The following is a 224,862-nucleotide window of genomic DNA, read 5'->3' on the forward strand; positions in this document are numbered from 1 at the left end:
CGTAATGTCGAGGCTGCCGTTATGACCACGCGACGTGTTGCCAGCGGCGCTGGCGGTGGTGTGAGTCTTGCCGGTCATCAGGACTTTTTCGATCTTGCTCATGGGGTGGATCCTCAGTGTTTCGAATGATGTGATTTGTGTGTCGTATGCGTTTGTATCGCATGCGATGTAATAATAATTGCGCAGGCACCTATCGCTGTCAATCAGTCGGGTTGCGTCGCCCGACGAGTGGCCGGGCAACACGCGGTCGGCCGTTTCAGCGATATGCCGAATTCGTCATCAACCCGAACTAAAGCGATCAAGCCGTGAGCCTTGGACTTGGCCAGTCTGAACGGTCTGTCCAAGGAGATGACCATGATTCGACTGACCCTGATCGAAGCCCGTGAATTGGCCGAATCGATCTTGCTGCACAACGGTTTTAACCTGGCCCATGCGCAAGCGGTGGCGGCGACGGTGATCGCCGGCGAGCGCGATGGCTGTGCCTCCCACGGTTTGTACCGGATTCTGGGCTGCGTGAATTCCCTGCGGGCCGGCAAGGTGTCGGCGGATGCCGAGCCACGGGTGATCGACCAGGCGCCGTCGATTGTGCGGGTGGATGCCGGGGGTGGTTTTTCGCAGTTGGCGTTCCAGGCAGGTTTGCCGCTACTGGCGGAGAAAACCCGGGCCAACGGGGTTGCGGCGTTGGCGATCAATCGCTGCGTGCATTTCTCGGCGCTGTGGGTGGAGATCGAGCAGTTGACCGCCGCCGGGCTGGTGGCGCTGGCGTGTAATCCGAGTCATGCCTGGGTAGCGCCGGCCGGGGGACGGGTGCCGGTGTTCGGCACCAATCCCATTGCCTTTGGCTGGCCGCGTGCGGGGCAGGATCCGTTTGTGTTCGACTTCGCCACCAGTGCAATTGCCCGTGGCGATATCGAGTTGCATCGGCGTGCCGGCAAGGCGATTCCCGAGGGCTGGGGCGTGGACGCCGAGGGGCGGCCGAGCACCGATGCCAACGTGGTGCTCGATAGCGGCGCGATGCTGACGTTCGGTGGGCATAAGGGTTCGGCGCTGGCGGCGATGGTGGAGTTGATTGCCGGGCCGTTGATCGGTGACCTGACCAGTGCAGAGTCGCTGGCTTACGACGCGGGCAGCAAGTCGTCGCCGTACCATGGCGAGTTGATCATCGCGCTGGATCCGCGGCGTTTTCTGGGAGCGGCCACTGAAGAGCACTTGGCCCGGGCCGAGGTGTTGTTTCAAGGAATTGAAGGGCAGGGCGCGCGCTTGCCGTCGCAGCGGCGTTATACGGCGCGGGCGCACAGTTTGGTGGAGGGCGTGCAGATTCCCGAGGCGCTGTACAACGATCTGAAAGCGCTGCTGACTTGATAATCCGAACTCCTGTGGAAGCGAGCCTGTGTGGCGAGGGGGCTTGTGTGGTGAGGGGGCTTGCCCCCGTTGGGTTGCGAAGCGGCCCCAAAACCAGCAATCGCGCTGTGTCAGGTACACCGCATGTAATGTTTTTACGACTGCTACGCAGCCGAACGGGGGTAAGCCCCCTCGCCACACAGGAGCGTTGTGTTGTCAGACCGGTTCGCGGTGGCTGGCGCCATCAACCAGGCGGGCAATGCCCAGCGGGTTGGCGTTTTTCAGGGCGTCGGGCAGCAAGGCATCCGGGCAGTTCTGGTAGCACACCGGGCGCAGGAAACGCTCGATGGCCAGGCTGCCGACCGACGTGCCGCGGGCGTCGGAGGTCGCAGGGTAAGGACCGCCATGCACCATCGCATCGCACACTTCAACGCCGGTCGGGTAGCCATTGAACAGCACCCGGCCGGCCTTTTGTTCCAGCAGCACCAGCAGGTCGGCGTGTTCGTGCAGATCCTGTGGTTCGCCGATCAGGGTGGTGGTGAGTTGCCCGTGCAGGCTGTGCAGTGCCTGTTGCAGCTGCGCCTTGTCGGCCACTTCGACGACGAGGGTGGTCGGGCCGAACACTTCTTCCTGCAACAGCGGATCACCCTTGAGCAGCAGGCTGACGTCGGCCTTGAACAGTTGCGGCCGGGCTTGATTGCCGTGCTGGTCCTGGCCTGCCAGATGGCTTATCCCTGGATGGTCGACTAACGCCTGCACACCTTTTTCGTAGCTGGCGAGGGTGCCGGCGTTGAGCATGGTTTGCGCCGGTTGTTCGGCCATCAAGGCGCTGAGCCGCGCGGTGAACGCGCTGAACTGCGGTGAGCGGATACCGATCACCAACCCCGGATTGGTACAGAACTGACCGCACCCCTGAACCACCGACGCCACCAGTTCACCGGCGATTTTCTCGCCCCGTGCGCGCAGGGCTTCAGGCAATACCAGCACCGGGTTGATGCTGCTCATTTCGGCGAATACGGGAATCGGTTGTGGCCGTGCGGCGGCCATGTCACAGAGGGCGCGACCGCCTTTGAGCGAGCCGGTGAAACCAACGGCCTGGATCGCCGGATGCTTGACCAGCGTTTCACCGACGCCCGCGCCGTAGATCATGTTGAACACGCCTTCAGGCATGTCGGTCTGCTCGGCGGCGCGGATGATTGCGTCGGCCACGCACTCGGCGGTCGCCATGTGTCCGCTGTGGGCCTTGAACACCACCGGGCAACCGGCGGCCAGGGCGGCGGCGGTGTCCCCGCCAGCGGTGGAAAAGGCCAGCGGGAAGTTACTGGCGCCGAACACGGCCACCGGGCCGACGCCGATTCGGTATTGGCGCAGGTCACCCCGTGGCAGAGGCTGACGTTCGGGCAACGCGCGGTCGATGCGCGCCCCATAGAAATCGCCCCGGCGCAGCACCTGGGCGAACAGACGCATCTGGCCGCTGGTACGGCTGCGTTCGCCTTGAATTCGTCCAGTCGGCAAAGCTGTTTCGCGAGTGACCAGGGCGACAAATTCGTCATCCAGGGCATCCAGTTGCGCGGCGATGGCCTCGAGAAATTCTGCACGGCGCGTCGCCGGCAGATTGCGAAAGGTCGGGTAAGCGGCAGCGGCGGCTTGGGCTGCGGCGTGCACTTCCTCGACGGTGGCTTGCATGAACGAATAGGGCAGCGCTGCGCCGGTGCTGGCGTCATGGCTCTGCATCGCGATGTTGCCAGCGGCGCTGCGGGCACCGCCGATGTAGTTGTGGCCGATGATCTCGGGCATAAAAACTCCTGTCGAAAAAGGTGAGGCAGAACCCTTGCAGGTCAATCAAGGTGCTGAGTCGTGCGCTGTCTTGTGGCGAGCGAGCTTGCTCGCGTTGGGCTGCGTAGCGGCCCCAAAATAGTGGCAACCGTTGCCTCTTTTGCGAGTGCTGCGCACTCGAGCGGGAGCAAGCTCCCTCGCCACAGGGTGTGGGGTGTGTCAGGTTCAAGCCAGCGAATCACCCCGGCGCGCAGCGGCCGGCACGGTGTTGTCCAGAGCAGCAATGCGCGCAGCGGATTCGGCATCCACCTGGTGCAACGACTTGCCACGGGTTTCCCGGGTCAGGCCGACGGCCACGATGGAGATCAGCGCGGCGCCCACCAGGTACCAGGCGATCGGTGTCGAGCTGTGGTACTTGTTGAGCAGGGTGATGGCGATCAGCGGCGCGAGGGATCCGGCGAAGATCGGCGCCACCTGGTAGCACAGCGAAAGGGCGGTGTAGCGCACATGGGTCGGGAACATTTCGGCCATCAGCGCCGAGTAGGGCGCATAGGTCATCGACTCGATGGCCAGGCCCAGGGTGATGGCGCTGATGATCAGCCAATTGTTGCCGGTGTCCATCATCGGGAAGCCGATGAAGCCCCAGAACGCAGTGAGCACCGCGCCGATCAGGTACACCGGTTTGCGCCCCACGATATCCGACAGATAGCCCATCAACGGGATCAGGAAAAAGTGCAGCAGGTGCGCGCCGAACATCAGCAAAAGAATTTCCGAAGTGTCCTTGTGCACCACCAGTTTCAGGTAGGTGATCGAAAAGGTGACCACCGTGTAATAGAGGATGTTCTCGGCAAACCGCGCGCCGATCCCCACCAGCACCGAGCGCCAGTGATGACGCAGCACTTCTACCACGCCCAGTTGTTGCTGCTTGGTCTGCGCTTGCCGGGCCTGGGCCTCCTTGAAAATCGGCGCGTCATCGACGCTGGTGCGAATCCAGTAGCCGATCAGCACCACCACCGCCGAGAACCAGAACGCCACGCGCCAGCCCCAGGCGAGGAATTGTTGTTCCGACAGGTTTGACGACAACAGCAGCAGGGCGACGGTCGCCACCAGATTGCCGGCCGGCACCCCGGCTTGCGGCCAACTGGCCCAGAAGCCTCGTCGATTGTCCGGGCAGTGCTCGGACACCAGCAGAATCGCGCCACCCCATTCACCCCCGAAGGCAAAGCCCTGAATCAGCCGCAGCAGCACCAATAACACTGGCGCGGCATAGCCGATGCTGTCGAAGCCGGGCAGGCAACCCATCAGGAACGTGGTGATGCCGACCACAACCAGGCTCAGTTGCAGCAGGCGCTTGCGGCCGAATTTGTCACCGTAGTGACCGAACACCAGACCGCCCAACGGACGGGCGAGGAAGCCGACGGCGTACAGGGCGAAGGCGGCGATGATGCCGTCGATCGGACTGTCGGTCTGACGGAAGAACAGCTGGCCGAAGACCAATGCCGAAGCGGTGCCGTAGAGAAAGAATTCATACCACTCGGCGACAGTGCCGGCCATGGCGGCGGCCACCACGCGTTTGAGTCCCGAGGGTGTGGTTGCGCTGGAGGTGCTGTGAGGATTGGACATGCTGACGTTTCCTGTAGAGGCGCGAAAACAGGTAGCCGGGCCGGACCCGCGAGGATCCGCCCGGCAATCACTCAGAGACCGACGTCCGGCAACTCCGGACGATTGGCCATGGCCTTGGCCATGATCTGTTCGACGAACTCCCGATCAGCTTGCGGCAGTGCCAGGCGTGGCGGACGGGTCAGGGCGCTGCCGCGACCGGCGATGGCTTCGCAGAGTTTGATGCACTGCACCAGGTCGGCACGGGCATCGAGGTGCAGGATCGGCATCAGCCATTCGTAGATCGGCATGGCTTCGGCGAAGCGACCGGCCTTGGCCAGGCGGAAGATGGTCTCGCCTTCTTTCGGGAATACGTTCGACATGCCCGAGACCCAGCCTTCGGCGCCCACCGCGATGCTTTCCAGCACCACGTCATCGAGACCTGCGAACAGCACGAAACGGTCACCGACTTCATTGCGCACGTCGATGAAACGGCGGGTATCGCCGGAGGAATCCTTGAAGCACACCACGTTGTCGCAGTCGGCCAGGGAAATCAGGATGTCCGGGGTGACGTCGTTTTTGTAGATCGGCGGGTTGTTGTAAACCATCAACGGTACGTCGGCGTTCTTCGCCACGTAGCGGTAATGCTCGGCGGTCTCGAACGGCTTGGAACCGTAGACCAGCGCCGGCATCAGCATCACGCCGTCGACACCGACCCTGCGCACCGCGTTGGCCACCTTGGCCGCTTGCACACTGGTGAACTCGGCCACACCGCAAATCACCGGCACGCGGCCGCGGGAAGCGTCGACCGCAACTTCGGTCACGGCGATTTTTTCTTCGGCGGTCAATGAGGTGTTTTCCCCCACCGAACCACACACCACCAGGCCCGATACGCCGTCACGGATCACGTTGGAAATCACCTGGTGGGTTTTTTCCAGGTTGATGGAGAAGTCATCGTTGAATTGAGTGGTCACCGCGGGGAAGACGCCACTCCAGTTAATGCGCTTGCTCATTGTTGCCTCCGGTTCGTTTTTGTATTTCGTATACGATATTTTAAATGCCGATACTCGGCCAGTGGTTTTTTCAATCAATCAGGGTTTTTTGCTACTGGTGAAATTCCTGTGGCGAGGGAGCTTTTGTGGCGAGGGAGCTTGCTCCCGTTCGGCTGCGCAGCAGTCGTGAAACCAGACCACCGATTGTTTCAGACAAACCGCGATTACAGCATTGGGGCTGCTGCGCAACCCAGCGGGAGCAAGCTCCCTCGCCACAAAAGCTGCTTAGCCACAAAAACTCTCCTCTCCACACAAGCTCCGGTTCAGTGTCAGGCACCGGGCCAGGTGTCTGACAGGCGATAGCCCTGTGGCCAGGGATCGCTGGGGTCGAGCAGCAATTGGTGGGTGCCGGTGATCCAGGCCCGGCCGGAAATGCACGGGTAGATCGCCGGGCGGCCGGCCACTTCGGTCATCGAATCGATGCGGCAATGGAATTCGGAACCGAGGATCGAACGGCCGATAAAGCGCTCGCCCACCTGCATCAATCCCTTGGCCTGCAACACTGCCATACGCGCCGAACAACCAGTGCCGGTGGGGGAGCGGTCGATCTTGCCGGGTTGAATTACCACTGCGTTGGCCCCGGTGGCGATGCCGTTTTCAACGACGATGGGCGCGGCAATCTGGCAGAAGGAAATATGCGACCACTCGGGGTTCAGCGGATGGACGAAGCCCAGCTGTTCGTTGGCTGCGCGAGTGATTTTCAACCCGACCTCGACCAGTTCAGCGGCCTCGTCAGGGCGGATGGCAAAGCCCAGGCGTTTGGCGTCGGCGATGACAAAACTGTCGCCGCCGTACGCAGTGTCGACCTGCAACGAGCCGAGGCCTTCGACTTCGATCCAGGCGTCGAGGCGATCAGCGAAGGAGGGCACGTTCTTGATTTCCACCCGTTCGACCTTGCCGTCACGGCAGTCGGCCACGGCCTCGATCAAGCCACCGGGCGCTTCGAGCACCAGCCGGGTTTGCGGTTCGGTCATCGGCAGGATGCCGCTGTCGAGCAGCACCGTGGCGACGCACAGCGAGTTGGAGCCGGACATCGGTGGCGTGTCGGCCGGTTCCATGATGATCCAGGCCATTTGCGCCCGAGGGTCCTTGGCCGGCACCAGCAGGTTGACGTGGCGGAACACGCCACCACGGGGTTCGTTGAGGACGAAATTGCGCAGGGTTTCATCCTTGGCGATCCAGCGCGATTGCTCCCACACGGTGGCGCCGGGCGGTGGGGCGACACCGCCGACGATCACATCGCCGACTTCGCCTTCGGCGTGGCAACTGACCACATGAATGACTTTCGATGAGCGCATGGCTGACTCCTTTTATCGCCGGTCGTTATTTCACTGATTTGAGAAACGCCGCCGTTTCCGCATGTATCGGATTGCCAATCACCTGATCCGGCGAGCCGATCTCGTGCACCAGGCCATTGCGAAAGAACGCCACACGGTCGGACACATCGCGGGCAAAGCGGATTTCGTGGGTCACCAGCACCATGGTCATGCCGTCTTCGGCGAGCATGCGCATGGTGTCCAGCACCTCGCCGACCAGTTGCGGGTCGAGGGCCGAGGTGGCTTCGTCGAACAGCATGTAGTCCGGTGACATGGCCAGGGCGCGGGCGATGGCCATGCGTTGCTGCTGGCCTCCGGACAACTTGCCGGGGAAGGTCTTGAGCTTGTCGCCAAGGCCCACGTGGGTCAGTTGCTGCACCGCCAGCGCCTCGGCGTCGGCCTTGCTTTTGCCCAAGACCTTGCGCGGCGCCAGCATCACGTTTTCCAGCACGGTCAGGTGCGGGAAGGCATTCCATTGCTGGAACACGATGCCGATTTTCTGCCGCAGGCGGTTGAGGTCGGTGGCGCTGTGATGAACCTCGACGCCGTCGACGCGGATGTTGCCTTTCTGGATCGGTTCCAGGCCGTTGATGCACATCAGCAGGGTCGATTTGCCGGAGCCCGAGCCGCCGATGATCGACACCACTTCGCCCTTGTCCACCGTCAGGCTGACACCCTTGACCACGGCCAGATCGCCGAAGGATTTATGTACGTTGTCGATCTCAATCATTTTCTTGCCACCTTCTTTCCAGACGAGCGCCCAGGCGTGCAACCACCAGGCTCATGACGTAATAGATAAGGCCCGCGACGCACAGCACCAGCAACGGTTCCTGAATGCGGGTGACGATGGTTTGCGAGGCGCGCAGCAGTTCGACGATGCCGATCCACATCACCAGCGCGGTGTCTTTCATCACCCCGAGCACCAGGTTCAGCCAGCCGGGGAAGGCCACGCGGGTGGCCATTGGCAGGACGATCCAGCGCAGGTCCTGCAAAAAACTCAGGCCCAGCGAACGACTGGCCCGCCGCAGGGTGAACGGCACCGACAGCACGCCGCTGCGCACGATCTCGGTGAAGTACGCGGCGGTGTAGACCCCCAGCACAATGCAGCCGACGCTGAAGGCACTGATGTTCAAGCCGACGATGCTTTTGAGCGAGTTGAACAGCACGAACTGGATCAACAGCGGCACGCTGCGAAACACGTCCAGCACCCAGGCCAGGGGCAGGCTGGCGCGGGGCAACAGCGCTCGCAGCAGGCCAAACAACAGCCCGGCGAAGGAGCCGAGGATGATCGACCAGAACGTCAGTTGCAGGGTGACCCAGGCGCCGTCGAGCAGGAACAGCAGGTCATTCCAGGAAAAACTGGTGGAAAACATGGTCAAGCCCTCAGTAACGGAACAACCGCCAGGCCATCAGCCGGGCTGACGCGACGATCGCCTTGGCAATCAGGTAATACAGCGCGGCGGCGATAGCGAAGTATTCGAAGGTGCGGAACGTTTTGACGTTGTAGTCCTGGGTCACCCCGGTCAGGTCATTGTTCAGCCCGACGATCACCCCCAGCGACGTCATCAGCACCGCCCAGACCATCTGATTGGTCAGCGGGTAGAAGACGATCCGCAGCAGCTGCGGGACGATGATCATGCGGTAGGCCTGGAAGGCACTCATGCCCAGCGAACGCGCGGCGCGCACTTGCGTGTCGGGTACGGCCTTGAGGCCGCCGCGAAAGTTCTCCGCCAGATACCCGGCATTGTTGAAGGTGATCCCGGCCAGCAGCGCGAACCACGAGCTGACATGCAGGCCCAACGAGCCGAGGCCGAAGTAGAGGACGTAGATCTGGAACAGCGACGGGGTGTTGCGCGCGATCGATACCCAGCCGTTGCCGATACCACGCAGCAGCGGGGTTTTGCTTTCGCGCATCACCGTCAGGGCCAGGGCGATCAGCACGCCGAAGATCATCGACAGCGCGGCGGTCTCGAAGGTGACCCAGGCGCCAGCGAGCATGTCCGGCAGGGCGCGCAGGGTGGCGCGCCATTGGAAGGTGTAATCAAACATGCGCGAGAGTCTCCAGAGGGGCGGCGGTTTGCAGCCAGGCCGGCAGACGACCGCTGGCCGTGGCACTGCAAGCGGTATCGACACATTCAGCCAGGCTGGCGAAATGCACCTTGCGGCCCACCAGGCCGGGTGCGTAATGGGCGTATTTGCCCGAGTTGGTCATCAAGGTTTTTGCACCCGGCGGGATCACCGGTTCGCCGAGCATGCACCAGCAAGTATCGGTGACCAGGGTCGCGCCGAAGGCTTCGATCACGGCGATATGCCCGGCTTCGCGAGCCTGCTCCAGCACGGCGCGGCCGCAAGTAATGGCGAGGACCACGTCGGGGTGTTTGTGCCGACCGAGGCACAGTCGCGCCAGGTGAGCGAACTCGCTGAGGGAGAAATGCGGGTTGCCCAGCGAGACCACATCTACCCGGCTGTCGCGGGCACTGTTGAGTTCGCGCCAACTGACCAATAGATCCTTCAGGCGGATTGTTTCCACGGGTAGGGCTACATCTCCCGCCAGCACCTGCGCCGGGTCGATGGCCTCCGGGGTGATCCCGGCGATATGGAACAAGGGGGCGGCGGACGTGGTGGCAAACGCTGCGCCGAACGCCTTGAGGTCGTCCAGGCTCGGCTTGCGGTTTTCCAGCCCGTACACCAGTGGAATCCGGCTGCCCGCCAGCGCGCCGATGTGGTAACCGAGCAGCGGGTAGAAGGCATCATCCAGTTCACCCAGGGTGGGCACCTCGACCTGCAGTCGGGCCTTGCGTTGTGCGTCCAGGTGGCAGCCGATCAACGGGGCGCGGCCGGTCAGGGCGATGCAGATATCCAGATAGTCCGGGTACTTCAGGGTGCGTGCCCCCAGCACGCTGTTGGCGTAGACCACCGCGTTGGATTCGGCCCAGACGATCTGCTCGCCCGCCTTGGGTGCGCTGTCGAGCAGGTAGGGCGCGCAGGTGAAACTGAGTTGCGCGCCCATCGCCATATAGGCATCGCCCAAGGCACTGGCCGGTTCGCCGAGCGCCGGGTCAATACCCAATTCGCGCCAGCGACGCTGGTCCACGGAAATTGAATTGAGGGTGGTGGGCACCCGCACTTTGGCGCCCCATTGCACCAGTTGTTCGGCAAAGCGCAGGCTCGCAGGTCCGGTGTAGATGCAGCCGTCGATGTGCGCCTGGGTGACATCCACCAGGCGGCGGGCACCTTGCAGCTCGGCCATGCGCAGAACAATCTGCATGGCCACTTGTGCAGCCTTGCCATGCTGGCCGTCGAGCAGCGCCCGATCGTGTTCGGTGAGTTCGATCGGGGCGCTTGGGTCTTGCGTTTGCAATGTGCTGTCGAGTGCCTGCCAGGCATCGCCCGGCAGGTGTTCGAACACGCTTACCGAGGCGCCGTCGACCCGAGCGAAGGCCTTGCCGCGCAACGCGGCGAAGGCCTCCCGGCCGATGCACAGCACTGGCAGGGAACGCTCGAAAATCGTCTGCGCCACCAGCACGCCCAAGGTCAGGATCTCATCGGGTTCGGCCAGCACCAGTGCTGCCGGTGCGTGGCCGTTGCTGATCAGTTCCATCAACACGCTGCTGCCGGTGCACGAGCCGCGACCGCTGGGAATGGCCAGCACGCGGCCGGCCAGGTGTTCGCCGCTGAGCGGGTGGTGACGGTCAATGATCTCGCCGCTGAACGGATCGACCCCGCCCCAGAAACTCAACCCGATATCGGCGAACAGCAGGGCGCCCTCGGCGGCGCCCGCGACCAGGCTGCGGCCGGTCAGAGAAGTGGGCCTAGGCATGCCGGACACCTCAGTAGTAGACCTGTGGCACGGTCAGGTTGGTCGGCGGGATTTCAGTGCCGACCCATTTGACGAACAACTCTTTGTAACGACCGGTGCGCACCTGCTGGTTGACGAACAGGTTGAGGTAGTTGAGCAGGCCATACTCGTTACGCTTGGCGCCGAGGGAGACGTAGTCGATCACGTACGGCGCGTTACCGGCGACTTTCAGGTTTTTGTATTTGCCCGATTTGAGGGTGGCGGCGGCCACGGTGTTGGTGACCACGGTGGCGTCGATATGGCCTTGGGCAACCGCCAGCAGGGTGTCGTTCTGCGACTGATAGGCGCGGAAGGTGCCAGTGCCCCAGTTCTTCACGTCTTTCTCCAGCGCGATGGCCTCATAGGTGCCGCTGGTGTTGCCCACAGGTTTGCCCTTGAGGTCATCGAAGCTGTTGATGCCGGTGTCGTCGCGGGTCAGCACCACCATCTGGAAGGCGAAGTAAGGCACCGTGAGGCCGACGGTCTTGGCCCGTTCGAGGGTGTCGGAAGTGGAGGCGACGATCACATCGGCCCGCCCGGAGACCAGCGCCGGAATACGGTCCGGGAACGGCGTCTCGACCACTTCGGCCTCGACCCCGAGGATTTTCGCCAGGTCACGGCAGTAGTCCACGTCGAAACCGGCCGGGTTGTTACCGGCATCGCGAAAACCCATGGGCGGGAAGTCCAGGGTCACGGCGCAGCGCAGCTTGCCCGAACCGATGATGTCATCGAGCTTGTCGGCCTGGGCGGTGGCAATAAAGGAGGTACTGAGAACAGCGCTGAGGGCTACGGCAAATGCGGGGTTTTTCATAGAGGCCTCGTTGATGTGAAGTGCTGTTGGATATCGTATTGGGGATTTCGTATACGATATTAAATATAGCAATCAACGTGCCCGTTTCCAGGCCGAGGCGTGAATTTGTTGGCAGGCCTTGGAGTAGAGGTGTTGCGGTGCGTCAGAGGGATGTAGTGAGGGGCGAGGTCCGCGATGGCGGGTGTTACAGATGGGAGCAATGGTTGTGCGGGGCGCCCCTTTAGGGAACATCGGCGCCCTGTGATCAATCCGTGCTCTGACACACTTCATGTGGCGAGGGGGCTTGCCCCCGTTGGGTTGCGAAGCGACCCCAAAACCTGCAACCGCGGTGTATCAGAGAAATCGCATACACCGGATTGACGACTGCTTCGCAGCCGAACGGGGGCAAGCCCCCTCGCCACAACAAGCCCCTTTGCCACAGATTCTCGCTAGCCTTGTGGATCGAGGTTATCCAGCACGCGGTTCACCGCCAGCTCCCCGAGCATGACCACCGATTGAATCCCCAACATCATGTTGCGATGGGGCATGTCCATCAACCCGGCGAACTCAGTGAGCATCATGCTGGCTGACGCCAGGGATTCGCAGGCGTTGACCAGCAGGGTTTCGTTATCGACCTTCGCACCCACATGGTAAATGGTGCTGGGTTTGCGCTTGGTGTCTTTGGGGGTGGGCGGTTTGAGGTAGTGATCTAGGGCGCGGTCGGCGGCTGCGTGGAGTTTTTTGGAATCGAGAGATTCGTAGGGGGAAACGTCGTCGGTTTCCGGTGGATTTGGCGTTGGTTTGAACATGTGAAGCTCCTTGATGAGTGGAGCTACCGCCGTTCGCGGTCAAACGAACAAGGTGGCAGCTGTACGCGGGTTGACCGACCGGACATCAAGGAATCCGGCACACCGAAGGTGTCCCACGCACAGCCACCGCGACACGATATATCAGGCAATGCCTGAAAAGGTCTTGGACGCTGGCGCGCCTTGATTTATTCGGACGGTCAAATCCGATCGCTGATTCATCAGCGACCCGGAAACGATAGAGCCCGGCATCAAGGCGCACAAGCCGGCGGATTCTGGCGTAGTCGTAGGCAGAGGCGCAAGGATGTGTAGCCTGGGTGAGTATCTGGAAGTGTCGTTTAAACATCACCGTTTAAGATCAAAAAGATCGCAGCCTTCGGCAGCTCCTACCGGGGTTCACCATTCCTCTGTAGGAGCTGCCGAAGGCTGCGATCTTTTGATCTTTCCTGCTGGCCTAACGCTGAGTATCGCGATACTGACTCGGTGACAGACCGGTCAACGCACGAAACTGCCGGCTAAACGCACTGTGATCGGTGTAACCGCAGCGCAGGGCGATCTCGGTGATCGGCAGGTCGCTGTGCAGCAACAGCCGAGAACCTTCTTCCAGGCGCGCCTTGTTGATCATCTGCCGTGGGGTGAGCTGGAACACCCGTTTGCAGTGACGCTCCAGTTGCGCCACGGAATAACCGGCGATTGCGGTCAATTCAGCGAGGCTGACGGGGCGGGCGAAGTGGCTGCGGATGTGCGCATCCACCGCGGCGAGTTTCTGGAATGCGGGGTGATTGGACTGTGGCGATTGCAGGTCGCGGGAGATCCCGGCCAGGCCCACGATGTGACCCTGTTCATCCTTCAAGGCGAGTTTGTGGGTCAGGCACCAGATCGGCTGGTTGCCGTAATACAGGTGCAGCTCCAGTTGGTCAGCCAGTTCGCGGCCGCTGGACAGCACCCGCCGATCCTGTTCGGTGTACAGCGGGCCGAAGCGTTCCGGGAAGACCATCTCGGCGGTGAGCCCCAGCAGATCCTCGCGATGTTTGAAACCGCAACGCCGGGCCAGGGTCTGGTTGACGAAGGCGTAGCGGGCTTCGCGGTCCTTGATGAAAAACACCACGTCCGCCAGGGTGTCGAGCAGCGGCGCAATCGGCTGCAGGCTGTTCAACAGCGTGGGCAGGTCGCAGGGTCTAAAAGTGCTGAGCGAGGGGTACATGGCGCTGGGGTCTGAGGGCGACCCCGGGATCATAGAGGCTCGACAGCGCGGCTGAAACCCCCGAGGGGGAATCAGGTTGGCGGGGTGTCGTCCAGGCACATCAAGCTCTCGATTCGGGCCGGGCTGAAGGGCGGGCGGGGCGCCGAGGGTTGCCAGCCAAACAGGTGCTGCGCCGCGCCGCCACACACCCGGCCCTGACAGGCGCCCATGCCGCAGCGACTGGCCAGCTTGGCTTCGCGCCAGTCGGTGTGCCCGGTCAATGCGCCGTAGGGCACGTCTTCGCAGCGGCAGACCAGGGTGTCGGGGCGGGCCAGGGACTTGAGTTGCGGGTCGAGGGCGAAGGCCTGATTCAGTGCCTTGGCGAAACCCTGCCAGCGTGCCCGGCGTGGCCACAACTGGCGTGCCGCTTCAAGGTCACCGACCGCCGCGTGCCCAGCAATGGCACCTTCGACCAACGCCAGTTCACTGCCACCAAACCCGGTGCATTCACCCGCGGCATAATGATCGACGCGACTGGCCTGCCAGGCATCCACGGCCAACGCCTGCCCCTCGATGGCGTAACCCAGTGCCTGACCCAACTGAATGTTCGGGATCAAGCCGAAACCACAGGCCAGCCGATCACAGGCCAGTTCGATGATTTTGCCCTGCTGTTGCAGGCGCACACCTTCCAGCCGGTCAGTGCCAAGGGCGGCCAGCACATGCGTCGCGGTGCGGTAATGGCGGTCGAACAGGCTGAACGATTGCAGCCATTTGCCAGGCCAGCGGGGCAGTTGTGCGGCGAAACCGGCGACGGCGGTGCGCGAGGCTTGCTCGGCGATGCGCTGGACCTGCGCGCCGTGTTTTTTCGCGGTGGCGGCACTGGCCAGTAACAGCGGACCGCTGCCGGCGATCACCACGCGTTCACCCTGCACCGGCAGGCCCGCCTTGATCAGCGCCTGCAAGCCACCGGCCCCGGTCACGCCAGGCAACGTCCAGCCGGGGAAGGGCAGCAGCAACTCGCGGGCGCCGGTGCACAGAATCAATCGGTGATAACTGATCAGCCAGCCGTCATCGTCATTTTCGACCAACAGTTGTTTCGGACCGGGACTGGCGATCACCCGAGTGCCGGCGTGGCGGCGGATGTTGCTGCAAGCCTGCAAACGTTCACGCAGGCGAAGGGCCTGATCGGGCACATTGGCTTGAGGGCCGTCACGCCAGATTTGCCCGCCCGGCAGCGGATTGTCGTCGAGCATGACGATGCGTGCGCCACTGGGGGCGGCGGCAAGAGCAGCGGTCATGCCAGCGGGGCCGGCTCCGATGATCAGCAGATCGGCGTATTCGTTCATGGGCATGTTTGCACCTGCATGCCGTCGCGGCACAGAGTCTGGCAGGCCAGGCGTCGCCGGCCGTCGATGGTCACCCGGCATTCCTGGCAAATGCCCATGCCGCACAGCGGTGCGCGGCGTTGGCCACTGACCGAAGTGCGTGTGCATCCGTCGCTGCCCAGCGCCAAGGCTGCGGCGACGCTGGTGCCCTCGGCCACCTTCAAGGCGCGGCCGTCCAGCAGTAATTCAGGCATAGGCGGGTTCTCCGAGGAAACGCTGGGGCAGATAGGGTTGCGCGGCCAGTGGCGGGGTTTCGTTGAACAGCTGCGCCACCAGCAAATCGGCGGTGCCGGGGGCCGTAGTGACGCCCAACCCTTCGTGCCCGACCGCCAGCCACAAACCCTGCTGCTGTGGGTGCTGGCCAACCAGCGGCAGGCCGTCGGGGCTGGCGGCGCGAAAGCCGGTCCAGGCGCGGATGCCGTTGAGCCGGGCCAGCCCTGGCATGTACTCGGCGGCTCGCTTGAGCATTTTTGCCAGCATCCAGCCTTCGACCTGCGGGTCGGTGGTGCCGAATTGCCGTGAGGCTCCGATGAACAATTGCCCGGTCGGGCGCGGCTGAATATTGCAGGCGGTCGATGGGCCGGTGGCGTTGTGCGCGCTGGTGACGTAACCCAGCTCCACCAAGGTGTGGGTGACGGTGCGGGGGTAGCGGTCGGTAATTAGCAGGTGGCCTTTTTTCGGCTCGATGGGCAATTCCGGGCACAGTTCGTTGGCCTGAATGCCGTTGGCCAACACCACCGCTTCGGCCCGCAACCAGTGGCCGTCATCGAGGCAAACGCGGTGACCATCGACGGCGCTGACCCGCGCCCGGTGCTGACGGATGTTCGGTGTGTCGAGCATCCAGCGGGCCGTCGCCGGCGCATACAGAATGCCGTCGCCATTGATCAACAAGCCGCCTTCCAGACCCTCGCGCAGTTCCGGTTCACGCTGACGCAAAGCGCTGGCGCTGATCAATTCGCACGCCACGCCTTGGGCTTTCAGGTTCAGGTATTTGCTGTGGGCGACCGCCATTTCCTCGGCGTTGGCCGCCAGCCACAGTGTGCCGTTGTTGCGGTAAGCGCAGCCGTCGGGCAGGTCCGGCGCCAGTTCGCGCCAGCGTTGCAGGGAATATTGGCTCAGGGCCAGTTCGGCCGGGTTGTCGTCGAGCACCAGCAGGTGGCCCATGCCTGCCGCCGTCGCACCGTGCAGGCCGGCGTCCAGCACCAGCACCTGCAAGCCACGACGGGCCAGCGCCTGGGCGCAGGCGGCGCCGATGATGCCTGCGCCGATCACGATCACATCGGCCACCAGGCCCTCGCTCATGGGCGAATGCCCCAGGCGAACGGGTCATCCTGTTCGATGATCAAACTGGCTTCGGCGCTGATAAAGGCACGGCCGCGAATGGTCGGCACGATGCGCTCGCCTTGCCATTCATAAGAGCCTTCGAACTCGCTGCCGATGACACTGGCCTGGCGCCAGATCTGCCCCGGTTGCAACTTGTCGTCCGCCGCCAGGCACGCCAGTTTGGCACTGGTGCCGGTACCGCACGGTGAGCGGTCATAGGCTTTGCCGGGGCATAGGACAAAGTTGCGACTGTCGGCGTGATCGTCATCGGCGAACAGCTCGATATGATCGATTAGCCCGCCGTCTTCGCCACGAATGCCCTGGGCTTCCAGCGCTTGCTGCACGGCGTAGGTATAAGCGGTCAGCGCGTCGAGGTTGTCGCCGGCGACCCTCAGGCCATGCTCGGCAATCAGGAAAAACCAGTTGCCGCCCCAGGCGATATCGCCGACCACCTGGCCGATGCCCGGCACCTGCAACACCAACGCCTTGCGGTAACGGTAGGCCGGCACATTGCGCACGCTCACCGAATGGTCTTCGTGCAGGGTCGCCTGCACCATCCCCACCGGCGTCTCGATACGATGCACGCCGGGGCCGATTTTGCCCAAGTGCGCCAACGACGCCACCAGGCCGATGGTGCCGTGGCCGCACATGCCCAGGTAACCGCTGTTGTTGAAGAAAATCACCCCGGCACAGGCGCTCGGGTCCACAGGTGTGCAGAGCAGGGCACCCACCAGTACGTCGCTGCCTCGTGGTTCCAGCACGCAGGCCGCGCGCCATTGATCGTGATGGTCGGCCAGCCGCTTGCGCCGTTCGGCCATGCTGCCGGTGCCCAGGTCAGGAAAACCGGCGGTCACCAGGCGGGTCGGTTCGCCGCCGGTGTGGGAGTCGATCACGGTGATGCGTTTCATGGGAGGGCCACGTCCGTTCAGATGAGTGAACGCAAGAGTGGCCTGTGCGGCGGGGTGCCGGCTTGATGGATTTATCCTGTGCCGATGACGAAATCGGCACAGCATCCTGAGCCGTCAGTGGGCGTGGGGCAGGTGTTCGAACAGGGTCTTGCAGACCCCGGCAATGTGTTCGTCCAGCAGCTTCACCGCCAGCTCCACATCGCCGGCACGACAGGCCGCGAGGATCTCACGGTGTTCGTGATCGGCCCGTTCCTTACCAGCCGACAGGCTCATTTGCATGCGCAGGTAGCGCTCCAGCTTGTCGTTGACCGAACGAATCAGGCTGACCAGAAACGGCCGTTGTGCCGGTTCGTAGAGGCAGGCATGCAGCTCCCAATTGAGCTCGGCCCAGCGGCCCACGTCGTCCTCGCCGATGAATTCCTGACAGATACGCTCGGCACGGGCGAAGGTTTCTTCGGTCATGTTGGGGATGGCCAGGCGCAGTATTTTGTCTTCCAGCAACATGCGCACTTCGAACATCTGCGCCAGCTCGGCATCGGAAACCCGCGTGACCATCGCCCCGCGATTGCGCTGGAACATCACCAACCCTTCGGCCTCCAGCCGCTTGAGGGCCTCGCGCACCGGAATCTTGCTGACGTTGAACTGGCGGGCAATGTCGTCCTGGCGAATCGGCTCATCTTCGGCGAAATGCCCGGCGACGATCGCGTCGCGCAGATGACGGGTGATGATTTCCGAGGTCGAAGGCGTATTGCCAAGGTCGGGAGCGTTGAGTTTGGGTAGGTTCACGGCGGCGATCGTTTGAAGTGAGATAGCGATAGGGTATACGAAATCCTTTCGCTGATCTTCCTTGGGCCGTATGAACCTCAGGACGTATGCTGTACCCCGGATCGCTTCGCCACGCAGTGCAGGCTCGACCAATCCCGACTTCAAGGAACATGGATGTGAGAAACAAATACGCAGCGGGTCTGTTTTTTTTACTGACGATTGTGGCTGTTCAATGTGCTTATTCCAGCGGTATGGACGAGTCCGTCGAGAACGCCTCACTGCTCAGCAAAATACTGGATGGGAATGACACGATGAACTTGACCCAGGCTAGCGAATACTCAGCCGAGAATCGTTCGGTCAACATCGATGTAGATCACTCTCCGGAGGAGGCCAAAAAACTTTGCTCCGAAATCAGTGCCATCGTTGAGTATCACGACTTGGTTTTTGCCCCAGGCTGGACTGTGCAGATGACCACCCCAAGCACTGATGGTGCAGTTATCGCAGTCTGCCCGCTTTAAAACGAATGCCTGTCAGTAAACTGCGCAAAACGCGTGGGGGCGAGCAGACTCGCTCCCACGGGTATTTTGCTTACCTGACCGGCAAGGGCGTTTGATTTCAGGTGTTCAGTCAGAACCGGTAGTTGGTACTCAACTCCAGGGTCCGTGGCGCTCCGGGGGTGATCAGGTCCACGGAGCCATGGGCCGAGGCGTAATAGTCCTTGTCGAAGACGTTGCGCAAACGCAGCGCCATGTCCCACTTCGGCAGGTTATAGAGCAATGCCGCGTCCACGGTGGTGTAAGCGGGCATGACCACCTGATTGTCCAGGGCGGTGTAGCGGTCATCGACATAGTTCGCGCCCATGCCGACACGCCAGGTGTTGGTCAGCGAGCGCACCAGCCAGAGGTTGGCACTGTGACGCGGGGTCAGGGTCGGTGTCTGGCCTTCGTTGGCGACGCCGTTGGTACGGCTGTTGGACTTGGTGATCTCGGCATCCAGGAAGGCGTAGCCGGCATAGACCTGCCACTTGTCGCTCAACTGCCCGCTGGCGGTCAGTTCCAGGCCGTCGGTGCGCTGCTCGCCCGACAGGACCAGTTTGGTCGGGTTCGCCGGGTCGGTGGTTTTCATGTTGGTGCGTTCCAGGCGGAACAGCGCCGCCGTCAACGCCAGGCGATTGTCGAGCAGGTCCCACTTGCCGCCGATTTCGAAGTTAGTGGTTTGCTCCGGTTCAAGGTCCTGGTTGGTGGTGCTCAGGGCGAAGACTTCGGAAGACGGCTGGTAAGAGCGACTCACCGAAATGTAGTAGGACTGGACCTGATCAGGCTGGTAGACCAGGCCTGCACGCGGGCTCCAGGTGTTGTCGGTTCGAGACATGGTGGCGCGGGTCAGGTCATCCGAATATTCCTGGTCGAACACGTCATAGCGCACGCCCAGCAGCGCTTTCCAGTGCGGGGTCAGTTCAATCAGATCCTGGACGTAGAAACCGGCCGTGTCCTGGGTATTGGTGCCCTTGGCGGTTTGCCGATTGGCCTGGAACGGTACGTCGACCAGAGCATCGCGGTACACCGGAACCCGCGCTACGTTGTTCTGGCTGAAGACGGATTGATCCTTGACCTGGCGCCCCAGTTCCACACCATAGAGCAGGTTGTGGTTCATCCCGGCGAGCGTGGCCTGTTGCTTGAGTTCGGTCTGGTTGAACCAGCCGTCTTCCTTGCGCTGCACGTTGCCGCGGTTGAGCTTGACCAGCAATTCGCCGTTGGGGGCAGTGACGAAGCGTGTCGGGCTGGAGTCGGCGAGGGTGTTGTTGCGATCCAGGTCGTAGTGGTAGTAGCGGCTGGTGTTGCTCAGGGTGAAGTCGTCGTTGAGGCGGTAGTCGACGCCCGCCGTGAACGAGAACACTTCGCTGCGAGTGTAATCATCATCCGGGTCGGCGGCGCCGAAGCGCTTGTCCCGGTCGACATTGACCGGACGGTTGCCCAGCGCGGGGATGCCGAAGTCGATCAGGCGTTTATCGTAGAGGTACGTGGCGCCCAGATTCAGCTCAAGATCATCGGAGAGCTTGAAGTAGGCCGAAGGTGCAATGGCCTTGCGGTCGATGTAACCGTCATCGCGGAAGGTGTCGCTGTTCTCCAGAGCGCCAGTTACCCGGAAGGCCTTGTCGTTTTGCTGCTGATCGGCCCAGCCCGCGTCGAACTGCGTGCGCTTTTTGCCTTCGCTGTCGAAGCTGACACCCACTTCCTGCTTGGGGGTGAAGTTGGGTTTCTTGCTGATGCTGTTGATCAGGCCACCGGATGAACCGCGGCCATAGAGCACCGCTGCCGGCCCCTTGATCACTTCCACCCGCTCGACGTTAGACAGATCGCGGAAGTACAGCGCGTCGTCGCGGACACCGTCGACGTACATGTCGCCAATCGCACTGAAGCCGCGAATGGTGACCTGATCGCGCTGGCCATCGCCGTTGGAAAGACCGATGCCAGGAACGTTTTTCAGCACGTCTTCCATCGATTGCGCGCCCTGGTCCTTGATCACGCTCTGCGGGATCACGTTCACCGTTTGCGGAATGTCGCGCAGCGGGGCATCGATCTTCAGCGCACTGCGGCTGTCGGTCGGCCTGTAGCTTTGTTCGCTGTAATCACTGGTCACAGCGGTGGCAGGCAGGGTGACTGCCGATTGGGTTTCTGCCTGTAAATCGGGGACTGCCAACAGCCCCAGCAGCGAGAGAGAGGCTGGGTAAATGCGCGGTAAAGCCACCATGAGCTCCTTTTTAGTTATGGCGCTAATGATAACGATTACCTTTTGTAAGTAAATAAATATCATTCAGCTATGAAGTCGACACACTGACTGTTGGTGCTTTACCGCACATACGGAAAAACATATATTCGGCCAAGCGCATATAAGCTGATGCTCCGTTGTGACGCATAGCCCAAACCAGCGAGAACCGAAATGTCTGACTCTCTGACGCCGACCACCGTTTTCAAATGCCTGGCTGACGACAACCGCGTCCGCATGATGCTGCTCATCGCCCGTGAGGGAGAGTTGTGTGTTTGCGAGTTGACCTGCGCGTTGAACGAGAGCCAGCCGAAAATCTCCAGGCACCTGGCGCAGTTGCGCACCTGCGGATTGCTGGTGGACCGTCGACAAGGCCAGTGGGTTTACTACCGACTGCACCCGACTCTTCCTGACTGGGTGAATCAGATGCTGATCGTGGCACTCGAAGCCAACACGCACTGGTTGAGCCCCGATGCCAAACGCCTTGCACAAATGGGCGACCGTCCTGAACGGGCAGCCGCCTGCTGTCCGGCTTGATGATTGCCAAAGCACCCTCCCTGACAACCGCTACAGAGCACCTCGACATGACTATCAAAGTGGGCATCAATGGTTTTGGCCGCATCGGTCGTCTCGCCATGCGCGCCGCCTGGCACTGGCCGGAGTTTGAGTTCGTGCAGATCAACGACCCGGCAGGCGACGCGGCGACGCATGCGCACCTGCTGAATTTCGATTCGGTGCATGGCCGCTGGAATGATCAAGCCAGCGCCGAGGGCAACTGTATTGTCATCGACGGCAAGCGCATCAAGGTTTCTGCCAACAAGGCGATTGCCGATACCGATTGGTCGGGCTGCGATCTGGTGATTGAAGCCAGCGGTAAGATGAAGACTGTCGCGGTGCTTCAGGCGTACCTCGACCAGGGCGTCAAGCGCGTGGTGGTCAGCGCTCCGGTGAAAGAAGAGGGCGCGCTGAACATCGTCATGGGCGTCAACCATCAACTGTTCAATCCGGCGGAACATCGCATCGTTACCGCTGCGTCGTGCACCACCAATTGCCTCGCGCCAGTGGTCAAGGTGATCCATGAAGCGCTAGGCATTCGCCACGGCTCGATCACCACCATTCACGACTTGACCAACACCCAAAGCATTCTCGACCAACCCCACAAGGATCTGCGTCGTGCGCGGGCTTCGGGCATGAGCCTGATCCCGACCAGCACCGGTTCGGCCACCGCCATCGCGGAAATTTTCCCTGAGCTGCGCGGGCGTCTGAACGGTCACGCGGTGCGCGTACCGTTGGCCAATGCGTCGCTGACTGATTGTGTGTTCGAGGTCGAGCGCGTCACCACGGTTGACGAAGTGAATCGGTTTCTCAAGGACGCGTCCGAGAACGAACTCAAAGACATCCTCGGCTTCGAGGAGCGTCCGCTGGTGTCCATCGACTACCGCACCGATCCGCGCTCATCGATCATCGATGCGCTGTCGACCATGGTCATCAACGGCACCCAGGTCAAACTCTATGCCTGGTACGACAACGAATGGGGTTACGCGAACCGCACCGTCGAATTGGCCAGGATGGTCGGTCTGGCCGTTTAAGGAGCGTTGATGAAAGCCTTGTCAGCCCTCGCGCCGTCAGTGCGGCAATACCTGCTTGTTACGGGCAATTACTGGGCTTTTACCCTCACCGACGGTGCCTTGCGCATGTTGGTGGTGCTGCACTTTCACGGGTTGGGCTACAGCCCGTTGCAAATCGCGGCGTTGTTTCTGTTCTACGAACTCTTTGGCGTGATCACCAACCTGCTGGGCGGTTATCTCGGCGCGCGACTGGGGTTGAACCGGACCATGAACATCGGGCTGGGGATGCAGGTGGTGGCGCTGTTGATGCTGACGGTGCCAGTCACCTGGCTGACGATCCCTTGGGTGATGGGGGCTCAGGCGCTGTCGGGGATTGCCAAAGACCTGAACAAGATGAGCGCCAAAAGCTCGATCAAACTTCTGGTGCCCGACGGGCAACAGGGCACGCTTTATCAATGGATAGCGATCCTCACCGGCTCGAAGAATGCCCTCAAGGGCGTCGGTTTCTTTCTCGGCGGGGCATTGCTCGCCCTGATCGGTTTCAGAGGGGCGTTGCTGGCTATGGCAGGCGTTCTTTCGCTGATCTGGCTCGGCAGCCTGATCCTGTTGAAAAAGGACCTGGGCAAGGCGAAAGCCAAGCCCAGGTTCCGCGACATCCTCTCCAAGAGCCGGGCCATCAACATCTTGTCGGCGGCACGGATGTTCCTGTTCGGTGCCCGCGATGTCTGGTTCGTCGTGGCTTTACCGGTGTACTTGAGCAGCGTTTTTGGCTGGGACTTCTGGAAGGTCGGTGGATTCCTCGCGGCCTGGGTGATTGGCTACGGCATCGTGCAATCGCTCGCGCCGCGGATCACCGGCAAGCAACGAGGGCATGTCCCGGATGGTCGCGCGGCGTTTCTTTGGGCGGTTGCCTTGGCGGGCCTGCCAGCGGCAATCGCGCTGGGGCTGAACACCGGGTTGTCGCCGCAGTGGGTGCTGTTGGGCGGTTTGATGATCTTTGGTGCGTTGTTCGCGGTGAATTCCTCGCTGCACAGCTACCTGATCGTGTCCTACGCCAAGGAAGACGGCGTATCGCTGGATGTGGGCTTCTACTACATGTCCAACGCCATGGGACGGCTGATCGGCACCGTGCTCTCCGGTTGGGTTTTTCAGGTCTTCGGGCTGGAAGCGTGTTTATGGATATCCAGCGCATTTGTTATTTTCGCGGCACTGATTTCTGTTAGGTTGCCGCGGCATTCCAACGTGCTCTAAATCGCTCTAAAAGTGCTGTTTCACGCGTTTTACACTTATTAAGTGCAACTTCCATTTATATTTATTTTGGCGCGTGTGACATTTTTCAGGCGCCAAATATTTGAAATTTTTTATATGTAACGAAAAGCGATTGTTCTTAGCGCAATTAATTCATACACACGCTTACAACCTAAGCCATACATTACCCACCAGAACAGGCGGCGAGGAATAACTACAACAACCTGATCACTAAAAACCTGACACAACAAAAACTAAAATCTCCTTATAAGTCGGTGAGCATCATGATTAAAGTCATGGCCTACTTTTTAATAGGAGCTGGTATTGCAGGATGCAACGGTATGGTAAAACCCGACTTGTCGGGACCTGCCAATGATTCATATTTCTCAGTCTTCTCAGGCTTTCCCTTGCCCTATCTGTACACGGCCTCGGCTGTGCAATGGAACGAGGATTACGCCGTCACCACCCGCCACACCCCACTCATTCGCAACGTGATATACAGCTGCAGCACCGGTTGCGATCTGGTCTTCATCAAGCACAAGGCCGACGGCCATTATCCGTCATGGCGCGCACCGCGCGTGGGTGAGCACATCACTGCCGTGGGAACGAGCCCGTATATGACAACGGTCAGCGGGCAAGGCAAGGTGTATCCGGCGCCTTTCATCAACAGTGATGAAGGCAGCGGCGAACGCTATGCCATCCATGATGCCCCGATGATCAAGGGGATGTCGGGTGGGCCGGTTATCGCCAATGACGGCAGCATTGTCGGTATTAATGTCGGATTCTTCTCCACCACACTTCACGATGTGAGTTTTCACCCTGGGGTAAAGGGCGCTGAACGGATCAGTATCTTTATTCCTTACTCGATCATTCAGCGTGAGTGGGGGTTGATGCAGGCACAGCTTAACGATTCGCACGGCACGAAATACGCGCAGAAGTAGCGTTGGGTCATCACCGAATCCGGAACATCGGATTCGGTGTGACGTGGCACCTCTATCACTCGCTTATTCAATCAAGGCGTATATTGATAGTGTCGATCCCGTTAGTTGAGGCGATAGCCAATCGTCGGTGGTTTGACAGGCGAGAGCGTTGGGGGGAGTTAGATATCCCGGAACGTTTGGAGGTGTTACATGAGCCAATATCAACGACTCTTTCTGATAGCCGGCCCAGCCATGCGTCACACCCCGGCGTTGGAACGAGCTGTCGCCATTGCCGAAGCCACTGGCGCCGCGCTGCACATCACGGTGTTTATCGAAGACTCTCATCTTTTGGGTTTGATGAGCGCCGGTGCGCGGTTTCGTGAGGCCTGTCAGCAAGAGAACGAAAAGTGGCTGAAGGATGAAGCAGATCTGATACGCGGGCGCGGGGTCACGGTGAGCACCGAAGTGCTTATAACCCGCAGCGCGTTGCAAGAAATCCTTCGGCACGTGGCAGAAATGCAGCCGGATCTGGTGATCAAGGACGTGCAGCACGAGTCTGCACTCAAGCGTGTTTTCGTTACGCCTCTGGATTGGCACCTGTTGCGCGAATGTCCGGTGCCTGTGCATCTGGTCAGCGAAGTCAGGTGTCCGCTGCCGCGGGTGATCGTGGCGGCGGTCGATCCGTCGCAACCCGAGACGCAGATCACCGGCATCAACGACCGCATCATCCAGGCAGCGAACGGACTGGCCATGCAATGCAACGCAGAACTGCATTTGCTACATGCCTATGATCTGTCGCTGACGCATATAGCCGACGCAGGCGCGGGTGCAGTGACGATGCCAGGCTTCAACAGTGACGTGCGCAGGTCTCTGCATAAGTCATTCATCGCATTGGCCGACCACTTTGGCGTGCCCACCGAGCGACAACACTTCGTTGCGGGCCCGCCCGGCAAAGCGCTGGCTGACTTTGCAGCGCATCACCGGGCCGATGTGATCGTCATGGGCAATGCGCATCGCAAGGGGGTGGGCAAGTGGGTAGGCAGTACGACAGAGCATGTTCTGTATCGAGTGCCCTGCAACATCTTCGCGGTCACGGGGTCACGGGGTCAGCGGATCAGTGAATGAATCCGTTATCAAATGACTAGCAAAACGCGTCTCGGCGGCTGGTGCGGGATTTTTTGAGGGCACGTTCCGAGATATCCCAGTAGGTATCGCTATCGGTTGCTGCCAGGAATTAGCACCTCAATTATTAAAAAGATGAAAGAAAACTATTTTTCTCTACTTTATATGCTAGTCCTTTAAAGATGAGGAGTTACTCAGTGTAGAAAAGCGCTCAGTAAGTGCTATACAGACCCAAAAAATGGCAATGGAGTGTGCCGGAATAGACTGGCTTGAAAAGACCATTGCCATCAAGAATGCTACAAGCGCCGCACCAATTTTTACTTGATAAATATCAGTCGTCCGGCTTACTGCGGCCTTACGAACAGCTACTAAACCACGTCGAATGACAGAAATCATAAAAAAGAAGAAAAGTAGTAAGCCAAAAATACCAGTGTCATGAAGTAACGCCAAAGGTAGATTTGATATCCATGCGCTACGATGGCTATCCGAACCTACTAATTCTGGAGCGAATGAATATATTTCACTAAAGCTATAGATTCCATTTCCTAAGAACGGGTTCTTGAGTATCGACTCAGCGGCAAGCCCCCACATGATAAACCTTGTTCTAACAGAGTGCGTTCTGCCAATTATTTCATTGTCGCCAAATTCGGCCATTACAAAATAGGATGCTGCAACTATAAGGCCAATCAGCAATAATGCCGCAAGCGTGTACCAAACGAAGCTTCTGGCCTTGTAATGGCTTCGCTTAATCAGCGCATAATATATCCCGACAGACAATATATAGGAAATCCAAGGAGCTCGAGAGAAGGAAAACAGCAAAGAAGTATGCAGTCCCAAGACCAGAATCCACCACCAAACCTTCTTGGTTTTGCCAAGCGCAACCACAGCCAGCGTTATGAGGGAAACAAACACGCCAAACAGATTAGCCTCAGTTATACCCCCTCTGATTCGTGTACCACCACTCCCTTCTTGAAGCCAATGAAGTGCAACCTCGGGGAGTTGTAAGTGAAGCAGTGACGCCACGTAAACTATAGAAAGAAATGGCCCACAAAACCACGCCAAGGATAAAAAAGCTCTAGACTTAAATATGGTGAATGGGTTAGCCCTAAGCCAGATAGTCATATAATAAAAGCTGATGGCAAAAAGAAGTCCCAAGAACATTTTGAGAGACCAGGTAGGAACGGGACCCATTGCAGATGAAAAAAACGTTAGCACGATCCATACAAGAAGAATCAATCCAGTGTTAGGAAGTTTAAGCGGAATTTTTGATCCAATTAACAATACGCAAATGATTAAGAAGAGTGGAACGGATAGTATCCGTTCCAGGGTCAAGGTGTTACCACCCAAGGACCACTCTATATTATTAAAAGTTACGGTAAAGCCTATGATTAGAGCTAGCACATACCGAGTTGATAGTCTTGAGGTCGGGATGCTATAGGCGTGTAACGATGTCATAATGTTCCTGCTTTTTAACTTTCTTAATTAGTTGCAAGGGCATGGTGAGGAGGGCCCCAGGAGGAAGTTTTCATGGACTTTATTCGCTTGAGCAAGTGCATCGCCCTCGTATTTCTGATAAGGTTTTCATCAAAAGCAAGACACGAAATTCAGAACATTAAACGATATAATCTTTGACATCACGTTCTCATCTGTCTCGGCATGATTTGAAATGGAGTAGAAAACCACCAGTCAGTTGAATCACACAAGTACGCATAAACAGATTCGGAGTCCACAGGACTATTATAAAAGCCATTGCAATTTTTAGCATAAAAACACCCTTGTTGCGAGAGTGCGTAGGTGACTAAAAATAACAGTGCCCTGTCAAAGTCGGCCATTCTCTCTCTACGATGGTTTTGTAAATAACAAGAGGTCCCATTTGAGTTTTGCATTATTTTCTTGGCGCGGCATGAAAAATGTTAGTATTTGTCTGTGTTTGCAGGTGGTATCAGCTTGATTGTTTTGTCAAGATTCTGATAGGCAATTATTTTTATAGGACTCCCGATGAAATATTTCACCTTGGCAATATCTTTTTGCTTGATGTTATTCGTCAGGGGCGCAGGGGCGACTGATGTAGGTGTTTTCTACTACCCTGGATGGAATAAGCCGAACATCGATTCTTGGGCTAGAATTAAACCTTACTCGGACAGGGAGCCGTTATTGGGGTGGTATAAGGAAGGAACTGACACATATACCAAAACGTATATTACATGGATGAAGAAATATGGAGTTGATTATGTCATTTATGACTGGTATTGGGAAAAGAATGGTGGGGTAAAGGATACAACTTACGCGGTTGATTCGTTTATAAAAAATTCGAACTCATCCTCCATTGGATTCTCCTTGCTCTGGGCTAACCACTCCGGAACACCAGTCAGTTACCAGCAGTTCGATGAAATCGTCAACTACTGGATTACTCATTATTTTGGTAACGAGCGGTACAAAAAAATCAACGGCAAACCGGTGGTTTTTGTATTTTCTCACGATCGACTGAGCGCTGACGCGAAAACATTTGGAGCAACACCTAAAGAATTGCTTGAGCGCGCCCGAGTGGCAGCGGTAAAAGCTGGATACAAAGGTATATACTTTATAGGTTCAGCATCAGCAGATAAAAAACTTTTGGACTTTGCAGATTTAGGAAGTACATATGATGCCTTATCAGCTTACAACTACCACCTCGGGTTTGCTGAAAAAAAATCAAGCAGGAAGCTATCTGTCAGCTATCCGGATCTTGCCGCTGGTTATGCTCAGTCATGGAAGTGGATTATCAAAAATAGTAATATCCCCTACATCCTGCCATTAACTTCAGGTTGGGATCGATCCCCTTGGGGGGGTAGCGTCGATCCAAGTCATGACAAATCAGTAAGCACGCCTGAGAAGTTTTATGAACACTTACAAAAAGCCAAGAGTATTCTAAATAGATATCCCGATAAAACGCTAAACTCAGTTGTTATTTGCTGTTGGAATGAGTACGGGGAGGGTTCATATATAGAGCCAACAAAGCAGCATCAATTTAAATACCTGGAGGGGGTTCGAAAGTACCTGAAGTAGGAAGATTTTATTGTGGCTATCGCAGGGGGCTAATGGTCGTATAGGCGGTATTTTTAGCATTTATACTGAGTTTTCTGAGTTTTCTGAGTTTTTGGCAGTGCAATGTGGCAGAGCCAATAAATATTTTGTGGCATTCATAGTAGAAAATATTAAATCAGAATATCAGTGTCTGCCTGCATAAAATGAAGCCGGACTTGAATGGCCCGGCTTTTTATGGATGTGTAGAATAAACACCTGATCAGATCCTTCTGATGCAATCTTACCTATCTTTCACAGGATATTCCGACTCTGGCAGCTTCTATTTTTTCAGAGTTATTTGTATTTTTACTTGGTTTTTGATGATAGAAAACTGATTATTTTTGCGTGATTAGACTTAAACCCATTCTCTACGCGATAGGCGGGCTCAATAATCATTTCGTTTTCTATGCTAAATCGATCGCCTAGCCGTTTCTCAAACTCCATAATGTATTTTAGGTGCGATTCGACTGAGGTTTTTCCATCGTTAATTAGTATGTTCAGACTTTTATTAGAGGGTGTGTACTGCGTGTGTTTGAACCTGTCAAAGAACAAGCTATTCATTGCTGTGTTTCTAGGTCTCTTCCTGTTAATGAATTTTACCACTGGGTTTTTATATAGTAATTTGAATATGTAATAAATGACTCTCTCCACTCTTCCTTCGTGCTTAAGCAGTGCACCATAAGGGTCGCCGCTTATGGAGAACATGCTTCCTAGATTAGGATATACAAACTCTTGATACGAGTGGCGAGCAATATGGAACGTCTCGATATTGTCCGCGATTTTTTTTGCGCTCCCTTTAAAGAATTTAAAGCGGGCGCAAAGGATTATAAGATCGCGAGTTTGAAATAGGGATTTCCGATGGCTAAAGCCGCATTCTTCTTTTGTCAGTGTTATTGCATTTCCACTTTCATCTATGCAATCTACTGATATGATGTTTTGAGATATTGCATATCCGTATGCACCCGCATTCATGCATACCCCGCCGCCGATACTTCCAGGGATTCCTTCTAATCCCTCAAATCCGTTTGCTTCTTCAAGCACAGCAATGCGAACAAAGTCCTGCAAAGAATAACCGCTGTCTACCTCAACTACACCGTCTTTCTTGGTTATACTGGTCAGGTTTTTCGTTGATAAAATTATGGAGTATTCGATCTGATCGAAAAATAGCACATTGGAAGTAAATCCAATTACTTTGTATGCGACTTTGCTTTTAATTAGCTTTTCAATTATTTTTTTCATCTTTCCTCGTGTTTGGGGACAGATGAAAAGCTTTACTAATCCGCCGGACTTAAAGTACGTGTCGTACTTTATGTCGTAGTTTTCTTTAAACCAAATTTCTTCTTGGATCAAGAACGTTCTCACGTCAAACAGTTCCTGGTCCATTGAGTGTACATCTCTGCTTTGGATTTTTTCGATCGATTTTTCCGCGTTCATTTTTTTTCCGAATTAGCACTTGTTAAAGTGAAGGTTTATTTCAAGAATTTACATGAGGTCCAGTATCAAGCGATAACTTTATCCTCGCTCGACTAATAAATCTCAACTTGCAAGACGCTCACTCAATTATGATGCTAAATAATCCCCTCTAGCTTTTAGAGCCAAGCCATTCAACTAGAAATCCAACGCTTCGTTGCTCGATTGCGCTGACTCATGATCTGCTAGCTACATCATATGGGCAGCACATGCAAAGGCATACGAATGTTAAAAAAAGTCTACATTCTTCTTAAAAGATAGCGGCACTGGCCTTGAAAGTGGTGCCTTTACGGGAGTAGCAGTTAAAGCCGCCGTTGCATTCGCGCCGCCCCGATCTTGCTAGCGCAACGCTTTACTTATTAACTATATCGTCATATGCCAACTTTAACACTTATCAGATTCCCAGCATTGCTGAAGAGTTGATCAGTTTGTTTTTCGAGCCATAAGTGGCTCAAGGATGAGCTCGATCTAATCCGTGGGCGCGGGGGCAAGGGGTCAGCGGATCAGTGAATGAATCCGTTATCAAATGACTCGCAAAGCGCGTCTCGGCGGCTGGTGCGGGACTTTTTGAGGGCACGTTCCGAGATATCCCGGTAGGTATCGCTATCGGTTGCTGCCAGGAGCTTGGCGCCGCCCTTCAGGGTGGCCATGAAGGTCACCTCGGTGCTCTTGCCGGCCAGCAGATAGCCGGCGATGGCTCCGACCGGACCCAGCAACATAGCGCCCGCAATGCCAAAGCCGATGGCGCTCGTTAGATTTTTACTGGAGTCCGTGCTCTGGACCGTCAGATCCTTAAGTTCCGAGACGGAGAAACTCTTCCCCTGTCGTGGTTTAAGGGCTGTTTTGAGCGTGATGGTTCCCGAGTGATACTCCCCATCGCACTGCGGGAAATCACCGGCGAGCACTATGATCTTTGCCATGTTGAGTGTTCTCTCCGGGCGATCATTTTTTGGGGTAGACATTGCGCGCGTCCAAACTCAAAACGTCAACGAGCTGACGATGAGTGGCGAGTCCTCCAGTCATGAACGCAAAGCGTAGCAGGCGGACGGAGTCGTAGAAGTGGTCATCGCCCTGGTCATGGACGTTTTATAACGTTTGGCTCAAGCCGGCGGGTAATGCGTTTTAATTCTCCGTTGACCCGACAGCTGCTCGGAACCAACAACAGACCTTTCAGCCGAAAGGGGTTAACGGGGGATTAATGGACTTCTGGACCACCACGCAAGTATCGATTCTAGGGCTGGTTGAAGGACTCACAGAGTTTTTGCCGATCTCCAGTACAGGCCACCAGATTATTGCCGCGGACCTGCTCGACTTTGGCGGTGAGCGAGCCATGGCGTTCAATATCATTATTCAGTTGGGCGCTATTCTGGCGGTCGTCTGGGAGTTCCGTCGCAAGATTCTGGACATCACCACGGGTTTGCCGACCCAGCGTAATGCGCAACGTTTTACTCTGAATTTGCTGATCGGTTTTTTGCCGGCGGTGGTCCTGGGGGTGATGTTCGCCGATAAAATCCATCAGTATCTGTTCAACCCGATCACCGTGGCCGTGGCGCTGGTGATCGGGGGGATCATCATGTTGTGGGCCGAACAGCGCGAGCACGTGGTAGTGGTCGATCACGTGGACGAGATGCGCTGGACCGATGCCTTGAAAGTCGGATGTGCACAATGCCTGGCGATGATTCCCGGCACTTCGCGTTCGGGATCGACGATTATCGGCGGGTTGCTGTTTGGCCTGTCACGCAAGACGGCCACCGAGTTTTCGTTCTTCCTGGCGATGCCGACAATGGTGGGGGCCGCGGTGTACTCGGGCTATAAATATCGCGACCTGTTCCAGGCCGCAGATTTGCCGGTGTTTGCCCTGGGGTTTGTCGCCGCTTTCGTCTTTGCGATGATTGCCGTGCGCGGGTTGCTCAAGTTCATCGCCAACCATAGTTATGCGGTGTTTGCCTGGTACCGGATCGCCTTCGGTTTACTGATTCTGGCGACGTGGTTTTTGGGTTGGGTGGACTGGAATCACCTCTCGGAAGGGGCGTAGGTTTTCCTCTGTTGATAAAAAACGCCGCTTGTTGTTGAGCGGCGTTTTTGTGTGAGCAGCTAAAAGCATCTAAAGCTTGTTGACCCGCGCCAGTGGCAGGCTGATTTGCTGTTCACGCTGCAGTAAATTCATCATCAGCAGCACCCGTTCTTCGCCGTCCATGGCCAGGAACACCGCTTCGAGATCGCAGAACGGACCTTCAGTGATGCGCACCGCATCTCCGTGTTTCAACAGCGTGGTCACGATCGCCTGGCTGTCCGGTTCCTGGAGTTCGTCGATCAGCGCATCGCGGATCGGCAGTGGCTGACCGCCGAACCCGACGACCCGCGAAACGCCGCGGGTCGAGCGCAGTGGACCCCAGCTGTCCTGAAGGCTCAGTTGAATAAACAGGTAGCCCGGAAACAGCGACTCGCTGATCACTCGACGTTGCCCGCGCAACATGCGCTCACGTCTGTAGGTCTTGCGAAAGCAGGCATAGCCTTGGCGCTGCAAATGTTCTTCGGCGCGCTCATCTTGTTTGGGCTTGCACTGGACCAGGTACCAGGCTTTGGTGGCGTGTTCGGCAATCGCGTTCATTCAAATGCCCTCCCTGCATCGATCTGCTCCAGCAGCTCGGCGGTTTTGCGCTGCAGGAGTGAGCTGTCGCCCCGACTTTCCACGGTCAGGCAAGCTACGCAACCCTCGCCCGAGAGGCGCAAGCTGAAGCGCCAGTCGGCAAAGACCAGGTTCAGCCCGCTGCTCTCGTTGAGGTCAAGGGCGTCGCGGGCGTAACGCTGCTTGATGCTCGCCAGCAGCGCCGGACCATCCTTGACTTGGCGGCGGATTTCCCCGGAGGAGGGAAACGCGCCGATGCGTTCCACCAGCAGTACCGGTGGTTTTCTCACGCGAGGGGAAATCAGTTCCGACGCATAGGCGCGCACGATGCGGTACGCGAGGTTGTGCTTAAGGTCAGCGCTATACGGGTGGCGACTGTCATCTGCCTTGAAACCGCTCAACGTATTCATAGAGGCTTCGTCCATAAGGTGATAAAGACCATATCGGGGGACAGCAACATCACAGGGCGTTTTGATGCAGATGCTCGAAGCAGAAGTTGGTGGCTTCGATATAACCTTCAGCACCGCCACAGTCGAAGCGTCGACCCTCGAACTTGTAAGCCAGCACGCAGCCGTTCTGGGCCTGCTTCATCAGCGCATCGGTGATCTGGATTTCACCGCCCTTGCCAGGTTCGGTGTCAGCGATCAGGTCAAAGATGTCGGGGGTCAGAATGTATCGACCGATGATCGCCAGGTTGGACGGAGCGTCTTCCGGACGGGGTTTTTCGACCATGCTGTTGACCCGGTAAATCCCCTCGCGAATCAACTCGCCGGCAATCACGCCGTACTTCTGAGTCTGCTCGCGGGGTACTTCCTGGATCGCCACGATCGAACAGCGGAACTGCTCATAAAGCTTGAGCATTTGCGCCAGGACTCCATCCCCCTCCAGGTTCAGGCACAGGTCGTCGGCCAGCACCACGGCGAATGGCTCATCACCGATCAACGAGCGGCCGCTGAGAATGGCGTGTCCCAGGCCTTTCATTTCCACCTGACGGGTGTAGGAAAAGCTGCAGGTATCGATCAGCTCGCGAGTGCCGTGCAGGAACTTTTCCTTATCGGTGCCACGAATCTGGTGCTCCAGCTCGTAGCTGGTATCGAAATGATCCTCCAGCGCGCGCTTGCCGCGACCGGTCACGATGGCCATGTGTTGCAGGCCGGCGTCACGCGCTTCCTCGACGGCGTACTGGATCAGCGGCTTACTGACGATCGGCAGCATCTCCTTCGGCATGGCCTTGGTGGCGGGTAAAAAGCGGGTTCCATAGCCGGCGGCGGGGAACAGGCATTTACGAATCATGGAAGCGTCCTTGAAAGTAGACTGATGGAGTGGCTAATGGCAGTAGGAAAGGTTCGATCCAGGCTGGCCGAACCGGTCACGCTGGGGAGTGCGGGCTCGAAGCGGCCCGGTCACTCGAGAAAAATGTTCGCAACGCGCCAGGGGCTGCGAATGGTCTGCACGCCATGCTTCTCGCCAGGCGTGGGCAGGGGAGACATCGAGCAGCCGATTGGCCGGCGAGCATGACCGGTTGTTCCACGGCATGCTCGTGACGTAACCCGCTGTACATAGAGTTATTGCCCAAGGCGTCCCTTACCCAACTACTAACCAAATGTTCGACACCCTGGCAATGCACTAGCGGAACGGCTATACATTAGCCATTCTCTATTTCAGTGTAATTTAGATTGAACGGTCGCCATAAAACGACAACTGTTAGAAATTGTCTGGATAAATTCGATAACTGTTATTTTCACACTCTGGAGAGTGTGGTGTTATTTTTTGTCTGGATAAAAAGTTGGGGGCTGTTCAAACGTCATGGTAATAAATACGCATTGATTGTTTGAAAGTTTCAGTCGCAGTTCCTGGCCATTATAAGTGCCCGGGCTCATTCGTAATTTAAAGCTCTTATGTTCGGCAAGTGCTAGGTCACCGCCAATGTTGACAAGACGGGGAAGGTCATCTTGCTTAAAAGGGTTTTGATTGTCTGTGTTGGCAATATATGCCGCAGTCCCACCGCGGAGCATTTGCTGCGCGGGGCACTCGTCCATTCCGATATTCAGGTCAGTTCAGCCGGCCTTGCCGCCCTGACGGGCAAGCCCATCGAGCCGGCAGCACACGCCGTACTTACGGAGCATGGTCATCTGCCCCATGAGCACCAGGCCGTTCAGCTCACTTCTCAAGCCGTCAGTGAGGCGGACTTGATTCTGGTGATGGAGCGGCGGCATGTCAGTGGCGTGCTCAACATTGCCCCTGAAGCTCGGGGCAAAGTCTTGTTGTTGGGCAAATGGCAGGACGATCGAGAGATCAGCGACCCCTACCGTCAAGGCAAACCTGCTTTTGTGCACGCTTATGCGTTGATCGAAGAAGCCGTACACGCATGGGCACAGCGTCTGGCACGCTGATGGCCACTTCCTTTTTGAATCGTAATCAAGGCAAAGAATCCGACTTATGCAGCAAGCACCGGTAGTCAACGTGCGGGACGACGACAATGACGAGATTGATCTTCTCGGCCTGTTTGGAACACTCATCGACCATAAATGGCTGATAGGTGCGATTACCGGTGCCTTCATGGTGGCCGGGGCCGCGTATGCGGTGCTGGCGACACCGGTATACCAGGCGAATGCGCTGTTACAGGTCGAAGCGAAGAAGAACGACTTGCTGGGTTTTTCGGATATCGGCAGCATGCTGGGCAAGGAGTCTCCTTCGGCCACCGAAATCGAGTTGATCCAGTCCCGCTCCGTGATTGGTAAAACTGTCGATAACTTGAAACTTGATATTGTCATACAGCCGAAGTATTTCCCGGTTTTCGGTGAGTTCCTGGCGCGTCGATTCCAGGATAAAAATCCCGGTGAAATAGCCGACCCCTTGTTGGGGTTGAACAGTTTCGCCTGGGGAGGGGAGTCGCTGAAGATATTCAAACTGGATCTCCCCGACTCGCAACTGGGCAAGAAATTGACCCTGACCGCGGGTGAAAATGGTCACTTCACGTTGGTGGATGAAGATGACAACCTATTGGCCGCCAGTCGGGCCGGAGAGCTTTTCGAGCAAAATGGCGTAACGTTTCAAATAGAGGAAATGCACGCCAATCCTGGAACCCGCTTCCGTATTATTCGTAACTCCCGCCTGACCAGTATCCTCGACTATCAAGAGGCTCTGGATGTAGTCGAGCGCGGAAAAGACTCGGGCATGATCGGTCTGGCACTGGAAAGTACCGATCCGGATCAGGCCATTAACATACTCAATGAAATTGCAGCTATATATGTTCGGCAAAACGTAGAGCGCACTTCAGCAGAGGCAGCGCAGAGCCTGGCGTTTCTCAAAGAGCAACTTCCGGAGGTCAAGAAGGACCTGGAAAAAGCCGGAAATGCGTTGAATGAGTACCAGACGCGCAGCAAGTCTGTGGACATCACGCTTGAAACCAAAGCCATTCTCGATCAAATAGTCGGGCTCGATACCAGTATTTCCGAGTTGAAGTTGCAGCAAGCCGAGATGGACCGCAAGTTTACCCGTCAACATCCTGCCTATCGAGCATTGTTGACCCAGATCGGTGAGTTGAGCAGCAAGCAGAAAAGTTTGGCGAGCAAGGTGGAAGGGCTTCCTTCCACTCAGCAGGAACTGTTGAGCCTTACCCGGGATGTAGAGGTCGGTACGGCCATTTATACCCAGTTGCTGAACAAGTCTCAGGAGCTGGATGTTATGCGCGCGGGGACTGTCGGTAACGTGCGTCTGATCGACGCGGCGGACGTCAATTTCCTCAAACCGGTCAAGCCGAAAAAAGCCTTGATTGTATTGATCGCCACTATTCTTGGCGGCTTCCTGGCGGTGGCCCTGGTGCTGGTACGCAAGGCACTGAACCGCGGGCTGGAGAGTCCGGAAGCCATCGAGCAACTTGGGTTGCCGGTCTATGCGTCGATTCCCTACAGCACTCTGCAGAAAGCCGAAGAAGATAAAGTCTCCCGCGGACGAGGGCGTTCCAATGGGGCTTCATTGCTGGCCGTCACTCATCCTACCGATCTGGCAATCGAGGCATTGCGCAGTTTGCGTACCAGTCTGCACTTCGCCATGCATGAGGCCGACAATAACCGCTTGATGATTTCCGGGCCCAGCCCTCAGGTGGGCAAAACGTTTGTCTCGGTCAACCTCGCGGTGGTGATAGCACAGACCGGGCTGCGGGTATTGTTGATCGATGTCGACATGCGCAAAGGCTATTTGCACAAAGTGTTAGGTGTTTCTTCAGACAATGGGCTCTCCGATGTTCTGGCCCGACGCTGTGATGTGGCCACCGCCATCCACAAGACCCCAATCGACAACTTCGATTTTGTCAGTCGAGGCCAGATCCCGCCCAATCCTTCCGAGTTACTGATGCACGCCAATTTCAGCGCGCTATTGGAGCAGGTGAGTGAGCAATATGATTTGGTGATTCTCGATACACCGCCACTACTGGCAGTGACAGATGCGGCGATCGTCGGGCGTCTGTCCGGGACCAATCTGATCGTGACGCGCTATGGCCTGAACCCGGCGAAAGAAATCGAGTTGACAGTGCGCCGGTTCACCCAGAATGGCGTTGTCATTAAAGGTGCGATTTTCAATGGCGTGGAGAGAAAGGCTTCCAACAAGTATGGCTACAGTGATTATGGTTATTACCACTATGCCTACGCCTCCGACAGAAACTGATGGGGATTGAAGAGGTCGCGTCATAAGTTCAGATTTTTGACGCCGCTGTTGTTGCTCTTGAGTTTTTATCGTTATTGCTACGCCGGATCAAAAGCCAATAGGCATGATCAAACCGATATTTCATGGAAACACCACGTCCTGAGGAAAATGACGAAAAATCCTGGGGCGGTAGCGTGATTGCGAATGGCAGGTCAATGAATAAAACCACAGCGTTCAAGGCTATATCGCTCCTCTGGGTCGGTTCCCTGGCGGGAGCCGGGTTCGCTTTTCTCACTCAGGTATTCCTGGCGAGAAAGTTGGGTAGCAATGATTTCGGCGCTTTTTCGTCAGCACTCAGCACCATCACGCTATTCGCGCCCCTGGCGGGTTTCGGGATATCGCAGTATTGGCTCAAGGCTTTTGGCCAAGAGGGCTGGGCGGCGCAACGCTGGTTGAAGCCGTCATTTCAGTTCATTGCCTTAAGTACTCTGTTTCTCATCTGCTCCATTGTGGCGTGGGCGCTTTATTCCAGCCATGACCGGTTAACGCAGAACCTGCTGTTGATCCTGTCCCTGTACATACTCGGTCAGCTGTCGGTAGAACTGGTGAGCAGCAAGTTTCAGCTTGAAGAAAAATATTTGCATCTGGCGCTTTGGCAGTTTTTTCCGCATTTTCTTCGTTGCTCAATGGTCTTCGTCACGACGGTCATGAGTGCTACGCCGATCGCCGCGGAATACTACGCGATATTTTTCTCGGTCATTGCAGTGGTGTTTTTTTTGTTGGCCGTTCCCCAGTTACTGCACATGACAGGTGGAAAGTTGGCCCTGAAAGGCCACGAAGTGACCCCTGAATTCGCAACTCCGTCGGCGAACCCGAGCATGTTAAGCGTTGCCGGCGCCAGTTGGCCGTTCGGTGTCGCTGCGTTCTCTTATCTGATTTATTTTCAAAGCAACATTATCTTGCTCAAACATCTCTCAAGTAACAGCTCTGCCGGTATCTACAGCGTTGCGTTCACCATCATGACCGCCGTGTATTTGTTTCCGAGCGTGATTTATCAGCGGTTCCTGCTACCCAAGATGCATCGTTGGGCGAACCATGATCGAGAAATGTTTTATCAGATATACCGAAAGGGCAACTGGTTGATGCTGCTGCTTGGAACGCTGGCCATGTTGGTGATTCTGGTCTGTGCGGATTGGGCCGTGCCGTTGCTGTTTGGTGAGGCTTATCGAGACGCTGCGTCGATCTTGAAAATTCTTTCGCTGTCGGCACCTATTATTTTTCTGGCCTTCAGTGCTGGCGCCACATTGGTGACCCAAGAACACATGAAAGTGAAAGTTAAATACATGGCGATGGTTGCGATCATCAATGTATTGCTCAACCTGGCCTTAATCCCTCGCTTTGACCTGCGTGGTGCCGCGGTTGCGACTGTGGTCAGTAACCTACTGCTGTTATCGTTATATTTTTATGGCGCCCAACGGTTGGTTTTCAAGAATAAAGTTCCGATAGCAGGTGCTGCGCCCCATGCCTAAATTACTTAGGACCACCGACAGTGGCGATCGGTTATCCGAACGAGCAAAACACGGTCTGTGCTTCGTCACGTCGCCCCATCAGTGAAGTGTATACCAGGCTGTTCGGTCAGTAAGTACTCACCCTTAGTCGCAAAGGATTCAGCACCTTGAAAATTGCATTGATCACCATACACCATGCCAACAGTTATGGCGGAACACTACAGGCGCTTGCCAGCCAGAATGTGCTATCGAAATATGGTGATGTCAACATCATCGATTACAAAAGCAAAGAGTTAGAAAATACGTTGAAACTGATTCGGGTTGACAGTAACCCGCGCAGTATTTTGAGAGCCGGTAAGGACTTTTTTCGAATTATTCCTCGCAGGAGGTTGATCGCGAAATTTAGAGAGTTTATGCGGGCTCACTACAAGCTGACCTCTGCATGCCAGGATTTTCAAGCACTTCAAACCCTGTCCGGTGATTTTGATTGTGTGGTGTGTGGCAGCGACCAGATATGGAATCCGATGATTACGGGCGAGCTGGACCTGAACTATATGCTGGCGTTTTCTCGAGCGAAAAAGAAGATTTCGTTTTCCTCAAGTTCGGGCTCTTACCGCTATTCCGACGAGGAGGAACTCAAGGTCAGAAAGGCGTTGTCGACCTTTGACAGTATTTCCGTTCGGGAGGAGGACACGGCGCAAAGGTTGCGCAGTATGTTGGGTAATCAAAAGATTGATCATACCCTCGACCCCACCTTAATGCTTAACAAGCAAGAGTGGATGCAGAGCCTGCAGCTTTCCAGTCAGGCGCCAGGCAACGATGATAAATACATTCTCGTTTATACCCTGAAGAAAAATACACTGGTCCGGGAGACCATCAACAGAATAAAGAGTGTTTTAGGGTTCCGAGTTGTGGCGATCGATCAAGACCCATTCCTGGGCTACAAAAGCGATCGGCACATAATGGATGCCAGTCCGGTTGATTATGTTTCGCTATTCGCCAATGCCTCCTTTGTGATCACTAATTCGTTCCATGGCACCGCCTTTGCCTTGAATTTTGGTATTCCATTTGTTACCGCATTGCCGGAAAGTGGATTGAACAGAATCAAGGGGCTCCTGGATAAAGTCGGTTTGGCCGATCGTCTGGTGAGCAGCTTAAGTGATGTCAACTCGGTTGTCGTAAAACCCATCAATTTTACGCACAGTCATCAACAATTGGAGGCGCTGAGGCAGGTAACCTGGAATTATCTTGATGGGGCGCTTGCCAGTAATGTAGTAACGAAGTCAATCGAATTTTCATGATGAGCCAGCCTGGCGCTAGCTTGAGTCCCTCAAGTATCAATATACGCATGTGCTGGCAGTCATTGTTGGCATCACCGTGGGGTTCAATAATATTGGCTGTACTTCTTTTGGTTAGTTCGAATACCTTTTTGCGTCTTCCGGAAGTAGCGATAATTTTGGCGTGGGTGGTTGCGTTTTTCCTGGCCATGACCTTCTCGAGTCAGACTATTCCAGCGCATTCGATCGCCATTTTTTGGGTGTGTCTGGCGCTCACCGAGCGGTTCACCACACTCAGTCGCTCACTTATTAAAAGAACTTAAACATGCACTCAAAGAAGTTGGTGTTCATTCATCTGTTCAACGACAGAAGTGGGAGCCCAAAAGTCTTGTCTCAAGTGGTCAAGGCGGCGGCGAATAACAATATTGCCACCGAAGTGATCACCAGTGCTCATGGCGACGGCTTTCTGGCCGGCGTGGCCGATGTGCAGAGCAGGCTTTTTTATAAGAGATCAGAAAATAAGTTGCTGACCCTTGGCTACTATCTGGTCTCGCAAGGGTTGTTGTTTATTCAGTGCCTGAAATACAGGCGGCAGGATGTGGTGTTTTATGTCAATACCATGATGCCCTTTGGTGCGGCACTGGCGGGGAAATTGTTGAAAATCCCGGTCTATTATCATGTGCATGAAACATCGATAAAACCGAATATCCTGAAGCGGTTTCTCAGGCTGGTTATTGAGAAGACCAGTACCAAGGTTGTCTTCGTCTCAAACTATCTGATGCAGGTGGAGGGGTTCACCAAACTTCCCCAGGTGATTATTCATAATGCGCTGGATAGCGAGGTCGAGAAGCAGTATCGAGTCAAGGAAGAGGCCGGTTTCACTTCGTTGATGATCTGCTCCTTGAAGGCCTACAAGGGCGTTATGGAATTCCTGGCGCTGGCGCGGCGCAGCAAGGATGACAAGCACTTGAATTTCACCTTGGTACTCAATGCCAGCCTGAATGAGATTGATGATTTCTTCGCCAGCATCGACATTCCGGGAAATGTAGCGATTTATCCTCGTCAAACAGACCTGTCGGGTTTTTATTCTCGATCCGACTTGCTGCTGAATCTTTCTCGACCTGATGGCTGGATAGAAACATTCGGTTTGACCATTCTTGAGGGGATGTCCCACGGTTTGCCTGTGATCGTTCCTCCTGTCGGTGGCCCCACCGAATTGGTACGCAGTGATATCGAAGGTTATTTAATCTCTTCGTACGACATCGAGGCGCTTTACAGTGCATTGTGCAGGATCTCGTTGGATCCGAAGAAGTACAAGATGCTGTCTGATAATGCGTTATCCCGTACTCGGGACTTCAGCCTGGAAGTATTTGAAAGCAAGTTCACAACATTATTCAACGAGATGCAGCATGACACCTAAAAAACTTTATATCCTTGGCATTAGAGGTGTCCCGGCTCAACACGGTGGTTTTGAAACTTTTGCGGAAAAGCTATCGCTGTATTTAACGGCGCACGGCTGGCAGGTGTATGTCTATTGCCAGGAAGAGGGCCGCGGGGAGTTCACGTATAGCACTTGGAACGGTGTCAACAGAATTCATATCCCGGTGACCCAGGCGGGTGCGCTGGGGACGGTGGTTTTTGACTGGAAAGCCACGCGTCATGCGGCATCGCAACAGGGGTTGTTCCTGACCTTGGGTTACAACACTGCTGTATTCAGTTTGCTGCAAAGACTTAAAGGCCAGACCAATATCATTAATATGGATGGTATTGAGTGGCGGCGTGACAAATGGGGAACCATTGCCAAGACCTGGTTCTGGCTCAATGAGCGGGCCGGTTGCTGGATGGGCAATCACTTGGTCGCCGATCACCCCAAGATCAAAGAGCACCTCGCGACACGGGTTTCCGCATCCAGAATCACGATGATTCCTTATGGCGGGGATGAGGTCACCGGCGCTGATGCAACGTTACTGGCAACTTATGCCCTGGAGCCGGGTCGGTTTTCGGTGATTATTGCCCGACCCGAACCCGAGAACTCGTTCCTGGAGATGGTGCGCGCGTTCAGTTCCACTTTGCGCAACCACACACTTGTCGTTCTGGGTAACTTTCAACCGAATGATAATCCATACCATAAACAGGTTATGGAAGCGGCCAGTGCAGAGGTCATCTTTCCCGGGGCGATATATGAGACTGCAGTCGTGCAGGCGCTGCGCTTTTACTGCCGGTTTTACCTGCACGGGCATCGTGTCGGTGGAACCAATCCATCGTTGGTCGAGGCGCTCGGCGCAGGTTGTGCAGTCATTGCCCATGACAACCCATTTAATCGCTGGGTAACGGAAAGTGGCGCCGCGTACTTCAAGGATGAAGCCTCTTGTTCTGCTTTGTTTGCTCAACTTTTGGCGGATGATTCAACACAACAGCAGATGGAGGCGGCCAGTCGCACACGCTTTCATCAGCGGTTTACGTGGAATCAAATCCTGCTTCAGTATGAAGAATTGTTGGCTGAGTGGTATCCCGATCAGCCGGTAGGGAGATGACGATGACGATGCGTATTCTGCTGACGGGTGGAGCCGGTTTTATTGGTTCTGCCGTCGTCAGGCACCTGATTGAAAATACTCGATTCGAAGTTGCGAACCTCGATAAGTTAACGTACGCCGGCAATCTGGAGTCGTTGATCGACGTCGCCGAGTCACCGCGTTATCACTTTTTTAACGTCGATATCTGTGACGCTCAGGCGCTGGATCAGGTATTCGCGGCATTTCAACCGGATGCAGTGATGCACCTGGCCGCGGAGTCCCATGTCGACCGTTCCATCGACGGCCCCGCGGACTTTATCCAGACCAATATTGTTGGCACCTATACGTTGCTCGAAGCGACCCGGCGTTATTGGAACGGACTGTCGGAGGAGGTCAAACAGGCTTTTCGCTTTCACCATATCTCCACCGATGAGGTGTATGGCGATCTGGAAGGGACCGATAGTCTGTTCAGTGAAACCACGCCTTATGCGCCCAGTTCACCTTATTCGGCGTCCAAGGCCAGTTCGGACCATTTGGTTCGGGCCTGGCAACGTACGTATGGCCTGCCGGTGTTGGTGACCAATTGCTCGAACAACTACGGCCCTTATCACTTCCCCGAAAAGTTGATTCCCCATGTGATTCTGAATGCCATTCACGGCCGGCCTCTGCCGGTCTATGGCGACGGCTTGCAGATTCGCGACTGGTTGTTTGTAGAGGATCATGCGCGCGCTTTATGTGAGGTCGTGTGCCGGGGCGAGGTCGGTGAAACTTACAACATCGGTGGCCATAACGAGAAAACCAATCTCGAGGTGGTGGAAACCCTGTGCGATCTCCTTGAAGAGTTGGCGCCCAACAAGCCTGCGGGCGTCGAGCGTTATCGCGACCTGATTACGTTCGTCAAGGATCGGCCCGGCCATGATCTTCGTTACGCCATCGATGCAGGCAAGATCGAGCGCGAACTCGGTTGGCGACCACAGGAAACCTTTGAGAGCGGTATACGCAAAACGGTTCAGTGGTACCTGGAGCATCAAGGTTGGTGGCAACGGGTCCTTAACGGTCAGTACCGGCCGGTCCGTCTTGGCCACACCGGCTGAACCATTCAAGCCCTGCCTTTACTTATTTTCGAAGGGAATCCTCACATGAAAGGTATCATTCTGGCGGGAGGCTCCGGCACCCGCTTGCATCCCATTACCCGTGGTGTGTCCAAACAGCTGCTGCCGGTCTACGACAAGCCGATGATTTATTATCCGCTGTCGGTATTAATGCTGGCGGGCATTCGCGAGATATTGATTATTTCCACGCCGCAGGACTTGCCCAACTTCCAGAACTTGCTGGGTGATGGTTCTTCTTTCGGCATTGAACTCAGTTATGCAGAACAGCCTTCTCCTGATGGCCTGGCGCAAGCCTTTCTGATCGGCGAGGAGTTCATCGGCGACAGCAATGTGGCGCTGATCCTGGGTGACAACATCTTCTACGGTTATGGCTTCAGCGCCTTGTTGCGCGAAGCGTCTCAACGACAAACCGGTGCCACCGTCTTTGGTTATCGGGTCAGCGACCCGGAGCGTTTTGGCGTTGTCGAGTTCGACGAGAGCGGCAAGGCGATCTCGATCGAAGAGAAGCCTGCACATCCGAAGTCCGACCATGCTGTCACCGGTTTGTATTTCTACGACAAAGACGTGGTGAGCATCGCCAAGCAAGTCAAGCCTTCGGTACGCGGTGAGCTTGAAATCACCGACGTGAACAATGCTTATCTACAACGCGGGGATCTGCACGTCAGTGTGCTGGGGCGTGGTTTTGCCTGGCTGGACACCGGCACCCATGATTCGTTGATGGAGGCCGGACATTTCGTCCAGACCATCGAAGCGCGGCAGGGCTTGAAAGTGGCCTGCCTTGAAGAAGTGGCCTTTCACCAGGGTTGGTTGTCGGCTGCGGAACTGGATAAACAAGCCACCGCGTTACACAAAACCGGTTACGGACAATACCTGGCGCGCGTACTGACGATGGAGCCTTCGAGATGAATGTCGTCAACACCCGGTTGCCCGGCGTACTGATTATCGAGCCCAAGGTGTTTGGCGATGCCCGTGGGTTCTTTCTCGAGAGTTATCACGAACAGCGTTATCGCGACGCCGGCATCGAGTTGCCTTTCGTCCAGGACAATCACTCACGCTCGCAGTATGGCGTACTGCGTGGTTTGCACTTCCAGCGGACCCGGCCCCAGGGCAAGTTGGTGCGGGTTACCCAAGGTGCGGTGTACGACGTGGTGGTGGACATCAATCCCGAATCGGCCACTTGTGGTGAACATGTAGGGGTCAAGTTGACCGCCGACAACCATCTGCAGCTATGGGTGCCGCCGGGTTATGCCCACGGCTTCTGCGTGCTCAGCGATACCGCCGATTTTCAATACAAATGCACCGATCTGTATTTCCCCGAGGATGAGGGTGGGCTGCTCTGGAATGATCCGGAGCTGGGCATTACCTGGCCCATTGAATCGCCTCAACTCTCGGAAAAAGACTTGCGCAACCCTCGCTTGCGCGCGGTGTTGAACGGGGAATGACGGGCTAATAATGGTCTATAGTTAACATTAACTATTTATGACCTGATGTTATTTAGCCTTGAATGTTCAGTCACAATAGAACCTTGCGGGACAAGATGCCGGGAAAATCCTGACTAATAATAACAATTGGCGCGAAGGGTGAGTGATTTTTGCTCGGGAGTTTGTGCCGAAAATACCTTGTCATGTAGTAAACATCTTGGAAAATCACCTTTTTCCGTCAATAAGTCCTGCCCGGTGCAAGCGCTTTTGTCCATGATGTGACGAGGTTTGGCGTATGGCATGCACTCCCTATAAATGACATTCTCCAAAGGAGGCAATGTGCATGAACTGTCTCGTTCAATTGACGGGTGTCAGTTCATTCACCTGCTGTTCCATTCCCGGTCCCTTAGTCTCAAATCTAATGCAGAGTTGATGTCGAGAAGGAGTCTGATATGAAGAAACTACTTACGGCCGGCTTGCTGGCTGTCATGAGCACTGCAGCGTTGGCGGTGGAAGAGCCGGCGAGCGAAACGGCTAGCGAAGCGTCGAGCGAAGCAGTGAGCGAAGCAGTGAGCGAGCCATTGTCCTTGAGTACCCCGCTGGTTGGGGGAGTGACGGTCGCCGAAACCGTGGTGATTGGTGCGGCCATTGTCGGCGCTGCGGCGGCCGCTTCAAACTCCGGTGGCAGTTCCAATGGCGGAACGACGGGGTCCACTGGTACTACCGGTACTACCGGTACCAACTAATACCCTACGAAGTATGTTGTTCAAGATCACTCAGAACTTTCTGGGTGATCTTGTTTTAGATTTGCCCTCGACTAGCGTAGTGCCATTATGATCCGTAGATTATCTGTTGTTATGCTGGCAAGTATCAGCTTGCACGGCTGTATGTTTTCGCCTGGTCAACACATGGACACCAGTCAAATGGTTAGTGACGGCTCTCCGGAAAGTAGCCGGGTGGAGCTTATTCCCATCACGCCTAAATTGATTGCCATGGATGCCGCCACGCAAGTTCGCGAATCCGTTCCCCCGGCATTGTTGTCTTATGTTCCAGGCGGTTACCGCGTGGGTGCCAACGACCTGTTGTTTATCACGGTCTGGGATCACCCCGAGTTGACGGCGCCATCGGGGCCGCAACAGCAAATCGATGCCAACGGGCGTCTGGTACGTCCGGACGGCACGTTGTTTTATCCCTACATCGGTAATATTCCGGCCGCCGGTAAAACCATCGAAGAGTTGCGAGCCTTTATTGCCGAGCGTTTGTCGCAATTTGTCGAAAGCCCTCAGGTCGACGTCAGCGTATTGCGCTTCGCCAGCCAGACCGTGGTGATTTCCGGTGCAGTGCTCAAAGCTGGGCAGCAGCCGATCACTACCACGCCGCTGAGCGTGGTGGAGGCCGTTGGCGCGGCCGGTGTGGATCCCTCGAACGCAGACCTGTCAGGCCTGACGCTGACCCGGGACGGGCGCGAATACAAGCTCGATCTGGACACCCTCAATCGCCAGGACTCACAGTTGCAAGCCGTTTACCTCAAGGGCGGCGACCGGCTGTACTTGCCCTATAACGACCAAAAGCGGATCTACGTCATGGGTGAGGTCAACTTGCCTCGCGCGCTGAGCTTCAAAGGCAAATCGATCAACCTGACCGATGCGCTGGGCACAGTGGGGGGCTTGAACCAGACCACCTCCAACGGCAATGCGGTGTACGTGATTCGCGGCGCCGATCACCTGGAAACTGAACCGGCCAAGGTGTTCCAGCTCGACGCCGAATCCCCTTCGGCCCTGGTACTGGCCACCCGTTTCGACTTGCAACCGCAAGACATCGTCTATGTCGGCCCGGCCGGCGTGACGCGCTGGAACCGTCTGATCAGCCAGCTTCTGCCTACGGCCAGTGTCCTGGGGACCGGCGCCAGTTCTCTCAATAACCTCAGCGAAGCCAACAGCAGATAAGGCTCTATCCCGCCGTGAAAACTTTGCCTACCTGCGCCGGTCTGACGATGGCGCTCTTGCTGTGCGGGTGTAACCCGTTGATGAAGGCCTCCTGGGACACCCTTGAAACATCTGTCGCGGGGCCTGCCTCCATCAATTTGACCCGTGCTCAGGTCGACGCCGTGCCGTATCCGCAGATCCTGGTCACCACCTCCTCCAGTGAGGGCGTGATGGCCTTGGCTCGCCGGCGGGGCGACCTGCAGTTCTGGGTCGCTTCCGGCAAGCAAGTGCTGCTGATGCGCGACGGCCTGGTGGTGCGCACTGTCGGGCTGGGCGTTTCCCTGGATGGCACTCGCTTCAAAGAAGAGTCGCCCTTCAAGCGCGGTCTTCAGCATTTGCCCGACGGCTATACCAGCACGCGCTGGATCGACATCTATAACGGCAACCGCATCGGTATCGCGGTCAACAGCCGTTTCAGTCCCCATGGCATCGAGACCATCAGCATTCTGGACAAGGATTACGCCTTGCTGCGCATCGACGAGCAGGTGGATGCACCCACCCTGAATTTCCGCGCCACCAACCGCTACTGGGTCGACCCCCAGGACGGTTTCATCCTGCGCAGCGAGCAGCATCTGACGCCGCAACTGTTTCTGAAAATCGTGCAGGTGCGCCGTGATCGGGGAGTTGCCCGGTGAAGCGTTCAAACCTTTTCTTGCTTGGCCTGCTGTTGATCGGCCCGGGCCTGGGCCAGGCGGCCGTCACGGTCAGCGGTGACGTGCGCAGCCCAGGCCAATTCGAAATCAAGCCCGGTGCGCGCTTGCTGGATGTCATTCGTAACGCCCAACCCAATGCCGAAAGTTACTGGCTGGGTGCGGCGTGGCTGCACCGTTCATTAGTGGACAAGCAGACGCGCTTGAAGGCAGGTGTTCTGTTCGATCTGAAACTGCTGCAACGAGGGGCCTTGCTCGATGGCAAAAACACGCGAGCAGAATTGAGCGCGCGCCTATATGAGCAGGTCGCGCAACTGCCGGTCACCGGACGTCAGGTCGCGGTGCTCGATCCGATCGCTGTGGAAACGGGGTTCGCCCGCAACGCGCTGCTGGATGATGGCGACCATCTGATTTACCCCCAGCGGCCGTCCACCGTGGAGGTTTTCGGGGCGGTCGCGCAGCCTTGTCAGGTGCCTTACCGAGCCCTGCAGGAAGTGCGTGCCTATGCCCGTGACTGCGCCATTCTTGGCGACGCCGAGGGCGACTATCTGTGGCTGATCCAGCCTGACGGCCAGGTACGGCGCCTGGGCGTGGCGGCGTGGAATCGTGAGGGCGGCGTCGTGGTGGCGCCCGGCAGCAAGATCCTGGTGCCGATCAGGAGCGACGATCTCGAGACGCCGACCCCTGAGCTCAATCAACAACTGGCCGAGTTTCTCGCCACTCAACCGCTGGCTGAGGTGGCCCCTTGAAGTGCCCGTTGAAGTTACGTTTTGCTGCTGCGTTGCTCCTGCCCTGCGGATTGGCTCACGGTGAATCGCGCTACACCCAGAGTGATTTTGGTGGCGTCGGTCTGTTACAGACCCCCACCGCGCGCATGGCCCCGGCGGGGGAGTTGAGCGTCACGGCCAGTCGTACCGACCCTTATTCGCGCTACAGTTTTTCCTTGCAGCCACTCGATTGGCTGGAAGGGTCGTTTCGTTACACCGCGATCACCAACCGTAAGTACGGCACGGAGCAATTGAGCGGCGACCAGAGCTTTAAAGACAAGGCCATCGACTTGAAAGCGCGGCTTTGGGAAGAAACTCACTGGGCGCCCCAGGTCGCTATCGGCGCCCGGGACATTGGCGGTACCGGGCTGTTTTCCAGCGAGTATTTCGTCGCCAACAAGCGTTATGGCGACCTGGATTTCAGCCTCGGCATTGCCTGGGGTTATCTGGGTAATCGTGGGGATTTCAGTAACCCGCTGTCGGTATTGGGCAGCCAATTCAACGACCGGCCGCAGAGCACGGCGGCTGTGGCCAGGGCAGGGGACGTGAACACCAACGCGTACTTCAGGGGCCACCCTTCGTTGTTTGGCGGGATTGCCTATCAAACGCCTTGGGAACCACTGAGCCTGAAGATCGAGTACGAGGGCAACGATTACAAGAACGAGCCACTGGACAACCCGCTCAAGCAAGACCTGCCGATCAACGTCGGTGTGGTCTACAAGCTGGCCGACAGCGTCGACCTGAGCGCTGGTTGGGAGCGTGGCAATACGGCGATGTTTGGCATCACCCTGCACACCAACTTTGTCAGCCGCAAGGCACCGGTCAAGACCTATGATCCTCCCGCCGAGCCGCTGCCGGCGCAGGCACCGTCGACTCCGGCCGACCAGGTCAACTGGGCCGATGTCTCCAATCGGTTACAGCAAAATGCTGGCTATAAGGTCAAACGCATTACCCAGCGCGGTTCGGAGCTGATGGTGTATGGCGAGCAGTCTCGCTATTTTTATTCGGCCAAGGCTGTCGGGCGGGCCAGCCGGATTCTCGATAACAGCGTCAATCAGGACATCGACTGGTTCACCCTGGTGAATCAGCGTTATGACATGTCTATCGAAGAAACCAGCGTGCCGCGAGAAACCTTCCGCGCGGTGGTGAACAACGACCAGCCGCTGAAGGATCTGCACCGTACGACCGAGGTCAATCCGGCGACTGCACACCGGGAAACCACGCTCTATACCCAGGCGCTGGAGCCGTTCAGCTATGGTTTGGGCCTGGGCTACAAACAGAACATCGGCGGCCCCGACGGCTTGCTCTATCAGTTCACCGCCGATGCCGACGCGGAGTACCGTTTCACCCGCAACACCTGGTGGAGCGGCTTGCTCAGCGCCAACCTGCTGAACAACTACGACAAGTTCACCTATGACGCACCGAGCGGGTTGCCGCGAGTGCGCACCGATTTGCGTCAATACCTGACCACCTCCGATGTGACGATGCCGACGTTTCAGTTCAACCACGCGGCGCAGCTGGATCGGGACTGGTATGGCATGGTCTATGGCGGCTATCTGGAATCCATGTATGCCGGGGTCGGCAGCGAAGTGCTGTATCGACCCACGGGGAAACGCTGGTCATTGGGCGCCGATCTGAATTTTGTGCGCCAGCGGGATTTTGATCAGGGCTTTGGCCTGCGCGATTACCAGACCATAACGGGTCATGTCACCAGCTATACTGAATTGCCCAATGACATGCTTGCAGCGGTCAGCGTCGGGCGTTACCTGGCACGGGACTGGGGCACCACTGTCGACTTGTCGCGGGAGTTCAAGAACGGCGTGAAGTTTGGCGGCTGGGTCACCCTGACCACTGCGTCGAAGGCGGAATATGGCGAGGGCAGCTTTGACAAAGGCATCTACATTTCCATCCCGTTCGACGAGTTGATGAGTACCTCGACCATGCGCCGCGCCAACATCATTTGGGCGCCACTGACTCGCGATGGTGGTGCGCGCCTGAACCGTGCCTACTCATTGCAGACCATGACCGACGGGCGTGACAGCAGCTTGTTCTACAACAACTTCGAGAAAATTACTGAATGATCACGTGGCTCAAAGGCTTGATCGAGTTGCCATTCTGGCTCCGGTGCCTGGCCTTTGCCATGGTGACGGCGATTCTGCTGTTCGCGGGATTGCGCTCGCAGCCGATCCCGGAACTGTTCGCCGAAGAGGACAAGATCCATCACTGGATCGGCTTTCTGGTGTTTGCATGCAGTTGCCGTCTGGCTTTCCCCAATGTGAAGTTTGTCTGGACAGCCTTGGGGTGTTTGCTCATCGGCGTACTCATTGAACTCGCGCAAGGTTTGATGCCGCTGCGCACGGCTTCGCCCTACGACATGCTGGCAAATAGTATCGGCGTGTTGATGGGGTTATTGATTTCAAGGTACTGGGTACGTTGAAAAGGCGTTAGACACCAGGCAGTTCGTCGGCATGTTGTAACCGTTGATCCTCGCTATATCCCCCTCCAGCAACACCTCTCTTGCCACTCCATCCGGCATATGTTCCGTAATGCAATCTGTAGCAGCTGCCGAGCCTGCGAGGCTGCGTTCGGCTGCGCAGCAGTCGTGAATCCGGCTGACGCGATCTGCCTGATACACCGCAAGTTCTGGCTGGACGACTGCTGCGCAGTCGAACGCAGCACTGGATCGGCTTTCTGGTGTTTGCATGCAGTTGCCGTCTGGCTTTCCCCAATGTGAAGTTTGTCTGGACAGCCTTGGGGTGTTTGCTCATCGGCGTACTCATTGAGCTCGCGCAAGGTTTGATGCCGCTGCGCACGGCTTCGCCCTACGACATGCTGGCAAATAGTATCGGCGTGTTGATGGGGTTATTGATTTCAAGGTACTGGGTACGTTGAAAAGGCGTTAGGCACCTGGCAGTTTGTCGGTATGTTGTAACCGTTGACCCTCGCTATATCCCCTCTCCAGCAACACCTCTTTTGCCACTCCATCCGGCATATGTTCCGTAATGCAATCTGTAGCAGCTGCCGAGCCTGCGAGGCTGCGTTCGGCTGCGCAGCAGTCGTGAATCCGGCTGACGTGGTTTGCCTGATGCACCGCAAGTTCTGGTTTGACGACTGCTGCGCAGACGAACGCAGCCTCGCAGGCTCGACAGCTGCTACGGGCGAACGCAGCCGTCGGTAGCTACTAAAAAACAGAGGGCGAATGGGGTGAGGCGGGGAGAGAGGCTCCGGGCAGTCAGAGATCTGACTGCCCGGACTGCGGCTCAGTTAGCCACAAGCTGAAGAACAGGCGGGGGGGGCGAATCGCAGCGATTAATAGATGTCCTTTGAAAAGAGCGTAAAGGGCGTCTTGATCAGGATCTTGATGTCGAGCCACAACGACCAGTTGTTGATGTAGTTGAGGTCGATCTCCACGCGCTTTTGCATCTTGTCGAGGGTCTCGGTTTCGCCACGGCAGCCACTGATCTGGGCCAGCCCTGTGATGCCCGGTTTGATTCGATGGCGGGCCATGTAGGCCTGGATCTTGCCGGTGTAGTAGTCGTTGTGGGCAATCGCATGCGGCCGCGGTCCGACCAGCGCCATATGGCCTTGCAGTACGTTGAAGAACTGCGGCAGTTCATCGATGGACGTGCGTCGAATGAAACGGCCAACAGGGGTAATACGTGGGTCTTCACGGCCGGCCTGGCGGACTTGATGGTCGTCGTGCAGGCGCATGGAGCGGAACTTCCAGACCTTGATGATCTTGCCATTCCAGCCGTGCCGTTCCTGTTTGAAAATGATCGGCCCCGGGGAGGAGATCTTCACTGCGACGGCGATCACCAGCAGCAGTGGACTGAAGGCGATCAGCGCCAGGGCGGCGAGACCTCTGTCCAGCAGGGTCTTGCTGAGCGCCGCTGTCGGGTAACTGGTCAGCGGGCTTTCATTGAGGTGAATAGCGGGCAGGCCATCCAGCTCGCTGACGGAATGATTGAGCAACGTCATGCTGCCCAGGTCGGGAACCCAGACCACATCGACATTCGAGTCGAGAAGGTCGATGTACAGCGCTTCGACCTGTTTGGCTTCGCTCAAGGGCAGCGCGATGTACAACCGCCGGACATCATGCACCCGGATCAGCTCGCGTAGCTCCTGCAACTGGCCCACGATCCGGTGGGTATTGATGTTGGTCGACAACTCATTGGGTCTTGAGCTGATCAGGCCGACCAGCGGCGGATACTCGGTTTTGGCCAGTTTGTCTGCCAGATTCACCGCCAGTTGGTCGGTGCCGATGATCAGGGTGTTGTTTTGGCTGTGCAATTGCCGGTGGTAGTGCCTGGAAAAACTATGCAGAGGCAGGTACAGCAAGGCCTGCACGCAATAACCTGCCACAGCCCAGACCATGATGATTTCCCGGGAGAACAATTCGCTGGTCTTGCTGAGAAAGCCAATGCTGGTCATCCCGGCCAGCAGCAGCAGCCACCCCAGCAGCAGTCGACCCAGGCCGGAGAGGTATCCATGTTGCTTGTGATAGACCAGCAGCAGGGAGTAAGAAGGGACCGAGCCCAGGAAAGTCAGCACGGCAAGCACACGATAATGAGCTTCGATTTCTCCTGTCTGGTACAACGCCAGAGCAAATAACAACGCATTGACCGAAGTGATGGCAATTATCCATTGCCCCCAGAAGGTCAGTCCTTTGGATATGCTGTTTCGATTAATACGATTATGTACCATCGCGGTGTCCCTCGGGCGTGCGCCACGTTGTGTATCAGTCGACGGTTAATAAATGGCAGCCGCGCGCAAAGGCTGAGCGAGCGCAGTTCGGTCAGAGATTATTTTTATTATTGGAAGGGAATAACGCGGGCTATGGCTGGCCATCCGAATGTTGTTTTCAAGTCAGCTGATACGGTTGTCTCAGTGTCCGGTTTTTATACTAGTACCTTAATCTTTGTGGGTGTCTGACGAATTATAACGGGTGCCACTTCCAGCGCCCCTGTTATAAAAGGTCGTGCTCTTTTATTTGGAGGGCATCACTAAATCGTCTATAAAATTGCAGCATTCCGATAAGCGCTTGCCCGCCATGCCATGGGGAGGGAGATGGGCAGGAACTATGGAGAGAAATATGTGCGAGGGACAGGCGGCGGGAAGTACGAGGTGAGGTGGTTAGGCAGTCAAGCGGTATCGGGCGGGTCGGAAAATCGCATTTATTATTATTGTTTTTGCGATCTCTCTCAGTATGCGATTCTGATCCTTTGTGCCAGGCAATAACCACGGTTTCTGACCGAGCGAATCAGGCGTTCCCCGTTGGCGGCAGTCTTGAATTTTTTCTGCAGTCGGCTCAAGCACATTTCAAGGCCGCTGTAATTCTCCGGGTCTTTATCGATGCGTAGAATAAGATCGTTCTTGCTGAGTACCCGTCGATCACTGATGACCAGTTGGGTGAGCATTAACGATTCGGTGCCGGTCAATGGGATGGTTATATCTTCCTTGATTAATGTTCTGTCGTCGGCATTAAACCACCAGATGTCGGGGTTACCCTGCGACTCTTTAATCCGGCTGACTGCAGAGATGAACTCTTCGTCTGCCACCGGTTTCTTGAGAAAGCCATCAACCCCGAAGTGCGAGAAGTGATGAAGTTCTGAATGCTCCGAGTTGGGAGTAATGAGTATGATTTCCGCATCTTTTTGATTTTTGCGGATAAAGCTGACATCGCTCAGCGATATATCGGCCTGGTCGAGCAGGATGTGCGTGAATCGACTCTTTCGGATGCGTTCGCTGCTGAGTTTGCCAGATTCGATTTCAAAAGATAGATGCAGGCGTTGTGCGAGAAGCGATTCTATAGCTTGTCGTGCCAGTTGATCTCGGGTGAAAATTAGAAAGCTGTTGTTTGGCGTATTCACAATAAGGCTCCTTCCTAGTTTGGTGAAATTTTTTAAGCTTAAATAACCTCGGTAGGCGAGTAGTACCTCCCCTGGAAAAAATCGAAAGGCATGCTGCGGGCCAGTGTGTGCAGTGCTTTGTGCTCGACCCGGTCCGCAATGAATCTGATCTTGCTGTCATGGATCATGCTGCTCAGACAGTCGTAAGACCTGTTGAAAAAGTCCTGACTGTTATCGACCATGATGTCGAAATTGGACCGGGTCAGGTCCACTTTTATGTAATCAAACAGCTTCGGGCTGATCAGTTTTTCAGCGCTGTCATCGCTTAAGTCATAGCCATCGAAAGCGATCTCGATCCCGTTGTCCTTCAATAAATGAATGTGATTGATAATGGTTCTTTTTTCTTTGAGATTGAACGAAAGGAGCGAACTGCCGTTAATGCTGGGGATTAACTGTTGTTCATGCTTCTTGAGTGTCGTTTGAGCGTCGTTCAGTTCTCGGATGAACGCTTTATCCAATAACGCGGATTGGTTCATGGTCACGAACAATTTATTGGGTGTCTGTACGGATGGGGACGACGTGGCCTCGATCTGTGAAAGGGCATTTAATTGGATCCGCATCAGTACTTCACGATAAATCGCCAGCGGGTGATCGGGATGCAATGGCTGATACCCCTTGTTCAGAGGTGTCTGTTGTTTGGTCGCTTTGGCATAAATCTCACTGCCGAACAATTCATCGTTTCGCTTGAGAATTGATTGCCTGAAGAAAACCATTGCGAAGTTATCTTGCACGGTATATTGCCTGCTGGACTCCATCGTTTAGTCCCTTTAAGAATGAAAGTTTGCTTGCTTTACTGAAACGACTCCTCGAAGCAATCGATAGCCATAACCGCGAACACTATGAATAATGTTAATGCCGAAGTGCTTTTTGATTTTGTTTCGAAGTCGGCTTATGGATTTCTCCAGAACACGTGAGTCATAGAGCTTGATATTCAAACCCATGGATTCGGCCATGGAATCATGGTGCAGGATATTACCTTCTGCATTGATAAGCGCATCCAGGGCTTTCATTTCCTGATAAGCCAGATCCAGTTTGAACTCATCGTTGTATAAGTGCAGGCATGTTTGGTCCAGGGTCAACTTAATGGCGGGCTGCCATTCAGGTGTTTCGAGTAACTCTGAAATTAACCTGGCTTTTTCATCCTGGTCGTTAGGTACATTGATACAATGATCTGCACCGGCCAGGTAACATTCAATTTTGGTTTGCGGAGCGCGAAAATTGATTGCAACGATAATGGACCGTTCTGTTGGGCTCGTACGTAATTTCTTGATGAGCGCCAGGCAGTCATTAAGTATAGAAGGGCTTTCAATGTCGATTAGTACGGCATCGTGGGCTTGAGTTTCGCTATCTGGGTTTAATGGGTTTGTGTAATCTAATGTATATATATGCGTGAGATTGGGTGCAAATAACTGTCGAAGTTTCTCTGCCGAGCGCCAAGTGCGCCCAATAGCGAGAATACCCCTCTGGCTATTTTCGATCTTGCTCTCAGTACTCATCGTGCAAATTACTCATATGTGCTGGCGTTGCAATCTTAATACACAAAATACTGAAATTATCTGACTTTTTATAACATTTTGAGCTTGTCAGCAGGTGCCATTCCATTGCCAGTAGTTTCAGTTGAATCAATGACATAGCCAACTGAGGAGGCTTTAGCCAATTTGATTTTTTGATATCCGATTTAGTTGGTGAGCGCCTTTGCGTCGGACTAGGCCCTCTAGGTTGACTTTTCTATGATCAACACTGAAGCGTGGCTGATCCGCGGATCGGGCTACAGAACGAGGCATCACAGAGAAGTCTTGCGTATAAATTGTGCGGAAGTCCGCATTTTTGATTTCTGGAGTTGATTTATAAGGATATTCCACGGTGTTCTATGGCAGTTTGGGTGCGCGCTCGAAAGGCGCCAGTTCAACTGTCGCCTCTTTTTAGGGCAAATTCGAGCGGGGGGTATATTAATTGACTCCTTTTACATTATATTTGTAATATTTTATGTCAAGAGCTGATTTTGTGAACAGTGTAGTTATTCCGTCTAGTGATTGAATACAAAAAGCCAAGATTGATGTTAAATGGCCATTATACTAAAGTATTAGTCTAAGCGGGAGATCCGTTCATTGGTCTTTTTCGCAATTAATCATCCATGACACGCCAAATCGATCGACCAGCATCCCGAAGCGTGCCGCCCAGAACGTCGTCTCCAATGGCATCTGAATACTCCCGCCTTGCGCCAATGCCGCAAACACTCGCTCTGCCTCAACGACACTGTCGACATTCAACGACACCGAACAGCCACTCATGCCGGCGCTAGGGCGATCGGGTGTGGTATCCGACCCCATGATCGACTGATCCCCGACCAACAGGCGCGTATGAATGATCAGGTTGTGGCAGTCCGCTGGCACATGGTCGCGAGCCGGAGTTTCGCCGAAGGTCATCATGACTTCGATCTTGCCAGGCAGGCTTTTGGCGTAGAAGTTGAAGGCATCCTGGCAGTCGCCGTTGAAGATCAGGTAGGGGTTGATTTTCATGTTCTGCTTCCGGTGATGGAGTGGGGCACATTGGTTGGACGTTCAGGTTCGTCTTCCAATCCCGATAGGCATTGACTCCTCATAGCAAAGCGCTAAAACGTGGTGAGCGACGATACTTTTTTAGATGTTTTTCCTATGGGCGAGGCGAGGCTTATCGCCTCATATCCACGTAAAGCGGGCGTCGCTCATTCCCCATACAGTATGACCTGCAGCGCCCCTTTACATCCGCCACCGAGTCCATCGCCCATGCCTGTCCTTACCCGTTTCGCCTCTTTGCTCGATCAGGCGAGGCGTGCCTTGTTGTTGGTCTGGGGTACGTCCCGCGGGCTGTTTCTGGGGTTGGTGCTGGCGACGCTGATCGCTGGTGTGCTGCCGGCACTGGCAGCCTGGTTGGGGCAGCGGATTGTCGACGCGGTAGTGACCGCGATGCAGTTGCACGCGCAACAGGGCAGCGCACCGTTGTGGCCGGTCGTGCGCTATGTGCTGTTTGAAGCGGGCGTGCTTGCGTTGCTGTCCGGGACGCAGCGTGCGCTGTCGGTGCAGCAGTCGCTGTTGCGGGTGCAGTTGGGGCAGAAGGTCAACACGATGATTCTGGAGAAGGCCCAGACGTTATCGTTGGTGCAGTTCGAGAACTCCGAGTTCTACGACAAGCTGGTTCGGGTGCGGCGCGAGGCATCGACCCGGCCATTGGCGCTGGTGATGAAGTCGCTGGGGCTGATCCAGAACCTGATCGTGTTGATCAGCTTTGGCGTGTTGCTGGTGCATTTTTCGCCCTGGGCGCTGGTACTGCTGGTGGTCGGGGCGTTGCCGGTGTTCTTTGCCGAAGCGCACTTTTCTGGGGATGCCTTTCGGCTGTTCACGCGCCGGGCGCCGGAGAGTCGGCAGCAGAACTACATCGAGACACTGCTCTCCCATGAGGGCTACATCAAAGAGGTGAAGCTGTTCGGCTTCGCGCCGCTGTTGTTGCAGCGTTATCGGGACACGTTTGCTCGTCTCTACGCCGAAGACCGGCGCCTGACATTGCGTCGCGATGGCTGGGGATTTGTGCTGGGACTGCTGGGCACCGCGGCGTTTTATCTGGCTTATGCGTGGGTCGTGGTCGATACCGTTCACGGCAGCATCAGCCTCGGGCAAATGACCATGTACCTGGTGCTGTTCAAGCAAGGGCAGACGGCGGTGAGCAGCAGCTTGAGCGCGATCAGCGGTCTCTATGAGGATGGTCTTTACCTGTCGAGCCTCTATGAGTATCTGGCCGAACCGGTGGTGGCCGATGCCGGAAGCCTTACAGTGGGTGCGGTGCCCGGCGATGGGTTGCGTTTCGAGAGTGTCGGTTTCCGTTATCCGGGGGCGAGCCGCGCTGCTTTGCAGGGCATCGATCTGCATCTGTTGCCCGGACACAGTGTTGCGCTGGTGGGGGAAAACGGCTCGGGCAAAACCACGCTGATCAAGTTGCTGACTCGGCTGTATCGCCCTGATCAGGGCCGCATTCTGTTAGATGGCAGTGATTTGCAGGCTTGGGAAGAAGAGGCGCTGAGACGGCGCATCGGCGTGATCTTCCAGGACTACATTCGCTACCAGTTCTCCGTCGGCGAGAACATTGGTGTGGGCGACACCCTGGCGTTCAACGATGAAACCCGTTGGCAGCAAGCGGCCGCCGAGGGTATGGCTGCGTCCTTCATCGAGCGTCTGGATCGTGGTTACGCCACGCAATTGGGGCGGTGGTTTGCCGGTGGACAGGAACTGTCCGGTGGGCAATGGCAAAAGATCGCCTTGTCTCGCGCCTACATGCGCCGCGACGCCGATATCCTGATCCTGGACGAACCGACCTCGGCCCTGGATCCGGCAGCGGAGGCTGCGGTGTTCGAGCATTTCAGCCAACACACTGAAGGGCGCATGACGTTGCTGATTTCTCACCGCTTCTCCAGTGTGCGCAATGCCGACCACATCATCGTGCTGGACCAGGGGTCGATCCTTGAGCGGGGTGATCACGACAGCCTGGTCGCGGCGGGTGGGCGTTATGCGCAGTTGTTCAACGTGCAGGCTCGTGGTTATCGATAATCAAAACAAATCACCCATCCTGCCGGCCCCCGACCATTCACAGCCCTCCAGCGTCAGCAACCGCTCTTTCGCCTCAAGCCCCCCGGCAAACCCCGTCAATTTCCCCGACGCCCCGATCACCCGATGACACGGCGCGACGATCGATATTGGATTTTTGCCGTTGGCCGCACCCACCGCCCGAACCGCGCTGGGATTTCCGATCTGTCGGGCTATTTCGCTATAGCTGCGCGTCTCGCCAAACGGAATCGTCAGCAACGCCTGCCACACCTGCTTCTGAAAATCCGTCCCGGCAAAGTCCAGTTCCAGCTCGAAATGATTACGCGTGCCGGCAAAGTATTCCCGCAACTGTTGTGCGGCGCGTATCAGGATCGGGTTGTCCGCCGCTTCACTCATCGGCCCCAGTCTTACCCGGCCGGGTTTGTCGTTTTCCCAGAGGATGGCCGCCAGACGGGTGCCTTTCGCGACCAGTTTCAACTCGCCGACCGGCGACGCCAGGGTGGTGAAGGTGTAGGTCATGCCGGCGGACTCCGCACACGTGCTGAACAGGGGCCCAGCATACTGCCTCGCCGGGGAGGCGCAATACGCAATTGCAGCCATACTTGCCAAGTGCTTTTGAACCGTTCCCTCTGTTTTTCCACAGAGCCTAAAAACAAAAAAGAGACCGACCCATGAAGTTTGAACCTTTTGCCAAATCGCTCATGGCGACCTCATTGGCGCTGAGCTGCCTGATGGCTCATGCGGCCTCCGTCGCCCCGGTCGCGGCCGAAAACGGCATGGTCGTCACCGCCCAGCATCTGGCCAGCCACGTCGGCGTCGATGTCCTCAAGAATGGCGGCAACGCCGTCGATGCAGCGGTTGCGGTGGGTTATGCGCTGGCGGTGGTGTACCCCGCTGCAGGCAACCTGGGCGGCGGCGGTTTCATGACGATTCAATTGGCGGACGGGCGCAAGACCTTCCTCGACTTCCGTGAAAAAGCGCCGCTGGCCGCCACGGCCGACATGTACCTCGACAAGCAGGGCAACGTCATCCCTGATCTCAGCACCCGCGGCCACTTGGCCGTCGGCGTGCCGGGCACTGTGTCTGGCATGGAGCTGGCGCTGAAGAAATTCGGCACCAAACCCCGCAAGGAAGTGATCGCCCCGGCGATCAAGCTTGCCGAAGACGGTTTTGTGCTGGAGCAGGGCGATGTCGATTTGCTGGAGTACGCCACAGACGTCTTCAAGAAAGACATGCGCGACTCGGGCTCGATCTTCCTGAGCAATGGCGAGCCGATGCAGGTCGGCCAGAAACTCGTACAAAAAGACCTGAGCAAAACCCTGCGGGAAATTTCCGAAAAGGGCGCCGACGGTTTCTATAAAGGCTGGGTGGCCGACGCCATCGTCACCTCCAGTCAGGCCAACAAGGGCATCATTACCCAGGCCGACCTCGACAAATACCAGACCCGCGAACTGGCACCCATTGAGTGCGACTACCGCGGCTACCACGTGGTCTCGGCGCCGCCGCCAAGCTCCGGCGGGGTGGTGATCTGCGAGATCATGAACATCCTCGACGGCTACCCGATGAAAGACCTCGGCTACCGCTCGGCGCAGGCCATGCACTACCAGATCGAAGCGATGCGCCACGCGTATGTGGACCGCAACAGCTACCTCGGCGACCCGGACTTCGTGAAAAATCCGATCGCCCATTTGCTGGATAAAAACTACGCGACCAAAATCCGCGCTGCCATCGATCCGCAAAAGGCCGGCGTGTCCCGCGAACTCAAACCCGGCGTAGCGCCTCACGAAGGCAGCAACACCACCCATTACTCGATCGTCGACAAATGGGGCAACGCGGTGTCGGTGACCTACACCCTCAACGACTGGTTCGGTGCCGGCGTGATGGCGAGCAAAACCGGGGTCATCCTTAATGACGAAATGGACGACTTCACCTCGAAAATCGGCGTGCCTAACATGTACGGCCTGGTGCAGGGCGAAGCGAATGCCATCGCCCCTGGCAAGGCACCGCTGTCGTCCATGAGCCCGACCATCGTCACCAAGGATGGCAAAGTCGTCATGGTCGTTGGCACCCCCGGTGGCAGTCGCATCATCACCGCAACCTTGCTGACCATCCTCAACGTGATCGACTACGGCATGAACATCCAGGAAGCGGTGGATGCGCCGCGTTTCCACCAGCAATGGCTGCCGGAGGAAACCAACCTGGAGAACTTCGCCACCAGTCCGGACACCAAGAAGATGCTCGAAAGTTGGGGGCACAAGTTTGCCGGCCCGCAGGACCCCAACCATATTGCAGCTATTCTGGTAGGTGCGCCTTCGCTGGAAGGCAAACCTGTGGGCAAGAACCGCTTCTATGGGGCGAACGATCCACGGCGCAATACCGGGCTGTCGCTCGGTTACTGAAACAGGCGATCATCGGCCACCCCGACTCCCTGGGTGGCCTCGATCCCGGGTAGCAGCTGCCGAGCCCGCGAGGCTGCGTAGCAGTCGTAAAGTCGGTTAGCCACGTTCATTCGGGCAAACCGCATTCGCTGATATGGCGAGCGCTACGCGCTCGAACGCAGCCTCGCAAGCTCGACAGCTGCTACACCGGCTACATAGGCTAGAAGGGAGTTGAAATCCATCGTTCCAGCGACCTGTCTAAGGAAGGAAGCCATGAGCACCGCACTCCTGATCATCGATGTCCAACGCGCGCTGTGCACCGGCGAGTATGAATGCTTCGACATCCAGCGCGTCATCGAAACCATCAACGGCCTCAGCACCAAAGCCCGAGCCGCCAATATTCCGGTCATCCTGATCCAGCACGAAGAAGAGGGCGACCTGCTGCAATACGGCGCCGAAGGCTGGCAACTGGCCGACGGCCTGAAGACGTCACCCAAAGACCTGCGCGTGCGCAAAACCACTCCGGATTCGTTCTACCAGACCCACCTGCATGAACATCTGCAAGAGCTGGACGTCGACCGCCTGATTATCTGCGGCCTGCAAACCGATTACTGCGTCAACGCCACGGTCCGCGAGGCATTATCGCGAGGCTACGACGTGGTGCTGGCGTCCGATGCTCATTCCACGATCGACAATGGCACGATGAGCGCCGAAGACATCATCACCGAACACAACAAGGATCTGGCGCATCTGACCGGTTCCGTGGCGCGGATCGATGTCGTGCGGGCCAGCGAAATTAATATCTGAAAGCATCGGTGGTTACTGGATGTATTTCCCTCTCGCTTCAAATAAAACGGGTGCCGATCATGGCGCCCGTTCTTTGTTCAATCCGCTTGTAGCCGCCGTACCACCGCCTGAAAACGCTCCGACGCAATCCAGTCCGGATCCGCGTCCCCCACCAGCAGCATGATCCCCAGGTAGTGTTCCAGATGCAGCGTAATCGTCTGCCCCTCGACGGCCAGATCCCAATAACGCTGGTCCAACCCATTGATCTGTGCCGTCCAGGTTCCGCCCAGCCCTCGTGCCAATTCACTGGCGATGCGATTGAACAAATCCCGGTCGGATGTCTGCGAGAGATAAATTTCCCGTGATGGCGGGGGCGACGGATCAGTCATGTTTTACTCCTTGAGAATGAACGTGACTTTACGCTTCCTGCGAGATTTGTGGCGAGCGAGCCAGGAGCTGGACGCCATTACCGCGCCTATGGCATGGTCAAAATGACAGGCCATGCAGCGAGTGAGATCAGTACGATGGAGGAGGGTGATGAGGTCGGCGCCAAGATGTCGATGGCAACGCTGAGAGCATTCAATCATTGCGTGTTGCACCTTGGTCGCCTTGCTCGGGATCGCGGTGCATCCGGGTTCATCGCCGAAGGCCTGCAGGCATTCCGTGAACTGCTGCCCTTCGCTTCCGCCTGGTGGGGTGAGATGTCCGCGTCGGACGTTGATGCTCCGCCCAGAAGCTGGATGCACGGGCGAATCAATCTGCCCGAGTCGTTTGCCGCCGAATGGCACAAGAGTGCGGGCAGCGACAGATTTTCCCATGACACCCTGAGCCGACCCGGTGAGGTCGTGCGTGACAGCGGGTTCACCGACCCCGATGTAGAAGTGGACGCGTTCGCTCGGCGCCACGCCCTCTACCACCTGATGTGCATCACTTTCGAGTTACCCGAAAGCGGCTTGATGTTCTTCGTCTGTCTCTACCGAGGCATTGAAGCTCCGGCGTTCAACGACAGTGAGGCGGAGCTGTTTTCGGCATTCTGCGACCATCTGTTGCAGCTCTGGCGATTTCAGGTGCAGGACATGATCCGCTTCGATACGGGCAACGGGGCGTCTGACTTTGGCGTCGCGCGCATGGACGGCAGCCTGCTGTACGTGGGGGCCACGCTGTGCGCAGCGATTGAGCGTGAGTTGCCAGGGTGGGGCGGTTCAATGCTTCCCGCGCAGGTGATCGCGCAACTGCCAAAGGCACCCTGCGTGATGCGCCTGGGCCGCTGTGCACTGACACTGAGCCCTAACGCCGAGCACGTCATCCTGTCACTCGAAGCTCAGTCGCGGGGAGCGGTGCTTGCGCCTCGCGAGCGGACGGCAGCGATGCTGTTCGCCGCCGGTCATTCCTACAAGGAGATTGCCAAAATCCTTGCCTTGAGTCCCGCGACGGTGCGCACCTACCTGCGCAACTGCTACCTGCAGCTCGGCGTGAAGAGCAAGGTGGAGCTGGGTTCCGTGCTGCGTTCGCCGACCTCGTTTGCGGATGCAGCGCGTCGCGATTAGGTGCGGTCAAGTTGCCTCACCCTCCTCATTTGCAGAGGTCCATCCAACCGCTGCGCTCTATATCGTGTGCCCTGCATATCAGGGGCTTGCGGCAGTTCGTTCGGGCCACTTCCAGAACTATAAAAACAGAGGTGAGGCAGTTGAAACTTTCCCGGTTGTTTATGGCCGTTGCGACGACAACGGCATTTTCTTGCATGGCGCTGGTGGGGTGTCAGACACACGGTTCGACACCGGCTGACATGGTGATGCGTAACGGCTATGTCTACACCGTCGATGGCAAGAACTCCGTGCAGCAGGCGATTGCCGTCACGGGTGGGAAGATCGTTTACGTGGGCAGCGATGAAGGGGTTGCCGCGTACATCGGCACGCAGACACAACTGATTGATCTGGCGGGACGCATGTTGATGCCCGGCTTCGTCGATGCACACATGCACCCGGGGGACGGCGGTCGCGCCATGACCTTGTGCGACCTGAAATACCAGACGATGACCCGTAAGGTTTTCCAGCAAACCATTCAGGCATGTCTGGATGCCGACAAGGACAAAGGCCCGGATGTCTGGCTTGAAGTGGGCAGCTGGGACCGCATGGGCATGACCGGGCTTGACGGCGATCCCGACAAATCAACGCTGGACGCGCTCAAGACCACTCGCCCGATCCAGGTCCGCTCCACCGATTTCCACTCCGTGCTGACAAACTCCCGCGGCCTGGCGGTCGCTGGCATCAACAGGCACACGACCAATCCGGGGGATGGCAAGTACGTGCGTGACAGCGCCGGCAACCCGACCGGGATCTGCGAAGACGGTGCCGCCGATGCCATGGCCGCCGTGGTGCCGCCAGCCACCGACGCCGAGAAGCTCAACCAGACCCGCGCAGCGCTCGATGCCATGCGCCGGCAAGGCATTACCAGTTTCTTCGATGCCTTGTCGGGGCCGGAAAATGGCAAAGCGTTCACCACCTTGCAGCAGTCGGGCGAGTTGACCGCACGGGCCTTGCTGGCAATCAAACTCGACCCTGCCGCCGCCGCGGCAGACCCGGCGAAGACCATTGCCGAGGCCAAGGCATTGGCCAACACCTACGATCAGGGCGAAGCCAAAGTCGCGCCGGGGGTGAGCATGCGCCACGTCAAATTGTTCATGGACGGCATCATCAACGCGCCAGCGGACACCGGGGCGATGTTGACCCCGTACCTGCGCAATACCGGCACCGATGCCGCGCCCAAGTGGACATCAGGCAACAACGTCGGCGAGCTGTATTTTCCTGCGCAAGTACTCAATCCGCTGCTGCTGAAGGCGGTCCAGGCCGGCCTCGATCCGCACCTTCACGCCACCGGAGACCGAGCAGTGCGTGACTCGTTGAACGGTATCGAATACGTGCGCCGGCAACTGCCGGGCAATGGCTTTCGTCCGACCATTACTCACGCCGAGTCGGTGGACCCCGCCGACTATGGGCGCTTCAAGGCGCTCGACGTGACTGCCAACATGTCCTTCCAGTGGGCCCAGCAGGCGCCGTCCACGGTCGACGGCACCAGCGAACATCTGGGAGTCGATCGCTTCGCCCGCATGGAGCCATCGGGCAGTATCAGCCGTGCCGGTGGCCGGGTGGCGTATGGCAGCGACTGGCCCGTCGACCCGCTCGACGAATTCCTTGCGCTGAAGATTGGGGTCACTCGCTCAGGCGATCCGCTTAACCCGCACAGCTATGGTCCAAAATATGCAGGCAGGTTGAATGCTGCCCCGGCGTTGTCGCGCGCTGATGTGTTGAAAAGCATCACGATGAACGCTGCCGAGCAGTTGCGACTAGACTCGGTCGTTGGCTCGATAGAAGTGGGTAAGTTTGCTGACGTGATCGTTCTGGACAAGAACTTCATGCAGGTGCCCGAGGATGAACTGGCCCGCAATGACGTGCTGCTGACGGTGGTCGGCGGCAAGGTCGTATGGGCCAAGGCGCCGTTCGTTGGTTTTGAACAACGGGCGACTCAAGTAGCCGTTACTGAACAACAAAAATAAAAGCACGCGTCTACTCCATTAGAAGAGAACAAAAAAATGACCAAGGTCAGCGATACACAGCAGCGAAGTCCCCTGATCGAGACACGTTCGATCGATTACATTCCCGAGGCCGAGCGCCATGGCAGCCTCTACAGCCAGTTCACCCTGTGGCTCGGCGCCAATCTGCAGATCACAGCGATTGTGACCGGCGCGCTGGCCGTGGTGCTGGGTGGCGATGTGTTCTGGTCACTCATTGGTTTGCTGATCGGTCAGTTGCTCGGCGGTGCGGTGGTGGCGCTGCACGCTGCACAAGGACCGAAGCTCGGGCTGCCGCAGATGATCTCCAGTCGCGTGCAGTTCGGTGTCTATGGGGCGGCGATTCCGATTGTGCTGGTGTGCCTGATGTACCTCGGCTTCAGCGCCACCGGCGCGGTACTGTCGGGGCAGGCGATTGCTCAGTTGGTCCATGTCAGCGACAGCGCCGGCATCCTGATATTCGCCACCTGCATCGCGTTTCTGACCCTCTTCGGTTATCGGGTCATCCACCTGGTGGGCAGGGTGGCGAGCGTGCTGGGCATCATCGCCTTCGTGTATCTGTTTACCCGGTTGATGACGCTCAACGACATCGGTCTGTTACTGGAAAACCGCCATTTCGGCTGGAGTACTTTCTTGCTGGCGGTGTCTCTTTCCGCATCCTGGCAGATCGCGTTCGGCCCTTATGTGGCCGACTACTCACGCTACCTGCCGAGCAAGACCTCGTCCTGGAAGACGTTCACCGCCGTCGGCCTGGGGACGGTGGTGGGTGCTCAGGCTTCCATGGTGCTGGGGGTATTCGCCGCTGCGTTGGCGGGCGCAAATTTTCGTGGACATGAGGTCGCCACCATCGTCGGGTTGGGCAGTACCGGGGTGATGGCCTCCCTGCTGTATTTGAGCGTGGTGTTTGGCAAGGTCACGGTGTCGACCCTCAACGCTTATGGCAGCTTCATGTGCGTGGCCACCATTATCAGTGGCTTTCGTCGTGGCTTCGAAATATCCGCCGGCAAACGCATGCTGTTTGTGCTGGCGATTGTCGGCGCGTCCACCACGCTCGCGCTGCTGGGGCAGTACTCGTTTCTGAGCACGTTCAAGTACTTCATCCTCTTTCTGCTGACGTTCTTCACGCCGTGGAGCGCGATCAATCTGGTGGATTATTACTTCATCAACAAGGAGCGCTATGACATCCCGGCGTTGTCCGACCCGGCGGGGCGTTATGGCCGTTGGAATGTGTTGGGGATCAGCGTGTATGTGCTCGGTGTGTTGGTCCAGCTGCCTTTTGTCGACACTCACTTCTACTCCGGACCAATGGTCGCGCAGCTCGGCGGTGTCGATATTTCCTGGATCGTCGGGCTGGTGGTGCCGGGCATGCTCTATTACTGGCTGGCCAGGACATCAGCACTTGCGGTGTCGGTCGAGCGCAGTTCGCAGGCTTGAATGCCCGGTCATCAAAGGGGGCAGGGCGGGCGCGCGGCTAACTACCGGGTCCTCAAGCGTCTCCTATACTGATCCGCGTTGACGGTTCAACACAGACACCGAATGCCGCCGGAACAGCAGCCAGCGTTCCGGCGACTTCCCTACGACTCAACAGTAAGGAGAACGAACATGGCAATCCGTATTGGCGACGAAGCACCGGACTTTACCGCTGAAAGCACCGAAGGCCCGCTGCATTTCCATGAGTGGATCGGTGACAAGTGGGCGATTCTGTTCTCGCATCCCAAGGACTTCACCCCGGTGTGCACCACTGAGCTCGGCTACATGGCGGGGCTCAAGCCGGAGTTCGATAAGCGCAACACCAAAATCGTCGGGCTCAGCGTCGACCCTGTCAGTAACCATAAGACCTGGGCCAAAGACATCGAAGAAACCCAGGGACATGCGGTCAACTATCCCATGATCGGCGACGAGAACCTGGTGGTGGCGAAGCTCTACGACATGATTCATCCGAATGCCAGTGGCGGCGCTCGGACTGCCGTGGACAACGCCACGGTGCGTTCGGTGTTCATTATCGGCCCGGACAAAAAGGTCAAGGCGATGCTGATCTACCCGATGAGCGCCGGGCGCAACTTCGATGAAGTGCTGCGTCTGCTCGATTCTCTGCAACTGAACGCCAAGCACACCGTTGCCACGCCGGTGAACTGGCGTCCGGGCGAGGACGTCATCATTCCCACTTCGGTCTCCGATGAGGATGCCAGGAAGAAATACCCGGATGGCTTCAAGACGCTCAAACCTTATTTGCGCACCGTGGCGCAACCGAAGTAACCCCTCTGTTCGGAGACCACCCACATGGCCGTCCAGGTCCTGCGCGTTGATGCAACCCACATCGACAAAGTCGCCAGTCTCTTCGACGCCTATCGAGGCTTTTACGGCCAGCCCTCGAACCTGATGCAGTCCCGCGATTTCATCGCAGAGCGCATCGCCAGGGATGAATCGGTGATTTTCTTCGCCGAGGACTCCGCGGGCGAAGCGCTCGGCTTTGTCCAGTTGTACCCGACGTTCTCCTCCATCGATGCCCACCGCACCTGGTTGCTCAGCGATCTCTTCACCACACCTGCCGCCCGAGGCAAAGGGGTAGGGACGTTGCTGATGAACACCGCCCGAGCCTTTGCGCTGTTGACCGGCGCCAAGGGCATGGTGCTGGAAACGGCCACGGACAATCACCTCGCGCAACGGTTGTATGAGTCATTGGGCTATGTGCGCGATACGGGTTACTACACCTACTGTCTCGACTTGAAGTAGGCGCAAACTTGTGGAAACGAGCCTGTGTGGCGAGGGGGCTTGTCGGAACGCCGCATCGCCCCGTTCGGCTGCGTAGCAGTCGTAAAACCATTGCATGCGGTGTACCTGATATACCGCGATTGCAGGTTTTGGGGCCGCTTCGCAACCCAACGGGGGCAAGCCCCCTCGCCACACAAGTCTGCGGTGTTCAAGCCCCTAACTGACTGACCCCAGCGCCAGCCATTTTCTATGGACGGTTCGAAACCCTCACTCAAGGCGCGCCAAACAGCATCGTCCAATAAACCCCTTTGTTGCTGCGCGAATCGCTGGCATACGCCGCGCCGACCTGGGTAAACATTGGGTTCATCAGGTTGGCGCAATGCCCGGGGCTGGCCAGCCAGCCGGACATCGCCTGGCTGGGCGAGCCTTGCCCGGCGGCGATGTTCTCGCCGATCTGCCGGCCGCGGTAACCGGCGGCTTTGGCGCGATCCGCCGGCATATCGCCGTCGGGGTCCTGGTGGGCGAAGTAGTTGCCGTAGGCCATTGCCTTGCTGTGCCCTTGAGCGGCGGCGCCCAAGGCGGGATTCCAGGTTAATGGCCGTGCGGCGGCAAAACGTTGGCGCCCACACATGCGTGGCCTGGCCCTTGCCGCGTTGACCTGCGCCAGCAACGTCTTGCCCGCGGCGCGCGAATCGCCGATACGCCCGTCGAGTACCGGTTGCGCCAGCACCACCCGCCATTCGCTGCGGGCACGAGTGACGCCGATGTCGGCGTATTGGGTATCGAGCAGCGCCCCACAGTAATCGCTCTGAAGCATGTCGAACGCCTCATCGGCGTCTTGCGCGCCGACCAGGCGGATGGTCCGCACCGTTACAGCCTGATAGCCGTTAGCCTTCAACCCCTCCCGCAAGCCACCGCCATAGCCGATCGGCAAGGACAAGTCCGATTTCAGCGCCAGTGGCCGTAACGGCCTGACCGCACGCCCCGCGCAGCGGTCGGGATCGGCGCGGTAATCGTTGATGACTTCCACCAGTTGCCGTTCCCCACTGGCATGGGCGGGGCTGGCGAACAGCGGAAACAAAGGCATCAGGCACAGCGAAATAAAGCGGCAGCAGCGGACAGTCGGGCGCATGAACAGACAGCTCTGATGAGTTGACGACGATAAGGGTGGGATAAAGATGAGCAATAACCGCATGAGCGCTTCTTTGGGCGAGCGTCTTTTACGGCACGGCTATGACTGCGGGTCTCAAAACTGGTTCACGAAGGGAACAGACAAATTTGACGGCTACGCCGAGAGGGCTGATTCAGACGGGTCACGAGTCTGGGACAGCAGATGCTCGTACTGGTAACGTATTGACATCATCCAGGTGTACAGGGACATGACTAAAACCAAGGGCGACAAGGATTGGGTCAAGCGCTCGGCGCAGCCGTTGAAGATAGAGCGCATCGAAGCCTTTTTTGGCGGCCATGGCTTTACGCCGCATCGCCACGATACTTACGCCATCGGGCGAACGCTGTCGGGTGTGCAAAGTTTCCAGTACCGCAAATCCCAGCGCCACAGCCTGCCTGGTAAAACCATCGTCTTGCATCCGGACGAGGTGCATGACGGTGAGGCTGGTACCGAAGCGGGTTTTCATTACCGGATGATCTACATCGAACCTGCCTTGATTCAGCAGGTGCTGGGCGGCAAGCCGTTGCCATTTATCGAGGGTGGCTTATCGAGCGACCCACGGCTGGGTGCCGCAACCCAGGTACTGCTGCAAAACCTCGACGCTTGCATCGAGCCCCTGGAAGAAGACGATGCCATTTACGATCTCGCACAAGCGCTGGATGCGATCTCGGGTCAGCGTGGGCGGCGCAAGTCGTTTGATTTTGCAGCAGCCGAGCGCGCGCGTGCGCTGATTCATGACTCGCTGGATCGAGTCATTACCCTGGATGAGTTATCCCAGGCGAGTGGTCGAGACCGCTGGAGCCTGAGCCGTGATTTTCGGGCGCTGTACGGCACCAGCCCCTATCGGTACATGACCCAGCGCCGGCTCGACCTGGCAAGAGCATTGATGATTGGGGGCCACTCGATGGCAGAGGCGGCTGTATGCGCAGGTTTTTTCGATCAAAGTCACATGACGCGTCAATTCGTCCAGACCTACGGCGTCTCCCCCGGTCGGTGGCTGAAGAGGTTGGGCCTTGATTGAGCAGGGGCTCGGCCAACTTGCACAATCATGCAATACGCAGCGTTAGGTCATCCTTAGAGTCAGGGCTCGATATCTTGTCCAGTGAGAGCGACTCAAATGAATTCCCAAGCCTGCACCGCGATTAACTTTGCCGAAAAATATGCCTTGTTCAGCGAGCAATGGACGCCCAAGGTCATCGCCGAAATGAACGACTATCAGTTCAAAGTGGTGAAAATCGAAGGCGACTTTGTCTGGCATTCCCATGCTGATACCGATGAAGCCTTCATCGTCCTTGAAGGCGAGCTTCGCATCGATCTTCGGGAGCGGGCCGTCGTGGTTGGGCAAGGAGAAATGTACGTCGTCCCCAAGGGCGTCGAACACAAGCCTTATGCAGAACGCGAGGTGAAACTGTTGCTGATCGAGCCGCGAGGTGTGCTGAATACCGGTGATCAAGCCGGGGAAAGAACCGCAATGAATGATGTGTGGATCTAGACGTTTTGGTGGTTTTTGCCGGCCTTTTCGTTGAAACGATTCGATGGAGGCCGGCAAAATGCCTCTCGTCGGGAGATAAAGCAGCTATTGCGCACTTTTCAGCTATTCTTGCGGCATCTGGAGGGTGCCATTACGTGCTGGCACACGATGCGCAGGGAAGGGAAAGACAAATGGATGATGTGCATTGCGTGCAAGTTATCGCTGTGACTGGCGGTAAAGGGGGCGTGGGCAAGACAACGGTAGCGGTTAACCTCTCGTTGGCGTTGGCGAAAATGGGGCGGCGCGTCGTATTGCTGGATGCCGATCTTGGCCTGGCGAATATCGATATTCTGCTGGGGCTGACTCCGCGCTACACACTGGCCGATGTTCTCGAAGGGCGTTGCGAGCTGTCCGAGGCACTCATGCCTGGGCCTGGAGGCATTCGTGTGGCCCCGGCTTCTTCTGGTTTGCAGAACATGACTCATCTGGAGCCTGCGCAATACCGCGCGCTGATCCAGGCCTTTAGCGATATCGGCGACAAACTGGATGTGCTGATCATCGATACGGCCGCCGGTATCGGTGGCTCAGTGATCAATTTCATCCGCGCGTCTCAGGAAGTGCTGGTGGTGGTGTGCGATGAACCCACCTCGATCAGCGGCGCCTACGGGCTGATCAAATTGCTCAACCTGAACTACGGTCTGCAGCGTTTTCGCGTGCTGGCCAACATGACGGGCAGCCCGGCGGAAGGTCGCAACCTGTTTGCCAAGCTGGAAAAGATTACCGAAATGTTCCTGGATGTCTCGCTGCAATACGTCGGCGCGGTGCCGAACGACGAAAGTGCGCACAAAGCCGTGCAGAAGGGACGCGCAGTGTTTGAAGCCTTCCCGCGCTCCAGGTGCGCTCAAGCTTTCCAGGCCCTTGCTCACAACGTCGACAGCTGGCCATTGCCGACTCATCCGAGAGGGCACGTGGAGTTCTTCGTTGAGCAACTCGTGCAGAATTCCGGCAGGTGAGGCTGTCGACGGCGGCAGCCCATCGTTAGCTCAGCAGCGAAACGTGTTTCACAGCTTGTAGCCAATCTGCCGCAACAAATTCTTGCGCCACAGGATGTCTTCGTCGCCTTCAATGCCATTGGCACAGAAGCCATCCACGACGCCCAGGATCGCGCGTCCCTGTTCCGTCTCGGCAAGAATCACTTCGGTTGGATTGGCTGTTGCACAAAAAATGCGGCACACCTCTGGCACCATTTTGACGGCGTTCAACACGTTCAGCGGATAGAAACCGTCGCCGAGGAAAATGATGAAGCTATGGCCGGCGGCAATGGCTTGCGCGTTTTTCTGGGCCAGCTCGATCATGGCGGTATTGGTGCCAGACCATCGCACCAGGCATTTGCCGGAGGCTTCACAAAAAGCCACGCCAAACTGGATACCTGGCACGGCGTTTATCAACGCTTCGTGGAGGTCTTCAACGGACTTGATGAAGTGCGTCTGACCAAAAATGAAATTCGTCGCTTCCGGTTTGTCGATTTTCAACGTGATGAGTTGCATCTCAAACGCCTCCTGTCACGATGTCGCGGACCGGCATCGGGCCTCTATTCAAGCCGGGACGATCTCCTGCTCCTCTGGCTGTGTCTCCGGGTGGATGCGAACATCACCCAGTCTCCTTATGGTTGACTTGGGCAAGGTCGGGGCATCCAGAAGAATCGAATCAATGCGCTTGCGGATGTCCAGCACGATCGGGCCCAGGATAGCCTCGTCCTTGCCGCTGGCGATTTCGTCCTGAATCTCGCGAGACATCGCACCGAGCTTCTCGGAGGTGTCTTTATGCCCGGCAGCCCGGGTGTCAAAGTTCAGGAAGGTCTGCACTGAACTCAGCACCAGGGTCAGCAGTGAAAGGATGCCGGCTGCATATTGAAGCCATGCTGGCGATGAGTCACTGATTGAACCAAAGACGCTGGCGCTGACTATCGCCGACAACACCACGCAAGGGATGCCCAGTTTCCAGCTGAACTTCTCGAAATCCCGGGCACTGATTTCGTGCTCGATCTGCAACCGCACGATCATGCGATTCCATTTGGTCAGTAACTCGAGCCGGCTCATGATTGCAGTCCTTTGCAGGGGAATACAGATGAATATTAGCTCCTATTTGACCACCAGCCAGGGCGCCGGGATTCGGTCTGTGGGCTGTCGTCGTACCTTAACGCGGTTTCATACGATAGGCCGTCGCGCTCCAGTACCGGTTACCATTGCTGGTATGGCGAATCCATCCGGTAGCCTCCAGGTGCTTGGCAATCATTCGATTCATTATTCCATGACCGAGCAGTAAAACGGGCCCTTCGTCGGCAAGGGATTGAAGCCGTTGAGCGGCCGTATTGGCGCGCATTCTGGCCTTACTGGCTGACTCGACCTTCCCCGAGAAACCGCACAACCATAAAACACGAAGAATAAATGCCCACGTAAACGGTGAAAGGCGCGGCAGTGACCATCGTCCATGGGGGAGCTGCGCTTCGCAGAACATATCATCGACAAGGCCGGCTTGAAGGCCTAGCGCTCGAACCGACGTCAGCGCCCGGGGCGCACTGCTCGACACGATCATTCTGGCGGTACGCGCCAGCGCCACACTCGATTGTGGAGCGGGTTGGTCGATGATTTCTGACAGGTCGTATTGCTCGATCCAGCGTTTCATATCGCGCGCTGAAACTTTGTCTTGCACGGCCAGATCTGGCTGGCCATGACGCATCAAGATGATTTCCTTTTCCACTGTTGTTACGTCCTTGTTTTGCTATTCCGTGAGTGGTCGCACCCATCGGAGATTTGAAGGCAAACGACCCGTTTCGGGTCAAACTGCAACGCCTGCGTTGTAGTCCTGTCAGCGATACTCAAGAGGCGGGCGAGCGACAATCATTATGAAGAGGGATAACCACCATGAGCAAGGAGACGGCCGGTTCAAAGGACACTGAGGAGCAAGGCTCTGCCTCTGCGCTGATCGAGGCGAAAATCAAGGCACTGGATGATTGGCGGGGCGAGACGCTCGCTCGGGTTCGAGCGCTCATCAAACAGGCCGACCCCGATGTGGTCGAGGAGTTGAAGTGGCGGGGCGTTCCGGTGTGGTCGCATGCCGGCATCATCTGCACCGGCGAGACGTACAAGAATGCCGTGAAGATGACGTTCGCCAAGGGCGCCTCGCTGGAAGACCCTTCAGGACTGTTCAACGCCAGCCTCGATGGCAACACCCGGCGTGCCATCGATATTCATGAGGGCGACCGGATTGATGAAACAGCCTTGAAGGCGCTGATTCGCGCCGCCGTGGCGTTCAACATGTCGTAGCGCCGTTCAGTCGAGCACAGATTCCGGTTCATCCAGGTGATCGATGTGCTTGAAACGCTCGACCAGAAAATCGATCAGGCTGCGCACTCGCGCCGACAGGTGCAACTGTTGCGGGTAGATGGCATAGACATCGGCGCGGGTCGGTGTCTGGTCCTCCAGCACCAGGCGCAAGCGGCCACTGCGCACGTAGCGGGCGATGTCCCATTCGGCCCGCAGCAAAATCCCATGACCTTCCAGCGCCCAATTGAGAGCCACTTCACCGTCGTTGCAGCCTAACGCGCCACGCACTTTGATGTTTTGCGTGCGCCCGCCGTTGGTAAAGCTCCATACGCCGTAGGGCGTTTCGTTTTGCCGCAGGAAGATGCAGTTGTGTTGCTGTAAATCCGCCAGGCGTTGCGGCACGCCATGCTTTTCCAGGTACAGCGGCGAGGCGCAGAGCAGGCGGCGATTGGAGGCAATCTTGCGCGCATGAAAGGCCGCGTCCGGCAGCGTGCCGAAACGAATGCCCAGGTCAAACCCGTGAGTTGCCAGGTCGAGCGGGTGATCGCTGATTTCCAGCTGTATTTCCACCTCCGGGTATTGCGCGAAGAACGCGCCCAATGCCGGGCCGATGTAGCGACGACCGAAACCCAAAGACGCGTTGACGCGAATCAGGCCTTTCGGCGTTGCACGACTGCTGCTGATGAGCTGCTCGACCTCATCGATCTGCGTCAGGATGCGCGCGGCATGGGAAAAATACAGCTCACCTTCCGAGGTCAGGCTCATCGAGCGCGTGGTGCGGTTGACCAGGCGGATGCCCAGCCGTGCTTCCAGCGCGCTCAAGCGTTTGCTCACCGCCGGCGGGGTCACGCCCAGCTCTCGCGCCGTCGCCGCGAGGCTGCCTTTGTTGGCCAGCAGGTAGAAAAAAGACAAATCCAGGGTCTGGCTCATTGGTAACTCAAATTCATCTATGTAGTGATTTGGAGTAACTCACGCTCATTTGCTCACTACATATACTCCGCTCACACCCTGATTGAACACCCCCGTTCGACAGGCACAACAAGAACGTAACGAGAGTGGAGTTGATGATGAGCGCATACAAAATTGCTGCGGTTCCAGGTGATGGCATCGGCGTGGAAGTGATCGCCGCGGGTGTCGAGGTGCTGCAAGCCTTGTCGAAAAAGTCCGGCTTCGAACTGGCCTTCAAACACTTCGACTGGAACTCGGATAACTACCTGAAAAACGGCTACTACATCCCGGAAGGTGGCCTGGAAGAACTGAAAACCTTCGATGCGATTTTCTTCGGCGCAGTCGGTGCGCTCAATGTGCCGGATCACATTTCCCTGTGGGGCCTGCGCCTGCCGATCTGCCAGGGCTTCGACCAGTACGCCAACGTGCGTCCGGCCCGCGTACTGCCAGGGGTGAAAAGCCCACTGCACAACGGTGATCAGATTGACTGGGTGGTGGTGCGGGAAAACTCCGAGGGCGAATACTCCGGCAACGGCGGTCGCGTGCACCGGGGCCTGCCGGAAGAAGTCGCCACCGAAGTGTCGGTGTTCACCCGTGCCGGGGTCGAGCGCATTCACCGTTTTGCTTTCGAACTGGCGCGCAGCCGTCCGCGCAAGCACCTGACCATGGTCACCAAATCCAACGCTCAGCGTCACGGCATGGTGTTGTGGGACGAGATCTTCTACGAAGTCGCCAAGGACTTTCCGGACGTGAAGATCGACAAGGAACTGGTCGACGCCGTAACCACGCGCATGGTGCTCAAACCGTCGACGCTGGACGTGATCGTCGCCACCAACCTGCACGCCGACATCCTGTCCGATCTGGCCGCCGCGTTGTCCGGCAGCCTGGGCATCGCGCCGACCGCCAACCTCAACCCGTCACGCAAATTCCCCTCGATGTTCGAACCGATCCACGGCTCGGCCTTCGACATCACCGGCAAAGGCGTGGCCAACCCGATCGCCACATTCTGGACCGCGGCAATGATGCTCGAGCACCTGGGCGAAGCGGCCGCGGCGAAACAGCTGATGTCGGCCATCGAAGCCGTGACCGAAAGCGGTTTGCATACCCCGGATCTGGGCGGCACGGCCACTACCCGGCAGATCACCGATGCAGTCATTGCGTTGATCAACCGCTGATATTTTCCCCCGATTCAAAGTAGTACTGCGGCACAACGCCAAGGGGCAGATCGCTGAATCCGGTCCCTTGGCATTTCCTGACAACAATAAAAAATCAGGGCCCTGTCATGAAAAGAATATTTGGCAAACTCTATGTACAAGTGCTCATCGCAGTCATCCTCGGTGCCATTGTCGGGGTGTTCATTCCCGAGACTGGAGCTGCGCTCAAACCCTTGGGTGACGCGTTCATCAAACTGATCAAAATGCTGCTTGCCCCGGTGATTTTCCTCACGGTGGTGACGGGCATTGCGCGCATGGAGAACATGAAAGAGTTGGGGCGTGTCGGCTTTCGCGCGCTGCTCTATTTCGAAGTGGTGTCCACACTGGCGCTGGTGGTCGGCCTGGTCGTGGTCGATGTGTTCAAACCCGGCGCGGGCATGAACATCGATGTCGCCTCGCTGGATACTTCCAGCCTGGCGACCTACACCACGGCAGTGAAGCATGCGTCGTTCATGGACTTCGTGATGAACATCATCCCCGACACCATCGTGGATGCCTTCGCCAAGGGCAACGTCCTGCAAATCTTGCTGTTCTCCATTCTGCTGGGCGTGGCCCTGGCGCATGTCGGGCCGCGCGCAAAAGTGTTCGTCGACACGCTGGATAGTCTGATGCAAGGGATGTTTCGCATCGTCAACATGGTCATGCGTCTGGCCCCCATCGGCGCGTTCGGGGCGATTGCCTTTACCATCGGCAAGTACGGCTTCGGTTCGCTGTTCTCCCTCGGCAAACTGATGGCGTGCGTGTACCTGACCTGCGCGGTGTTCGTGATCTTCGTGCTCGGGCCGATCTGCCGTTACAGCGGTTTCAGCCTGTGGAAATTTCTGAAGTTCATCAAGGAAGAACTGTTCACCGTACTGGGCACCAGCTCTTCGGAATCGGTGCTGCCGCAGATGATTTCCAAGATGGAAAAGGCCGGCGTTTCCAAACCCGTCGCCGGGATGATCATTCCCTCGGGCTTGACCTTCAACCCGGACGGCCAGGCGATCTACTACACCATCGCCGCGATCTTCATTGCCCAGGCGACCAACACGCCGCTGACCCTCATGGATCAGTTGATCGTGCTGGCGGTGCTGATGTTCACCTCCAAAGGCTCGGCGGGGGTGACCGGTTCGGGGTTCATCATCCTGGCGGCGACACTGTCCTCCCTCGGCACCATTCCGGTGGCGGGCATGGTGCTGTTGTTGGGCGTCGATCGGTTCATGTCGGAAGCACGCGCGATCACCAACACCATCGGCAACGGCGTCGGCACCATGGCTATTGCCAAATGGGTCGGCGCGTTGGACACGGTAAAGATGAACAAGGCGCTGAACGGGGAGGGCTCAGAGGAAAAACCCGAGATGGTTCAGGCGGACGTTATTGCAGTTGCTGCATCGACGCCAGCCGGCGCGATGGCCTCATCGCGATCAGGCTCGCTCCCGCAAGGGGCATATCTCGAGTCCAAGTAACCGGGGCCATGCAGCTCAAGAAATGTGTGCGGGCTTGTGTGGCGAGGGAGCTTGCTCCCGCTCGGCTGCGAAGCAGTCGTAAACCCTTTGCATGCGGTTTAACTTTGGAATGCCGGGGTCGCTGCGCGACCCAACGGGAGCAAGCTCCCTCGCCACACAAGCCTCGCTCCTACAAGGGATTTCGCTTGATCAGAGGGGCGGTTGGGCAACCAGGCCTTCTTCCCCTCGCAGCTGACGGCTCATGTCGTCGCAGCTTTGCGACCAGGCCGTCAGCCACATCGACATCTCGGGTGACTGTTCGGCCAACCCCAGCTCGCGGACGAACTCGACCGGTGCAACCGTGCCTTTGGCCGAGCGGAACAGCCCCCGCATGATGACGACGCCGATTACCCGGCCTTTGCTCACGAAACGGTGTTCCATAAAGCTCCATTTATCGTCCCAGCCGAGTATGCGGGTATGAATCTCGAACGATTCGAACAGCTTCAGCTCACGCCGAAACTTGCCCCAGGTATCGCCAACGATCGGCACGGCTTTGTTGCGCAAGGCTACTCGAAAGGCGCCGCTGCGCAGCACGAAATCCATGCGGCCTACGTCGGCCAGGGTGAAATAGCGGCCATTGGTGACGTGCCGGTTGAGGTCGAGGTCGAGCGGCCAGACGCGCATACGGATGACGGTGGTGGCCAGGCCGTCCACCGGTTTGCGCCACGGGCGACGGAACAGCATGAGGATAAGTCGGAACCAGAGATTCATAAGTACGCCGAGGATTGAATGACCGGTGAACTTTAGGGGGCGGAAATCGGATAAGGTAGGTGCACAAATGACTTTTTTCATGCGAAAAGCGCAATCTGGATGATTCATGCACGTCACCCTGCTACTGGCTGATCAATGTTCCGCCGCCAGCGCCACCCTGGCGCTGGAAGTGCTCAGTGCCGCCAACCTGTTCGCCGATACCGCGAGACCGCCGTTTGAGGTGGTTGCCGCCTCGCTGGATGGCGCCGATGTCGCCGCATGGGGAGGGCAAACGCTGCGCGTGGACCGATCCATCGCCGACATCACCCGAACCGATCTGGTGCTGATCCCGGGGTTTCTCTTTACCCTGAAAGACGCCTTGCCGGCATTTTCCGGTTATGGGCCGTGGCTGCGTCAACAGCACGCGCAAGGTGCCGTCGTGGCTTCCATGTGTACGGCGGCGTTCATGCTCGCCGAAGCGGGAATGCTGGACGGCGTTCGTGCCACCACGCACTGGGCCTTTGCCGATTTTTTTCGTCGCCGGTATTCAGAGGCCTGTCTGGAGTCGGCGCAGATCCTCTGTGAAGACAATCGCATGATCACTAGCGGTGGCGCGACGGCTGCCATGGACTTGTTGCTGCATCTGATCCGCCGCTTCGCATCACTGGAGCTGGCGCAGAAGTGCGGCAAATACTTGCTGGCCGACAACGTACGCAGCGAGCAATCGGTCTATGTCATGTGGTCGATGCCGAAGAACCATGGGGATGGCGAAATCCTGCAGGTTCAAGCGTGGCTGGAAGATCACTTCCATCAGCCGCTGCTGATCAATGACATGGCCGAGCGATTCGGATTCGGCGTCAGGAACTTCAAAAGGCGTTTCAAGGAAGCCACCGGTTACACGCCGCTGACCTACCTGCAAACACTGCGTCTGGAAAAGGCAAAGCAGTTGCTCGAATCCACACGAATGACCCTGGACAGCATCACCTACAAAGTAGGTTACGAGGACAGCAACTCATTTCGCAGGCTTTTCCAGCAGCGCGTGGGCCTGCTACCGGCGGCTTACCGGAAGAAGTTTCAAGCGAGTGTGGGTTGAGTGACACGTCTGGTCCAGATCAGTGTTTCGACGTAGCCGCCAGTCATGATGAAATAGCCGCCCGCTTTTGCTGTCAGCAACGCCTGATTTGGAGCCGAACATGAAAAACGCCGCCGTACTCACCTTGGCCTTGATGCTCAACATGGGGTTGTTCAGTACGCAAGCAGCAGCGGCCGGTGATGCTGAGGCGGGCGAGAAACTGTTCAAGCGAATCTGTGGCGGCTGCCACCAGGTAGGGAGTTCGGCGCGAGGTTTTTTTGGTCCGCAACTCAATGCGATTTTCGGGCGCCCTGCGGGCAGCACGGCGGACTACCAGTACTCAGACGCAATGAAATCATCAGGCGTCGTCTGGACCCGCGAAACTCTCACCGCCTACATCGAAGCGCCAAAAACAGTGGTCCCCGGCACCCGCATGATTTTCTGGGGCCTCAGCGATCCGGAAAAGATCGAAAACCTGTTGGCCTATCTGCAGACGTTTCAGCCGCAATGATCGGTGCCTCATCGATCCGCTTTTTTCAGTGCTGAGTGATATCAATGGGCCACTTCATCCGTTAGAGTATGCGCCGCCCGAGAGATGGATCCCGGGTATTTCTAATGGAGTGACACAGTGAATTACCTCAGCAAAGCGGTTGCCGTAGCCCTGTTTGGCCTGGTTCTGGCGGGTTGCACCGGCACCCCGATGAAGACCCAGCAATACGACAGCAGCCAGTACACCGTTGTCGGCCACAGTGAAGCGACCGCCACTGGCCTGCTGCTGTTCGGCGTCATCCCGATCCAGCAGAACAACCGCTTCATCCGCGCTCAGGACGCGGCCATCAAAGCCAAGGGCGGCGATGCCATGATCAACACCCAAGTGCAGGAAAACTGGTTCTGGGCTTGGGTCCTGACCGGTTACACCACCAAAATCTCCGGTGATGTGGTCAAGCTGAAAACCGTTCAGTAAGTGCAGTGCGCCTTCAGTCATTTCAGCTGCGGCGCACTCCTTGTAGCAGCTGCCGAGCTCGCGAGGCTGCGTTCGGCTGCGAAGCAGTCGTGAATCCGACTGACGCGGTCTGCCTGATGCACCGCAAGTTCTGATCTTACGACTGCTGTGCAGCCGAACGCAGCCTCGCGAGCTCGGCAGCTGCTACAGATCGCATTACGGCTTAGGACATCGACCGGGGTGAGGCACTCCAGATGCCATCACCCGGCTCATTGATCGAGCCTCACGCCCACGCTTTTCCGAGCTCCTCCAGACCGGCGTTTTGCAGGTCTTGCGGGTTCATGACCACACGGAATTTGCAGTTGGCCTGGAAGTTGAGGAAGAAGGGTTCCGCATATCCGGGGATTTCGGAGGGATCCACGATATCGATCAGAAAAATCCCATTTCGCATGCCATCTTGCTCAGTGAAATAAGTCGCCTCAGGCTTAATGGTGTCCAGGATACGGTTCATGATTTCGCCGACCTTCCCGGACCTGACAAACGCGTTGAAAGGCTCATGGGGAAACTCGACCATCAGTAGCATTTTCATCATTCAATACTCTGTTAGAAGTGGCGCACTCCTTACCCGGATCCTTACTCCTGGTTCTGATGCCGCAAGCCGTGCTTGCGGTGTGTGTGGTTAAGAATAGCGAAGGGTGAGAGGCCGTCGGGGCGGGGTTACGGACGGTCGTTGTTGATGATTCAGAGGCGAGGCGAAAGGGCAGGCAGCACTTGGCAAAGCTCTGCAGCCGCCGCGCTCGAAAATGCAGAAACCCAATTGGTTGACCTGGCTAAACTGCTGCCAAAATCATCAGGCAAAAAAAAAGCTGCCTGAAGTGGCAGCAGAAAAAACAGCACGTATTGAATAGCCTCAGTATTACTGTCGGAAGGTTACAGAACGATGACTGTTTTTTGTGCATCGAAAAAGGGACCTAAAAACAGCTCGACCACCCGTCTATCCAGAGGGTGTCATCTTCGTGTCATTGAACTGATGGCAAGATCCTCGCAAACCGTCTTGAGCGCTCAGCGGAACTCCGTCTGCGGGCTGATGAATTTGCCAGGAGTCCCCTATGAAAGACGCCTCCCTGTTTGCGGCCATTGACCTGGGGTCCAATGCGTTTCGCATGATGATTGGCCAGTCGGTCAGGCGTAATCAGGGGTTCGTGATCCAGGAAGTGAAAACCCTGCGTGAGCCTGTCCGTTTGGCGGAGGGGTTTCAGGGCGGAGCGCTGGACGAGTTGGCGCTGGATCGCGGATGGCAAGCCCTCGCGCGGTTTGGCAAAAAACTGCGCGGCTTTGAAGCGGGTCGCGTGCGTGCGGTGGCGACCAGTGCCGTGCGCGAAGCCGACAATGCTCAATTATTCTTGGCCAGCGCGGAGCGGCACCTGGGTTTTCGTATAGACGTCATCTCCGGGCATGAAGAGGCTCGACTGGTATACGCAGGGGTTGCCCATGCGATACCCAATACAGAGAGTATGCGACTGGTCGTGGATATCGGCGGCGGCTCCACTGAATTGATTCTGGGGCAGGGTACGCAGCCCCTGTTGACCGAGAGCATTGCCATTGGCAGCGGCACCCTTGGCGCGCGTTATTTTCAGGGGGGCTGTATCACGGCTCAAGCGCTCCTGGAGGCTGAGCGAGTGGCCACTCTACAGTTTGAAAAAGTTACCCGTCGTTATCGTGCAATGGGCTGGCAGCAGACTATCGGCTCTTCGGGCACCGCACGGATGCTGGCCAAAGTGCTCAAGGCCAATGGCCTGAATGACGACGGTCAAAGCGGTATCACCTACGGCGGTCTGTTGCGCTTGTCATTGCGTCTGCTGGAAGTGGGGCATGTTAAACAACTCAAATTGGCGGGCTTGCCACCCCATCGCCTGAATATCTTGCCTGGTGGTCTGGTGCTCATGCTGGCGGCATTCAAGGTATTCGGCATTTCGCACATGAGTCCTTCTGAGCCGGGCTTAAGGTTAGGCGTTCTTCATGGCCTGATGTCCAGGCACTGAATGATGCTGCTGCAATAAAAAGCTGTCGGATCAAAAAGGGTGAAAACACACCGAGGCTCATACCTCCGGCTCATTCAGCCGGGCACTAAAAACGCATGAAAAAACCCGGCTGATGAGGCCGGGTTCTTTGGTCGAGTGTTGCGGTAAAGCCACTCATTCATGCCGCACGGTTTTCGATCAGACGATCCGAACCACCTTCAGCAACGCGGTTTTCGATCAGACGATCCGAACCACCTTCAGCGACGCGGTTTTCGATCAGACGATCCGAACCACCTTCAGCGACGCGGTTTTCGATCAGACGATCCGAACCACCTTCAGCGACGCGGTTTTCGATCAGACGATCCGAACCACCTTCAGCGACGCGGTTTTCGATCAGACGATCCGAACCACCTTCAGCGACGCGGTTTTCGATCAGACGATCCGAACCACCTTCAGCGACGCGGTTTTCGATCAGACGATCCGAACCACCTTCAGCGACGCGATTCTCGATCAGGCGATCCGAACCACCTTCAGCGACGCGGTTTTCGATCAGACGATCCGAACCACCTTCAGCGACGCGGTTTTCGATCAGGCGATCCGAACCGCCTTCAGCGACGCGGTTTTCGATCAGACGATCCGAGCCACCTTCAGCAACGCGGCTTTCGATCAGACGATCCGAACCACCTTCAGCAACGCGGCTTTCAATCAGGCGATCCGAGCCGCCTTCAGCGACGACCGGGTGAGCAGGGGAAGCGGCGAAAGCGTTTACTGCAAAAACCGAGAAAGCGATGCTGAGAAGGGTTTGGCGTTTCATGATGGTGTGCTCCGGGGTGTTATTGGTTGGGTATGGAGCAGATGTTACGCCGAGGATTTTTTATGAGAACTTCATTGACATGATGGTGACTATCGACGTCAGCAATGGTTGAAACGTGGTGGGCAACCCCAGCCAATCTGGCGGCGCCGGGAGTGATGCTCTATGCCGCTACAGCCAGGCCGACAACGGCGGTCAGCGGTGAAAAGAACCACTTACTTCAGCGTGAATGTTGCTTTGAGCGGCATGACAACCTTACGCAAGTTGTCTTTGAGCGTGATTTCCAGCGTCCAGATGCCTGTGGGATCGTCAGGCTCGCCGATGAAACCGATCACGGGGGCGGCGAGATACATGTTGCTCGGATCCCCGTTAAGGCGCCCTTGAAAACAAACGGCATCTCGCTGATTGATCGATTCTGTACCGTTCGGCCTTGTGGCTTTCAAATCGCACGTGATGTTGGCTTCGTGATTGGCATTCAGCTTCGGGTTTGCAAAAAACGTAAGCGCGAAGATCCTTTCACCTCGGGTGACTATTTTGGCTTCGGTAAATACTGGAGTGGTTTCGGCCGGTGTATTCCACTTTTTCTCCCAATCGGGATCGGAAGTGATGAATAGCGAGCCACCAAACTCCCCGATGGTTCGTCTTGATTCAGAGTCCGGGATTGGATTGCCGTTTGAATCCTTCCAGTAGCCGGCCTGTGCACTGGTCCATGAAAGAGAAATCGCGATGAAAACGGTGAGCAATCGACGGTTCATGAACGACTCACTCTCAATAGACGATGGAAATGGCGTAATGCCTATGTGAAATGCCTTGCTCCGCTTGAGTGTAGCGGCAGAAAACGCGCTTACACGAACAGGTCATAAGACAGTTTGCCGATCAGGATCAGCAGCAACACCAGGAACAGCGCCCGGACAAAGGGCGCGCCTTTATGTACCGCCAGCCAGGTGCCGGTCAGTGCGCCGAGGATGTTGAATGCGGCCATGGGGATGGCGATCAGGTAGAGCACGTTCCCCGTCGGAATGAAGAACATCAGCGCTGCTACGTTGGTCGCGATGTTCACCAGTTTGGCCGACGCCGAGGCATGCAGGAAGTCGAAGGCGAAGCAGCGGATGAACAGGAAGATCAGGAAGCTGCCAGTGCCGGGCCCGAACAGTCCGTCGTAGAAACCGATGGCGCCGCCGATGACGATCGCCAGCAGTTTTTCCTTGGTGCCGATGTGCATGGGCTTGTGCAGGGCGCCGAAGTCCTTTTTCCAGAAGGTGTAGATCGCCATCAGCACGATCAACACCAACACCGCCGGCCGGATCACCGACTGGGGGACGAACGACACCGTGGCCGCTCCGAAGAAGGACATGACAAACGCCGCACTGGCGGCGGGGATCACCAGACTCCAGTTGATCACCACCTTGCGCACGAAGGATCGGGCGGCGAATGCAGTGCCGCAGGCTGCCGCAACCTTGTTGGTCCCCAGCAGCGCCGCCGGTTGTGCCGTGGGCAGCACGTTGAACAGCGCGGGAATCTGGATCAGTCCGCCGCCGCCCACCGCCGCATCGATCAGGCCGGCAGAGAAGGCGAATACGCAAAGGATGACAATATCGATCATGGAATCAGGCTCTGACGGTGAAGGGGGCAGCGGCTTCGACGTGTTTCATGGCATCGGCCCAAGTCATGGTCGATTGGTCACACCTTGGCGCATCCCGTAAAGCCTCAATTGAGTAGTCGAGAAATTGAATCAATCGTCCTGCTCCTTAATCAAAGTGAACCAGACCACGCCAACACCACGGATCGTTGCCATATTTCGGGCAAAGCGCCCATCGGCGCTGCTGTGCATTGCGCGAAGCTCATGCCCAAAATGCCGCGATAGCAGCTCGACGCTTCGCTGAGTGACGAAAATTTTATTGTCAGCAAGTACCAACGCCTTGATTGCAACTCCCGCCTCACGCATGTCGCGAGTCAGGGCATTGAAGGCCATCAGCTTTGCAGGAAACTCTTCAGTGAGAATGCTCAACGGTTCGGCCACTTGTGCGTGCCTACCGAGTACCGAGTACCGAGTGACCATGCCACACCTCCTTGACCACGATGACCGCACTCATACGGACCGCTGATTACCCGACTATCTGGCCGCACTGGGGCCATGGGGAGTGCTCCCCCATGGCGATCTGAATGTCCCGAAAGCGCCGGGCTCATGTCAGGGTTGATTAGTGTTAAATCTCGGTTTGGTCCCTCGTCCGAGCAGGTTTCGGAGTAACTGCCTTCACCACATCATCAATCACCGCCTTACCCATTGACGTTAAGTAATGCGTGGCCCAGGCATGTCGGTCCGTGTCTCTTTCGAAAGCTGCGTCTTCTGCAAGTACCTTGGCTAGGCACAGCAGATCGGAAGCCATTGCCAATGCTTTGTTAACGGGTACGCCAGCGCTTACATGGAACAGGGGGGGCTGAGCAGTAAATGCAGGGGGTGACGCCTATGGTTTTTGCTTCTGCTTGTTCGGTCATTTTCTGTTACTTACATCCTTGTGAATTGAGCGAGAAGGTTAACGGAAGCGTTTTTTTTGTGTTGCAATACCACGTTGTGAAAAGTGCAACGAGGTGACGCATGGCATTGGATATGTTGGGGGAACTTGAAGCCTTCGCGACGGTGGCTCGCAAGCGCAGCTTCGTCGCGGCAGCACGAACTCTGGGGCGCTCTCCCAGCGCGCTGACCCGAGCAGTTCAGGCCTTGGAGGAAAGTGTCGGAGTCAAGTTGTTCAATCGCTCCTCCAATGCCGTGAGCTTGACCGAGGCGGGTGAGCGCTTGTTGCCCCACGCCTACAAAATGCTGGATCTGCAACGTGAGGCGGATGAAGACCTGGCCGGCATCAGCGGCCAGGCCTACGGTTGGGTCCGCTTTTCCGCCCCCGAGTTTCTCGGGCACGGGGTATTGCCCCGGCTGATCGCGCAGTACGGTGAGCGTTATCCAGACGTGAACGTCGATGGGATTTTCACCGATGAAACCATCGACCCGGCCAAGAGCAAGCTGGACTTCTCGATTCGCGGCGGGTATCCGCAATCCAGTGACCTGATCGGCTTTCCACTCTGGAGTTATTCACGGTATCTGTACGCCAGCCCCGAGTATCTGGAGCGGCACGGGATGCCCGACTCTATCGAGGCGCTGGAGGTGCACTCGCTGATCCTGCACACGGCACCACGGATTCTCAAGGAGTGGAATTTTCGTAGTGAGACGCAGGCCATCAGCGTTCGGGCTCATCCCAAGTTTCGCTTCAACTCTGGTTCGGCGGTGTTCCAGGCGGCCCTGGCGGGCCTCGGCATCGCCCGCCTGGCGGACTGGCTGGCAGAGCCCGAAGTGCAAGCGGGGCGCCTGCTGCGGGTCTGTCCCGAGTACAAACTCACCTCCAGCAGTGGTGAGAGCCCGCAGATGCACGCGGTGTACCCGGCCGGCAATCTGCCGCTGCGGGTGAAGTCGTTGCTGGAGATGATCCGTGGCTTTGGTGAAAACCTTGATCGAAAGCATGCAGTAACGCTCCAGGGGGCCTGAAGCATCACGAATCGCGGACATAAAAAAGCGGGCGCCACTCGGCTGCCCGCTTTCATTTCACTTCACCGCTTGCGCCCGCAAGCGCCAAACGACCGGTTTCAGCGCTTGATCCGGGAAATCTTGGTTCCTTCAATGCTGACCCCAGCCATTAATCCCTGCTGGTCGAAAATGAACGCGTAAGCATCGTCCTTCAGCGTGGAGCTGGACAGATTCTTCGCCACCCCTTCATCAACCACAACAACAGTGGGGCCTACGCCAATTTCCCAACCCTTGGTTTCACGTAAATATTTCACGGCTTTATCGGTCATCAGGAACACCGCATAGCCATATGACTGGGCGCCTGCCTGCAACCCCCAGGACCCGGTTACGGAGTTGTAATAGTCCTCGACTTTCTTACCCATCAACAATTCGCCTTCGCCATAGCTGCCGCCAAACACCAGGCCCGCTTTGATGATTTTCGGGAAGACAAGAATCGCTTTAGCGTCGTGTGAGATTTTTTCGGCAACTGGTCTGGCCTTGTAGAGCGTTTGCAACGCTTGCCGAGAGTCGACATTCAGATCCTCGGCGGTTGCAGCACCAGCAGTGTTCAGGAAACTTGCCGATGCCAGTGAGGCTGTCGCAAGGACGATCGATAGGAAGAACCGCATTGACTGAGTCATGTTAGTACTCCGATACGGGAGCATTGGATGTGAGCAGCAGTCAGCACCTGCCCTCGGCAGAATCCGAGCCTGCTGAAATTATCCGGCGCACCCTAAAGTGTGTGAGCTACTGGCGTCGCCCTTGAATGAAGCAGGCCAGCGGCCTGTGATCAGTGGCAATGCCATCACTTGTTTCGACATCTGTGTGTTGGCGGGGTTCGAAAAAACAAAACGGGCGCCTGACAAGGCGCTGGCATCATTCAAGTACTGACAAACCGAGTACACACCTTGCCAGCAAGGTGAAATGATTTGAACCCAATGCGCTCCTTGTAGAGAATCGCCGTCTTTGCCTCGAAAGGATGCGTGGGATGAAGTTCGAAGGGACTTTCCAATACATGGGCACTCACGGGATCGTCTTCAACGTCTCGCAGATCACCCTCAACGACAGCGAACGTGGGCGCCTGCGCGAGTTGCATTTTTCACTGCCGCCACCAAGGCCGTGGCCCCCTCTTACGTGGCAATACCTGTAGGCGCCGGTGTGCGCACGTATGCCAATGAAATCCTACCCACCTACCATGTGGGCGACGTACTGGTCAGCATTGAGGCGCAGGTCAACGGCGGTATCGGCCCGCAACGCACCCTTTCGACATTGATCATCAAGACCTGACTGGAGACGTACATGTCCGTAATTACTCAATTGGTCATTGCCTTGGTGTTGTCCTTTCTGCTTGATCAATTCCTCAAACCGTATCTGTTACGCAAGTGGCTAGGAGTGGTGTTGGTGGCGGCGGGTGCGGTTGGCTGCGTTGTGGCAGGTCAGATCCGCTTGTTGGGGTTTGATCTGGGGTTGCTGTCGGTTTTTGCCGTGGCGATAGGGATGGGATTGTTCATGAAGCGGCGGCGGTTCGAGCAGATTGGTTAAAGGTCAGGTGTCTGGTGGCGGCTGATGCATCACGATTTGCGGGCACCAAAAAACGGGCGCCAGTCAGGCGTCCGTTTTCATTTACTCCGCTGCTTGCGCCCGCAAGCGTCTACCAATCACATCCATCAAATCACAGCCGTCGCGCAGGGGAATGGCCAGCAGTTTGGCAAAATCCGACAGCACCACCGTGTCGCAACCGATCTCGGCGCGGAAGGCGATGTTTTCCAGCACCTGTGTGACCGTGCGGATGCGGTAGTCGGCCATGGCTTGCAGGACGTCGAGTGGGGCTTGGGTGTCGATGAGCAGGGAGGCCGGGATCAGGTCGATTCCGGTGAGGGGCATGTATCTATCCACAGGTGAAACTCCGAATCAGATTTAAAGGGACTGATCCGATCTGCAGGTCGCCAAACCTGGTCGCTTTGTAGGTGACGGGGTGAAGATAGTTTTTTCCGCACCAGTGGGATAGTAGTGATTTCCGAGGTTGGTGTAGGACCTGTATGTAAAGCAGGTGTGATTACTTTTGTCGGAAGCGTTGAATCCAAGAGGAGCACCGTCTATTTCATGACTCACAGACTACAAGGTAAAGCGAAAGTTAGTTACCTTGCCTAAGCTAGCAAGGAACAAAAGGGTGAAGGTGTGGCCTCGTCTGGCGTACGCCACGCAAAGGAAGCGATGAATATTTTCTTTATGCTCCAGCCGCTGTTCGACATGCTGAAGTGGCTGATGCCATTGTTGGTCATGCTCATCATCATCAAGACGCCTTGGTTCAAGGGTTGGTTTGGTGAGCTGCTGGTGCGGACATTCGCCCACTATGGGTTGGATGGCCAGGTCTACCGACGGTTGCACAACGTCACACTGGATACACCCGACGGCACTACCCAGATCGATCATGTGTTCCTGTCGCCCTTTGGCATTTTCGTGCTGGAGACCAAAAACATGCGTGGCTGGATCTTCGGAGGTGAGCGCCAGGCCCAGTGGACACAGCAGATCTTTCGGCATCGCTCCAGGTTCCAGAACCCGCTGCGACAGAATTACAAACACTTGAAGGCGCTAGAAGCGCTGCTCAACGTTCCGCCCGAGCACATCCATTCTGTAATCGCCTTCGTCGGTGGCAGCAGCTTCAAAACCGTCATGCCGGACAATGTCACCCAAGGCATCAGCTGCATCCGCTACATCAAGTCCTTTCAGCAGCCTGTGTTTAACGACGCGCAGGTGAGTGCAATGGTGACGGCGCTTGAGAGCGGGAGGAGGGACAGTTCTCTCGCTACCCACCACGAGCATGTACAACACCTGAAACAGCGAAACGACCCTTTAGCAAAACGCCGTTGTCCGCGTTGTGGAAGCGATTTTGTCATTCGTATTCGTAAGACAGGCGATAGAGCAGGAGAGCGGTTCTGGGGCTGCAGTGCCTACCCCAAATGTCGAGCGAAACAGGATTTGGATTAGTCCGCCAGGCACTTCGCCCTGTGGAGCCGCTACTGTTCAGGAAACGCTGGCAGCCTCGGGCTTCATTGAAGTTAGTAGGGCTTTTTCTTTAGAGGGCGCGCGCAATTCTCTACTGATTACAGTCAATGAACTTGCTACAACATCGTGGATTTCGTCTTTAAATGTGATGGTCCAGTGCTGAGAATCTGGCCAGGGTTTTGTTAGAGGGGAGTTTTCCATAAGATGAAACTTATAGGATTCAAGCCCGGCTGAAAAATACTGATGCTTCCAGGTTGATTCATCGGTGAGCGGTTGCACACGGTACTCGATGAGGCCGGTAAGGCAGATCACGGAAAATACATCATCTTCGTGTGCTTCAAAGCAGATGTATAGGTCTGAACCTGAGTAATAGACCGCCGGATGCGCCCACGTTGGAAACACTGGGACATCGGACAAGACAAGGGCTTTGACTTCGTACATGGTGGTACCTGACGCGTAAATTAACGGGTGGCAATACGGACACTGTTGAACGGCCAAGTTAATGACAAACCCTAAAATCGTGACGGTGGCTCATGTCCGGCCTTGATATGGGAAAAGACCTGATCTGGATCTGCCTGGCACCAATATCTGAACAGTAGCCGAGGTTCCGTAGCTCTGAAATATTGATCTACGATGCTCTCATAAGGCACGGATAATTTAGGTTCTGGCCATTGCTGCGCTAAAACACCTATTGGTTTGCCAGACGAACAAATAATCCAGGTAGCCTTGCCTCCAGTGATATCAGGGAGGTAGCCCATATCCTGTATCACTTCGAATAAGGCGCGTAGCGTTGCTGCTGGATTGAGTTTGATCGACGTCACGTGACTTTCCAGGTCATCCCCCGCATGCACGCTATCTCGATCAATGGCAACTACCAACATGAATGGTCCTCTTTAGCGCTGTGTTGTCACTAGATTGACCAGCCTAAGGACATCAGCGGTTACCTGTCTACTGTCCGCTTTCGGTTGTATCCATTGTCGAAAGCAGCCATTACTCATGCACCTCAAATCCGCCAAAATAGAAGCGCGTTGTTCCCAGTTCCGTAGCGTAGAATTTCCAAGATGCCAGCCCCCACCCGAGACGGACTCTCAATGCAAACCCCAGCCAAACCTCAACACCCCCTCTGGCAAACCTACCTCCTATTCCTCGCCCCCATGGTCCTCTCCAACTTCCTCCAATCCATGTCCGGCACCGTCAACAGCATCTACATCGGCCAATTGCTCGGCACCCAGGCGTTAGCGGCGGTATCGGGCATGTTCCCCGTGGTGTTCTTCTTCATCGCCCTGGTCATTGGCCTCGGCGCGGGCGCTGGGGTGTTGATCGGTCAGGCCTGGGGCGCCCGTGAGCCACATCTGGTGAAGGCCATCGCCGGTTCGACGTTGCTGTTGGGGGCGATGATCGGGGTGGTGGCGGCGGTGTTGGGCAGTGTGTTTGCCCGGCCGGCGTTACAGGGTTTGGGCATGCCGGGGGATGTGCTGGACGATGCGGTGGCGTATGCGCATGTGATGATGTGGATTTTGCCGTCGCTGTTGGTGTTTGTATTGTTCACGCAGTTGCTGCGCGGGGTGAGCGATACGCTGTCGCCGTTGTTGGCGCTGGTGGTGTCGACGTGTGTCGGGCTGGCGCTGACGCCGGCGTTGATTCTCGGTTGGTTGGGGCTGCCGCCGATGGGGATTCAGAGTGCGGCGTGGGCGGGGTTGGTGGGTAACTTGTCGGCGATGGGGTGGCTGGCGTGGCGGTTGATTCGCAAGGGGCATCCGTTGGCGCCGGATCGGGAGATGTTTGCGGCGATGCGGCTCGACAGGGTCATCCTCGGCAAGGTGTTGCGCATCGGGTTGCCGACTGGGTTGCAGATGGTGGTGCTGTCGTTGTCGGAGTTGGTGATTCTGGCGCTGGTGAACCAGCACGGTTCCCAGGCGACGGCGGCGTACGGGGCGGTGACGCAGATCGTCAATTACGTGCAGTTCCCGGCGCTGTCGATTGCGATCACGGCATCGATCCTTGGCGCGCAGGCGATCGGGGCAGGGCGCCTTGAGCGCATGGGGGAGATTTTGCGCACCGGGTTGTTGATCAACGTGTGCCTGACCGGTGGCCTGGTGCTGTTGGGGTATCTGCTGTCGCACTGGTTGCTGGGGTTGTTTCTTACGGATGATTCCACCCGGGCGATGGCCGAACACCTGTTGCACATCATGCTCTGGAGCCTGCTGGTGTTTGGCTTTCAGGCAATTGTCGGCGGCATCATGCGCGCCAGCGGCACGGTATTGGTGCCGGTAGCGGTGTCGATCGTTTGCGTGGTCGGGGTGCAGTTGCCGGTGGCGTATCTGCTGGATACGCGCTTCGGGCTGCCAGGGGTGTGGATGGCGTTTCCGGTGGCGTATCTGGGCATGCTGATGCTGCAGACCCTGTATTACAAAATGGTCTGGCAGCATCAGAAGATCGAGCGGTTGGTGTAAGCCCTCGATTGAAGGTTAAACGCTGCTCTTGAGCCAGGTTTCGAAGCGCGTCGGCCCGACGATGGGGTGCTCGCCCGGCGTCAGCGAGTGGTCATCGATCGGCGCGCCGAAGTAGGGGACCGTGTCGTCCGGATGGGCCTGGCGCGGGTCGTTGGTGTGTTGCAAAAACAAGCGCACGAACTCCACCAGCGGCCAGCGCTCAGGCCCGGCCACTTCCAGGGTGTTATTGCTCGGCGCCTGCACCGCGACTTTCGCCAGCGCTGTCGCGACATCGAACGCGGCAATCGGCTGCAACGCGGCGGAGGTCAAGCGCACGGTGTCGCCTTCCTGTACGCCCGAGTGGGAAATGGCCCCGATGAATTCGAAGAACTGCGTGGCCCGCAGGATTGTGTAAGGGATGCCTGATGCCTTGATGAGTTTTTCCTGGGCCATTTTTGCCCGGAAATAGCCGCTGTCGAGCATGCGCTCGGTGCCTACCACCGACAGCGCGACATGGTGTTTGACCCCGGCGGCCTTCTCGGCGGCGAGCAGGTTGCGCCCGGAGGTTTCGAAGAACTCGAGCACGGCAGCGTCCTCGAAGGAGGGCGAGTTGGCCACGTCGACCACTACATCGGCGCCTTGCAAGGCGTTTTGCAAGCCCTCGCCGGTGAGGGCGTTGACGCCGGTGCTCGGTGACGCGGCCAAGGTTTCATGCCCCAGGTCTTGCAGGTTTTTGCAGAGCTGCCTGCCGATCAGCCCGGTACCGCCAATCACGACGATTTTCATGACGAGTCTCCCGATGCGTGTGCAGTGGGGTGCGAGGTGTCAGCCCCGCTTGGACGTCGTGTTTCTGGTCGGAGTGGGGGGCTGGCTTGGAATCCTGCAACCATTAAAGACCCGGAATCGGCTTAATGGCGCAAGGGGCGGGAAGTTGTCCGATAGGTGGTCAGTTCAGCCGTGATGCGATCCGTAGCAGCTGCCGGCCCATCCGGTGCAAAACCCATTATTGCTTCTGCTGATTCTCCGCCACAGCAGCCTTGGACTTGGAGAACCGGTAGAACAGGTTGGGCTCGCTCACAATGTAGAGCTCACCGGAAGTGTCCATGGTCATGCCTTCGGCTTGCGGTATGGTTTTTTTCAGGTCATTCAGGCCGAGCAGGGAGCGGAAGCTGACGAAGTTGCCGTCCTGGTCCAGTTCGGTCACGTTGCTGGATTGCTCGCTCAATAACAGCAAGTGACCGGTCCGCGGGTCGTAGTAACCCTCGGAAAGATCCAGGCCGAAGACGCTACGGTCGATCCAGTGGGTCAAGTCCTGGATATGCACCTGCAACGGACTGCCGATGGACGCCAGCATGCCCGTGACCGTAAACAGCTGCCGCGGATCGCGTTCCTTGATCGCGAAGATACGATCATTGGCCGCGTCATAGGTCACGCCTTCAAACCCCTTGTTGTGTTCGCTCAAGTTGATCTCGATGGCAACGAACGGGGCGTTCTCGACATTGATCGGGCCTGGGCTGTCCGGCAAGGTGACGACATACAGTCGCTGCAACTGTTCATCGGCGATCACTACGCGTCCGTTACCTATGTAAGCAAGGCCTTCGGTGTCCTGGAAGCCGATCAGCGGGTAACGTTCAAGCAGATCGCCGTTGCGGTTCATGGCCACAATCTGCATGGGCCCACCATTGGTGATGCCCAGCAGTCGATCATGGTCCGGGTCATAGGCGATGCCGGACAGATTGGTGATGTCCGCGACAGGCTTGGCCTGGATCACGGCTTTATAGTCTGGCAGCCAGATATTTTTATCGGGCGCCTGATTACCATGCCAAAGAGTTTTCCAGTACGCATACAGCTGCTGGTGGACCATGAAGCGTGCGGAAACCACATAGGCGCCAAGCAATACAACAATGAGAAGTATCCCCAGCTTCCCTCTCTTGCTCATGACTTGTCCTTGTCCCAGCTGAAGCGATAGACCTTTTTGGGTTGTCCGGGCTGGCATTTGCCGTTATCGGCATCGGCGCCCACGATCGACCATTGCGCACGAGACGTTTCGCCGAGCTCATGAGCGGCCTCGGGATTGAAACACTGGCTCAGCACTTCGTCGGGCACCAGGGCGTAAGCGTCACGGTGTTCGCGTAGCCATTGCGCCGCTTGTTCGACCGAGGAACTGCTCATCCCGAAATGTACGATCGGCTGCCGGGCGAATAACCAGTGGCCCTCGCGCCAGTTGACCAGTACCAGGTCGGCGCCGTGGGTCATGGTCGCCGCCTGCGCCATGATCGCTTCGTGGGGGTTCGGACCTTCCTTGATCGGCTCGATAAACCCGCGGGCGAACCACAGAACGAACCAGCTCACCACCAGCGCCTGGAATACCCGCATAGCGCGTGGACGTTTACCGAACCAGCGCTTGAGCAGCCAGGGAATCAGTGGCGCCGCCACCAGCACCAGACCGGGCAACGCCGGATAGATGTACAACTTGCGCTTGCCGGTGCTCAGGCAGAAAAACAGCACCACCAGCACGACCCAGCTCAACAGCACCAGCACTCGACCGTCGTGCTTGCGCAGTTGCTTGCGCCAGGCCGGCACCAGCCACGGCAGGGCCAGCACCAACGGCAGCCAGTATTGCGGGATCACGTTGACGAAGAAGTACCAGAACGGTTCGCGATGGTCCCACGCGGCGGCATAGCGTGCCGCTGTCTGGCGCAGCAGGATTTCTCGCGCATAGGCGACTTCTTCCGCGGTGCCATTGAGCACAATGGACAGTGCCAGAGGCAGCAGCCAGATTGCGATAGCCCCGAGCGCCACCAAAAAGCCCAGGAACCATTTGCGCTTCTGGCCAGGCATGGCCACCACGCCGGACCAGTTTTTGCGCACCGCGTAGGCATACGGAATCAGCATCAAGGCCGGGACGAAGCCGACCCCTTTGGTGATTATGCCAATGCCCATGGCGGCGCAGCCCACGTAAAACCAGCGCCAGGCTGGCCCGAGCAACAGGTGCCGCGCCAGTCCGTACAGGCCCAGGGAGGTGAACAGAATCAACAGGCTGTCGATCTGGCCGGTACGCAGGATGCTGTAAGTCTGGTACGTGGCCAGGTACAACAGCGCCGCTATTCGACCGATGCGCTGATTCCACAACCGGCGGCCCAGGTCGTAGACCACGGCCGTGACCGTCGCCGCCGACAACATCCCCGGAATATACAGGGCGAGGGCGGGCAGGCCGGTGAGCCATGCGAAGAACGCCACCATCCACATGAAGACCGGCGGTTTATCGCCGTAGATCTCCGCAGCGCGGTGAGGGATGAACCATGACCCGTTGTGCAGCATCTCCAGCGCTACGCCGAGGAAACGTTCCTCGTCGACGTTTTGCGGTTGACGCAGCCCCAGGCCAGCGCCGATCAACAGCAAGGCAAGCAGCACCAGGCCCAGGCATTCGATGCTGGGCGACAGGGTTTTACGCATGGCTCAGTCCTTCAGGTGTTTGGTGCGGGCAATCAATTGCAAATTGCGCAGATAGACGATGGAGCCAAAGGCCTGGCCAGCAATGAACACCGGGTCTGCCCGGTAAATGGCATAAGCGAGCAGCAGGGCGCTGCCAACAATGCTCAGGTACCAGAAACTCACCGGGATCACGCTGCGTTTTTTGTACTCGCTATACAGCCACTGCAGGATGAAGCGACCGGTAAAGGCGATCTGGCCAGCGAAGCCGACCACCAGCCACAGGGTTTCGCGGGAGAGGTTCATCCTTCGATCTCCTGCGCGTTGGTGTTCAACCGCGTGCGCTTGATCAGCCACCACACACCGAACAGGTCGAGAATACCCACCAGGGCGCGGTCGATGTTGCCGTATTTGGACACACCCGCGGTGCGGGGCCGGTGGTTGACCGGGTGAACGATCATTCGGCCGTTGTGACGCTGGATCAGCGCGGGAATGTACCGATGCATGTGGTCGAAGTACGGCAGGCGCAGAAACGCCGCGCGTTCGATCAGCTTCAGCCCGCAGCCGGTGTCCGGGGTCGAGTCATTGAGCAGGCGGCTGCGCAGCCCGTTGGCGAAGCGCGAAGCCCAGCGTTTGCTCGCGGTATCGCGGCGGTTGACTCGGTGCCCGGCCACCAGCTGAACGTCGACCAGACCCTTTTCACCGCGCACCAGCTCCAACATCCCGGGGATGTCCGCAGGGTCGTTTTGACCGTCGCCATCAAGCGTGGCCAGCCATTGCCCCCGGGCGGCGATTGCCGCGTGGTAGAGCGAGGTGCTTTGCCCCAGCGAGCGCTCATGGCGCAGGATACGCAACGCGTCCAGGCCGTTGTTTTTCAACTGCCGCAGTTCATGCAAGGTGGAATCGGTGCTGCCATCGTCCACCACGATGATTTCGTAGGCCTCATCGGCCAATGCGACGCGGATTTCCTCAAGTAACGGTTTGAGGTTGTTCGCTTCGTTCTTTGCTGGAATCAGTACAGATACAAAAATGTCTTGGCTCATAGAGTCCCCCCTTGCTCCTTGGTCTTTTGTTTATCAAGGGCTCGATTCATATCTGATAGAAGTGGCGATACCACTTCACAAATTCTGCTACACCGGTCTCGACCGTCACTTGAGGACGGAAGTCGACCCACTCGGCCAGTGCCGAAATATCGGCCCAGGTCTTGATCACATCGCCTGCCTGTAGCGGCATGAAATTGCGTTGGGCCTTGATGCCCAGCGCCGACTCCAGGCAGTCGACAAACTCCAGCAGTGGCACGGGTTGGCCACGGCCGATGTTGAAAATCCGGTTTACGCCAGCGCCCGGCTCGTTCGGCACCGGTGGTTTGGAGCGCAGGCGGGCGACGCTTTCAACGATGTCGTCGACATAGGTGAAATCGCGCGACATCTGGCCATGGTTATAGATGTCGATCGGCAAGCCTTTCAGGATTGCCTCGGTAAACTTGAACAGCGCCATGTCGGGGCGCCCCCAAGGTCCGTATACGGTGAAAAAGCGCAGGCCGCTGGCTTTCAGGCCATAGAGGTGGCAATAGCTGTGCGCCAGCAGTTCATTGGCGCGTTTGCTGGCGGCGTACAGCGAAATAGGATGATCGACGGCGTCTTCGACACTGAACGGCATTTTGCTGTTGGTGCCGTACACCGAGCTGCTCGAGGCATAGATCAGATGCGCGGGGCGATGGTGCCGGCAAGCTTCCAGCACATTCAGAAAGCCCACCAGATTGGACTGCGCATAAACATCCGGGTTGTCCAGTGAATAGCGAACACCCGCCTGGGCGGCCAGGTGCACAACCTCGGTGAAAGCATGGTCTTTGAACAACGCCATCAAGGCCGGTTTGTCGACGATGTCCATGGCCTGGAAACGAAAGCCCGGCAAGGATTCCAGCTCCTTGAGCCGTGCGTGTTTGAGTTCTACGCTGTAATAGTCGTTGAGATTGTCGATGCCGACGACTTCAAGGCCTTCTTGACACAAACGCTTGACGGTGTGATACCCAATAAAACCGGCGGCGCCAGTAACCAGAACAGTCATGAGGCCTGCGCCTGTGCGTGACTGATTCCGATTCTGCGCAAAGGGCGCTTTTGCATCACAATCCCCTGTAAGTACTCGCTGATCAGTATATTTTTTGGGCTTGTTGCCACCATTGGCTCCATGCCTTGCTCCATTGTATTGGTAAAGTTCTGTGCAGTGCACATCATGAGCCGCAGAAATGGCAGCCGTATACCCTGCCAGTTGGATTGTAAAAAAAACGTTAAGTAATTACTTCGTTTTTCTGACCGCTTGCTTAAACGCGTGCTGGTGTGAGGGCGCTCACAACGCGGTGCCCAGCATTTGCAGGTAGTTGGGGCTCTCGGAAATCGAGTTGTGGCCCGTGTCCGGTATGACCTGCAGCGTGGCCACGCCTTTGGCGAAATGGGTGTAGAGCTGGTCTGTGCTTGCGCGTGGTATGACTTCGTCGTGCTCGGCTGCAACCAACAGCGTCGGAACGGTGATGTGAGCGGCGTATTTCCAGGACTCGAACTTGTCCTGCAACAGCCATTTCACCGGGAACCAGGGAAACTGGCGGGCGGCGAGGTCTTCAAGGCTGTTGTAGGGCGTGATCAGGATCAGCCGCGACGCCGGGCGCTGGCTGGCCAGGCGCACGGCAACGCCTGAGCCCAGGCTGCGTCCGATCACTGCAATATCGGGATGGCTATTGTAGACATAGTCGAACAAGGTCATGGCGTCACGCTGAATCGCCTCCTCGGACGGCGACCCGGTACTGCCACCGTAGCCTCGGTAATGCAGCAAGTAGATCGCATGATCTGCAAACGCCTGCGAAAACCCGGGCAGGCTGCGGGAAACGTCCTCGGCATTGCCACCAAAGTAGATCAACGCCTTCGGCCCGTCGTGCGGCCTGACGGTCACCAGCACCTGCGCGTCGGCGACTGACAAGGCAAGCAGCGATTCGGGTGTGTCGATGGTGCGAGGTTGCGGGTAGTAGATGAGGGCCCGTTGAAACACGAACAGCGCGATGCAGAGCAGCAGGTATGCAACGGCAATGAAAGCGAAGAGAGACACCAGGGTTCGCGACATTCGGCTAAGTTTAGTGGACGGCATGGACTGCTTCGGGCCTTGAGACAGCTATTGCTGGAGCGTCGCCAGAGTGTAGTCCAGCAATTTCAGCTGTGCAGAAGCGCCGCCCAATGCCCGTGTAGGTGCGAGCACCTGTGGCGAGGGGGCTCGCCCCCGTTGGGTCGCGAAGCGGCCCCAAAACCTGCAATCGCGGTACACCACATGCAATGGTTTTACGACTGCTGCGCAGCCGAACGGGGGCAAGCCCCCTCGCCACACGGAGGCAAGAACATGCTGACCCGAGCCATTCCTTCCAGCAACGAGCCGTTGCCCATCGTCGGCTTGGGTACTTATCGCGGTTTTGATGTCACGCCTGCCGATGCCGCTTACAAGCAACTGCAGGCGGTGCTCAGCGCGTTGTTCGAGAAGGGTGGAAAGGTGATCGACAGTTCGCCCATGTACGGTCGCGCCGAGCAGACCACCGGTGAGCTGTTGTCGATCCATCGCCCTCGCTCACCGGCCTTCCTGGCCACCAAGGTCTGGACCCGTGGCCGCGAAGAAGGCATCGCGCAGATGGAGCAGTCGTTCAAACTGTTGCAGACCGACCGGATCGACCTGATGCAGATTCACAACCTGCTGGACTGGAAAACCCATTTGCCGACCTTGCGTCAATGGAAGGCAGAAGGGCGCATCCGCTACATCGGCATCAGCCATTACACGGCGTCGGCCTACGACGAAGTGGAGGCGGTGTTGAAAGCCGAGCCGATGGATTTTTTGCAGATCAACTATGCCCTGGACGACCGCGCTGTCGAGAAGCGAATCCTGCCGCTGTGTCGTGAGCGCGGTGTGGCGGTGATCTGCAATCGGCCCTTCGGTGGTGGCGGCCTGATCGCTCGATTGAAAGGCAAACCGTTACCGGGATGGGCTGCGCAAGTGGGGATCAACAGCTGGGCGCAACTGGCGCTCAAGTTCCTGCTGGCTCATCCGGCGGTGACCTGCGTCATCCCCGGCACCGGCAACCCGCGCTACATGACGGAAAACGCCGGTGCAGGTAGAGGACCGATGCTCACGGATGCACAGCGCCAGCAATTGATTGCGCTGGTGGGTTGACGGCTACCTTGTAGCAGCTGCCGAGCAGCGCGAGGCTGCGTTCGGCTGCGCAGCAGTCGTGAGTCCGACTGACGCGGTCTGCCTGATGCACCGCAAGCTCTGGTTTGACGACGGCTTCGCCGCCGAACGCAGCCTCGCAGGCTCGACAGCTGCTACAGGCTTACGGCGGCTGGCATTACTTGCGCCATCTCCAGCGGAATTTCCAGGGTAAAAATCGCTCCCTGGCCGGGTCCATCGCTATGGACGCGAAGGTGCCCGTTCATTTCCACCGCCGCGAGTGCGCAACTGTGCAGGCCAAAACCATGACCTTCCTTGCGCGTGGTAAAGCCGTGATTGAAGATGCGAGTCATATTCTCGGCAGCGATCCCTTCACCTTGGTCCTCGACGCTGAAGCGCAGCGTTGCGTTGTCGATAATCCGGACACCCAGCGTCATACGGCGCTCATGATTGCTCACCTCGGACATCGCATATTTGGCATTGCTGATCAGGTTGATCAGGATCAACAGCAGTCGGTGTTTGTCGCCGATGATGGTCGGTGTGGCCTGGTAGTCTTTAATGACCGTGACATGGTGCCGACTCAAGGCGCCGGAATTCATGCGTAACGCATCCTCGAACAGATCGACGACATTCAACGGCTCGACCAGCCTGGCGGCGCCGGCATAGGCCTGTTGGGTGGCGACGATATCCTTGATGTGATCGATGCTCTTGGTGAGTTGCGCCAGCTCGTCAACGATGCTCGATTGCTCGGTCGCGATGGAATCGACCAGTTGATTGAAGTAAAGGGGCAGCAGTTTGCCTTTTTCATCGTGCGTCATGAACTGCCCCAGGTCTTCGGCATGTTCATTGATCATTTTTACCGCTTTGCCCAGGCCGAGGGTTTTGCTGGTCGACAATTTGCGGGTGATCAACTCCGCGGAGACATTAACGCTATTCAACACATTACCGACGTTGTGCAGCACGTTGGTCGCGATCTCTGCCATACCGGCCATCCGCGCGGCGTCGATCAGCTCGCGCTCGGCTTCCAACAGTTCGCGGGTGCGTTCCTCGACGCGTTGCTCCAGCCGCTCGTTCGCTGTCTGCAATTGGTTGTTCATCTTGTTGATCAGCGCATAACTGCGAATCAGACGGGCCGCCAGGTACAGCAACAGTAGCGCCATGATGCCGGCGCAGATCCCCAGGTAGAGGTGGTATTGGCGATCTGTCGCGGCTGTGCGCCGTTGTGTCTCGTTCAATAACTCGTTGATGCTGTCCAGTTGCTGTGCAACCGGAATGACACTGATGCGATCAACCAGGTCATTGACAATGGGCTGCTCTCGAACAATGGCATTCACAGCGTCTACAAGTGCAGTGAAAGTCGGGCGCCGTTCAGGCGGCAGTTGATTGATGTACTCATTCAGATATTCCAGATGCCCGGAGATTTCTTCGGCCCGTTCGCTGCTGACATAGAGGGCGTATTCAAGGGTGTCCAAGGTAAGGTCGAACACCACTGAGGCCGCCCGGGCATCCACCGACGAGAGTTTGTCGTTGGAATCTTCCTGCAACACCCGAATGGCATCTTCCAGCGTAGGCAGGGCCTCGAATGCTGTTCGCAAGGCCGTGTTGTGCTGTTTGAATTGCTCAACCAACCGGGCTTTGTTTTCTACCGCCTCCAGATAACCCTGGCGTCGGGTTTGCCAAAGGGTCGGGAGCGGGCCGACAGCGTTGAGGCTATCGAGCTGTTGCCAGCGCTCTTCCGCTTCAGGCGGCGCCACCAGCAACAGGTTGTTGTTCATGCCGATTTTGGCTCGCAGGAGCTTCACGTTCCAATTGGCATCGTATTGCTTGAGTTGACGAACGAAGTCGCGCGACTCGAAGTAGGTCGATGTGTCGTACGTGTAGGATTTGATCAGCAAAAATATCAGTACGCTGAAGAGGGTCAGTGCAATGGCTGCCAAGGCAGACCATTTGTAATGATTAGAAATCTGCATGGCGGCATTCCTCCCTGATACAGGCTGTACTGAGAGAGAGGCTGCCAATGGTCAATTAATTCCATTTTTTGCGCTCCCTGCAAAATGACGAGTCATCGCCACGTCATCCGTAAGCCTAGCGTTGTTGGTGGACGGTGCCGGAAAAAACACCGCACGGCTGGGGCGAGCGTCAGGGGACGAGCACGATCGCCCCTTTGACCTGACCGGCCCGCAGGCTGGCCAGCGCCTGATTGGCATCGTCCAGGGCAAAACAGGTGACGTCGCTGTGCACGGGCGTATGGCGCAGCTCTGCAAAAAACGCCGTGCCATCTTCGCGGGTCAGGTTCGCCACCGAGCGGACGCTGCGTTCGCCCCACAGCAGTCGATAAGGGAAACCGGGGATGTCGCTCATGTGGATGCCGGCGCAAATCACACAACCGCCCTTGACGGTGGCTTCCAGCGCCAGTGGCACCAGTGCACCGACAGGGGCGAAGATCAGGCTGGCGTCGAGCGGGTGTGGTGGCGGCTGATCCGAAGGGCCTGCCCACACGGCTCCCAGAGTCCGGGCATAGGCCTGGCCCTCGCTGTCGCCTGGTCGAGTGAAGGCGTACACCTGCTGTCCCCGGCCCCGCGCCACCTGAATCGCCAGATGCGCCGCCGCGCCGAAGCCATAGAGGCCCAGGTGGCGTGCGCCTTTGGCCATTTGCAAGGCACGAAAGCCGATCAGCCCGGCACACAGCAGCGGTGCGGCTTCGGTGGCCGAGAGCGCGTCCGGGAGGGGGAAACAGAAGTGGGCATCGGCAACCGTATAGTCGGCATAACCGCCATCCCGATGACAGCCGGTGAACTGTGCCCGGTCGCAGAGGTTTTCCCGGCCCGAGCAGCAAAACGTGCACTCACCGCACGTCCAGCCAAGCCAGGGAACGCCGACGCGCTTGCCGACCCAGTCGGGTGCAACGTCGCCACCCACCGCTGTCACTTCACCGACGATTTCATGGCCCGGCACCCGCGGCAGCACTGCTTGCGGCAGTTCACCGTCCACCAAATGCAGGTCGGTGCGGCACACGCCACAGGCCAACACCTTGATCAACAGTTGCTGCGCGCCGGGCTGCGGCACGGGACGCTCTTCGCGTTGCAGCGGCTGGCCGGGGGCATGCAGAACCATGGCGCGCATGACGATTCTCCAAAAGCCGATGCACCGCAAGGCGTTACAGGGGGGATTCCCGGTGGCAGCCGGCGACCAGTTGCTTGAGCCCGTCCAGATCCAGCACCTTGACGTTACGCCCGGAAATCTCGACCAGTTCCGAGTCCCGCAGATGAGCGATGCCCCGACAAATGGTTTCCAGACGCAGGCCCAGGTAGGAGCCGATCTCTTCGCGACGCATCTTCAGTACAAAGTCTCGGGACGAGTACCCCCGAATGCTCAGCCGTTGCGACAGGTTCAGCAGGAAGGCGGCCAGGCGTTCATCGGAGTTCATGTTGCCCATCATCATCAGCAGGTTGTGCTCACGGACGATTTCCCGGCTCAGGATCTTGTTCATGTTGTGCTGCAACGAGGGCAGCTCCAGGGCGAGTTTCTCCAGTTGGGCGAAGTTGAAGGGACAGACTTCGCTGTCCTCCAGGGCAAAGGCACTGCAGGTGTGATGATCGTCGCTGATAGCGTCCAGACCGAGCATCTCGCCGGGGATCTGAAACCCGGTGACCTGCTCGCGACCGTCGACCGACAGCATGCTGGTCTTGAATGAGCCGATCCGTACCGCGTAGAGCGAGCGCAACGGATCGCCGGCCCGGTACAGGGCCGCACCTTTTTTAACCTTTACGCGCTGAATGATCAGGGTATCCAGCCGTTCGACTTCGTGGCTGGTCAAGCCAATCGGCAGACACAACTCCAGAACGCTGCAATTGGAACACGCAGCTTTCAGATAATGATGTTGATATGGCCGGGTTTCAGGCATTGCGAAAAGCCCCTGTAACAGGAGCTTAGAGCATAGTTCGGATCACCGTTTCAATCGGGTGTTTACAGGCTCAATCGATGAGCGGGAAAAGGCTTGCCCCTGTTGAGACGCGGGCGTTACTTGCTCTTCCAGTATTTCTGCATCTCCAGAAACAGGAACGAAGCGGTCCAGGAAATCAGCACCAGCCCCGTCAGTGCCTCCAACCCGGTCAGGTATTTGAGGTTACCCATGGGTGAAATGTCGCCGAAACCGATGGTCGTGAATGTGGTGAAGGAAAAGTACACGCAGTCCATGAACGAACCATCGAAATTGCCGCTCAGGCTGCCCCATTCACCGGAGCGGATCAGCAGGTAATAGACCAGCGCGAAACACCAGACCTCTACCGCATGAGCCACCATCGCGCCGAATACCCCGACGACGATCCGGAAGCGGCTCCAGAGTTTGAGCCTGGGCAGCCAATCGTTCAGACGCAGCAGGCATTCGTAGTGGATCACCACCGTGATGACCACCACCAACGTATTGATCAGCGTGACTGCGAACATGATGATCCTTCAGCGATGGGGGCAGGGCGCCGTCTGCGGGCGATTGATCGGTGCGTCACGGTGCAGGTAATGCCGGGGTGGGCTTGAATGGCATCAGCGGCGGGAACTCCTCGGGCGTGAGGGTTTCCTTTTCCAGCAACAGGCGGGCGCCCTCGTCCAGGTCGGCTCGACGACTCTGGAGCAGCGCCTTGGCCCGTTGGTAGGCTTCATCGAGCAGGGCGCGAATACCCAGGTCGATTTCCCGGGCTGTCTGTTCCGAATAATCCTTTTCGCCCATCGTGGCCATGCGATCTCCCAGGTACGTTGGGGTTTGCTTTTCCAGCACCGACTGCCCGAGCTCGGGGCTCATGCCGAAGCGGGTGATCAGTTGCCGGGCGATATCGGTCGCGCGGCCCAGATCGTCGGCGGCCCCGGTGGAGATCTGGCCGTAGACAAGGTCCTCGGCGGCGCGTCCGGCCATCAGCACGACAATCCGGTCCTTGAGTGTCTGGCAACTGATCAGGAAATGATCCTCGGTCGGTCGCTGCAAGGTATAGCCCAGCGAGCCGATGGCCCGGGGCACGATCGAGACTTTATGCACCGGGTCCATGGCCGGCAGGCTGCTCGCGGCCAGGGCATGCCCCATCTCGTGATAGGCCACCACCCGGCGTTCGTCGGCATCGAGCAGGCTGCTCTTGCGTTCAAGCCCCGCGATAAGGCGTTCCACCGCGGCGGTGAAGTCGTTCAGGCTGACCGCCTCGGCGCCGCGACGGGTGGCGACGATGGCCGCTTCGTTCACCAGGTTGGCCAAGTCGGCGCCGGTGAAACCAGTGGTGATTTCGGCGATACGTGCGCCATCGAGCCCTGGTTCCACGGTGATTTTCTTGAGGTGAACCTTGAGGATCGCTTCCCGGCCGGTGCGATCGGGGCGGTCGATCAGAATCTGCCGGTCGAAGCGCCCGGCGCGCAACAGCGCCGGATCAAGGACCTCCGGCCGGTTGGTCGCAGCCAGCAATACCACGCCCTCACGCGGATCGAAGCCGTCCAGCTCGGCCAGTAACTGGTTGAGGGTCTGTTCTTTCTCGTCATTGCCGCCTAACACGCCGACGCCACGCATCTTGCCCAGCGCGTCGAGTTCATCGATGAAGATGATGCAGGGCGACGCCTGGCGTGCCTGTTCGAACAGGTCGCGGACCCGGGCCGCACCGACCCCGACGAACATTTCGACAAATTCGGACCCCGAAATCGAGAAAAACGGCACACCGGCTTCACCGGCGATGGCTTTGGCCACCAGGGTCTTGCCGGTGCCTGGCGGGCCGACCAGCAAAGTGCCCTTGGGAATGTGCGCGCCCAGGCGTGCGTATCGGGCCTTGTCCTTGAGGAACGAGACGATTTCCACCAGTTCGGCCTTGGCTTCGTCGATGCCCGCGACATCGGCGAAGGTCACTCCGGTGTCGCGTTCGACAAAGATCCTGGCCCGCGACTTGCCGACATTCATCAACCCGCCAAGGCCTTGTTTGTCCGCCATCCCGCGAAACAGGAAATGCCAGAACACCATGATCATTATGAACGGCAACAACCAGCCCAACAGGCTGTTCATAAAGGTGTTTTCGTTGACCCCGGTAAAGCCGACGCCCGATTGGGAGAGTTCGGTCGCCAGCGACGGATCGACCCGCACCGTGGAGAAACGGTCGCGTCCGTCGATGGGCTCCACCAATTTGCCGCTGATCCGGTCCTTGTCGATCTGCAAGTCACTGACTTTTTGCTCGTTCAACAATTGCATGAACTGGCTGTAGGGGAGGGGCTGCACAGCCTGGCGCTCGACAAAGAAAACCTGCATGAGGCCCATCACGATAAATGCGATCGCCAAGTAGGACAGGTTCCACTGGTCGTTCTTTTTCATGGCCTTGGCTCAGAGTGGGAACGCGTATCGGTAAGACAACGGCCAACCCGTTTAATAAAGATAGACTGCTTCAGCTTCTCCCTCGCGCAGAGGGTCAATACAGCAAGTTCTCCTGCCGTAGCCGCGCGAAGCGCGCAAGCGGCACTGCGTCGAGCGCCTGCGCCGCGTCAGGTGTCGCGCCGTCGTGAATCGCCTGCCACACGCTTTGCGAACCGATCGAATCACGGGTCGCCGCCAGGTCGAGTACGTGGGGATAGAGCGTGTGCAAGGTGGCGAGCAGGGCCAGGCCCAGGCTGGCTACAGGACGTTGCGCAGGCGTTGAGAGGCGGGTGATGCTCACACCATGACAGAGCCGACCATGCCAGTTTGATTCGGTGGGGACGAAGTCGACCGGCTCGAAATGCGCGCCGACGTCAAACGCATTCAGCGCGGTTGCGAGCCGGGTCGCGTCGATCCACGGCGCGCCGACCCACTCGAACGGGTGCGGTGTGCCGCGGCCCACACTCAGATTCGCGCCTTCGAGCAAACCGATATCCGGGTACAGGTCCAGCTGGGAGAGCGTGCGCAGGTTTGGCGAGAGCGGCACCCATCCCAACCCGGTGTCGGCAAAGGTCATCGCGCGCCGGTATCCCTGCATCGGCACCACGCGCAGATCCGCACCAATGTGCTTGTTGCGGTTGAATAGACTCGCCAGCTCGCCGACGGTCATGCCGGGCCGTAGCGGTGCAGGGAAATAGCCGGTAAACGATTCGCGGCGACTGTCCATCACCGGGCCGCCGAAACGTTGTGCGCCGAGCGGGTCGGGCCGGTCCAGCACGAACAGCGCAATGCCTTGCGCCGCGGCGGCTTCGAGTGCGTAGCCGAGTGTCGTCTCATAGGTGAAGAAGCGCACGCCGGCATCCTGAATGTCGAAGATCAGCGCATCCAGCCCTTTGAGCGAACCGGCTGGGAAACGTTTCGTTGCGCCGTAGAGACTGTGCACGGTGAGGCCCGTCGCCGGGTCGCGGGTGTCGCCGACTCGTTCGTCCACGTCGATGTTCAGCCCATGCTCGGGCGAAAACAGCGCCACCAGTCTGACGCCTGGCGCATGGGCGAGGACGTCGACGGTGCGTCGGCCTTTGGCGTCGAATCCGCTGCGATTGGTGATCAAGCCCACGCGCAGGCCGGCGAGCGGGGCAAACTGCTGTGCCTCAAGCACGTCAATACCTGTCTGCACCGGGCCTGTCGAGGTGGGCAGGCGATCGGCGGCCCGCAGCGCCGGCACCGCTGAGGGCAGCAACCGGCCGATTTGCGCGCCGCTTGCAGGCGCCCCGCGACTGGCCATCAATGCGAGCAATTGCGCACGAAGCGGGCGAGCGTCACCGCGGTCATCGGGATACACCCGGTTGCTCAGGATGACGATGAATTGGCGGGTCACCAGATCAATCCACAGCCCCGTGCCGGTGTATCCGGTATGGCCGATGACGCCAATCGGCGGCAGACGATCATGGTTCGATACGAACGGTGCGGCCAGTTCCCAGCCGAGGCCGCGCCACGGCACGCTGTCGAGCGGCGAGGCGGCGCTCGTGAGGGCGGCGATGCTCGCTGGCCGCAGGATCTGCCGGCTGCCTGCGCGCCCCTGGTTCAGCACCATCTGCGCGAAACGCGCAAGGTCGTCCGCCGTGGAAAACAGCCCGGCGTTACCGGATACACCGTCCATCCATTGCGCCGTCGGATCGTGTACGCGCCCCCGGAGCGTGCCAGTCTTGGTGGCGAGTGTCGGTGCGCTGCGTATCGCTCGCAGGGTATCCGGCAGAAAAACCGTATCGCGCATGCCCAGCGGCCCGAAGATGTGAGCCTGGCAATAGGCGTCGAGCGGGCTGTGGGTGATGCGTTCGACCAGCTCGCCGAGCACCACGAAATTCAGGTCACTGTAAATGACTTGGGCACCCGGCGCGTTGCGCAGCTGCTGCGCCGCGATGGCACTCAACACACCTTTGCGGCCCGCACGGGGTGGCCGCCCAGGCAAACCTGGCCGCAGCCCGGACGTGTGCGTAAGCAGGTCACGCACCTTCACCGCTTCTTTGCCGTGCGACCCAAAGGCAGGCCAATACCGTGCAACGGGTGCGTCCAGGTTGATGCGGCCCGTTTCGGCCAGTTGCAGGATGGCCGTGGTCGTCGCGATGACTTTGGTCAGCGATGCCAGATCGAACTCGGTGTCCAGCGTCATCGGCTCGCGGGGGGGCGTCGTTGTGCGTTGTCCAAAGGCCTGGCGATAGAACACCTGCGTGGAGTCACCGATCAGGACAACCGCCCCCGGAACGCGCCCGGCGGCGATCTGGCCCTCGACGATCTGTGCGGCTTGCAGGCGCGTCGTCGCATCGAGATCGGCGGCGCATGCAATGTGCGCCGCCATCGCCAGGCCAAGCAGCATCGCCCAGCGCTTCAGCGCTGTGGCAGATCGGCGGCTTCGTAGTGATTGCGTGGGTTCCATAACATCCATCCATCGGTGTCGGCGTCGTCGGCGGCGTGAACCTGCGCACTGATCGCGGCCTCGTCAAACGGGCGACGGTCGAAGGCATAGTCGCGAAAGGCCTGCAACCAGGGACGAAAGCGCACGCCCGGCAGGTGGGTGCGCTTCATCGCCTCCGCCAGGGTACGCCTGACAATCTGGCCGGGGTCGGCTGTCGGGTTGGTAAAGCCCGGCAGCCCCCATGTGAAACCGGACGGGTACAACATTGGCGAGATGTAGTCGAGCTCCGCGCCCAGCAGTTCGATTTGCTGGCCGATCGCCGTATCGTCGAGGTTCCAGCAGACGTAGCCGAAGATGTCTGCAGAGACGAATACATTGTAGGGCGCGAGTCGTGCGCGTGCGGCCTGCAGAAAGCCGATGATCGCCGCGGTCCGGTTGGCGCGGTTGTTGGGGAGGGCAAAGCGTAGCCCGCTCTTGTCGGGAAAACGCACATAGTCGAACTGGATCTCGTCGAAACCCATCTGCGCGGCCTCCTCGGCGATATCGAGATTGTGCTGCCAGACCTCGTGCGAAAACGGATCCATCCATTGCAGTTTTTCGAGATCCTGCCACGGCTGGCCGTCAGCGGTGTGCACGCTCCACTCTGGATGCGCGCTGGCGAAAGGATCGTCCTTGAACACCACGATGCGCGCGATCAGGTACGGGTGTTGCGCGCGCAGCTTGGCGAGCAGCGCCGGAAAGTCGCGCATCTGAGGTGCCCGTGTGGTCAAGTGGGCCGTTGCGCCGATCGCCTCGCGCGCCGCACTGCGATAGGGCGTCAGGCCACGGTCACCCTTGACGTCGATCACCAATGCATTGATCTCGGTGTTTTCAGCAAGGCTGACAGCGTTGTTGCGCAGGGTCGAACTGGTCACGCCGAACACCGACAGATAGACCGCTTTGGGGCGAAACGGGGTCAATGCGAGCGTCACGGGCGTTTCGTCACTCACTTTGGCCTCGGTGCGCAAATACCCAGGGGCGCGGGCGGCGACACTCTCGACCGCCTCGGCCGTCTCGAACCGCCCGTTTTCGTCGGTACGCATCACGCCGGCAGAGGTCGTGATGATCGCGTCGGCAAGCGGGTTCTGCGTGCTCGAATCGAGCACGACACCGGTGAGGGCCAGTGCGCCTTGCCCGGTCAGCAGGGCAGTGACGACAAGCAGCGCCGGGATCGCATAGCGCCTCAATGCGCGGATGAAGGTCATCGCGGGTTCCCCGCGGTCGGCTGAGTGTCCGGTTCACCGAGCAACTGCGCGAACGCGTGCGCGCCGTAGGCATCACTCATCAGAAAGCGCGGCAGGGCGAGCAGTCGCGCGTGCCGGTCGGCCTTGCGCGCGTCTAGTGTGAAGGCCACTGCGTAACCCTCGTCGGAGGCGAGTGCGATCAACTCGTCGTCATAGATACCGAACGGCCACGCGAGCATGTCGACCTGCTGCACACCGGTTTGCGACTCGATGCGTTGACGTGATTTTTGCAGTTGGGTTCGGACGAATTGCTGGAAGTCCGCCGGCGTGCGGTGCCTGCGTTCGACGTTGAAATTGGGATGCCAGTACGTATGCGACTGGATGTCGAAGAGCCCGGTCTGCTTCAGGGTTCGCAACTGCTCCCAAGTCAGCGCATAGGACGCATTGGAGATGGCCGATGGATAGATAAACAGGGTCACCGGAAAACGCTCGCGCTGGATGACGGGCAGCAGTTTGTCGAAGACCGAACGATGCCCGTCGTCGACGGTGATCGCCACCGGCTTCGACGCTAATGTCGCGTCGGGATTGCGCAGCCAGTCGACCACCTCGCGCAGCGACACAATGTGATAACCGTGCTCGCGCAGGACGCGCAACTGGGTTTCGAAGGTGCTCATGCGCACGGTCATCGAGTCGTCCGCCGTGTCCGAGAAACGGTGGTAAACGAGGATCGTGACGCGTGGTTCGACGTTCTGTGCGGCGCTCTGTGCGGCGCCGCCCGTGCTCCAGGCCAGTGCGCAGACGCTTGTCAGCATGATGCGGATCAGCAGCCGGAACGCGACACCCCCACCGATACACACCATGATTTTCCCGCACATGTCAGCGCTCCTGCGCGAGCCAGACGCTTGCAGTGTGTATTGAGCGTTCATCGTCTATCTGATGCAGATCAATTTCGCGCAATGTGGTCCGCTCCGAGGGGGGCGAGTCGTCAGACAAAACGGGAGGCCGGTTGTGCCTTGATTTGATTTAGATCAACAGCAAGCCCTCGTGGGCGGATGACTTTATAAAGGATATGACACTCTTTTGAGGTATGCCCCCCATGAACATCGATAAGACGATCTTGGGCCCCCCGCCCCGGTACCCGTCCCCCGGAAGGAGCCAGTGATCCGCTGGATTAGCACCGCCGATAACGATTGCTGGCTGCTTTTCCAATTACGGGGGCAGCTCGACCGTTTATCCACTTGCCCGACGGTCTGCCTGTTTTCTGATGTGGATCAGATACGCCCCCAGGCCGACTCCTATTCTCGAATCAACCCACGGTATCGAGATGAACTCAAATGAACAAATCAAGCCTGATTGGCCAATGCATGTTGATGGCGGCAAGCATGTTGCTGGTGCCATCCTCCAGCGTCTTTGCCAACCCGCCGATGTCTGCGCAAGGTGGCATGTATCATCATTTTCAGGATTTCGATTGGGTCAAATACACGCAACAGACCCTGGACGATCTCAAGGGCAAGCTCAATCTCAAGCCGGAGCAAATGGCTGCCTGGGATACATGGGCCACGGGGGTCATGGCGGACGCCAATCAGCATCAGGAAAAGGCCAAGGTCGAACGTGATGAAAGGGCGGGCACGAAGAGGGCGCCGATGAATGAAACGACCCCCGAAAGAATGGCCAGAGAGATAGAGCGTTTGCGCACACAAACCAAGTGGATGGAGGCGCATCTGGAGCGCATGGATGCTGCGCTGGTGCGTACCAAAACTTTCTACGAGGTTTTGGATGCTGAGCAGAAAACCATTTTCGATCTGTTCTGGACGGTGGTGCATCACCGGCTTTACGGCAATGACCGTTGGCAGATGCCGATGCACATGTTCAGACCACGAATGATGGAAGGCGACCAGGACGAAAAAAGTAAACAGTGAGCGGTACTCATTGTAGTGTCGCGGCCTGGCGCGCCATTGCCTGCAGCACCGAGTCGAGTTCATCGCTGTCGTACAAGCGCAATCGCGGGCTCGCAAGTAAAGTCGGCATGGCAATCTCCCGTCGAGAGCCGCTGTCCAATGTCGGTAACGTAACCCATCCATCCCCAACCCGATTGATATTGATCAACTATGGCGAGATGCTTGATCCGGTAAGGACGCGAACATTTGCAGTATTCAGATGCCTTGCAGCGCTCCTGCGGTCTGGAGAGCTCATGGCTGTGTGATACGAACCGACAGGTGTGCTCGCCTGGGGAGGTTTTCAAGTGATTCATAGTCCCTCAACGCAAACCCTCCTGCGCGACCGGGTTGATGCCGGTCGAAGGCTGGTGGAGCCGCTGCTCAAATACGCTCATCGACCGGATGTCATCGTTCTCGCCTTGCCCCGTGGCGGCGTGCCGGTTGCCTATGAAATTGCCACGGCCCTGGAGGTTCGCCTGGACCTGATGCTGGTCCGCAAGCTCGGGGTGCCATTCCATCAGGAGTTCGCCATGGGCGCGATTGCCAGTGGCGGTATCCAGATCGTCAATGACGATACGCTGCGGGCGAACCGTATCGATCAGCGCACGCTCGATAACGTGGTGGCACGGGAAACCCAGGAGCTGTTGCGTCGCGAGCGCCTGTACCGGGGCTCGCGTGCCCCCGTGGCGCTCAAGGATCAGGTGGTGATTCTGGTCGACGATGGCCTGGCGACCGGCGCCTCGATGATGGCGGCGATACAGGCGGCGCGCCTGCAAGCACCGTCGCGTATTGTCGTCGCCGTGCCGGTGGCTCCACCCGAGACGGTAGCGGCGATGTATGGCGAAGTCGATGAGGTGATCTGCCCGCTCACCCCCGAGTGGCTGATGTCGATCGGCAATTGGTACATGAATTTTTCCCAGACCTCGGATGAAGAAGTCATGGATCGTTTGCAACGGGCCTGGCGCAGAGAGTCCGGTACGCGTGTTTCCGGTCAGGAGGATTCCGATGTTTGAGCTTCGCTATCGAAAGCTCGACCTGGGGGACGTGGAGCTGTCTGCCGATCTGCGTCTGCCGGTGCACGCTGGTGGTCTGGTGGTGTTCGTTCATGGCAGCGGCAGTGGTCGTTCAAGCCCGCGTAATCAATACGTTGCGCTGTCTCTGGCTCAGCGGGGATTGGGCACGTTGCTGTTCGATCTGCTCACGGAGCCGGAGCAATACCTGGACAACCAGACCCGGGAATTGCGTTTCAATATTGCGCTGCTGACCAGCCGACTGGTGGAGGTGATCGACTGGATGGGTCGGGACGCCGAACTGCAACCGCTACCGATCGGATTGTTCGGCGCAAGCACCGGTGCTGCGGCGGCGCTAATGGCAGCGGCCGAGCGGGCGGACGTGGTGCATGCGGTGGTGAGCCGGGGAGGGCGGACCGATCTTGCGGGTGCGGCGCTGTCTCGCGTGAAGGCCCCGACCTTGCAGATTGTCGGTGAGCGGGACCCGGTGGTGCTCAATCTCAATGTGCAAAGCAGTCGCGCCCTGCAGTGCGAGCAACGTCTGGAAGTGGTGGCGGGCGCGACACATCTTTTTGAAGAAGCAGGAACCCTCGAAGAAGTCGCCAGACTGGCTGGCGACTGGTTCGAGCAGTATTTGCGACGGTAGTCATCCCACGCAGACAACCGCCGTCTGACACCTGTCATATGCCGAATGGAAAGGTTTCGTCTTCCGGTTCCAGCGCCTGGCTTTTTGGCAGGGGCAACGCTGTTAGCGGTTGCGTCTGTTCAATCCAGACCATGGCGTCGAATTGTTCGGTCAGCACTGACTCGAAGTAGTGGCTGCTGCGCTCGCTTGCGGGTCGATAGATCACACCGATGGCTCGCTCCAGCAGCGGTTTGGACAGGGCCCGGCGCAGCTCTTTTCGCTGTGGATCCCGCCAGTCGGTCAATGAAGCCGGGACGCCGGCGTCGAGGAACTTGCGCTCCCAACTGTCTGGCCGGGACGGCCGGATGTCCTTGATGAGCATCTCGCAATCCCAGTCGTCGGCCGCGGCCACCTGGCCACGGTCGGTGCTCATGCCGATCAGAACCACATCGCGCCCATAGGCATTGCGGCACAGTTGACCGATATTGAACTGACCTTTCCAACCCATCTCCGTCGCGGCCGCATTGCCGATATGGGAGTTGTGCGCCCACACCACGGCCTTGGCTTGCGGACCGCGGTGTTCGAGCAACGCACGTAAGGTGTCGAACATGTGCCTGTCGCGCAGGTTCCAGGAGGCCGTCGAACCTCGATAAATCGCTCGGTAATATTGTTCCGCCGCCAGGATGACCCGGGCGTTCTGGGTCGCATCGAAGAACGCTTCATCGTCCTTGATATCCCCGGCCAGTTGCTCGGTCAGCATGGCATTGAGCTGTTCGACCACCGCATGCTCGCAGGGCATTATGCCGTCGCGTTCGACGAAGTGGCCGTACAGCGCAGGATCATCCTGCCACGGGGTCAAACAGCCATAGCGACGCCGTGCTTCGTGTGCCAGTTGCGGGTCGACACGGTCCAGATAGCTCAGCACCTCATGGATGGAGTTGCGCAAACTGTAAACGTCCAGACCGCGAAACTCGACGCGCTGTTCAGGCGCGTGTTGGTGGTTGTACTGATGCAGCCAATGGGTGAACGCTCTCACATCGGTGTTGCGCCACATCCAGGTCGGGAACCGGCTGAAAATGTGTCGTGCCCAGGCCGAGCGCGCCAGCCCCCGGGCATAACGGTCTACATGACTCGCGTCCGGCCAGTCTGCTTCAACGGCCACGATATTGAATCCGTGTTGCTCGATCAGCCGTTGGGTAATCGCCGCCCGGGTCCGATAGAAATCACTGGTGCCATGGCTGGCTTCACCGATCATCACCACGCGCGCATCGGCGAAGCGGTCGAACATTTCGCCAAAGGCCGGTGAATTCAGTTCCGGCAGGGGTTCGGCGTATTGGCGCAAGAGCGGGACGATGGAGGCCTCGTCAATGTGGGTATGCGAGCCATACAGCTGGTTCAGCATGTTTTGGGAAGGTGTGTTCATGAACGTCATCCCCATAAAGGCGGGTTGGTCGACGTGCAGTGCTGCGTAGTGTCATGTCGACGGCCAGAGGCCGTGCTGACTTACACATTTTTGATCCGCTCCCTCTCAAAAAAAAGCCCCCTGCCGGCTTCCCGACAAAGGGCCGGGCCAGCGGTCACTCGGCTTTGATCGGCACGAAATAGCTCTCTACAGTTCCTCAGGTGAAACCACCCAGACACTGCACGGCATTTTGTACAGCAGATGCTCCACCGTGCTGCCCACCAGTCGGCCCACGCCCCGGTGGCCGACCCGGCCCATGACAAGTACGTCGATGTCGTAGGCATCGGCGTATTGGGTAAGAACCTTGGTCGGGTTGCCCATGATCATGTGCTGCTGCTCTGGCGCAATACCATTGCGCTCGGCCAGTTCGCGGAAGGCATCGGCCTGGGCATCGAATAACGTCTTGGCCTTGCCTGGGGCAAACAGCGCTGAGCTACTGTCGAAATCGAACTCGTCCGCACTGAGGGATGAAAGGTCGTGGGCGTAGATTACGTCGAGCTGGGCGTTACAGCTGCTGGCCAGTTTTGAGGCCTCGCGCAAAATCCTGTCGTTGAAATCCTTGTACTGGGTATTGCTATGGAAGGGATCGACCGCGGCGACGATTTTGCGCGGCAGCGCGTGCTTCACGTGGCTGACAAAATGCAGCGGTACCGGGCATTCGCGCAGCAAATGAATATCCAGGGGCGTGAACATGATCCGTGACAGCAGCGACTCGTATTCCAGTGCCTTGATCAGTACCGCCATCGGCTGTTCTTTGAGATGAATGAGGATTTCCTGCAAAGGTCGTTCAACCCAGATCACCTCCGTGGTGACGGGCACGCCGATTTTACGCAAGGGGCGGGCCTGTTCTTCGAGCCATTGCCGATGGCGCTCGACATACCCCAGCCGCATCTCCTCCAGCGCTTGTTCGTTGACCATGCTCGCCGTTGCCAGCCCTTGCAGGTAATCGAAGGCGACGATATGCAGGGCCGCGCCCGAGGCCTTGGCCAACGCAGCGGCGCGGTCGAACGCGGGGCTGTTTTCCATGAGGGGCGAGACGACCAGCATGAAGCGTGATTGCTCAGACATGACCAAACTCCCGTCAATAATCGTAGATATTCCTGTACTCACTGGCACCGCTGCGTTTGGGCAGTGGTTCTCTGGCTTTTATCCTGCCGATGACCGGGGGGGCGGGATTGATCTTTATCAATCTGGCGAGTGATCCAGCTTGCGGCCCGACGTGTGGCGGGGGGCGCCAGGTCCATCTATAAAACATTGACCACTATCAATCTCTCCTGCGTCATGCCGGTGCAGTCTTGGGGTTGTGGCTTACCCGGACAGGAATCACATGAACGAAACCTTGGGCCTGGCAGGGGCGGCAGCTGCGCTGGGGATCGGCATGCTCGTCGGCCTTGAACGTGAACGGCACAAGGGGCGTGGGGACAGTCGCGCCTGTGCCGGATTGCGTACGTTCGCGATCACCGCATTGCTGGGTTATGTGGCGATGCAAATCGGTGGTGGTTTGCTGGTGGGCATCATGGCGGTTTCGGTGGCCTTGCTGGTCACTGTGGCTTACTGGCGAAGCCTGGGCACTGACCCTGGTGTCACCAGTGAAGTGGCGTTATTCACGGTATTGGCACTGGGGGCGTTGTGTAACAGCGCGCCCGAACTGGCCATCGCCATTGGCGTGGTGGTGGCGGGGCTGCTGACGTATCGCCAAAAACTGCATCATTTTGCGCGCAGCCAATTGACTGAAGGGGAGATGCGCGACGGTCTGGTGCTGTTGGTCGCGGCCCTGGTGGTGTTGCCATTGGCGCCGGATCGCTTTATCGGCCCCTATGCCGCCATCAATCTGCGCACCATTTGCACCCTGACGGTGTTGCTGATGGCCGTCGGGGCGGTCGGGCATATTGCCGTTCGTACCCTGGGTGCCCGTTACGGCTATGTGGTCAGCGCCATCGCCTCCGGGTTTGCTTCCAGCATCGCGACCATCGCCGCGATGGGGCACCTTGTCGCCAAGGAGCCAGGCAACATCAAAGTCTTGAGTGCGGCAGCGATGCTGTCCAACCTGGCGACCATCATTCAGGTCGGCCTGATCCTGGGGGCGGTCGACATCGGTCTATTGCGCTACATGTGGGGGCCGCTGTTGTTGGGTGCCGCCGCCACGGCGCTGTATGGCTTGAGCCTGATGTTGCCCAAACCTGCGAGTGGCGACAATCAGCCGGTCAAGGTCGGCGGTGCGTTCAACCTCAAGCTGGCGTTGGTCATCGCACTGACCATGACCGGCGTTACCTTTGTGTCTTCGATGGTGCTCAATCACTTTGGCGAAGTGGGCGTGATGGTCACGACGACGCTCACCGGTTTCGCCGATGCCCATTCTTCGACGGCGTCCATTGGCGCCCTGGCCAAGGCCGGGCTGTTGCCGTTCGACGCCATTGCCGGGCCCACGCTGGTTGCCGTGAGCAGTAACTCCCTGAGCAAATGCCTGGTGGCCTGGATCAGCGGTGGGCGACGGTTCGCCGCGTATGTCATTCCCGGCCAGGTCTTGCTGACGTTGGCGATGTGGGTGGGCATGTTGCTGCATTAACGGGCATCCGAGCGCTGTAGCTGACAAAGATCAAGTCGCCTGAATCTGCCGCGATCACTCTAGGCTTCTACTCATTGCATCGAGATGGCCGCGTGCCGAGGTGTCCCATGTCGCAGACTCAGCGCTTACTGTTGATCGCCCCCCATTCCATGACCCGTACTCCTGCGTTCGACCGGGCCGCCGCGTTGGCCCGCGCGATGCAATCGCCGCTGCACATCGTGGCATTCGATTACTTGCAGGCCTTGGCCGTCGCCGGCCTGTTCGCCCCCGAGCAAATTGCCCAGGCCCGGGAAGGCTATTTGCAAACCCATCGGCAATGGCTTGCCGAGCAAGCCCATTTGATAAGCAAACACGGCGTCGAGGTCACCAGCGAGGTGGTGTGGGTGCAGCACCCTTACGAGGAAATCCTGCAATTCGTCAACGAGATGTCGCTGAGTCTGATCATCAAGGACGCCCAGGAAGAGTCGGCGTTGAAACGGGTGTTTTTCACCCCGCTGGACTGGCAGTTGTTGCGCGATTGCCCGGTGCCGGTGCATCTGGTGACCAACGCCCGGAACGCGCGGCCACGTAACGTGCTGGCCATCGTCGATGTGCTGCGCAGCGAAGAGCAGGACCTGGTATTCAATGACCAGATTATCGACGCCGCCACCAAGCTGGCTGAACAGTGTGAGGCGCAGATCGAGTTGGTGCATGCGTATGACTGGACAGCCGTGTATGCCCTGGACATGGGCGTTGGCGCACTCCCGTTGGCCTCCGGTCTTTACGAAGCCATGGGCACGGCGCAACACCAGGCGTTCACGGCGCTGGCCGAGCGTCACGGCGTGCCGTCGCAGCGTCGGCACTTCATCGAAGGTGCGCCAGTGCCGAGTATTTGCAAGTTCGCCGAGGACCATCACACCGATGTCATTGTGATGGGGACGGTGCAGCACTCGGGGTTGAACAAGCTATTGGGGACCACTGCCGAACAGCTCTTGCACCGGGCCCCTTGCAGTGTGCTGGCGATCAAACCCGACAGGTCGTTGTAACCCTGAACGTAGACTTGCCCCACGGCGGACCGTTGGCCGGTACGTCGTGGGGCAATCGGCCTTTATGACATATACAGACGATGGATGACCTGACGGCTGTCGTTGGGGTCATTGTGCCTCTCGAAACCCAAGGCTTTGGCCAGGTCGCGCATGGAGGTATTGCTTGCCGCGTCGATCGAATACATCTGCTGAAAACCGTTTCTGCGGGCGGCCTTGATCAGATGCTCCATCAAGGCGGTGCCGAGGCCCAGATGCTGCCATTCATCGGCGACTGTCACCGCGCACTCACACTCATGTTCCGACGTGGCGGCGTAGCGGCTGATGCCGATTTCGATCAATTGGCCGTTTTCGTGAACCAGCGCGATGTAAGCCATGCGCTGTTTGTTATCGGTGTCCATCAACTGATCGAGCATGGCGGCGCCGGGCTCGTTGATCTGTGCGAGGAAACGCATGTGCCGGGACTCGGGCGACAGGCGCTTGATGAAGGCGTATTCAAGTTCGCGGTCCTTTTCCAGCAGTGGCCGGATCAGCACATGGCGCCCGTCCTTGAGCGCTTCGATCCAGTATTTTCCAGTGACTGCGGCATAGGCGGCCGCGGCCCGATCATTGTGGTCTTTGACAGTGAGCATGGATGATCCTCCATCTTGTTTGAAAGGTCGGTGCGTATTCACCCATCACGCGGTTGATTCCTTTCTACGCCACTGGCAGCCCTTGAATCTGATCTGGATCAGACACCCGTCACGAGGGCGTTCATTTGCGGGTATTTGATGTAAATCAACCTCGGGGAGGGGGCAACGGGCGCAGTCTTGGCCCATGCCGGCGGGTAAGGCCCGGTTTCGAGCGGAGGTGTGTGATGGGTCAATATCAACGTTTGTTGCTGATCGCCGACCGAACCCTGCATCAGTCTCCTGCCTTGCTCCGTGCCGTCGCGCTGGCCAAGGCGAGCGGGGCCGCGCTGGATGTGCGGGCCTTTGTCGATCCGGCACCGATTGTTCATTTATGGGAAGAAAAAATCGACGAGGCGGGGTATCAGCGCTATCTGCGCCACTGTCATCGTTGGGTGGCCGACGAGGTCGAGCGGCTCAGTGGGCAGGGCGTGGACGTGACGGTTGAAGCGGTCTTCACCACCCATCCGCTGCTGGATATTTTGAAGACAATCGAAGACCTCAAGCCCGACCTGCTGATCAAGGATGTCACCCTGGAACCGGCGCTCAAACGGGTGTTCATCACGCCGCTCGATTGCCATCTGCTGCGCGAATGCACGATCCCCGTGCACTTGGTCAATCAGGTCCGTTACGGGTTGCCGCACCGGGTCGTGGCCGCCGTGGACCCGTTCGATCCGGCGACGCAAATCAGTGGCCTGAACGACACCATCATCCAGACGGCCAACGCACTGGCGCTGCAATGCGATGCACCGCTGCACCTGCTGTACGCCTATGACTTGTCGCCGGCGTTCAATGGCGATGCGCCGCTGATCGCCGGTGGCTGGGGCATGGACTTCGTCGAGGAGTTGCGCGAATCCCTGCACCGGGCGTTTATCACCCTGGCGGATCGCTACGGTGTTCCTCCCGAGCGTCGGCACTTTGTCATGGGCCTGCCGGTGCCGGTGATCAGTGAGTTTGTCGAGCAATACCTGGCGGATGTGGTGGTGATGGGCACTGTGCATCGCGTGGGGATCGACCGCTTGATCGGCAGCAACACCGAGCGGGCGTTGTACTCGGTGCCGGGCAGCATTCTGGCGGTCAGGCAGCCGGGTTCGAGCGTCGGGTGGTAAGCCGATCGCTGGCCGGCCATTAGTTGATAAAAATCAGAGCCGCCTGGCGAGAGCCCCCCGATACTTGAGCCACAACCTGAAGCTATCCAGATGAGGTGGGTGAGGGTGAAAATTCAACGTTTGCTATTGATTGCCCCGACCGAAATGGTCCGCACCCCGGCGTTCGAACGGGCGCGGGCCCTGGCCTGTGCAACCGGTGCGGTGTTGCACATTGTCGCTTTCGATTATGTCCAGGCGCTGGCGGCGGCCGGCCTGTTTGACCACGACGCAATGGCCCAGGCGCGGGAAGGTTACTTGCAGGTACATCGTCAATGGCTGGAGCAGCAAGCCCGGTTTCAACGATGCGAAGGCGTGCAAGTGAGCACTGAAGTGGTGTGGGCCAGACCGACCCTGGCGCATCTGCTGGAGTACGTGAATGACTTCCATGCAGACCTGGTGATCAAGGACACCCACCGCGTATCAGCGCTTGATCGTGCTTTCCATCGGCCGCTGGACTGGCAGTTGCTGCGCGACTGTCCGGCGCCCTTGCACCTGGTCATCGATACCACAAATCCCAAGCCGTTGAGCATACTGGCGACCATCGATTTGTCCCATCTGGAGGAGCTGACCCAGGGGCTCAATGACCGGATTCTCGACCTGGCTTCGAGCCTGGCCGAATCTTGCGGCGCCACCTTGCACCTGCTCAATGTCAGCGGCTGGTCGGAGTTGGGCGAGGCGCAAGTGAATGTGCCGACGGCGACTCTCGATGGCAGTTTGGAAGACGCCGTCAACGATGCCCAGTTGGAGGCCTTTGAAGCGCTTGCCGAACGCTACGGAGTCGAGAAACAACGGCGCCATCTGCTGCCCGGCATCCCTCCCAAGGTCATTGCCCATTTCGCGCAACAACATGCCTTCGACATGGTGGTGCTGGGAACGACCTACCATCGCGGGATCGATATATTCATCGGCAGTACGGCGGAAAGCGTATTGAACCGGTCGCCCTGCAGCCTGACGATCATCAAGCCATTGCCCCGGCTCGACAGAGAAGATGAACCAGTGTGACCTCGATTGATAAAAATCAACTGCCCACAAGCGCAAAGGAGCGATCAATAGTGCTCCATGAATGCTCAAGGAAACGGCCATGCGAATGACATTTCTCGGTGCTGCGGGCACGGTCACGGGTAGCAAGTACTTGCTGGAACATCGCGACCAGCATGTGCTGATCGATTGCGGCCTGTTCCAGGGCTATAAACAACTGCGTTTGCACAACTGGGACCCGTTCCAGTTGCCGGTTCGTGACCTCGAAGCCATTGTGCTGACCCACGCTCATCTGGATCACAGCGGCTACCTGCCGGTGTTGGTGCGCAACGGCTATCGCGGCCCTGTATATGCCACGCCAGCCACCTGTGAATTGGTGAAAATCCTGCTGTGCGACAGCGGCCGCTTGCAGGAAGAAGAGGCCGAGTTCGCCAATCGCCACGGCTTCTCCAAACACTCTCCGGCCTTGCCGCTGTACACCGAGCAAGACGCCGAGCGGGCATTGAAATTGCTGCGGCCGGTGCAGTTGCACCACCGGGTCGACATTGTCCCGGGGATGAGCATTCTGTTGCGCGGTGCCGGGCATATTCTGGGCGCAGCGACCGTGGAAGTCGTCGCCGATGGCATGACCCTGGTGTTCTCCGGGGATCTGGGGCGGCCGAACGATCCATTGATGTTTGCCCCGGAGACGATCGAGCAGGCCGATTATCTGCTGGTGGAGTCGACCTATGGTGACCGTCGGCATCCCGACGAATCCCCGGAAGATCAACTGGCCGAGGTCATCACCCGTACCGCACTGCGCCACGGCATCACGCTGGTGCCATCGTTCGCGGTCGGTCGCGCGCAATTGCTGATGTATCACCTGTATCGCTTGCAACAGAAACACGCGATTCCCGACCTGCCGATCTACCTCAACAGCCCCATGGCCACCGACGTCACGCGCTTGTACCAGCGCTTTCGCAGTGAACACCGGTTGTCCCTGGAAGAGTGCGAAGGCATGTGCCGTGTCACGCGTTTTGTGCGCTCCACCAGAGATTCCATCGAGCTGGACCAGCAGCGCACACCCGCGGTGATCATCGCCGCCAGCGGCATGGCCACTGGCGGGCGGGTGCTGCACCACCTCAAGGCGCTGGCGCCCAACCCACTCAATACGCTGCTGGTGCCGGGCTTTCAGGCGGGCGGCACCCGCGGCGCGCAGATCATCGCAGGCGCCCCGTCGGTACGTATTCACGGCAAGGATGTGCCGATCCGCGCCGAAGTGGTGCCGATGGAAACCCTGTCCGCGCACGCCGACTGCGATGAAATCATGCTGTGGTTGCGCGGCTTCAAGCGGCCGCCGAAACACACCTATGTGGTACATGGCGAACCCAATGCCTCGGATGTATTGCGCCGGCGAATCAGCCTGGAGCTGGGCTGGTCGGTCTCGGTGCCGGAGTACCGCGACAGCGTGGAGCTGACGGGGCCTCTTTAGGGCTCAGCCACAAAAAAGCCCCTCGCCGGTTTCCCGACAAGGGGCTTCTGGTTGCGTCAAGGGCGGTCTCGGCGAGTTAACGGGATTTGATGGGTACCCGTTTATCTGCGCTGATGGCTTCGGGCCTTTTTGGCAGCGAAATGCTCAACACACCTTTGTTGAAACTGGCTTCGATCTTGTCGGTGTCGACGCCTTTAGGCAGGCTGAATGCCCGCTGAAAGGAGCCATAGTGACGCTCCGACAGGTGATAGCCTGTTCTTTTTTCTTCCTTGTCCTCTTTCTTTTCACCCTTGATGATCAGGTTGCCATTGGACAGTGTGAGCTCGATATTATCCTGGTCCATGCCCGGCAGCTCTGCGGTTATTTCGAAGCTTTCATTTTTCTCGGTGATGTCCACGGCAGGTAGGCTTCGACCGATAAAATCCCGGCTCCAGAACGGTTCGACATCGAACAGACCACGTCTGAAGGGCGTCAGCATAGAGCCACGATTGAAGTCTTCGAACAGGTGATCGACCTGTTGACGCAGTTTTTCCAGGGGCCGCCAAGGGTCTTGTACCGTCGGCTGCCGACTGGTTTTGTCTTCGTCGGTGTGTACCGGCAATTTTTTCGCGAAGTTGGCCATTTTCATTCCTCCTCTCCAGTACTGCGATGGACCGGTAACATCCCGGAGGCCGGTCCACCACGACAATTCAGTCCCTACATTAAAAGATTAGTCTTCCTGCGATCCCGAAGGCCGACCAACAGTCGGTTTCTGACCGAGCTGTCTATTTCGAGAATTTGCGTGCCCCGGTCACGCAAAGAATCACCGCGACGGTCACCCCCAGCATGCCAAGGCTGACCTGCTCATGCAGCAACGTGGCCGCCAGCGCCAGGCCAAAAAACGGCTGCAGCAGTTGAAGCTGGCCGACGGCGGCGATTCCGCCCTGAGCCAGGCCGCGATACCAGAACACAAAGCCGATCAACATGCTGAACAGCGACACGTATGCCAGGCTCAACCACGCGGGCGGGGTGATTGCCGAGAATGAAGGCGGGGCCAGCAACCAGGTCAGCGGGACCATGACGGGCAGCGACAGCACCAGGGCCCAGGAAATCACCTGCCAGCCTCCCAGTGTCTTGGAAAGCTTCGCACCTTCGGCATAGCCCAGCCCGCACGCCAGGATGGCCAGCAACATCAGAATGTCCCCCGCCGGAGAAGCTGTCAGGCCCTGGGAGACGGCAAACCCCACCACCAGCAGGCTGCCCAGCACCGAGAAGAACCAGAACACCGGCCGAGGCCGCTCGCCACCGCGCCAGACACCGAACGCTGCGGTGGCGAGCGGCAACAGGCCAACGAAGACAATGGAGTGCGCAGACGTTACATATTGCAGCGCCAGTGCGGTCAACAGCGGAAACCCTAATACAACGCCCAGGGCCACGATGGCCAGGGAGAACAGTTGATGCCTGGCCGGGCGTTTTTCCTTGAACAGCAACAGCAAGCACAGCGCCACAATGGCAGCGATACTGGCCCGGGCAACCGTCAGGAAAACCGGGTCGAACTGTAGAACGGCCACCCGTGTCGCCGGCAGCGAGCCGCTGAAGATGAGCACGCCAATGAACCCGTTGAGCCATCCGCTCGCGGTCTTTTCCGTGGTGCGCTGTTGCAGGTTCGATGTGCGTTCCATTCTGGATCCCCTTCATGCTCAGGTTGCATGGAAGGCATCGTATGGACGAAACTCAATACAATCAAAATATTGTCATGGATACATCTGCTCATGCCTCGTTCCCGCTACAAATCACTGGTGGATACGTTTGCCGCGGATATTCGCTCAGGGCGCCTGTTGCCGGGCACACGCCTGCCGACTCACCGTCAGTTGGCGACCACGGAAGGCCTGGCCCTGGTGACGGCAAGCCGGGTCTATGCGGAGCTGGAAGCCATGGGCCTGGTCAGCGGGGAGACGGGGCGGGGGACGTTCGTCAGGGAAACCTCGTGGTCGCCCAACCAAGCTATCGATCAACACAGCGTTGCCGCCGGCATGACCGACCTGAACTTCAACTATCCGGCCCTTCCCGGGCAGGCCGAATTGTTGCGCAATGCCCTGCGTCAGCTCGCCTCGGCCGGCGATCTGGAGGCGTTGCTGCGCTACCAGCCACACGCCGGGCGACCCCATGAGCGCGCCGCTGTGGCGCGCCATCTGCGCGTTCGAGGGCTGACGGTCGAGGCTGAGCAAGTGCTGATCGTCACCGGCGCCCAGCAAGGGCTGGCGGTGACGATGATGGCGCTGTTGCAACCCGGTGACGTGATTGCCGCGGACGCATTGACCTACCCGGGGTTCAAGGCCCTGGCCGACACGCTGCACCTTGAAATCGTGCCCATTCCGGTGCTCGATCACGGGCCGGATCTGCAAGCGCTGGAAAGTCTGTGCCGGCATCGACGCGTGCGGGCCGTGTACACGATGCCGACCCTGCACAATCCGCTGGGCTGGGTGATGAGTGCCGAGCAACGGGAATACCTGGTGACGATTGCACGCGAGCATGGGCTGCTGATCATTGAAGACGCCGCTTACGCCTTTCTCGCGGAGAATCCGCCCGCGCCATTGGCGGTACTCGCCCCCGAGAGGACGATTTACGTGTCAGGGCTCTCCAAAAGCGTGGCCACCGGACTGCGCGTCGGCTTCGTCGCCGCCCCCCTGCAGAACGTGCCCGCGCTGGAGCGCACAATCAAAGCGACCACCTGGAATACCCCGGGTGTGATGACGGCGATTGCCACCACCTGGCTTGACGACGGCACTGTCATGCAATTGGAAGCCGAAAAGCGCCGGGACGCGCAGGCCAGGCAAATCGTGGCCGGCGAGGTACTGGCGGGGCTGCGCTGTATTCGCCATCCGTCGTCGTATTTTCTTTGGCTGCCATTGTCGGAAGACGCACGGGCCGACCAGATCGCCATGGCGTTGATGCGGGAAAACGTCTCGGTTTCAACCGCCGAACCGTTTGCCACGTCGGCCAACGTTCCGCATGCGTTTCGTCTTGCGCTGGGCTCCGTGGAGATGGGGGCGCTCAGGGAGGCGCTGGAGAAAGTGAAGTGGGTGGTGGGGGCTTATACATAGTGACAGACGAATTCTTAAGTTGTGATGCGCTCCGTAGCAGCTGGCGAAGCCTGCGTTCGGCTGCGCAGCAGTCGTGAACCCTGAATGCACAATGTGCCTGACGGACCGCAGTGCCTGATTTTACGACTGCTGCGCAGCCGAACGCAGCCTCGCGAGCTCGGCAGCTGCTACGGAGCGTAGTTTGGCTGGAATAACCTCCGAATATTTGCTTAAGTCCAGCTATCGCAGCCACACGGGTGCAGCACTTCAATCCCTGAAGGGCATTCCACCCGGAGAATTCCATGTCTCTTCGATTCCCGCGTTTAGCCGCATTGCTCGCCATCCTCACGATCGGCGTCTTGCCCTGTGCCCAAGCCGTTGAATACACCCGGGTCAACACCACCGCCAGCAAGATCTCCTTCACCTATAACCAATTCGGTTCGAGGGTGTACGGCACCTTCGGTAAATTCTACGCCACGCTCGATTTCGACACGGCAAACCCCACCGCGGCCCACGCCAGGCTGACCATCGACCTTGCCAGCATCGACGCCGGCAGCAGCGATGCCAATACCGAGCTGCAAAAGCCGGCCTGGTTCAACACGGCGGATTATCCGGTGGCGACCTTTGAATCGACCCGGGTGAAAGCGCTGGGCAATCAACGCTTTTTGATCACCGGCAAACTTAACCTCAGGGGCATGACGCGTGAGCTGCAGGTAAAGGTGCTGTTGAAGCCGGAGCAGGCCATCGGGATTTTCGACGGTAATATCATTCTCAAACGCAGCGACTTCAAGATCGGGGAGGGGGAGTGGGCCGATACGGTGGTCTCCAACGACATCGACATCCGCTTTCGCATCGTCGCGCCGCAGCGTTGATTTTCCTGCGAGGGGCTCGATCTGTGACAATGGCCGGGCTGATGTTCAGTAAGCCTTGATCCGGAGTCAGAAACGCAATGCCCCAGCTCACCCACTTTGCCACTCCATGCCCGGAGCCCATCAACAGCCAGATTCTGCAGATGGTCGTCGACAACCTGACCGACATCAGCATGGTAGGCATCGCGCCGAGCAACCCGTTGTACAACGTCTATCAATACGCGGTGGGCTATGAGGTTCATCTGTACCTGGAAGCGCTCGGCGGCGCCAAAGGCATTGCGGTCGAATTGATCGTTGCCATGGATGACGAAGATCCCGAGAAGGTCATCGGGTTTTTGCTGTACCTGCCGGTCAAGGACGATCCCGAGGCCTGCGGCGTGGCGTACATGGCGGTGCAGGCCAGTCACCGGCGACAGGGTGTCGCGCGGGCGATGCTGCAAGACATGCTCGGTCGCTACCCGCATGCCGAGTTGACGTGCACCGTCGCCAAGGTGCCCTGGTTCGAGTCGATGGGCTTTCAAGTACTGGGCGTGCGCGGCACTCAGGTGCTGATGAACACCCGTGATCACGCCACTGAAGGCCTGATGGGCCTGTTGGATGTCACCTCGATCTACAGTTCTTTGGAGGTGCGGCAGATACATACGTATCTGCTGCAAAAACACGGCAAGCGGGCAATGATCGATGCAGAAAAGCAGCGCGACCGGCATCTCGACCAAATGACGCGCAACGCCAAGGCGTTTGTGCTGGATCGTTTGAGCAAAAACGCCGAGCGCGGGTCTCGTCCCGTCTAGACTGTCGAGTCCTTTCGGGCGCGCAGGCTGGCCGAGGCGTGATATTCTGTCGCATTAACTTGGTTTGACTTATTCGGTTCGTACGTCCACAGACGTGCGACAGAATCAATGTCGCTCAAGTAGCTGAGCCAATAATGATAAGAAGTCAGTGCACGAGGGACATATAACTGAGGTCGATGGAGACACGTCGGCCTTGTGTGCCCACCTTCAAACTCTTGTAAGTGCAGGAACCCACGGCACGCTGCCTGCGTACCCGTACACCTGGGTTGCTCATGATCGGGAATTGGAGGCGGATGGCGTTTATCATAGGTGTTACAGATGTTTAAGAAACTGAACACAGCCCTGCTGGGGCTGGCTTTGTCGATGGGGATCACGTCCGCTTACGCGGAGGCAAAGAAAGTCGATGTGCTGCTCATTGGCGGCGGCATCATGAGTGCAACGCTGGGTGTATGGCTCAATGAGCTGGAACCCGACTTGTCGATGGAAATGGTCGAGCGCCTCGACGGCGTCGCCCAGGAAAGCTCCAACGGCTGGAACAACGCCGGTACCGGTCACTCCGCCCTGGCCGAGCTGAACTACACCCCGGAAGACGACAAGGGCAACGTCCAGATCGCGAAAGCCGTTGAAATCAACGAAGCTTTCCAGATCTCCCGTCAGTTCTGGGCCTGGCAGGTTCAGCAAGGCGTGCTGAAGAACCCGCGTTCGTTCATCAACTCCACTCCGCACATGAGCTTTGTGTGGGGCGATGACAACATCAAGTTCCTGAAGAAGCGCTACGAAGCCCTGCAAGCGAGCCCGCTGTTCGCCGGCATGCAGTACTCCGAAGACCCGGCTGTGATCAAGAAGTGGGTTCCGCTGATGATGGAAGGGCGTGACCCGAACCAGAAAGTCGCGGCCACCTGGAGCCCGATCGGTACCGACATGAACTTTGGCGAGATCACCCGCCAGTTCGTTGCGCACCTGCAAACCACGCCGAAATTCGACTTGAAGTTGTCTAGCGAAGTGCAAGACATCACCAAGAACGCAGACGGCAGCTGGCGTGTCAGCTACAAAAACCTGAAAGACGGCACCAAAACCGAAACCGACGCCAAGTTCGTGTTCATCGGCGCGGGCGGCGGTGCACTGCACCTGCTGCAGAAGTCCGGTATTCCTGAAGCCCAGGAATACGCAGGCTTCCCGGTTGGCGGCTCGTTCCTGGTCACCGATAACCCGGCCATCGCCGAACAACACCTGGCCAAGGCCTACGGCAAAGCCTCCGTTGGCGCACCGCCAATGTCGGTTCCGCACCTGGACACCCGTGTCCTGGACGGCAAGCGCGTCATCCTGTTTGGCCCATTCGCGACCTTCAGCACCAAGTTCCTCAAAGAAGGCTCGTACCTGGACCTGCTGACCACCACCACCACACACAACGTGTGGCCAATGACCCGCGTCGGCATCAAGGAATACCCGCTGGTCGAGTACCTCGCAGGCCAACTGATGCTGTCTGACGAAGACCGCCTCAACGCCCTGAAAGAATACTTCCCGAACGCCAAAGCCGAAGACTGGCGCCTGTGGCAAGCCGGCCAGCGCGTGCAAATCATCAAGCGTGATGAAGCCGCCGGTGGCGTGCTGAAGCTGGGTACCGAAATCGTTGCTTCCGCTGACGGCACCATCGCCGGCCTGCTGGGCGCATCGCCAGGTGCATCGACTGCCGCACCGATCATGCTGACCGTGCTGCAGAAAGTGTTCAAGGACAAGGTTGCCACCCCAGCCTGGCAGGAAAAACTGCACCAGATCGTGCCAAGCTATGGCACTCAGCTGAACAACAGCCCTGAGAAAGTGGCTCAAGAGTGGGCTTACACCGCCAAGGTGCTGGAGCTGACTCCGCCACCGGTGATTGGTCAGGCAGCGACTCCTGCTGCTCCGGCTGAGAAGCCTAAGGCTGTGAAAGAGAATGCTGCGACGGATATGGCTCTGTAACTAGAGGCCTTATCGAAAGCCCACTGAACCGGTGACGGTCAGTGGGCTTTTTTGTGTCTGGGATTCAGCTCTGGCAGGTAGCGCAACACCTGAGTTTGGCGCGTTTTTTGTGGCGAGGGGGCTTGCCCCCGTTGGGCTGCGGAGCAGACCTGGATAGGACGGCTTCACTCATCGTCGTACATCAATTCCAGGCTTTTTATCCATTCATCCGTAGCCTCAAACCTTGCGTAGTACTCCTGCTTTTCTGAATCACTCAGTTGAGTGAAGAAGGGGAGGAAGTAGTTGTCGTTGTAGTAACCCTGAGCGCCTTGCATATCGCCTCCCCACCAGGAAGGGTTGTATCCCTCGAACGCTACCCAGGGCGGCGGAACGGCCAATTTTTCATCCTGAATGACGTTCAGAAAAACGACGCTGTTGGTAACCATCCGAATCGTTGTGGCGTTAAATTCTCCACTGGATTTGAAATAGATCAGGTGTTCGTTTTTCCGGATGTCTGAGTAGCGCTTTACGGGATGGTCGTTGAATGGCTTTTCAGCCTCGAATCTGAAATTCGATTCGACGAGTGTCGAAAATTTATGAGCGTATTCATGGTCGATTAGTAACGCAGAGTAATAGGCCGAGACACCGAAACCCTCCAAAGACACCGCCTGCGGATAATCGGTCAGAGGCCGAGTGAGGTGTCGTAACGGGACGATAAAAACTGACTTCAATTCCGGTATGGAGTAACCGACGATTTGCTCCTCTTGGTCGCGCCTTACGAAGGTCTTGATGCGATTGAAAATGCTCATTCCCTGTCCTCGATCCTTGAGATAACCAATCAACCTTGTCCGTTCTTGTGCGCTGACAGATAGGCGTGCTGTTCCGCTATCCACGCGTCCGGGTAGGGCTCCGAGTCCTCTGGAAACTCGGTTCGATACGTTCCGAAATCCAGAAAGTCGTAGTAAATCTGCATTGCTTCAATGTGGGAAGTAGCCCAGAAAATCCATATGCATTCACTGCCGGACTCGTTGAGGTTTCTGGCGGCATCACCGGATGGGCCGAGGGAGATGCAGGAGGGGAGTTGCTGGCCGTTTTCGTCAGGGCATAGCCAGATTTCGTGGTAGTAACGGTTGGGCATTGAGAATTTTTTACCGATTAGGGCTAGGCCATTGTAAGCGTTGGATTTAGCAAGCAATTCGTAGGTCAGCCCTTCCTCACGAAATGAGGTACGCCATTCGGGATAGTCGGGTCGGGGCTCACAAAGTAATCGAACGAAACGTCCTTGCTCAGAGATTGAAGCTTCTTCCACTACAGCCATATCCCCTGGCGCGGCTTGGGGGCGTTGGTTCAGCGTGTTGTGTAGTAAAAAGCCCTGTCCCATTTATGTGGGGCGGGGCTTTTGTGTTTTTAAGATTGAAAGATCAAAAGATCGCAGCCTTCGGCAGCTCCTATGTGTTCGTGTTGTTCGCGTGTCGCAGATATCGCCGATACAAAACGACACCCATGACAACCGAAAGCAACCCAACCCCCGCATTACCCAAAAGCCAAATCGCAAAGTTTCGACTTTGGTCTGCCTCACTCTCGTAGAACGGCCCAAAGTAGCCAGACACTGCCACGAATATCAAATTAAACGCCCCAACGGCCAGGGCAACAACAAGGATGACGAACAATGCCCCTTTAACAATTTTCATATGACCTTCCAAAACCATATTTCCTTCGACTCGTGGTAGTCGGAGAAACTGCCCTCAATGGAAAAACCCAACTGAATACGAGGGTAGCTCAGCCAGTCCGTGAGTCTACGCCCGTTCCATAGATCGATATGATCGCCGCTGCGATTGCCGAAGGTCTCGTTTCCTCGGCGCCAGAAATCCTTGAAGAAAATGATGCCTTGTTGCCCTTCAAGATCATCTTCGAAGTCCTTCGGCTTTATCTTTTTGACGGCATGCAGCCCGAGTATTTTGGCTTGGCTTAACGCCTGCGCGATTTCTTCTGCTGCCAATACATGCCCTTCGCTCTTGGGGTGCTGCCAACAGTGGCGGACATCCTTGAGCTTGCCGAGATCAGCACCTGCCCGGCGTAGTGCCACGCCGAGGTTGATAGCACACTGATCACTGAAGTTTTTGGCGCCGTTGGTTCTGCACGGAGCTGCGTCTCCAAATATTTCTGGGTGGTTTTTCCATAACGTGTCGAATGTGAGCACCCTGCCTTCTCCCTGTGGCCCTTTAATCCTGACGGCTAGCCTAGCAGAACGTCCTATTTGCTGAAGAGACCTCTCAGAGGTCAATGGAAAAATCGGAATATTCCCTCACCCTGCCGTAGGGAAGGGCAGTCTGTGGCAAGCCGGTCAACGCGTGCAAATCATCAAGCGTGATGAAGCCGCGGGTGGCGTGCTGAAGTTGGGTACCGAAATCGTTGCTTCCGCTGACGGCACCATCGCCGGTCTGCTGACCGTGCTGCAGAAAGTGTTCAAGGACAAGGTTGCCACCCCAGCCTGGCAGGAAAAACTGCACCAGATCGTGCCTAGCTATGGCACTCAGCTGAGCAGCAGACCTGAGAAAGTGGCTCAAGAGTGGGCTTACGCCGCCAAGGTGCTGGAGCTGACTCCGCCGCCGGATATGGCTCTGTAACTAGAGGCCCTGTCAAAAGCCCACTGGACCGGTGACGGTCAGTGGGCTTTTTTTGTGTCTGGGATTTAGCTCTGGCAGGTAGCGCAATACCTGAGTTTGGCGCGTTTTTTGTGGCGAGGGGGCTTGCCCCCGTTGGGCTGTGAAGCAGACCTGAGGAGAGCGGTTTCACTCATCGTCATGTATCAATTCCAGGCTTTTTTTCCATTTATCCGTAGCCTCAAACCTTGCGTAATACGCCTGCTTTTCTGAATCCAAAAATCTTCGCCTCCCTTACTGAACAGGGCTGCGGTTTGCGATTGCTTCCAAAACCGGCAAGGTTCCAGGTTCTATCATTTCAAGGGGGACGTTAACGAGGACCAGCTTTGCAAATTCGGGAAGTCCCATGAAGAGGATCGAGATCCGCGCGACACTGCCCATATGCGTTTCCAGCCGAAAGTAATTCATCTCCCTAGAGTATCGAACACTACAAACCTCGACCCAACTTAAATATCCGTGCTTTCGGAACACTCGGCCGAATGTAAGGCCATGCTCCGAGACTTCGTGTCGTTCGAGAAAATAAACGGCAACTAGATAGAGTCCCAGTAGCGCAAAGCTGAGAAAGCCAGCCGTTGTCCACGCAGTAGTCGTTTTATTGCTGATGATATTTGAGATGATTGCCAAGGCGGAGGATCCCAAGAGGCAAGTAAGGCCAACAATAAGGACGCCTCTCGGTAGTCTCAAGAGTCCTGATTCCTCAGTCGTCCGTTCCTTCATCTGCTCTTTCATGAACCATCGAAGAATAATCAGTATCAGAAGAGTTGCACTTGTCCATTGTATTATGAAAGCCAAGAATGAGTTGCTCATTGTGTCCCTCGTCGTTCTTGAATCCATATATTCTTTGGTGCTGTGGAGTTTGTTTGAATGCTCTGAGGTTGGTGGCGTCCCGGCGCGACTGTATATCCGGTACGTGAAGCAGCATTGCCAGTCGCTCACCGTAATTTTGCCTTTGCCTTCTTCAAGCATTCATCCATTGCTCTTTCTTGCACTGCTAATATCTTGTTTTGAGGTTGATAGAGTCCCGACACGGTTGTATATCCGTTACGTGAAGCGGCATTGTCAGTCGCGCCCTGTAACTTTTCTTTTTCCTTTTTCAAGCATTCATCCAGTGCTCTTTCTTGCTCTGCCGATACATCGATTTGAGGTTGATGGTTTTCCGGGGTGGCTATATATCCACTGCTGTCATCATTGGGCTCATCGTTTTTAATGGTCCCATCCTTCAAACGCTCCGATGAACTAGCTATTTCGCTTGAATTACTATCGTCTTTCTTATTTTCAGTCGCAGCCTGGCTTGAGTTCTGACTGACAGGGTGGTCACTCGATGTCACGGTGTTTGCGGTGGGTGTGTCGCTAGCTTTATTAGATTCCAGAGGGCGGGCGGCGGGAGCGGAGACGGTGTCTACTTTAACTGTTGGTTTGTTTTTCTTTGTCGACTTATTACCATTTTTTTGCGTTTTCTTAGCCATTGAAAAAGCAGAGTTTAGTTCTTTTTTGTTCTTGTGAATAAGAGTGTCGATCGGCACATAGCTAATAATTTGGTTGGGTTTTCTTTTGATATTTGAATTATAAAATTTCACTTGCTTCTGCGTTAGCTGGATATCGGCAACAGGCGACAATCGAATGAGGCCAGAAATCGCCTCGCGAGCAATAGCGTATGTCAGTTGATCAAGGCTGTAAGAAAAGCTATTACTGGTTTTGGGTATGGCAGAGGGTGGTGCTATTAATTCAATGGCACTGTCATGCCGGGAGAGCAATTTTCCTGCCGCTAAATCTTTATATGTGTAAACAACATTGCATTTCGATCGAGTCCCGCCTCGGGCGTTGCTTATAGATACTGAAGATATTTCTGTACTTATTTCAATGCGGCCGCTGTATTTTCCAAATTCGATAAAACGATCACTGTTATGAATTTCTTTTTGGGTCGCATTCTTGATGGAATTTCCCCAGTTTGAAATTTGTAATTCACCTGAAAAGTTGTTGTCTGTATCTGCATTTTCTTTGGTTTTTATTTCTGCAGGAAGCACAATAATATCTACATTGTATGCGAGGTCATAATAGTCAATATCAGGAACAATGCTATTATTTCTTTCGCTTGAGACTTCTGAATAATTTCTTATGTTGGCACAACTCGTCACTCCGAAAAAGCTAAAAGCCAGCACGAGTAAGGCAGTTATTTTTTTTGTCGACATGTTACCCTCCCATAATTATTGATCAAGGGCTTGCGTTGTCGTTGACGCATAACAATGATTGGGCCGAATTCGGCGGTAACGAAATAATAGAAGCCTCTAGATAACTCTGCGCTACCAATTCCGACTTTTTTAAAAGTCTATATAAATCATAGGTCTATATTTCACGCCCAACCCCTCAGCTGTAATCGCGCGACTTCTGTTTTTTGACGTCAATATACTGTTGGGTCAGATTGATCCGCAGGAGTAGATGAGGTTCAGGACGGTATCTACGATCACCAGCTGCCTGTGCTTAACCAGTCCAGGCATATAGCCGGTAGCCATGAAGTCAAGGCTCACCACTGGTCTTTCGGATCATTCTTTCCTGACAAGGGATCCGAGGACTGGCAGCCGTGTTCAAACTGAATGTCCGCCCCCCCAGGAGAGATGAATCCGGCCCCATTATTCTGGCTTCAACAGCATCTCTACCCATCACCAACTACACTTTCTCCAGCCAGTCCGGGCAATCGTCCGGGGGCACACTCCAGGAGGAATCATGACAAGGAAAAATGTCTCCAGCCCTGAACCCTCAGCTACCGAAGCCAACGTGCTGTTGAGCCCGCCCGACATAGCTGCTCTCGCCGAGATATCCATCACTGATCCTGACAAAATGCACCCTGCGTGGATCAAGGAGCAGTTTCCCGAGTACGTGGACCCGCATGCAGGCCATGAGGCCAGGACGGTTCGCGAGATTAATCACAAAGGGCACGTTGTCCGGATCGTGACCACCTACCAGGTGGAGGTGGATGGGACCCCGGTCCAGGCGCATCTGTTTGTGGACGATGCTGGGCAGGTCCATACGCACGCCACTCCATTCGTTTCTTACGGATCGGCTCTCGATTTGATGACAGCGGTAATCGATGCCTATCCCGAGTCTTTCGCCAAGGGCAATGGCGACGGGGGAGAGCACTCCGACCATCCCGTTCACCATGATCACGGAGCACATCATGATCAGGTCTAATGCTGTCAAAGATCTCGCGGCGCTTCAGAAATACGTCGAAGGGGTGAAGCTGCTCAAGGATCCTGCGCTGAATCCCTGGCCTGGGCAGGCCAATCTCTCGATTTATGACTCCCTGGTGGCCTGGCACCACCGGGCCATGATGATTTCAACGCCTGCGGGGCAGATGGCCAGGAATGCTGCGCATGGAGGCCCATCATTTTTACCGTGGCATCGCTACTTTCTAGTGCGGCTGGAATCGTTGCTTCGCAAAGCGGTAAATGACCCACACTTTCGAATTCCATATTGGGACTGGAACACTGACGCGGAACTTCAGGACCCCAGGACATCAGTCATCTGGTCGAATCAGTACCTTGGACAGTTCGTGGACGGGAAGTGGCGGGTACGACTGATGGGTGATGGCCGCACCATGGAACTGGGCCGGGTAAACCGCCCCCTGGTGCGTTATCTGGGGGGAGGTGGGGCGCTGCCCAGCCGAGCCAATGTACGCAAGGTCATCCAGGAAAATACCGTGTATGACAAAGTGCCCTACGACGCGGCGCAATCCACCGGTGGTGCGCGCAACTACATCGAGGGATGGACTGGCAAAGAACGCATTCACAACAACGTCCATGTGTGGGTCGGCGGTGACATGGGGTTGTCGTCTTCGCCAAACGACCCGGTGTTCTTTCTGCATCATTGCAATGTCGACCGGCTCTGGGCGGCATGGCAAGCGAAGCATCCCGCCGCCGCTTACGTACCTGACGCAGCGGCTCCCGATACGCTCAAGTTCCATCGGATCGATGACCCGATGTACAGCCCTTTTCCGGAAAAGGTGACACCTCGAGATGTTCTGAATTACAGCCAGTACTACAAGTACGACACTTTGAGCGACCTGCTTTAGGCAGCATCAAGCGGGGGAGCCTCTAGTCATACTGAACGCCTGCTCTTGCAGACTCGTTTGTATCAACGCAGCCAATTGTCGGGTGGCAGGCGCCAAGTGTTCTGCCCCTCGATAAAGCACATAGCCGAGGGTCGGCAGCGGGGTTAGACCGTCAATGACGGCGAGATGCCCTGGCAGCCCAATGCGGGTTCGCACCGTGAGGCCCAAACCGGCCGCAACGGCCGCCCAGATTCCACCAACGCTGGGGCTGGTTAGCGCGATTCGCCAGGGAATCCGCGCCTCATCAAGTGCCTGGGTGGCCGCGCTGCGCAACACGCAAGGGGCGTCGAACATGATCAATGGCAGGGGGAGATCGACAGAGTCGTTGATGGGGGGCGTGTCACGAAGCCCGATCCAGTGCATCTGCGTTTCACCCAAGTGCGTGGCGTAGGGGGACTTGTGCCCTGTGTCCCAAGACAGGGCCAGGTCCAAGCCACCGCTGTCGATCAATGCAAGCAGTTCGGTATTACGCGCGATCCTGACTTCGAGGCTCACCATCGGGTACATCTTGACGTAGCGTCGCAGAATGTCGCTGAGAAAGTGTTCGCCAAAGTCTTCCTGAAGCCCGAGGCGTACCGTGGCGGCGGTCTGGCTTTCGTGCAGGGTCTGGAAAATGCTGTCGTTCAGTTCAAGCAGTCGGCGTGCATGGCTGAGCAGGGTTTCACCCACCGGCGTCAACACCAGCCCTCGACCGGATTTGCACAGCACTGGCGTGCCTACCTGTTCCTCAAGCTTCTTGAGTTGTGCGCTTACGGCAGACGTCGAGCGATTGAGCCGATCCGCCGCCTTGGCAAAGCTGTTGAACTCCACGCCGGTCACGAAAGTACGCAGCACATCAAGATCGAAGGTCGGACGGCGCATCTAATCATCCATTAATTCGGGACTAAGGCTGCTATTAAATCTGATATTCGGAATGATCGCGACTTGATAGTTTTCCCCTGTCAGTTGGATTTTCAGGAGTAGGTCTTAATGCCATTTGCACGTATTTCACTGCACCGGGGAAAGTCTGCCGAGTATTTACAGGCCCTCTCACAAGGGCTGCACGACGCCTTGGTAGAAAGCTTCGAAGTGCCGATGGCTGATCGATTCCAGGTCATTCACCAACATGAAACGGGCGAGCTGATCTTTGATCCCGACTACCTGGGCGGTCCTCGTAGTGATGACTTTGTGCTGATCGCGATTACTGCCGGTCGCCCTCGAGACATCGAGACGAAACAGCGTTTTTATCGCAACCTGGTCGAGAAACTGGGCCGAGCGCCGGGCATCGATTCTGAGGACGTGATGGTGGTGATTACCACGACCGCGGCAGATGAGTGGTCGTTTGGTGGCGGGCGGGGCAACTAGTTTTTGCTCTCAAGCCTGTATTCCGTAAATGTGGGCTATCTGTGTCTATCGGCAGCGTGGCCCGATTGATAGGGTCCGTACTCACTCCACGTTGATGAGGCAATAATGGACCTTACCGCCATCCCCTTTGGGACTACCGATTGGTCGAAGATCGAACCGGTCGAACATGCTGGCCAGACGGGCACGGCCTACTGGCGGACATGCCAGTTTGGTTCGACGCGTGTGCGGATGGTTGAATACAGCCCCGGATATCTGGCCGATCACTGGTGTTGGAGAGGTCATATCCTATTGTGCCTGGAAGGCGAGTTACACACAGAACTGGAAGATGGCCGCCAGTTCACGCTGACTGCCGGAATGAGCTATCAGGTGGGCAACGATGCTGAGGGGCACCGCTCGTTTACCACTAGCGGTGCGAAGTTGTTCATTGTGGATTGATGTCTCGGATCTGATCCGTATTTTTCTTGGTTATCTGCATCTGTAATGGGATCAGCCCGCGGCTCACAATGACGGCACGGTCAGCAGTGGCGGTAACCGCTGCACCGCAAACTCATAGCGTAGGAGGCCCCATGGGCAAGATGGCAATTTTCCTGGGTGGATTTCTGGTGTTGACCATTTTGATTGGCGCGCTGGCCACGATCTCTCCCGTTTAGTCTCGTCCTGCGATCAGCAAAAAGCACAACGCCTCCACACTGGGAGGCGTTGGTTTTCTTCGGACAAGCTGATAGCACGGGGAATCAAGACCGCTTCAACGAATATGCTTGGAATAGGCCGCCTTAAGTGCCTCGGATACAAGGGCAATCAGTATCGGGGTAGAGCTGGACTGCATGTCTCTGCCGATGTCAGTTCGCCGCTCCAGCACTTTGCCAGCGTATTTGGATGCCTGGCCTTCAGACGTGAGTGACAACAGCTCTTCTTCAGTAAAAGACTTCTCATAAGCCGCAGCAAGATTCTGATTCCATTTCGGCTGGTACTGTGGAAGTAACGCGTCAATTTCGCTCGATACGGCACTGTGTGCTTTTTCACTCCCTAACTTTTCAATGAGCATCGCAAAGGTTTGTGTTTTCTTTGCCGCCAACAGGGCCAGTGTTGGCAGGCTGTCACCGACATGGGTTTGAGCAACAAAAGCGAGTGCTGTCTTATGCGCAAGTACTTCAGCCGCGACCGTGGTGGACAACACGATGGGCGCTACGAATGCGACCGCGACACAAAAAGACCTCATCAATTGATCTGGCTCCTTCGGTTCGCCACGTCGGTGATGCGCTACTGAGAACCCTAGTTGGGAAATACCTATATCGCTAGTGATTCGGTTCCACTGGGTTTGAACCTGGGGGCCCAAGCAATAAAAAGCCCACTGAACCAGTAACGGTCAGTGGGCTTTTTTCACGCTGGATTGAGCGCTTGCATCACCTCAGGTCAAACCGATCCAGATTCATCACCTTGACCCAGGCTGCCACGAAGTCTTTCACAAACTTCTCCTTCGCGTCGTTGCTGGCATAAACCTCAGCCAACGCCCTCAGCTGTGCATTCGAGCCAAACACCAGATCAACACGCGTCCCCGTCCATTTGAGGTCGCCGGTTTTACGATCGCGTCCCTCGAACTCTTCATTGGCCTCTGACACCGGTTTCCATTCCACGCCCATGTCGAGCAGGTTTTTGAAGAAGTCGTTGGTCAACGCTCCCGGTTGTTTCGTGAACACGCCGTGTTGGGTTTGGCCGACGTTGGTGTTCAGCACGCGCAGGCCACCAATGAGCACGGTCATTTCCGGCGCGGTGAGGGTCAGCAGTTGCGCCTTGTCGATCAGCAGTGCCTCGGCCGGTACGCGATAGCGGGTTTTGAGGTAGTTGCGGAAGCCATCGGCGGCGGGTTCGAGGTAGCCGAAGGATTCAACGTCCGTTTGCTCTTGCGAGGCGTCCATGCGTCCCGGTGTGAAAGGCACCGTGATGGTCTGGCCGGCATTTTTTGCCGCTTGTTCGACGCCGACACAGCCGGCCAGCACGATCAGGTCGGCCAGGGAGATTTTCTTGCCGCCGGTTTGCGCGCTGTTGAACTCATTCTGGATGCTTTCGAGTTTCGCCAACACGCTCGCCAGTTGCCCAGGCTGGTTGGCCTGCCAGGATTTTTGCGGAGCCAGACGCAGGCGTCCGCCGTTGGCGCCGCCACGTTTGTCGGAGCCGCGGAAGGTGGAGGCTGCTGCCCAGGCGGTTGATACCAATTGCGAGACGGTCAGACCGCTGGCCAGGAGCTTGCTTTTGAGCGCGGCGATGTCGCTGTCGTTGACCAGGGCATGGTCGACCGCCGGGATCGGGTCTTGCCACAGGAGTACTTCGTTGGGCATTTCCGGGCCGAGGTAGCGGGAGAGGGGCCCCATGTCGCGGTGGATCAGTTTGAACCAGGCGCGGGCGAAGGCGTCGGCCAACTGGTCCGGATTGGCGAGGAAGCGCCGCGAAATCGGTTCATAGATCGGGTCGAATCGCAGCGACAGGTCCGTGGTCAGCATGGTTGGGTTACGCCGCTTGGACGGGTCGTGAGCATCCGGAATGATGCCCGCGCCGGCACCGCCTTTCGCCGTCCACTGGTTGGCACCCGCCGGGCTCTTGGTCAGTTCCCACTCGAAGCCGAACAGGTTTTCCAGGTAGTTGTTGCTCCACTTCGTGGGCGTGGTGGTCCAGGTCACTTCCAGGCCGCTGGTGATGGTGTCGCCACCTTTACCGCTGCCGAAAGCGCTTTTCCAGCCCAGGCCTTGCTGTTCGAGGCCTGCGGCTTCGGGTTCTGCGCCGACGTTGTCGGCAGGGCCGGCGCCGTGGGTTTTGCCGAAAGCGTGGCCGCCAGCGATCAGCGCCACGGTTTCTTCGTCATTCATCGCCATACGGCCGAAGGTTTCGCGGATGTCTATCGCCGCAGCGACCGGGTCCGGGTTGCCTTCCGGGCCTTCCGGGTTGACGTAGATCAGGCCCATTTGCACGGCGGCGAGCGGGTTCTCCAGGTTGCGTTCGCCGGGTGCTTGCATGGCTTCTGTGTCTTTGCCGTAGCGGACGTCACCGCCCAGCCACGTGCTTTCGGTGCCCCAGTAGACATCTTCATCCGGTTCCCAGACGTCTGGCCGACCGCCAGAAAAACCAAAGGTCTTGAAGCCCATGGACTCCAGCGCGACGTTGCCGGTGAGGACGATCAGGTCGGCCCAGGAGATGTTGTCCCCATACTTTTGCTTGATCGGCCAAAGCAGCCGCCGCGCCTTGTCGAGGCTGACGTTGTCCGGCCAGCTGTTGAGCGGGGCGAAGCGCTGCTGACCGGAGCCGGCACCGCCACGACCGTCACCGACGCGGTATGTGCCGGCGGCGTGCCAGGCCATGCGAATAAACAGTGGCCCATAGTGACCGAAGTCCGCAGGCCACCAGTCTTGCGAATCAGTCATAAGCGCATGCAGGTCTTGTTTGACCGCCGCAAAGTCCAGTTTTTTGAACGCTTCGGTGTAGTTGAAGCCCTCGTCCATGGGGTCGGACAGGGGCGAGTGCTGGTGCAGGATCCTAAGATTCAGTTGGTTCGGCCACCAATCGCGGTTCGTCGTGCCGCCGCCAGCGGCGGCGTGTTTGAACGGGCATTTCGATTCATTTGCCATGTATGCGCTACCTTTGGTCGTGTTCATCCGGCTATCCGGCCCGGGGTTGGGCACGCAATAGCGACGAGCGGAATCAATGACATAGGCTGTAGCCGTTCGATCAATTGATCGTCGTGGTCACACGGGAAATCCGGATAGCGGCAATCGAGTTGCCAGCACGGTGGCCCACGGCAAGCCTAGTACGCTTTCTGACTCATTCGTATCTCTTCTCAGGTCTCAACCGGCCGGCTGACGCCAGCGCTCCAGTAAGGGTAGACGCCTATAAAGCAGTCAGCTAATAGGGGGAGTATTGGGGGGTGATAGGGATAGTCTTTTATCTGAGCCGTCGAGATGGAGCCGATCAAAAGGTATGCTGGGCCTTTTCCGTTGACCGCCACCCAAGGATCCACCCGATGTCTTTAAGCAAACGCGATCAGGCACACATCGAACGTCGCCTGGTCGCCACCCTGACCGAGGCGTGTGAAACGGCCAAGGCGGAAATAGTCGGGTTTTGCTGGTTGACCCACGAAATCGATTACGACGCCTTTCCATCCAGCCTGCGGGTGATTTGGGTCTTCGATACGCAGGCCCATAGGGATCAGGCGCTGGCGAGCGGGCAGGGCGAGCGCATGGTTGAACTGACGGCCGTAGCATTAAATGAAGCGGACGTACTCGTCAGCCCGGTCGCGGCCCATGTGCAGTTTGATTCTGAAGAACAATGTCAGCGTGCCAATGGCGGCAACTGGCAGCAACGCCTGGCGCCCAAGCGCTCGACGCGAGGTTGAGCCGTGGCCAAGGATATCGAAAATCCGTGTATTTCCGTTTGCCAGCTCAGTGGTGAACTGTGTGTCAGTTGTGGTCGCACCAAGGATGACATCAGAAAATGGAAACGCATGAAGCGTCCGGAAAAAATGGCGGCGGCGCAGCGGGCGAGTGTGCGGTTGAAGGGGCTTCAGAAAAGGAAGGTTTGAGGGGAAATACCTGTTGAAGGTCGTATGTGATCTGTAGCAGCTGGCGAAGCCTGCGTTCGGCTGCGAAGCAGTCGTAAAGCCAGAGTTTGCAGTGCATTAGGCAGATCGCGTCGGCCGGACTCACGACTGCTTCGCAGCCGAACGCAGCGTTCGGCGGCTGCTACAACGAGTGCGTGTCTGGACACGTACCAAGCATCAGATTAAACGCTCAGTTCAGGCGTAAAACCTTGAGCCCACTGGCGTCTGGCTGAGCATCAACACCACCTGCTTCCTCTGGTTGCCCTTTTCGGTTACCCATCAGGTTTTTTCTGGACGCGACGTGCCGATCATCACAAAAAGTGCTCGGGCTATCCGCTCACTTTTGTTCCGCCAGGCGTGCCGGGTGCCGTTTTGGATAACGATCTCGCCTGCCTTCACCAGACGGCTCTGACCGTTATCCAGCTCCAACCACATCTCTCCCTCCAGAATGATTCCGTAATCAATGGTGGCGGTGGTGTGCATGCCCGGATTTTCCGGTTCAAACGTTTCGATCAGGCCCGGCAGTGCGGCGCTCAGCTCTTCAAAAGCCTTAACGCCATCGACGAGATTCTGCATGACGGTGTCAGGCGGGAAATCAAACACGGCGATGCTGGTGCCACCCTGAGGAGGAATCAGCGACGCATAATCGAGCGTGGGATCGTGTTCCTGTGCAAGGAGTACCGGATTGGCGGGAGTGGTCCACAGCTGTGCCATCGCTTGCCCCGGGATGGAGGCAAAGGATTGCGCCCTTGGGGCATAGTCGTCGGAAACGAACACGGAATTCCCTTGTTCGTCGTGGCCGGTCACGATTCTTCTTATCTTCATTCTGGATTACTCAATGAGGCAGCCCATGGTGAACCAGGCCGAACCGCTGATCTGGATATCGTTGTCCATGATCCAGTGTAGGTCGACGGGGACTTCGCCGGTGATGGCGCCGACGTCCGAACCCCTAAGGTTGCGCGCACACCGCCCGAAGGCAATCACGCAGCCACCGATGCGCCGAGTCGGCATCCATCCGTGGATGCCACAGCATCGAAATGGTGATCGGCGGCAGCTCGAACGGCAGATCGAAACTGTGCAGGCCGGTGCGCAGGTTTTGGGTATGTCGGGCAGGCACGGTGGCGATCAGGTCCGAGGCGCGAGCCAGTGCCAGGGCGGCTGAGAAACCGCCGACGACGGTGATGATTTCCCGCTGCAGTCCCAGCGCTTCCAATGCTTCATCCATCGGCCCCTTATCGAGACCGCGCCGTGAAACCAGGATGTGCCGGCCAGCGGCATAACGGGAGGCGCTGACCTCGCCTTGGCTCAGCGGATGCCCCGTGCGCACGACGCCGATGAAACGGTCCTCGAACAGCGCGCGGGTGCGCACTTCCGGGCTGGTCGTGCCGCCGACCACACCGGTTTCCAGATCGACGGAACCGTCGCGAAGTGCGGCGCTGTCCTTGCTCGGCTTCTGCACAAAGTGCAAGCGCACGCCGGGGGCTTCTTCGCTGACGCGGGCGATCAGCGCCGGGCCGAAGTTTTCGACGAAACCGTCACTGGTGCGCAGCGTGAACGTGCGCACCAGGTGCTTGAGGTCGAGCTGTTCGGCGGGGCGCAAAACCGCCTCGGCGTCTTGCACCAATCGACTGACGTGTTCGCGCAATTCGAGCGCCCGGGGCGTTGGCACCAGGCCGCGTCCGGCCCGGACCAGCAGCGGGTCGCCTGTTGTTTCGCGCAACCGCGCCAACGCCCGGCTCATGGCCGACGGGCTCAGCCGCAGTCGTTGGGCGGCGCGGGCGACGCTGCCTTCGGCGAGCAGCACGTCCAGGGTAATCAGCAAATTGAGGTCAGGAGTCGTCATGCCGCAACGTTAGCACGGCTCCGGGCTGACATGGCGTCAAACGCATCTATCAAGTGCAAATGCTGCGCCTTCCGCCTTGTCACGCACGGGCATACGCTGCTGATCTACCTTTCAGACGTGGCCAGACAATGAAATCCATCACTCAATCAGGTTCGGTGCGCTGGGCGCTTGCCAGCCTTTCGCTGTCGATGTTGATGCCTTCACTCGACACCAGCATCGCCAATGCGGGATTGCCGACGTTGGCCGAGGCGTTCGATGCTTCCTTCCAACACGTGCAGTGGATTGTTCTGGCGTATCTGCTGGCGATCACCACGCTGATCGTCAGCGTCGGACGGCTTGGCGACATGCTCGGCCGTCGGCGTTTGCTACTGGTGGGCATCGGCATTTTTACCTTGTCATCGCTGGCCTGCAGTGTCGCGCCGTCGCTTGGGTGGCTGGTCGGCGCCCGGGCGGTGCAGGGGCTTGGGGCGGCGATCATGCTGGCGCTGACCGTGGCATTTGTCGGTGAGACGGTGCCGAAAGCGCAGACCGGCAGCGCCATGGGGTTGCTCGGAACGATGTCGGCGATCGGCACCACGCTGGGGCCGTCGCTCGGTGGGATGTTGATTGCCAGCGTTGGCTGGCAGGCGATTTTTCTGATCAACATACCGCTGGGTGTGCTGAATATCTGGCTCGCGTATCGCTATTTGCCTGCGGATGCTCAGCGGGCGAAAGCGGGGCGGGTGGGATTCGACAAGGCAGGCACGTTGTTGCTGGCACTGACGCTCGCAGCGTATGCGCTGGCCATGACGATCGGGCGCGGTGATTTTGGTCCGCTCAATATCGCGCTGCTACTGGCGGCTGTTTTCGGCGTTGGGCTTTTCATCTTCGTTGAGGCCACGGTTGCATCGCCATTGATCACATTAGCGCTGTTCCGCCAACAGGGATTGAGCGCCAGCCTGGCCATGAGCGCGCTCGTTTCGACGGTGATGATGGCGACGCTGGTGGTCGGGCCGTTTTATCTCTCGGGTGCGCTTGGCCTCGGCACCGCACTTGTCGGTTTCGCTTTGTCGGTCGGCCCGTTGGTGGCTGCATTGACCGGCGTGCCGGCCGGTCGCCTGGTGGACCGTTTCGGCACTCGGCGCATGACCCTTGTCGGGCTCGCGGCAATGGCGCTCGGCGCGAGTGCTTTATCAATGATGCCAGCGGGGTTCGGCCTCCTCGGTTACCTCGCCCCCATCGCGGTGATCACGGCCGGCTACGCGTTGTTTCAGGCGGCCAACAACACCGCGATCATGACCGACATCCGCCCGGACCAGCGCGGCGTGATTTCCGGCATGCTCAGTCTGTCACGCAATCTCGGCTTGATCACCGGAGCTTCGGTGATGGGCGCGGTGTTTGCGCTTGCCTCGGCGACGACAGACATCACCAGCGCGTCTCCCGCAGCCGTCGCCAGCGGCATGCGGATAACGTTTGCCGTCGCCGTGGCACTGATCATCCTGGCCCTTGCTGTGGCCCTGTTGCCGAGGGTTTCGGACTGCTGCACTGTGTGCAGTAATGAACTGCAGTAAGGCTATATTGTTCGCTATAAATCGAATGCCGATACTCCCTTCACATCGCGCAGACGGGCTGCGCTGAAGTGAAGGAGTCAGGCAATGGTTTCTGTTGTTCGTATCGCACACACCGGCGCACCTGAAGTGATGAACATCGAGCAGGTGACGGCGCGTGAACCGGGGCCGGGTGAAGTCTGGCTGGAGCAAGAGGCGATTGGCGTCAACTTCCTCGATGTGACCCAGCGCAACGGCGCCGTACCGCTGTCATTGCCGTCGGGGTTGGGTCTTGAAGGGGCGGGCCGGGTTGCCGCCATCGGCGCGGGGGTGAGCAACGTCAAGGTGGGTGATCGGGTGGCGTACGCCACGGGGCCGGTTGGCGCTTACGCCAGTGCGCGACTGTATCCGGCCGAGCGGCTGGTGCCGATTCCCGACGCGTTGACCGCTGAAGAGGCCGCCGCGGTGTTGTTCAAAGGCATTACCGCGCAATACCTGCTCAAGACGACTTATCCGGTCGGCCCCGGCACCATCGTGGTTCTGTATGGCGTAGCGGGCGGCCTCGGACAGATCATGGCGACGTGGGCCAAACACCTGGGGGCTTTTGTCATCGGCATTGTGTCCCGGGCCGAGAGTGTCGAGACGGCCAAGGCGCTGGGCTGTGATGCGGTGCTGGTGTTCAACGCCCGGACACTCGCCGCGGATGTCGCGAAGATCACCGACGGCAAGAAAGCCGATGTGGTCTACGATCCCATCGGGCGCGTGTCGTTCGAAGCGTCGCTCGACTGCCTGCGACCACGTGGGTTGATGGTGTCTTTCGGCGCATCGTCCGGGGCGCCGACGGCGGTCGAACTGGCCACGCTCAATGCCAAGGGCTCGCTGTTTCTGACCCGTCCTTCACTGGGTGCGCACACCGCGGACATCACTGAATACCGGCAACGGGCCGATGATGTACTGGCCGCAGTCGAGGCGGGCATAATCAAGCCCGGTATCTGGGGCCGCTATGCATTGGCCGATGTGGCCAAGGCCCATGCCGATCTGCAAGGTGGCCAATCTCGCGGAGCGATTGTCCTCAAACCTTGATCGCCGCTATCTGAAAGAAGAGTGTTTCGTGAACCCACTGGACAGCCGCCACATCGATGAAATTGCCGCGTTGCTTGCGGTTGCTTCGGCGCATTCATTCGTGGCCGCCGGGCGCCTGCTGCAACGTCATCCGACAGTGATTTCAAAGCGGCTGGCGGCCATGGAAAAGCGTTTGGGCGTGCGGCTGATGGAGCGTACGACACGACAGGTGCGGTTGACCGATGCCGGCAACCGCCTCGTCGAACGCCTGCGTTCTGCCACCGGGTTGATTATCGAGGCCGAACAGGAAGCCTCACTGGGCGCCGCGCAGGTGCGCGGCGTTTTGCGCCTGGCTTTTCCGGCGGCGATGGGGCGCCTGTGGCTGGCGCCGATGTTGCCGGAATTTCTGGCAGCTCATCCGCAGGTTTCCGTCGAGGTGGATTACAGTGATCGTGTCGTCGACATCATTGCTGAAGGATTCGATGCGGCAATTCGTATCGGCGAATTGAATGACAACCGCCTGGTGGCGAAGAAGCTCAGCGATCATCGCCGCATCCTCTGCGCTTCACCTGCTTATATAGAACAGCACGGTTTACCGACCAGCCCGAAACAGCTGACCGATCACAACTGCCTGGGCTTTACCGGCCTGGCGGCGTTCCCTGAATGGCGCTTGTCGAAGGGCGATCGGCACGAGAAGGTCATCACGCGGGGAACCTTGACCTCGAACGACGGCGAAGCATTGCTCGCTGCGGCCAAGGCCGGCGTCGGTATCCTGGGCGCCGGCGAGTGGCTGATGAGCCGGGAGATCGCCAACGGCCAGTTGGTGCGCGTTCTGCCGGAGTGGGATCTGGATGCCCAGGGCGGGATCTATCTGGTGCGAGCGTCCGCCGCCTTCACACCGGCGACGCTCATGGCATTCAAGACATGGCTTGAGACCAGATTCGCAGAGGGGCCGCCTTGGCTGCATGCCGTGTGACGGCCTCTCTGCGTTCCTGTTAGTGAGTGCCGCTGACGACCGCCGCTTGCGCCGTGCGCAACTCATGCCGATTGCCACGGAACAACACCAGTGTCGCGATCAACCCCAGCACCGCCGCGCCACTGAGCCAGATCCCCGGCGCTGCCTTGTTGTCCAGCACATGGATCAGGTACGTACAGGCCGCCGGGGTGAAACCACCGAACGTTGCGGTCGCCAGGCTGTAGGCCAGGGAGAAACCGGTGGTGCGAACTTCCACCGGCATGATCTCGGTCAGGGCCACCACCATGGCGCCGTTGTACGAGCCATACAGGAACGACAGCCACAACTCGACAATCAGCAAATGGCTGAAGCTGGGGTTCGCCACCAGCCACGACAGCGCCGGATAAGCCGTGAGGATTGCCAGAATCGTCGCACCCAGCAGCAGGGGTTTGCGTCCGATCTTGTCGGAAAGCGCGCCCATCACCGGCAGCCAGAAGAAGTTCGACAGGCCGATGCACACCGTCACCAGCAACGCATCCAGATCCGACAGATGCAGCTCGGCTTTGCCGAAGGTCGGGGTGTAGGCGGTGATCAGGTAGAACGACACCGTGGTCATCACCACCAGCGCCATGCCGGCGAGGACGATGCCGAAGTTCTGACCGATCGAGCGGACGATGTCCCGCAGGGTAGGGCGGTGTTTGCGTGCCTGGAATTCCGGGGTTTCTTCCAGCGAACGGCGGATCACGAAGATCGCCGGCACGATCATGCAGCCGATCAGGAACGGCACGCGCCAGCCCCACTCACCCATTTGGTCGGGGCTCAGCCAGTGGTTCAAGCCCACGCCGAGCAGGCCGGCGAATACCACCGCGGCTTGCTGGCTGGCGGACTGCCAACTGACGAAGAAGCCTTTGCGACCCGGTGTGGAAATTTCGGCGAGGTACACCGACACACCACCCAGTTCCACGCCAGCGGAGAAGCCTTGCAACAGGCGGCCGAACAATACGATCAGCGGCGCCGCGACGCCCAGCGTGGCGTAACCCGGCACGCAGGCAATCAACACCGTGCCGGCGGCCATCAACGCCAGTGTGATGATCAGGCCTTTGCGGCGGCCGTGGCGGTCGATGTAGGCGCCGAGGAAAATCGCCCCCAACGGACGCATCAGGAAACCAGCCCCGAAAGTGGCCAGAGACAGCATCAGGGAAGCAAACGCGCTATCGGCGGGAAAGAAGGTTTTGGCAATGGCCGTGGCGTAAAAGCCGTAGACCATGAAGTCGAACATTTCGAGAAAGTTACCGCTGACAACGCGAAAGATCGCTTTGCCTTTGCTCGTGCTGGAAGACATTTGTAGATACTCACTCTGGTCAATCTTGTTTGAAAGCGCTGCACCTGTGGGAGGGAGCAGGCCTCGCTCCCATGCGCTCTGAAGCCCATAATGGCGGGCGCGGTTTTGAGGGGAGATGAAGATTTGTTAACTGGACGGTGGGGCGGACTTGTGGTGCTGGCCGGCGTTTTATCCGGTTGTGGCAACGGCGACAGCCTGGAACGCTTCGACGGCCCGACCATGGGCAGTCGTTATTCCATTCAATACGTAAGACATGCCTCCACGCCCGGGCCGAAAGCGGTGCAGGCCGAAGTGGAAAATATCCTCGCCGAAGTGGATCGACAATTTTCGACCTATCGCAGCGACTCGGACATCGAGCGCTTCAATAATTTGCCCGCCAACCACTGTCAGAAAATGCCCACGCCGATCCTTGAATTGATCCGTGTGGGCGAACAGTTGTCATCCCAAAGCGACGGCTCCTACGACCTGACGGTGGAGCCGCTGCTCAACCTCTGGGGATTTGGCCCGCAGGCGCGTGAGGAGAAAGTCCCGAGTGCCGAAGCGTTGGCCGAGGTGCGGCAGCGCGTCGGCCATCGCCACTTGCGCATCGACGGCGACCAGTTGTGCAAGGATGCCGCGATCGAAGTCGACTTCAACAGCATCGCTGCCGGTTACGCGGTCGACACGATTGCCGCCAGACTCGAAGCGCTGGGCATCCACGACTACCTCGCTGAAGCCACCGGTGAACTCAAGGCCGTCGGCAAAAAACTCGACGGCTCACCGTGGCGCATCGCCCTGGAAGAACCCCGTGATGATCAGCACGTGGCCGAGCGTGTCATCGCCGTCGACGGCTACGGCGTGTCCACCTCCGGTGACTACCGTAACTATTTCGAGCAGGGTGGCCGGCGCTATTCCCACACCTTCGATGCCCGCACCGGAACACCGGTCCTACACACTCTGGCGTCAGTCACGGTGATTCATCCTTCAGCGTTGATGGCCGATGGCTTATCGACGCTGTTGCTGATTCTTGGCCCTGAACGGGGTTGGGACTATGCCCAGACGCATGACATTGCTGCATTCTTTGTGATTCGTGCCGATACAGGTTTTGTCACACGCACCAATCAGGCTTTTGAGCGCCTGGCCGGTGAGAAAACCGAGTGATTGCGGCTGCAAAAGCATTTTTCGATGGCTTTGTAGTGCAGGCAAAACTAGCCTACGACGCGACCAAGGGTTAATGTGCGCGGCGTTGACGCTTCTATAGACTGTGTCCGGGTTCTGCACTGGCCCCAAATTGTTCCTTCACGCCGCCGATCGGTGTGATTTAGCCGCAGGCGCCGAGGGTGCCGCGGCCTGTTCTGAGGAGTACGCATGGCTGTCTACAACTACGATGTGGTGGTGTTGGGTTCCGGCCCGGCGGGAGAAGGCGCGGCAATGAACGCCGCCAAGGCAGGGCGCAAGGTAGCGATGGTCGATAGCCGTCGCCAGGTCGGCGGCAACTGCACCCACCTGGGCACCATCCCGTCCAAGGCCTTGCGTCACTCGGTCCGGCAGATCATGCAGTTCAACACCAACCCGATGTTCCGGGCCATTGGTGAGCCGCGCTGGTTCTCGTTCCCGGACGTATTGAAAAGCGCTGAAAAAGTCATCTCCAAACAAGTCGCCTCGCGCACCGGCTACTACGCCCGTAACCGCGTCGACGTGTTCTTCGGCACCGGCAGCTTCGCCGACGAGCAAACCATCGAAGTCGTCTGCGCCAACGGTGTGGTCGAAAAACTGGTGGCCAAGCACATCATCATCGCCACCGGCTCGCGTCCTTATCGTCCGGCGGACATCGATTTCCATCACCCGCGCATCTACGATAGCGACACCATCCTCAGCCTCGGCCACACCCCGCGTAAACTCATTGTTTACGGCGCCGGCGTGATCGGCTGCGAATACGCCTCGATCTTCAGTGGTCTGGGTGTATTGGTTGAACTGGTGGACAACCGTGGTCAGTTGCTGAGCTTCCTCGACTCGGAAATTTCCCAGGCCCTGAGCTACCACTTCAGCAACAACAACATCACGGTTCGCCACAACGAAGACTACGACCGTGTCGAAGGTGTGGACAACGGCGTGATCCTGCACCTCAAGTCCGGCAAGAAGATCAAGGCCGACGCCTTGCTCTGGTGCAACGGCCGTACCGGCAACACCGATCAGTTGGGTCTGGAAAACATCGGCGTGAAGGTCAACAGCCGTGGCCAGATCGAAGTCGACGAGAACTACCGCACCTGCGTGCCGAACATTTATGGCGCCGGTGACGTGATCGGCTGGCCGAGCCTGGCCAGTGCCGCCCACGACCAGGGTCGTTCGGCCGCTGGCAGCATCGTCGATAACAACAGCTGGCGCTTCGTCAACGACGTGCCGACCGGCATCTACACCATTCCGGAGATCAGTTCGATCGGCAAGAACGAGCAGGAGCTGACCCAGGCCAAGGTGCCGTACGAAGTGGGCAAGGCATTCTTCAAGAGCATGGCGCGTGCGCAGATCGCCGGCGAGCCGCAAGGCATGCTGAAGATCCTGTTCCACCGCGAGACGCTGGAAGTGCTGGGCGTTCACTGCTTCGGTTATCAGGCGTCGGAGATCGTGCACATCGGTCAGGCGATCATGAACCAGCCGGGCGAGCAGAACACCCTGAAGTACTTCGTCAACACGACGTTCAACTACCCGACCATGGCTGAAGCCTATCGGGTAGCGGCGTACGATGGCCTCAACCGGCTTTTTTGAGCGGCTCCGGCCGGTGGCCTGAGCCGGCCGGGGAGACCGATTTCAGCAATTCTCGAGCGTGGCGGTGGCCAAACCGGGAAAGTCTGTAATCAGGCTGTCAACGCCGAAGTCGGCGAGCCTGCGCATCAGCGCAGGCTCGTTGACTGTCCACACCGACACATGCAGCCCCTGACGCTGCGCCTTCTGCAGGCGTTCCGGCGTACACAGGGTCCAGTTCAGCGCCAGCATCTCACAGCCATAGTTTTGCGCGACCTTCAACGGGTCGAGCCAGGCGTACTCGGCCACCAGTCCGCGAGACACGTCCGGCACCAGGTCCAGCGCGGCTTTCAACACTTCGCGTGAACTCGAGGTAATCGTGACCTTGTCCCGTATGCCGAAACGCTGGGCCATTTCGCGAATCGCCAGCACGGTGGTTGCGGCACGGGTGCGTGAAGCACTTTTGACTTCCAGTTGCCAGTGCTCGAAATCGCATTGTTCGAACAATTGTTCCAGCGTTGGAATCGGGCAGGGTTTGATCCAGCCCGGGCCACCCTTGCGCGCGTCGTAGGTCACCAGCTCCGCAGCCGTGTGTTCGACCACTTTGCCGCGGCGGTCGGTGGTGCGTTTGAGGGTCGGGTCGTGGATCACCATCAACTCGCCGTCCATGGACAGGTGCAGGTCCAGTTCGCAACGATGCACGCCGTGCTTGAGGCATTGCTGAAAGCTGGTCAGGGTGTTTTCCGGTGCTTCGCCTTTGGCGCCGCGATGGCCGTAGATGAGAGTCACGGTTCTTCCTTAATTAATGGCCGGTTTCGTTTTGTTCGCGCGCCAGGCGTCGTTCTTGTGCCTGTCGCTGCAAGATGTAGCGGGCCAGCAGTTGTCGCTGGGCATCGGACAGGTATTCGAACTCGGTGCCGACGTCGTAGCCGCCACCCTTGCGGTCGCAATGGGTGACGCGGGCCCGCAGCAACAGGCCGAGGGCTTGTGGCATCAGCACCAGCTTGACCGACAGGTGCGCGCCGGTGGCAATGGGCGTCGGATGCTGAAAGTCGATGCCACCTTCGGAGATGATCACCGGCTGCGGTTCGCCGATCTGTCCGAGCACGGTCAGGGCGACCACCTGGCTCAGCAGATCGATGCGTTTGTTCTGTGATTTCAGGAATGCGGCGATGGTCCGGTCGCGTTCGTTGATCTGGCGCAACAGGTGTTGCGACTCGAATTCGCTCAGGTGCAGTTCGCTGAGCAGGTTGAATAGCGGGGAAGCATCCTGCAACACTTCCTGGCCTGCTGCTTCGGGAGCAGACAGGGGCCGAATTTCCAGTGCGATCGTGTCCTCGATACGGTAGTATTCGCGGCGATCTTCTTCATCTAATGTCGACATGGCGAACCCATGGTAGCGGCGGTGGTCTGAGTGTAAAGCTGGTTATCGACCCCCGCCACAAGGACGTTCCTTTTCCCTCCGAACAAGCCCCGACATGTTCAGACCTCTCTTCGTATTTATCGGCACGCGTTATACCCGTGCAAAACGTCGCAATCATTTTGTGTCATTCATTTCCCTGACCTCGATGATCGGACTCGCCCTCGGCGTGGTCGTGATGATCGTGGTGCTGTCGGTCATGAACGGCTTCGATCATGAGATGCGCACCCGTGTGCTGGGCATGGTGCCCCACGCGACCATCGAGTCCGGCGAGCCAATCAGCGACTGGCAAAGCCTGGCCGCCAAGGTCAAGCAGAACCCGCAGGTGGCAGCGGTTGCGCCCTTCGTCCAGATGCAGGGCCTGCTGACCAATAACGGCAAGGTTTCCAAAGTGCTGCTCAATGCCATCGACCCTGTGCAGGAACGGCAGGTGTCGATCATTGATAACTTCATGCAGCAGGGCAAACTCGACGACCTGGCGCCGGGCAGTTTCGGCATCGTCATCGGTGACAAGGCGGCAGCCAAGCTCGGCGCGGCGGTTGGCGACAAGCTGACGTTTGTCGCGCCGGAAGTCACCGTGACCCCGGCCGGGATGTTTCCGCGCATGAAACGCTTTACTGTGGTCGGCATCTTCCATGTCGGCGCCGGTGAGCTGGACGGCTATCTGGGCCTGACCAATCTGCAGGATCTGGCCAGGTTGCACCGCTGGCAACCGGATCAGGTTCAGGGCTTGCGACTGAAGTTCGACGACCTGTTCCAGGCGCCGCGCACCGCGTGGACCATCGCCCAGCAACTTGGCGAAGACAAGTACTACGCCCGCGACTGGACCCGTACCCACGGCAATCTTTATCAGGCGATCCGCATGGAAAAAGCCATGATCGGCCTGCTGTTGCTGCTGATCGTCGCCGTTGCTGCGTTCAACATCATTTCCACGCTGGTGATGGTGGTGAACGACAAGAAGGGCGACATCGCGATCCTGCGCACCCTGGGCGCCACGCCGGGTTCGATCATGGCGACGTTCATGGTCCAGGGCACGGTCATTGGTGTGGTCGGTACGCTGATCGGTGCCGTGGTCGGGATCTTCGCCGCACTGAACGTCAGCGCGGCGATCTCGGCCCTCGAAGGGCTGATCGGCCACAAGTTCTTGAACGCCGACGTGTATTTCATCGATTACCTGCCGTCGCAAGTGCAGAGCCAGGACGTGTTGATGGTCTGCGCCGCCGCGTTGGTCCTGAGTTTCCTCGCCACCCTGTATCCAGCCTGGCGTGCCGCGCGCACCCAGCCTGCGGAGGCGCTACGTTATGAGTGAGTCGGGCATGAGTGATAAAGCAATCTTGAGCTGCCGCAACCTGGGCAAATCCTACGTGGAAGGCCCGGAATCGGTAGAGGTTCTGGCCGGTCTGCAACTGGAACTGCATCCGGGTGAGCGCGTGGCGATCGTCGGTACGTCGGGTTCGGGCAAAAGTACCTTGCTCAACCTGCTGGGCGGCCTCGATACGCCGACCAAGGGTAGCGTCTGGCTGGCCGGTGAAGAACTCTCGGCCCTGAACGAAAAGGCCCGTGGCCTGTTGCGCAACCGGTCGCTGGGTTTCGTTTACCAGTTCCACCACTTGCTGCCTGAATTCACTGCGCTGGAAAACGTCTGCATGCCGCTGCTGATCGGCAAAACCGCGATCCCGGAAGCGCGTCAGCGCGCGACGGCGTTGCTGGAGCGGGTAGGGCTGGGCCATCGCCTGGAGCACAAACCGGCGGAATTGTCCGGTGGCGAACGCCAGCGTGTGGCCATTGCCCGCGCCCTGGTGAACAAGCCAGGCCTGGTGATGCTCGACGAGCCGACCGGCAACCTCGACTCCCACACCGCCCAGGGCATTCAGGATTTGATGCTGGAACTCAGCACCTCGATGCGCACGGCGTTCCTGGTGGTGACCCACGACATGAACCTGGCTCGCCAGATGGATCGCGTCCTGCATTTGCAGGAAGGTTGCCTGACCCCCATCTGATTGGCTGAAACCCGGCGCACTGAACAGTGCGTCGGGTCTTTTATTTTTATACGGTGCCCCAGCGAATGTTCAGACCGTTATCGATCTTTATCGGCACGCGCTATACCCGCGCCAAGCGCCGCAATCGCTTTGTTTCCTTCATCTCGATGACCTCGATGATCGGCCTCGCCCTGGGCGTGCTGGCGATGATCGTGGTGCTGTCGGTGATGAACGGCTTCCAGCGCGAAATGAGCTCGCGCATCCTCGGCATGGTGCCCCACGCGACCATCGTCGGCGTGAACCCTATCGACGATTGGCAGCCGGTGGCCGCCGCGGCGATGAAGAATCCTGAAGTCACCGCCGCCGTGCCATTCACCGAGATGGAAGGCATGCTGTCCTACAAGGGCACCATGCAGCCGATCCAGGTCAGCGGGGTCGATCCGGCGCTGGAAAGCAAGGTCTCGATCGTTGCCAAGCACATTGTTCAGGGGCGTCTCGACGCCTTGAAGCCGGGCGAGTTCGGCGTGGTGATCGGCGAGATCACCGCGCGGCGCTTTCGCTTGAACGTCGGCGACAAGATCACCCTGATCGTGCCGGAAGTCAGCAATGCACCGGGTGGCATAACCCCGCGCATGCAGCGGCTGAACGTGGTGGGCGTGTTCAAGGTCGGTGCCGAACTGGACGGTTCGATGGCGCTGATCCACATGGCCGATGCCGCGCAAATGCAGCACTGGCAGCCGAATCAGGTACAGAGCGTGCGCCTGGCGGTGAAGGATCTGTACGCCGCGCCGCAAGTATCGAGCGACATCGCGACCGGCCTGGGCGCCGCCTACAAGGCTGACGACTGGACCCACACCCAGGGCAGTCTGTTCAGCGCGATGAAAATGGAAAAAACCATGATCGGCCTGTTGTTGCTGATGATCGTCGCGGTGGCAGCGTTCAACATCATTGCCACGCTGATCATGGTGGTGAACGACAAGGGTGCGGACATCGCCATCCTGCGCACCATCGGCGCCACACCTCGGCAGATCATGGCGATCTTCATGGTGCAGGGCACGGTGATCGGGATTGTCGGCACCTTGATCGGTGGCGTGCTGGGCGTGATCGCGGCGTTGAACGTCAGTGAACTGGTGGGCTGGATGGAGCGGGTCAGCGGACAGCACATCTTCAGTTCCGATGTGTACTTCGTCAGCAACTTGCCGTCCGAATTGCAGGGCGCGGATGTGCTGTTGATCTGCTCCGCCGGTTTCATCATGAGCTTTCTGGCGACGGTTTATCCGGCGTGGCGGGCGGCGAAAGTCGAGCCGGCTACCGCGTTGCGGTATTCGTGAGTCCCCAATGATCGTTACCACGCTCCGCGTGGGAATGCCTCAACGGACGCTCTGCGTTCGGCTCCTGATGTGACGCAGGGCGTCACTGGCTGCATTCCCACGCAGAGCGTGGGAATGATCAGGTTTGCGGTAACTCAATCACAAACCGCGTCCATCCCTGAGCCGATTCGCAACGAATCTGCCCGCCATGGGCGCGGATGATCGACTGGGTGATCGCCAGCCCCAATCCCGCATGCTCACTGCTGCCTTCACGGCGCGCGGGGTCTGCCCGGTAGAAACGGTCAAACAACCGCGGCAACAAGTCTTCTGAAATCCCGTCCCCACTGTTTTCAACAGTCAGGCTCAAGCCTGCCGGTTGCTCGACAATCTTTACCCGCACCTCACCACCGGCCGGGGTAAACCGCAACGCATTGTCCAGCAAGTTGGACAATGCCCTGCGCAGCATGCTGCGATCGCCCTGCAGGCTCGCGCGGCCGTCACGACTCAGCTTCACCCGGGCGTCCTCGGCCAGCGGCGCGAAAAACTCCAGCAGCACATCCGCTTCTTCCGCCAGGTCCAGCGGTTCGCGCTTGGGCATCAGCAAACCGTGGTCAGCCTTGGCCAGGTACAACATGTCGTTGACCAGTTGCGCCATCCATTGCAGTTCTTCGAGGTTGCTGTGCAGCGCCTCGCGGTAATCCTCAAGGGGGCGAGGGCGGGTGAGGGTGACTTGGGTGTGGGTCAGCAGGTTCGACAGCGGTGTGCGCAGTTCATGGGCGATGTCGGCGGAAAAGGCCGAGAGCCGCTGAAAAGAGTCATCGAGGCGTCCGAGCATGGCGTTGAAGCTGTGGGCCATTTCCGCGAGTTCCGGCGGCATGCCTGCTTCCGGCAGGCGGGCGTTGAGCGATTGCGCCGACACGCCGCTGGCGACCGCACTCATGCGCAGCAACGGACGCAAACCACTGCGCGCCGCCCAGGCACCGAGCAGGGCGGTGGCCAGGGCCGAGAGGCCGACCGTCAGCCAGATCAGGTGCTGCATGCGCTGCAGAAAGTGTTGGTGATGGGTGATGTCCAGCAACAAGGTCAGTTGCGGTGAGTCGGGTTTGTCGAGGAACAGCGGCGCATTCAGGACGCGGTAATCGGTGCCGTCATCGCTCACTGTCGACAGGCCATGCTTGCGCGGTAATTCTTTGGGCACGCTGGGCGAGCTGTCGTACATGCGTTGGCCGTCACTGCTAATGATGCGCAGCGAAAGATCGGCCTGTCGGCTCAATTCATCGGCCAGCCTGGCCTCGGCGTCGCCGGCCTGAATGTCATCCAGCGCCCGACGTAAACCAATCAGTTTGTCATCCAGCAGCTGCTGGTCCAACTCGACAAAGTGCGCCTCGCTGGCGCGGCTGAACAGCACCCCGGCGAACAACGACACCACCGCAGTACAGGCGGCAAACAGCAGTGCCAGGCGGTTGCTTAATGAAAGCCGGCGCATCAGGCGGGGCGCTCTTCAAGGACGTAACCCATGCCGCGCACGGTGTGAATCAACTTGTTCGGGAAATCGTCGTCTATCTTCAGGCGCAAACGGCGGATCGCCACTTCGATGACGTTGGTGTCGCTGTCGAAATTCATGTCCCACACCTGGGACGCGATCAGCGACTTGGGCAGAACTTCGCCCTGGCGCCGCAGGAGCATTTCCAGCAGGGCGAATTCCTTGGCGGTCAGGTCGATGCGCTGACCGTTACGCTCGACCCGGCGACGGATCAGGTCCAGGCGCAAATCGGCCAGTTGCAGGCTGGTTTCCTGGGGCGTGGCGCTGCCGCGACGCAGCAGACTGCGAACCCGGGCCAGCAGTTCGGAGAAGGCGAAAGGTTTGACCAGGTAGTCGTCGGCGCCCAGTTCCAGGCCGTGGACTCTATCCTCCACCGCGTCCCGCGCGGTCAGAAACAGTACCGGCGTGTCCAGGCCTGCACTGCGCACCGCTTGCAGAATCTGCCAGCCATCGCGTCCAGGCAGCATCACATCGAGAATCAACAAGGCGTAATCGCCGCTCAAGGCCAGTTGCTGGCCAGTGCTGCCATCGGCCACCAGTTCGGTGTTGAAGCCAGCCTCGGTCAGGCCCTGGCGCAGGTAATGGCCGGTTTTCGGTTGGTCTTCGACGATCAGCAGTTTCATGGGCGACTCGGGCAGTTTGAACAGGTGCGTTATACCGTGGGCGGCGAGGAAACAGGCCAACCTGACAAAGTTGTAATCTGCCTGTCAGGTGGCTGGCAGAGCCGGCGGAGTAGAGTTTCCCACAAGCTGAACCTCATCTTATTGGAGTGCGACTATGTTTTTGCAAAAGCGTCTGGTACTGGCCGCTTGTTTGCTGACTCTGAGTTTAGGGCTGGAAGCCTCACCGGCGCAGACCTACGATTTCGGTCAGCCGGCCTCGGCCGCCCAGGCTACCCGCAGCGTCGAAGTGGTAATGGGCGATATGACCTTCAGCCCCAAGACCATCGATATCAAGGCCGGGGAAACCGTGCGTCTCGTACTGGTGAATAAAGGCCAGTTGTTGCATGAATTCAACCTCGGCGATGCACAGATGCATGCCAGGCATCAGCAGGAAATGCTCCAGATGCAGCAAAGCGGCATGCTGATGCCTACAGGCATGAAGGCCATGGACCACGGTTCCATGGCCGGAATGGATCATGGCGCCATGGATCACGGCATGAAGCATGACGACCCCAACAGTGTGTTGGTGGAACCGGGTAAAACCGCCGAGCTGACCTGGACCTTCACCAAGGCCACTAACCTGGAATTTGCCTGCAACATCCCCGGCCATTACCAGGCCGGCATGGTCGGCAAACTGACAGTCAGTCAGTAAGCACTCAAAGGCGGGAGCAAAGGCTGGTAGAATCCGCTGATTCTTCAGTCAGGTTTCCGCCATGCATCCCGCAGCCGAACATTCGCCGCTGGGCAAATCCAGCGAATACATCGCCACCTACACGCCGTCCTTGCTGTTCCCGATCCCGCGCACCGCGAAATGGGCCGAGCTGGGCCTGACCGCGCAAACCCTGCCGTACAAGGGCGTGGATTTCTGGAACTGCTTCGAGCTGTCGTGGCTGTTGCCGTCTGGCAAGCCTGTGGTGGCGATCGGCGAATTCAGCATTCCGGCGGATTCGCCGAACATCATCGAGTCGAAGTCGTTCAAGCTGTACCTCAACTCGCTGAACCAGACGCCATTTGCCGACACCGCCAGCCTTGAAGCGACGCTGGTGAAAGACCTCTCGGCCGCTGCCGGCAAATCGGTGGGCGTGCGGGTTCGCAGCCTGAAAGAGGTAGAGGCGGAAGGCGTCGTGGCGTTGCCGGGCGTGTGCATCGATGACCTGGACATCAGTGTCAGCAACTATGAGCACCCGCGTCCGGAACTGCTGCGTTGCGATGAGTCGCGCATCGTTGAAGAGTGCGTGCACAGCCATTTGCTCAAATCCAACTGCCCGGTCACCAGTCAGCCTGACTGGGGCAGCGTGGTGGTGGAGTATCGTGGCGCGGCGCTGGATCACGCGAGTTTGCTGGAATACATCGTGAGCTTCCGCCAGCACTCGGACTTCCATGAACAGTGCGTAGAGCGGATTTTCCTCGACCTGCAGCGGTTGCTGAAGCCGGAGAAATTGACGGTGTACGCGCGGTATGTGCGTCGTGGTGGATTGGACATCAACCCGTATCGCAGCACCGAAGAGGTGCAACTGCCGAACCATCGGCTGGTCCGTCAGTAGGTTAAAGATCAAAAGATCGCAGCCTTCGGCAGCTCCTACATTGGGACGACGTACACCCTGTAGGAGCTGCCGAAGGCTGCGATCTTTTTGCTTTTGCTTCTGGAAATCAAAAAGCCCCGCTATCAATAGCGGGGCTTTTTTGCATCTGAAGGGTTCAGATCCCCATGTTGCCCAAGGCCTGCACAATGTTGCGCAGGGTGCCGGCCAGCGTGGGATGTTCGAGTTCGAAGCGCTCGACGGCCAGGTTCACATTGTCGGCGAGGTTGGTGTCCTGGGTTTTGGTTTCCAGCTCAAGCTCCAGCTGGATCTGTTGCATCAGCGCGTGCAGGTCTTCGCGCTCGGCTTCGGTCAGTGGCGGATTCTGTTCCAATTGCTCGCGCAGTTTATTGAGCTGTTCTTGCAGTTCGCGGGCGGGCATGGCGTTCTTCCTTTTATCGATAGGCACTGGCATAGACCGCAGCGGCGTGCCAAAGGTCTATGGCTGACCTTTAGATTAATCCACTCCCGGGCAACCTGCATGATCTCAGTCAGGGCTTTTCGCCTTTGAGCCGACGCAGGCTGATATCGGCCAGGCAGGTGTCGAGTTCGCCCAGATGATCGATCACCGAATGCACGCCCAGGCCGAACAACTGCACCGTCGCCTTGCCGCGCAAGTGTTCCCGTTCCTTCTGGCTCAAGGCTTGCCATTCGTTCGGCGCGAGCCCGCATAGCGAGCCGCACGACGCCAGGCCGATGGTCCACAGCCCGGCGTTCAGGCCCGATTGCAGCAGTCGCGGCTCGCCGCTGACCAGCACGCAACCGTCCAGGCGCTCGACATTCAGCGCCATCAAGGCTTGCCAGCAGGCATTCGGGGCCGGCCATGGATTGATTGTTTCAGAGTGTTGCAAAGATTTGATCCAGGCCGGAAGTGCGACGGCCAGGGAATGGCTGAGGGCAGGGGGGAGTTCATCAATCCAGGCGCAGGGAATCCGTTGTCGCTGCAAGCTGGACAGGCTCTCCAGGGCACCGGGCGTGACCTCGGCGTGCTCGGCAGAAACGGTACCGTGCTGACGCGTGCGCGCGCCGAAATCCACCAGGCAACCACTGAGGCCGAACAGCACGGCGGTCAGATTTGGTGCGGCAAGGGGCAAGACTTCGGCGTGCGGCATGGAAACGTCCCTGAAATAGCGACAAGGCTATTCATGGACGATGACAATCGAGTGACACGGATGTGAATCGCTCGCCGTCAGGAGGGCGTCGTTCGTAGACCATCGTGCACGATGCTGCCTAAACCGGGTTTTCCGTCATATACTAGCGGTCTTTGCGCCTGGGCCAAGCGCCCGCGTCAGTACAATCCAAGGAGTTTCTTATGCGCTGGAGCAATCGACTCGCTCAGCTTTGTATGTGTGCCAGCGTGTTGCTGGTTCCGTTCGCGGCCCAGGCTGCCACGGAAGAAGACCCTTGGGAAAGCATCAACCGCCCGATCTACAAATTCAACGACTTTGTCGACACCTACGCACTGAAGCCGTTGGCTCAGGGCTACCAGTTCGTCACACCGCAGTTCCTGGAAGACGGCATCCACAACATGTTCCGCAACGTCGGCGATGTGACCAACCTCGCCAACGACGTGTTGCAGGCCAAGCCCGCCGCGGCTGGCGTCGACACCGCGCGTTTGATCTTCAACACCACCTTCGGCCTGCTGGGCTTCTTTGACGTGGGCACCAAAATGGGCCTGCACCGCAACGACGAAGACTTCGGCCAGACCCTCGGTTATTGGGGCGTGGGCAGCGGCCCGTACGTGATGCTGCCGCTGCTGGGCCCAAGCACCTTGCGTGATGCGCCTTCCAAGTACGTCGACGGCTATACCGGTCCGTACCCTTACATCAACGATATACCGGTGCGTAACTCGATTTACGGCCTGAACATCGTCGACACTCGCGCCAGCCTGTTGTCGGCCGAGAAACTGATCACTGGCGACAAATACACCTTTATTCGCAATGCATACCTGCAAAACCGCGAATTCAAAGTCAAGGACGGTAAGGTCGAAGACGATTTTTAATCTCGACCGGTAAAACGAAGAAGGCGGCCATTTGGCCGCCTTCTTTCGTTTGGCTTGCGGGTTAAGTCAGGGCTATTTCATCTTCCGGATTGTAAGCCCGAGTTTCTGGCCGCCATCGTCCTGTGCTTTCACCCACACCACTTCGGTGTCGGCCTCAAGGCCTCTGAGGGCTGCGTGATCGGAATCGATCCGTACGCTGAGCCGGTCACCGACCTTGAATGAGCGGGGCGCCTCCAGCTGCATGCCACTGCTGGAAAGGTCGATGCAGACGGCTTGCACCTCGTCGCCTTCATGAATCAGCGACACATCGGCATCAACCCGCATGCGGATGAAATCGCGCTTTTCGCTGTAGTCCCGATCGGTTTGGCTCATGGGCTCGATCCTTCCTTTGGGTTACGGTTTTGCCTGTTCTTATAACTCTCGGTGATTTGACAAGTAAAGACGTCAAGCGACCATCGGCGTGAGCTTGAAACGCCTCGCGGATGGGAGTACCGTCTGCGCCTTAGAAGGGCACCTCTGGTGGAACAGTGAGTAGGGCAAACGCTCGAAAACGGTGCAGCAGAGAGGCTAGAAAGCGAATCCAGTAGTGTGTGCAGGGCCAAATGCCCAGCCTGCTACGCCAACCTAATTCTGGCGCCGTTTGCCCACATGCCAAAAACCAGTGCCACGCTGCTGATAATCGATGATGACGAAGTAGTGCGTGCGAGCCTCGCGGCCTACTTGGAAGACAGTGGTTTCAGTGTCCTGCAGGCCAGTAACGGCCAGCAGGGTCTACAGGTATTCGAGCAAGACAAGCCCGACTTGGTCATCTGCGATCTGCGCATGCCGCAGATGGGCGGACTCGAACTCATTCGCCAGGTCACCGAACTGTCGCCGCAAACCCCGGTAATCGTGGTTTCGGGCGCCGGTGTGATGAACGACGCCGTCGAGGCCCTGCGCCTGGGCGCAGCGGACTACCTGATCAAGCCTCTCGAAGATCTCGCCGTGCTCGAGCACTCCGTGCGTCGTGCCCTGGATCGTGCGCGCCTGCTGCTGGAAAACCAGCGCTACCGCGAGAAGCTGGAAAAGGCCAACCGCGAGCTGGAAGCCAGCCTGAACTTGCTCCAGGAGGACCAGAACGCTGGTCGCCAGGTGCAGATGAACATGCTGCCGGTCAGCCCCTGGACCATCGACGAGTTTCAGTTTGCGCACCAGATCATCCCGTCGCTGTACCTGTCGGGCGATTTCGTCGACTACTTTCGGGTCGACGAGCGTCGGGTAGCCTTCTACCTGGCCGACGTTTCCGGTCATGGCGCCTCTTCAGCCTTCGTTACCGTGCTGCTGAAGTTCATGACCACGCGCTTGCTGTTCGAATCCAAGCGCAACGGCACATTGCCGGAATTCAAGCCTTCAGAAGTCCTTGGTCATATCAACCGGGGCCTGATCAGTTGTAAGCTGGGTAAACACGTCACAATGGTCGGTGGAGTCATCGACGAGGAGACAGGTTTGTTGACCTATAGCATCGGCGGTCATCTGCCGTTGCCCGTGTTGTACACGCCAGACAGTGTTCGTTACCTGGATGGGCGTGGTCTGCCGGTGGGCCTCTTCAATGAAGCCACCTACGAAGACCACGTACTGGAGCTGCCGCCGGTATTCAGCCTGACGCTGATGTCTGATGGCATTCTGGACCTTTTGCCAGAACCCACACTCAAAGATAAAGAAGCTGCTTTGCCTCAACGGGTGAAAGCGGCGGGCGGCAGCCTGGATGGTCTGCGCCAGGTTTTTGGATTGGCCACGCTAGGGGAGATGCCGGATGATATCGCCCTGTTGGTGTTGAGCAGGAATCTTTAATGAGTACCGGTAGAATCCAGTTCGCCGAGCAGGACGGCACCTTCGTCCTGAAGTTCGTCGGTGAAGTTCGCCTGACCCTGTGTTCGGCGTTGGATGCGACTATTGAGCGGATCTTCACTGCGTTGAACTTCAACGCCATCGTGATCGACCTGACCGAAACCCGCAGCATCGACAGCACCACCCTGGGCCTGCTGGCCAAGCTGTCGATCCTGTCGCGGCAAAAAGTCGGCCTGTTGCCGACTGTTGTCACCACCCACGAAGACATCACCCGTCTGCTGCAGTCCATGGGCTTCGAGCAAGTGTTCAACATCGTTGACCGCCCGATCCCATGCCCTGAATGCCTGACCGACCTGCCAGACCAGGACCAGTCCGAAGAAGTGGTGCGGATCAAAGTCCTCGAAGCACACAAAATCCTCATGGGCCTGAACGACTCCAACCGTGAGGCGTTTCACGACCTGGTGAATGCGCTGGAGCGTCATTGATTCCCTGAAGCTGAGGCCCCGCCACATCTTCCAGCACAAAGCCCACTACCCAAATTCAACGCAAAAAAAGGGCGAACCCATGGTTCGCCCTTTTTGCATCCAGCTAACTCAAATCACAGCTTGGCCTGCAACAACGCCTCAAGCTTCTCCTGGTCCCGAGCAAACTGACGAATGCCCTCAGCCAGCTTCTCGGTCGCCATCGCATCCTCGTTGGACAACCAACGGAACTGCGCTTCATTCAAGCTCAGACGCGCTTCACCCGCATGCCCCGGCACCAATTTGCGCTCCAGCTTGCCGGTATCCGCCGCCAGTTTCTCCAGCAGATCAGGGCTGATGGTCAACCGATCACAACCGGCCAACTGCTCGATCTGATTCAGATTACGGAAGCTGGCACCCATCACTACGGTTTTGTAGTCATTGGCCTTGTAGTAGTTGTAGATGCGCGTCACCGACTGCACGCCCGGATCATCCGCGCCGGTGTAGTCGTTGCCGGTGGCCTTCTTGTACCAGTCGTAGATACGGCCCACGAACGGCGAAATCAGGAAAACCCCGGCGTCAGCACATGCCGCCGCCTGAGCGAAAGAGAACAGCAAGGTCAGGTTGGTCTGAATGCCTTCCTTTTCCAACTTCTCGGCAGCGCGGATGCCTTCCCAGGTCGAAGCGATCTTGATCAGCACACGGTCACGGCCAACGCCGGCCTTTTCGTACAAGTCGATCAGACGGTGCGCACGCTTCAATACGGCGTCAGTGTCGAACGACAGGCGCGCATCCACTTCAGTGGAAATACGGCCAGGAATCACCTTCAGAATCTCTTGCCCCACCGCGACACCAAAACGGTCACTGGCCAAGCCCACATCGCCCTTGCAGTCGCTGACGCAAGCGTTCAGCAACTCGGCATAACCGGGAATGGCCGCTGCTTTGAGCAGCAGGGAAGGGTTGGTGGTGGCGTCCACGGGTTTAACGCGAGCGATTGCTTCGAAGTCGCCGGTATCGGCAACCACGGTGGTCATTTGTTTGAGTTGTTCCAGCTTGGAAGTCATGGGCGTGCTCTGTCCTATGGGTCTAATGACATTACCCGAGCGCTGACAGCCACTCAAGGGTGCATGTGCGTATCGAAGGCCCCAGTGGCAACATCCTGAAAACGGATGTTTGAAAGGCGGGGCGTGGTCTCGGTAAATACGATGCTGAAATGGAAGGCAGGTTCAATGGAGGTGACGGTTAGCGTGCTGAGCAGGCCTGGGTCATGTCCTCAATACTTACCGATTTGACCAGCTTGCGAATTAGACCTTTGAGCGCTCGGGCCGAACAAGTGACGGCCGCCATTTCAAAGCGGCCATTTTCTAACGAGGCAGAGCGCGGACACCGGCGCGCGAAACCTGCAAGTGAGTGATGAGGGATTAACGTCCCTCCAACAACTCTGCCGCCTGATCCAGCAACGCCAACGGCTCTTTAGCCTTGTGAATATCCACCGACAACAACTGCCGAAACTTGCGCGCCCCCGGAAACCCGGTGCCCAGCCCCAGTACATGCCGAGTGATGTGATGCATCGCGCCACCCGCCAGCAGATGCTCGGCAATATAAGGCCGCAACTGCGCCAGCGCCTCGGCCCGAGTGATCACCGGCGCCGTGCTGCCAAACAGCTGCTGATCCACCTCAGCCATCACATAAGGATTGTGATACGCCTCACGGCCCAGCATCACACCGTCGAACGTCTGCAAATGCTCGTGACAGGCCTCGAGCGTCTTGATCCCGCCGTTGAGAATAATCTCCAGCTCCGGAAAATCCGCCTTCAACCGCGCCGCCACGTCATAACGCAGAGGCGGAATGTCGCGGTTCTCCTTCGGCGACAACCCCTCCAGAATCGCAATCCGCGCATGCACGGTAAAACTCGTGCACCCGGCATCCCGAACCGTGCCAACGAAATCACACAGCTCCTCGTAACTGTCCCGACCATTAATCCCGATCCGATGCTTCACCGTCACCGGGATCGACACCGCATCACGCATCGCCTTCACACAATCGGCCACCAACTGCGGATGCCCCATCAGGCACGCCCCGATCATATTGTTCTGCACCCGATCACTCGGGCAGCCGACATTCAGGTTTACCTCGTCGTAACCGTGGTCCTGGGCCATGCGGGCGCAGGCGGCCAGGTCCAGCGGAACACTGCCGCCGAGCTGCAGGGCGAGCGGGTGCTCGGCTTCGTTGTGACGCAGGAAACGGTCGTGGTCGCCGTTGAGGAGGGCGCCGGTGGTGACCATTTCGGTGTAGAGCAGGGCGTGCTTGGAGAGCAGGCGCAGGAAGAAACGGCAGTGGCGGTCGGTCCAATCCATCATGGGCGCAACGCTAAAGCGTCTAGACACTGTAGAGCTTGAATTTACTGAGTATGTAGCTGATTTCTGTACCATTTCGCTCTACGTGTTCAAAGCCGGTTTTAGGGGGTAAATGGGCGTTTTGAGGGGCGTTGATACAATGTACCAACCCCTTTAACAATTGTACCAGTTGACTATGGCCACGATCAGAGCACGCAAGCGCACCGACGGCGGCACCAGTTACACGGCACAGATACGTCTGTTCCGATATTGTCAGGCAAGATTAAGCTCAGGCCCGACATCTAACGTGACTCAACCGAACGTGCCTCAGTCGGCTTCGTCTCTTTTTGCGCGCCATGCCAGCGCCAGTGATAAACGTGACTAGCGCCAATGGCGTAAGGCCGATGTATCCAATGCTTGCCACGCTTCGGAGTGACACAGTTGATCCTTCGTCAGCCAGAGTCCTGCGTGCGGGCACAGGGATTCGGCGGGGAGTGCCAGCAGGTCGCTCAACTTCATTGCGCTGATTGAGCCTCGGTCTCTTTCATCCTCGGCTTCCCAGTCGCGCAGAAATAGACGCACCTTCAAGACATTGGCATTAAAACCTTCAAACTGTGGTCGATTATGGAGCCACTGAGGTGAATGCCTCAAGGTTCGCTCCTGGACATCCAACAGCAAGATCTGCCATGCCAAGCGACCTCCGTGGTCATCGTCGACGTTGGTATGGAGTCGAGTCAGCGCGAGATAACGTGCATCCTCGGACCAGATCATCGAGGGCGCGAGATGGCTGATGGCGCAACCGGACGCCGTCAGCAAATACCCGCCCAGGCGTGGGCTCTGGACGCGTAGCCAACTGTCGGCGTATTCGGTTTCACAACCGAACAGCCAAGCGGCATCTTTATCCATCGGTGCTGGCTGGACAAAGTTTCCATCGGCGATTGCAGACTGTGGCTGTTTAACCAGGCGCCAATCGGGGAGGGCGCTCAGGCCTTGTTGGCTGACATTGAGCTCACACCACTCGTAGTAAAGCCGCGAGTCCTGTCGATACTGGCAAAATACAGCAGCATCGTCCGCCTCGGGTGGCGATTGATCAAAGCGCTGCAATGGACTGCTTTGCCGATCCTGATCCAGGCGACCTCGAATCACTGCCAGGCTCAGTCTCGGCCCACGAAAGTCCAACAATCGTGCGACCAACAGAGGAGGGCTGTTCATCAATTGTCGTTCCTGTGCGTCGACCACCACCACGTGACCTGCTGTGGCGGGCGGCAGGGCGAACGGTATTAATGCGATGTAACGTCCAGTGTCTGAAACTCGATGATCGAGCAGCCAAACGCCCGGTAACTCCCAGCCCCCAATCCTGCAGGTATAACCCCCGAGCCCCAAGCTGTTGTCTTGCCGCCAGCTAAATTGAGCCCGCGTATCACCCGTCAATGGTGCCGACTCGACCATCGTCGCGCCTCGCTGTCCATCACCCACCAGAGGCACGGCCAACCGCACGCGAGTCAGGTGCCGCTGCGCAACCTGCACCCGGCCGTTCGGATCATGGCCCACCTGAGACTCACAGTCGCTGTGTATGCTGTACAAGCCATAACCATAGCGACCGCGATCAGGCTGCGGGTAGTCGAAGTAGGACGATAGCCGCAGGTAGTGGTCATCCAGCTCTAGGGGGGCGCTCCAACCCACGGAAGGTTCGCTGTCGGCGGATAGCCACGGACAAGGCAATGCTTGCCAGCCGCGGTCTACGTGCCAGAGCCAGTATTCGAGGGCTTGCGGTTGCTCATCATCCATCCGTGCATGGCAAGCGAACGAGCGACTATCGTGATTCCAGATGATTGAGGTATCGGCCCTGATCAGCAACGAAGTGGGCTCACCGTTTATGCTCACGCGGTATTCCGGGCTCATCAGCGGGGCGCAAGGCTGTGGCAATTCACGCAGGCTGGCCGGCAGCGCCAGGCAGGCGTCCAAACATTGCTGACCATCGGGGGACGTATGCCGGAACGTTTCGAGCGCAAGTTTTTTTTGCCAGGCTCCAGGCTCAACCCAAAGGTCAACAACGGGCACCAGGCTGATCTTTTCAGCCGTCGTCAGCAGTTGCTCCAGGCTGATCTCCCGTGCGCCGTTGTCGACCAGAGGACTGTAACGCCCACTCAGGATGCCGTCGTTAAAGGCATCCAGTTCCCAAAATTCATCACACGAACACTGGTAAAGCTGACGCAACTGTCGATCCAGAATCACCAACCCCCAGGCTTGGCGCGAGGGTAAAGGCGCAGCGAAATAACGTCCGTCATTCGAGAAGCGAGCCGACGACCCAAGGCCCTGGAGCAGCACCCCATCGGGAAACAGGTAATCGCACAGGACGGGCCCGCCCATGGCGATTTCGCTGTAGTTGAACACCCTGATGGGCTCGCCCTCGGGAGTTTGCTGCGGTTCGTCCCCACCCCAGGCACTGGCGCCGCCTGAAGACTGACCAGGCGATAGCGGTGACGACTTGGCCTGTGTTTTATCGACCAGGCCAAAACGTCTTTCCAAGTGACTGACGCAAGCCAGCCCGAAGAACATCACAGCCGCTGCCCCCGCAATATCCCAGTACGCCGGCAAAGCCCTGCCCAGATTAAAACCCAGGCCTATTGCGGCAGAGGTCATGACCCGGGCAGCCCCTCGACCGGTTCGTTGCCAACCGGCCCGTGCCGTCAGCCACATCAAGGCAGCACAACCCAGTACGACACCGAGCGCCCACAGCAGCGGTAATACCGCCACGAGAAAAATCGGGATCAACAGTACGGCGATTTGCCAAAGTAGATCGAGCAACAATCGAGGCAGGCTTTTTTCGTCAGCACGTTGATCAGAAGAGTGGGTCACCATTACCTCGAGAATAAATGTGCGATTTCAAATAAGCGTGTTTGCGTAAAAGAGAGATGCTGAGTTACCAACAACCAGCCTGATCGACGCAAAATGGGGCGACGCAGAAGCGGCGGGAGAGCAGGGCGAGTGTGGCGGTGATTGGTGGCATTGGCGTTTCTGGAATGGGTGAGGCTGGGAGGTGGGGAGTTTATCAGGATTGGGCTTGCGGGGCTCAGGTGAGTCTAGCGGAGGTAGTTGAGAGCGAGTGAGAACAGGAGCGGGAGGGGTTGAGTGACTTGCAACAAAGAGCCATCGATATACGGACACCCCTGTAAGTTAATGCGTGGTGTTCGCGTAATTGCTTAGTGAGGTCAGTACTAAGTAGTAGCTAATTTTTTAATGTATGCGGCGAGCTCCAATTAATGCCATTGATGCTTGATTTCCTGCCACTGGTCGTCTGAAAGCCACTTATCTGCCGCCGGAAAGAAAATATTCTCCTCGGCGTCCATGTGATCGTAATATTTTTTGATGAAGTCATCGATAGTGTCAGTAATTACTCTCGTTTCCTTAGTGGTATCCCCCAACATCTTCAACTGCCCAGCAATGCGCTCAAATGCCTGATGATCTCGCTCGATATCCTTGACCCGTTGGTGGATCGGCGCCTCAGTCTCTAGCAAGGCCAGCCGAATAAGTTCTTCATTTTCATGGTGGTGTCGCTCTGCATCACCATGCAAGGCTTCCAGCATCGTGAACAACAGCTTGCAGTCATCAGTTTCATCGGGTTCATGTCTGATTTTCCTCAGCAACTCTTTGATCTGAGTAATTTTTATAGCCACTTCGTGATGATAGGTCAGAAGCTCTTTCAACAAAACGTTCATGTCAAATCCTCGTTGCGATACCAGTAGTTCGCAAGGGTATCTACACATTTAAATTTCAATAATTTCAATATCTTATTAAGCATGCTCATTAGCACTATTTAATCTTTTTAGTATAGGTGAGCGCAAAGCCCTCGCGGCAGTAAATTTGCCACCCTTGGAAAAAATTGAAATATCAAGTGTATGTTATATGCACTATTGATCTGCCGGATGTCCTCCAGCGAAAAAGGAAGGAAAAGCAGCGCCAAAATCGACAACCGCTAGGTGGAAAATCAATTCCGGAGAAAAGCAGAAAGGGGAGGGGTTGAGCGTCTTAGTACGAGTAAATAAATCCGTCCCTCAGGGGCGGATTTATTTTGCGTATGAAATAGATCTGTCCAATTTTTACCATCCAAAAGATGGTTTATCTTACCTTTTTTTGCATTCCTCAAGCTCGTTTTGGTTTTTCAATGTCGTAGTCACACCTAACCGATATGTACAGTACTGGATGACCAACTGTCGCTCCGTGTCACTTAGCTCACTCAATTTTTTGTCATCTGATTCGTACGCGAAAATATTTTCAAACTTAATCTGAAATGTCGGATATTTCTTGATGAAAAATACTTTTTCCGGGTAGGAGTCTTCCATCCTTTCGTAAAAGCCGATGTAGAGGAAGGCGACGAGTATGGTCGGAACAATGATAAGTAGAAATTTCATGATGCGGGTGGTCGTAACAGTTTGGTTTTAATTCGAAGGTTTCTCACCAGCTCCATCCCAATGTTGCCGGGACAAATCTTTCCTTCCCCGGCTTGCATGGGAAATTCCCGGTGTCCACCCAAAGTCGTCACCCTGAAAACGCTGGTCAGGGCTTGAATTAAGTTCAGTAGGGTGTCGATTTGTATGGCTGGGATTTTCTGGTCCATATTGCCGTTGATGGCTTCAAGAGCCTGACGGGCAAGGGCAACCACATCGCCACCTTCATCGGCGGTTGTCAAATTTTCTAGCAAAACGATGCCAATTACGCCCGTGTTGTAATTATGTACGCTTGAGCCTTTGAACCGGATGTCGCGTCCTTCGAATACTTTACCCATACAATCGATGCCGTAGTGATAACCGATGTCATCGAACTTGGCCTGGTGCTCGCTCTGAATCGCACGCATCTGTCCTGCGCCGGCACCACAGCCGACACTTCTACCGGCATGGTGAAGTGCGATCATCGAGTAGTCCCAGTCATCGACCATTTCGCCTTTTGCTTTATGCGCTCCCCAAGATGATCGTTCTATAAACTCACCATTTTTGCGGACGAGTCTGAGGATCGCTTCTCTGGTAGCAGCTCTATCGTTGACGGTGATGGTAGTGGGCGCCGCTGGTTCTTTGGGTTTGACTTCGGTTGCTTTTGCTTCAGTCGTAAATTGTTCAGCCATATTTGATCAGTCCGTGAGTTCGTTAAGCGTCCGAGCTGGAGAGGTAAAGTCAATGCTCACAGAAATAGTGGCATCTTTGATGGGGGTTTTGACGTGCGCGATTCCTGCGCTATCGGTAATGCCAATGATCTTTTCACCGTTAACGGTGGCAGTGAAACTTCTTCCGGCTAAAGGTTGACCGGTTTCGCTATCGACGATGCTGAAGCTGTGTCCGTAGGTTTTTTGCAGTAAAAGTGGGAGTGGGGGCGTGAACGGTGCTGGTGTATGCGAATCACCGATGATCACCGTGCCCGAGCCACCAATCACGACGTCGCCATGGGCGCCGACAGTGCCGACCAGTGCGGCGTTTTTGCCATTGATGAAGACCGTTGCTGCTACGGCCGAGGCCAAAACACTGCCACAGGTGCAGGCATCGCCTTTGGTCGCGGCTGCAAGACCGTCGAAGAACACGTCGGGAGAACCAGAGGCGATGGCTTTTGGGCCGTGCCCAGGCATGGGGCAACTGGTGGGGTCGGTGATACGTGCGGCGGGCTTTGCCATGTTTGACTTCCTGTCAACGAATTTACCGGGGGCGACTGTATCAGAGTTGCTTTGAAAGGTGGCTAAGGCGCGAGGAGCTCACGCTCCCCACGCCGATGTGCAGCATTAATTACTCAGACAGCTCAACCTTATCCAACGCCTGATTCACCGCCAGTTCCCCCAACATAACCACTTGCGCAATACCCAGCAGAGTTTTGCGCTGGGTCCCCTCCAGCAGTGCAGCAAAATCATTGAGCATAACTGTGGCCGAGCCCAATGATTCGCAGGCGTTGGCCAGCAGGGATTCGGTGTTGTACTTCGGGTTGGCGAGGAACATGCGCTCGGGTTCGTTGGACGTGGCCATGATCTGACCGGCCGGTTTGAGATAGTGGTCGAGGGCGCGTTCAGCGGCGGCGTTGAGTTTTTTTGAGTCGAGTGATTCGTAAGGGGATGTCGGGTCTGTGACCGGCGGGTTGGGTGTGGCCTTGAACATGGTGAAACTCCTGATTATTCATTAGGAGCTACCAGCATCACTTGCAGATGATGGGTGGCAGCTATGCGCGGGTCTGCAAGACCGGGAAACCAGGAACCCGGCAGACCCGAAGGTCTCCCGCACAAAGCCGCCATTGAGCGGACACAAACGAGTGTCCTACGGTAGGGCTATGCGACTGGTATTCCGGCGGGCTTGCAGACCCGATCACTGATGAGCAGTGACGGGAATCAAGTTACCGGCGGGAGCGCCAGGCGCACAGCCGGCGGATTCTGGCGCAGTCGTAGGCAACGACGCAAGGCGTTGTAGCCTTGGTGAAGTAACGGTGAGTGTCTTTAAACGCTCATCTAAACAGGTGGGTCGCTTCAGAGAAAACAAGGATGCTGAACCAACGCTGTCGCTCAGTAATGTTTCATCAAGTTGGGTAGGCTCGCGGCATAGGATGACCACCTAAGACCGTGCTGCCTTACCTCCAGCCCACAGGAAACAACAAGATGATCTCGAACCTCTTCAAAGCCATGCTGATCACCGGTGCTTTGCTCTTGAGCGCCTGTTCGGGTGTGAGCACCAGTTCCTGCTTTTCAGAAGGCTGCCAACAATTCGATGGTCATAACCCCAACAAGGTGAACTTTGGTGGGAGCGCGATCGGCAACAGCTTTAATGAGTACAGCTCGGGCTTGCTGCACGACTAATGCATGACGCAACGGCTGGGGTGCTTTCGCCGTTGCGTGATTTGCCTGATGAACCGCATGTTCTGACTTTACGACTGCTGCGCAGCCGGACGCAGCCTCGCAGGCTCGACAGCTGCTACGGTCGAACGCAGGCTGCGCCAGCTGCTATGTATGGACTAACGGGCTATTTAGCCTCTGGCACCGCGATCCACTGACCGAGGATTTTCTGGTAATTCCCTGTCACCTTGGCCAGGTGCAGCCACTGATCGACATACATCTTCCAGCTGATGTCATCCCGTGGCAGCAGATATGCCTTCTCGCCGTACTGCATGTATTGCGTCGGGTTGACCGCGCACAACCCCGGTTTGAGTTTCTGCTGATACAACGCTTCCGAGGCGTCGGTAATCATCACGTCAGCCTTCTTGTCCAGCAGCTGCTGGAAGATGGTGACGTTGTCGTGCAGCTGCAATTGCGCCTTGGGCAGGAAGGCGTGGACGAAGGCTTCGTTGGTGCCGCCGGCGGGTTCGACCAAGCGAACCGAAGGCTGGTTGATTTGTTCGAGGGTCTGGTATTTCGCCTGATCTTCGCAGCGCACCAGAGGGATTTTGCCGTCGACGTCCAGGGTGGTGCTGAAGAAGGCTTTTTTCTGGCGTTCCAGGGTGACGGAGATGCCGCCGACGCCGATGTCGCATTTGCCCGCGAGCATGTCGGGCATCAGGGTTTTCCAAGTGGTCTGGACCCACTCGACCTTCGCGCCCAGGCTGTCGGCCAGCGAGCGGGCCATGGCGATGTCGATGCCCGAGTATTCGCCGTCTTCACCTTTGAAGGTATAGGGTTTGTAGTCGCCTGTGGTGCAAACGCGCAGTAGGCCTTGTTGCAGGACGGTGTCCAGGTGCGAAGGGCTTTGCTCTGCCTGAGCGCCGCAGGATAGAGCCAGCAGGCCACAGAGCAGCATTGTGCTTTTTATGATTTTCATTGTTATCGGGCTTTTGTGACAGAGTGGGGTTCAAGCGGAAGCAGTGTAGTGAAAGCGCTTCTCGGCTGTCATCTACTGTCCCAATACCCCATTCACTCCAGCGCATGATACGTGTCAGGCAAGGCCCGACACGTATCCCTCTACATGAGTTGTTTATGCACAAGCCACGGACTTCGAACTCTTAAGATGCGCTTCAATCGAGTTGCTAGCCGAGTGCACTCTTACTCCCTTGAGTTTATCGAGTGGCGGGTCTTTCCAAAGTTTTGATGCGTCGATGGGAAGGATGACCTGTATAGCAGCCCCTTGGGGCGGATCAGCAACAAAATCGAAGTCCTGAATGCCGTCTGGTGGGAACTGAATGTAAACCCGCGGCTCCAGTCTCGGGTTTGTCCATCCACCAGAATTCACCAGGCCAATTGCCGATATGTGTAGCTGCGGTGGGTTTGATTTAAGTATCTTTAAGTCGACATCCACCACTTTCATTACTTCAGCCATTTTCGAACTCCTTTCGATAATTGCGCCGCTTTTTTCACCTTGGCGCTTGGGTGTTGAACCCTCTGGCTTGAAATCTAGTGTGGTTAAACGCTAGTAAAGGCCCCTCACCCTGTCCACTGACTGCTCTGGCCGGTCATCGGATGCTTTCATTTCCCTACTGGGCACCCATTTCCGGGCTCAGCGTTCCGAGCCAAGCCACCAATCCCACGATCAACACCGCCGCCGCCAATTCCACCACCACGCTGCGCCGCAACGCATTGGCGGCGACCGTGTATTGCCCGTCCCGCAACGACCGCTCCAGAAACGGCCCGAGGTGAAACCGGTTCAACGCGGCGAGCACCAGCATGCCGGCAAACAGCACCACTTTGACGAACAGCAGAATCCCGTAAGTGCTGAGAAACACCTCGTCCAGCTTCGGCCCAACGATGAACAGATAATTCACGACTCCCGTCGCGGTGATGACCACGACGATGGCCGCGCCAATCGCCTCAAACCGATTGACCGCGCGGGCCAGCAACCTGAGGCGCGCTTCGGTTTGCAGGGCGTTGATCTTCGCCATCAACGCAAACGCCAGCAACGCGCCAAGCCAAGCCCCCGCCGCCAGCAGGTGCAGAATGTCCGCCGTGAAATGCCAAAAGCGACGATTGCCTTCATCCATCGCCCCATGTCCGCTCCAGGCCAGGCTGGCGAGGGCAACAGCACCGGCAAAAGCCGCGACCCATAAACTGAAACCAGATGCACGGAGCATCACCGCTAAGCCAGCGATCACCAGCGCAACAATGCGAATCCCCCAAGCCAAGCCGACATCCGTCTCAAACAGCATCATCTCGATGTGCGGGCGTAGCTCGGCGAAGTCCGTTTCACCGCTCATGGCACTTGTCATCATCACCATGCTGGCGACGGACAACACCGCGCCCAGCAGCGCCGTCCCCGCCAACATCGACCGAAACGGCAGCACCGCCCCAGACACCCGTTCCTGCCCTTTAAGGCTATACAAGCCAAAAAGTGCTACCCCGAACAACAGCATCAAATCCATATACAACGCAAACCGCAGGGCAATGCCGACCGAGTCGCTCATCAATCACTTCACTTTGAACGTAACGTTGCCGGTGATCGGGTGAGTGTCCGAAGACACGGCGCGCCATTCGACTTTGTAGCTGCCGGTGGGCAGGGGCGAGAGCGGGGTGATGACCATGGTTTTCGGGTCGCTGCCGCCGGAGACTTTGGCTTTCATCGGCATGGGGGAATGGGCCATGCCGGGCATTTCGGTCATGACCAGTTTGGCGCCGGAGAATTGGGTCATGAGGTTTTCGGAGAAGTGCAGCTCGATGTTGCTCGGTGCTGCGCCGTCCGCGCCTTCGGTTGGGTTGGAGGAGAGCAGTTTCGGGTGGGCTTGAGCCAGTGCGCTCATGAGCAGCCCGGTGGAAAGTGCGATGGCGACAGCGGTGGTTTTGATGGTGCGCATGCAAGGCCTCTTACCGCTTTAAGCGGTTGGTTTTTAGGTTTTTGAGTTGAAATGTTTAGAACCACAGCCGAACGCCGACGACCAGTCGGGCTTCGCTGCGGTCCTCGCCTTCGTCCCTGGCGTAATCGGCGGTTTTGCCGTAGGTGCGGTTCCAGGTCACGCCGATGTAGGGCGCGAATTCCCGGCGGATTTCATAGCGCAGGCGCAGCCCGGCTTCGGTGCTGGAAAGTCCGGAGCCGATGCCCCGTTGTGGGTCGTTTTTGCCGTAGACGTTAAGCTCGGCGGTCGGCTGCAGAATCAGCCGATTGGTGAGCAGGATGTCGTAGTCACCTTCCAGTCGTGCAGCGGTCTGGCCGCCTTCGCCGATGAATGCGGTGGCCTCGGTTTCGAAGTTGTACAGGGCCATGCCTTGCACGCCGAGCGCGGCCCAGGTTTGCGGGGCGCCGGGTTTGAAATCCTGGCGCACGCCGGTCACCACGTCCCACCATGGGCTGATCGCGTGGCCCCAGAGGGCCTGGACTTCGGCATCTTCGGTTTTGCCATTGACGCGTTCGCCTTCGGAGCGCAACCACAGGCGATCAACGTCGCCGCCGATCCAGCCAGACAGATCCCACGCCAATGCGCTGCCGTTATCGGCGTCCTGCCATTCGAGTTTGTCGGCGAGGAAGTAATAGTTGAGCGCACTGTCGTGCATGTCATGGCCGGCGGGGCTGACGAAAACGGCGGCACGGTCGGCGTCGGTCAATGCCGGGATCGGCGTGCGGCTTTGGGTCGGTGCGGCGGGCTGCATTTGCCCGTAATCCTCGCTCTGCATCTGGCTGTGATCCATGCCCGGCATCTGGCTATGGTCCATGCCCTGCATGTTGTCGGTGGCGGCCATGGCCGAAGAGAGCGTCAGGCCCACGGTAACGAGGGCCAAAGAGATCGGAGTGAGTCTGGTCATGGGTAGCGCCTTATTCTTCCACGCGAACTTCACGGAACATGCCCATTTCCATGTGGTACAGGAGATGGCAGTGGTAGGCCCAGCGGCCGAGCGCATCGGCGGTGACCCGATAGCTGCGCTTCGATCCCGGCGGCACATCAATGGTGTGTTTGCGCACCATGAACTGGCCGTTCTCGTCTTCGAGGTCGCTCCACATACCGTGCAAATGAATGGGGTGAGTCATCATCGTGTCGTTGACCAGCACCACTCGAACCCGCTCGCCGTACTTGAGTCGCACGGGTTCGGCATCAGAGAACTTCACGCCGTTGAACGACCAGGCGAACTTCTCCATGTGGCCGGTCAGGTGTAGTTCGATGGTGCGGCCGGGCTCGCGGCCGTCCGGGTCTTCGAAGGTGCTGCGCAGGTCGGAGTAGGTCAGCACACGGCGGCCGTTGTTGCGCAGGCCGATGCCCGGGTCGTCGAGTTTTGGCGTGGTGCTCATGGCTTGCATGTCCACCAGCGGGTTGTCTTTTTCCGTGTCGGGATGGGATTGCATCCCGGCCATCCCGGCCATGCCACCCATGGCCATGCTGCTGTGATCCATTCCGGCCATGCTGTCCATGCCCTGCATGTCGCCGCCGTCCATGCCCTGCATGTCACCACCGTTCATACCTTGCATGTCACCGTGGTCCATCCCCGCCATGTCACCGCCCATGCTGCCGTGATCCATGCCGCCCATGCCCATGTCATCCATGGTCACCAGCGGTCGCGGATCCAGCGCTGGAATCGGCGCCGACAACCCGGCCTTCACCGCCAGGGTGCCTCGCGCATAACCCGTTCGATCCATCGACTGGGCGAACAGGGTGTAGGCGTCCTGGGTCGGCTCGACAATCACATCGAACGTCTCCGCTACCGCGATGCGGAACTCGTCGACGCTCACCGGTTTGACGTGTTGGCCATCCGCCGCGACCACGGTCATTTTCAAACCCGGGATGCGCACGTCGAAGTAGGTCATGGACGAGCCGTTGATAAAACGCAGGCGCAGCTTTTCGCCGGGACGGAACAGGCCGGTCCAGTTCATGTTCGGCGCCTGGCCGTTCATCAAGTAGGTGTAAGTGGCGCCGCTGACGTCGGCCAGATCGGTGGGGTTCATCTTCATCTCGGCCCACATCTTGCGATCGGCCACCGTGGAGCCCCAGCCTTTCTCGCTGACGTCGTGGATGAAATCGCCCACGGTGCGTTTGTTGTAGTTGTAGTAGTCCGATTGTTTCTTGAGTTTTTTCATCAGGCCGACGGCGTCTTCGTCGGTCCAGTCGGTGAGCATCACCACGTAGTCGCGGTCGTACTGGAACGGCTCCGGCTCCTTGGCGTCGATCACCAACGGCCCGTAAACCCCGGACTGTTCCTGAAAGCCCGAATGGCTGTGGTACCAGTAAGTGCCGTTCTGCCGGACCTTGAACTGGTAGACGTACATGCCATCCGGTTCGATCCCGTGAAAACTCAGGCCCGGCACGCCGTCCATGTTGGCCGGCAGCAAAATGCCGTGCCAGTGAATGGACGTGCTGTCCTTGAGTTTGTTTTTCACCCGCAGCGTGACGGTGTCGCCTTCACGCCAGCGCAGTAGGGGGCCGGGAATGCCGCCGTTGATGGTCATCGCGGTTCGAGGGTTGCCGGTGATGTTGACCGGGGATTCGCCAATGAACAGGTCGAAGTCGGTACCGGCCAGCACATTCGGTTGGCCGGGGCTGGTGACCGCCCATACTGGCGTGCGCCACAGCCCGAGGCCAGCGAGCACCCCGCCAGCGGCCAGGCCCTTCACGAAGGTGCGTCTTGAGGTGTTGGAATGCATGCCGTTTTATCCCGTCCGTCAGCCTGATGAAGCCCTCAGGTCCATCCTGAGCGGAAGGAAGAGAACTCAATGGGGAGGAGGCTAACGGGCGGTGCCTTTCAGCAGGCTGAGGCCAAGATTACAGTTTTGACAGTTTCACGCGGTGTTCAAGGACTGCTATTGGACCTGGACGAATCCGCCACGGTGGCGTTACCGCAATTGATATACGAAGAAGACTTCAACCAACGCTGATCCGGGTAGTAAGAAAATAACAACTGCCCATCCTTCATCGAGTCGATCAGCCGATGTGCAATCGCAGGCCTCACCGCCGGGCAGCCGAGACTTCTGCCAATCCGGCCATTGGCCCGCGCCAGGGCAGGGCTGACGTAAGGCGCGCCATGAATGACGATCGCCCGTTCGAAGGCGTTGTCGTTAAAACCCGGTTCCAGACCTTCCATGCGCAGGGAATAACCGTTCTGCCCGACATAGCTGGATTGGGTGCGGTACAAACCCAGGCTGGTGGCGTAGCTGGCATTCTGATTGGAGAATTGGCTGGCCATGTTCTCGCCACTGTTGCGACCGTGGGCGACCAGTTCATGGAACAACAATTTGCGTTGTTTAAGGTCGAAAACCCAAAGACGTTGTACGGTCGAGGGCAGGGAATAATCGATCACTGCGAGTCTCTGCGCCGGGGACGTGCCTTGGGCCCGGCTGCATTGGGAGGCGCGAACGGCCAGGGCAATGACTTTGGCGTTGGCATCGGGGGCCGCTTTGACCAAGGCAGCTTCAAGTGAATCGGCGTAGGCTGCCGGTAATGTAAAAAAAGCAGTCAGCAGCAGGGCCGTCATTAAGCAGCCAAAGCGGTGTGGGGCCATATGCAAGTCTCATCTGAATATTTCGAGTCTAGCAGCGCGCACGACGCTAGCCGGTTGAAAACGGGAGATTAAGGATTATCCATGGCGCAGTTAACAAGGTTATTCGTCATAAGCCGCATATTTTTTATGGGCTTTCTGATAAGCGGCACGGCGATCGCGCAAACTTCGCCGATTGAGCCGCTATCTCCCGTAAGTACTGTGGCTGAAGCGGCACCCGGCGATTATGTCGGCCAGGCGATTCAGGCGGAGTTGGCGCCATTGAGTTCGGCGTTTCCGCCGCTGCTCACCTCGCCGCGTCATCAACGGGTCGATGTGAACCGAGTCGTGCTGGATTTTTATAGCCATCGTGGCTATCGCGCCGCCTGGACGGACGATGACGATGTCGCCCTGTTGTTGAAAAGCTTGGGTGATACCCAGGCCGATGGCCTGAACCCCGCGGATTTCCGGATCGCCGAGTTGGCCGAGGCCCGCACGTTGATGCAGACAACCACCCCAACCCCCGGGCAACGGGCAGCCTTTGATATCTCCGCCACCCGGACGTTCATCACGGCGCTGCTGCAGTTGCGGCGCGGCAAGGTCGACCCTTCGCGGTTGGACATCCACTGGAACTTCGATCCCGCTGGCGTCGATCCTCGGGAGGACGTCAATAAGTTTTTTGCCGCCCTCGACAGCCATGACATTGCGCGCGCCTTCGCCCAGGCGCCGCCCCAAGAAGCGGTTTACGGCACGTTGCGCCATGGCCTGGCGCAACTGCGCAAGGTTCGTGATCGGGGTGGCTGGCCAAAGATCCCGGAAGGGCAGACGCTCAGGCCCGGCATGGACGACGCCTCGGTCGCTCTATTGCGTACGCGTTTGGCGGCGGGCGGTTATCTCGCCGCGCAAGGGACTGCTCGCACCGACTACGACGACGCCGTCACTGCGGCGGTGAAGAAGTTTCAGACCGAGCAATACCTTGGGGCGGACGGCGTAGCGGGGCCGGCGACACTCGCGGAGCTGAATGTACCGGTCGAGGCGCGAATCGATCAGGTGCGGGTGAACATGGAGCGGGCGCGATGGCTGCTGTACAAGCTTCAGGGCACCTTCGTCGTGGTCGATATTGCCGGGTATAAAGTCGCGTTCTATCGCGATGGCAAACCGATCTGGCGCTCACGGGTGCAGGTCGGTAAGCCGTTTCGCAGCACGCCGATTTTTCAATCCGCGATCACCTACGTCACGTTCAACCCCACCTGGACCGTGCCACCGACGATTCTGCTCAAGGACATGCTGCCGAAGATTCGCGACAATCCTGGTTACCTTGAGGCAAGCCGGATTCGGGTGATCGATCGAGATGGCAATGTGCTTGATCCGTCCACTGTCGATTGGGACAACCCGCGCGGCCTTACCTTACGGCAGGATGCGGGGTCGGATAACTCGCTGGGGCAGGTGGTGATTCGTTTTCCCAATGAGTATTCGATTTATCTGCACGACACGCCGCATCGAGAGTTGTTCGCGAAATCCAATCGCGCGACCAGCTCCGGCTGTATTCGGGTAGAAAACCCGCTGCAATTGGTGGAGCTGTTGTTCAACGATCCGGTTCACTGGAACAGCGAAGGGATTCAAAAACAGTTAGCCAACGGCAAGACAGAGAACATCAGGCTCCCGGTAAAAGTGCCGGTGCTGTTGGCCTACTGGACGGTGGACCTGAGTCTTGATGGACGCGTGACATTCAAGCCCGATGTATATGGATACGATTCCCCGGTATTGCGGGCGTTGAATCGGACTTCGGAGCCGCCGGCGCTGGACGGGAGGCGAGCGGCGCCTCCCTCGGTAGCGGCGGAGCAGAGCAATTTGTAGGCCTTAAAGCCCCAAGCCTTCCTGCACGGCCAGCAGCAAATTGTGTTCCGTCAGCGCGATCGCATCCGGTTGTTGTCCGGATTGTTCGCTCGCCTGGAGCCACCACTGCGTCTCGCCGTGTTCGTTCACGGTTCGTAACAAGGCGAGTTCCTTGCCTGTCGAGTGGATTTCGATCCGCCCGGCACCGTCGACGGTGAAGCGCGCGACGGGGTCGAAGGTGATGCCGTGGTGGTTGCCTTCGATCAGCAGTTGGTCGATGGCATAATCGTAAGTCGCACCGTCCGGCGCACTCTCGAACACATGGGTGGAATTGCGTCGCAGCTTCAGGCCCACCTCGATCAGTGGTTGCAGCCAGGCTTCGATCTGGTGATACAGCTCGTAGACCTGGGCGGGCCAGCTGTCGATGGCTTGATCGGCGATGGTCGCGTCGGCACTGGTTTGCCGGGATTGTTTAAGCTTCGCGGCGAGCTCGTCTACCTTACTCATTTCGATTTCCTGTCGTGATGTCAGTTAATCGTAGCTCCTTCAAGGTCATGTGGTTTTGCCTTGCGTCATGGAATTAAAACACAACCATTTATCCCTCAATCCTCTGTTTATCCCGCACAACCCCGTAGACTACGCTCAAAAAAATAGGGGCTTTGGGCCGTTGCCCATGTCTTACCCTTCCAGGACTCACTTTTGCCTATCCCCATTCACGATCCGCAGCACGCGTCCGGCGGTGCCTTGAAGCGACTGCCTTTGCTCAAGGCCGCGGTGCTGTTCATTGCGGCGGTATGCCTTTGTCTCTGTGGGCTGCTTTACCTGCAACTGGAGCAGTCGCGTCGGCACGACCTCGCGTTGGCCGAGGTGTCGTCGTCGAACCTGACCCGGGCCATGGCGCAGCAGGCCGAAGACACGTTCATGAAGGCCGATCTGGTACTGACCAGTCTGGTGGACTGGATTCAGGCTGAAGGTTTCGACGCTGCCCAGACGCCACGCCTGCAGAAAACCTTCGCCCGGCGGGTGCAGGCGCTGCATCAGTTGCACGGGATATTTCTGTTCGACAGGCAGGGGCAATGGGCCGTGACGTCGTTCGAGGATCTACCCCGCGGGGCTGGTGTGGCGGATCGCGAGTATTTCAGGTTTCACCAGCAAAACATCTCAACCCTGGCGCACATCGGCCCGGCAATTCGTAGTCGGGAAAATGGCGAGTGGATCATTCCGGTTTCCAGGCGGATAAACGATCAGGGCGGTCATTTCCAGGGTGTGTTGCTGGCCGGGATCAAGATGTCGTACTTCGATCAGTTCTTCAAAAGCTTCAGCCTCGACGACAACGGCGCGATGTTTTTGGCATTGACCGATGGAACACTGCTGGCGCGGCGGCCGTTTGTGGAATCGCAGATCGGTACGTCATTGGCTAAGGGCGAGATTTTTCAGAAACTCTTGCCCAACGCCACGTCCGGCAACGCCATGATCGACTCGGTGGTCGATGGCATCCCTCGGCTGTATGGCTACCGTCAGCTCGATGCCTATCCGGTGGTGGTCGCGGCGGCATCCTCCAAAGACGCCGTCCTCAAGGACTGGTACGACACGGCGATTCAATCCGGTGTGATCGTCGCTCTGGTTGTCCTCGGCGTGGGGTTGTTCGGTTGGGTGTTTATTCATCAGGTTCGCGCGGGCGAGCGCATCGAGGCGGATTTGCGCGAGGCGCAGAAAACCCTGGAGCTGATCGCCACCCACGACAGCCTGACCGGGTTGGCCAACCGCCGCTTGTTCGAACGGGCGCTGGAGAAAGAGTTCGGGCGCGGTGCCCGGCGGTCGAGCTCGCTGGGGCTGATTATGCTCGATATCGATTACTTCAAGCGCTACAACGACACTTACGGTCATGTGGCCGGGGACCATTGCCTGGCCGAAGTGGCGCGGGCCCTGAAGAGTTGCTGCCACCGCAAAGCCGATCTGGCGGTGCGCTACGGCGGTGAAGAGTTCGCGGTGTTGCTACCGGACACCGACATTCATGGCGCGCTGACGATCGCCGAGCAAATCCGCCGCAGCGTCATGGACAAAAACATCACCCACAGCGGTTCGCCCACGGGCTATCTGACGGTCAGTCTTGGCTGTTATTCGTTTGTGCCGACGGCGCACGACAGCACCGAAATGTTGATCAAGCGCGCGGATGCGGCGCTGTACCAGGCCAAGCACTCAGGGCGAAATCGCTCGGCGGTGTTGTCGATGGAAGGGGGCGTCGAGGCGCTGATGCGCTCGGATCGATGACGCTTTCCACCATGGCTGGGGGGTAAAACGATGCACACTGCTACAGTCCAGGAGCGATGATCAGGCATGCCTGCTATGGTCAGTGCAGAGAGCCTGGCTGTCACACCTGACCGACCGGGCCCACCGGTCTCATTCCGATCGGGCAATCGATTGACAGGATCAAGTGCATGGATTTGTCTGCCGTTACCACCGCTGCACCTGCACGCCATACCCCGATTACCCGCAACCTGATGTTGGTGGTCGGTCTGTTGTTTGTGGTTGGGGTGCTGATCGCGCTGATCGCCCTGTTCAGTATTGCCGGGCGGCTCGATGCCGAGGACCTGGCCAAAACCACGTTTTATACCCAGCGCGCGCTGGAAAACCGCATTACCGCCACGAAAAACTACATCGCCAGTTATGCCGACTGGACGTCGGCCTACGATCACCTGAACGGCGAGGTCGATGTGCAGTGGGCCTACGTCGAGCAGAACATGGGTAAAACCCTGTTCACCATGGACCACTACGAGGGTGTTTTCGTGGTCGATGTTCAGCGAACAAAATACGCCGTGGTGCGTGGGCTTCAGGTGCAGGACGAGGCGGCGGCCTATCTGTCGACCTCGATGGCGACGATCATTGACGAGGTTCAGGGTCAGGAGAACCTCATCAAACCCGTCAGCCACTACACCTTGTTCGAGGGCAAACCCGCGCTGCTGTCGGCCGCCGCGATTGTGCCCAATGACGAACGCCCGGCGGTCGATCCCAAAAGCACTTCGGTGCTTATATACGTCGACCAACTGAACCCTGAAAAGCTCAGCACCTTGAGCGTCGATTACGGTTTGCACGACTTGAGCCTGACGCCCGACAACGTCATCGCTCCCGGTCAGCCCGCTATTGCCCTTGCTGGTACCGGTTACAGTCTGGTCTCCCGGCTCGAGCGGCCGGGTCATCAATTGCTCTGGTCGCTGCTGCCGCCACTGGGCGGGGCGCTGTTGGTTCTGGCGTTGTTGACCGCTTACTTCTTTCGCTATGTCCTGCGCACGTCCGGGCATGTGGATGCCAGTTACACCAGCCTCGATTTGTCGAACCAGGCGTTGGAGGCCAGTGAAGAGCGTTTTCGTGCGGTAGCCGAGGCCGCGTCCGACTGGATCTGGGAAATCGACGATCAGCATTGCATCACTTATCTGTCGGGACGCTTCAGCACCGTCACCGGGTTCTCCGATCAGCAGTGGCTGGGACAGAACATCGGGCAATTGCTCCATTGCGATACGACGCCGTTGTCGCTGTGGCTGAACAAACTCGATGAAGAGCAAGCCGTCAGCCATTTGCGCTGTTCCTACCGCGATCAATCGGGGCAACAGCGGGTCTGCCGGGTGTCGGCGCGGCCGATCCAGCGCAAGGGCGCGGTGCTGGGCTATCGCGGAACGGCCAGCGACATCACCGACGAAGTTGCCGCCCATGCGCAGATCCAGCATCTGTCATTGCACGACGCCCTGACTGGCCTGCCGAACCGCAACAAATTGGCGCGTTTTCTCGATGAGGCGCTGGCACTGAAAGAGCAGTCGACGGCGCTGACGTTGTTGATGATCGACCTGGATAACTTCAAGCCGATCAACGACTCCCTCGGCCACCCGGCCGGCGATGCGGTATTGCTGGAAGTCGCCACCCGTTTGCGCGAGTGCACACGAGACATTGACCTGGTCGCCCGATTGGGCGGCGACGAGTTCGTGCTGGTGCTCCATGGCATGGACAGCCACGCGGAAATCGACCGGTTTTGCGAGCACTTGCTCGATAGCCTGCATCAGCCGATTCACTACGACCATCACTCGCTGCACATTGGCGCGAGCATCGGTATCGCCTTGAGTCGGCGCCAGGGGCACATTCCGCAGGAGCTGATTCGGTGTGCCGATATCGCGTTGTATCAGGCCAAATCCGATGGCAAGAAGACCTGGTGCTATTTTGCCGCACACATGAACGATCAGATCCAGCATCGCCGGCAACTGGAAACCGACCTGCGTCGGGCGATCAAGAACAACGAATTCGTGATGCATTACCAGCCGCGTTATCACGTCGATGGCAAGCGCATCGTCTCGGTCGAAGCGCTGCTGCGCTGGCAGCATCCAGTGCAAGGCTTGTTGAGCCCCGACGCGTTTATCCCGCTGGCCGAGCAGACCGATCTGATCGTGCCCTTGGGCCGCTGGGTGCTGCGCGAGGCGTGCGAGACGGCTCTGACCTGGCCCGGTGCGATGATGGTGTCGGTCAACCTGTCGCCGGTTCAATTCGCCCGTAGCGATGTGATCGAGGACGTGCGCGAAGCGTTGATCCAGACCCGCTTGCCTGCCAGTCGGCTGGAGCTGGAGATCACTGAAAACGTGATGCTCATCGACGTCGATGGCGCCTTGGCGACCATGAATGCACTCAAGGAGTTGGGCGTGCGCCTGAACATGGACGACTTCGGCACCGGTTATTCTTCGCTGGGTTACTTGCGCACGTATCCTTTCGACGGGATCAAGATCGACAAGCGCTTCATTTCGTCCATGGGCAGCGGCAGCAACGATCGCGCCGTGGTGCAGGCGATCATCAACCTGGGCAAGGCGATGGGCCTGACCGTGACTGCCGAGGGTGTCGAGACGCTGGAGCAACTGGACTTCCTGATCCTGGATCAGTGCCATGAAGTGCAGGGGTTTTACCTCAGTCGCCCGGTAGACAGGTATGCACTGCTGCCGTTGCTCAAGGCCTCGCAGGAAGACTTTGCGCAGCAGGGCGCGCACCTTTAGTCGCCTGTTTCCTTGTTTGCACGATGCCGGCGTCGACGCCTGGGTTCGCAACGAGCCGCATGCCAGCGATCACGCGCCGACATGGATTCGATTGGGTTCACGCAAACGGCGATAGATTTGGCACGTGCGGCGATTGGCGAAATCAATTATCGGCCCGAGCGCTTTTTCCCTTATACATGGCGGCCATCGGCGGAGCGATCCGCGGGCTCCATGCATAAGGATTGAGCGATGAGCGAACCACGACTGACAAATCTTGCGCTGTACCTGCAACGCCTGGGCTTCGACGCGCCCCCGGCGCCGACCCTGCAAACCCTGCGTCAACTGCAGTTGCGCCACACCGGTGCCTTCCCGTTCGAAAACCTCACCACGCTGTTAGGGCAACCGGTACTCATCGACCTGCCGTCCATCGAGCAGAAAGTCCTGCACGACGGCCGAGGCGGTTACTGCTATGAACTCAACAACCTGTTCCTGGCCTTGCTGCAAACGCTGGGTTTCGAGGCGCGCGGCATCACCGGCCGCGTAGTCATGAACCAGCCCGAAGGCGCATGGACCGCACGCACTCACCGCTTGAGCCTGGTGACCCTCGACGGCGTGCGCTACATCACCGACGTCGGCTTCGGTGGCATGGTGCCCACCGCGCCGTTGATGCTCGACACCGGGGCCGAACAGCTCACGCCCCACGAACCCTATCGTATCGAACAGCATGCGGACGGCTACACCCTGCGTGCCAACGTTGGCGGTGAATGGCGGGCGATGTACATCTTCGATTTGCAGCGTCAGGAAGACATCGATTACACCCTCGGCAACTGGTACGTCTCGACTCATCCCGAATCGTCCTTCGTCAAACAACTGATGGTGGCGCGGACGGGGGAGGGATGGCGACGCACGCTGAACAACGGCAGTTTTGCCATTCACCGCATGGGCAGTGAGAGCGAGCGGCGGCAGGTGACGGATGTGGATGAGTTGATCGGGTTGCTGGAACGTGAATTCGAAATCCGAGTGCCGGCGAAGGAGGCGTTGAAGCTGGTGCTGGAGCGGTTGATCGAGCCGGTGCCGCAGGCAAACTGAGCACCACGCGAAGGGGCGGATTTGATCAATCCGCCCCTTTTTCATTGGGCCGACTCAAGTGCGAGGTTTGTGCCTAGGAACGAACTTCATGCTCCATCACGTGATGGATTTCGCTGAGGGCTTCTGACAGTTTTTTCTCCAGGCTTTTCAGCTCCGACGCGGTTATGCCTTTTTTGAACTGCCCGACATTTGCAACAGCAGCGTTCTGATCGGGCTTCGCCGCTTTGCCTTTATCGCTGAGCAACACCTGGCGCAAGATGTTGTTGATCGCAGTCTGGTAGCCATATCCCTCGCTTTCTGCCAGAGCGCGCGCAGCCTCTATGACGACATCGTCGAGCATGATGGTGATTCGGGTCTTGCCTTTGCTTGTGGCAACGGCTCCACGCTTGGCGTTGCTGAAGTCGTATTCGTCTTTCATCGTTCAAGTTTCCAAATAGTGGCGACGCTCGCCTTTGGTGGCGATGCGTGCGGAAATGATTCGCACGAAATTCGGGTCGCGCCAGGTGTACGCAACGACCAGCAAGCGACCTTTGGCATCCAGCCCCATGATGATCCACCGCTGCTCATCATGATGGTCGTCCTGAAAAGTCAGGGCTCGTTCGTCATAAAACACTGGTTCTGTCTCTGCGAGGCTGATGCCTTGATGTTTTAGTTTGTTGGCCGCGTTCTTTGCCCTGTGATACTGAATCTCGAATGACTTCATTATGCATACTTTATATGTATAAGCGAGGAGGCGTCCGTGCCGGCGGTCGCTTGGAAAGCAAAAGATTAGCGGTGAGGAGGGATAGGGGCGCAGGGATGTATTTCAAGACGTTTGGGGCTGGAGGCGCTATGGCCAAAGCGTGGCGTGGACAAGTGTCCATAATCTGACTGGATAGTTGTATACAACTCTATAGACATTTGTCCTGAGTATTGAATACAGTGTGCGCACAACAAAAACCAGGGAACCTCCCAACCATGAAAACGCCCCATGTTTCACACCAACGGCCTGAGGACGAAAACCTCGGGATCGGCGCGAATATGGCTTATGGCCTGCAACACGTTCTGACCATGTACGGCGGTATCGTCGCGGTGCCTTTGATCATCGGCCAGGCGGCCGGGCTCTCACCGGCGGACATCGGTTTGTTGATTGCTGCTTCATTGTTTGCAGGGGGGCTGGCGACATTGCTGCAAACCCTCGGTTTGCCGTTTTTCGGCTGTCAGTTGCCGCTGGTGCAGGGCGTGTCGTTCTCCGGCGTTGCGACCATGGTCGCGATTGTCAGCAGTGGCGGGGAGGGCGGCTTTCAGTCGATTCTCGGGGCGGTGATTGCCGCGTCGCTGATTGGCTTGCTGATCACGCCGGTGTTCTCAAGGATTACCAAGTTCTTTCCACCGCTGGTGACCGGCATTGTGATCACCACTATCGGCTTGACGCTGATGCCGGTGGCCGCGCGCTGGGCCATGGGTGGCAACAGCCATGCGCCGGATTTCGGCAGCATGGCGAACATCGGTCTGGCGGCGATGACGCTGGTGCTGGTGTTGCTATTGAGCAAGATCGGCAGCGCGACCATTTCCCGTTTGTCGATCCTCCTGGCGATGGTCATCGGCACGGTCATCGCTGTGTTCCTCGGCATGGCGGATTTCTCATCCGTCACCCAGGGCCCGATGTTCGGCTTCCCGACACCGTTCCATTTCGGCATGCCGACCTTCCACTTTGCCGCGATCCTGTCGATGTGCATCGTGGTCATGGTGACCCTGGTGGAAACCTCGGCCGACATCCTCGCTGTCGGTGAAATCATTGGCACCAAGGTCGACTCCAAACGTCTGGGTAACGGCCTGCGCGCTGACATGCTGTCGAGCATGATCGCGCCGATCTTCGGCTCCTTCACTCAGAGCGCCTTCGCCCAGAACGTCGGGCTGGTGGCGGTGACCGGGATCAAGAGCCGCTTCGTGGTGGCCACAGGTGGTGTGTTTCTGGTGGTGCTTGGATTGCTGCCGTTCATGGGCCGGGTCATCGCCGCCGTGCCGACCTCTGTACTCGGCGGCGCCGGGATCGTGCTGTTTGGCACTGTCGCCGCCAGCGGCATTCGGACGCTGTCCAAGGTCGACTACCGCAACAACGTCAACCTGATCATCGTCGCCACTTCCATCGGTTTCGGCATGATCCCCATCGCCGCCCCGAACTTCTACGACCACTTCCCCAGCTGGTTCTCGACGATCTTCCACTCGGGCATCAGCTCCTCGGCGATCATGGCCATCGTGCTGAACCTGACCTTCAATCACCTCACGGCCGGCAACTCGGACCAGCAATCGGTATTTGCCGCCGGTACTGAACGAGTCCTGCGTTATCAAGACCTGGCGGCGCTGCGGGAAGGGGACTACTTCAGCGAAGGTAAACTGCGCGACTGCGACGGGAATGAAATTCCGGTGGTGGAGACGGATCATGGGCATGCCGAGCTGCGTGCGGTGCATGCGAAAAGCAGTGAGCATGTCTGACTGGCGATCGGGGGGGGGCGACCGATTCAGTTGTCGGTCAGGTTGACACTCGCTCCACGCATGGTTGAGAATCGAATTCGAGGTCTGCAATTGCGCATCCTTGGGCTTGGCCTCCAGCATTGGCCCCCCATCTTGTTGGCAGCAGAGAAGCTGGCTCCCTCTGAAGTAGTGACGACTGGCATGCCGGTCGGATTCTGAACCCAAGGTCATTTGTGGCCAGGAGCTAAAGAATCGCTGCGACTACTCCTCGAAAATTCAAAAGGCGTCCATCAGGACGCCTTTTTTATTGCTTGGGATCTGGTTTGGCGATTGTGCCGACCAGGGTGCCTTCTGCACGTCTCTTGGGATACCAGGTTACGACGTAGTATCCGAAGCCGCGACGCTCATTTCGAGGCTCCAGAATGAGCGAGCCGGTAGGATTTTTAAGCACGGCGACTCTGTGATCACCTCTCATTTCCTTGAACTCACAGTAGATGGCGCCGCCGGGTACGATCATTTTGGCGATGTGGGCTGCCACGTCATCAATGGTGTGGCAGCCAAATATTGCCAGGTCGGTCTTGTGGGCTTCCCAGACATGTCGAACGCCAAATCCTTTGTTGATGCCTTTGTGAATTCCGACCCGCAGGAATATTTCGCCACCCCGTAAATTGAACCTGGGCATCTCGGGAAGGGTGCCAAAGCTCAGTGAGCCGCCAGGGTGAGGGACAAGGACGTTCTCCTTGAGTTTGAGTAACTCTGACACGTGAACGATCCGGGGATGTTGGCAGGCGAGAGGCGCTATTCATAACGCACAAGTTCGCTGCTTTACAGTCAGCATCCGGCCACTATGAAAGTGGCTATTGATGCTCTAGTCCAGGGTTTACGGGGGCTCAGGCGAAAGCCTGAAACACGGCTACAGAAAATCAGGAAGCTTCCTACTCTGTCGGGGTAGGGAATTCATAGGATCGTGTCTTTTCGTCAAGCACAAAAAAGCCCCTGAATCTTTCGATTCAGGGGCTTTTCGATTTTGCTGTCTGGCTCCACGACCTGGACTCGAACCAGGGACCCAGTGATTAACAGTCACTTGCTCTACCAACTGAGCTATCGCGGAATGGCGTGTATGTTACTGATTCAAAAAGAGAAGTCAAGCCTCTGTTGGAAATTTGATGTTTTCATCGGATCAGAGGGAGGTTTATCGGCCATTGGCGGTTACCAGAAGCGCGGTAGAGGTCTACCATGGCCGCCCGGAAGTGGTGACACGCGCTGCCGGCCCTCAGCCGAAAAGGTACGCGCCATGAATCACCCAGCCTTCACACCCCGAAACAGTGGGGTGTTCGCATGAGCATCGCTCAGATCAGCCTGCCCAAAGGTGTCGGCCCACACGCCGAGAAACTGTTCGACGCAATCACTCAGGCCAGCACCGCTGACGAGCTGAACCGCGCAGGCGGCAAGGCCGAAGGTTTTGTCCTGGGTCTGGAAAGCACCAAGGCGATCAAAAGCCAGGTGGCCGAGTCGCTTTATGTCGCCTATGACGACGCGGCCAGCCAGCGAGCGAGCGAATTGGCCTAACCGCCAAAAGTGATGGTGCCGAGCATCAGCTTGGCATACAGCATCGTGGCGGCCAGTTGCACCAGCCACAACGCCAGGCCGCCAAGGAACACACCCGCGGCCACTTGCAGCACCAGGTTTTTACCGCGTTTGGCCGAGGAGCGGGGCACGAAGTGGTCCAGCTCGTCGCGGTCGGCGCGTAGGTCGTCGTTTTTCATGTGGGGTTCTCGCAAGAATTCTCGGGTGTACATAAAGCTTGTGGGAGTTTAAAGGGCGCAGCGGCTGCTTTGAGATTTATCTGAGGCCAATAAAAAACGGGAAGCCATTTTGGCTTCCCGTTTTCATGTCACGCGACGACTCAGATCACCTGAACGATGGCCTTGGTCACGGCGTCGATGTTGCTCTGGTTCAGCGCGGCAACGCAGATGCGGCCGGTGTCCAGGGCGTAGATGCCGAACTCGGTGCGCAGACGGGTCACTTGCTCAACCGTCAGGCCGGAGTAGGAGAACATGCCGCGCTGGCGACCGACGAAGCTGAAATCGCGCTGTGGAGCGTTTTTCGCCAGCAGGTCCACCATCTGGGTGCGCATGCCGCGAATCCGCAGACGCATTTCTGCCAGTTCTTCTTCCCACTGGGCACGCAATACCGGGCTGTTCAGCACAGCGGCGACGATGCTTGCACCGTGGGTCGGCGGGTTGGAGTAGTTGGTGCGGATCACGCGTTTGACTTGCGACAGCACGCGCGCGCTTTCTTCTTTCGATTCGCTGACGATCGACAGGGCGCCAACGCGCTCGCCGTACAGCGAGAAGGATTTGGAGAACGAGCTGGAAACGAAGAAGGTCAGGTTCGATTCGGCGAACAGACGCACGGCAGCAGCGTCTTCATCGATACCGTCGCCAAAGCCCTGGTAGGCCATGTCGAGGAACGGTACGTGACCTTTGGCTTTCACCACGTCCAGCACGTTTTTCCAGTCCGCCGGGCTCAGGTCAACGCCGGTCGGGTTGTGGCAGCAGGCGTGCAGCACAACGATGGAACCGGACGGCAGGGCGTTCAGGTCTTCCAGCAGGCCAGCGCGGTTAACGTCGTGGGTGGCGGCGTCGTAGTAGCGATAGTTCTGCACCGGGAAACCGGCGGTTTCGAACAGTGCGCGGTGGTTTTCCCAGCTTGGGTCGCTGATCGCGACAACGGCGTTCGGCAGCAGTTGCTTGAGGAAGTCGGCACCGATTTTCAGTGCGCCGGTACCGCCGACGGCCTGGGTGGTGATGACCCGGCCAGCGGCGATCAGCGGCGAATCATTGCCGAACAGCAGTTTCTGCACGGCCTGGTCGTAGGCGGCGATGCCGTCGATCGGCAAGTAGCCACGGGAAACGTGTTGAGCGGCGCGAATCGTCTCGGCTTCGACAACGGCGCGCAGGAGAGGAATTCGTCCTTGCTCGTCGCAGTAAACACCGACCCCCAGGTTGACCTTGTTGGTACGGGTATCGGCATTGAATGCTTCGTTGAGGCCCAGGATTGGATCGCGTGGTGCCATTTCGACAGCGGAGAACAGGCTCATTATTACGGCGGCTCTGAATGGAGTGTGGAGGGACGTGTCGCGCTCCAGCCGAATGCACTAGAGCGGTGCACAAACGGGGAGCTAGTATAGAGGCCATCAGCGATTGATGGCGACAGGCGATTCGGCTTTTACGGTAAGTTTTTCCAATTATTTTTCGATCGTTGGTCGAGTGACATCGTCAAAGGTTTTACCCGATGTAGGACGTTTGCCTTGAAAGGGATGGCAATCGGCTCCACATTGAGCACAATCCAGTTTTTTCCTCGGGCGACATCGGTCGTTTGCGGTCTTTCTCGTTCCTGTCCGGTGTAACCGGGCAAGAGTGAACCAGAGGTATGTATGTCTGAATTCCAGCTAGTCACCCGCTTCGAGCCCGCCGGCGATCAGCCGGAAGCCATCCGTCTGATGGTCGAGGGCATCGAGGCCGGGCTGGCGCACCAGACGTTGCTCGGGGTGACCGGCTCGGGCAAGACCTTCAGCATCGCCAACGTGATCGCCCAAGTGCAGCGCCCGACGCTGGTGCTGGCGCCGAACAAGACCCTGGCTGCGCAGTTGTACGGCGAGTTCAAGGCGTTCTTCCCGAACAATGCCGTTGAATACTTCGTCTCCTATTACGACTACTACCAGCCCGAAGCCTATGTGCCGTCGTCCGACACCTTCATTGAGAAGGACGCCTCGATCAACGACCACATCGAGCAGATGCGCCTGTCCGCGACCAAAGCGCTGCTGGAACGCAAAGACGCAATCATCGTCACCACGGTGTCGTGCATCTACGGTCTGGGCAGCCCGGAAACCTATTTGAAGATGGTGTTGCACGTGGATCGCGGCGACAAGCTCGACCAGCGTGCGCTGTTGCGTCGCCTGGCCGACCTGCAATACACCCGCAACGATGTGGACTTCGCCCGGGCGACGTTCCGGGTGCGCGGCGATGTGATTGATATCCACCCGGCGGAATCCGACTTTGAGGCGATCCGTATCGAGCTGTTCGATGACGAGGTGGAGAGTCTGTCTGCTTTTGATCCGTTGACGGGCGAAGTCATCCGCAAGCTGCCGCGCTTCACCTTCTATCCGAAGAGCCACTACGTGACGCCTCGGGAAACCCTGCTCGACGCCGTCGAGGGGATCAAGGTCGAGTTGCAGGAGCGCCTGGAATACCTGCGCTCCAACAACAAACTGGTGGAAGCCCAGCGCCTGGAGCAGCGCACCCGTTTCGACCTGGAGATGATTTTGGAGCTGGGTTACTGCAACGGCATCGAAAACTACTCGCGCTACCTGTCGGGCCGTGCATCCGGCGAGGCGCCGCCCACCTTGTTTGACTACCTGCCGGCCGACGCCTTGCTGGTGATCGACGAATCCCACGTCAGCGTGCCGCAGGTCGGCGCCATGTATAAGGGCGACCGGTCCCGTAAGGAAACGCTGGTGGAATATGGCTTCCGCCTGCCATCGGCGCTGGATAACCGGCCAATGCGTTTCGACGAGTTCGAAGGTATTAGCCCGCAGACAATATTTGTCTCGGCCACGCCGGGCAATTACGAGGCTGAGCACGCAGGGCGCGTGGTCGAGCAAGTGGTGCGCCCGACTGGCCTGGTGGACCCGCAGATCGAAATCCGTCCGGCGCTGACTCAGGTCGACGACTTGCTCTCGGAAATCACCAAGCGTGTGGCGCTGGAAGAGCGGGTGCTGGTGACCACGCTGACCAAGCGCATGTCCGAGGATTTGACCGATTACCTGGCCGATCACGGCGTGCGCGTGCGTTATCTGCACTCGGACATCGACACCGTGGAGCGGGTCGAGATCATCCGTGACTTGCGCCTCGGCACTTTCGATGTGCTGGTGGGGATCAACTTGCTGCGTGAAGGCCTGGACATGCCGGAAGTCTCGCTGGTGGCGATTCTTGATGCGGACAAAGAGGGCTTCCTGCGCTCCGAACGCTCGCTGATCCAGACCATTGGCCGGGCGGCACGCAACCTTAATGGCCGGGCGATTCTGTATGCGGATCGGATTACCGGTTCCATGGAACGGGCGATTGGCGAAACCGAGCGTCGTCGCGACAAGCAGATCGCCTTCAACCTGGCCAACGGCATTACGCCCAAAGGGGTGTTCAAGGACGTTGCCGACATTATGGAAGGCGCGACTGTGCCGGGTTCGCGCAGCAAGAAGCGCAAAGGCATGGCCAAGGCTGCCGAGGAAAGCGCCAAATACGAAGCCGAATTGCGCTCGCCAAGCGAGATCACCAAGCGCATTCGTCAGCTGGAAGAGAAGATGTACCAGCTCGCCCGCGACCTGGAGTTCGAAGCCGCGGCGCAACTGCGCGACGAAATCGGCAAGCTGCGGGAGCGGTTGATCGCGGTTTGACGCTCCCTCTGTAGACGCTGCCGAAGGCTGCGATCTTTTGATCTTGTTTTTAAAGGCAAGGTCAAAAGATCGCAGCCTTGGCAGCTCCTGCAGCGCTTAAATCCCGCACTCACTGGAGCCGGGCGGCTATCGCCTGTTACCATTCGCCCCTTGTTTGATCTTCGCTTTTCATTCTTTTTGAGACATGCCATGACCACCGTCCGCACTCGCATCGCGCCATCGCCTACCGGGGACCCCCACGTAGGTACCGCTTACATCGCTTTGTTCAACTACTGCTTTGCCAAGCAGCATGGCGGTGAGTTCATCCTGCGGATCGAAGACACCGACCAACTGCGTTCGACCCGCGAGTCCGAACAGCAGATTTTCGACGCCCTGCGCTGGTTGGGTATCGACTGGAGCGAAGGCCCGGATGTCGGCGGCCCGCACGGTCCTTACCGTCAGAGCGAGCGCGGCGATATCTACCAGAAGTACTGCCAGCAATTGGTCGACATGGGTCATGCCTTCCCGTGCTTCTGCACCGCCGAAGAGCTGGACCAGATGCGCGCCGAGCAAATGGCCCGCGGTGAGACCCCGCGCTACGACGGCCGTGCGCTGTTGCTGTCCAAGGAAGAAGTCGCGCGCCGCCTGGCCGCCGGCGAACCCCACGTGATCCGCATGAAAGTGCCGACCGAAGGCGTGTGCGTGGTGCCGGACATGCTGCGTGGCGATGTCGAGATCCCGTGGGATCGCATGGACATGCAAGTGCTGATGAAGACCGACGGCCTGCCGACGTACTTCCTGGCCAACGTGGTCGACGACCACCTGATGGGCATCACCCACGTGCTGCGCGGTGAAGAATGGCTGCCTTCGGCACCGAAACTGATCCTGCTGTACGAGTACTTCGGCTGGGAACAGCCGCAGCTGTGCTACATGCCGCTGCTGCGTAACCCGGACAAGAGCAAGCTGTCCAAGCGCAAGAACCCGACCTCGGTGACGTTCTACGAGCGCATGGGCTTCATGCCGGAAGCGATGCTCAACTACCTGGGCCGCATGGGCTGGTCGATGCCGGACGAGCGCGAGAAGTTCTCCCTGCAGGAAATGGTCGACAACTTCGACTTGAGCCGCGTCTCGCTTGGCGGGCCGATTTTCGACATCGAGAAACTGTCGTGGCTCAACGGCCAGTGGTTGCGCGACCTGCCAGTGGAAGAGTTCGCCGCTCGCGTGCAGAAGTGGGCGCTGAACCCTGAATACATGATGAAGATCGCGCCACACGTGCAGGGCCGGGTTGAAACCTTCAGCCAGGTCGCACCGCTGGCCGGCTTCTTCTTCGCGGGTGGGGTGAATCCGGACGCTAAACTGTTCGAATCCAAGAAGCTCTCGGGCGATCAGGTTCGTCAGTTGATGCAATTGATCCTGTGGAAGCTGGAAAGCCTGCGTCAGTGGGAGAAGGACAGCATCACCGCAACGATTCAGGCGGTGGTTGAATCCCTGGAGCTGAAGCTGCGTGACGCCATGCCGCTGATGTTTGCCGCGATCACCGGGCAGGCCAGTTCGGTATCGGTACTCGATGCGATGGAAATCCTCGGTCCGGACCTGACCCGTTTCCGTCTGCGCCAGGCCATTGACCTGCTGGGCGGCGTGTCGAAGAAAGAAAACAAAGAGTGGGAAAAGCTTCTGGGCGCGATTGCCTGACGGCGTTTGACTCTGTAGGAGCTGCCGGAGGCCGCGATCTTTTGATCCTGATCTTCGGCGCTTCCCCCGAATTTACGGGGGGAGGGCGGTAAGTGATTGTTATGTCGGCAAAAAATTTTAAATTTTTTGAAAAATAAGTTTGACAGCTTTCCGATGCGCCATTAAGATTCGCCCCGTCCTCAGCGATGAGGGGCTATAGCTCAGCTGGGAGAGCGCTTGCATGGCATGCAAGAGGTCGACGGTTCGATCCCGTCTAGCTCCACCAATTTACACTTCAAGGTCTGGCCACACCGGCCTTGAAGCGATCAACACTCAGCGTTGATCAGTTGTATAGAAGGGTTTGCGTCCCCTTCGTCTAGTGGCCTAGGACACCGCCCTTTCACGGCGGTAACAGGGGTTCGAGTCCCCTAGGGGACGCCAGTTTTACAGAAGCGATGTTGCAAGATATCGCTCCGCCGCGAGGCGAAAAATCCGGGGCTATAGCTCAGCTGGGAGAGCGCTTGCATGGCATGCAAGAGGTCGACGGTTCGATCCCGTCTAGCTCCACCAATTTTACAGTTCAAGGTCTGGCCACACCGGCCTTGAATCGATCAGCTCTCAGCACTGATCAGTTGTATAGAAGGGTTTGCGTCCCCTTCGTCTAGTGGCCTAGGACACCGCCCTTTCACGGCGGTAACAGGGGTTCGAGTCCCCTAGGGGACGCCACGATTACCCGCTTTGCGGGATTTTTAAGGGTCATTCAATTATTGAATGGCCCTTTTGTTTGTCTGGCGTTTGGCCAAATCTCCTTTTTCCCCAACACTGTTCTTCAGACCAGCGGTCACATCCACGACTTGCGGAAAATTATTATGAGAATAATATTCTAGTCGTAATATTCGGAGGCAACGATGAACGATAAAAAAGCTCAAACCCGCGAACGCATCCTCAAGGCTGCCAGCGCAGCGCTGATCCAGCGCGGTCCGGCCGAGCCGAGCGTGGGCGAAGTGATGGGCGCGGCCGGGCTGACGGTCGGCGGTTTCTACGCGCACTTCGAGAGCAAGGACGCGTTGATGCTGGAAGCGTTCAAGCAGCTGCTCAGCCATCGTCGTGACTTGATCGCCGACATGGATGCCGAGTTGACCGGCGAAGAGCGTCGCGCGTTGGTCGCAGCGTTCTACCTGTCGCGCAAACACCGTGATTCCACCGAGCGGGCATGCCCGGTTCCAGCGTCGATCAGTGAACTGGGCCGTCTGCCGGACGAATTTCGTGTGGCGTTGAATGAACATATTGAATTGATGGTCGCGCAGTTGGCAGCCAGCCCGGAAGACACCGACAAGGTTTTGGCCGACATCGCCTTGATGGTGGGTGGTTTGGCGCTGGCGCGGGCGCTGGGGCCAGGAGAGTTGTCCGATCGATTGCTGCGCGCCGCCAAATCGGCGGTGCTGTGACCTAAAGGCATCCAGTCTGAGGAGATGGGCGATGAACACGTTGAGCTGGGTTCGTGGCGTTAATGGCACCTTGGGCTGGTTCGCACCGAAGCTGGTGGCGAGCAAGATGCGTCTGGCATTCATGACCCCGCGGGAGTTGCCTCCGCGTGATTGGGAATTGCCGCTGCTGGCGAAATCCGAGCGGATCACCTTGCGCTTCGGCCTCTCGGCGCTGCGTTGGGGGCAGGGCCCGGCGGTGTTGTTGATGCACGGCTGGGAAGGCCGGCCAACGCAGTTTGCCGCGCTGATCACGGCGCTGGTCGATGCCGGTTACACCGTGGTCGCCCTGGACGGCCCGGCTCACGGTCGCTCGCCTGGGCGCGAAGCCAATGTGGTGCTGTTCGCCCGGGCGATGCTTGAAGCAGCTGCTGAACTACCGCCGCTGCAAGCGGTAATCGGTCACTCGATGGGCGGCGCCAGCGCCATGCTCGCGGTGCAGTTGGGCTTGCGCACCGAAACCCTGGTCTCGATCGCCGCCCCGGCGCGAATCCTTGGGGTGCTGCGCGGTTTTGCGCGCTATGTACGCCTGCCGCCCAAAGCCCGTTCGGCGTTCATTCGTCAGGTCGAAAAAGACGTCGGCATGCGTGCCGCAGCGCTGGATGTCGCGCACTACCAGCTCGACATGCCTGGCCTGATTGTCCATGCCGAGGACGACAACTTTGTCTCGGTCAAGGAATCCCAATTGATTCACGAAGCCTGGTTCGACAGTCGCTTGTTGCGCCTGGAAGAGGGCGGTCATCAGCGAGTGCTGGCCGATCCTCGAGTGATCGACGGTGTGCTCTCGCTGCTGGCCGGTCGCAGCCTGCAATCGCGCCAATCGGCCTGAGCTTCCGTTACACTGCCCCGGTCGAAATAATCTGACCGGGAGTGGGGCATGGGCTGGGATCGGGCAACGCCGTTTATCATTGATCTGGAAGTGGGCGCCGAAGACATCGACGGGCTGGGCCACGCGAACAACGCGGTGTACGTGACCTGGCTCGAGCGCTGTGCCTGGCGTCACTCGCAGCGGCTGGGCCTGGACCTGGTCGAGTATCGGCGTCTGGATCGGGCAATGGCAGTGGTGCGGCACGAGATCGATTACCTGGCGGCGGCCTACGAAGGCGATGAACTGCAACTGGCGACCTGGATCGTCGATTGGGACCAGCGCCTGAAAATGACCCGACACTTCCAGCTGATCCGCCCCAGTGACAACTCGACGTTGCTGCGGGCGCAGACCACGTTCGTGTGCATCGAACTGTCGACTGGCAAGCCCAAGCGCATGCCGGCGGAATTCATCGAGGGCTACGGCTCGGCGTTGCAAGTTCCAAGCTGACACAGTCCGCACATTTGCCACCGCCCGGTCTGACGAAATACCTTCTGCACGCCGAAACCAGTAAACTGCCGCACGTTTTTCGTCGAGTGTGTTTTTCATGCAAATTGCTTTGGCGCCCATGGAGGGGTTGGTCGACAACATCCTGCGGGACGTGCTGACCCGTGTGGGCGGTATCGATTGGTGTGTAACCGAGTTCATTCGGATCAACGATCAGCTGCTCACGCCTGCCTATTACCACAAATTCGGCCCGGAACTGCTGACCGGCGCCCGTACCGCCTCCGGCGTGCCGCTGCGGGTGCAGCTGCTCGGTTCCGATCCGGTGTGCCTGGCGGAAAACGCTGCACTGGCCTGCGAGTTGGGTTCCGAAGTCATCGACCTGAACTTCGGCTGTCCGGCCAAGACCGTCAACAAGTCGCGCGGTGGCGCCGTTCTCCTCAAAGAGCCTGAGCTGCTCAACGAAATCGTCGAACATGTCCGCCGTGCGGTGCCCGCACACATTCCAGTGACCGCCAAAATGCGCCTGGGCTTCGACAGTCCCGATGGTTCGCTGGTTTGCGCCACAGCCCTGGCCGAAGGCGGCGCGGCGCACATCGTGGTTCACGCGCGGACCAAAACGGATGGCTACAAGCCGCCAGCTCACTGGGAGTGGATCCCGCGGGTCCAGGACGTGGTCAAGGTGCCAGTGTTCGCCAACGGTGACATCTGGAGCGTCGAGGACTGGCATCGTTGCCGCGAGATCAGCGGCGTCGAAGACATCATGCTCGGTCGTGGCCTGGTGTCGCGTCCGGACCTGGCCCGGCAAATCGCCGCAGCGCGGGCCGGCGAGGAGGTCGTCGAGATGACCTGGGCCGAGCTGCTGCCGCTGATTCAGGACTTCTGGCTGCAAGCCAAGGCCCAGATGACGCCACGCCAATCGCCGGGTCGCCTGAAACAATGGCTGGCGATGCTGACCCGCAATTATCCCGAAGCGGTAGAGTTGTTCAGCGTCTTGCGTCGTGAAACCGAGCTGGATCAGGTCTCGCGTTTACTGGGTTTGCAGGTAGCTGAAGCAGCTTGAATCCGCTTGAAAAAAACAGAAAAAAATCTCTTGAAAAGCAGTCAGCGGTCCTTATGTAAGGATTACGCGATGCCGAATTCGGGTCGCGGAGACAAAAAAACTTGCTGAACATGTTCAGGAGATTTGAATCATGAGTACTTCATTTTCCTTGGCTCCACTGTTCCGTTCCTCGGTAGGTTTCGACCGTTTCAACGACCTGTTCGAAACCGCCCTGCGCAATGAGCCAGGCAGCACCTATCCACCTTACAACGTTGAAAAATACGGGGATGACCAATACCGTATCGTCGTAGCGGCCGCCGGTTTCCAGGAAGAAGACCTGGACCTGCAAGTGGAAAAAGGTGTGTTGACCATTAGTGGCGGCAAACGTGACACGGACGAAGATGTCACCTATCTGTATCAAGGCATCGCACAGCGCGCCTTCAAACTGTCGTTCCGTCTGGCGGACCACATCGAAATCAGGGCCGCCGAACTGCGCAACGGTTTGTTGAGTATCGACCTGCTGCGTGTGATCCCGGAAGAAGCGAAAGCCAAACGCATCCCGATCAACGGGACGAAAAAACCGGCTCTGCAACACTAATCGGTCAGAGCAAATGAGAAGGGCGCCATCCACTGGCGCCCTTTTTTTGTCCGTTATCCCGTCCTGAATAAGATTTACACCTATTTGTAGCAGCTGCCGAGCCCGCGAGGCTGCGTTCGGCTGCGTAGCAGTCGCAAAACCTGCCACCGCGTTCTTTCAGGTAAATGGTATTGACTGGATTACGACTGCTTCGCAGCCGAACGCAGCCTCACAGGCTCGACAGCTGCTACAGTCGAATGCGGAGCTGCTACGGGTTTATTTGAGCAGTTTCTGAAACTCCTCGACCAGCAACGGCCGGCTGTGCAGATACCCCTGATACAAATGGCAGCCCAGCCCCTGCAAGAACTCCAGCTGCTCCAGGGTTTCGACCCCTTCGGCAATCACTTCCAGCTCCAGGCTGCGGGCCATGGCGACGATGGCGCGAATGATTTCGGCGTCGTTGGGGTCGGTGGTGGCGTCGCGGATGAACGACTGGTCGATTTTCAGGGTGTCGACCGGCAGGCGCTTGAGGTAGGTCAGCGAGGAGTATCCGGTACCGAAATCGTCCATGGCAAAGCTCACGCCGAGTTTTTTCAGGCGTCGCATTTTGCTGATGGTGTCGTCCAGGTTCTGGATGACGATGCCTTCGGTGATTTCCAGTTTCAGTAGCGAGCAGGGCAGGTCGTGGCTGCCGAGGCTGTGCTCGATGCGTTCGACGAAGTCGTTCTGACGGAATTGTCGCGGGCTGATATTCACGCACAGGCTGAAATTGAGCGGGTCGATCAGACCTTTGGCGATCAGGCGTTTGAAGGCCGCGCAGGCTTCGTCGAGGATCCACGTGCCGACTTCCAGAATCAGCCCGCTGTCTTCCAGCACCTTGATGAACTCGGTCGGCGATTGCGCGCCCAGTTGCGGATGGTGCCAGCGCACCAGGGCTTCGGCGCCGGTAATGCGGTTGTTGCGGGCGTCCACCTGAGGCTGGTATTGCACGCTGAATTCACCCCGGGAAAGGGCCAGGCGCAGGTCGGTTTCCATGCGCAGGCGTTCGCTGGCGGCCTTCTGCATGGTGTTGTGATACATCTGCGTGGTGTTGCGGCCCGAGTCCTTGGCGCGATAGAGGGCGATATCGGCGCGCTTGAGCAGGTCGGTCGGGGTCGAGCCGTGGTCGGGGATCAGCGCGATGCCGATGCTCGGCGTCACTTGCAGGCGCTGTCCGTCGAGGAACATCGGTTCGGACAGCAGTTCGCGCAAGGTGTCCGCCAGTTCCCGGACTTGAGCGCTGACGTCGCTGCGCGAGCCTTCCAGGCCGCTGAGCAGCACCACGAATTCATCGCCGCCCAGGCGTGCGACGGTGTCTTCCATGCGTACGCTGGCTTCAAGGCGCGCGGTGATGATTTTCAGCACCGTATCGCCCACCGGGTGGCCGAGGGAGTCGTTGATGTGCTTGAAGTGGTCCAGATCGAGGAACATCAGGGCGCCGCGCAGGTTGTGGCGTTTGAGCAGGGCGATCTGCTGGCTCAGGCGGTCCATCAGCAGCGCGCGGTTCGGCAGATTGGTCAACGGGTCGTGGTAGGCCAGGTGACGGATCTGTGCTTCGGCATTTTTCAGCAGGCTGACGTCCCGGGCGGTCAGCAGCAGGCAGGCGGTTTCGTTGAGGGTGATCGGCTCCACCGAGACTTCGACGGTCAGCAACTCGCCGCGCTTGTTGCGCCCGAGCATTTCCAGGTGGTGAACCCGGCCCTTGATCTGTAGTTCGGCCAACAACGCCGAGCGTTGTTTCTCCTCGGCCCAGATGCCGACCTGATACACCGTGCGGCCCACCACTTCATCGGCACGGTAGCCGGTCAGGCGGCAGAAGCCATCGTTAACCTCCAGATAGCGTCCAGTGTCGCGCTCGGTAATGGTGATGGCGTCGGGGCTTGAGTGGAAGGCCTTGGCGAACTTCTCTTCGCTGGCCTTGAGCGCCGCTTCCGAGCGTTGCTGTTGGGTGATGTCGCGCAGGGTGGTGACGATGCACGGCTGGTCGCCGACGCTGATCTGGCGGCTGGAGATCACGCAGGTCAGGGATTGCCCGTCCTTGTGTTGAACGATGATCGCCACATTGTTCAGGCCCTGTTCGCGGATGACTCGCTCGATCCTTTGCAGGCTTTTCGCCGAGGCGTCCCACAGGCCGATTTCGTCGGCGCTGCGACCGATGACGTCGGTGGTGCTCCAGCCGAACGTCTGGGTGAAGCTGGAGTTGATCTCGATGAAGTGGCCGGTGTCCTGGCGCGTGACGCAGATCGGGTCGGGGCTGACCTGGAACAACGTGGCGAATTTCTCCTCCGACGCTATCAGTTGCTGTTCGCGCTCTACTTGCTCGGTGATGTCCAGCAATGTGCCGGCCATGCGCAGCGGGTTGCCGTCATCATCGCGGTAGAGTCTGGCGCGGCTTTCCAGGTAGCGCGAACTGCCGTCCGGCAGCTGCACGCGGTAGGTCAGTTGATAATTGCCGGCCGGGCCTTCACGTAAGCTGCGGTAAGCGTCGCGCATGGTGTCGCGTTCTTCGCCGGGTACACCTTCGAAAAACGCATCGAAGGACTCATGGAAGGGTTTGGGCTCCAGCCCGTGCAGCTGAGCGGCCCGCGCCGAGCCATAAAGCATGCCGCTGGGGATGTGCCAGTCCCAGGTGCCGAGTTGCGCTGAATCCAGGGCCAGGTCGAGGCGTTCCTGGCTGTCTTTGAGGGCGTGCTCGGCGATTTTGCGTTCGGTGGTGTCAAGGAATGTGCTCAGCAGATAGGGCTGGCCTTCGAGCTCGACTTTTTGCGCGCTGAGAATGCCGTCGTGAATCTGCCCATTGCTGGCGCGAAATTGCACCTCCATGTTGATCAGCTCACCTTTGGCCTTGGTGGCCTTGACCAGTTCCGCCCGTTGCTCCGGGTTGACCCAAAGACCAAGCTCCAGCGTGGTTCGGCCGATAGCATCTTGCACCGGCCAGCCGAACAGGCTTTCGAAATACTGGTTGGCTTCGCTGATCAGGCCGTCTTCCTGACGGGTCAGCAGCACCATGTTCGGGCACAGGTGAAACAGCGTGGCGAAGCGTTTTTCCGAGCTGCTCAGCGCTTGTTCACGCTGGCGCTGGTGGGTGATTTCACGGATGACCCCGATCATTCGTGGCCGGCCGTTTTTGTCCGGTAGCAGGCTGCCGTTGATTTCCAGCCAGTGCAGGCTGCCGTCGGGCCAGCGGATGCGGTGGTGCATGGCCTGCTCCAGCGGAGCGCCGGCGATCACTGCATTGAAGGCGCGGATGGCTTTCGCCCGATCCTCCTGGGGCAGCAGGTCGAGGTATTCCAGATCCTCGGGCAACGGTTGTCGGGGATCGAAGCCGAACAACGCCTGAGTGCCCCGTGACCAGCTTATCTGCCCGCGCTCGATGTCCCAATACCAGGCGCCCAGCCGGGCACCGTTGAGGGCCGCGAGCAACTGTGGGGCGCTTTCCCAGCTCTGCTCGGACCGTTTTGGGTCAATTGCCTGAATTCGCGGCATTGGCGGCATACGTTCAACAGATTTGGGCATGGATGACAGGCCTTGGGCTGAGTTGGGCGTTAGGCACAGGGTTTTGGGGCTCTATAGGCGTAGCACAAAAGAAGAAGCACAGCTTAGCCGCGAGTCCCTGGCTGATCGATTTGTGCATCCAGCAAAGCCATGAAGGCCTTTGCCGCGTTCGACAGCGTCCGTTCGGTGTGCAGGATATAGCCTAGCTGGCGAGTGAGTTGTATGCCCGGCAAAGGTATGCGCGCCACTTGATCATCCAGCATGGTGCGCGGCAAAACGCTCCAGGCCAGGCCGATCGAGACCATCATCTTGATGGTTTCCAGATAGTTCGTGCTCATGGCGATGTTCGGCGTCAGGCCCTGGGCCTCGAACAGGCGCTGCACGATATGGTGGGTAAAGGTGTTGCCACCGGGGAAAACCGCGGGGTGCAGGGCAATGTCCGCCAGGCTGACTGCGCCGTTGCTGATCAGCGGATGCTCCGGGGCGGCCACGAAATCCAGCGGGTCGTCCCACACGGGCGTGGCCTTGACCAATGTGTGAGGTTCCGGTGCAAGGGTGATGACCGCCAGTTCAGCGCGGCCATGAAGGATTTCTTCGTAAGCCACTTCCGAGTCGAGAAACTGAATATCCAGCGCCACCTGCGGGTAACGTCGGGTGAACTCCCTTAATAAGGGTGGCAAACGGTGCAGGCCGATGTGATGGCTGGTGGCCAATGTCAGACGGCCGGTGACTTCGCCGGTCAGGTTGGTCAGGGCGCGGCGGGTGTCATCCAGTACATTGAGGATCTGATAGGCCCGTGGCAGCAGGGCGCGGCCGGCTTCGGTCAGGCCGACTTCCCGGCCCAGTCGATCGAACAGTCGCACCTTCAATTGCTGCTCCAGCCCGGCGATGCGCTTGCTGATGGCCGGTTGCGTCAGGTGCAGCCGTTCGCCGGCGCCGGAGAAGCTTCCGGTCTCGGCAATCGCGATAAAAGCGTTGAGGTTGGCGAGGTCCATAATGAGGTCTCAGTGACATTCCAGTTGGTTATGCAAAGCATAAAAAATATGAATTTGAGTTATTTAATGTAACCCCCTAGGATCGACCTCACAAGCCAAGGGGTTATTGAATTACTCAAGATCCGGGGCATAGAAACAAGCTGATGAGGAAACCGTCTGATGGCCGGCAAAACGCTCTACGACAAGCTCTGGGATTCGCATTTGGTCAAGCAGCGCGACGATGGCTCTGCGCTGATCTACATCGATCGTCACATCATCCACGAAGTGACCTCGCCGCAAGCCTTCGAGGGCCTGCGTCTGGCCGGGCGCAAGCCTTGGCGCATCGATGCCAACATCGCGACCCCGGACCACAACGTACCGACCACCCCGGAGCGCAAGGGCGGCATCGAGGCGATCGTCGACCAGGTCTCGCGTTTGCAGGTTCAGACCCTCGACGATAACTGTGACGAATACGGCATCGTCGAATTCAAGATGAATGACGTCCGACAAGGCATCGTCCACGTCATCGGCCCGGAGCAGGGCGCCACCTTGCCGGGCATGACCGTGGTCTGCGGCGACTCCCACACCTCGACCCACGGCGCATTCGGTGCCCTGGCTCACGGTATCGGCACCTCCGAGGTCGAGCACGTGCTCGCCACTCAGTGCCTGGTCGCCAAGAAAATGAAGAACATGCTGGTGTTGGTCGAGGGCAAATTGCCGTTCGGCGTGACTGCCAAGGACATCGTCCTCGCCGTGATCGGCAAGATCGGCACCGCCGGCGGTAATGGCCACGCCATCGAATTCGCCGGTAGCGCGATTCGCGACTTGTCCGTTGAAGGCCGCATGACCATCTGCAACATGTCCATCGAAGCCGGCGCCCGTGTTGGCCTGGTGGCCGCCGACGAAAAAACCGTGGCTTACGTCAAGGGCCGTCCATTTGCTCCGAAGGGCGCGGAATGGGATTTGGCCGTCGAAGCCTGGAAAGACCTGGTCTCCGACGCCGATGCCAAGTTCGACACCGTCGTCGAGCTCGATGCCTCTCAGATCAAGCCGCAAGTCAGCTGGGGCACCTCGCCTGAGATGGTGTTGGCCGTGGATCAGAACGTACCGGATCCGGCCAAGGAAATGGACCTGGTCAAGCGTGACTCCATCGAACGCGCCTTGAAATACATGGGTTTGACCGCCAATCAGGCGATCACCGACATTCAGCTGGACCGCGTATTCATCGGTTCCTGCACCAACTCGCGGATCGAAGACCTGCGCGCCGCCGCGGTGATCGCCAAGGGCCGCAAAGTGGCTTCGACCATCAAGCAGGCCATCGTGGTGCCGGGTTCGGGGCTGGTGAAGGCTCAGGCCGAATCCGAAGGTCTGGACAAGATTTTTATCGAGGCCGGTTTTGAATGGCGTGAGCCTGGCTGCTCGATGTGCCTGGCGATGAACCCGGACCGTTTGGAATCGGGCGAGCATTGCGCATCGACCTCCAACCGTAACTTCGAAGGCCGTCAGGGCGCCGGTGGTCGTACCCACCTCGTCAGCCCGGCCATGGCCGCCGCCGCCGCTGTGAACGGTCGTTTCGTCGACGTCCGTGAATTGATCTAAAGGAGCGCAGCATGAAAGCTTTTACCCAGCACACTGGTCTTGTCGCGCCTTTGGATCGTGCCAACGTCGACACCGACCAGATCATCCCGAAGCAGTTCTTGAAGTCGATCAAACGCACCGGTTTCGGTCCGAACCTGTTCGATGAGTGGCGTTATCTGGACGTTGGCCAGCCCTATCAGGACAACTCCAAGCGCCCGCTGAACAAGGACTTCGTCCTCAATGCCGAGCGTTATCAAGGCGCCAGCGTGTTGCTGGCCCGCGAGAACTTCGGTTGCGGCTCCAGCCGCGAGCACGCGCCGTGGGCGCTGGAAGAGTACGGTTTCCGCAGCATCATCGCGCCGAGTTACGCCGACATCTTCTTCAACAACAGCTTCAAGAACGGCTTGCTGCCGATCATCTTGAGTGATGCTGAAGTCGATGAGCTGTTCAAGCAGGTTGAAGCGAACCCGGGCTACCAGTTGCAGATCGATCTGCAGGCCCAGACCGTGACCCGTCCGGACGGCAAAGTGCTGAGTTTCGAGATCGATGCCTTCCGCAAGCACTGCCTGCTCAATGGCCTGGACGATATCGGCCTGACTTTGCAGGATCACGAGGCGATTGCCACGTTTGAAGCCAAGCACCGCGCGAGCCAGCCGTGGTTGTTTCGCGACGCGTGATGTTTTGAGGTGACCGTTGAAAAGATCGCAGCCTTCGGCAGCTCCTACAGGTGCATGCCATTCCATGTAGGAGCTGCCGAAGGCTGCGATCTTTTGATCTTGAAAACCAGCAACCCAAAAGGAAGTCCCGATGACCAGCAACGCCCAGCACAGTCAGGTAGTCCAAAAGCAATTCGGTGAGCAGGCCTCTGCTTACCTGAGCAGCGCCGTACACGCTCAAGGCACCGAGTTCGCACTGCTACAGGCTGAACTGGCGGGGCAGGGCGATGCCCGGGTACTGGACCTGGGTTGCGGCGCCGGTCATGTGAGTTTTCATGTGGCCTCGCTGGTCAAGGAAGTAGTCGCTTACGACCTGTCCCAGCAGATGCTCGATGTGGTCGCCGCCGCCGCGATCGACCGGGGTTTGAGCAATGTGACCACGGTCAACGGCGCCGCCGAGCGTCTGCCGTTCGCCGATGGCGAGTTCGATTTCGTCTTCAGCCGCTATTCGGCGCACCATTGGAGCGACCTCGGCGTGGCCCTGCGCGAAGTTCGCCGGGTGCTGAAGCCGGGCGGGGTGGCGGCGTTCATCGATGTGTTGTCGCCGGGCAGCCCGTTGTTCGACACTTACCTGCAAAGCGTCGAAGTGCTGCGCGACACCAGCCACGTGCGCGATTATTCTGCGGGCGAGTGGTTGCGTCAGGTCAGCGAAGCGGGGTTGCATACCCGCAGCACCACGCGTCAACGGTTGCGCCTGGAGTACACCTCCTGGGTCGAGCGCATGCGCACGCCGCAGGTGATGCGCGCGGCGATCCTCGAGTTGCAGCAATCGATGGGCAACGAAGTGCGCGAATATTTTGAGATTGAGGCCGATGGTTCGTTCAGCACCGATGTGCTGGTGCTGATGGCTGAACGATAGAATTTTTCCGGGCGCACTCGCGAGTGCGCCGACTGATGACATGAGGAAAGCATGAGCAAGCAGATTCTGATTCTCCCAGGCGACGGTATTGGCCCGGAAATCATGGCCGAAGCGGTCAAGGTGCTGGAGCTGGCGAACGACAAGTACAGCCTGGGCTTCGAACTGAGCCATGACGTGATCGGTGGCGCCGCCATCGACAAGCACGGCGTGCCGCTGGCCGACGAAACCCTGGCCCGTGCACGCGCAGCCGATGCTGTGCTGCTGGGCGCCGTGGGCGGCCCGAAATGGGACACCATCGAGCGTGACATCCGCCCTGAGCGCGGTCTGCTGAAAATCCGTGCGCAACTGGGCCTGTTCGGCAACCTGCGTCCGGCGATCCTGTACCCGCAACTGGCCGAGGCTTCCAGCCTGAAGGCGGAAATCGTTGCCGGCCTGGACATCCTGATCGTCCGTGAACTGACCGGCGGTATCTACTTCGGCGCGCCACGTGGCGTGCGCGAGTTGGAAAACGGCGAGCGTCAGGCCTACGACACGCTGCCATACAGCGAAACTGAAATCCGCCGTATCGCCCGTGTCGGTTTCGACATGGCGCGCGTGCGCGGCAAGAAGCTGTGCTCGGTGGACAAGGCCAACGTGCTGGCCTCCAGCCAGCTGTGGCGTGAAATCGTCGAGCAAGTGGCCAAGGACTACCCGGACGTCGAACTGAGCCACATGTACGTCGACAACGCCGCCATGCAACTGGTGCGTGCGCCGAAGCAGTTCGACGTGATCGTCACCGACAACCTGTTCGGCGATATTCTTTCCGACGAAGCGTCGATGCTCACTGGTTCCATCGGCATGCTGCCGTCGGCGTCGCTGGATGCCAACAACAAAGGCATGTACGAGCCGTGCCACGGTTCGGCGCCAGACATCGCTGGCAAGGGCATTGCCAACCCGTTGGCGACCATTTTGTCGGTGTCGATGATGCTGCGTTACAGCTTCAATCTGCAGGATGCGGCCGATGCCATCGAGAAGGCCGTGAGCCTGGTTTTGGATCAAGGCCTGCGTACGGGCGACATCTGGTCGGCTGGTTGCACCAAGGTCGGTACGCAGGAAATGGGCGACGCAGTAGTCGCCGCGCTGCGGAATCTGTAATCTCTCTGGCCCGCTGCAATTTTCAACCTTGAAAGCAGCGGCCCACTTTTCAAGAAGGTGTAGTTGCGATGAAACGTGTAGGTCTGATCGGTTGGCGCGGCATGGTCGGTTCCGTGCTCATGCAGCGGATGCTGGAAGAGCAGGATTTCGATCTTATCGAGCCGGTGTTTTTCACCACTTCCAATGTCGGTGGCCAAGGCCCGTCCGTGGGCAAGGACATTGCTCCGCTCAAGGACGCTTACAGCATTGAAGAGCTGAAAACCCTCGACGTGATTCTGACCTGCCAGGGTGGCGACTACACCAGCGAAGTGTTCCCGAAGCTGCGCGAAGCCGGCTGGCAGGGTTACTGGATCGATGCCGCTTCCAGCCTGCGCATGCAGGATGACGCGGTGATCGTGCTGGACCCGGTGAACCGCAAGGTCATCGACCAGCAGCTCGACGCGGGCACCAAGAACTACATCGGCGGCAACTGCACCGTCAGCCTGATGCTGATGGGCCTGGGCGGCTTGTTCGAAGCCGGCCTGGTGGAGTGGATGAGCGCCATGACCTATCAGGCGGCCTCCGGTGGCGGCGCGCAGCACATGCGTGAGCTGATCAAGCAAATGGGTGTGACCCACGGTGCTGTCGCCGATCAACTGGCCGATCCGGCCAGCGCGATCCTCGACATCGACCGCCGTGTTGCCGAAGCCATGCGCAGCGACGCGTACCCGACCGAAAACTTCGGCGTACCGCTGGCCGGCAGCCTGATCCCGTGGATCGACAAGGAACTGCCGAACGGCCAGAGCCGTGAAGAGTGGAAGGCCCAGGCCGAGACCAACAAGATCCTCGGTCGCTTCAAGAGCCCGATCCCGGTGGACGGCATCTGCGTGCGCATCGGCGCCATGCGTTGCCACAGCCAGGCACTGACCATCAAGCTGAACAAAGACGTGCCGATCGCCGACATCGAAGGACTGATCAGCCAGCACAACCCTTGGGTCAAGCTGGTGCCGAACAACCGTGAAATCAGCATGCAGGAGCTGAGCCCGACGAAAGTCACCGGCACCCTGAACGTGCCGGTCGGTCGTCTGCGCAAGCTGAACATGGGTTCGCAATTCGTCGGAGCCTTCACCGTCGGCGACCAACTGCTGTGGGGCGCGGCCGAGCCGCTGCGTCGCATGCTGCGGATCCTGCTTGAGCGTTGATCGATTGATGCAATGAAAGAACCCGCGCCTTGAAAGAGGTGCGGGTTTTTTATGCGCGCCATCCAACTTCTGTAGCAGCTGGCGAAGCCTGCGTCCGGCTGCGCAGCAGTCGTAAACCCTTCGTGCGCGCTTTGCCTGAATGATCGGGATCGCCATGACGAGGACTTCGTCCTCGAACGCAGCCTTCGGCAGCTGCTACAAGGCTTCCCCATTCGTTGCCTCACCGCCAACCACCCGGTAAAGTGCCGCTCCCCCCGTTTCGCCAGAGGTAGAACCATGAGCCAGTCCTTCGATATTGCCGTGATCGGCGCCACCGGTACTGTCGGCGAAACACTCGTCCAGATTCTCGAAGAGCGCGACTTTCCGGTCGGCAATCTGCACCTGCTGGCGAGCAGTGAATCGGCCGGACACTCGGTGCCGTTTCGCGGCAAGAACGTGCGGGTGCGCGAAGTCGATGAGTTCGACTTCAGCAAAGTCCAATTGGTGTTCTTCGCCGCCGGCCCGGCGGTGACCCTCAGTTTCGCCCCGCGTGCTACGGCCGCCGGTTGCTCGCTGATCGATCTGTCCGGCGCGTTGCCTGCCGATCAGGCGCCGCAAGTGGTGCCCGAGGCCAATGCTGCAGTTCTGGCTGGCCTGAAAAAGCCCTTCCAGGTCAGTAGCCCAAGCCCTTCGGCGACAGCGCTGGCGGTGGTGCTGGCGCCGCTGCTCGACTTGCTCGACCTGCAACGCATCAGCCTGACGGCGTGCCTGGCGGTATCCGCCCAGGGCCGCGAAGCCGTCAGCGAGCTCGCCCGGCAAACCGCCGAACTGCTCAACGTGCGTCCGCTGGAGCCGGCATTCTTCGATCGGCAGATGGCTTTTAACCTGTTGGCGCAAGTCGGTGCGCCCGATGCTCAGGGTCATACGCTGCTGGAAAAGCGTCTGGTGCGCGAGCTGCGTCAGGTCTTGTCGCTGCCTTTATTAAAGATTTCCGTCACTTGCATTCAAGCCCCGGTGTTTTTTGGCGATAGCTATAGCGTGACCTTGCAGTCATCGAGCGCTGTCGACCTGGCGAAAGTCAACGCGGCACTGGAAGCGGCGCCCGGTATCGAGCTGGTCGAGGCGGGCGATTACCCGACTCCGGTAGGCGATGCGGTAGGGCAGGACGTGGTTTACGTTGGTCGGGTTCGCAGCGGGATCGACGACCCGGCGGAACTTAACGTGTGGCTGACGTCAGATAACGTACGCAAAGGCGCCGCGCTCAATGCTGTGCAGGTGGCTGAATTGTTGATAAAAGACCTGCTGTAAAAGATACTTGGCAACAATTTTTTCTAGTGGTTCCAGCCGAACACTGTGTTTGGCTGGAATGCTTGAGGCGAGCCATCCCGCAGGGCTTTCGTCGCATGAATGAAACGATCGCGCGCGACGACCCTTCGCCGTCGCGCGCAACGCCTTACGGCAGCGGCAATCAACACCTTCTCGCTGGCCGAGGAATGTTCAAACAAAGGATGAGGCTATGGTTCAAGTTCGCAAACTGGTGTTAGCAATAGCGGCCGCCTCGGCGCTGTCCTCCGGTATGGCGCATGCCCTCGGGCTTGGGGAATTGACCCTGAAATCGACGCTGAACCAGCCTCTGGTAGCAGAAATCGAGTTGCTCGACGTCAAGGACCTCACGGCTGCCGAAGTGGTGCCGAGCCTGGCCTCGCCCGAAGATTTCGCCAAGGCTGGTGTCGACCGTCAGGCGTTCCTCAACGACCTGACTTTCACGCCGGTGCTTAACGCCAGCGGCAAAAGCATCCTGCGCATCACCTCCAGCAAACCGTTGTCCGAACCGATGGTGAAATTCCTGGTTCAGGTGATGTGGCCAAGCGGTCGTTTGCTGCGTGATTACAGCGTGCTGCTCGATCCGTCCAAATTCTCGCCGCAAACCGCCGATGCCGCCGCGCAACCGGCGCCAGCCCAGGCGGTGACCGCGCCAGTCACCGGCGCGACCAAATCGACGCAATACACCACCACGTCGCGCGATACCCTATGGGAAATCGCCGCGAAGGCGCGTAGCGGTGGATCGATCCAGCAAACCATGCTGGCCATCCAGGCGCTGAACCCGGATGCCTTTATCGACGGCAACATCAATCGGCTGAAAACCGGCCAGGTGCTGCGTCTGCCGGATCAGGTGCAAAGCGCCAGCCTGCCGCAACCCAAGGCCATCGCTGAAGTCGCGGCGCAGAACTCTGCATGGCGCCACGGTCGTCGCTATGTGGCGAAGCCCGGAAGCGGGCAGCAGCAACTCGATGCCACCAAGCGTGCTCGCGGTGACGGCGCTTCGTCGCAAGTCGCCACGGACAAGCTGAGCCTGGTCTCTGCCGACACCGGCAAGGGCCGTGGCAAAGGTGCTGCCGGTGACGCGAAAGCCTTGAGCAACAAGCTGGCCGTGACCCAGGAAAGCCTCGACACGGCTCGCCGTGACAACGCTGAACTGAAAAGCCGCATGAACGACCTGCAAAGCCAGCTGGACAAGCTGCAGCGCCTGATCGAACTGAAGAATAATCAGTTGGCCAAGCTGCAAGCCGAAGGCGGCGCGGGCGCACCGGCGGCTACGACCGCTCCGGCGATGTCGGCGGAACTTGCGGCCAATCCTGCGGCAACGCCTGCGGACCCGGCTCCGGCGGCTCCTGCGCCAGAGGCTGCTGCACCGGAAGTCGTTCCGGCGCCAGTCGTCGAGCCGACGCCTGTGGCGTCCGACGAGCAGAAATTCAACGAACTGCTGACCAACCCGATCCTGCTGGGTCTGGTGGGTGGCGGTGCGGTGGTTCTGCTGCTCTTGCTGCTGTTGCTGGCTCGTCGCCGCAAAGCTCAGCAAGAAGCAGAAAAACATCTGCGCATGGCCCGTGCCTTGGCTGAGGAGCAAGAGTTCTCCGCCGACCTCGACCTGCCGGAAAGCAGCTTCGAAGGTCTGGAAGTTCCACCGCCAAGCGTGAAACTCGCGACCGCACCAACGCCTGCACCTGCACCAGTGATTGCCCCGGTTGTGGTGACGCCACCGATCGCTGCACCGTTGGTTGCGCCTGCCGCCGAACGCTCTGACGACGTCTTGGCCCAGGCACAGTCGCACATCGCGGCCGGTCGCCTGAATCAGGCTGCCGCGTTGCTGGAAGACGCTATCAAGCAAGAGCCGCAACGCAGCGACCTGCGCCTGAAGCTGATGGAAGTCTACGGTCAGCAGGGCGATCGCGATGCGTTCGTCGCTCAGGAGCGTCAACTGGTGGCCAACGGCGACAACTTCGCCCGGGTCGAACAGCTGAAAAGCCGTTTCCCGGCCATGGTGGTTGCGGCGGTGGGTGGTCTGGCCGCCGCGGCTGTCGCCGCCGAGCTGGACGCGCAGTACGTCAAGGAGCTGCTGCTGGACGAGCCGCAAGCCCCGGAACCGGCACTGGCTGACTTTGACAGTGCTTTCGATCTGAGTCTCGACGATCTGGAAGCGGCTACTCCGATCACGCCTGCGGTTGCAGTCGAGCCAGCACCGCAACCACAGCCTGAGCCAGAACCAGAGTCTCTGGCTGAGCTGGACGAGTTTCCGCTGGACGACGACCTGAGCTTTGAGTCGGTGTTGCAACAACAGACTGAAATCAAGGAAAGCCTCGACGATCTGTCGGACTTCGACCTGGACATGGACCTGGGTGGCGATGCTTCGCCAGAAACCCTGGCTGAAGACGACTTCCTGCTGAGTCTGGATGACGACCTCAAGGACTTGCCTGCCGCTGAAGTGCCGACTGTCACTGAAGCGCCGGTCGCGACTGAGGCGCCGCTCGACGACCTGGAGTTGCCGGCTGACTTCGATCTGTCGCTGGCCGATGAAATGGACGCCACCCCGGATAAGCCTGACGCCTTTGAAAACGAACTCAACGACGTCAATGCCGAGCTGGATCGTTTGTCCCAGAGCCTTGGCGAGCCGAGCTTCACCGAAGAAGACGCTTTTGCCTCTGCGGACGATGAGCTCGATTTCCTCTCTGGCACCGACGAAGTCGCCACTAAACTCGACCTGGCCCAGGCCTACATCGACATGGGCGACAACGACGGCGCTCGGGACATCCTCAATGAGGTGGTGACCGAGGGCGATGCGGGGCAGAAGAGCGAAGCCAAGGAAATGCTCTCGCGTCTGGCGTGAATCGTCGGTAAGGCGTAAACAAAACGGCAGCCCGTCAAGGCTGCCGTTTTTGTTTGGGGGATGCGATGGGGTTGGTACATTCAACGCCGTGTCACAGTTACGCTGGCATCCCGGTCCGGCGGCCTTATAATGCCTGCCTTTGCGTAGATCAGTAGGCTGTCACCCCTTGGCAAATATAGATAATCCGGCCGCCGAAATGGCGGCCGACGGCTTTTTCCGGATCGCGTTGGGCGTTGAGTACAAAGGTTCGCGTTATCGCGGCTGGCAACGTCAGGCCTCCGGTGTGGACACGGTGCAGGAGCTTCTTGAAAAGGCTTTGTCCAAAGTCGCCGACTCACCCGTGTCGCTGCATTGCGCCGGGCGCACCGACGCCGGTGTGCATGCTTGCGGCCAAGTGGTGCATTTCGACACCCAGGTCGAGCGCTCGATGAAGGCCTGGGTCATGGGTGCCAACATCAACTTGCCGCACGACATCAGCGTCAGCTGGGCCAAGGTCATGCCGGCGCATTTCCATGCGCGGTTCAAAGCCATCGCCCGGCGCTATCGCTACGTGATCTACAACGATCAGATCCGCCCGGCGCACCTGAACGAAGAAATCACCTGGAACCACCGCCCGCTGGACGTCGAGCGCATGTCCGAGGCCGCTCAGTACCTGGTCGGCACCCACGACTTCAGCGCTTTCCGCGCCGGCCAGTGCCAGGCCAAGTCGCCGATCAAGGAGCTGCATCACCTGCGCGTTACCCGCCATGGCAAAATGATCGTGCTGGATATCCGTGCCAGCGCGTTCCTGCACCACATGGTGCGCAACATCGCAGGCGTCTTGATGACCATCGGTGCTGGCGAGCGTCCCGTGGAGTGGATGAAAGAGGTGCTGGAGAGTCGCGTTCGTCGTTCCGGCGGGGTGACGGCCCATCCGTTTGGCCTGTATCTGGTGCAGGTCGAGTATCGCGACGAGTTCGAATTGCCCGAGCGTTACATCGGCCCGCACTTCCTCACCGGCTTCTCGGAACTTGACGGCTGACGCCTTCGAACGCTTTTGATACCATCCGGGACTTTCCCGCAATTGCCCTGAGGTTCTATCGACATGTCGGCCGTTCGCAGCAAGATTTGTGGGATTACCCGCATAGAGGATGCGTTGGCGGCGGTTGAGGCCGGGGCCGATGCCATCGGATTTGTGTTCTACGCCAAAAGCCCGCGGGCCGTGACGTTCCAGCAGGCGAGGGCGATCATCAAGGCCTTGCCGCCGTTCGTGACCACCGTGGGTTTGTTCGTCAACGCCAGTCGTTGCGAGTTGGGGGAAATCCTCGACGCCGTGCCACTGGACCTGTTGCAGTTCCATGGCGACGAAACCGCCGCTGATTGCGAAGGCTGGCACCGGCCGTACATCAAGGCATTGCGGGTCAAGGCCGGTGATGACATCGCGGCGGCTTGTGACGCATACCCAAGTGCCAGCGGTATTTTGCTCGACGCCTATGTCGAAGGTGTTCCCGGTGGAACCGGTGAAGCCTTCGACTGGTCACTGATACCGCAAGGCTTGAGCAAGCCGATCATCCTGGCGGGCGGCTTGACGCCAGATAACGTCGCCGAGGCGATCGCCCGGGTTAGGCCTTACGCGGTGGACGTCAGCGGAGGGGTAGAGGCGAGCAAGGGCATCAAGGATCACGCAAAGATTCAGGCATTCATCAAAGCGGTTGTAGGAGCTGCGTAGGAGCTGTCGAGTGAAACGAGGCTGCGATCTTTTGATCCTAAAGATCGCAGCCTCGTTTCACTCGACAGCTCCTACGTTGATGTGACGGCTGGCAGACTGCCGCCGTCCACTGCTCTGTACAAAAGAGGTGCACCTGCACAAAGCAGGCATGGCTGAGAATTTTTGGGTTGTACGCAGGTCGCGTCTCGCTGACCCGGCAATCCATCGATCATCGCTACACACATGAATTTAGCTCAAGGGCATACGCGGGGCTGCGAACCAGAGCGTTCGGGCCGCCGGTACTGGAGAAAGAAAGCATGAGCAACTGGTTAGTAGACAAACTGATCCCTTCGATCATGCGTTCCGAGGTCAAGAAGAGCTCGGTGCCTGAAGGTCTGTGGCACAAATGCCCGTCTTGCGAGGCGGTGTTGTATCGTCCGGAGCTGGAAAAGACCCTGGACGTTTGCCCCAAGTGCAACCACCACATGCGTATCGGCGCACGTGCGCGCATCGACATCTTCCTCGACGCTGAAGGTCGTGCCGAACTGGGCGCGGACCTGGAGCCGGTTGACCGTCTGAAATTCCGTGACGGCAAGAAGTACAAGGATCGCCTGACCGCTGCGCAAAAGCAGACCGGCGAAAAAGACGCACTGATCTCCATGAGCGGCACCTTGCTGGGCATGCCGGTCGTGGTGTCGGCTTTCGAATTCTCCTTCATGGGTGGCTCGATGGGTGCCATCGTCGGTGAGCGCTTTGTGCGCGCCGCCAACTACGCCCTGGAAAACCGTTGCCCGATGATCTGCTTCTCCGCTTCCGGCGGTGCACGGATGCAGGAAGCGCTGATCTCCCTGATGCAAATGGCCAAGACCTCCGCGGTGCTGGCACGTCTGCGCGAAGAAGGCATTCCGTTCATCTCGGTGCTGACCGACCCAGTCTACGGTGGTGTTTCCGCCAGTCTGGCAATGCTCGGCGACGTGATCGTCGGTGAACCGAAAGCCCTGATCGGTTTCGCCGGCCCGCGCGTGATCGAGCAAACCGTTCGTGAAAAACTGCCGGAAGGCTTCCAGCGCAGCGAGTTCCTGCTGGAGCACGGCGCGATCGACATGATCATCCCTCGTCAGGAACTGCGTCCACGTCTGGGCAACCTGCTGGCACAACTGACCGGCAAGCCGACACCTAAATTCGTCGCCGCTCCAGTCGAGCCGATCGTGGTCCCACCGGTACCTGCGAACCTATGATCGAGCGCACCCTTGGCGAGTGGCTCGCCTACCTTGAACAGTTGCATCCTTCGGCCATCGACATGGGGTTGGAGCGTTCGCAACAGGTAGCGTCCCGCATGGGGCTGGGCAAGCCGGCGCCTCGGGTGATCACGGTCACCGGCACCAACGGCAAAGGGTCTACCTGCGCCTTCGTGGCTTCATTGCTGCGGTCGCAGGGCCTGAACGTGGGTGTCTACAATTCTCCGCACCTGCTGCGTTACAACGAGCGGGTGCAGGTCAATGGCGTCGAAGCCACTGACGCGCAGCTGTGCGAAGCCTTTGCCGCGGTCGAGGCGGGTCGCGGCGAAACATCCCTGACTTACTTCGAAATGGGCACCCTGGCGGCGTTCTGGCTGTTTCAACAGGCCGGTCTCGATGCAGTGGTGCTGGAAGTCGGCCTGGGCGGGCGCCTGGACACAGTCAACGTGGTGGATGCCGATATAGCGCTCGTCACCAGCATTGGTGTCGACCATGCGGATTACCTGGGTGATACCCGCGAATCCGTGGCCTTCGAAAAGGCCGGAATCTTTCGCCAGGGCGCGCCTGCACTGTGCGGCGATCTGAATCCTCCTCAACCTCTGCTGGATAAGGCGCGCGAGCTCAATTGCCCGTTTTTCCTGCGTGGGCGCGATTTCGACCTCGGTATCACCGATCACAACTGGCAATGGCGCGGCATTGACGCCCAAGGGCGTGCGGTCGAATTGCACGATCTGCCATTGCTCGATCTGCCGATGGAAAACGCTGCACTGGCGTTGCAGGCTTACCTTCTGCTCGGTTTGCCTTGGGTGGATGCGCAGATTATTGAAGCGTTGAAAGCGACGCGGATCGTCGGTCGTCTTGATCGTCGGCAGTTCGACTGGCAGGGCAAGCGTCTGAATCTGCTGCTGGACGTGGGGCACAACCCTCACGCGGCAGAATATCTGGCTCGGCGTCTGGCCAGTCGACCGCCGGCCGGCAAGCGTCTGGCGGTGTTCGGGTTGTTGGCGGACAAGGACCTGGATGGTGTTGTCGATGAATTGAATGCTAGTGTCCAGCATTGGGCCGTCGCGCCGCTGGATTCGCCGCGGGCACGGCCGGTAGCTCAGTTGCACGCGGCGTTGCAGAACCTTGGCGCCTCGGTTACGTCCTATGACAGCGTGGCCGCTGCCCTGGAAGGGCAGTGCGCGCAGGCGACGAGCGACGACGAGATTCTGTTATTCGGATCATTTTATTGTGTCGCCGAGGCCCTTGAGTGGCTGGCCCGGCACTCCACGGAGGAAGCGGCAAATGGCTTTGCTGGATAAGGCGTACAAGCAGCGCATGGTCGGTGCCTTGGTGCTGGTGGCGCTGGCGGTGATTTTCTTGCCGATGCTGTTTTCCCGTCAGGACGAACAGCGCCAGGTAAGGGTCGACGCGCCTGCTGCGCCGCATGCCCCCGCAGTGCCGCAAGTGCAGATCGAGCCGGTGGCGGTGCCTGAACCGCAGGCATTGCCGCAAGAGCCTGTGCCAAGCGACGACGAAATTGCCGAGCAGCAAGCGCCGTCGGCACCGATTGCGCCAACGGCTCCCGTAGCGCCAGCGCCGCCGGCTGCCAAGCCAGTCGCGCCGCCAGCAGCGCCAGTTGCCAAGCCTGTGCCTGCACCTGCCCAGCCAATCGCGGTTGCACCGACCAAGCCGATCGCTACTCCAAGTCGCGTCGATGCCAATGGCCTGTCGGTCAGCTGGTCGGTGCAACTGGCCAGCCTGGCGAGCCGTGAGAGCGCTGAAAGTCTGCAGAAAACCCTGCGCAGCCAGGGCTATAACGCCTATATCCGTTCCTCCGATGGCAAAAATCGGGTGTTCGTCGGGCCGCTGATCGAGCGTGCGGAAGCCGATCGTCTGCGTGATTTATTGAGTCGCCAGCAGAACCTCAAGGGTTTTGTGGTGCGTTTCCAGCCTGAGCGCGGCTAAATCTATCGCCCCGATTTGAAAAGCACTGATAATCTCAGCTTACCGACAGCCATGGGCTCTGCTAAAATGCGCCGCCTCATCTGTCTGTAGGCTGCACTGTGCCATTTACCTGGGTTGACTGGGCGATCGTTGCAATCATCGCCATCTCCGCTTTGATCAGTCTGAGCCGCGGCTTCGTCAAGGAAGCACTCTCGCTGCTGACCTGGATCATCGCAGGAGTCGTTGCCTGGATGTTCGGTGGTTCATTGTCCGAGTACCTGGGCGGATACATTGCTACGCCGTCGGCTCGTGTTATCACGGGCTGTGCCATCATGTTTGTCGCCACTTTAATCGTAGGCGCAATGATCAATTATCTTATCGGCGAGTTGGTTCGCGTCACCGGGCTATCCGGGACCGATCGATTCCTCGGCATGGCTTTCGGCGGGGCGCGTGGCGTGTTGCTGGTGGTCGTGGCGGTCGGGCTGTTGAGCCTGGGGCCGGTACAGCAGGACGAGTGGTGGAAAGAGTCGCAGCTCGTGCCAAAATTTCTATTGGTCGCAGACTGGTCCAAAAACCTGATCCTCGGGTGGAGCAGTCAGTGGCTTGCCAGCGGAATCAGCGTACCCGCTGATATTCCGTTCAAGGAGCACCTCTTGCCGACGGCCAAAACGCCTCAGTGAGTTGTGTTCAGTTCAGATCCATTAAGTAGGGGTTGCGTCGCATGTGTGGCATCGTCGGTATCGTCGGTAAGTCGAACGTCAATCAGGCGCTGTATGACGCGCTAACCGTCCTCCAGCACCGCGGCCAGGACGCTGCCGGTATCGTGACCAGCCACGATGGCCGGTTATTCCTGCGCAAGGACAATGGCCTGGTGCGTGACGTGTTCCATCAGCGTCACATGCAGCGCCTGGTCGGCCACATGGGCATTGGCCATGTGCGTTATCCGACCGCGGGCAGCTCGACCTCGGCCGAAGCTCAACCGTTTTACGTCAACTCGCCGTACGGCATCACCCTGGCGCACAACGGTAACCTGACCAACGTTGAACAACTGGCCAAGGAGATTTACGAATCTGACCTGCGCCACGTCAACACCAACTCCGATTCGGAAGTGCTGCTCAACGTGTTCGCACACGAGCTGGCCCAGCGTGGCAAGTTGCAGCCGACTGAAGAAGACGTGTTCGCGGCCGTCACCGACGTGCACAACCGTTGCGTCGGTGGTTACGCGGTCGTGGCGATGGTGACCGGTTATGGCATCGTCGGTTTCCGCGATCCGCACGGCATCCGCCCAATCGTTTTCGGTCAGCGTCACACCGATGAAGGCGTCGAGTACATGATCGCCTCCGAAAGCGTTTCGCTGGACGTGCTCGGTTTCACCCTGATTCGCGACCTGGCACCGGGCGAAGCGGTCTACATTACTGAAGACGGCAAGCTGCACACCCGTCAGTGCGCGACCAACCCGTCGCTGACCCCGTGCATCTTCGAACACGTCTACCTGGCACGTCCGGACTCGATCATCGACGGCGTTTCGGTTTACAAGGCCCGTCTGCGCATGGGTGAGAAGCTCGCCGAGAAAATCCTGCGCGAGCGTCCGGACCACGACATCGACGTGGTCATCCCGATTCCGGACACCAGCCGCACCGCGGCCCTGGAGCTGGCGAACCACTTGGGCGTCAAGTTCCGCGAAGGCTTCGTGAAGAACCGCTACATCGGTCGGACCTTCATCATGCCGGGTCAGGCTGCGCGGAAAAAATCCGTACGCCAGAAGCTCAACGCCATCGAACTGGAATTCCGCGGCAAGAACGTGATGCTGGTGGACGACTCCATCGTTCGCGGCACCACCTGCAAGCAGATCATCCAGATGGCTCGCGAAGCCGGCGCCAAAAACGTCTATTTCTGCTCGGCGGCCCCGGCCGTGCGTTACCCGAACGTCTACGGCATCGACATGCCGAGCGCTCACGAGCTGATCGCCCACAACCGTTCGACTCAGGACGTGGCCGACCTGATCGGTGCTGACTGGTTGATCTATCAAGACCTGCCTGACTTGATCGAAGCGGTCGGTGGCGGCAAGATCAAGATCGACAAGTTCGATTGCGCGGTGTTCGACGGCCAGTACGTCACCGGCGACGTCGACGAGGCTTACCTGAACAAGATCGAGCAGGCGCGTAACGATGCCTCCAAGGTCAAGACCCAGGCAGTCAGTGCGATCATTGATCTGTACAACAACTGAGTAACTACCGGCCCTGAGGGGCCGGTTTTGTATCTGGCTTTTAATTTACGAGAATAGGGAAAGGAGTGACAGCATGAGTCAGGATTGGGATGCCGGTCGGCTGGACAGCGACCTCGAAGGCGTAGCGTTCGATACCCTGGCCGTACGCGCCGGTCAGCACCGCACGCCGGAAGGCGAGCACGGTGATCCGATGTTCTTCACTTCCAGCTACGTATTCCGTACCGCCGCCGACGCGGCTGCGCGTTTTGCCGGTGAAGTGCCGGGTAACGTTTACTCGCGCTACACCAACCCGACCGTGCGCGCGTTCGAAGAGCGCATTGCCGCGCTGGAAAGCGCCGAGCAAGCGGTGGCTACGGCGACTGGCATGGCCGCGATCATGGCGGTGGTAATGAGCCTGTGCAGTGCCGGCGATCACGTGCTGGTATCACGCAGCGTGTTCGGCTCGACCATCAGTCTGTTCGAGAAATACTTCAAGCGCTTTGGCATCGAAGTCGATTACGTAGCGCTGGCGGACTTGTCCGGCTGGGATGCGGCGATCAAGGCCAACACCAAACTGCTCTTTGTAGAATCGCCGTCCAACCCGCTGGCCGAGCTGGTGGATATCACCGCGCTGTCGGAAATCGCTCACGCCAAGGGCGCGATGCTGGTGGTCGACAACTGCTTCTGCACGCCTGCACTGCAGCAGCCACTGAAGCTGGGCGCGGACATTGTCGTGCACTCGGCGACCAAGTTCATCGACGGCCAGGGTCGTTGCATGGGCGGTGTCGTGGCGGGTCGCAGCGAGCAGATGAAAGAAGTCGTCGGTTTCCTGCGCACTGCCGGGCCGACCCTGAGTCCGTTCAATGCCTGGATTTTCCTCAAGGGCCTGGAAACGCTGAGCCTGCGCATGAAGGCGCATTGCGCCAATGCCCAGCAACTGGCTGAGTGGCTGGAGCAGCAGGACGGCATCGAGAAAGTCCATTACGCCGGACTCAAGAGCCATCCGCAGCACGAACTGGCCCAGCGTCAGCAGAAGGGTTTCGGTGCAGTCGTGAGTTTCGAGGTCAAAGGCGGCAAAGAGGGCGCCTGGCGCTTTATCGATGCGACTCGCCTGATTTCCATCACCGCCAACCTGGGCGACAGCAAAACCACCATCACGCACCCGAGCACCACCTCTCACGGCCGTCTGGC

215 protein-coding genes, 5 tRNA genes and 6 pseudogenes (2 of these 226 cut by a window edge) are annotated in these 224,862 nt (G+C 58.2%); 116 read left to right on the forward strand and 110 right to left on the reverse strand.

Translation table 11 applies throughout. From position 1 onward, the window contains the following. On the reverse strand, window positions 1-102 hold the beginning of the coding sequence (locus ACEN9A_RS08580) for an Ohr family peroxiredoxin (RefSeq protein WP_019649553.1). 351 nt of this gene lie to the left of the window's left edge; only the first 102 of its 453 coding nucleotides appear in the window; the start codon lies at window positions 100-102; the stop codon falls past the left edge of the window. Between the two features lie 252 nt (window positions 103-354). Here ACEN9A_RS08580 and ACEN9A_RS08585 point away from each other — a divergent pair, with 252 nt between their 5' ends. After that, window positions 355-1,362 carry an Ldh family oxidoreductase gene (locus ACEN9A_RS08585; RefSeq protein ID WP_258672986.1) on the forward strand — a complete coding sequence of 336 codons (1,008 nt, stop codon included), beginning with the start codon at window positions 355-357 and terminating at the stop codon, window positions 1,360-1,362. 195 nt (window positions 1,363-1,557) lie between these two features. Here the strand turns inward: ACEN9A_RS08585 and ACEN9A_RS08590 are convergent, their stop codons facing one another. From ACEN9A_RS08590 to ACEN9A_RS08665, 16 genes are all read right to left on the reverse strand, one after another. After that, window positions 1,558-3,138: an aldehyde dehydrogenase (NADP(+)) gene (locus tag ACEN9A_RS08590; RefSeq protein WP_258672987.1), complete on the reverse strand. Its 1,581-nt coding sequence runs from the start codon at window positions 3,136-3,138 to the stop codon at window positions 1,558-1,560. A 204-nt stretch (window positions 3,139-3,342) separates the two neighbouring features. Further along, window positions 3,343-4,740, reverse strand: a complete 1,398-nt coding sequence (abaF, locus tag ACEN9A_RS08595; RefSeq protein ID WP_258672988.1) for a fosfomycin efflux MFS transporter AbaF — start codon at window positions 4,738-4,740, stop codon at window positions 3,343-3,345. Between the two features lie 71 nt (window positions 4,741-4,811). Beyond that, a complete protein-coding gene (locus tag ACEN9A_RS08600) occupies window positions 4,812-5,729 on the reverse strand; it encodes a dihydrodipicolinate synthase family protein (protein ID WP_018928306.1) in 918 nt (305 codons plus the stop codon). A gap of 308 nt (window positions 5,730-6,037) precedes the next feature. Continuing rightward, window positions 6,038-7,066 (reverse strand): trans-3-hydroxy-L-proline dehydratase, encoded by a 1,029-nt coding sequence (locus tag ACEN9A_RS08605; RefSeq protein ID WP_105347774.1) that lies wholly within the window; start codon window positions 7,064-7,066, stop codon window positions 6,038-6,040. 25 nt (window positions 7,067-7,091) lie between these two features. Continuing rightward, window positions 7,092-7,814 (reverse strand): amino acid ABC transporter ATP-binding protein, encoded by a 723-nt coding sequence (locus ACEN9A_RS08610; RefSeq protein ID WP_018928304.1) that lies wholly within the window; start codon window positions 7,812-7,814, stop codon window positions 7,092-7,094. Then, window positions 7,807-8,457 (reverse strand): amino acid ABC transporter permease, encoded by a 651-nt coding sequence (locus tag ACEN9A_RS08615; RefSeq protein WP_064616855.1) that lies wholly within the window; start codon window positions 8,455-8,457, stop codon window positions 7,807-7,809. Before ACEN9A_RS08615 ends, ACEN9A_RS08610 begins: the two co-directional genes overlap by 8 nt. A gap of 10 nt (window positions 8,458-8,467) precedes the next feature. Then, window positions 8,468-9,133, reverse strand: a complete 666-nt coding sequence (locus ACEN9A_RS08620) for an amino acid ABC transporter permease (protein ID WP_018928302.1) — start codon at window positions 9,131-9,133, stop codon at window positions 8,468-8,470. Next, the gene (lhpI, locus tag ACEN9A_RS08625) at window positions 9,126-10,904 is read right to left on the reverse strand and encodes a cis-3-hydroxy-L-proline dehydratase (RefSeq protein ID WP_258672989.1); all 1,779 of its coding nucleotides are present in this window, start codon (window positions 10,902-10,904) and stop codon (window positions 9,126-9,128) included. The genes ACEN9A_RS08620 and lhpI overlap by 8 nt, the downstream gene beginning before the upstream one ends. A gap of 10 nt (window positions 10,905-10,914) precedes the next feature. Next, complete coding sequence (locus ACEN9A_RS08630) at window positions 10,915-11,733, reverse strand: ABC transporter substrate-binding protein (protein ID WP_019581953.1); 819 nt, start codon at window positions 11,731-11,733, stop codon at window positions 10,915-10,917. A 428-nt stretch (window positions 11,734-12,161) separates the two neighbouring features. Then, the gene (locus tag ACEN9A_RS08635) at window positions 12,162-12,521 is read right to left on the reverse strand and encodes a DUF6124 family protein (protein ID WP_019649546.1); all 360 of its coding nucleotides are present in this window, start codon (window positions 12,519-12,521) and stop codon (window positions 12,162-12,164) included. Window positions 12,522-12,972: 451 nt separating this feature from the next. After that, the gene (locus ACEN9A_RS08640) at window positions 12,973-13,722 is read right to left on the reverse strand and encodes an AraC family transcriptional regulator (RefSeq protein ID WP_258672990.1); all 750 of its coding nucleotides are present in this window, start codon (window positions 13,720-13,722) and stop codon (window positions 12,973-12,975) included. A 71-nt stretch (window positions 13,723-13,793) separates the two neighbouring features. Continuing rightward, window positions 13,794-15,047: an NAD(P)/FAD-dependent oxidoreductase gene (locus tag ACEN9A_RS08645; RefSeq protein ID WP_258674158.1), complete on the reverse strand. Its 1,254-nt coding sequence runs from the start codon at window positions 15,045-15,047 to the stop codon at window positions 13,794-13,796. Next, window positions 15,044-15,280 carry a (2Fe-2S)-binding protein gene (locus tag ACEN9A_RS08650; protein ID WP_008074690.1) on the reverse strand — a complete coding sequence of 79 codons (237 nt, stop codon included), beginning with the start codon at window positions 15,278-15,280 and terminating at the stop codon, window positions 15,044-15,046. Before ACEN9A_RS08650 ends, ACEN9A_RS08645 begins: the two co-directional genes overlap by 4 nt. Continuing rightward, on the reverse strand, window positions 15,273-16,388 hold the full coding sequence (locus ACEN9A_RS08655) for an NAD(P)/FAD-dependent oxidoreductase (protein WP_258672991.1): 1,116 nt from the start codon (window positions 16,386-16,388) through the stop codon (window positions 15,273-15,275). The genes ACEN9A_RS08650 and ACEN9A_RS08655 overlap by 8 nt, the downstream gene beginning before the upstream one ends. Continuing rightward, window positions 16,385-17,317 carry a 4-hydroxyproline epimerase gene (locus ACEN9A_RS08660; protein WP_258672992.1) on the reverse strand — a complete coding sequence of 311 codons (933 nt, stop codon included), beginning with the start codon at window positions 17,315-17,317 and terminating at the stop codon, window positions 16,385-16,387. The genes ACEN9A_RS08655 and ACEN9A_RS08660 overlap by 4 nt, the downstream gene beginning before the upstream one ends. A 114-nt stretch (window positions 17,318-17,431) precedes the next feature. Then, complete coding sequence (locus ACEN9A_RS08665) at window positions 17,432-18,103, reverse strand: GntR family transcriptional regulator (protein ID WP_007935506.1); 672 nt, start codon at window positions 18,101-18,103, stop codon at window positions 17,432-17,434. Window positions 18,104-18,252: 149 nt separating this feature from the next. On the opposite strand from ACEN9A_RS08665, the gene ACEN9A_RS08670 reads away from it, so the two are divergent. Beyond that, the gene (locus tag ACEN9A_RS08670; RefSeq protein WP_019581959.1) at window positions 18,253-18,600 is read left to right on the forward strand and encodes a hypothetical protein; all 348 of its coding nucleotides are present in this window, start codon (window positions 18,253-18,255) and stop codon (window positions 18,598-18,600) included. A gap of 109 nt (window positions 18,601-18,709) precedes the next feature. On the opposite strand, the gene ACEN9A_RS08675 is transcribed toward ACEN9A_RS08670, so the two are convergent. After that, window positions 18,710-20,833 carry a TonB-dependent receptor gene (locus ACEN9A_RS08675; RefSeq protein WP_258672993.1) on the reverse strand — a complete coding sequence of 708 codons (2,124 nt, stop codon included), beginning with the start codon at window positions 20,831-20,833 and terminating at the stop codon, window positions 18,710-18,712. A gap of 189 nt (window positions 20,834-21,022) precedes the next feature. On the opposite strand from ACEN9A_RS08675, the gene ACEN9A_RS08680 reads away from it, so the two are divergent. From ACEN9A_RS08680 to ACEN9A_RS08700, 5 genes are all read left to right on the forward strand, one after another. Beyond that, window positions 21,023-21,385 carry a metalloregulator ArsR/SmtB family transcription factor gene (locus ACEN9A_RS08680; RefSeq protein ID WP_258672994.1) on the forward strand — a complete coding sequence of 121 codons (363 nt, stop codon included), beginning with the start codon at window positions 21,023-21,025 and terminating at the stop codon, window positions 21,383-21,385. 47 nt (window positions 21,386-21,432) lie between these two features. Beyond that, window positions 21,433-22,437 carry an ArsJ-associated glyceraldehyde-3-phosphate dehydrogenase gene (locus tag ACEN9A_RS08685; RefSeq protein ID WP_258672995.1) on the forward strand — a complete coding sequence of 335 codons (1,005 nt, stop codon included), beginning with the start codon at window positions 21,433-21,435 and terminating at the stop codon, window positions 22,435-22,437. Between the two features lie 9 nt (window positions 22,438-22,446). Continuing rightward, entirely contained in the window at window positions 22,447-23,667 is a 1,221-nt protein-coding gene (arsJ, locus tag ACEN9A_RS08690; protein WP_018928291.1) for an organoarsenical effux MFS transporter ArsJ, read from the forward strand. 338 nt (window positions 23,668-24,005) lie between these two features. Next, window positions 24,006-24,605 carry a trypsin-like peptidase domain-containing protein gene (locus tag ACEN9A_RS08695; protein WP_018928290.1) on the forward strand — a complete coding sequence of 200 codons (600 nt, stop codon included), beginning with the start codon at window positions 24,006-24,008 and terminating at the stop codon, window positions 24,603-24,605. A gap of 189 nt (window positions 24,606-24,794) precedes the next feature. Next, on the forward strand, window positions 24,795-25,709 hold the full coding sequence (locus tag ACEN9A_RS08700) for a universal stress protein (RefSeq protein ID WP_258672996.1): 915 nt from the start codon (window positions 24,795-24,797) through the stop codon (window positions 25,707-25,709). A 165-nt stretch (window positions 25,710-25,874) separates the two neighbouring features. Here ACEN9A_RS08700 and ACEN9A_RS08705 read toward each other — a convergent pair whose 3' ends face one another. Then, entirely contained in the window at window positions 25,875-27,053 is a 1,179-nt protein-coding gene (locus ACEN9A_RS08705; protein ID WP_258672997.1) for an O-antigen ligase family protein, read from the reverse strand. 651 nt (window positions 27,054-27,704) lie between these two features. On the opposite strand from ACEN9A_RS08705, the gene ACEN9A_RS08710 reads away from it, so the two are divergent. Beyond that, the gene (locus ACEN9A_RS08710) at window positions 27,705-28,751 is read left to right on the forward strand and encodes a glycoside hydrolase family 99-like domain-containing protein (protein WP_258672998.1); all 1,047 of its coding nucleotides are present in this window, start codon (window positions 27,705-27,707) and stop codon (window positions 28,749-28,751) included. Window positions 28,752-29,075: 324 nt separating this feature from the next. Here the strand turns inward: ACEN9A_RS08710 and ACEN9A_RS08715 are convergent, their stop codons facing one another. Both ACEN9A_RS08715 and ACEN9A_RS08720 read right to left on the reverse strand, forming a co-directional pair. Further along, window positions 29,076-30,203, reverse strand: a complete 1,128-nt coding sequence (locus tag ACEN9A_RS08715) for a UDP-N-acetylmuramate dehydrogenase (protein WP_258672999.1) — start codon at window positions 30,201-30,203, stop codon at window positions 29,076-29,078. Between the two features lie 539 nt (window positions 30,204-30,742). Further along, window positions 30,743-31,159, reverse strand: coding sequence for a hypothetical protein (locus ACEN9A_RS08720; protein WP_258674159.1), 417 nt, complete (start codon window positions 31,157-31,159; stop codon window positions 30,743-30,745). 278 nt (window positions 31,160-31,437) lie between these two features. Here ACEN9A_RS08720 and ACEN9A_RS08725 point away from each other — a divergent pair, with 278 nt between their 5' ends. After that, window positions 31,438-32,274 carry an undecaprenyl-diphosphate phosphatase gene (locus ACEN9A_RS08725; RefSeq protein WP_019581965.1) on the forward strand — a complete coding sequence of 279 codons (837 nt, stop codon included), beginning with the start codon at window positions 31,438-31,440 and terminating at the stop codon, window positions 32,272-32,274. A gap of 69 nt (window positions 32,275-32,343) precedes the next feature. On the opposite strand, the gene rfaH is transcribed toward ACEN9A_RS08725, so the two are convergent. From rfaH to galU, 3 genes are read right to left on the reverse strand one after another with little or no spacing between them, the layout of a single operon-like run. After that, window positions 32,344-32,850, reverse strand: coding sequence for a transcription/translation regulatory transformer protein RfaH (gene rfaH, locus ACEN9A_RS08730; protein ID WP_019581966.1), 507 nt, complete (start codon window positions 32,848-32,850; stop codon window positions 32,344-32,346). Beyond that, a complete protein-coding gene (locus ACEN9A_RS08735; RefSeq protein ID WP_258673000.1) occupies window positions 32,847-33,278 on the reverse strand; it encodes a phosphohexomutase domain-containing protein in 432 nt (143 codons plus the stop codon). Before ACEN9A_RS08735 ends, rfaH begins: the two co-directional genes overlap by 4 nt. A gap of 49 nt (window positions 33,279-33,327) precedes the next feature. Next, window positions 33,328-34,161 (reverse strand): UTP--glucose-1-phosphate uridylyltransferase GalU, encoded by an 834-nt coding sequence (gene galU, locus ACEN9A_RS08740; RefSeq protein ID WP_018928284.1) that lies wholly within the window; start codon window positions 34,159-34,161, stop codon window positions 33,328-33,330. Window positions 34,162-34,820: 659 nt separating this feature from the next. On the opposite strand from galU, the gene ACEN9A_RS08745 reads away from it, so the two are divergent. From ACEN9A_RS08745 to ACEN9A_RS08820, 16 genes and pseudogenes are all read left to right on the forward strand, one after another. Then, entirely contained in the window at window positions 34,821-35,261 is a 441-nt protein-coding gene (locus ACEN9A_RS08745) for a low molecular weight protein-tyrosine-phosphatase (RefSeq protein ID WP_258673001.1), read from the forward strand. A 46-nt stretch (window positions 35,262-35,307) separates the two neighbouring features. Next, window positions 35,308-37,533, forward strand: coding sequence for a polysaccharide biosynthesis tyrosine autokinase (locus tag ACEN9A_RS08750; protein ID WP_413387698.1), 2,226 nt, complete (start codon window positions 35,308-35,310; stop codon window positions 37,531-37,533). Window positions 37,534-37,655: 122 nt separating this feature from the next. Further along, window positions 37,656-39,041, forward strand: coding sequence for a flippase (locus ACEN9A_RS08755; RefSeq protein ID WP_258673002.1), 1,386 nt, complete (start codon window positions 37,656-37,658; stop codon window positions 39,039-39,041). A gap of 146 nt (window positions 39,042-39,187) precedes the next feature. Continuing rightward, on the forward strand, window positions 39,188-40,321 hold the full coding sequence (locus tag ACEN9A_RS08760; RefSeq protein ID WP_258673003.1) for a polysaccharide pyruvyl transferase family protein: 1,134 nt from the start codon (window positions 39,188-39,190) through the stop codon (window positions 40,319-40,321). Window positions 40,322-40,622: 301 nt separating this feature from the next. Next, entirely contained in the window at window positions 40,623-41,717 is a 1,095-nt protein-coding gene (locus tag ACEN9A_RS08765; RefSeq protein WP_258673004.1) for a glycosyltransferase family 4 protein, read from the forward strand. Beyond that, window positions 41,707-42,831 (forward strand): DUF1972 domain-containing protein, encoded by a 1,125-nt coding sequence (locus ACEN9A_RS08770; RefSeq protein ID WP_258673006.1) that lies wholly within the window; start codon window positions 41,707-41,709, stop codon window positions 42,829-42,831. Before ACEN9A_RS08765 ends, ACEN9A_RS08770 begins: the two co-directional genes overlap by 11 nt. Before the next feature lie 2 nt (window positions 42,832-42,833). Further along, window positions 42,834-43,904, forward strand: a complete 1,071-nt coding sequence (gene rfbB, locus ACEN9A_RS08775; protein WP_258673007.1) for a dTDP-glucose 4,6-dehydratase — start codon at window positions 42,834-42,836, stop codon at window positions 43,902-43,904. Window positions 43,905-43,949: 45 nt separating this feature from the next. Beyond that, the gene (gene rfbA, locus ACEN9A_RS08780; RefSeq protein WP_258673008.1) at window positions 43,950-44,828 is read left to right on the forward strand and encodes a glucose-1-phosphate thymidylyltransferase RfbA; all 879 of its coding nucleotides are present in this window, start codon (window positions 43,950-43,952) and stop codon (window positions 44,826-44,828) included. Further along, entirely contained in the window at window positions 44,825-45,364 is a 540-nt protein-coding gene (gene rfbC / locus ACEN9A_RS08785) for a dTDP-4-dehydrorhamnose 3,5-epimerase (RefSeq protein ID WP_019649523.1), read from the forward strand. Before rfbA ends, rfbC begins: the two co-directional genes overlap by 4 nt. A gap of 431 nt (window positions 45,365-45,795) precedes the next feature. Further along, on the forward strand, window positions 45,796-46,089 hold the full coding sequence (locus ACEN9A_RS08790; protein ID WP_258673009.1) for a hypothetical protein: 294 nt from the start codon (window positions 45,796-45,798) through the stop codon (window positions 46,087-46,089). A gap of 87 nt (window positions 46,090-46,176) precedes the next feature. After that, window positions 46,177-47,289, forward strand: a complete 1,113-nt coding sequence (locus ACEN9A_RS08795; RefSeq protein WP_172901206.1) for a polysaccharide biosynthesis/export family protein — start codon at window positions 46,177-46,179, stop codon at window positions 47,287-47,289. 14 nt (window positions 47,290-47,303) lie between these two features. Further along, the gene (locus ACEN9A_RS08800; RefSeq protein WP_309475237.1) at window positions 47,304-47,963 is read left to right on the forward strand and encodes a YjbF family lipoprotein; all 660 of its coding nucleotides are present in this window, start codon (window positions 47,304-47,306) and stop codon (window positions 47,961-47,963) included. Continuing rightward, on the forward strand, window positions 47,960-48,727 hold the full coding sequence (locus ACEN9A_RS08805) for a capsule biosynthesis GfcC family protein (protein ID WP_258673013.1): 768 nt from the start codon (window positions 47,960-47,962) through the stop codon (window positions 48,725-48,727). Before ACEN9A_RS08800 ends, ACEN9A_RS08805 begins: the two co-directional genes overlap by 4 nt. A gap of 8 nt (window positions 48,728-48,735) precedes the next feature. Continuing rightward, a complete protein-coding gene (locus tag ACEN9A_RS08810; RefSeq protein WP_258673014.1) occupies window positions 48,736-50,826 on the forward strand; it encodes a YjbH domain-containing protein in 2,091 nt (696 codons plus the stop codon). Beyond that, entirely contained in the window at window positions 50,823-51,182 is a 360-nt protein-coding gene (locus tag ACEN9A_RS08815) for a VanZ family protein (RefSeq protein WP_258673015.1), read from the forward strand. The genes ACEN9A_RS08810 and ACEN9A_RS08815 overlap by 4 nt, the downstream gene beginning before the upstream one ends. A gap of 230 nt (window positions 51,183-51,412) precedes the next feature. After that, window positions 51,413-51,637: pseudogene (locus ACEN9A_RS08820) on the forward strand (VanZ family protein); the annotation flags it as partial. 417 nt (window positions 51,638-52,054) lie between these two features. Here the strand turns inward: ACEN9A_RS08820 and ACEN9A_RS08825 are convergent. From ACEN9A_RS08825 to ACEN9A_RS08845, 5 genes are all read right to left on the reverse strand, one after another. Beyond that, window positions 52,055-53,449 (reverse strand): undecaprenyl-phosphate glucose phosphotransferase, encoded by a 1,395-nt coding sequence (locus tag ACEN9A_RS08825; protein WP_019649512.1) that lies wholly within the window; start codon window positions 53,447-53,449, stop codon window positions 52,055-52,057. A 497-nt stretch (window positions 53,450-53,946) separates the two neighbouring features. After that, complete coding sequence (locus ACEN9A_RS08830) at window positions 53,947-54,615, reverse strand: winged helix-turn-helix domain-containing protein (protein WP_019649511.1); 669 nt, start codon at window positions 54,613-54,615, stop codon at window positions 53,947-53,949. Window positions 54,616-54,653: 38 nt separating this feature from the next. Further along, the gene (locus ACEN9A_RS08835) at window positions 54,654-55,409 is read right to left on the reverse strand and encodes an EAL domain-containing protein (RefSeq protein WP_258673016.1); all 756 of its coding nucleotides are present in this window, start codon (window positions 55,407-55,409) and stop codon (window positions 54,654-54,656) included. Window positions 55,410-55,421: 12 nt separating this feature from the next. Beyond that, window positions 55,422-56,150, reverse strand: a complete 729-nt coding sequence (locus tag ACEN9A_RS08840) for a winged helix-turn-helix domain-containing protein (RefSeq protein WP_019649509.1) — start codon at window positions 56,148-56,150, stop codon at window positions 55,422-55,424. A 609-nt stretch (window positions 56,151-56,759) separates the two neighbouring features. Further along, window positions 56,760-57,173: a VOC family protein gene (locus ACEN9A_RS08845; RefSeq protein WP_258673017.1), complete on the reverse strand. Its 414-nt coding sequence runs from the start codon at window positions 57,171-57,173 to the stop codon at window positions 56,760-56,762. Window positions 57,174-57,419: 246 nt separating this feature from the next. Here ACEN9A_RS08845 and ACEN9A_RS08850 point away from each other — a divergent pair, with 246 nt between their 5' ends. Then, window positions 57,420-59,231 (forward strand): ABC transporter ATP-binding protein, encoded by a 1,812-nt coding sequence (locus tag ACEN9A_RS08850; RefSeq protein ID WP_258673018.1) that lies wholly within the window; start codon window positions 57,420-57,422, stop codon window positions 59,229-59,231. Here the strand turns inward: ACEN9A_RS08850 and ACEN9A_RS08855 are convergent, their stop codons facing one another. Beyond that, complete coding sequence (locus ACEN9A_RS08855) at window positions 59,232-59,747, reverse strand: methylated-DNA--[protein]-cysteine S-methyltransferase (RefSeq protein WP_096480759.1); 516 nt, start codon at window positions 59,745-59,747, stop codon at window positions 59,232-59,234. It lies immediately after the preceding gene. A gap of 152 nt (window positions 59,748-59,899) precedes the next feature. Here ACEN9A_RS08855 and ggt point away from each other — a divergent pair, with 152 nt between their 5' ends. Together ggt and ACEN9A_RS08865 are read left to right on the forward strand one after the other, a co-directional pair. Beyond that, window positions 59,900-61,627 (forward strand): gamma-glutamyltransferase, encoded by a 1,728-nt coding sequence (gene ggt / locus ACEN9A_RS08860; RefSeq protein ID WP_086945328.1) that lies wholly within the window; start codon window positions 59,900-59,902, stop codon window positions 61,625-61,627. Window positions 61,628-61,879: 252 nt separating this feature from the next. Continuing rightward, window positions 61,880-62,413 carry a cysteine hydrolase family protein gene (locus ACEN9A_RS08865; RefSeq protein ID WP_258673019.1) on the forward strand — a complete coding sequence of 178 codons (534 nt, stop codon included), beginning with the start codon at window positions 61,880-61,882 and terminating at the stop codon, window positions 62,411-62,413. Window positions 62,414-62,490: 77 nt separating this feature from the next. On the opposite strand, the gene ACEN9A_RS08870 is transcribed toward ACEN9A_RS08865, so the two are convergent. Next, the gene (locus ACEN9A_RS08870; RefSeq protein WP_258673020.1) at window positions 62,491-62,781 is read right to left on the reverse strand and encodes a DUF3630 family protein; all 291 of its coding nucleotides are present in this window, start codon (window positions 62,779-62,781) and stop codon (window positions 62,491-62,493) included. Window positions 62,782-62,916: 135 nt separating this feature from the next. On the opposite strand from ACEN9A_RS08870, the gene ACEN9A_RS08875 reads away from it, so the two are divergent. From ACEN9A_RS08875 to ACEN9A_RS08895, 5 genes are all read left to right on the forward strand, one after another. After that, the gene (locus ACEN9A_RS08875; protein ID WP_258674160.1) at window positions 62,917-63,939 is read left to right on the forward strand and encodes a helix-turn-helix transcriptional regulator; all 1,023 of its coding nucleotides are present in this window, start codon (window positions 62,917-62,919) and stop codon (window positions 63,937-63,939) included. 140 nt (window positions 63,940-64,079) lie between these two features. Further along, window positions 64,080-65,945, forward strand: a complete 1,866-nt coding sequence (locus ACEN9A_RS08880; protein WP_258673021.1) for an amidohydrolase — start codon at window positions 64,080-64,082, stop codon at window positions 65,943-65,945. A 36-nt stretch (window positions 65,946-65,981) separates the two neighbouring features. Further along, entirely contained in the window at window positions 65,982-67,394 is a 1,413-nt protein-coding gene (locus tag ACEN9A_RS08885; RefSeq protein WP_258673022.1) for a purine-cytosine permease family protein, read from the forward strand. A 168-nt stretch (window positions 67,395-67,562) separates the two neighbouring features. Further along, window positions 67,563-68,216: a peroxiredoxin gene (locus ACEN9A_RS08890; RefSeq protein ID WP_018928249.1), complete on the forward strand. Its 654-nt coding sequence runs from the start codon at window positions 67,563-67,565 to the stop codon at window positions 68,214-68,216. 24 nt (window positions 68,217-68,240) lie between these two features. Next, window positions 68,241-68,693 carry a GNAT family N-acetyltransferase gene (locus ACEN9A_RS08895; RefSeq protein ID WP_258673024.1) on the forward strand — a complete coding sequence of 151 codons (453 nt, stop codon included), beginning with the start codon at window positions 68,241-68,243 and terminating at the stop codon, window positions 68,691-68,693. 250 nt (window positions 68,694-68,943) lie between these two features. On the opposite strand, the gene ACEN9A_RS08900 is transcribed toward ACEN9A_RS08895, so the two are convergent. Then, window positions 68,944-69,804 (reverse strand): CAP domain-containing protein, encoded by an 861-nt coding sequence (locus tag ACEN9A_RS08900; protein WP_258673025.1) that lies wholly within the window; start codon window positions 69,802-69,804, stop codon window positions 68,944-68,946. 247 nt (window positions 69,805-70,051) lie between these two features. Here ACEN9A_RS08900 and ACEN9A_RS08905 point away from each other — a divergent pair, with 247 nt between their 5' ends. The 3 genes from ACEN9A_RS08905 (at window position 70,052) to ACEN9A_RS08915 (ending at window position 72,327) form a co-directional block, all read left to right on the forward strand. After that, a complete protein-coding gene (locus ACEN9A_RS08905) occupies window positions 70,052-70,864 on the forward strand; it encodes an AraC family transcriptional regulator (RefSeq protein WP_258673026.1) in 813 nt (270 codons plus the stop codon). A gap of 96 nt (window positions 70,865-70,960) precedes the next feature. Beyond that, window positions 70,961-71,335, forward strand: coding sequence for a cupin domain-containing protein (locus ACEN9A_RS08910; RefSeq protein ID WP_258673027.1), 375 nt, complete (start codon window positions 70,961-70,963; stop codon window positions 71,333-71,335). A gap of 170 nt (window positions 71,336-71,505) precedes the next feature. Next, the gene (locus tag ACEN9A_RS08915; protein WP_019649494.1) at window positions 71,506-72,327 is read left to right on the forward strand and encodes a MinD/ParA family ATP-binding protein; all 822 of its coding nucleotides are present in this window, start codon (window positions 71,506-71,508) and stop codon (window positions 72,325-72,327) included. Between the two features lie 48 nt (window positions 72,328-72,375). Here the strand turns inward: ACEN9A_RS08915 and ACEN9A_RS08920 are convergent, their stop codons facing one another. The 3 genes from ACEN9A_RS08920 to ACEN9A_RS08930 form a co-directional block, all read right to left on the reverse strand. After that, on the reverse strand, window positions 72,376-72,861 hold the full coding sequence (locus ACEN9A_RS08920) for an adenosine-specific kinase (RefSeq protein ID WP_019582007.1): 486 nt from the start codon (window positions 72,859-72,861) through the stop codon (window positions 72,376-72,378). Between the two features lie 48 nt (window positions 72,862-72,909). Beyond that, window positions 72,910-73,413, reverse strand: a complete 504-nt coding sequence (locus tag ACEN9A_RS08925; protein WP_258673028.1) for an SLATT domain-containing protein — start codon at window positions 73,411-73,413, stop codon at window positions 72,910-72,912. Window positions 73,414-73,510: 97 nt separating this feature from the next. Further along, window positions 73,511-74,074 (reverse strand): histidine phosphatase family protein, encoded by a 564-nt coding sequence (locus tag ACEN9A_RS08930; protein ID WP_258673029.1) that lies wholly within the window; start codon window positions 74,072-74,074, stop codon window positions 73,511-73,513. A 164-nt stretch (window positions 74,075-74,238) separates the two neighbouring features. On the opposite strand from ACEN9A_RS08930, the gene ACEN9A_RS08935 reads away from it, so the two are divergent. Then, on the forward strand, window positions 74,239-74,640 hold the full coding sequence (locus tag ACEN9A_RS08935; protein ID WP_258673030.1) for a DUF1801 domain-containing protein: 402 nt from the start codon (window positions 74,239-74,241) through the stop codon (window positions 74,638-74,640). A 6-nt stretch (window positions 74,641-74,646) separates the two neighbouring features. On the opposite strand, the gene ACEN9A_RS08940 is transcribed toward ACEN9A_RS08935, so the two are convergent. After that, window positions 74,647-75,570, reverse strand: coding sequence for a LysR family transcriptional regulator (locus ACEN9A_RS08940; RefSeq protein WP_258673031.1), 924 nt, complete (start codon window positions 75,568-75,570; stop codon window positions 74,647-74,649). Window positions 75,571-75,707: 137 nt separating this feature from the next. Here ACEN9A_RS08940 and ACEN9A_RS08945 point away from each other — a divergent pair, with 137 nt between their 5' ends. Continuing rightward, complete coding sequence (locus ACEN9A_RS08945; protein ID WP_007935426.1) at window positions 75,708-76,763, forward strand: tartrate dehydrogenase; 1,056 nt, start codon at window positions 75,708-75,710, stop codon at window positions 76,761-76,763. Window positions 76,764-76,870: 107 nt separating this feature from the next. Then, window positions 76,871-78,247 (forward strand): dicarboxylate/amino acid:cation symporter, encoded by a 1,377-nt coding sequence (locus tag ACEN9A_RS08950; protein WP_258673033.1) that lies wholly within the window; start codon window positions 76,871-76,873, stop codon window positions 78,245-78,247. 189 nt (window positions 78,248-78,436) lie between these two features. Here the strand turns inward: ACEN9A_RS08950 and ACEN9A_RS08955 are convergent, their stop codons facing one another. Beyond that, window positions 78,437-78,997 carry a thioesterase family protein gene (locus ACEN9A_RS08955; protein ID WP_026345845.1) on the reverse strand — a complete coding sequence of 187 codons (561 nt, stop codon included), beginning with the start codon at window positions 78,995-78,997 and terminating at the stop codon, window positions 78,437-78,439. Between the two features lie 106 nt (window positions 78,998-79,103). Between ACEN9A_RS08955 and ACEN9A_RS08960 the strand changes: the two genes are divergently transcribed. From ACEN9A_RS08960 to ACEN9A_RS08970, 3 genes are all read left to right on the forward strand, one after another. Next, a complete protein-coding gene (locus ACEN9A_RS08960; RefSeq protein ID WP_019649485.1) occupies window positions 79,104-80,069 on the forward strand; it encodes a GlxA family transcriptional regulator in 966 nt (321 codons plus the stop codon). A 100-nt stretch (window positions 80,070-80,169) separates the two neighbouring features. Then, window positions 80,170-80,559 carry a c-type cytochrome gene (locus ACEN9A_RS08965; protein WP_258673034.1) on the forward strand — a complete coding sequence of 130 codons (390 nt, stop codon included), beginning with the start codon at window positions 80,170-80,172 and terminating at the stop codon, window positions 80,557-80,559. A gap of 117 nt (window positions 80,560-80,676) precedes the next feature. After that, window positions 80,677-81,012 (forward strand): hypothetical protein, encoded by a 336-nt coding sequence (locus tag ACEN9A_RS08970; protein WP_018928235.1) that lies wholly within the window; start codon window positions 80,677-80,679, stop codon window positions 81,010-81,012. Between the two features lie 262 nt (window positions 81,013-81,274). On the opposite strand, the gene ACEN9A_RS08975 is transcribed toward ACEN9A_RS08970, so the two are convergent. Next, entirely contained in the window at window positions 81,275-81,580 is a 306-nt protein-coding gene (locus ACEN9A_RS08975; protein WP_018928234.1) for a hypothetical protein, read from the reverse strand. A 520-nt stretch (window positions 81,581-82,100) separates the two neighbouring features. Between ACEN9A_RS08975 and ACEN9A_RS08980 the strand changes: the two genes are divergently transcribed. After that, window positions 82,101-83,033 carry a Ppx/GppA family phosphatase gene (locus tag ACEN9A_RS08980; RefSeq protein WP_258673036.1) on the forward strand — a complete coding sequence of 311 codons (933 nt, stop codon included), beginning with the start codon at window positions 82,101-82,103 and terminating at the stop codon, window positions 83,031-83,033. Between the two features lie 355 nt (window positions 83,034-83,388). Here ACEN9A_RS08980 and ACEN9A_RS08985 read toward each other — a convergent pair. From ACEN9A_RS08985 to ACEN9A_RS09005, 5 genes and pseudogenes are all read right to left on the reverse strand, one after another. Continuing rightward, window positions 83,389-83,826 (reverse strand): annotated as a pseudogene (locus ACEN9A_RS08985) (phage infection protein); the annotation flags it as partial. 212 nt (window positions 83,827-84,038) lie between these two features. Then, window positions 84,039-84,578 (reverse strand): hypothetical protein, encoded by a 540-nt coding sequence (locus ACEN9A_RS08990; RefSeq protein WP_258673038.1) that lies wholly within the window; start codon window positions 84,576-84,578, stop codon window positions 84,039-84,041. A gap of 89 nt (window positions 84,579-84,667) precedes the next feature. Continuing rightward, on the reverse strand, window positions 84,668-85,426 hold the full coding sequence (locus tag ACEN9A_RS08995) for a sulfite exporter TauE/SafE family protein (RefSeq protein ID WP_018928231.1): 759 nt from the start codon (window positions 85,424-85,426) through the stop codon (window positions 84,668-84,670). A 129-nt stretch (window positions 85,427-85,555) separates the two neighbouring features. Next, window positions 85,556-85,843: a hypothetical protein gene (locus ACEN9A_RS09000; protein ID WP_258673039.1), complete on the reverse strand. Its 288-nt coding sequence runs from the start codon at window positions 85,841-85,843 to the stop codon at window positions 85,556-85,558. 184 nt (window positions 85,844-86,027) lie between these two features. After that, window positions 86,028-86,319, reverse strand: a pseudogene (locus ACEN9A_RS09005) (DUF3077 domain-containing protein). Window positions 86,320-86,419: 100 nt separating this feature from the next. Here ACEN9A_RS09005 and ACEN9A_RS09010 point away from each other — a divergent pair. After that, a complete protein-coding gene (locus tag ACEN9A_RS09010) occupies window positions 86,420-87,358 on the forward strand; it encodes a LysR family transcriptional regulator (protein WP_258673041.1) in 939 nt (312 codons plus the stop codon). 98 nt (window positions 87,359-87,456) lie between these two features. On the opposite strand, the gene ACEN9A_RS09015 is transcribed toward ACEN9A_RS09010, so the two are convergent. Then, a complete protein-coding gene (locus tag ACEN9A_RS09015) occupies window positions 87,457-88,017 on the reverse strand; it encodes a lipid-binding SYLF domain-containing protein (protein WP_258673042.1) in 561 nt (186 codons plus the stop codon). 347 nt (window positions 88,018-88,364) lie between these two features. On the opposite strand from ACEN9A_RS09015, the gene ACEN9A_RS09020 reads away from it, so the two are divergent. From ACEN9A_RS09020 to ACEN9A_RS09030, 3 genes are read left to right on the forward strand one after another with little or no spacing between them, the layout of a single operon-like run. Further along, window positions 88,365-88,526 carry a hypothetical protein gene (locus ACEN9A_RS09020; protein ID WP_258673043.1) on the forward strand — a complete coding sequence of 54 codons (162 nt, stop codon included), beginning with the start codon at window positions 88,365-88,367 and terminating at the stop codon, window positions 88,524-88,526. After that, the gene (locus ACEN9A_RS09025; protein WP_258613426.1) at window positions 88,511-88,663 is read left to right on the forward strand and encodes a hypothetical protein; all 153 of its coding nucleotides are present in this window, start codon (window positions 88,511-88,513) and stop codon (window positions 88,661-88,663) included. The genes ACEN9A_RS09020 and ACEN9A_RS09025 overlap by 16 nt, the downstream gene beginning before the upstream one ends. Before the next feature lie 12 nt (window positions 88,664-88,675). Then, window positions 88,676-88,918 (forward strand): hypothetical protein, encoded by a 243-nt coding sequence (locus ACEN9A_RS09030; RefSeq protein ID WP_064616894.1) that lies wholly within the window; start codon window positions 88,676-88,678, stop codon window positions 88,916-88,918. A gap of 81 nt (window positions 88,919-88,999) precedes the next feature. On the opposite strand, the gene ACEN9A_RS09035 is transcribed toward ACEN9A_RS09030, so the two are convergent. Beyond that, window positions 89,000-89,272 carry a hypothetical protein gene (locus ACEN9A_RS09035; RefSeq protein ID WP_007935387.1) on the reverse strand — a complete coding sequence of 91 codons (273 nt, stop codon included), beginning with the start codon at window positions 89,270-89,272 and terminating at the stop codon, window positions 89,000-89,002. A gap of 318 nt (window positions 89,273-89,590) precedes the next feature. On the opposite strand from ACEN9A_RS09035, the gene ACEN9A_RS09040 reads away from it, so the two are divergent. Beyond that, on the forward strand, window positions 89,591-90,364 hold the full coding sequence (locus ACEN9A_RS09040; protein ID WP_064616896.1) for a nuclease-related domain-containing protein: 774 nt from the start codon (window positions 89,591-89,593) through the stop codon (window positions 90,362-90,364). Between the two features lie 36 nt (window positions 90,365-90,400). Here the strand turns inward: ACEN9A_RS09040 and ACEN9A_RS09045 are convergent, their stop codons facing one another. Beyond that, window positions 90,401-90,823 carry a hypothetical protein gene (locus ACEN9A_RS09045; RefSeq protein WP_258673044.1) on the reverse strand — a complete coding sequence of 141 codons (423 nt, stop codon included), beginning with the start codon at window positions 90,821-90,823 and terminating at the stop codon, window positions 90,401-90,403. Between the two features lie 71 nt (window positions 90,824-90,894). Then, window positions 90,895-91,263 (reverse strand): hypothetical protein, encoded by a 369-nt coding sequence (locus ACEN9A_RS09050; protein WP_082920835.1) that lies wholly within the window; start codon window positions 91,261-91,263, stop codon window positions 90,895-90,897. 210 nt (window positions 91,264-91,473) lie between these two features. Here ACEN9A_RS09050 and ACEN9A_RS09055 point away from each other — a divergent pair, with 210 nt between their 5' ends. Beyond that, window positions 91,474-92,835: an MATE family efflux transporter gene (locus tag ACEN9A_RS09055; RefSeq protein ID WP_258673045.1), complete on the forward strand. Its 1,362-nt coding sequence runs from the start codon at window positions 91,474-91,476 to the stop codon at window positions 92,833-92,835. Window positions 92,836-92,850: 15 nt separating this feature from the next. Here the strand turns inward: ACEN9A_RS09055 and ACEN9A_RS09060 are convergent, their stop codons facing one another. The 7 genes from ACEN9A_RS09060 to ACEN9A_RS09090 all read right to left on the reverse strand — a co-directional run bounded on the left by ACEN9A_RS09060 (window position 92,851) and on the right by ACEN9A_RS09090 (window position 99,381). Next, window positions 92,851-93,600: an SDR family oxidoreductase gene (locus tag ACEN9A_RS09060; RefSeq protein ID WP_258673046.1), complete on the reverse strand. Its 750-nt coding sequence runs from the start codon at window positions 93,598-93,600 to the stop codon at window positions 92,851-92,853. A gap of 217 nt (window positions 93,601-93,817) precedes the next feature. Next, window positions 93,818-94,753, reverse strand: coding sequence for an SdiA-regulated domain-containing protein (locus tag ACEN9A_RS09065; protein WP_258673047.1), 936 nt, complete (start codon window positions 94,751-94,753; stop codon window positions 93,818-93,820). Further along, window positions 94,750-96,270: an ArnT family glycosyltransferase gene (locus ACEN9A_RS09070; protein ID WP_019649466.1), complete on the reverse strand. Its 1,521-nt coding sequence runs from the start codon at window positions 96,268-96,270 to the stop codon at window positions 94,750-94,752. Before ACEN9A_RS09070 ends, ACEN9A_RS09065 begins: the two co-directional genes overlap by 4 nt. A gap of 3 nt (window positions 96,271-96,273) precedes the next feature. Continuing rightward, complete coding sequence (locus ACEN9A_RS09075) at window positions 96,274-96,552, reverse strand: lipid-A-disaccharide synthase N-terminal domain-containing protein (RefSeq protein WP_018928220.1); 279 nt, start codon at window positions 96,550-96,552, stop codon at window positions 96,274-96,276. Continuing rightward, window positions 96,549-97,289, reverse strand: coding sequence for a glycosyltransferase family 2 protein (locus tag ACEN9A_RS09080; protein ID WP_019649465.1), 741 nt, complete (start codon window positions 97,287-97,289; stop codon window positions 96,549-96,551). Before ACEN9A_RS09080 ends, ACEN9A_RS09075 begins: the two co-directional genes overlap by 4 nt. A 46-nt stretch (window positions 97,290-97,335) precedes the next feature. Further along, window positions 97,336-98,313 carry an NAD-dependent epimerase gene (locus ACEN9A_RS09085; RefSeq protein ID WP_019649464.1) on the reverse strand — a complete coding sequence of 326 codons (978 nt, stop codon included), beginning with the start codon at window positions 98,311-98,313 and terminating at the stop codon, window positions 97,336-97,338. Between the two features lie 279 nt (window positions 98,314-98,592). Continuing rightward, a complete protein-coding gene (locus ACEN9A_RS09090) occupies window positions 98,593-99,381 on the reverse strand; it encodes an alpha/beta hydrolase (RefSeq protein WP_258673048.1) in 789 nt (262 codons plus the stop codon). Between the two features lie 246 nt (window positions 99,382-99,627). On the opposite strand from ACEN9A_RS09090, the gene ACEN9A_RS09095 reads away from it, so the two are divergent. Beyond that, window positions 99,628-100,446, forward strand: coding sequence for an aldo/keto reductase (locus ACEN9A_RS09095; RefSeq protein ID WP_258673049.1), 819 nt, complete (start codon window positions 99,628-99,630; stop codon window positions 100,444-100,446). 152 nt (window positions 100,447-100,598) lie between these two features. Here the strand turns inward: ACEN9A_RS09095 and ACEN9A_RS09100 are convergent, their stop codons facing one another. From ACEN9A_RS09100 to ACEN9A_RS09135, 8 genes are all read right to left on the reverse strand, one after another. Beyond that, window positions 100,599-102,413: a DAHL domain-containing sensor histidine kinase gene (locus ACEN9A_RS09100; RefSeq protein ID WP_258673050.1), complete on the reverse strand. Its 1,815-nt coding sequence runs from the start codon at window positions 102,411-102,413 to the stop codon at window positions 100,599-100,601. 169 nt (window positions 102,414-102,582) lie between these two features. Next, window positions 102,583-103,566, reverse strand: a complete 984-nt coding sequence (locus ACEN9A_RS09105; protein ID WP_258673051.1) for a zinc-dependent alcohol dehydrogenase family protein — start codon at window positions 103,564-103,566, stop codon at window positions 102,583-102,585. Between the two features lie 34 nt (window positions 103,567-103,600). After that, window positions 103,601-104,347, reverse strand: a complete 747-nt coding sequence (gene fnr / locus ACEN9A_RS09110) for a fumarate/nitrate reduction transcriptional regulator Fnr (RefSeq protein WP_258673053.1) — start codon at window positions 104,345-104,347, stop codon at window positions 103,601-103,603. A gap of 116 nt (window positions 104,348-104,463) precedes the next feature. Next, window positions 104,464-104,889, reverse strand: a complete 426-nt coding sequence (locus ACEN9A_RS09115) for a potassium channel family protein (protein WP_019649457.1) — start codon at window positions 104,887-104,889, stop codon at window positions 104,464-104,466. A 55-nt stretch (window positions 104,890-104,944) separates the two neighbouring features. Beyond that, window positions 104,945-106,771: an ATP-dependent zinc metalloprotease FtsH gene (gene ftsH / locus ACEN9A_RS09120; RefSeq protein ID WP_258673054.1), complete on the reverse strand. Its 1,827-nt coding sequence runs from the start codon at window positions 106,769-106,771 to the stop codon at window positions 104,945-104,947. Window positions 106,772-106,865: 94 nt separating this feature from the next. Next, on the reverse strand, window positions 106,866-109,244 hold the full coding sequence (locus ACEN9A_RS09125; RefSeq protein WP_258673055.1) for an exo-beta-N-acetylmuramidase NamZ domain-containing protein: 2,379 nt from the start codon (window positions 109,242-109,244) through the stop codon (window positions 106,866-106,868). Next, window positions 109,196-110,467: a putative glycoside hydrolase gene (locus ACEN9A_RS09130; RefSeq protein ID WP_258673056.1), complete on the reverse strand. Its 1,272-nt coding sequence runs from the start codon at window positions 110,465-110,467 to the stop codon at window positions 109,196-109,198. The genes ACEN9A_RS09125 and ACEN9A_RS09130 overlap by 49 nt, the downstream gene beginning before the upstream one ends. Then, the gene (locus tag ACEN9A_RS09135; protein ID WP_258673057.1) at window positions 110,464-111,321 is read right to left on the reverse strand and encodes a polysaccharide deacetylase family protein; all 858 of its coding nucleotides are present in this window, start codon (window positions 111,319-111,321) and stop codon (window positions 110,464-110,466) included. The genes ACEN9A_RS09130 and ACEN9A_RS09135 overlap by 4 nt, the downstream gene beginning before the upstream one ends. Before the next feature lie 459 nt (window positions 111,322-111,780). On the opposite strand from ACEN9A_RS09135, the gene ACEN9A_RS09140 reads away from it, so the two are divergent. Then, window positions 111,781-112,365, forward strand: a complete 585-nt coding sequence (locus ACEN9A_RS09140; protein WP_258673058.1) for a Spy/CpxP family protein refolding chaperone — start codon at window positions 111,781-111,783, stop codon at window positions 112,363-112,365. A 13-nt stretch (window positions 112,366-112,378) separates the two neighbouring features. On the opposite strand, the pseudogene ACEN9A_RS09145 reads toward ACEN9A_RS09140, so the two are convergent. Next, window positions 112,379-112,504: pseudogene (locus ACEN9A_RS09145) on the reverse strand (phosphoribosyltransferase); the annotation flags it as partial. Window positions 112,505-112,691: 187 nt separating this feature from the next. Between ACEN9A_RS09145 and ACEN9A_RS09150 the strand changes: the two are divergent. After that, entirely contained in the window at window positions 112,692-113,396 is a 705-nt protein-coding gene (locus tag ACEN9A_RS09150) for a phosphoribosyltransferase (protein WP_408981118.1), read from the forward strand. Then, the gene (locus ACEN9A_RS09155) at window positions 113,389-114,039 is read left to right on the forward strand and encodes a dienelactone hydrolase family protein (protein ID WP_258673060.1); all 651 of its coding nucleotides are present in this window, start codon (window positions 113,389-113,391) and stop codon (window positions 114,037-114,039) included. Before ACEN9A_RS09150 ends, ACEN9A_RS09155 begins: the two co-directional genes overlap by 8 nt. A gap of 34 nt (window positions 114,040-114,073) precedes the next feature. Here the strand turns inward: ACEN9A_RS09155 and ACEN9A_RS09160 are convergent, their stop codons facing one another. Beyond that, window positions 114,074-115,441 carry an erythromycin esterase family protein gene (locus ACEN9A_RS09160; RefSeq protein ID WP_258673061.1) on the reverse strand — a complete coding sequence of 456 codons (1,368 nt, stop codon included), beginning with the start codon at window positions 115,439-115,441 and terminating at the stop codon, window positions 114,074-114,076. A gap of 186 nt (window positions 115,442-115,627) precedes the next feature. Next, window positions 115,628-116,548 (reverse strand): universal stress protein, encoded by a 921-nt coding sequence (locus ACEN9A_RS09165; protein WP_258673062.1) that lies wholly within the window; start codon window positions 116,546-116,548, stop codon window positions 115,628-115,630. A 259-nt stretch (window positions 116,549-116,807) separates the two neighbouring features. Here ACEN9A_RS09165 and ACEN9A_RS09170 point away from each other — a divergent pair, with 259 nt between their 5' ends. Continuing rightward, window positions 116,808-118,046 (forward strand): MgtC/SapB family protein, encoded by a 1,239-nt coding sequence (locus ACEN9A_RS09170; RefSeq protein ID WP_019649447.1) that lies wholly within the window; start codon window positions 116,808-116,810, stop codon window positions 118,044-118,046. Window positions 118,047-118,153: 107 nt separating this feature from the next. Next, window positions 118,154-119,071: a universal stress protein gene (locus tag ACEN9A_RS09175; RefSeq protein WP_192351359.1), complete on the forward strand. Its 918-nt coding sequence runs from the start codon at window positions 118,154-118,156 to the stop codon at window positions 119,069-119,071. 62 nt (window positions 119,072-119,133) lie between these two features. Here the strand turns inward: ACEN9A_RS09175 and ACEN9A_RS09180 are convergent, their stop codons facing one another. Then, window positions 119,134-119,700 (reverse strand): GNAT family N-acetyltransferase, encoded by a 567-nt coding sequence (locus ACEN9A_RS09180; RefSeq protein WP_258673063.1) that lies wholly within the window; start codon window positions 119,698-119,700, stop codon window positions 119,134-119,136. 224 nt (window positions 119,701-119,924) lie between these two features. Here ACEN9A_RS09180 and ACEN9A_RS09185 point away from each other — a divergent pair, with 224 nt between their 5' ends. From ACEN9A_RS09185 to ACEN9A_RS09195, 3 genes are all read left to right on the forward strand, one after another. Continuing rightward, the gene (locus ACEN9A_RS09185) at window positions 119,925-120,845 is read left to right on the forward strand and encodes a universal stress protein (protein ID WP_019649444.1); all 921 of its coding nucleotides are present in this window, start codon (window positions 119,925-119,927) and stop codon (window positions 120,843-120,845) included. Between the two features lie 105 nt (window positions 120,846-120,950). Continuing rightward, window positions 120,951-121,886: a universal stress protein gene (locus tag ACEN9A_RS09190; protein ID WP_258673064.1), complete on the forward strand. Its 936-nt coding sequence runs from the start codon at window positions 120,951-120,953 to the stop codon at window positions 121,884-121,886. Between the two features lie 79 nt (window positions 121,887-121,965). Further along, window positions 121,966-123,333, forward strand: coding sequence for an MBL fold metallo-hydrolase RNA specificity domain-containing protein (locus ACEN9A_RS09195; RefSeq protein WP_258673065.1), 1,368 nt, complete (start codon window positions 121,966-121,968; stop codon window positions 123,331-123,333). A gap of 76 nt (window positions 123,334-123,409) precedes the next feature. Here ACEN9A_RS09195 and ACEN9A_RS09200 read toward each other — a convergent pair whose 3' ends face one another. Then, on the reverse strand, window positions 123,410-123,955 hold the full coding sequence (locus ACEN9A_RS09200; protein ID WP_026345838.1) for an Hsp20/alpha crystallin family protein: 546 nt from the start codon (window positions 123,953-123,955) through the stop codon (window positions 123,410-123,412). Window positions 123,956-124,097: 142 nt separating this feature from the next. Beyond that, window positions 124,098-124,994 (reverse strand): DMT family transporter, encoded by an 897-nt coding sequence (locus tag ACEN9A_RS09205; RefSeq protein WP_258673066.1) that lies wholly within the window; start codon window positions 124,992-124,994, stop codon window positions 124,098-124,100. A 90-nt stretch (window positions 124,995-125,084) separates the two neighbouring features. On the opposite strand from ACEN9A_RS09205, the gene ACEN9A_RS09210 reads away from it, so the two are divergent. The 4 genes from ACEN9A_RS09210 (at window position 125,085) to mqo (ending at window position 130,014) form a co-directional block, all read left to right on the forward strand. Beyond that, on the forward strand, window positions 125,085-126,416 hold the full coding sequence (locus tag ACEN9A_RS09210) for an aminotransferase-like domain-containing protein (protein ID WP_258673067.1): 1,332 nt from the start codon (window positions 125,085-125,087) through the stop codon (window positions 126,414-126,416). A gap of 281 nt (window positions 126,417-126,697) precedes the next feature. Further along, complete coding sequence (locus ACEN9A_RS09215; RefSeq protein ID WP_258673068.1) at window positions 126,698-127,267, forward strand: YceI family protein; 570 nt, start codon at window positions 126,698-126,700, stop codon at window positions 127,265-127,267. Between the two features lie 77 nt (window positions 127,268-127,344). Next, window positions 127,345-128,055, forward strand: a complete 711-nt coding sequence (locus tag ACEN9A_RS09220; RefSeq protein WP_258673069.1) for a GNAT family N-acetyltransferase — start codon at window positions 127,345-127,347, stop codon at window positions 128,053-128,055. A 318-nt stretch (window positions 128,056-128,373) separates the two neighbouring features. Next, entirely contained in the window at window positions 128,374-130,014 is a 1,641-nt protein-coding gene (mqo, locus tag ACEN9A_RS09225; RefSeq protein WP_019649436.1) for a malate dehydrogenase (quinone), read from the forward strand. Between the two features lie 164 nt (window positions 130,015-130,178). Here the strand turns inward: mqo and ACEN9A_RS09230 are convergent, their stop codons facing one another. The 4 genes from ACEN9A_RS09230 to ACEN9A_RS09245 form a co-directional block, all read right to left on the reverse strand. Continuing rightward, a complete protein-coding gene (locus tag ACEN9A_RS09230; RefSeq protein WP_019649435.1) occupies window positions 130,179-130,802 on the reverse strand; it encodes a hypothetical protein in 624 nt (207 codons plus the stop codon). Between the two features lie 29 nt (window positions 130,803-130,831). After that, complete coding sequence (locus ACEN9A_RS09235; protein WP_258673071.1) at window positions 130,832-131,302, reverse strand: hypothetical protein; 471 nt, start codon at window positions 131,300-131,302, stop codon at window positions 130,832-130,834. A 139-nt stretch (window positions 131,303-131,441) separates the two neighbouring features. After that, entirely contained in the window at window positions 131,442-131,684 is a 243-nt protein-coding gene (locus tag ACEN9A_RS09240; protein WP_258673073.1) for a hypothetical protein, read from the reverse strand. After that, a complete protein-coding gene (locus ACEN9A_RS09245) occupies window positions 131,681-132,193 on the reverse strand; it encodes a type VI secretion system amidase effector protein Tae4 (protein ID WP_258673074.1) in 513 nt (170 codons plus the stop codon). The genes ACEN9A_RS09240 and ACEN9A_RS09245 overlap by 4 nt, the downstream gene beginning before the upstream one ends. A gap of 100 nt (window positions 132,194-132,293) precedes the next feature. On the opposite strand from ACEN9A_RS09245, the pseudogene ACEN9A_RS09250 reads away from it, so the two are divergent. After that, window positions 132,294-132,605 (forward strand): annotated as a pseudogene (locus ACEN9A_RS09250) (malate:quinone oxidoreductase); the annotation flags it as partial. Window positions 132,606-132,890: 285 nt separating this feature from the next. Here the strand turns inward: ACEN9A_RS09250 and ACEN9A_RS09255 are convergent. Next, complete coding sequence (locus tag ACEN9A_RS09255; protein ID WP_413388381.1) at window positions 132,891-133,463, reverse strand: hypothetical protein; 573 nt, start codon at window positions 133,461-133,463, stop codon at window positions 132,891-132,893. 125 nt (window positions 133,464-133,588) lie between these two features. After that, window positions 133,589-134,845: a hypothetical protein gene (locus tag ACEN9A_RS09260; RefSeq protein WP_258673075.1), complete on the reverse strand. Its 1,257-nt coding sequence runs from the start codon at window positions 134,843-134,845 to the stop codon at window positions 133,589-133,591. A 532-nt stretch (window positions 134,846-135,377) separates the two neighbouring features. On the opposite strand from ACEN9A_RS09260, the gene ACEN9A_RS09265 reads away from it, so the two are divergent. Together ACEN9A_RS09265 and ACEN9A_RS09270 are read left to right on the forward strand one after the other, a co-directional pair. Further along, window positions 135,378-135,842: a hypothetical protein gene (locus tag ACEN9A_RS09265; protein WP_258673076.1), complete on the forward strand. Its 465-nt coding sequence runs from the start codon at window positions 135,378-135,380 to the stop codon at window positions 135,840-135,842. After that, a complete protein-coding gene (locus tag ACEN9A_RS09270; RefSeq protein WP_258673077.1) occupies window positions 135,829-136,722 on the forward strand; it encodes a tyrosinase family protein in 894 nt (297 codons plus the stop codon). The genes ACEN9A_RS09265 and ACEN9A_RS09270 overlap by 14 nt, the downstream gene beginning before the upstream one ends. A 6-nt stretch (window positions 136,723-136,728) precedes the next feature. Here the strand turns inward: ACEN9A_RS09270 and ACEN9A_RS09275 are convergent, their stop codons facing one another. Beyond that, on the reverse strand, window positions 136,729-137,622 hold the full coding sequence (locus ACEN9A_RS09275) for a LysR substrate-binding domain-containing protein (protein ID WP_258673078.1): 894 nt from the start codon (window positions 137,620-137,622) through the stop codon (window positions 136,729-136,731). Between the two features lie 108 nt (window positions 137,623-137,730). Here ACEN9A_RS09275 and ACEN9A_RS09280 point away from each other — a divergent pair, with 108 nt between their 5' ends. After that, window positions 137,731-138,105, forward strand: a complete 375-nt coding sequence (locus ACEN9A_RS09280; RefSeq protein ID WP_064616942.1) for a tautomerase family protein — start codon at window positions 137,731-137,733, stop codon at window positions 138,103-138,105. A gap of 105 nt (window positions 138,106-138,210) precedes the next feature. After that, window positions 138,211-138,540, forward strand: coding sequence for a DHCW motif cupin fold protein (locus tag ACEN9A_RS09285; RefSeq protein WP_007935309.1), 330 nt, complete (start codon window positions 138,211-138,213; stop codon window positions 138,538-138,540). Between the two features lie 310 nt (window positions 138,541-138,850). Here ACEN9A_RS09285 and ACEN9A_RS09290 read toward each other — a convergent pair whose 3' ends face one another. Continuing rightward, window positions 138,851-139,282 (reverse strand): hypothetical protein, encoded by a 432-nt coding sequence (locus tag ACEN9A_RS09290; protein ID WP_258673079.1) that lies wholly within the window; start codon window positions 139,280-139,282, stop codon window positions 138,851-138,853. 226 nt (window positions 139,283-139,508) lie between these two features. Then, a complete protein-coding gene (gene katG, locus ACEN9A_RS09295; protein ID WP_258673080.1) occupies window positions 139,509-141,749 on the reverse strand; it encodes a catalase/peroxidase HPI in 2,241 nt (746 codons plus the stop codon). Between the two features lie 365 nt (window positions 141,750-142,114). On the opposite strand from katG, the gene ACEN9A_RS09300 reads away from it, so the two are divergent. After that, window positions 142,115-142,486 carry a hypothetical protein gene (locus ACEN9A_RS09300; RefSeq protein ID WP_258673081.1) on the forward strand — a complete coding sequence of 124 codons (372 nt, stop codon included), beginning with the start codon at window positions 142,115-142,117 and terminating at the stop codon, window positions 142,484-142,486. A 3-nt stretch (window positions 142,487-142,489) separates the two neighbouring features. Next, window positions 142,490-142,672, forward strand: a complete 183-nt coding sequence (locus tag ACEN9A_RS09305; protein WP_081628231.1) for a DUF1289 domain-containing protein — start codon at window positions 142,490-142,492, stop codon at window positions 142,670-142,672. 297 nt (window positions 142,673-142,969) lie between these two features. On the opposite strand, the gene ACEN9A_RS09310 is transcribed toward ACEN9A_RS09305, so the two are convergent. Continuing rightward, on the reverse strand, window positions 142,970-143,515 hold the full coding sequence (locus tag ACEN9A_RS09310; RefSeq protein WP_258673084.1) for a cupin domain-containing protein: 546 nt from the start codon (window positions 143,513-143,515) through the stop codon (window positions 142,970-142,972). A 124-nt stretch (window positions 143,516-143,639) separates the two neighbouring features. Beyond that, on the reverse strand, window positions 143,640-144,533 hold the full coding sequence (locus tag ACEN9A_RS09315; RefSeq protein WP_413388437.1) for a LysR family transcriptional regulator: 894 nt from the start codon (window positions 144,531-144,533) through the stop codon (window positions 143,640-143,642). A gap of 128 nt (window positions 144,534-144,661) precedes the next feature. On the opposite strand from ACEN9A_RS09315, the gene ACEN9A_RS09320 reads away from it, so the two are divergent. The 3 genes from ACEN9A_RS09320 to ACEN9A_RS09330 all read left to right on the forward strand — a co-directional run bounded on the left by ACEN9A_RS09320 (window position 144,662) and on the right by ACEN9A_RS09330 (window position 148,097). Beyond that, entirely contained in the window at window positions 144,662-146,083 is a 1,422-nt protein-coding gene (locus tag ACEN9A_RS09320; RefSeq protein WP_258673088.1) for an MFS transporter, read from the forward strand. An 84-nt stretch (window positions 146,084-146,167) separates the two neighbouring features. Further along, entirely contained in the window at window positions 146,168-147,142 is a 975-nt protein-coding gene (locus tag ACEN9A_RS09325; RefSeq protein WP_258673090.1) for a quinone oxidoreductase family protein, read from the forward strand. A gap of 28 nt (window positions 147,143-147,170) precedes the next feature. Next, on the forward strand, window positions 147,171-148,097 hold the full coding sequence (locus tag ACEN9A_RS09330; RefSeq protein ID WP_258673095.1) for a LysR family transcriptional regulator: 927 nt from the start codon (window positions 147,171-147,173) through the stop codon (window positions 148,095-148,097). 19 nt (window positions 148,098-148,116) lie between these two features. Here ACEN9A_RS09330 and ACEN9A_RS09335 read toward each other — a convergent pair whose 3' ends face one another. Next, on the reverse strand, window positions 148,117-149,418 hold the full coding sequence (locus tag ACEN9A_RS09335; protein WP_258673096.1) for an MFS transporter: 1,302 nt from the start codon (window positions 149,416-149,418) through the stop codon (window positions 148,117-148,119). Between the two features lie 90 nt (window positions 149,419-149,508). On the opposite strand from ACEN9A_RS09335, the gene ACEN9A_RS09340 reads away from it, so the two are divergent. Next, complete coding sequence (locus ACEN9A_RS09340; RefSeq protein WP_258673101.1) at window positions 149,509-150,558, forward strand: FAD:protein FMN transferase; 1,050 nt, start codon at window positions 149,509-149,511, stop codon at window positions 150,556-150,558. 207 nt (window positions 150,559-150,765) lie between these two features. Continuing rightward, entirely contained in the window at window positions 150,766-152,160 is a 1,395-nt protein-coding gene (gene sthA, locus ACEN9A_RS09345) for a Si-specific NAD(P)(+) transhydrogenase (RefSeq protein WP_258673103.1), read from the forward strand. A gap of 42 nt (window positions 152,161-152,202) precedes the next feature. On the opposite strand, the gene ACEN9A_RS09350 is transcribed toward sthA, so the two are convergent. Together ACEN9A_RS09350 and ACEN9A_RS09355 are read right to left on the reverse strand one after the other, a co-directional pair. Beyond that, the gene (locus tag ACEN9A_RS09350; protein WP_258673105.1) at window positions 152,203-152,925 is read right to left on the reverse strand and encodes a glycerophosphodiester phosphodiesterase; all 723 of its coding nucleotides are present in this window, start codon (window positions 152,923-152,925) and stop codon (window positions 152,203-152,205) included. A 13-nt stretch (window positions 152,926-152,938) separates the two neighbouring features. Continuing rightward, a complete protein-coding gene (locus ACEN9A_RS09355; protein WP_019649415.1) occupies window positions 152,939-153,520 on the reverse strand; it encodes a PilZ domain-containing protein in 582 nt (193 codons plus the stop codon). A 94-nt stretch (window positions 153,521-153,614) separates the two neighbouring features. On the opposite strand from ACEN9A_RS09355, the gene ACEN9A_RS09360 reads away from it, so the two are divergent. From ACEN9A_RS09360 to ACEN9A_RS09370, 3 genes are all read left to right on the forward strand, one after another. Beyond that, the gene (locus ACEN9A_RS09360) at window positions 153,615-154,865 is read left to right on the forward strand and encodes a lipoprotein-releasing ABC transporter permease subunit (protein ID WP_258673107.1); all 1,251 of its coding nucleotides are present in this window, start codon (window positions 153,615-153,617) and stop codon (window positions 154,863-154,865) included. A gap of 7 nt (window positions 154,866-154,872) precedes the next feature. Continuing rightward, window positions 154,873-155,556 (forward strand): lipoprotein-releasing ABC transporter ATP-binding protein LolD, encoded by a 684-nt coding sequence (gene lolD, locus ACEN9A_RS09365; protein WP_018928149.1) that lies wholly within the window; start codon window positions 154,873-154,875, stop codon window positions 155,554-155,556. A 65-nt stretch (window positions 155,557-155,621) separates the two neighbouring features. After that, entirely contained in the window at window positions 155,622-156,866 is a 1,245-nt protein-coding gene (locus tag ACEN9A_RS09370) for a lipoprotein-releasing ABC transporter permease subunit (protein WP_018928148.1), read from the forward strand. 118 nt (window positions 156,867-156,984) lie between these two features. Here ACEN9A_RS09370 and ACEN9A_RS09375 read toward each other — a convergent pair whose 3' ends face one another. Then, window positions 156,985-158,331 (reverse strand): heavy metal sensor histidine kinase, encoded by a 1,347-nt coding sequence (locus tag ACEN9A_RS09375; protein ID WP_258673109.1) that lies wholly within the window; start codon window positions 158,329-158,331, stop codon window positions 156,985-156,987. Further along, a complete protein-coding gene (locus ACEN9A_RS09380) occupies window positions 158,331-159,011 on the reverse strand; it encodes a heavy metal response regulator transcription factor (protein ID WP_258673111.1) in 681 nt (226 codons plus the stop codon). Before ACEN9A_RS09380 ends, ACEN9A_RS09375 begins: the two co-directional genes overlap by 1 nt. Before the next feature lie 154 nt (window positions 159,012-159,165). Here ACEN9A_RS09380 and copI point away from each other — a divergent pair, with 154 nt between their 5' ends. Both copI and queF read left to right on the forward strand, forming a co-directional pair. Next, window positions 159,166-159,702 carry a copper-resistant cuproprotein CopI gene (gene copI / locus ACEN9A_RS09385; RefSeq protein ID WP_007935275.1) on the forward strand — a complete coding sequence of 179 codons (537 nt, stop codon included), beginning with the start codon at window positions 159,166-159,168 and terminating at the stop codon, window positions 159,700-159,702. 61 nt (window positions 159,703-159,763) lie between these two features. After that, window positions 159,764-160,594 (forward strand): NADPH-dependent 7-cyano-7-deazaguanine reductase QueF, encoded by an 831-nt coding sequence (gene queF / locus ACEN9A_RS09390; protein ID WP_019649410.1) that lies wholly within the window; start codon window positions 159,764-159,766, stop codon window positions 160,592-160,594. Between the two features lie 154 nt (window positions 160,595-160,748). On the opposite strand, the gene ACEN9A_RS09395 is transcribed toward queF, so the two are convergent. Together ACEN9A_RS09395 and pcrP are read right to left on the reverse strand one after the other, a co-directional pair. Continuing rightward, entirely contained in the window at window positions 160,749-161,012 is a 264-nt protein-coding gene (locus tag ACEN9A_RS09395) for a DUF4404 family protein (protein ID WP_019649409.1), read from the reverse strand. A 109-nt stretch (window positions 161,013-161,121) separates the two neighbouring features. Further along, window positions 161,122-161,742 carry an HAD superfamily inactivated hydrolase PcrP gene (pcrP, locus tag ACEN9A_RS09400; RefSeq protein WP_019649408.1) on the reverse strand — a complete coding sequence of 207 codons (621 nt, stop codon included), beginning with the start codon at window positions 161,740-161,742 and terminating at the stop codon, window positions 161,122-161,124. Between the two features lie 200 nt (window positions 161,743-161,942). Between pcrP and ACEN9A_RS09405 the strand changes: the two genes are divergently transcribed. Then, window positions 161,943-162,632 carry an MlaA family lipoprotein gene (locus tag ACEN9A_RS09405; protein ID WP_019649407.1) on the forward strand — a complete coding sequence of 230 codons (690 nt, stop codon included), beginning with the start codon at window positions 161,943-161,945 and terminating at the stop codon, window positions 162,630-162,632. A gap of 72 nt (window positions 162,633-162,704) precedes the next feature. Here ACEN9A_RS09405 and ACEN9A_RS09410 read toward each other — a convergent pair whose 3' ends face one another. Next, window positions 162,705-163,004, reverse strand: coding sequence for a PilZ domain-containing protein (locus ACEN9A_RS09410; RefSeq protein WP_258673114.1), 300 nt, complete (start codon window positions 163,002-163,004; stop codon window positions 162,705-162,707). Between the two features lie 276 nt (window positions 163,005-163,280). Here ACEN9A_RS09410 and rssB point away from each other — a divergent pair, with 276 nt between their 5' ends. Together rssB and rssC are read left to right on the forward strand one after the other, a co-directional pair. Continuing rightward, window positions 163,281-164,462, forward strand: coding sequence for a two-component system response regulator RssB (gene rssB, locus ACEN9A_RS09415; protein ID WP_258673119.1), 1,182 nt, complete (start codon window positions 163,281-163,283; stop codon window positions 164,460-164,462). Then, complete coding sequence (rssC, locus tag ACEN9A_RS09420; RefSeq protein WP_007935262.1) at window positions 164,462-164,944, forward strand: anti-sigma factor antagonist RssC; 483 nt, start codon at window positions 164,462-164,464, stop codon at window positions 164,942-164,944. The genes rssB and rssC overlap by 1 nt, the downstream gene beginning before the upstream one ends. Window positions 164,945-165,057: 113 nt before the next feature. On the opposite strand, the gene tal is transcribed toward rssC, so the two are convergent. The 7 genes from tal to ACEN9A_RS09455 all read right to left on the reverse strand — a co-directional run bounded on the left by tal (window position 165,058) and on the right by ACEN9A_RS09455 (window position 173,387). Further along, window positions 165,058-165,984 carry a transaldolase gene (tal, locus tag ACEN9A_RS09425; RefSeq protein WP_019582092.1) on the reverse strand — a complete coding sequence of 309 codons (927 nt, stop codon included), beginning with the start codon at window positions 165,982-165,984 and terminating at the stop codon, window positions 165,058-165,060. A 357-nt stretch (window positions 165,985-166,341) separates the two neighbouring features. Further along, window positions 166,342-167,352 (reverse strand): tRNA dihydrouridine(20/20a) synthase DusA, encoded by a 1,011-nt coding sequence (gene dusA, locus ACEN9A_RS09430; RefSeq protein WP_026286585.1) that lies wholly within the window; start codon window positions 167,350-167,352, stop codon window positions 166,342-166,344. Between the two features lie 285 nt (window positions 167,353-167,637). Further along, window positions 167,638-170,118 carry a hypothetical protein gene (locus tag ACEN9A_RS09435; protein WP_258673224.1) on the reverse strand — a complete coding sequence of 827 codons (2,481 nt, stop codon included), beginning with the start codon at window positions 170,116-170,118 and terminating at the stop codon, window positions 167,638-167,640. Window positions 170,119-170,516: 398 nt separating this feature from the next. Further along, on the reverse strand, window positions 170,517-170,975 hold the full coding sequence (locus ACEN9A_RS09440) for a hemerythrin domain-containing protein (protein WP_258673234.1): 459 nt from the start codon (window positions 170,973-170,975) through the stop codon (window positions 170,517-170,519). A 689-nt stretch (window positions 170,976-171,664) separates the two neighbouring features. Beyond that, window positions 171,665-172,375 (reverse strand): peptidoglycan recognition protein family protein, encoded by a 711-nt coding sequence (locus tag ACEN9A_RS09445; RefSeq protein WP_019649364.1) that lies wholly within the window; start codon window positions 172,373-172,375, stop codon window positions 171,665-171,667. Window positions 172,376-172,381: 6 nt separating this feature from the next. Further along, window positions 172,382-172,915, reverse strand: coding sequence for a PAAR domain-containing protein (locus ACEN9A_RS09450; RefSeq protein WP_019649363.1), 534 nt, complete (start codon window positions 172,913-172,915; stop codon window positions 172,382-172,384). Between the two features lie 109 nt (window positions 172,916-173,024). Next, entirely contained in the window at window positions 173,025-173,387 is a 363-nt protein-coding gene (locus ACEN9A_RS09455) for a DUF6124 family protein (protein WP_019649362.1), read from the reverse strand. A 491-nt stretch (window positions 173,388-173,878) separates the two neighbouring features. Between ACEN9A_RS09455 and ACEN9A_RS09460 the strand changes: the two genes are divergently transcribed. Continuing rightward, window positions 173,879-174,076, forward strand: a complete 198-nt coding sequence (locus ACEN9A_RS09460; protein ID WP_019582096.1) for a hypothetical protein — start codon at window positions 173,879-173,881, stop codon at window positions 174,074-174,076. A gap of 163 nt (window positions 174,077-174,239) precedes the next feature. On the opposite strand, the gene ACEN9A_RS09465 is transcribed toward ACEN9A_RS09460, so the two are convergent. From ACEN9A_RS09465 to ACEN9A_RS09495, 7 genes are all read right to left on the reverse strand, one after another. After that, window positions 174,240-175,031, reverse strand: a complete 792-nt coding sequence (locus tag ACEN9A_RS09465) for a transporter substrate-binding domain-containing protein (protein WP_258673241.1) — start codon at window positions 175,029-175,031, stop codon at window positions 174,240-174,242. 153 nt (window positions 175,032-175,184) lie between these two features. Further along, window positions 175,185-175,526, reverse strand: coding sequence for a hypothetical protein (locus tag ACEN9A_RS09470; protein WP_258673242.1), 342 nt, complete (start codon window positions 175,524-175,526; stop codon window positions 175,185-175,187). A 154-nt stretch (window positions 175,527-175,680) separates the two neighbouring features. Beyond that, the gene (gene copD, locus ACEN9A_RS09475) at window positions 175,681-176,604 is read right to left on the reverse strand and encodes a copper homeostasis membrane protein CopD (protein ID WP_258673245.1); all 924 of its coding nucleotides are present in this window, start codon (window positions 176,602-176,604) and stop codon (window positions 175,681-175,683) included. 3 nt (window positions 176,605-176,607) lie between these two features. After that, window positions 176,608-176,991 (reverse strand): copper homeostasis periplasmic binding protein CopC, encoded by a 384-nt coding sequence (copC, locus tag ACEN9A_RS09480; RefSeq protein ID WP_258673246.1) that lies wholly within the window; start codon window positions 176,989-176,991, stop codon window positions 176,608-176,610. A gap of 55 nt (window positions 176,992-177,046) precedes the next feature. Further along, window positions 177,047-177,934: a copper resistance protein B gene (locus ACEN9A_RS09485; RefSeq protein ID WP_258673248.1), complete on the reverse strand. Its 888-nt coding sequence runs from the start codon at window positions 177,932-177,934 to the stop codon at window positions 177,047-177,049. Window positions 177,935-177,944: 10 nt separating this feature from the next. Beyond that, on the reverse strand, window positions 177,945-179,762 hold the full coding sequence (locus tag ACEN9A_RS09490) for a copper resistance system multicopper oxidase (protein WP_258673249.1): 1,818 nt from the start codon (window positions 179,760-179,762) through the stop codon (window positions 177,945-177,947). Window positions 179,763-179,908: 146 nt separating this feature from the next. Then, window positions 179,909-180,616, reverse strand: a complete 708-nt coding sequence (locus tag ACEN9A_RS09495) for a murein L,D-transpeptidase catalytic domain family protein (RefSeq protein WP_258673251.1) — start codon at window positions 180,614-180,616, stop codon at window positions 179,909-179,911. An 81-nt stretch (window positions 180,617-180,697) separates the two neighbouring features. Here ACEN9A_RS09495 and ACEN9A_RS09500 point away from each other — a divergent pair, with 81 nt between their 5' ends. Continuing rightward, window positions 180,698-182,449 (forward strand): L,D-transpeptidase family protein, encoded by a 1,752-nt coding sequence (locus ACEN9A_RS09500; protein ID WP_258673253.1) that lies wholly within the window; start codon window positions 180,698-180,700, stop codon window positions 182,447-182,449. 3 nt (window positions 182,450-182,452) lie between these two features. Here the strand turns inward: ACEN9A_RS09500 and ACEN9A_RS09505 are convergent, their stop codons facing one another. Further along, window positions 182,453-182,935, reverse strand: coding sequence for a hypothetical protein (locus tag ACEN9A_RS09505; protein WP_018928117.1), 483 nt, complete (start codon window positions 182,933-182,935; stop codon window positions 182,453-182,455). A gap of 192 nt (window positions 182,936-183,127) precedes the next feature. Between ACEN9A_RS09505 and ACEN9A_RS09510 the strand changes: the two genes are divergently transcribed. From ACEN9A_RS09510 to ACEN9A_RS09525, 4 genes and pseudogenes are all read left to right on the forward strand, one after another. After that, complete coding sequence (locus ACEN9A_RS09510) at window positions 183,128-184,699, forward strand: sensor domain-containing diguanylate cyclase (RefSeq protein ID WP_413388421.1); 1,572 nt, start codon at window positions 183,128-183,130, stop codon at window positions 184,697-184,699. Window positions 184,700-184,866: 167 nt separating this feature from the next. Then, window positions 184,867-187,452 (forward strand): bifunctional diguanylate cyclase/phosphodiesterase, encoded by a 2,586-nt coding sequence (locus tag ACEN9A_RS09515; RefSeq protein WP_258673255.1) that lies wholly within the window; start codon window positions 184,867-184,869, stop codon window positions 187,450-187,452. A gap of 10 nt (window positions 187,453-187,462) precedes the next feature. Beyond that, window positions 187,463-187,567: pseudogene (locus tag ACEN9A_RS09520) on the forward strand (exodeoxyribonuclease III); the annotation flags it as partial. 113 nt (window positions 187,568-187,680) lie between these two features. Next, window positions 187,681-188,520 (forward strand): arylamine N-acetyltransferase family protein, encoded by an 840-nt coding sequence (locus ACEN9A_RS09525; RefSeq protein WP_258673257.1) that lies wholly within the window; start codon window positions 187,681-187,683, stop codon window positions 188,518-188,520. A 73-nt stretch (window positions 188,521-188,593) separates the two neighbouring features. Here the strand turns inward: ACEN9A_RS09525 and ACEN9A_RS09530 are convergent, their stop codons facing one another. Both ACEN9A_RS09530 and ACEN9A_RS09535 read right to left on the reverse strand, forming a co-directional pair. Then, complete coding sequence (locus ACEN9A_RS09530) at window positions 188,594-188,938, reverse strand: BrnA antitoxin family protein (protein ID WP_258673258.1); 345 nt, start codon at window positions 188,936-188,938, stop codon at window positions 188,594-188,596. A 3-nt stretch (window positions 188,939-188,941) separates the two neighbouring features. After that, window positions 188,942-189,223, reverse strand: a complete 282-nt coding sequence (locus tag ACEN9A_RS09535; protein WP_258673261.1) for a BrnT family toxin — start codon at window positions 189,221-189,223, stop codon at window positions 188,942-188,944. A gap of 254 nt (window positions 189,224-189,477) precedes the next feature. Between ACEN9A_RS09535 and ACEN9A_RS09540 the strand changes: the two genes are divergently transcribed. Further along, window positions 189,478-190,995, forward strand: a complete 1,518-nt coding sequence (locus tag ACEN9A_RS09540) for a nucleobase:cation symporter-2 family protein (RefSeq protein ID WP_258673262.1) — start codon at window positions 189,478-189,480, stop codon at window positions 190,993-190,995. Between the two features lie 283 nt (window positions 190,996-191,278). Here ACEN9A_RS09540 and ACEN9A_RS09545 read toward each other — a convergent pair whose 3' ends face one another. Next, window positions 191,279-191,737: a hypothetical protein gene (locus ACEN9A_RS09545; protein ID WP_258673265.1), complete on the reverse strand. Its 459-nt coding sequence runs from the start codon at window positions 191,735-191,737 to the stop codon at window positions 191,279-191,281. A 272-nt stretch (window positions 191,738-192,009) separates the two neighbouring features. Further along, window positions 192,010-192,085: transfer RNA gene (locus ACEN9A_RS09550), tRNA-Asn, on the reverse strand. A 227-nt stretch (window positions 192,086-192,312) separates the two neighbouring features. Between ACEN9A_RS09550 and ACEN9A_RS09555 the strand changes: the two genes are divergently transcribed. Next, complete coding sequence (locus ACEN9A_RS09555; protein ID WP_019649343.1) at window positions 192,313-192,543, forward strand: hypothetical protein; 231 nt, start codon at window positions 192,313-192,315, stop codon at window positions 192,541-192,543. Here the strand turns inward: ACEN9A_RS09555 and ACEN9A_RS09560 are convergent. Together ACEN9A_RS09560 and ACEN9A_RS09565 are read right to left on the reverse strand one after the other, a co-directional pair. Continuing rightward, the gene (locus ACEN9A_RS09560; protein WP_258673267.1) at window positions 192,540-192,740 is read right to left on the reverse strand and encodes a hypothetical protein; all 201 of its coding nucleotides are present in this window, start codon (window positions 192,738-192,740) and stop codon (window positions 192,540-192,542) included. The genes ACEN9A_RS09555 and ACEN9A_RS09560 overlap by 4 nt on opposite strands. 140 nt (window positions 192,741-192,880) lie before the next feature. Next, on the reverse strand, window positions 192,881-194,077 hold the full coding sequence (locus ACEN9A_RS09565) for an amino acid aminotransferase (RefSeq protein ID WP_019649342.1): 1,197 nt from the start codon (window positions 194,075-194,077) through the stop codon (window positions 192,881-192,883). Between the two features lie 336 nt (window positions 194,078-194,413). Here ACEN9A_RS09565 and uvrB point away from each other — a divergent pair, with 336 nt between their 5' ends. The 11 genes from uvrB to ACEN9A_RS09620 all read left to right on the forward strand — a co-directional run bounded on the left by uvrB (window position 194,414) and on the right by ACEN9A_RS09620 (window position 202,512). Further along, a complete protein-coding gene (gene uvrB, locus ACEN9A_RS09570; RefSeq protein WP_019582112.1) occupies window positions 194,414-196,429 on the forward strand; it encodes an excinuclease ABC subunit UvrB in 2,016 nt (671 codons plus the stop codon). 189 nt (window positions 196,430-196,618) lie between these two features. Continuing rightward, window positions 196,619-198,100 (forward strand): glutamate--tRNA ligase, encoded by a 1,482-nt coding sequence (gltX, locus tag ACEN9A_RS09575; RefSeq protein ID WP_018928106.1) that lies wholly within the window; start codon window positions 196,619-196,621, stop codon window positions 198,098-198,100. A 189-nt stretch (window positions 198,101-198,289) separates the two neighbouring features. After that, window positions 198,290-198,365: transfer RNA gene (locus ACEN9A_RS09580), tRNA-Ala, on the forward strand. Window positions 198,366-198,444: 79 nt separating this feature from the next. Next, window positions 198,445-198,520 (forward strand) — tRNA-Glu (locus ACEN9A_RS09585). Window positions 198,521-198,573: 53 nt separating this feature from the next. Beyond that, window positions 198,574-198,649, forward strand: a tRNA-Ala gene (locus ACEN9A_RS09590). A gap of 80 nt (window positions 198,650-198,729) precedes the next feature. Next, window positions 198,730-198,805, forward strand: a tRNA-Glu gene (locus ACEN9A_RS09595). Between the two features lie 182 nt (window positions 198,806-198,987). After that, the gene (locus tag ACEN9A_RS09600) at window positions 198,988-199,527 is read left to right on the forward strand and encodes a TetR/AcrR family transcriptional regulator (protein WP_019649341.1); all 540 of its coding nucleotides are present in this window, start codon (window positions 198,988-198,990) and stop codon (window positions 199,525-199,527) included. 31 nt (window positions 199,528-199,558) lie between these two features. Next, on the forward strand, window positions 199,559-200,392 hold the full coding sequence (locus ACEN9A_RS09605; RefSeq protein ID WP_019649340.1) for an alpha/beta fold hydrolase: 834 nt from the start codon (window positions 199,559-199,561) through the stop codon (window positions 200,390-200,392). 48 nt (window positions 200,393-200,440) lie between these two features. Continuing rightward, window positions 200,441-200,878 carry an acyl-CoA thioesterase gene (locus ACEN9A_RS09610; RefSeq protein ID WP_258673270.1) on the forward strand — a complete coding sequence of 146 codons (438 nt, stop codon included), beginning with the start codon at window positions 200,441-200,443 and terminating at the stop codon, window positions 200,876-200,878. 97 nt (window positions 200,879-200,975) lie between these two features. Continuing rightward, window positions 200,976-201,935, forward strand: a complete 960-nt coding sequence (locus ACEN9A_RS09615; protein WP_258673272.1) for a tRNA dihydrouridine synthase — start codon at window positions 200,976-200,978, stop codon at window positions 201,933-201,935. 130 nt (window positions 201,936-202,065) lie between these two features. Beyond that, complete coding sequence (locus ACEN9A_RS09620) at window positions 202,066-202,512, forward strand: Hsp20 family protein (RefSeq protein ID WP_258673274.1); 447 nt, start codon at window positions 202,066-202,068, stop codon at window positions 202,510-202,512. Between the two features lie 255 nt (window positions 202,513-202,767). Here ACEN9A_RS09620 and ACEN9A_RS09625 read toward each other — a convergent pair whose 3' ends face one another. Continuing rightward, entirely contained in the window at window positions 202,768-206,046 is a 3,279-nt protein-coding gene (locus tag ACEN9A_RS09625; RefSeq protein WP_258673276.1) for a sensor domain-containing protein, read from the reverse strand. 83 nt (window positions 206,047-206,129) lie between these two features. Then, entirely contained in the window at window positions 206,130-207,020 is an 891-nt protein-coding gene (locus ACEN9A_RS09630; protein WP_019649335.1) for a LysR family transcriptional regulator, read from the reverse strand. A 159-nt stretch (window positions 207,021-207,179) separates the two neighbouring features. Here ACEN9A_RS09630 and leuC point away from each other — a divergent pair, with 159 nt between their 5' ends. The 15 genes from leuC to ACEN9A_RS09705 all read left to right on the forward strand — a co-directional run. Beyond that, the gene (leuC, locus tag ACEN9A_RS09635; RefSeq protein ID WP_258673278.1) at window positions 207,180-208,598 is read left to right on the forward strand and encodes a 3-isopropylmalate dehydratase large subunit; all 1,419 of its coding nucleotides are present in this window, start codon (window positions 207,180-207,182) and stop codon (window positions 208,596-208,598) included. Window positions 208,599-208,609: 11 nt separating this feature from the next. Beyond that, on the forward strand, window positions 208,610-209,254 hold the full coding sequence (leuD, locus tag ACEN9A_RS09640) for a 3-isopropylmalate dehydratase small subunit (protein WP_018928097.1): 645 nt from the start codon (window positions 208,610-208,612) through the stop codon (window positions 209,252-209,254). Window positions 209,255-209,384: 130 nt separating this feature from the next. Then, a complete protein-coding gene (locus ACEN9A_RS09645; protein ID WP_019649333.1) occupies window positions 209,385-210,152 on the forward strand; it encodes a class I SAM-dependent methyltransferase in 768 nt (255 codons plus the stop codon). 51 nt (window positions 210,153-210,203) lie between these two features. Then, entirely contained in the window at window positions 210,204-211,286 is a 1,083-nt protein-coding gene (gene leuB, locus ACEN9A_RS09650) for a 3-isopropylmalate dehydrogenase (protein WP_007935187.1), read from the forward strand. 68 nt (window positions 211,287-211,354) lie between these two features. Further along, entirely contained in the window at window positions 211,355-212,467 is a 1,113-nt protein-coding gene (gene asd / locus ACEN9A_RS09655) for an aspartate-semialdehyde dehydrogenase (RefSeq protein ID WP_007935182.1), read from the forward strand. Between the two features lie 276 nt (window positions 212,468-212,743). Next, entirely contained in the window at window positions 212,744-213,754 is a 1,011-nt protein-coding gene (locus tag ACEN9A_RS09660; protein WP_258673281.1) for an aspartate-semialdehyde dehydrogenase, read from the forward strand. A gap of 208 nt (window positions 213,755-213,962) precedes the next feature. Beyond that, complete coding sequence (locus ACEN9A_RS09665; RefSeq protein WP_258673283.1) at window positions 213,963-216,611, forward strand: FimV/HubP family polar landmark protein; 2,649 nt, start codon at window positions 213,963-213,965, stop codon at window positions 216,609-216,611. 196 nt (window positions 216,612-216,807) lie between these two features. Then, on the forward strand, window positions 216,808-217,632 hold the full coding sequence (gene truA / locus ACEN9A_RS09670) for a tRNA pseudouridine(38-40) synthase TruA (RefSeq protein WP_253426823.1): 825 nt from the start codon (window positions 216,808-216,810) through the stop codon (window positions 217,630-217,632). 63 nt (window positions 217,633-217,695) lie between these two features. Then, a complete protein-coding gene (locus ACEN9A_RS09675; protein ID WP_258673285.1) occupies window positions 217,696-218,319 on the forward strand; it encodes a phosphoribosylanthranilate isomerase in 624 nt (207 codons plus the stop codon). A 296-nt stretch (window positions 218,320-218,615) separates the two neighbouring features. Continuing rightward, a complete protein-coding gene (accD, locus tag ACEN9A_RS09680; RefSeq protein ID WP_007935172.1) occupies window positions 218,616-219,536 on the forward strand; it encodes an acetyl-CoA carboxylase, carboxyltransferase subunit beta in 921 nt (306 codons plus the stop codon). Beyond that, window positions 219,533-220,840 carry a bifunctional tetrahydrofolate synthase/dihydrofolate synthase gene (gene folC, locus ACEN9A_RS09685; RefSeq protein ID WP_258673287.1) on the forward strand — a complete coding sequence of 436 codons (1,308 nt, stop codon included), beginning with the start codon at window positions 219,533-219,535 and terminating at the stop codon, window positions 220,838-220,840. The genes accD and folC overlap by 4 nt, the downstream gene beginning before the upstream one ends. After that, window positions 220,824-221,486 (forward strand): SPOR domain-containing protein, encoded by a 663-nt coding sequence (locus ACEN9A_RS09690; protein WP_258673290.1) that lies wholly within the window; start codon window positions 220,824-220,826, stop codon window positions 221,484-221,486. Before folC ends, ACEN9A_RS09690 begins: the two co-directional genes overlap by 17 nt. Before the next feature lie 98 nt (window positions 221,487-221,584). Continuing rightward, a complete protein-coding gene (locus ACEN9A_RS09695; protein WP_018928089.1) occupies window positions 221,585-222,145 on the forward strand; it encodes a CvpA family protein in 561 nt (186 codons plus the stop codon). A 41-nt stretch (window positions 222,146-222,186) separates the two neighbouring features. Continuing rightward, on the forward strand, window positions 222,187-223,692 hold the full coding sequence (gene purF, locus ACEN9A_RS09700) for an amidophosphoribosyltransferase (protein ID WP_007935163.1): 1,506 nt from the start codon (window positions 222,187-222,189) through the stop codon (window positions 223,690-223,692). Window positions 223,693-223,765: 73 nt separating this feature from the next. Further along, a protein-coding gene (locus ACEN9A_RS09705; RefSeq protein ID WP_018928087.1) for an O-succinylhomoserine sulfhydrylase crosses the window boundary here: on the forward strand, window positions 223,766-224,862 show its 5' portion. 115 nt of this gene lie beyond the right edge of the window; only the first 1,097 of its 1,212 coding nucleotides appear in the window; the start codon lies at window positions 223,766-223,768; the stop codon falls past the right edge of the window.

The organism is Pseudomonas sp. Pseusp18, from assembly GCF_059506005.1.

What these genes read in the sequence shown, in the direction of transcription:
- ACEN9A_RS08585 (WP_258672986.1), top strand. Translation starts at nt 355, where the DNA reads ATGATTCGACTGACCCTGATCGAAGCCCGTGAATTGGCCGAATCGATC.
- ACEN9A_RS08590 (WP_258672987.1), bottom strand. Translation starts at nt 3,138, where the DNA reads ATGCCCGAGATCATCGGCCACAACTACATCGGCGGTGCCCGCAGCGCC.
- abaF (WP_258672988.1), bottom strand. Translation starts at nt 4,740, where the DNA reads ATGTCCAATCCTCACAGCACCTCCAGCGCAACCACACCCTCGGGACTC.
- ACEN9A_RS08600 (WP_018928306.1), bottom strand. Translation starts at nt 5,729, where the DNA reads ATGAGCAAGCGCATTAACTGGAGTGGCGTCTTCCCCGCGGTGACCACT.
- ACEN9A_RS08605 (WP_105347774.1), bottom strand. Translation starts at nt 7,066, where the DNA reads ATGCGCTCATCGAAAGTCATTCATGTGGTCAGTTGCCACGCCGAAGGC.
- ACEN9A_RS08610 (WP_018928304.1), bottom strand. Translation starts at nt 7,814, where the DNA reads ATGATTGAGATCGACAACGTACATAAATCCTTCGGCGATCTGGCCGTG.
- ACEN9A_RS08615 (WP_064616855.1), bottom strand. Translation starts at nt 8,457, where the DNA reads ATGTTTTCCACCAGTTTTTCCTGGAATGACCTGCTGTTCCTGCTCGAC.
- ACEN9A_RS08620 (WP_018928302.1), bottom strand. Translation starts at nt 9,133, where the DNA reads ATGTTTGATTACACCTTCCAATGGCGCGCCACCCTGCGCGCCCTGCCG.
- lhpI (WP_258672989.1), bottom strand. Translation starts at nt 10,904, where the DNA reads ATGCCTAGGCCCACTTCTCTGACCGGCCGCAGCCTGGTCGCGGGCGCC.
- ACEN9A_RS08630 (WP_019581953.1), bottom strand. Translation starts at nt 11,733, where the DNA reads ATGAAAAACCCCGCATTTGCCGTAGCCCTCAGCGCTGTTCTCAGTACC.
- ACEN9A_RS08635 (WP_019649546.1), bottom strand. Translation starts at nt 12,521, where the DNA reads ATGTTCAAACCAACGCCAAATCCACCGGAAACCGACGACGTTTCCCCC.
- ACEN9A_RS08640 (WP_258672990.1), bottom strand. Translation starts at nt 13,722, where the DNA reads ATGTACCCCTCGCTCAGCACTTTTAGACCCTGCGACCTGCCCACGCTG.
- ACEN9A_RS08645 (WP_258674158.1), bottom strand. Translation starts at nt 15,047, where the DNA reads ATGAACGAATACGCCGATCTGCTGATCATCGGAGCCGGCCCCGCTGGC.
- ACEN9A_RS08650 (WP_008074690.1), bottom strand. Translation starts at nt 15,280, where the DNA reads ATGCCTGAATTACTGCTGGACGGCCGCGCCTTGAAGGTGGCCGAGGGC.
- ACEN9A_RS08655 (WP_258672991.1), bottom strand. Translation starts at nt 16,388, where the DNA reads ATGAGCGAGGGCCTGGTGGCCGATGTGATCGTGATCGGCGCAGGCATC.
- ACEN9A_RS08660 (WP_258672992.1), bottom strand. Translation starts at nt 17,317, where the DNA reads ATGAAACGCATCACCGTGATCGACTCCCACACCGGCGGCGAACCGACC.
- ACEN9A_RS08670 (WP_019581959.1), top strand. Translation starts at nt 18,253, where the DNA reads ATGGATGTGAGAAACAAATACGCAGCGGGTCTGTTTTTTTTACTGACG.
- ACEN9A_RS08675 (WP_258672993.1), bottom strand. Translation starts at nt 20,833, where the DNA reads ATGGTGGCTTTACCGCGCATTTACCCAGCCTCTCTCTCGCTGCTGGGG.
- ACEN9A_RS08680 (WP_258672994.1), top strand. Translation starts at nt 21,023, where the DNA reads ATGTCTGACTCTCTGACGCCGACCACCGTTTTCAAATGCCTGGCTGAC.
- ACEN9A_RS08685 (WP_258672995.1), top strand. Translation starts at nt 21,433, where the DNA reads ATGACTATCAAAGTGGGCATCAATGGTTTTGGCCGCATCGGTCGTCTC.
- arsJ (WP_018928291.1), top strand. Translation starts at nt 22,447, where the DNA reads ATGAAAGCCTTGTCAGCCCTCGCGCCGTCAGTGCGGCAATACCTGCTT.
- ACEN9A_RS08695 (WP_018928290.1), top strand. Translation starts at nt 24,006, where the DNA reads ATGGTAAAACCCGACTTGTCGGGACCTGCCAATGATTCATATTTCTCA.
- ACEN9A_RS08700 (WP_258672996.1), top strand. Translation starts at nt 24,795, where the DNA reads ATGAGCCAATATCAACGACTCTTTCTGATAGCCGGCCCAGCCATGCGT.
- ACEN9A_RS08710 (WP_258672998.1), top strand. Translation starts at nt 27,705, where the DNA reads ATGAAATATTTCACCTTGGCAATATCTTTTTGCTTGATGTTATTCGTC.
- ACEN9A_RS08715 (WP_258672999.1), bottom strand. Translation starts at nt 30,203, where the DNA reads ATGAACGCGGAAAAATCGATCGAAAAAATCCAAAGCAGAGATGTACAC.
- ACEN9A_RS08720 (WP_258674159.1), bottom strand. Translation starts at nt 31,159, where the DNA reads ATGGCAAAGATCATAGTGCTCGCCGGTGATTTCCCGCAGTGCGATGGG.
- ACEN9A_RS08725 (WP_019581965.1), top strand. Translation starts at nt 31,438, where the DNA reads ATGGACTTCTGGACCACCACGCAAGTATCGATTCTAGGGCTGGTTGAA.
- rfaH (WP_019581966.1), bottom strand. Translation starts at nt 32,850, where the DNA reads ATGAACGCGATTGCCGAACACGCCACCAAAGCCTGGTACCTGGTCCAG.
- ACEN9A_RS08735 (WP_258673000.1), bottom strand. Translation starts at nt 33,278, where the DNA reads ATGAATACGTTGAGCGGTTTCAAGGCAGATGACAGTCGCCACCCGTAT.
- galU (WP_018928284.1), bottom strand. Translation starts at nt 34,161, where the DNA reads ATGATTCGTAAATGCCTGTTCCCCGCCGCCGGCTATGGAACCCGCTTT.
- ACEN9A_RS08750 (WP_413387698.1), top strand. Translation starts at nt 35,308, where the DNA reads ATGCAGCAAGCACCGGTAGTCAACGTGCGGGACGACGACAATGACGAG.
- ACEN9A_RS08755 (WP_258673002.1), top strand. Translation starts at nt 37,656, where the DNA reads ATGGAAACACCACGTCCTGAGGAAAATGACGAAAAATCCTGGGGCGGT.
- ACEN9A_RS08765 (WP_258673004.1), top strand. Translation starts at nt 40,623, where the DNA reads ATGCACTCAAAGAAGTTGGTGTTCATTCATCTGTTCAACGACAGAAGT.
- ACEN9A_RS08770 (WP_258673006.1), top strand. Translation starts at nt 41,707, where the DNA reads ATGACACCTAAAAAACTTTATATCCTTGGCATTAGAGGTGTCCCGGCT.
- rfbB (WP_258673007.1), top strand. Translation starts at nt 42,834, where the DNA reads ATGACGATGCGTATTCTGCTGACGGGTGGAGCCGGTTTTATTGGTTCT.
- rfbA (WP_258673008.1), top strand. Translation starts at nt 43,950, where the DNA reads ATGAAAGGTATCATTCTGGCGGGAGGCTCCGGCACCCGCTTGCATCCC.
- rfbC (WP_019649523.1), top strand. Translation starts at nt 44,825, where the DNA reads ATGAATGTCGTCAACACCCGGTTGCCCGGCGTACTGATTATCGAGCCC.
- ACEN9A_RS08790 (WP_258673009.1), top strand. Translation starts at nt 45,796, where the DNA reads ATGAAGAAACTACTTACGGCCGGCTTGCTGGCTGTCATGAGCACTGCA.
- ACEN9A_RS08795 (WP_172901206.1), top strand. Translation starts at nt 46,177, where the DNA reads ATGATCCGTAGATTATCTGTTGTTATGCTGGCAAGTATCAGCTTGCAC.
- ACEN9A_RS08815 (WP_258673015.1), top strand. Translation starts at nt 50,823, where the DNA reads ATGATCACGTGGCTCAAAGGCTTGATCGAGTTGCCATTCTGGCTCCGG.
- ACEN9A_RS08825 (WP_019649512.1), bottom strand. Translation starts at nt 53,449, where the DNA reads ATGGTACATAATCGTATTAATCGAAACAGCATATCCAAAGGACTGACC.
- ACEN9A_RS08835 (WP_258673016.1), bottom strand. Translation starts at nt 55,409, where the DNA reads ATGGAGTCCAGCAGGCAATATACCGTGCAAGATAACTTCGCAATGGTT.
- ACEN9A_RS08840 (WP_019649509.1), bottom strand. Translation starts at nt 56,150, where the DNA reads ATGAGTACTGAGAGCAAGATCGAAAATAGCCAGAGGGGTATTCTCGCT.
- ACEN9A_RS08845 (WP_258673017.1), bottom strand. Translation starts at nt 57,173, where the DNA reads ATGAAAATCAACCCCTACCTGATCTTCAACGGCGACTGCCAGGATGCC.
- ACEN9A_RS08850 (WP_258673018.1), top strand. Translation starts at nt 57,420, where the DNA reads ATGCCTGTCCTTACCCGTTTCGCCTCTTTGCTCGATCAGGCGAGGCGT.
- ACEN9A_RS08855 (WP_096480759.1), bottom strand. Translation starts at nt 59,747, where the DNA reads ATGACCTACACCTTCACCACCCTGGCGTCGCCGGTCGGCGAGTTGAAA.
- ggt (WP_086945328.1), top strand. Translation starts at nt 59,900, where the DNA reads ATGAAGTTTGAACCTTTTGCCAAATCGCTCATGGCGACCTCATTGGCG.
- ACEN9A_RS08865 (WP_258673019.1), top strand. Translation starts at nt 61,880, where the DNA reads ATGAGCACCGCACTCCTGATCATCGATGTCCAACGCGCGCTGTGCACC.
- ACEN9A_RS08870 (WP_258673020.1), bottom strand. Translation starts at nt 62,781, where the DNA reads ATGACTGATCCGTCGCCCCCGCCATCACGGGAAATTTATCTCTCGCAG.
- ACEN9A_RS08875 (WP_258674160.1), top strand. Translation starts at nt 62,917, where the DNA reads ATGGAGGAGGGTGATGAGGTCGGCGCCAAGATGTCGATGGCAACGCTG.
- ACEN9A_RS08885 (WP_258673022.1), top strand. Translation starts at nt 65,982, where the DNA reads ATGACCAAGGTCAGCGATACACAGCAGCGAAGTCCCCTGATCGAGACA.
- ACEN9A_RS08890 (WP_018928249.1), top strand. Translation starts at nt 67,563, where the DNA reads ATGGCAATCCGTATTGGCGACGAAGCACCGGACTTTACCGCTGAAAGC.
- ACEN9A_RS08895 (WP_258673024.1), top strand. Translation starts at nt 68,241, where the DNA reads ATGGCCGTCCAGGTCCTGCGCGTTGATGCAACCCACATCGACAAAGTC.
- ACEN9A_RS08900 (WP_258673025.1), bottom strand. Translation starts at nt 69,804, where the DNA reads ATGCGCCCGACTGTCCGCTGCTGCCGCTTTATTTCGCTGTGCCTGATG.
- ACEN9A_RS08905 (WP_258673026.1), top strand. Translation starts at nt 70,052, where the DNA reads ATGACTAAAACCAAGGGCGACAAGGATTGGGTCAAGCGCTCGGCGCAG.
- ACEN9A_RS08910 (WP_258673027.1), top strand. Translation starts at nt 70,961, where the DNA reads ATGAATTCCCAAGCCTGCACCGCGATTAACTTTGCCGAAAAATATGCC.
- ACEN9A_RS08915 (WP_019649494.1), top strand. Translation starts at nt 71,506, where the DNA reads ATGGATGATGTGCATTGCGTGCAAGTTATCGCTGTGACTGGCGGTAAA.
- ACEN9A_RS08920 (WP_019582007.1), bottom strand. Translation starts at nt 72,861, where the DNA reads ATGCAACTCATCACGTTGAAAATCGACAAACCGGAAGCGACGAATTTC.
- ACEN9A_RS08925 (WP_258673028.1), bottom strand. Translation starts at nt 73,413, where the DNA reads ATGAGCCGGCTCGAGTTACTGACCAAATGGAATCGCATGATCGTGCGG.
- ACEN9A_RS08935 (WP_258673030.1), top strand. Translation starts at nt 74,239, where the DNA reads ATGAGCAAGGAGACGGCCGGTTCAAAGGACACTGAGGAGCAAGGCTCT.
- ACEN9A_RS08940 (WP_258673031.1), bottom strand. Translation starts at nt 75,570, where the DNA reads ATGAGCCAGACCCTGGATTTGTCTTTTTTCTACCTGCTGGCCAACAAA.
- ACEN9A_RS08945 (WP_007935426.1), top strand. Translation starts at nt 75,708, where the DNA reads ATGAGCGCATACAAAATTGCTGCGGTTCCAGGTGATGGCATCGGCGTG.
- ACEN9A_RS08950 (WP_258673033.1), top strand. Translation starts at nt 76,871, where the DNA reads ATGAAAAGAATATTTGGCAAACTCTATGTACAAGTGCTCATCGCAGTC.
- ACEN9A_RS08955 (WP_026345845.1), bottom strand. Translation starts at nt 78,997, where the DNA reads ATGAATCTCTGGTTCCGACTTATCCTCATGCTGTTCCGTCGCCCGTGG.
- ACEN9A_RS08960 (WP_019649485.1), top strand. Translation starts at nt 79,104, where the DNA reads ATGCACGTCACCCTGCTACTGGCTGATCAATGTTCCGCCGCCAGCGCC.
- ACEN9A_RS08965 (WP_258673034.1), top strand. Translation starts at nt 80,170, where the DNA reads ATGAAAAACGCCGCCGTACTCACCTTGGCCTTGATGCTCAACATGGGG.
- ACEN9A_RS08975 (WP_018928234.1), bottom strand. Translation starts at nt 81,580, where the DNA reads ATGAAAATGCTACTGATGGTCGAGTTTCCCCATGAGCCTTTCAACGCG.
- ACEN9A_RS08980 (WP_258673036.1), top strand. Translation starts at nt 82,101, where the DNA reads ATGAAAGACGCCTCCCTGTTTGCGGCCATTGACCTGGGGTCCAATGCG.
- ACEN9A_RS08990 (WP_258673038.1), bottom strand. Translation starts at nt 84,578, where the DNA reads ATGAACCGTCGATTGCTCACCGTTTTCATCGCGATTTCTCTTTCATGG.
- ACEN9A_RS08995 (WP_018928231.1), bottom strand. Translation starts at nt 85,426, where the DNA reads ATGATCGATATTGTCATCCTTTGCGTATTCGCCTTCTCTGCCGGCCTG.
- ACEN9A_RS09010 (WP_258673041.1), top strand. Translation starts at nt 86,420, where the DNA reads ATGGCATTGGATATGTTGGGGGAACTTGAAGCCTTCGCGACGGTGGCT.
- ACEN9A_RS09015 (WP_258673042.1), bottom strand. Translation starts at nt 88,017, where the DNA reads ATGACTCAGTCAATGCGGTTCTTCCTATCGATCGTCCTTGCGACAGCC.
- ACEN9A_RS09020 (WP_258673043.1), top strand. Translation starts at nt 88,365, where the DNA reads ATGAAGTTCGAAGGGACTTTCCAATACATGGGCACTCACGGGATCGTC.
- ACEN9A_RS09030 (WP_064616894.1), top strand. Translation starts at nt 88,676, where the DNA reads ATGTCCGTAATTACTCAATTGGTCATTGCCTTGGTGTTGTCCTTTCTG.
- ACEN9A_RS09040 (WP_064616896.1), top strand. Translation starts at nt 89,591, where the DNA reads ATGAATATTTTCTTTATGCTCCAGCCGCTGTTCGACATGCTGAAGTGG.
- ACEN9A_RS09045 (WP_258673044.1), bottom strand. Translation starts at nt 90,823, where the DNA reads ATGTACGAAGTCAAAGCCCTTGTCTTGTCCGATGTCCCAGTGTTTCCA.
- ACEN9A_RS09050 (WP_082920835.1), bottom strand. Translation starts at nt 91,263, where the DNA reads ATGTTGGTAGTTGCCATTGATCGAGATAGCGTGCATGCGGGGGATGAC.
- ACEN9A_RS09055 (WP_258673045.1), top strand. Translation starts at nt 91,474, where the DNA reads ATGCAAACCCCAGCCAAACCTCAACACCCCCTCTGGCAAACCTACCTC.
- ACEN9A_RS09060 (WP_258673046.1), bottom strand. Translation starts at nt 93,600, where the DNA reads ATGAAAATCGTCGTGATTGGCGGTACCGGGCTGATCGGCAGGCAGCTC.
- ACEN9A_RS09065 (WP_258673047.1), bottom strand. Translation starts at nt 94,753, where the DNA reads ATGAGCAAGAGAGGGAAGCTGGGGATACTTCTCATTGTTGTATTGCTT.
- ACEN9A_RS09070 (WP_019649466.1), bottom strand. Translation starts at nt 96,270, where the DNA reads ATGCGTAAAACCCTGTCGCCCAGCATCGAATGCCTGGGCCTGGTGCTG.
- ACEN9A_RS09075 (WP_018928220.1), bottom strand. Translation starts at nt 96,552, where the DNA reads ATGAACCTCTCCCGCGAAACCCTGTGGCTGGTGGTCGGCTTCGCTGGC.
- ACEN9A_RS09080 (WP_019649465.1), bottom strand. Translation starts at nt 97,289, where the DNA reads ATGAGCCAAGACATTTTTGTATCTGTACTGATTCCAGCAAAGAACGAA.
- ACEN9A_RS09085 (WP_019649464.1), bottom strand. Translation starts at nt 98,313, where the DNA reads ATGACTGTTCTGGTTACTGGCGCCGCCGGTTTTATTGGGTATCACACC.
- ACEN9A_RS09090 (WP_258673048.1), bottom strand. Translation starts at nt 99,381, where the DNA reads ATGCCGTCCACTAAACTTAGCCGAATGTCGCGAACCCTGGTGTCTCTC.
- ACEN9A_RS09095 (WP_258673049.1), top strand. Translation starts at nt 99,628, where the DNA reads ATGCTGACCCGAGCCATTCCTTCCAGCAACGAGCCGTTGCCCATCGTC.
- ACEN9A_RS09100 (WP_258673050.1), bottom strand. Translation starts at nt 102,413, where the DNA reads ATGCAGATTTCTAATCATTACAAATGGTCTGCCTTGGCAGCCATTGCA.
- ACEN9A_RS09105 (WP_258673051.1), bottom strand. Translation starts at nt 103,566, where the DNA reads ATGCGCGCCATGGTTCTGCATGCCCCCGGCCAGCCGCTGCAACGCGAA.
- fnr (WP_258673053.1), bottom strand. Translation starts at nt 104,347, where the DNA reads ATGCCTGAAACCCGGCCATATCAACATCATTATCTGAAAGCTGCGTGT.
- ACEN9A_RS09115 (WP_019649457.1), bottom strand. Translation starts at nt 104,889, where the DNA reads ATGTTCGCAGTCACGCTGATCAATACGTTGGTGGTGGTCATCACGGTG.
- ftsH (WP_258673054.1), bottom strand. Translation starts at nt 106,771, where the DNA reads ATGAAAAAGAACGACCAGTGGAACCTGTCCTACTTGGCGATCGCATTT.
- ACEN9A_RS09125 (WP_258673055.1), bottom strand. Translation starts at nt 109,244, where the DNA reads ATGGAACCCACGCAATCACTACGAAGCCGCCGATCTGCCACAGCGCTG.
- ACEN9A_RS09130 (WP_258673056.1), bottom strand. Translation starts at nt 110,467, where the DNA reads ATGACCTTCATCCGCGCATTGAGGCGCTATGCGATCCCGGCGCTGCTT.
- ACEN9A_RS09135 (WP_258673057.1), bottom strand. Translation starts at nt 111,321, where the DNA reads ATGTGCGGGAAAATCATGGTGTGTATCGGTGGGGGTGTCGCGTTCCGG.
- ACEN9A_RS09140 (WP_258673058.1), top strand. Translation starts at nt 111,781, where the DNA reads ATGAACAAATCAAGCCTGATTGGCCAATGCATGTTGATGGCGGCAAGC.
- ACEN9A_RS09155 (WP_258673060.1), top strand. Translation starts at nt 113,389, where the DNA reads ATGTTTGAGCTTCGCTATCGAAAGCTCGACCTGGGGGACGTGGAGCTG.
- ACEN9A_RS09160 (WP_258673061.1), bottom strand. Translation starts at nt 115,441, where the DNA reads ATGAACACACCTTCCCAAAACATGCTGAACCAGCTGTATGGCTCGCAT.
- ACEN9A_RS09165 (WP_258673062.1), bottom strand. Translation starts at nt 116,548, where the DNA reads ATGTCTGAGCAATCACGCTTCATGCTGGTCGTCTCGCCCCTCATGGAA.
- ACEN9A_RS09170 (WP_019649447.1), top strand. Translation starts at nt 116,808, where the DNA reads ATGAACGAAACCTTGGGCCTGGCAGGGGCGGCAGCTGCGCTGGGGATC.
- ACEN9A_RS09175 (WP_192351359.1), top strand. Translation starts at nt 118,154, where the DNA reads ATGTCGCAGACTCAGCGCTTACTGTTGATCGCCCCCCATTCCATGACC.
- ACEN9A_RS09180 (WP_258673063.1), bottom strand. Translation starts at nt 119,700, where the DNA reads ATGCTCACTGTCAAAGACCACAATGATCGGGCCGCGGCCGCCTATGCC.
- ACEN9A_RS09185 (WP_019649444.1), top strand. Translation starts at nt 119,925, where the DNA reads ATGGGTCAATATCAACGTTTGTTGCTGATCGCCGACCGAACCCTGCAT.
- ACEN9A_RS09195 (WP_258673065.1), top strand. Translation starts at nt 121,966, where the DNA reads ATGCGAATGACATTTCTCGGTGCTGCGGGCACGGTCACGGGTAGCAAG.
- ACEN9A_RS09200 (WP_026345838.1), bottom strand. Translation starts at nt 123,955, where the DNA reads ATGGCCAACTTCGCGAAAAAATTGCCGGTACACACCGACGAAGACAAA.
- ACEN9A_RS09205 (WP_258673066.1), bottom strand. Translation starts at nt 124,994, where the DNA reads ATGGAACGCACATCGAACCTGCAACAGCGCACCACGGAAAAGACCGCG.
- ACEN9A_RS09210 (WP_258673067.1), top strand. Translation starts at nt 125,085, where the DNA reads ATGCCTCGTTCCCGCTACAAATCACTGGTGGATACGTTTGCCGCGGAT.
- ACEN9A_RS09215 (WP_258673068.1), top strand. Translation starts at nt 126,698, where the DNA reads ATGTCTCTTCGATTCCCGCGTTTAGCCGCATTGCTCGCCATCCTCACG.
- ACEN9A_RS09220 (WP_258673069.1), top strand. Translation starts at nt 127,345, where the DNA reads ATGCCCCAGCTCACCCACTTTGCCACTCCATGCCCGGAGCCCATCAAC.
- mqo (WP_019649436.1), top strand. Translation starts at nt 128,374, where the DNA reads ATGTTTAAGAAACTGAACACAGCCCTGCTGGGGCTGGCTTTGTCGATG.
- ACEN9A_RS09230 (WP_019649435.1), bottom strand. Translation starts at nt 130,802, where the DNA reads ATGAGCATTTTCAATCGCATCAAGACCTTCGTAAGGCGCGACCAAGAG.
- ACEN9A_RS09240 (WP_258673073.1), bottom strand. Translation starts at nt 131,684, where the DNA reads ATGAAAATTGTTAAAGGGGCATTGTTCGTCATCCTTGTTGTTGCCCTG.
- ACEN9A_RS09255 (WP_413388381.1), bottom strand. Translation starts at nt 133,463, where the DNA reads ATGAGCAACTCATTCTTGGCTTTCATAATACAATGGACAAGTGCAACT.
- ACEN9A_RS09260 (WP_258673075.1), bottom strand. Translation starts at nt 134,845, where the DNA reads ATGTCGACAAAAAAAATAACTGCCTTACTCGTGCTGGCTTTTAGCTTT.
- ACEN9A_RS09265 (WP_258673076.1), top strand. Translation starts at nt 135,378, where the DNA reads ATGACAAGGAAAAATGTCTCCAGCCCTGAACCCTCAGCTACCGAAGCC.
- ACEN9A_RS09270 (WP_258673077.1), top strand. Translation starts at nt 135,829, where the DNA reads ATGATCAGGTCTAATGCTGTCAAAGATCTCGCGGCGCTTCAGAAATAC.
- ACEN9A_RS09275 (WP_258673078.1), bottom strand. Translation starts at nt 137,622, where the DNA reads ATGCGCCGTCCGACCTTCGATCTTGATGTGCTGCGTACTTTCGTGACC.
- ACEN9A_RS09280 (WP_064616942.1), top strand. Translation starts at nt 137,731, where the DNA reads ATGCCATTTGCACGTATTTCACTGCACCGGGGAAAGTCTGCCGAGTAT.
- ACEN9A_RS09285 (WP_007935309.1), top strand. Translation starts at nt 138,211, where the DNA reads ATGGACCTTACCGCCATCCCCTTTGGGACTACCGATTGGTCGAAGATC.
- katG (WP_258673080.1), bottom strand. Translation starts at nt 141,749, where the DNA reads ATGAACACGACCAAAGGTAGCGCATACATGGCAAATGAATCGAAATGC.
- ACEN9A_RS09300 (WP_258673081.1), top strand. Translation starts at nt 142,115, where the DNA reads ATGTCTTTAAGCAAACGCGATCAGGCACACATCGAACGTCGCCTGGTC.
- ACEN9A_RS09310 (WP_258673084.1), bottom strand. Translation starts at nt 143,515, where the DNA reads ATGAAGATAAGAAGAATCGTGACCGGCCACGACGAACAAGGGAATTCC.
- ACEN9A_RS09315 (WP_413388437.1), bottom strand. Translation starts at nt 144,533, where the DNA reads ATGACGACTCCTGACCTCAATTTGCTGATTACCCTGGACGTGCTGCTC.
- ACEN9A_RS09320 (WP_258673088.1), top strand. Translation starts at nt 144,662, where the DNA reads ATGAAATCCATCACTCAATCAGGTTCGGTGCGCTGGGCGCTTGCCAGC.
- ACEN9A_RS09325 (WP_258673090.1), top strand. Translation starts at nt 146,168, where the DNA reads ATGGTTTCTGTTGTTCGTATCGCACACACCGGCGCACCTGAAGTGATG.
- ACEN9A_RS09335 (WP_258673096.1), bottom strand. Translation starts at nt 149,418, where the DNA reads ATGTCTTCCAGCACGAGCAAAGGCAAAGCGATCTTTCGCGTTGTCAGC.
- ACEN9A_RS09340 (WP_258673101.1), top strand. Translation starts at nt 149,509, where the DNA reads ATGGCGGGCGCGGTTTTGAGGGGAGATGAAGATTTGTTAACTGGACGG.
- sthA (WP_258673103.1), top strand. Translation starts at nt 150,766, where the DNA reads ATGGCTGTCTACAACTACGATGTGGTGGTGTTGGGTTCCGGCCCGGCG.
- ACEN9A_RS09355 (WP_019649415.1), bottom strand. Translation starts at nt 153,520, where the DNA reads ATGTCGACATTAGATGAAGAAGATCGCCGCGAATACTACCGTATCGAG.
- ACEN9A_RS09360 (WP_258673107.1), top strand. Translation starts at nt 153,615, where the DNA reads ATGTTCAGACCTCTCTTCGTATTTATCGGCACGCGTTATACCCGTGCA.
- lolD (WP_018928149.1), top strand. Translation starts at nt 154,873, where the DNA reads ATGAGTGATAAAGCAATCTTGAGCTGCCGCAACCTGGGCAAATCCTAC.
- ACEN9A_RS09370 (WP_018928148.1), top strand. Translation starts at nt 155,622, where the DNA reads ATGTTCAGACCGTTATCGATCTTTATCGGCACGCGCTATACCCGCGCC.
- ACEN9A_RS09375 (WP_258673109.1), bottom strand. Translation starts at nt 158,331, where the DNA reads ATGCGCCGGCTTTCATTAAGCAACCGCCTGGCACTGCTGTTTGCCGCC.
- ACEN9A_RS09380 (WP_258673111.1), bottom strand. Translation starts at nt 159,011, where the DNA reads ATGAAACTGCTGATCGTCGAAGACCAACCGAAAACCGGCCATTACCTG.
- copI (WP_007935275.1), top strand. Translation starts at nt 159,166, where the DNA reads ATGTTTTTGCAAAAGCGTCTGGTACTGGCCGCTTGTTTGCTGACTCTG.
- queF (WP_019649410.1), top strand. Translation starts at nt 159,764, where the DNA reads ATGCATCCCGCAGCCGAACATTCGCCGCTGGGCAAATCCAGCGAATAC.
- ACEN9A_RS09395 (WP_019649409.1), bottom strand. Translation starts at nt 161,012, where the DNA reads ATGCCCGCCCGCGAACTGCAAGAACAGCTCAATAAACTGCGCGAGCAA.
- pcrP (WP_019649408.1), bottom strand. Translation starts at nt 161,742, where the DNA reads ATGCCGCACGCCGAAGTCTTGCCCCTTGCCGCACCAAATCTGACCGCC.
- ACEN9A_RS09405 (WP_019649407.1), top strand. Translation starts at nt 161,943, where the DNA reads ATGCGCTGGAGCAATCGACTCGCTCAGCTTTGTATGTGTGCCAGCGTG.
- ACEN9A_RS09410 (WP_258673114.1), bottom strand. Translation starts at nt 163,004, where the DNA reads ATGAGCCAAACCGATCGGGACTACAGCGAAAAGCGCGATTTCATCCGC.
- rssB (WP_258673119.1), top strand. Translation starts at nt 163,281, where the DNA reads ATGCCAAAAACCAGTGCCACGCTGCTGATAATCGATGATGACGAAGTA.
- rssC (WP_007935262.1), top strand. Translation starts at nt 164,462, where the DNA reads ATGAGTACCGGTAGAATCCAGTTCGCCGAGCAGGACGGCACCTTCGTC.
- tal (WP_019582092.1), bottom strand. Translation starts at nt 165,984, where the DNA reads ATGACTTCCAAGCTGGAACAACTCAAACAAATGACCACCGTGGTTGCC.
- dusA (WP_026286585.1), bottom strand. Translation starts at nt 167,352, where the DNA reads ATGGTACAGAAATCAGCTACATACTCAGTAAATTCAAGCTCTACAGTG.
- ACEN9A_RS09435 (WP_258673224.1), bottom strand. Translation starts at nt 170,118, where the DNA reads ATGGTGACCCACTCTTCTGATCAACGTGCTGACGAAAAAAGCCTGCCT.
- ACEN9A_RS09440 (WP_258673234.1), bottom strand. Translation starts at nt 170,975, where the DNA reads ATGAACGTTTTGTTGAAAGAGCTTCTGACCTATCATCACGAAGTGGCT.
- ACEN9A_RS09445 (WP_019649364.1), bottom strand. Translation starts at nt 172,375, where the DNA reads ATGGCTGAACAATTTACGACTGAAGCAAAAGCAACCGAAGTCAAACCC.
- ACEN9A_RS09450 (WP_019649363.1), bottom strand. Translation starts at nt 172,915, where the DNA reads ATGGCAAAGCCCGCCGCACGTATCACCGACCCCACCAGTTGCCCCATG.
- ACEN9A_RS09455 (WP_019649362.1), bottom strand. Translation starts at nt 173,387, where the DNA reads ATGTTCAAGGCCACACCCAACCCGCCGGTCACAGACCCGACATCCCCT.
- ACEN9A_RS09460 (WP_019582096.1), top strand. Translation starts at nt 173,879, where the DNA reads ATGATCTCGAACCTCTTCAAAGCCATGCTGATCACCGGTGCTTTGCTC.
- ACEN9A_RS09465 (WP_258673241.1), bottom strand. Translation starts at nt 175,031, where the DNA reads ATGAAAATCATAAAAAGCACAATGCTGCTCTGTGGCCTGCTGGCTCTA.
- ACEN9A_RS09470 (WP_258673242.1), bottom strand. Translation starts at nt 175,526, where the DNA reads ATGGCTGAAGTAATGAAAGTGGTGGATGTCGACTTAAAGATACTTAAA.
- copD (WP_258673245.1), bottom strand. Translation starts at nt 176,604, where the DNA reads ATGAGCGACTCGGTCGGCATTGCCCTGCGGTTTGCGTTGTATATGGAT.
- copC (WP_258673246.1), bottom strand. Translation starts at nt 176,991, where the DNA reads ATGCGCACCATCAAAACCACCGCTGTCGCCATCGCACTTTCCACCGGG.
- ACEN9A_RS09485 (WP_258673248.1), bottom strand. Translation starts at nt 177,934, where the DNA reads ATGACCAGACTCACTCCGATCTCTTTGGCCCTCGTTACCGTGGGCCTG.
- ACEN9A_RS09490 (WP_258673249.1), bottom strand. Translation starts at nt 179,762, where the DNA reads ATGCATTCCAACACCTCAAGACGCACCTTCGTGAAGGGCCTGGCCGCT.
- ACEN9A_RS09495 (WP_258673251.1), bottom strand. Translation starts at nt 180,616, where the DNA reads ATGGCCCCACACCGCTTTGGCTGCTTAATGACGGCCCTGCTGCTGACT.
- ACEN9A_RS09500 (WP_258673253.1), top strand. Translation starts at nt 180,698, where the DNA reads ATGGCGCAGTTAACAAGGTTATTCGTCATAAGCCGCATATTTTTTATG.
- ACEN9A_RS09505 (WP_018928117.1), bottom strand. Translation starts at nt 182,935, where the DNA reads ATGAGTAAGGTAGACGAGCTCGCCGCGAAGCTTAAACAATCCCGGCAA.
- ACEN9A_RS09515 (WP_258673255.1), top strand. Translation starts at nt 184,867, where the DNA reads ATGGATTTGTCTGCCGTTACCACCGCTGCACCTGCACGCCATACCCCG.
- ACEN9A_RS09525 (WP_258673257.1), top strand. Translation starts at nt 187,681, where the DNA reads ATGAGCGAACCACGACTGACAAATCTTGCGCTGTACCTGCAACGCCTG.
- ACEN9A_RS09530 (WP_258673258.1), bottom strand. Translation starts at nt 188,938, where the DNA reads ATGAAAGACGAATACGACTTCAGCAACGCCAAGCGTGGAGCCGTTGCC.
- ACEN9A_RS09535 (WP_258673261.1), bottom strand. Translation starts at nt 189,223, where the DNA reads ATGAAGTCATTCGAGATTCAGTATCACAGGGCAAAGAACGCGGCCAAC.
- ACEN9A_RS09540 (WP_258673262.1), top strand. Translation starts at nt 189,478, where the DNA reads ATGAAAACGCCCCATGTTTCACACCAACGGCCTGAGGACGAAAACCTC.
- ACEN9A_RS09555 (WP_019649343.1), top strand. Translation starts at nt 192,313, where the DNA reads ATGAGCATCGCTCAGATCAGCCTGCCCAAAGGTGTCGGCCCACACGCC.
- ACEN9A_RS09560 (WP_258673267.1), bottom strand. Translation starts at nt 192,740, where the DNA reads ATGAAAAACGACGACCTACGCGCCGACCGCGACGAGCTGGACCACTTC.
- ACEN9A_RS09565 (WP_019649342.1), bottom strand. Translation starts at nt 194,077, where the DNA reads ATGAGCCTGTTCTCCGCTGTCGAAATGGCACCACGCGATCCAATCCTG.
- uvrB (WP_019582112.1), top strand. Translation starts at nt 194,414, where the DNA reads ATGTCTGAATTCCAGCTAGTCACCCGCTTCGAGCCCGCCGGCGATCAG.
- gltX (WP_018928106.1), top strand. Translation starts at nt 196,619, where the DNA reads ATGACCACCGTCCGCACTCGCATCGCGCCATCGCCTACCGGGGACCCC.
- ACEN9A_RS09600 (WP_019649341.1), top strand. Translation starts at nt 198,988, where the DNA reads ATGAACGATAAAAAAGCTCAAACCCGCGAACGCATCCTCAAGGCTGCC.
- ACEN9A_RS09605 (WP_019649340.1), top strand. Translation starts at nt 199,559, where the DNA reads ATGAACACGTTGAGCTGGGTTCGTGGCGTTAATGGCACCTTGGGCTGG.
- ACEN9A_RS09610 (WP_258673270.1), top strand. Translation starts at nt 200,441, where the DNA reads ATGGGCTGGGATCGGGCAACGCCGTTTATCATTGATCTGGAAGTGGGC.
- ACEN9A_RS09615 (WP_258673272.1), top strand. Translation starts at nt 200,976, where the DNA reads ATGCAAATTGCTTTGGCGCCCATGGAGGGGTTGGTCGACAACATCCTG.
- ACEN9A_RS09620 (WP_258673274.1), top strand. Translation starts at nt 202,066, where the DNA reads ATGAGTACTTCATTTTCCTTGGCTCCACTGTTCCGTTCCTCGGTAGGT.
- ACEN9A_RS09625 (WP_258673276.1), bottom strand. Translation starts at nt 206,046, where the DNA reads ATGCCCAAATCTGTTGAACGTATGCCGCCAATGCCGCGAATTCAGGCA.
- ACEN9A_RS09630 (WP_019649335.1), bottom strand. Translation starts at nt 207,020, where the DNA reads ATGGACCTCGCCAACCTCAACGCTTTTATCGCGATTGCCGAGACCGGA.
- leuC (WP_258673278.1), top strand. Translation starts at nt 207,180, where the DNA reads ATGGCCGGCAAAACGCTCTACGACAAGCTCTGGGATTCGCATTTGGTC.
- leuD (WP_018928097.1), top strand. Translation starts at nt 208,610, where the DNA reads ATGAAAGCTTTTACCCAGCACACTGGTCTTGTCGCGCCTTTGGATCGT.
- ACEN9A_RS09645 (WP_019649333.1), top strand. Translation starts at nt 209,385, where the DNA reads ATGACCAGCAACGCCCAGCACAGTCAGGTAGTCCAAAAGCAATTCGGT.
- leuB (WP_007935187.1), top strand. Translation starts at nt 210,204, where the DNA reads ATGAGCAAGCAGATTCTGATTCTCCCAGGCGACGGTATTGGCCCGGAA.
- asd (WP_007935182.1), top strand. Translation starts at nt 211,355, where the DNA reads ATGAAACGTGTAGGTCTGATCGGTTGGCGCGGCATGGTCGGTTCCGTG.
- ACEN9A_RS09660 (WP_258673281.1), top strand. Translation starts at nt 212,744, where the DNA reads ATGAGCCAGTCCTTCGATATTGCCGTGATCGGCGCCACCGGTACTGTC.
- ACEN9A_RS09665 (WP_258673283.1), top strand. Translation starts at nt 213,963, where the DNA reads ATGGTTCAAGTTCGCAAACTGGTGTTAGCAATAGCGGCCGCCTCGGCG.
- truA (WP_253426823.1), top strand. Translation starts at nt 216,808, where the DNA reads ATGGCGGCCGACGGCTTTTTCCGGATCGCGTTGGGCGTTGAGTACAAA.
- ACEN9A_RS09675 (WP_258673285.1), top strand. Translation starts at nt 217,696, where the DNA reads ATGTCGGCCGTTCGCAGCAAGATTTGTGGGATTACCCGCATAGAGGAT.
- accD (WP_007935172.1), top strand. Translation starts at nt 218,616, where the DNA reads ATGAGCAACTGGTTAGTAGACAAACTGATCCCTTCGATCATGCGTTCC.
- folC (WP_258673287.1), top strand. Translation starts at nt 219,533, where the DNA reads ATGATCGAGCGCACCCTTGGCGAGTGGCTCGCCTACCTTGAACAGTTG.
- ACEN9A_RS09690 (WP_258673290.1), top strand. Translation starts at nt 220,824, where the DNA reads ATGGCTTTGCTGGATAAGGCGTACAAGCAGCGCATGGTCGGTGCCTTG.
- purF (WP_007935163.1), top strand. Translation starts at nt 222,187, where the DNA reads ATGTGTGGCATCGTCGGTATCGTCGGTAAGTCGAACGTCAATCAGGCG.